This window comes from Streptomyces sp. CNT360, from assembly GCF_000424785.1.
Genome location: NZ_KE384244.1, coordinates 1 through 229,122 on the forward strand (window position 1 = coordinate 1; position 229,122 = coordinate 229,122).

Sequence of the window (229,122 nt, forward strand, 5' to 3'; positions counted from 1 at the left end):
TCACCGGCTTCTCCGGACGTTTGCCCTTTCGGTGTCCCCGACTCTATCAGACAAAATCTGACCGGAGTTCGGAGGTGCTTCTTCCGCGAAAATTCCGTTTCCGGTTTTCTCGGGTCGAGGCGAAGAAGAAACTAACTGGTGCTATCGAGTTTGTCCAACTCTGGGCAACCGTTCGAATCTACTGCCCTCGGGGAGCCGCTGCAACGGCTTTTCCGGGGCGGAGAGGACAGTAGCAGGTCAACGGCGCCTCACGCACATCATGCGGCGACCGGCAGCTCCGCCGCGCGGTCCGATGCCGCGATGTCGCCCGTTTCGCCCGACTTCGCCGCCCGGCGTCCCACCCCGTAGACGTAGATCAGGAAGCCCAGTTCGGCAAGAACCCCGATGAGGACGCGAGCCCAGGTGGGCAGGCTCGAAGGGGTGACGAAGGCTTCGATCACCCCGGACACGAGAAGCACTGCCGCCAGTCCGATGGCCATGCCTACCGCTGACCGGCCTTCCTGCGCCAGGGCGGCGCGACGGCTGCGCGGTCCCGGATCGATGACCGTCCAGCCGAGACGGAGTCCGGTCCCCGCGGCGACGAAGACAGCCGTCAGCTCCAGGAGTCCGTGGGGAAGGAGCAGTCCGAGGAAGGTGTCGAGGCGGCCGGCAGATCCCATGAGGCCGATGCCCACGCCCAGGTTGAGAACGTTCTGGAAGAGCACCCAGAGCACCGGAAGGCCCAGCAGCGCGCCGAAAACGAGGCAGATGGCGGCAGCCTGGGCGTTGTTCGTCCACACCTGTGCCGCAAAGGAGGTGGCGGGATGGCTGGAGTAGTAGGCCTCGTACTGGCCGCCCGGCCGCGTCATCTCCCGCAGATCGTCGGGTGCGGCGATGGCGGACCGCACTTCCGGATGGGTGCCGATCCACCAGGCGATGAGTGCGGCCATGACGGTGGACAGCATGGCGGTCGGTACCCACCAGTGGCGGGACCGGTAGACAGCGGCGGGGAAGCCGGCGGTGAAGAAGCGCGCAGCGTCGCGCCAGGAGGCCGTACGGGCGCCCGTGACCGCGCTGCGTGCCCGTGCGACAAGGTGGGTGAGCCGGTCGGTCACGGCCGGATCCGGTGCGCTCGACCGGACCTGGGAGAGGTGGGTGGCAGTGCGCTGGTAGAGCGTGACGAGTTCGTCCGCCTCCGCTCCGGACAGGCGGCGGTGGCGGCGCAGCAGTGCGTCCAAACGGTCCCACTCGGCGCGGTGGGCCGAGACGAACACATCCAGGTCCATGGAGAGAGCTTGGCAGATCGTCGTATCGGAGGCTCGGACCGTCGTACGGCAGGTCCGGTGCCTGGGCGAGACTGGGACCGGCACGGGGGCCGACCCTGGCACGGGCAGGCAGGCGAGCTGTCAGGCGTTCAGGCAGAAGCTCGTCAACGTGAGCAGACCGTTCCGTGGAGCAGGGCGAACGGGTTCGACGAGGGGTGCAGTGTGAGTGAGCTGGTCACTGGCGACGCTGTCGTGTTGGGGCTGCGTCCTGCCCGGTTGCCGAGCCGGGCCCTGGCCGTCTGTCTGGACCTGTTGCTCGTCTGGGTCGTCTACCTCGCATTGACCCTCGCTCTGTTCGTGGCCACGGCCTCGCTCGATGCGGCAGCTCTGGCGGCGATCCAGGTGGGGCTGTTCCTGCTGGTGCTCGTCGGCGTACCCATCGCGGTCGAGACGCTCAGCGAGGGCCGCTCGGTGGGGAAGCTGGCGGCCGGGCTCCGGGTCGTGCGCGAGGACGGCGGACCGATCCGTTTCCGCCACGCGCTGGTGCGCGGGGCGATCGGCGTGGTGGAGATCCAGTTGCTGTTCGGGCTCGTTGCCTGTGTGGCCTCGCTCGTCTCTGCACGCGGGCGTCGTCTCGGTGACGTGTTCGCGGGAACGCTGGTGGTGCGGGAGCGCGTGCCGGTGCCGAAGGGGATGACGGTGCCGCCTCCACCACCGTGGCTGGTGGGACGGTTCGCCGAGTTGGATCTCTCGCACATTCCCGATCCCCTGTGGCTGGGAGTACGGCAGTTCTTGATGCGCGCCGATCAGCTCGACCCCGCTGTGAGCGCGTCGCTCTCGGAGCGGCTGGCAGGCGATGTGCGGGCATGCACCGGTGTCCCGGCGCCGCCGGAACTGTCCGCCGCCGTCTACCTGGCGGGCGTGGTGGCCGAACGGCAACGACGGGAGGCGGGGCGCCCCCTCTTCGGGGCCGACGCCGCTGTCAGCCCTGTCTCCCTGCAGCAACAGCCCGAGGCCGGTGGGCACGGGCCGGATGCCGTCGGCGAGGGTGCTCCATCGGACGGGGATGTGGCGGAGAACGATGCTCCGTCTCCGTCTGCCGGGCATGAGGCCAAGCCGCCGCCCTCCCCGGGTACCGGGTTCGTGCCGCCCACCTGAGCGGCCCGGGTGGCCGCACCACGGCCCTGTTGCGGGACGGTCGGCTCCCGGTCGACGGGGTTGACGGTTCGCGAGTGGCACGGGTCGCCGTGTGAGGTCATTCGGGCGTCGCCGCGAACGTCGACGGCGGAGACTCAAGTTCCTCCAACTCGATGCCGGGCGCTGCCAGAACGACGTCGCCGGCGAGGTGAACGGCGTGCTGCTCCCCCGTCTCCAGGTCGTTGACCTGGTAGTTCTCCACGACAAGGGGGCCGCTGTCAGTGGCGTGTGCTTCGCTGTTCCTCAGCGCCCAGGACTGGTCGAGGGTACGAGGCGCGAGAACGGGGGGTGTGAACGCGACGAGGCGTACGCGGGTGGCCCGGTCGCCGGGGGCCGGCCGCAGCAGCCTGGAGGTCGCGACGAGAAATGCGGGGGAAGCCCCGGTGAAGGAGTGGGCGGCGACGTTGCCCTCCTGGGCCCGGTCGCCTGCGGGGTCGCTGCGCACCCATGTGACGCCCTCCAGCGCCGCGCCCCGGACCCGCCAGCTCGCGGCGTGCAGTTCGAGCCGGAGGGGGCGGCCGAGCTGGTCGAGGGTGAGGTCGACGGAGCCCGCGTGGTCGCCCGTGGGGGTGGTGAGTTGCGAGACGTAGCGCCAGCCGGAGGGACCGGTGGCGCAGTGGAAGTGTTCTTCGCCGAGAAAGGTGTGGTCGTGCGGATCGTGCAGCGAATAGCGGCCGCGGGGCATGGGTGACGTCCAGAGTCGGGCGGTGACGTTGTCTCTCGCCCGGACGGGAGCGGGAAGAACCCGGTCACAGAGCAGTTCCGTGCCCGCCGGTAGCGAGAGGAGGAGGCCAGGTCTCGACCGGCCTCCCTTTCCGCCCAGGGTAGAGCGCCCCGGCTCGGACGGGAGTGTGCGTCCGCCGTGCCGCTTCGTTCAGAGGCGCGAACCGCTTTGAGCGCTGCTCCGTGAGCGCCCGTCCCGGATGCGTTCCCGAAGCGGTCACGCAGCCACGCGGTCACGCAGACACGCGGCCGACGTTCCCGAGCGACCGTGAAGGCCACGATCGCGGATCCGGGGGCCTCACTCCCGAGGCGCCCCGGAGTACCTCGCAGCGCCCGGAGAGCTCGACCGTTCGGCTGGGCCGGAAGGCCGGGCCATCAGACGCCGGGGCCCGCCTGACCGGCCCTCCGGACAGACGATCGACCGGTTGACCGACCGGCCGGACGGCCGGACGGCCGGTCAGCGGGCCGAGCCGCCTGGCCAAAGGGTCCGTCGGCCGTCGGGCCGACCAAGCGGCCGACCCGACGGCTTGCCGGTCAGTACCGGTAGTGGTCCGGCTTGTACGGGCCCTCGACGGGGACGCCGATGTAGGCGGCCTGCTCCGGGCGGAGCGTGGTCAGCTTGACGCCGAGGGCGTCGAGGTGGAGACGGGCGACCTTCTCGTCGAGGTGCTTGGGGAGCACGTAGACGTCGGTCGGGTACGACTCGGGCTTGGTGAACAGCTCGATCTGGGCGATCGTCTGGTTCGCGAAGCTGTTGGACATCACGAAGGAGGGGTGCCCCGTGGCGTTGCCCAGGTTCAGCAGGCGGCCCTCGGACAGGACGATGAGGGTCTTGCCGTCCGGCCAGGTCCAGGTGTGGACCTGCGGCTTGACCTCGTCCTTGACGATGCCGTCGATGGCGGCGAGGCCGGCCATGTCGATCTCGTTGTCGAAGTGACCGATGTTGCCGACGATGGCCTGGTGCTTCATCTTGGCCATGTCCGAGGCCATGATGATGTCCTTGTTGCCCGTGGTGGTGACGAAGATGTCGGCGGTCTCGACCGCGTCGTCCAGGGTCACCACCTGGTAGCCGTCCATCGCCGCCTGCAGGGCGCAGATCGGGTCGACCTCGGTGATCAGGACGCGGGCGCCCTGGCCGCGCAGGGACTCGGCGCAGCCCTTGCCGACGTCGCCGTAGCCGCAGACGAGGGCGACCTTGCCGCCGATAAGGACGTCGGTGGCCCGGTTGATGCCGTCGACCAAGGAGTGGCGGCAGCCGTACTTGTTGTCGAACTTCGACTTGGTGACGGAGTCGTTGACGTTGATCGCCGGGAAGAGCAGCGATCCCGCCTGGTGCATCTCGTAGAGGCGGTGGACGCCGGTGGTGGTCTCCTCCGTGACGCCGCGGATCTCCGAGGCGAGCTGCGTCCACTTCCGGGCGTTCTCGGAGAGGGTCCGGTTGAGGAGTTGGAGGATGACGCGGTGCTCGTCGTTCTCAGCGGTGTCGACGGAGGGGGCCGCTCCGGCCTTCTCGTACTCGACGCCCTTGTGGACGAGGAGGGTGGCGTCGCCACCGTCGTCAAGGATCATGTTCGGGCCGCCGGTGGGCGTGTTCGGCCAGGTGAGGGCCTGCTCCGTGCACCACCAGTACTCCTCCAGGGTCTCGCCCTTCCAGGCGAAGACCGGGACGCCCTGCGGGTTGTCCGGCGTGCCGTCGCGGCCGACGGCGACGGCGGCGGCGGCGTGGTCCTGGGTGGAGAAGATGTTGCAGGAGGCCCAGCGGACCTCCGCGCCCAGGGCGACAAGGGTTTCGATGAGCACGGCCGTCTGTACGGTCATGTGCAGGGAGCCGGTGACGCGGGCGCCGGCCAGCGGCTTGTCCGCGGCGTACTCCCTGCGGATCGCCATCAGGCCGGGCATCTCGTGCTCGGCCAGCGTGATCTCCTTGCGGCCGAAGGCGGCCAGCGAGAGGTCCGCGACCTTGAAGTCCTGGCCGGTCGTGGAGGTCGTCGTCATGTGCGAGCTGCTCCTCGATGTCGGGGTTGAGGTGACTGGTCCGTGCTGCGGCGCGGGGTGGCGATGGTCCGACAGCGCACAGCGCGCATCGTCGCCGGACATACCCGTCCCCTGCTCGCAGCTCAGTCCGTCGGAGGCCCTCTCTCCCTCGGTGGCCCGCCGTGCGGGCTCTCCCGACCGCCATCAGCAGCGACGTCTGACCATACGAATCTACACCGCCTGTCCAGGGGACCGGATCGGCGCCGCGAACAGCAAGGGCGCCCCGGGGTCGGTTTTCGGCCGCTTGAGTTCTTGTGCGCTGCGCTGGTTCCGTGCACGATGCGGTCTCCGGGACAACGACCGCCATGGCGACCACGACGGTGACGCGGATGACAAAGATGACGCGACAGTGGCCCGGATCGCTTCGCTCCCGCCACGGCTGTGGCCGCGCTCGCCGGATCCGGTCGCGACTGCGGCTCCGGTCGCGGCCGGAGCTCCGGGCGCGGCTACGGTGCCGGTCGCGGTTGCGGTGTGCCGGTTGCGGATCCGGCGCGGCTGCGGCCCGTCGGCGCTGTGCCCGGGGCTCGCGGCCCACAGCTGCGGCGGCCACGGGAACGGCGTGAGGCCGTCGTTGCGGCGTGGCATGAGACGTAAGAATGCGTGAGAGCGCAACCCCCACACACTGGCTGAACTAGGAGTGCCTACGTGACCAGTCCTACCGGTTCCCGGGACGGAGCGGCGCCCCCGTCCGAGGCGGGACGGAAACTGCTGGGCGTGACCGCGTGCCCCACCGGCATCGCGCACACGTACATGGCGGCGGAGAAACTGACCCAGGCGGCCGAGGCGCGAGGCATCGCCATGAAGGTGGAGACACAAGGCTCCATCGGGGCTGAGAACGTACTCTCCGACAACGATGTCAACACCGCTGACGGCATCATCGTCGCCGCCGACAAGGACGTGGACCTGAGCCGGTTCGCCGGCAAGCGGGTTCTCTTCGTCGGCGTCGCGGAAGGCATCAGCGATCCGGACGGGCTCATCGACCGCGTACGCGAGGCGCCCGTCCACCCCGGCGGGGCCTCCGCCTCCTCCGCCACGGGCAGCGAGCGCAGCGCGGACGCGTCCGGGCCGGTCGGTGCCGGGAGCGGACGGACCGGCCGGGGCGGGGGCAGCGGCTCAGGCACCGGGGGCGGGTCCGGTACCGGCGCAGGTGGTGCGTCAGGGCCCGCAGGGGCGAAGAGCCGGGAGCGCAGCGTCGGTTACAAGGCGCTGATGAACGGCGTCTCGTACATGATCCCGTTCGTGGTCGTCGGAGGGCTGCTGATCGCCGTCTCGCTCGCGCTGGGCGGCCATCCGCAGGCCGACGGCGGGCTGGTGATCCCGGACGGGAGCTTCTGGAAGCACGTCAACGACATCGGCACCATCGGGTTCACGCTGATGGTGCCGGTCCTGTCCGGCTACATCGCCTACGCCATCGGGGACCGTCCCGCGCTGGTGCCCGGGATGATCGGCGGCTGGATAGCCAACACCGGTGAGCTGTACGACTCCAAGTCCGGGGCCGGCTTCATCGGCGCGATCGTGACCGGTTTCCTCGCGGGCTATCTGGTCCGCTGGATCAAGCTGATACCGGTCTCCCGGTTCGTACGGCCGATCATGCCGATCATCGTGATCCCCATCGTGTCGACGTCCGCGCTCGGACTGTTCTTCATCTACGTCATCGGGAAGCCCATCTCGTGGGTCTTCGAGAACCTGACGGACTTCCTGGGCAGCATGACGGGGGCGAGTGCTGCGCTGCTGGGCGTGGTGCTCGGTCTGATGATCGCGTTCGACATGGGCGGCCCCGTCAACAAGACAGCGTTCCTGTTCGGCACCGGGCTGGTCTCCAAGAGCCCCGAGGTGATGGGCATGTGTGCGGCGGCCATCCCGGTGCCGCCGCTGGGCCAGGGGCTGGCCACTCTGGTGCAGCGCAGGCTCTACTCGGACCAGGAGCGGGAGACCGGTCTGGCGGCACTGTTCATGGGGTTCTTCGGCATCACGGAAGGTGCCATCCCGTTCGCTGCAGCACGGCCCGCGCGGGTCATCCCGGCGAACATGCTCGGCGGTGCGGTGGCCGGCAGTATCGCCGGTCTGGCGGCCGTGGGGGACAACGTGCCGCACGGTGGGCCGATCGTGGCGGTGCTCGGGGCGGTCGACGGCATCGCCATGTTCTTCGTGGCCGTCGTCGTGGGCGCCGCCGTCACGGGATTGACGACCGCCGGGCTGGTGGCGCTGCAGGCGCGCCGCGAGGAGCGGGCCGTCGACACGGGTCGCCCCGTCGACGCGGACCGAGCTGTCGAGGTGAGCGCAGACCGCACAGTCGACGGGCAGGAGCAGACCTCTGGCGCGCATGCGGAGACCGGCGGCGGCACAGAGACGGTCGTCAGCGCGAGCGTGCCCGCGGCAGCCGGTGCGGTCGCTGCGGGCAGCAGCACGGGCGACAGCGGCGCCCGTCGCGGCAGTGCGGGCGACAGCGGCGCCGTTGCCGACAGCGGCAGTACGGGGAGCAGCGGTACGGGGAGCACAGGCAGGGTGACCGGGGCGGAGGCGTCCGGCGGGCGGGAGCAGGCGGCTGTGCCGCGGCAGGCGAGCGCCGACGGGGAGGTGACGTCGCCGGACGGTGCCGTGGAGGAGGGCACCCAGGATCGTCCGGGGGCCGACACTTCGGCCGCTCCGCAACGCGAGGGACACGAGGGAGAGGTGCTCTCGGGGTACCTCTCCGCGGACACCGTTGCCGAACAGCTCGCCGCGGCCGACAAGGAGGCCGGCATCCGGGAGATGGCCGTGGTGCTGGGTCGCAGCGGCAAAGTCGTGGACGCCGAGGCGCTGGTGAGGGCCGCGTTCGCCCGCGAGGAGCAGGGCACGACAGGGCTCGGCGAGGGGATCGCCGTTCCGCATGCGAAGACGGACGCGGTGAGCGCGCCTGTGGTCGGGTTCGGGCGGTCCGCGGAGGGCCTCGAGTGGGGTGCGCCGGACGGCACCAGGGCGCGGCTGGTCTTCATGATCGCCGTACCGGAGGCGGCCGCCGGGGACGAGCATCTGCGGCTCCTCGCGCTGCTGTCCCGCAAGCTGGTGGATCCGGCCTTCCGTGAGCGGCTGTTGACGGCCGACGGCAAGGGTGCGGTTCTGGGGGTGCTCGGCGAGATCGAGTGAGTCCGCCGACCGCGGTTTCCGTTCACCCCTCGGGACAGCAGGGGCGTCCCGGAGGACGGTTTCCGGCCGACGGCGAGGGCCCGCTCCGCAGGCGCGGAGCGGGCCCCTTCGTATCAGCGGGAGCTGCATCAGCCGTGCCGTGTCAGCCGGAGCTGCACCATCAGCCGTGCCATATCAGCCGGAGGCTGCATCAGCCGTGCCGCTTCAAACCGGCTGCTGCGGCTCCGACGTGCCCTCCGGCGTCGGCTCCGCGTCCGCCTCCGGCTCCGTGTCCGGTTCCGTGCCCGGGGCGCGGTAGATGTCGGGTTCCAGGTAGATGACGCGGGCGATCGGTACGGTCTCGCGGATGCGCTGCTCGGCGGCGTCGATGGCACGAGCGACCTGGGCAGCCGTGTCGTCGTGCTGGACGGCGATCTTCGCGGCGACCAACAGCTCCTCCGGACCGAGGTGCAGGGTGCGCATGTGGATGACCCGGGTGACGGTGTCGCCGTCCACGAGCGCCGCGCGGATCCTGTCGCGCTCGGCGGGGTCGGCGGACTCCCCCAGCAGCAGGGACTTGGTCTCGACGGCGAGCACCAGCGCGATGACGACGAGCAGTGCGCCGATGCACATGGTGCCGACGCCGTCCCACACGCCGTTCCCGGTCAGCAGGGCGAGGCCGACGCCCCCGAGGGCGAGGACCAGACCGATGAGGGCGCCGAAGTCCTCCAGGAGGACGACCGGGAGTTCAGGAGCCTTGGCGCGGCGGATGAACTGTCCCCAGGTGAGCCCGCCACGCAGCGCGTCGGATTCCTTGACGGCTGTCCGGAAGGAGAAACCCTCCGCGACGACCGCGAAGAGGAGAACGCCCACCGGCCAGTACCAGTGCTCGACTTCGTGTGGGTGAGCGATCTTTTCGTAGCCCTCGTAGAGCGCGAAAACGCCACCGACGGTGAACAGGACGATGGAGACGAGGAATCCGTAGATGTAGCGCTCCCGGCCGTAGCCGAAGGGGTGCTCCTCGCTGGCCTCCTTCTTGGCCTTCTTGCCGCCGAGCAGGAGGAGCGCCTGGTTCCCCGAGTCGGCGACCGAGTGGACGCCTTCCGCCAGCATCGAGGCCGAACCGCTGAAGGCCGCCGCCACGAACTTGGCGACGGCGATGGCCAGGTTGGCGCCCAGCGCGGCGACGATCGCCCTCGTTCCGCCTGATGCACTCACGTCTTCCGGGTCCTTCCTGCTGCGGGTGTGGCCGCCCGGTCAGACGGCCACAGTGGCGCGGAAGAGCGTACCGTCACCGGTGAGGCGTACTTCTTCCCCGGCGGGTACGTACGCGGAGCGGCCCGCGGTCAGCGAGAGGTCCTGTGCCGCGCCGCCGGACTGCCCCTGCAGCAGGGCCGTGCCGGCCGTGCAGAGCAGGATCTGTGCGGCCGGTGCGCGCAGGGTGTGCGGGGCGGCACCGGGTACGAGGGTGAAGCGGGAGAGCCGGAACTCGCCGACGGGTGTCTCGTAGACCTCCTCGCCTGTCGTGCCGTCCGCCTCGGGGCGCAGGACGCCCGGCTCGGTGGGTTCGAAGCGGACGACGCGCAGCAGTTCGGGCACGTCGACGTGCTTGGGGGTCAGCCCGCAGCGCAGCACGTTGTCGGAGTTGGCCATGATCTCCACGCCGAGCCCGTCGAGGTAGGCGTGCGGGACGCCCGCGGCGAGGAACAGCGCCTCTCCGGGGCGCAGTACGACGTGGTTGAGGAGCATGGCGGCGAGGACGCCGGGGTCGCCGGGGTAGTGCCGCGCGATGCCTGCGTAGACGCCGTACGCCGCACGGCCTTCCGCCGAGGTTTCCGCCGCCGTCTCGGCCGCCTCGGCGGCGGCGGCGACCGTGGCGGCCATCTCGTCGGCGTCGGCCGTCAGCAGGGCGGTGAGGACCTCGCGCAGCGCGTCGGTCTCCGGGTGGGCGCGCAGGATGTCGGCGTAGGGCTTGAGGCCGTCGACGCCGAGTCCTTCCAGCAGCGCGGCCGCCTCGTGCGGGTGCCGGAAGCCGCACAGTCCCTCGAACACGGTGAGGGCGCAGATCAGCTCGGGCTTGTGGCTGGCGTCCTTGTAGTTGCGGTGCGGCGCGTCCAGGGGGACGCCGCGCTTCTCCTCGTCGGCGTGACCGGCTGCCGCCTGGGTGCTGTCGGGGTGCACCTGGAGGGAGAGCGGGGAGGCTGCCGCGAGCAGCTTCAGCAGGAACGGCAGCCGGGGCCCGTACGTCTCCACGGCACGGTCACCCAGTTCGCCCCGCGGGTCGGCCGCGATCACCTCGGACAGCGGCTGCGGGCCCGCACCCCGCTCGACCAGGGAGGGTGCGCCCGGGTGGGCACCCATCCACAGTTCGGCCTGGGGCTCACCGGTGGGAGCTTCGCCGAGCAGTGCGGGCAGGGCGGTGGTGGACCCCCAGGCGTACGGCCTGACGGTGTTCTCCAGACGATCCATGGGGTGTGCGTTCCTGTCGTGCTGAGGGACGGGCGGGGCTGACGGGGCGGGGGCAGACGGGCGTACTGGCGCGCCGGCACGTCACTGTGCCGGCGCGGTGCGGATCACGCCCAAGGGGAGTCGGTGTCGGCGAGGGTGAGGTAGACGGCGGCGAAATCGGCTGTGGCGATCAGTTCGGCGGCCGCTTCGAGGGGGCTGCTGCCCTCGGCCGGTTCCAACTCGCTGAGCGGGGCGTCGTGCGCGTAGGCCAGGTCCCGCGCCGCCACGGTGGCGGAGTCGGTGTCGGGTGCCGCCTCACGTAGCAGGACCACGCGGGGCCGCAGGGTCTCGGGTTCCTCGACACGGTCGCGGAAGAAGTCGTCCGATCCGGTAGCGGCGGCGTACGGGCCGGCCAGCAGCGCCCCGTGGGTCGTCATGGCCTCGGGCAGTTCCGCGGACAGGGCGGGCCTGCCGGGCAGCGCCGCCAGCAGGGTCGCCCAGTGGCGGGCCGCGGCACCGGCGACACCGCCCTCGCTCCACAACAGCGGGAGCGCGTCGGCCAGTTCCGCGGCCAGCGTCTTGGCCGGATTGCTGTAGGGGGCGATCGCGGGACCGCACCGTTCGGCGACCTGGTCGAGCCGGTCGGCGAGCGCGGTGAGGGCTGACGGTCCGCTCTGTGTCAGCCCCAGCCGGTCGGTGAGCAGCAGCAGCGGGGTGAGCAGGGCCCAGAAGGTGCCGGGTGCGCCGACAGGTCGCCCGGCGGGCGCAGCCGGACCGTCGTCGGCCTGCCCGCGACCGCCGTTCCCGTCCGCACGGCCTGGCATGCCGTTCCCGTCCGCCCGCTCCGGACCGCCGACGTCCCTGGGTTCCGCGTGCCGGGTACCGGCGTCCGCAGGGTGCTCGGGGACGTCAGGGGAGGAGTGGATCTCGTAGGGGCCCGGCGCCAGCGGCACGGCGAGCCCGCGGGTCTCCCCCATGGCCTCGGCAAGCGGGGCCCCCTGCGGGGTGACGGCGACGACGCTGCAGCCTCGCCGGTAGGCCTGCTCCACCAGTGCGGTCAGTCCGGGCTCCGTACCGTCGGGTGTGACCAGCAGGAGCAGGTCGACCGAACCCGCCCAGCCGGGCAGCGGCCAGCGCAGCGCTCCGGTGGCGGCGTGCGCTCCCAGGGGGCGCAGCGTGGTGACGGGAACGGCGCCGCCGGTGAGGGCGCCGAGCAGGTCGGCGGCGCAGGCGGTGGCCGGGCCCGGGCCGGCGACGAGCAGCGCACGGGGCCGCCCCTCGGGCCGCAGCCCCTCCAGACCGGCTTCGGTCGCGTGGCGCATCCCCGTACGGACGCGGGCCCCTGCCTGTGCGGCGCCGCGCAGCAGGCCGCGGGCGTCGGCGCGGGCCAGGGCCTCGGGGGCGTCGAGGAGCGTCTCGTCGAGCATCTTCCGTAGCCTCCGATCGGCTTCCGGTACCTTCCGGCGGGCCTTCGCCCGGCCGAAGCCCGGTACCTTCCCGGCACGAGCGTTCCGGCCGGCAGACCGTCGGGTCAGGCGGGGCGGCGGGCCTCGTCCACGAGCAGGACGGGGATGCCGTCACGCACCGGGTACACCAGTCCGCACTCCGCGCCCCCGGTGCACAGCAGCTCGTCGCCCTCCTCACGCAGCGGCGCGTGGCACGCCGGGCAGGCGAGGATCTCCAGGAGACCGGCTTCGAGCGGCATGTGTTCCTCCAGGTGCGGGCGCGGCTGCGAACTGCGGACTGTGCCGTTGTCTGCGGTTCGTGCCGCCAGGGTACCGCCGGTGGCGGCAGGGCATGCCAGGGGCGCCTGTCGGGAAGGGACACCGGCCGGGCCTCGACGCCGGGCGCGAGGCGGCCGGGCGCTCGCCTCCGGGACGGGGTGCCTCTCAGGCCTCCGTGTCCCTTACGGCCTCCGCGCGCACGATGGACAGCACCTCGTCACGGATGCGCTCGACCGTGTCGGTGTCGCACCCTTCGACGTTCAGGCGCAGCAGCGGCTCGGTGTTGGAAGGGCGCAGGTTGAACCACCAGTTGACCCCGGTGACGCTCAGCCCGTCGAGCTCCTCGACGGTGACGTCGTCGAGACCCGCGTAGGCGGCCTTGACGGCGCTGGTCCGGTTGAACTGGTCCTCGACGGTGCTGTTGATCTCGCCCGAGGAGGGGTAGCGGTCGTAGTGGGCGACGAGCTGGGAGAGCGTGCGCTCCTGGCCGCCGAGCGCCGCCAGGACGTGCAGGGCGGCCAGCATTCCGGTGTCGGCGTTCCAGAAGTCGCGGAAGTAGTAGTGGGCCGAGTGCTCCCCGCCGAAGATGGCGCCGGTGCGGGCCATTTCGGCCTTGATGAAGGAGTGCCCGACGCGGGTGCGTACGGGACGTCCGCCGCTCTCCCTGATCACCTCGGGCACGGCCCGTGAGGTGATCAGGTTGTGGATGACCGTGGCGCCCGGCGCCTTGGCCAGCTCGCGGGCGGCCACCAGCGCGCAGATGGCGGACGGCGGGACCGGCTCGCCCCGCTCGTCGACGACGAAGCAGCGGTCGGCGTCGCCGTCGAAGGCCAGGCCGATGTCGGCGCCGGTCTGGACCACCCGGTGCCGCAGGTCGACGATGTTCTTCGGATCGAGCGGATTGGCCTCGTGGTTGGGGAAGGTGCCGTCGAGCTGGAAGTACATGGCGTCCAGTTCCACCGGCAGCCCCGCCAGCACGGTCGGCACCGTGTGCCCGCCCATGCCGTTGCCGGCGTCCACCACGACCTTGAGCGGGCGGATGCTGGTCAGGTCGACCAGGGAGCGCAGATACGCCGCGTAGTCCTCCAGCATATCCCGCCGGGTGACGGTCCCTTGGGGCCGGTCGCCCGTCGGCGCGGTGCCGCCCGCGTCCAGCCACTGCTCGACCAGGGCACGGATGTCGGCGAGCCCGCTGTCCTCGCCCACGGGGGCGGCGCCGGGGCGGCACATCTTGATGCCGTTGTACCGGGCCGGGTTGTGGCTGGCGGTGAACATGGCACCGGCCATGTCGAGATGACCGCTGGCGAAGTAGAGCTGGTCGGTCGAGCACAGGCCGATCTCGGTCACGTCGGCCCCCTGGGACGCGGCGCCCTGCCCGAAGGCGCGCGCGAGCCCGGGCGAGGAGGGCCGCATGTCGTGCCCGACGACGACGGAGCGGGCCTCGGTGACGCGGACGAAGGCGGCGCCGAACAGTTCGGCGGTCCCCTCGTCCCACTGGTCCGGCACCACACCGCGCACGTCGTACGCCTTCACGAGCTGAGACAGATCAGCCACGGCCAGCCTCTCCTGGGTCGTCGGTCGGCAACGGTCACAAATCTACCCGCGAGAGTGACGGACGCCGCGCGGCATCCCGGTGGCCTACGGCTCCGGGGACCGCAGGACCCTCAGATGGCCGCGCCGGGCGACCTCCATGGGGTCGGCGTCCCGTCCGTCGGCGCCGCGCAGCCCCTCCGGCGGCGACGGCTCCCGCGGCTCGGAGCGGGGCGTACGAGCGGCCTCGCGCACGGCGTTGGCGAGCGCTTCGAGGTCGTCACTGCTGGGCCGGGCCGCGGCCGTGTCCACAGCGAGCCGGACGACCTCCCAGCCGCGGGGGGCGGTGAGCCGCTCGGAGTGCTCCGCGCACAGGTCGTAGCAGTGCGGCTCGGCGTAGGTGGCCAGCGGTCCGAGGACGGCGGTGGAGTCCGCGTAGACGTACGTGAGCGTCGCGACGGCGGGACGACCGCAAGCGGTGCGCGAACAGCGACGTACAGGGCTCACGACGTTGGACCGTACCGCACTCTTGAGCGGGCCGCGACGACTCTCCCGGACGTCACCCTGCCGTGTCGTCCCTCTTCGCCGGAAACGCCTGATCTGCTGAAAGACAGGCGCCCGTAGGGCCGAGCCGGGCGGGCGGGACCGCCTCACGCGCGGCCCCCGCGTCCGGTGGGGGAACCAATCACCCGTCGATGGCCATTTCCCCCCACTGCGCGACCGTGATGCGACCGAAGTTCGACCGAAGTTCGACCGAAAGAGGCCACCGGTACGGCAGAAGGAGTCGCGGAGGGTGGCGCGATGAGGCGGGGAAGAAGGGCGGTGCGACCGACGCGAGGAGTCGCTGAAGGAGCCTTGCGGAAGCGGGAGGAGGCGGCACGACGGAGGGTCCTTTCGGCTCTCCCGGTGCCGACGTGGTGACGTGCCCGCGGGGGAACATGCCCGCCAGGACGGTGCGACCGTCGGTTCCGGCGCGCCGGTCGGCCCGCGTGCACAGCCCGCGGCGGGCTACGCTCATGGGCGATGGACAGCCCCGTACCGCCGCGCCGGCCCGCTGCCCGGCCGCACAGCCGAGACCGACACGGCCGCGGCATGCGCGGCCCCGTCGCGCCGCCTCAAGTACCGCTCGCCGCCACCCGGGCCGAGGCGTTCGACGATCTGGTGCGCGACTCGGTGGCCCGCCTGGAGCGGCACTGGCCGCAGCTCGCCGGCGTCGAGTTCGCCGTCCAGGAGGTGCCCCGTTCGGACACCGGGGAAGTACGGGAGGGCGACGACGCCGTACCGCTCGGACGGGTCACCGACGGAGGCGCGGACCAGCCCGACCGCGTGATCGTCTTCCGGCGCCCGGTGGAGATCCGCAGCCGCACCAGGGACGAGCGCGCCCTCCTCGTGCACGAGGTCGTGGTGGAACAGGTCGCCGAACTCCTCGGCCTGGCCCCCGAGTCGGTCGACCCCCGGTACGGCCAGGAGTAGCCGGAGCGGGACCGGCCGCGCCGGCCCCGCACGTCGCCTGTGCGCTCAGTCGTCGTTCAGAACCGACAGATCCTGCGCCGAGGCGGGTACCGCCACCGTGCTGCCGTCGTCCGGGAGCGCCTGGAGGGTGAAGGCGGGCACGCCCGACTGTTCGCGCTCCAGCATCCGTGAGGCGTACAGCGGTCCCCCTGAGACGCGTTCCACGGTCACCGCGTAGGTGCCCTTTCCGCCGCCGGGCCGGGGCGGGGTGAGGGCCGTGGTGGTGTGGGCCTTGACCGTGACGGTGGTGCTCTTGGGGCTGCCGCCGCCACTGCCCGCCGAGGCGGTCACACGGACCTTCGCCCCGCCCTTCGGAGCGGTGAGGGCCAGTGTGGAGCCCTTCGCGCTGTTGTCGGCCGCTGTCGCCCGCTTCTGCACCGGTGCGGTCGCCGGGATGAACGCCGTCTCCTGCTTGCTGCCTTTGCCGCGGGTGACGCGGGCGGCAGCGACGATGCGGGGGGCGTCCTTGCCGCCCTGTGCCGGGGAGAGCACCAAGGAGCCGGCCTCGCCCCGGGTGAGGTCCTTGAGGTCGACGGTGGTCGCCATGCCGGCCTTCACGTGCAGCGTCTCGTGTCCGGCGGGGCTGATCAGCCCGGAGCGGCCGGCGAGCTGGACCTTCAGGTCGGCGTCGTCACTGCCCGGCGCGAAGACGGCCAGCCGCACCGCGGTGGCGTCCTTGGGGACACCGGGCAGGACGGCGCCGGGAGCGGAGGCGGCGGCGGGCGGCAGCCAGTCGCCCCCCAGTTTCCGGTCGGCCGCCTGGATCTGCGCACCCACCCGACCGGACCTGGCGGTGACGTGCAGCGTCACATTGGTGGCCGGTTCGGGCGTGAGGGTGGAGAGCAGGACGGGCACCGTGGAGTGCGGCGGGACGGTGATGCCCTCGCCGGTGTCCTCGCCCGCCCTGACCTTGCCCTCCTTGCCGTACAGCTCCAGGTCGACGACCGCGCTGCTGCTGTCCGGGTTGGTCAGGTGCACGTAGTCCTGCCGGTCCTCGGCCGTGCTGGCGCCCGGGAACCAGAACGAGGTGTCCGGCGCGGAGCAGGCCGTGCCCTGGAGTCCGCGTCCCGCCCCGGCACTGATGCTCGTCGTCTGCTGCACCGTCCAGCCGGGCGCGAAGGGGCCGTCCGCCGTGCCGGTCAGCGCGGGCGCCTTGGGATCGCCGGTGTCGTCGGTGACGGGCGTGCCGGGGCTGCCGAGGGGAAGGAAGGGTTTGCCGTCTTCCCCGCTGCGCGTCCCTGCCCCGTCCTGCGGCTGCTTACCGTCCGCCGTCCCGCCCTTGTCCTTCTTGCCGCTCCCCTTGGCTCCCTTGTCGTCGTCCTTGCCGTCGTCCTTCCCGGAGCCCTCCGGCAGTCCGGAGTCGGCGAGTTCGGCCGGGTGCAGTTCGGCGCTGCCCTTCTTGCCGGGCGCGCCCTTGGGCGTGAACGCCGTGTAGGACGTCTCCGCGACGTCGGACGTACTCGGCTGCGGGCACACGAGTGTGGAGCGCTCCACGGGCTTGTGAGCGGCCACCTGGGCGCCGTCCTGGCCCTGCGCCGCATCCTCGGGCGCCCAGAGCGTGGCCAGACCCGTCACGGCGGCGAGCGCGACGACGGTGCCGCCGAAGCTGAGGACTGTGCGGTTCACTGCTGCTCGCTCCCGTTGCCGTACCTGTTGTCGTAGCCGGGCTGGTAGCCGTGCGGCTCGGGGCTCTGCTGGGACGCGTACTGCTGCGCCTGCCAGTCGTCGTAGGAGCCGTCCTGCTGCCCCTGCTGACCGTAGGACTGCTCGCCGTAGGAGCCTGCGCTATAGGGCTGTTCCTCGTACGGCTGCGAGCCGTAGCCCTGGGCGCCGTACCCCTGCGAGCCGTATCCCTGCTGGTCGAAGGAGTGCTGCTGGTAGGACTGCTGGTCGTACGACTGCTGGTGGTACGGCTCCTGGGGCGGGACCGGGGCGTAGGGCTGCCCGTAGGCATCGGTGCCGTAACCGGGCTGCTGCCCGTAGCCGGCGGCCTGGTCGTACCCCTGCTGAGCCGCGTCGTAGGGAGGCTCCGGCGGGTACTGGGCCTGCGGTTCGTACTGGGGCTGCTGCGGTACGTACGGCTGCTGCGCACCGTAGGGGTCGTACCCCGGTTGGTCCGGCACGCCGGGAACGTCGCCGCCGCCAGCTACGTCGGCTCCGCCGGGAGGGTCACCCGCAGCGGAGACGTCGGCCGCATCTGGGGCGGCATCGGCGCCATGAACGGCGTCCGTACCGGGAACGGCGTCCGCGCCCGGTGCGGTACGGGTCGCCTCGGCGGCGGCGCGCAGTCGGCGGGCCCTGCGGCCCTCACCGGCTGCCGGGTCCGGGGCGGGCGGGGCGTCCGGCAGATCGTCGTCCACGTCGCGCTTGCGGCCCGGCAGAGCGAGGACGAGGACGACGAGCAGGAGGAAGCCCTGCGTCCACACCCACACCGTGTGGGTGAACGGCGTCTCGTGAGTGAGGGTGAGCTCTCCGCCGTCCGTCGGCAGGCGGAAACCCTGTGCCCAGCCGTCGACGGTGGTGCGTTCGAGCGGGGTGCCGTCCAAGGCCGCCTGCCAGCCGCTGTCCGCCTCGTCGGCGAGCCGCAGCACCCGGCCGGACGGGCCGGAGGGCAGTGTCGCGTGGGACTCGACAGGCCCGGAGGCGACGGCGACCGGCGCGGTCACCGCACCGCCGGTATCCCCCGCACCGCTGTCCTGCTCCGAGGAGACGACCGTGACGCGGGAGACCTGACGGTCGATGCGCCACAGGGCGCTGCCGTCCTCCTGGCTGAGGCGGGTCAGTCCGGGTGTCGCGTCCAGGGTGCGGCTGACCTGCCGTGAGGTCCCGTCCCGCAACAGGACGTACCGCACGGCGTAGCCGCCCAGTTGGCTGGTCTGGTCGGCACCGGATCCGGCGACGAGGTTCGAGACGACCTTGTCCAGCCGCACGTCGTCACCGCCGACCGCTGCCAGATCCGCGTCGCCCAGGCGGGCCCCGGAGCCGCGTACCAGGGTGTAGCCGACCTTCGCCGCCCCCTCCGGCTGGTCGAGGACGAGGGTGCGGGCCTGATCGCTGGTGGTGCTCTCCTCCGCGACGAAGGCCGGCACCTGCACCGGGTCGCGCCGCGAGAGGGGACCGTCGGCACCACCGGCCATCCACGTGACAGCGGCGCACAGGGGGGCGAAAACAGCGGCGGCGGCGATCAGCGCGGCGACGGGCTGGCGCCAGCCGAAGCTCTGCGCGGCCACGCGTTCCCTCGCACCCTCGGCACCGACGGCGGCAGCGCTCAGCAGTGCCACGCCATACACGAGGGTGGCCGGTCCCGCCCAGGCCGACCCGTTGGACAGTCCGGCGAAGACCAGTCCGGCCAGCGCCACCACCCATGCGGCACGCACGGCCGTCTGACGCTCACTGCGCAGCAGTGCGGCGAGGGCCGCCAGCAGCAGGCCGACCAGGAGGAGCCCGTCGGTGGTGCCCGGGCCGCCCGGCGAGGTGGTGAGCAGGTCGATCGCGGAGGCGGCGCCCGTGCCGTACTCCAGCCCGACCTCGCTCAGGAACATGCCCGGGTCGGTGAGCAGCGACAGGGACCAGGGGGCCAGCAGCACCAGGGGGGTCACCACGGCGACCGCGAGCCGGGCGGCGCGCAGCCCCAGAGAGCCGCCCCGCCGCACGCGCACCCCGAGGACGACGAGCGCCAGCACGACGGCGAGCGGCCACACCAACGGCGTGAAGGCCGTCGTGAGGGTCAGCAGCAGTGCGTACGCCCATGCGGCGCGCCAGCCGCCCTTGCCGTGCAGCCCACTGGCGGACACCGCGGCACGCGCGAGCAGCGGCAGCAGGACGGCCAGCACCGCGGTGCCGATGCGCCCTTGGGCGAGGGCTCCGGTGGCCGCGGGGAGGAACGCGTACGCGACACTCCCCCACGCCCGCACCAGCCGGGAGTCGACCAGCGGCCGGGAGGCGAAATAGGCGGCCAGTCCGGCGAGCGGCACGGAGCACACCAGCAGCAGTGTCAGCGCCAGGCCGGTGCTGCCCAGCAGCAGGGTGGCGAAGGTGGCGAGGATCGCCAGGTAGGGCGGGGCGGACTCGGTGCCACCGGTGCCGACGGGGTGCCACCCGTCCAGGTAGCGCGCCCACAGGTCCGACACGCTGTCAGGGACGGGCAGCAGCGCACCGCCTGCCAGCGCGCCCCCGCTCAGCAGGGACCGGCAGGCCACCAGGGAGACCACCAGCAGCACGACGAACAGCACGGGCCCCGGCTTACGGGCGACCCGCTTGAGCCGCACGAACTGCTCGACTTCCAGGAAGTCCGCGTCGTCGTCCGAGGGCCCCGACTCGACGGCACCGTGCCGGCCTCCGGCGGTCAGCTCCGCCTCGGAGCGGCCCGAGAAGTTGCTGGTCACCTGTTCCAGAGTGGCCCGCAAGGTGGCGCCCGGCGGGGGGAAGAGGGGCCGCAGCTCCTTGTACGGCACCGCGGGCCGTCCGCGCCTGCGCCGTGCGGCCAGCACCCGTCCGGTTCGCAGCAGCGTGCCGGACAGACCCCTGATCTCGTCCAGCGCCTGTCCTGGCACCTTGCCGACCAGATAGGCGAGTGTGCGCACCAGGGTGCCGAAAACCAGGCGCAGCCAGACCCACGGCAGCACAGCGGAGGAACTGTTGACGAGCAGCGTGTAGACGGCTCCCGATTTGTCGACCCGGTGCGGGCTGGCACCGCCGCGCCCGGACCGGCCCACACAGTCGACCGGGCGGCGCTCCCGGGAGGCCGCTTCGGCGTGCCGCAGCACGGCGTCCGGTGCCACCAGCACCCGGTGCCCGGCGGCCTGGGCCCGCCAGCACAGGTCGATGTCGTCGCGCATCAGGGGCAGTGCGCGGTCGAAGCCGCCGAGCTGGTCGAAGACGTCCCGCCGGATGAGCATGCCGGCGGTGGAGACGGCGAGCACGGGCCGCACCTGGTCGTGCTGCCCCTGGTCCTGTTCGCGGCGTTCGATGCCGGTCCAGCGCCGCCCGCTGTTGGCGATGGAGACCCCCGCCTCCAGCAACTGCCTGCGGTCGTACCAACTGCGCAGCTTGGGCCCTGCGACGGCGGCGGACGGGTCGGCATCGACGACGCGCAGCAGTTCGGTGAGGGCGTCGGCCTCCGGCGAGCAGTCGTCGTGCAGCAGCCACAGCCACTCCACGGGCTCCCCGTAGGGGAGTTCCGGCATGTCGTAGGCGTCGTCGCGCCAGGCGCGGTTGACCGGGTCCCAGCCGCTGGGCCGCTTCAGGTAGGGCAGGTCGTCGGGGGTGAGCCGGCGCGCGGTGCGGGCGGCCTCCTCGACGGCGGTACCGAAACCGGTACGGCGCGCCATGTGCAGCACGCGCTCCCCGCCGAGCGCCTCGGTCAGCAGCTCTGCGGAGTCGTCCGCGCTGCCGGTGTCGGCCGCGACGATGTTCTGTACCGGGCGGTCCTGACCGAGAAGTCCGCTCAGGGCCTCGGGGAGCCAGCGCGCGCCGTCGTGTGCGACGAGGACGGCGGTGACGACGTGCCGGGGGAACTCGGGCGGCTCCACGGTGGCCAACCCTGCTGCGGCCGCCTCGTACTGGGCCGCCATATGGCTGTGCACGGACATCGAGGTAGGGGCCCTCCCCGGGGTGCCGGGGCCTCGCGGCGGTGCCGCGCTGTGGCTGCAAGCCCCCGGAAGACGCGAATCGGAGCGGTGAACGCACCCCCTGTGCGAGGGTGGTGCGTCGCGGACGGCCCCACACTAACGGCTCGCACAGGTGCGTCCGCCGCCTTGGTGCAACTGGCCCGCGAGGGCTTCCGTTTGCGCAGGAGGACACCGCGGGGTGCCGCACAGCGCGCTGCCGAGCACCGTCGGGACCCCGGCGTCTCGGGGTGTCCCGAGTGCCTCGGGTGATTCCGGGGCTGTTGGGGCTCCGGGGCTACCGCTCGTTTCCCGGGCGCCCTGGGGCTGTCGGGCGTCCGTGGGGACGTGGAAACTTCTCGCGGGGGTGTCGAGGCTCGCAAGCGCGCTGCCGCGCGGGGCCTGGCGCCGCGGCCGGAAGCTGATGGCCGCCGGTTGCAAACCGGCAACCGGCGGACAACCAGGGACCGGCTATGGGCGGGCAATCAGTGAGCGAAGTTCCGGAACCCGTCGACTCGACAGGGCCGGTGTCCTCGGCAGAGCCCCGTGCGCCTCGCGCGCCCTGCGCGGTCCCGGGCGCCTCGAATGCGGCCACTCGGCGCCGCGCGCATCGGCATCAGCAGGTGACGCCCGGGAAAGGGGCGGAGCCGCCCGGGGCCGCAGGAATCGGCTGGGCGGTTTCAAGGGCGCTCCGAGGCCCGCGGCCCGACACCCTCGGCGAAAAGGAAGTCAGATGGCGGCTTTCTTCAGCCGACGCCGTTCACGCTCGGACAGGCCGCCCCAGATACCGAAACGTTCGTCGTTGGCGAGGGCGTATTCGAGGCATTCGGAACGGACTTCACACGCGAGGCAGACTTTCTTCGCCTCGCGGGTTGAACCGCCCTTCTCGGGGAAGAACGACTCCGGGTCGGTCTGAGCGCACAAGGCGCGCTCCTGCCAACCCAGCTCCTCGTCCGCCTCTTCGACGAGCAGTTGTTGGAACAGCTCGGTCATGTGCGCCCCTCGATCCGTCTCTTCGACCCCGTGATGCTGTCGTTATCGAACCCTCTTGAACGACACGAGTGAAATTACAAGTGTGCCGATCCGGGGCAGTCAAGCCGAGATCTGCTATTGAGCCCGTTATTCACCCGGCGGAACCAAGCGTTCGCCGTAAGTGTTCAAATCAGCCTGAACTATGACACTCGCGCCAGGAGACCGGTCGATTTGTCCGGCTCCTGCATGCAGAACGTGATGACCTGCGATCACGTTCCGCACCACCCCTCGGATGGCCCTGATCACGTTCCGGTCACAGAAGTGCAACAGCGCTCCGGGGCGCTCCAGGGGCGGTTGGTGCGCCGTATCTCCCATGTCGGGCAGCACAAACCTTTCGGCGTGAGCGGCCACCGGAACCGGTGAAACATTCGCCACAAACGCGACGTGAGGTTGACACCCGGTCCACCGGCCGCTGTCCTGGACGACATGTCAGCGACCTCTGAGATCCGCACGGCCGACGGCGCCCCCGCCTTCCGGCCTGCCGGGGACACGCGTGTGCTCCCCGCCGCCTCTCATGTCCTGGAGCCCCGCCGCTGTCGCTGTCCGCGCGGCTGCTGTCCGGCTCACTGTCGCTGAGCCCGCCCGCTGCGACTCGCCGCGACCCCTCGCTGCATTCCCCGCACCGAGCGCCGCTTCCCGATGAGCCCGTCTCGCTGCTGAGCCCTTGCGCCGGGGTGCCCGACGGCGAGCCCGTCCCTGGTGAGACCCACCGCTGAAGCTCGCTTCCGAGGCCACCCGACCGTACGGCCGACTCCGGCCCGTGGCTCAGGTGTGGTACGCAACCGACCGCACCGGGCCCGTGGCTCCGGACCGGCCGGAGGTGTCACCCCCCGTCCCTCCGGTCCTCGGCGCCCCGCACACACCCGCCCCTGTCCAGCTCTCGCACGAAGGCACTGCCGCACGTGAACAGCGACGTCGAAATCGCGGGCGATCCGCTCGCCCTCCCGCACCTGCTCTCCCCCGCACCCGCGCACCCCGGCACCGTCGCCGGCTATGCCGGGCTGATCCGTGAACTGGCCACCGACCGCGCCGCGTGGGCGCCGCTGGTCCGCTACGACCCGACGCTGCGCTGGTACCACCGGCTGCGCACCGGCCCCGGCTACGAGGTGTGGCTGCTCAGCTGGCTGCCGGGGCAGGGCAGCGGGCGCCACGACCACGGGCGCTCGTTCGGCGTCTTCGGCGTGCTGGAGGGCCGGCTGACCGAACGCGGCACCGAGCGACGCCGTACCGGTACGCGTGACGCCGAGGAGCTCCGGACCGGGGAGCGCGACGGCCGGGCGTGCGTGCTCGGGCCGGGCGCGGTACGGGTCTTCGCACCCGGTTATGTGCACGAAGTGGTCAACGACTGCCTCGAACCGGTCGTCAGTGTGCACGTCTACGCGCCCGGGCTGACCGAGATGCCGCTGCACTGCTCCGCCGGCCCGGTGACCGCGGCGACCACGGACGACACCTCGAACGGACAGCCGGAACGCACGGCGCGGGCAGGGGGACCCGGCGCCCGGGACGCCCTGGCCTGACCCGCCGGGCCCTGGCGTCCGGGGCCGCGCGGATGTCCGGCCGGGCTGATGTCCGGGGCGGGCGCCGGGCTGCGAGACTGGTGCGCATGCAGCGCATTGTGGTTCTGGCCGGGGGCATCGGCGGTGCCCGCTTCCTGCGCGGACTCAGGTCCGCGGCTCCCGACGCGGAGATCACCGTCGTGGGCAACACCGGTGACGACATCCATCTGTTCGGGCTGAAGGTCTGCCCGGATCTCGACACCGTGATGTACACCCTGGGCGGCGGCATCAACGAGGAACAGGGGTGGGGGCGGGAAGCCGAGACGTTCACGGTGAAGGAGGAGCTGGCCGCCTACGGCGTGGGCCCGGAGTGGTTCGGGCTGGGCGACCGGGACTTCGCCACGCACATCGTGCGCACCCAGATGATCGCCGCGGGCTACCCGCTCAGCGCCGTCACCGAGGCCCTGTGCGCCCGCTGGCAGCCCGGCGTGCGGCTGCTGCCGATGACCGACGACCGGGTCGAGACCCACGTACTGATCGACGACCCCGACGCCGGCGCCGACAGCAGCGAGGGCGGCCGCAAGGCCGTGCACTTCCAGGAGTACTGGGTGCGGCTGCGCGCCTCCGTCGACGCACACGCCGTGGTGCCCGTCGGGGCCGACGCGGCCAAGCCCGCGCCCGGCGTGCTGGAGGCCATCGCCGAGTCCGACGTCGTTCTCTTCCCCCCGTCCAACCCGGTCGTCAGCGTCGGGACGATCCTGGCCGTGCCCGGTATCCGGGAGGCCATCGCGGACGCGGACGTGCCCGTCGTCGGCCTCTCCCCCATCGTGGGCGACGCGCCGGTGCGCGGGATGGCGGACAAGATGCTGTCCGCCGTGGGCGTGGAGACGACGGCGGCGGCCGTCGCGGCGCACTACGGCTCGGGCCTGCTGGACGGCTGGCTGGTGGACACCGCCGACGCCGGCACCGTGCGCAGCGTGGAGGACGCGGGCATCCGGTGCCGCGCGGTACCGCTGATGATGAGCGACGAGCAGGCCACCGCCGAGATGGCCCGCGAGGCCCTCCGGTTGGCCGAGGAGGTGCGGGCATGACGGCGACGCCCGCCACGAGCGCGGCCGGAAGCACCGCGGCGGGGGGCTCCGCCGCGACGGCGGCCACGGCTCCCGTCCTGGCGGGGGGCGCCCCCGAGTCGGCCGCGGCGCCCTCGTACGAGGTCTGGGCGCTGCCCGGCATCCCCGAAGTGCGGCCGGGCGACGACCTGGTCGCGCTGATCGGGCGGGCCGCGGACGCCGCCGGAGACGGGCGCGGGCTCGCGGACGGCGACGTGCTGGTCGTGACGTCGAAGATCGTCAGCAAGGCCGAAGGGCGCATCGTCGAGGCCGACGACCGCGAGGCCGCCATCGACGCCGAGACCGTCCGCGTCGTCGCCCGGCGCGGGCCCGCACGGATCGTGGAGTCCCGGCACGGCTTCGTGATGGCCGCCGCCGGGGTCGACGCCTCGAACACACCCAAGGGCACCGTCCTGTTGCTGCCGAAGGACCCCGACGCGGCCGCCCGGCAGGTACGGGAGGGGGTACGGGAGACGTTGGGAGTGACCGTGGGCGTCGTGGTCACCGACACCTTCGGCCGTCCCTGGCGCGAGGGGCAGACCGATGTGGCCGTCGGCGCCGCCGGAGTGCGCGTCCTGGACGACCTGCGGGGCGGCGTGGACATGTACGGCAACCCGTTGGGGGTGACCGTCACAGCCGTGGGGGACGAGCTCGCGGCGGCCGGGGAACTGGTCAAGGGGAAGGCGAGCGGGCTGCCCGTCGCCGTCGTGCGCGGCCTGGCCCAGCACGTGCTGCCCCCGTCCGGCGCGGACGGCGAAGCAGCGCGGGAGGCGGGTGCCCGCGCCCTGGTGCGGGACGCGGCCGCCGACATGTTCCGCCTCGGCACCTCGGAGGCCGTGCGGGAGGCGGTGGCCCTGCGGCGTACCGTGCGGGAGTTCACCTCCGACCCGGTCGACGGGCAGGCCGTGCGGCGTGCCGTCGCCGCCGCGGTGACCGCTCCCGCGCCGCACCACACCACCCCGTGGCGTTTCGTGCTGCTGGAGAGCGAGGAGTCCCGGCTGCGTCTGTTGGACGCCATGCGCGAGGCGTGGGTCGCCGACCTGCGCGGCGACGGCAAGAGCGAGGAGAGCATCGCCAAGCGGATCAGGCGCGGGGACGTGCTGCGCGACGCGCCGTACCTGGCCGTGCCGTGCCTGGTCATGGACGGCTCGCACACGTATCCGGACGAGCGGCGCAACGCCTCCGAGCGGGAGATGTTCGTGGTCGCGACCGGTGCGGGCATCCAGAACTTCCTCGTCGCCCTGGCCGGCGAACAACTGGGCTCGGCGTGGATCTCCTCCACCATGTTCTGCCGCGACGTGGTCCGCGACGTCCTCGACCTGCCCGCGCACTGGGACCCCATGGGCGCCGTCGCCATCGGTACCGCCGCCGCCCCGCCGCGGGAGCGGCCTGCGCGCACGGCGGAGGACTTCGTCGTGGAGAGGTGACCACACCACGGACGACACAGCCCCTGTCCGACGTTGCCGGGAGCGCCCGTCCCGGCTACAGCGGGGCGATGTTGCCCACCGGGAAACGGGGCTGACGGCGCGGCATACGCGGGCCGCCCAGCAGCACGAGGCGGGACGCGCGGTGCCGCTGCCCCTCGTAGGGGGCCAGCAGGGTGAGCATGCCCGCGTCGTCGGTGCCCCGCGCACCGGTCAGCGCGTACCCCACCAGACGCGGCAGGTGCAGGTCGCCGACCGTGACGGCGTCCGGCTCGCCGTTGGAGCGCTGCAACACCTCCGCGGCCGTCCAGGGGCCGATGCCGGGGATCGCCTGGAGCCGCACGAGGGCCTCGGCCAGCCCCATGCGTGCCGCCTCCTCCATGCGGCTCGCCCGTTGGAGGGCCCGCAGGATCGCGGCGGACCGCTTCTGGTCCACCCCGGCGCGGTGCCACTCCCAGGAGGGGATGCGCAGCCAGTCACGCGGATGGGGCATCACCCACAGGTTCGGGTGCGGCCCCGGTGCGGGCTCGCCGAACCGGCGGACCAGCAACCGCCAGGCGCGGTACGCCTCCTCGGCGGTGATCTTCTGCTCCAGCACGGAGGGGATCAGCGATTCGAGCACCCGTCCCGTGCGGACCAGCCGCAGCCCGGGGTGGCGGCGGTGCGCCTCGCGGGTGAGGTCGTGGTGCGGGACGAAGGCGTCCGGGTCGTCCTCGGCGCCGAGGAGCGCGGGCAGCCCGTCCAGCAGCCAGTCGGCGCCGGGTCCCCAGGCCTCGGCGTGCACCTCTCCGTGGCCGCCGCCGGGCCGCAGGGCAAGACGCAGCCCGGCCGGACCCTGCGGAGTGCGCGTCCCGCGCCAGATCGCGCCGCCGGTGCCGCCCTCGGTGCGGTACGTCGGGTCGTACGGACCGCGGCGCAGCACGCCCAGGCTGCCGTGCAGGTCGTACGGGCCCGGCGCGGCCCAGGAGCGGGTGAGTGACACGGGCAGCAAGCGTAAGGGCCCGCACCGACAGCGCCGGGTCCGGGCCCGGCGTCGCCACTCGCGGCCCGCGACGCCCTGGCCACCGGTTACCGGTCGGAGGAGAAGCGGACCGCGCCGGCCGGGATGCGGGCGTCGCACCAGACGCGGATGCCGCCGCGCAGCTCGTTGCCCTCACCGATGACGGCACCGTCACCGACGACGGCGCCGTCCAGCACGGTGTCGGCACCGATGCGGGCGCCCGCGCCGATCAGCGAGTCCCGGATACGGGCGCCGGGTGCCACCACGGCGCCGTCCAGCAGGGCACTGCCGTCGATCCGGGCGCCGGCCCCGACCTCGGCGCGTGCACCGGCCACCGAACCGCCGGTCAGTTTGGCGTCCCCGGCGACCTCGGCGCCGGCCAGTATCAGCCGCTCGCCGCAGCGTCCCGGCACGGCGGGCGAGGGGGCGCGGCCGAGCACCAGGTCGGCGGAGCCGCGGACGAAGGAGGCGGGGGTGCCCAGGTCGAGCCAGTAGGTGGAGTCGACCATGCCGTGCAGGTGGGCGCCGGCGGCGAGCAGTCCGGGGAAGGTCTCGCGTTCGACCGAGACGGGCCGTCCGTTGGGAATGGTGTCGATGACCGAGCGGGTGAAGACGTAGGCACCGGCGTTGATCTGGTCGGTGACGATCTCCTCGGGCGTCTGCGGCTTCTCCAGGAACGCCGCCACCCGCCCGGAGGCGTCGGTGGGGACGAGTCCGAAGGCGCGGGGGTCGGTCACCCGCGTCAGGTGCAGCGTCACATCGGCGCCGGCGTGGGTGTGCTGTGCCACCAGGGCGCGGATGTCGAGGCCGGAGAGGATGTCGCCGTTGAAGACGAGGACCGGCTCGTCGGGGCGGGAGTGGAGCCGGGAGGCGACGTTGCGGATGGCGCCGCCGGTGCCCAGCGGTTCCTCCTCGGTGACGTACTCCAGGTGCAGTCCGAGGTGGGAACCGTCGCCGAAGTGGGGCTCGAAGACCTCCGCGAGGTAGGAGGTGGCCATCACCACATGGTCGACGCCGGCCGCGCGGGCCCGGGCGAGCTGGTGGGTGAGGAAGGGCACGCCCGCGGCGGGGACCATCGGCTTGGGGGTGTTCACCGTGAGCGGACGCAGCCGGGTGCCCTTGCCCCCGACGAGGAGGATCGCCTCTGTCACCTGTCGTCCTGCTTCCTGCCGGGGTCCGCCGACCGCCCTTCCGTGCGGCCGGCGGACAGTTTATGCAGACGCGCTCCTCCGGCGGTCCGGCCCGGGGGCGCTACGTGATGTATGCCCGCAGGTGTCCCGGACCACCGTCGACGACGCCTGTCACCGGCGCTGGAAGCGGCCCGCTCAGCGGCCCTGGAGGCGGGCCGCAGCGGAGCGGATGGTGCCGAGCTTGCCGTACAGCCGGGCGCCCGGGCATTCGGTGACGAACCCGTCCTTGTGACCGGAGACGGTGTGCAGGTCGACCTTCTGTCCCTTCTTGAACTTCCCTCCGCCGGACGTCAGGTTCGCCATGCCGGCCGGATCGACGCCGTAGACGCCCAGCTTCCACGCGGTCAGCTTGGCGAGGGCGTCCAGAGCGGGCTTGGGCGGGTCCGTCTTGTCGAACGAACCGAGCACGGCGACGCCCATGCTGTCGGCGTTGAACCCGTACGTGTGCGCCCCCATCACGGGCTTGGACACACCACCGGCCCGGCCCTCGTAGACCGTTCCGCACTTGTCGACGAGGAAGTTGTAGCCGATGTCCCGCCACTTGCTGCTCTTGACGTGGTAGCGGTACATGCCGCGGATGATGGAGGGCGCCTGCTCGCAGCGGTAGTCGTTGGTCTCGGCGGTGTGGTGCACGAAGGCGGCCTTGACGGTCTTGGTGTAGGAGTAACCGGCCTCGCGCAGCTTCTCGTCCGCACCCCATCCCTTACGAGTGACGATGCTCGGGCGGGGGCCCACGTGCTGATCCGTCGTCGGGTACTCGGCCTGGGTGGCCTGCTTGGTGAGGGCGGGCAGCACGGTACCGCCGGCGGCCTGCTCGGTCTCCGCGGAGCCCGCACCCGCCTGTGCGTTGTCCCGGGCACCCGGCGCGGGCTTCCCCGAGGGAGCCGGTTCCTGCGCGGGCGGGGCGGAGTGCGCGGGAACGTCCTGCGGGGCACCCGTGGGCGCGGCGCTCCCCTCGTCCCCCGGCGCCTTCGAGGGGGCCGGCGCGCCCGGGGAGGACGGTTGTGCGGGGGAGGCCGGTGACTGCGAGGGGGCCGCGGCGTCCGGTTCGGGGCCCGGGTCCACCAGTTCGAGGTGCAGCCCCTGGGGCAGCGCGGAGCCCGACTGCCCGGCGTCCGGCAGCACGCGTGCCTCCACACCGTTGGAGGGGCCCGCCCACAGGGGCGCCGTCGCCCCGCGGGGGCGCTCCCCGGCCACGGCGTCGGGGACGTCACCGGGGTGCACGTCCAGCCGCTGCCACCCGGACCAGCGCCCGGTCTCCGCATGCCGGGTGCGGACCTGGATTCTTCCGTGCGGTTCCTGGTCCGCGCGGTCCCATACGACGCCGAGGAGCGAGTACGGGTGCACGGTGCGGGCGGCGATCCGCACCGCGGGGTCCGACCGGTCCGGCCCGCGCCGGTCCGCCGACGGCCCGGTCTGGTCGGCCTGTCCGGGGAAGGACAGCGACTGGGTGTGGCCGGGCAGCCGGTCCCCGGAGCCGCCGGCCGGCGAGGGCGGTGTCCGCGGCGCCGCGGCGGAGGCGAACGGAGCCAGCGACAGGAGCAGGGCGGCCGCACCGGCCGCGCCGAGCGAATGAGCACAATTGGCACGCATGCCTATGATCGTGCTCATATCCGATCATCGGTGTCCATCGACGCACCGCCAGCCGGACGCAGGCGTACGCTGACGCGGATGAACGCCACTGACCACACCCCGGCCGATCTGCTGCGTACCGCTCTGTCCGACGACCCGTCACGTCCCCTGGTGACCTTCTACGACGACGCCACGGGTGAGCGGGTCGAGCTGTCCGTGGCGACGTTCGAGAACTGGGTGGCCAAGACCGCCAACCTCCTCCAGGACGAGCTCTCGGCCGAGCCCGGCGACCGGCTCGCCCTGCTGCTGCCCGCCCACTGGCAGACGGCCGTGTGGCTGCTCGCCTGCTCCTCGGTGGGCGTGGTCGTCGATCTGGGCAACGGAAGCGCCGCCGGGGCGGACCTCGCGGTGTGCGGCCCGGACACGCTGGAGGCCGGGCGCACCTGTTCCGGTGAGCGGGTGGCACTCGCCCTGCGGCCGATGGGCGGGCGCTTCCCGCAGCCGCCGGAGGGCTTCATGGACTACGCCGTGGAGGTGCCGGGCCAGGGCGACCGGTTCGCCCCGTACGCGCCCGTCGACCCGGACGCACCGGCGCTGACGCTGCCCGACGGCAGTGAGCTGACGGGTGCGCAGGTGGTGGAGCGGGCGCGCCGGGACGCGGCGGCGCGTGCTCTGGGGGCCGGTTCGCGGCTGCTGTCCGCGCTGCCCTACGACGGCTGGGACGGCCTCAGCGCGGGGCTGTTCGCGCCGCTGGCGGCCGGGGGTGCGGTGGTGCTGGCACCGCGGCTGGGCATGCTGGACGCCGCCTCGCTCGACCAGCGCAAGGAGAACGAGCGCGTGACCCATACGGCCGGCTGACCGCCGCCGCCCCGGCGTCGCAGGTGTCGCTGCCGTCCCACGTACAACCCTGCGCGGGTTTCGCACGTCTGTCTTCATGACCGGCGGAGCCGTACGTGTGTGCGGCTGCCCCACACCGCCGCGACGCGAGGGATGACCAGCCGTGACCGAACCGGACACCGACGAGACCGATTTCGGCGCTCCGCCCACGGCTTCCGCCCGCCCCCGCCGCCGCGGGCTGCGCTGGGCGGCGCTCGGCGTCTCGGTCCTGGTCCTGGCCACCGCCGCCACCGGCTGGTCCCTCTACCGCAAGCTCGACGGCAACATCCGTACCGACTCGGGCACCGCGCAGGCGCTGGCCCCCTACGAGAAGGAGCGCCCGGAACCGGCGACGGGCACGGGTGAGGCGCGCAACATCCTGCTGCTGGGCTCCGACAACCGCGGGAACGGCAACGGCGCGTGGGGCAGGGATGCGGGCAGCCAGCGCTCGGACACGGCGATCCTGCTGCACCTGGCCGCCGGCCGGCAGAACGCGACGGCGATGTCGATACCCCGCGACCTGATGGTGGACATCCCCTCCTGCCGGCAGTCCGACGGCACCACGGCGCCGGCCCGGTTCGCGCAGTTCAACTGGGCGTTCCAGACCGGTGGCGCGGCGTGTGCGATCCGTACGGTGGAGAAGATGACCGAGGTGCGGATCGACCACCATCTGGTGGTGGATTTCCAAGGCTTCACCAAGCTGGTGGACGCGGTCGGCGGGGTGGAGGTGTGCTTGGCGCAGCCGGTGCACGACCGGGAGGCCAAGCTCGATCTGCCGGCAGGACGGCAGATGCTGGACGGAAAGGACGCGCTCGGTTACGTACGGGCCCGGCACGGTCTGGGTAACGGAAGTGACACGCAGCGTATGGAACGCCAGCAGCGTTTTCTGGGGTCGCTCGTGAAGAAGTTGCGCAGTGACGGTGTCTTGTTGAACCCGACCAGGGCCTATCCCGTATTGGATGCTGCGACCTCGTCGCTGACCGCGGATACCGGGCTCGATTCCCTCTCCGAACTGTACGAACTCGCGACCGGTGTACGGGATATCCCACAAGAGCAGATCCATTTTCTTACGGTGCCCCGACAACCGTACGAACCGGACATCAACCGCGATGCGTTGGTGCACCCGGCAGCCGACGAACTCTTCGCCGATCTGCGCGCGGACCGCCCGATACGCGTCGAGGACGGCGACAGCGGCCGGCAGGACGGCAAGCGCGGAGCCGGACAGGAAGACGGGCCGGATCCCGGGAAAGACAAGAACGGCGCGACGGAGGACGGGACCGAGAAGAGGGGTCAGCACTTTCGTGGGACAACGGCCGGCACCGACATCTGCACGAACGAATGAAGCTGGGAATGAGGCGAATTGACCGTTTCCGACCGCACGGAATTTGTCACCGGCGTCGCTAGCCGCCGAACCTGCCGGATAGTGTGAGCGCTCCGGCCGGCCCCGGGGCGGCATCAGCAGCCGGTTCTATGGAGGACTTACGCAATCGTGGACGCGCAAGGCCGTGGGCATGCGGGAGATGTCGATCCTGCTGATCAGTGGGTGTTCAACCCGAGCACCGGCAGCTACGAGCTGCGACTGAACCCCGTCGCCGACGACTCCCCGAGTCCGTACGGCGGCCGCCGCACCTCCGCTCCGCGTCAGAGAAGATCCTCCCCCGACGAGGAAGCCGCGACACCTTCCGCGGGCTCCGGTTCCGACTCCTCAGCCGCTTCCCCTTCCGGTACCGGCTCCCGCGCGCAGGGCCGCGCAGCCGCCCGGTCGGCGGGCCGCTCGGGGACCGCGGCGGGCGCCCGGCCCGGGTCGCGCGCCGCCCGGCGTGCCGAAGCCAAGCTGCCCGCCCAGCGGCGGGCCCGCGCCTCCGAGGGGTCCCCGGCCACCGACGGCAGGGGCAGCGGGGGCCACGGCCGCCGCAAGGCCAAGCGGCAACTCAGCAGGAAGCAGAAGACCCTGCGCATCGGCGGCGGGATCCTCGGCTTCGTCCTGGTGGCGAGCTGCGCCGGCGGCGCGTGGATGTACCAGCGGCTCAACGGCAACATCAACAAGGTCGACGTCGGCGAGGAGAACCCGGCGGTCAAGGACGGCCCGGTCAACATCCTCGTCATCGGTACCGACGCCCGCGAGGGCAAGGGCAACACCGGCTACGGCGACTCCGGCAGCGTCGGCCACGCGGACACCACGTTCCTCTTCCACGTCTCCAAGGACCGCTCCAACGCCACCGCGCTCTCCATCCCGCGCGACATGATCACCGACATCCCCACCTGCAAGACCAAGGGCGATGACGGCAGTTCCAAGGTCATCAATGGGGAGCAGAACGTCCGCTTCAACACCAGCCTCGGCCAGGAGGAGCGCGATCCGAGCTGCACCTGGAACACCGTGGAGGAGCTGACCGGCGTACAGATCGACCACTTCATGATGGCCGACTTCAACGCCATCAAGGAGCTGTCCAACGCGGTCAACGGCGTCGAGGTGTGCACCGCCAAGGACATAAACGACTCCAAGTCGCACCTGCGGCTGAAGGCGGGCAGGCACACCATCAAGGGGGAGCAGGCCCTCGCGTTCGTCCGTACCCGCCACTCGGTGGGCTTCGGCAGCGACCTGAGCCGGATCAAGCTGCAGCAGCAGTTCCTCAGCGCGATGATCCGCAAGATGAAGTCCGGTGACACCCTCACCAACCCCTCGAAGCTCTTCAAGCTGAGCGACGCGGCGACCAAGGCGCTGACGGTGGACACCGGCATCGGCAGCGTCAAGAAGCTGATGGCACTGGCCAACGACCTCAAGCGGGTCAACACCGACAACATCACCTTCGCCACCGTCCCGGTCGTGGACAACCCCGACGACCCGGCGACCGTCGTACTCGACCGGGCGAAGGCATCGCCGTTGTTCAAGATGGTCCAGCAGGACACGTCGCTGACCAAGACGAAGAAGTCGAAGAAGGAGAAGGAGAAGCCCAAGCCGAAGGCCGAGAAGGCGCCCGCCTCCCAGGTGGACGTCTCCGTCCGCAACGGCGGCGGCCCCGCGGGGGCCGCGGCGGGCACGGTGAAGTGGCTGACGGCTCACGGCACGGGCAAGGCCGCGTCCGGCGGGAACGCTCCGCACCTGGACAGGACCCGCCTGGAGTACACGGCCGCGCAGGAGGGCCAGGCGGTCCGGCTGGCGGACATGCTGAAGCTGCCGGGCTCGGCGCTGAAGAAGACCCAGGACACCGGTTCGGGGTCGAGCATGACGCTGACACTCGGCGGGGACTTCACCGAGCCCGGTAAAGCGCTCGGCACGCCCAGCAAGGCCCCCTCGGGGGTCGACAAGGTCAACGCCGGCGACAAGAACGTGTGTGCAAAGTGACGTCTACCCCTCCGGCACGTCCCGCCAGGCTGCCGGGGGATGCACGACCTGAAGACCCCGGGGAGGTCCCGTGCGGCAGTACAGCACCGACGGCGGCGGAGGAGCGCGAAGCAGCCCTCCGACCGCTGCCGACCGCGGATGGGACGAAAGCCTGTACGAGGGTCACCCCGCGGGCAGCGGCGTCCCGGACGGCCAGGCCGCGCGGCGCGCGGGGCAGGCCGCAAGCGGCCGGGCCGCCGGTGCCGCGTCCGGATCCCGGGCGGACGCCGCGCGGGAGCGCGGCAGGGGCCGACGGCGCAGGCAGAGCGGGGAGGGCGGACACCGCGCCGGCGGCGGCAGGTCTTCGGCCGACGGTGGCCGTCCCCGGCGCGGGCGGCGGGTGCTGCGCTGGTCTGCGGCGGTGCTGGCGCTGCTCATACTCGCCGTCGCGGGCGGGGGCTACCTGTACTACCAGCACCTCAACGGGAACCTCGGCAAGGACGACCTGAACCTCGGCGACAGCAAGCTGGACAAGGCCGACCCCAACGCGGCGGGCCAGACCCCGATGAACATCCTGCTGCTGGGTTCCGACTCGCGGGCCTCCAAGGAGAACGTGCGGCTCGGCGGTTCCGGCGCGGACCGGGACCGGCCGCCGCTGGCCGACGTACAGATGCTGGTGCATGTCTCGGCGGACCGCAGCAACATGTCGGTGGTCTCCGTGCCGCGCGACACCCGCACCACCATCCCCAAGTGCACCGACCCCGACGGCGGGCAGGTGTATCCGAAGACCGTCGACAAGATCAACACCAGCCTCCAGCACGGCGGGCCGGGCTGCACCGTGGCGACCTGGGAGGAGATGACGGGCGTCCCGGTCGACCACTTCATGATGATCGACTTCGCGGGTGTGGTCTCCATGGCCGACGCGGTGGGCGGTGTCCCGGTCTGCGTCGACAAGAACGTCTCCGACCCGAAGTCCCACCTGAAGCTCAAGAAGGGCAGCTCCGTCGTCAAGGGCGAGCAGGCGCTGCACTGGCTGCGCACCCGGCACGGCTTCGGGGACGGCACCGACATAGGGCGTGCCAAGGCGCAGCACATGTACATGAACGCGATGGTCAGGCAGCTCAAGGCGGGCACCAAGCTCACCGACCCGGGCAAGCTGCGCGGCCTGGCGGAGGCGGCGACCAACGCGCTGACCGTCGACAAGGAGATCGGCACCGTCAAGAAGCTCTACGACCTGGGCAACGACCTCAAGCGCGTACCGACCAAGCGGATCACCATGGCGACCATGCCGTGGGAGTACGGGCCGGGCGGCTCCTATGTGGTGCCCAAGGAGGGCGACTCGGACAAGGTCTTCTCCCTCGTCCGCAACGACGTGGCGCTCGACGGCAAGGACAAGAAGAAGGCTCAGGACGACAAGTCGGCCCAGCCGACCAAGCCCTCGCAGCCCAAGGACCAGCTCCCCGTCGACGTGATGAACGGCACCGGCACCCAGCTCCAGCCGCCGGTGTCGGGCCGGGCCGGCGCCGTCGCGAGCGAACTGACCCGCAAGGGCTTCAGCCAGGCGGAGGCCGACCAGACGCCCCAGTCGCAGGCGGACACCACCATCCGGTACGCGCAGGCCGAGCAGCGGGGTGACGCCCTGGCGGTCGCCAAGGCGCTCGGCCTGCCGGAGCGGCTGGTCAAGCACTCCTCCGGCGTGCAGAAGGTCACCCTGGTCGTCGGCGCGGACTGGCGCGAGGGAACCTCCTACCCGCAGGGCGAGGGGGGCACCTCGGGCGGTGGGGACGACAAGGACGACCAGAAGGCACCGGACAGCGCGGACGCCCTGCGCGGTGACGACAAGAAGGCGTGCATGGAGGTCAACCCGGCCTACACCTGGTGACGGCGCCGCCGGCGGTCGCGCCGGGACGGCACAGGCCCACAGGTAAGGGGCGCCCTCCTGGGAGGGCGCCCCTTACTCAGCGGCTGGTGCGGCCTTGCGGGCGCCGCGGCCCTGCGCCGGATACGACCCTGCGTCGGATACGGCTGTGCTGCGGATGCGCGGCTGACGTGCGCGGCCGGTGCGGCTCCTACTGGGTGGCCAGGACCGGCTCGCGGCGGCTGGCGATGACCTTGCGGGCCAGCTTCTTCGGGCTCGTCAGGAAGCCCCAGCCCCAGGACATGTGCATGGTGGCCAGCGCCACCGGGATCCGGGCACGCGCCGCGAGGGACATTCCCTTGCCCGCGGGCAGCGAACCGGCGACGATCGCCGCCAGGTAGCCGCCCGGCACCACCAGCGCCCACGGGGTGACGGCGGCACCCACGACCAGACCTGCCGCGATCGCGCACACCGCGACCGGGGGCGCCAGGTAGCGCAGGTTGATGGAGCCCGAGTGGTAGCGCGAGACCACGTGCCGCCAACGGCCGTAGTTGCGGTACTGCTTGGCCAGCTCCCGCACGCTGGGCCGCGGCCGGTAGGAGACCCGCAGCTCGGGGGAGAACCAGACCAGCCCGCCCGCCTCCCGGATGCGGTAGTTGAGCTCCCAGTCCTGGGCGCGGATGAACTCCTCGTTGTAGCCGCCCTGCTGCTCCAGGACCTCGCGGCGGAAGACGCCCAGGTAGACCGTCTCGGCCTCGCCCGCGGCGCCGCCGGTGTGGAAGACGGCGTTGCCCACACCGATCTTCGAGGTCATCGCGGCGGCGACGGCCTCCTCCCAGGCGTTCTCCCCCTCGGCGTGCATGACCCCGCCGACGTTGGCCGCGCCCGTCTCCTCCAGCAGCCGCACCGCGGTGGCGATGTAGTCAGCGGAGAGCATGCCGTGCCCGTCCACCCGGACGACCACCGGATGCCGGGACGCGGCGATGGCGGCGTTCAGCCCGGCCGGGGTGCGCCCTGTCGGGTTGGGCACGGTGCGTACGCGGGCGTCCTCGGCGGTCAGTCCGGCGGCGATCTCGTCCGTGCGGTCCGTCGAGGGACCCAGGGCGATGACGACCTCCAGCTCCCCGTCGTACCGCTGCTCCAGGATGTGCTGAACGGAGCTGCGCAGATGCCGCTCCTCGTTGAGCACCGGCATGATCACGGAGACGGGGCGGGGGGTCGCGTCCGCCGAGGATTCCGGGGGGAAACGTGGGTTCTGGCGAGTCACGCCGCTCACGTTACCGCGATCGGGGGAACGCTTCGCACGCCCGCGCCCCTGTGGCCGCCCAGGGCCGTCCAGGACGGCGTGTTCGCACGATCCGGAGATCGTACCGGCATACAGTGTGGGCACTCTCCGCTGTCACATTGTCACCCAATGTACCGCTTCTGTTCGTTCTCTCTTTGCGGAAGGTGGCCACCCGTTGCCTCGACGCGCCCCCTCCCCCGGCCCGAGCCGCCCCAGATGGGGCCTGCGGATCGCCACCGGCACCTCCGTACTGCTACTGGCCGCCGGTGGCGTCGGCCACGCCATGGTGACGGGGCTCAGCGCGGACGTCCGCAGGGTCGACCCCTTCCACGGGCTCACCGACCGACCCAAGGACGACAACGGCGTCAACTTCCTCGTCGTCGGCACCGACCGCCGCGAGGGGCTGTCCAAGGAGCAGAAGAAGCGCTACAACCTGGGCGGCTCCGCCTGCGACTGCACGGACACGATGCTGCTCGTCCACCTCTCCGGCAAGCGCGACCGCGCCAGCGTCGTCAGCCTGCCGCGCGACACCTACACCAAGCTGCCGCCCCACACCGACCGCGCGACCGGCAAACGCGTCGCCGCCCAGCCGGCCAAGCTCAACTCCGCGTACACCGCCGGTGGCCCCTCACTGACCGTGCGGACCGTGGAACAGCTGACCGACGTGCACGTCGACCACTACCTGGAGGTCGACTTCACCAGCTTCATGAACACCGTCGACGTCCTGGGCGGCGTTCCCGTCTGCACCGAGAAGCCGCTCCGCGACCGCTACTCCGGTCTCGACCTGCCCAAGGGCACCACCAAGCTCAACGGCGGCCAGGCCCTCCAGTACGTGCGGGCCCGCCACCTGGACGGCGGCTCCGACCTCAGCCGGATGAAACGGCAGCAGCGCTTCCTCGCCTCCGTGATCTCCCGGGCCACCGACACCGGGGTGCTGATGAACCCGGTCCGCTTCAACAAGGTCGCCTCCGCGCTGCTGAAGTCCGTCCGCGCCGACAACGGCTTCGGCACCGAACAGATGATGGCGCTCGGCCGGGCCATGCGGGGATTCCAACCGGCCTCCTCCGAGTTCACCTCCGTGCCGCTGGCCGACACCGACCGCCAGGTGCCCGCACTCGGCTCCACCGTCACCTGGAACGAGGCCGAGGCCGGCAAGCTGTTCGCGGCACTGCGCGCGGACCGGCCGCTGTCCCGGCCCGCGAAACCCGCAGCTCCTGGCGGCCCGCCCCAGGTGGAGGTCGCCCCGCGCTCCATCCGCGTCGAGGTGGCCAACGCCACCGGCAAGCAGGGGCTCGGCGGCCGCGTCGACCGTGAGCTGCACGACCAGGGCTTCGCCACCAGCGGCACGCCCTCCAACGCCCCCCGCACGGCGGACGGGCGCACCACCCTCGGCTACGACCCGGGGTGGGACCGCTCCGCCCGGTCCCTGGCCGCCGCCCTGCCCGGCGCGAAGCTGGTGAAGACACCGCACCAGGGCCCCCGGATGAAGGTCACCGTCGGCGACCCGGACCAGCGGGTGCGCAAGATCCGCCCGCCCGACCCGCACAGCACCCCCACCCAGGCCCCGATGCGCGGCGACGAGGTGGACTGCGGCTGAGTCGGCCGCCGCTCGCTACCGCGCGGACGGCGCCGCGCGGCTCGCCCGCAGGTCCTTGATCGCGCGGCGCCGGGCCAGCCGGTGCGTACGGCGGATCTGTGCCTCCTGGTAGCGGCGCCGGTCCTGGTCCGTCTCCGGGAGCACCGGCGGTACCGACCGCGGCTTGCCGTGCTCGTCGATCGCGGTGAACACCAGGTAGGCCGAACCGACCTGGGAGGCCGGGGTCGACTCGTTCCAGCGCTCGGCCAGCACCCGTACACCGACCTCCATCGACGTCCGGCCCGTCCAGTTGACCTGCGCCTTCACATGGACCAGGTCGCCCACCCTGACCGGCTCCAGGAAGACCATCTCGTCCATGGAGGCGGTCACCGCGGGTCCCGCCGAGTGACGCCCGGCGACGGCACCGGCGGCGTCGTCGGCCAGCTTCATGATCACACCACCGTGCACGGTCCCGTACAGATTGGTCTCGCTCCCCGTCATGATGTGGGAGAGGGTCGTACGGGAGGCGGACGTCGGCTTGCCCGGAAGCTCGCTGTGCGCCGTATGCGCCTGGTCGGTCATGCCTCCACCCTATGCGGCCGCACACAGTCCGCCCGAAGCCCTGCATAATGCATCAGAACTGCTACAGGACGACCCCGAAGTGGTACCCGCCCTGTGTTGCGCCGACCGGGTGCAGGCACACTTCGAGGCATGAATCAGTGGCCCGACGGTTGGACCGACAGCTCCCGGGGCCGGGAGGGTCGTGGCCGCGATGCGGCCCGCCCCGACCCCACGCGTGCCATGCCCCACACATCGGCACCCGGCGTCCCGCCGCAGACCCGGGGCCCGGGCCAGGGTTCGCACCAGGGACAGACCTACGACAGCGGATACGACGGCGGCCGCTACGGCCAGGGGTACGACGCCGGCTACGGCGGCGGAAACCAGCCGCCGCCCGGTTACGACTCCGGCTACAGCGAAGGCCAGGTCTACGGCGGGAGCGGCGGTGGCGACCGCGGCGGCCCCCCTGCCGGCCGCCCGCGCCCCGACTGGCGGCGCCGCTTCAAATGGGGCGTGCTCACCCTCGTCGTCGTCGTGCTCGCCTGGTCGATCGGCACCTACTTCTGGGCCGACTCCAAGCTCCGCCGCGAAGTGGACCTCAGCATCGTCCAGAACCGCCCCGAGTCCGGAGACGGCACCAACTACCTGATCGTCGGCTCCGACAGCCGCGAGGGCATGACCTCCGAGGACCGCAACCGGCTCCACACCGGCGGCCCCACCGACCAGGGCAGGACCGACTCGATCATGATCCTGCACGTCGGCAGCGACGGGAACACCATGGTCTCGCTGCCGCGCGACTCGGACGTCGAGGTGCCCTCCTACACCGGCTCCGACTCCGGCAAGAACTATCCGGCCCAGGGCCGCCACACCAAGATCAACGCGACCTACGCGGAGGACGGGCCCCCGCTCCTGGTGCGCACCGTCGAGCACAACACCGGACTGAAGATCGACCACTACGCGGAGATCGGCTTCGGCGGCTTCGCGAACATCGTCGACTCGGTCGGTGGCGTGGAGATGGACATCCCCCGCGACATCCACGACGACAAGTCCGGCGCCGACTTCAAGAAGGGCAAGCAGACCCTCGACGGGAAGCAGGCCCTCGCCTTCGTCCGCACCCGCTACGCGCTGCCCGGCAGCGACCTCGACCGCACCAAGAACCAGCAGAAGTTCCTCTCCGCGCTGGCCAACCAGGTCGCCACCCCCGGCACCGTCCTCAACCCCTTCAAGCTCTACCCGACCATGGGCGCCGGCCTCGACACCCTCAAGGTCGACAAGGACATGAGCCTGTGGAACGTCGCCTCGATGTTCTGGGCCATGAAGAGCGTCTCCGGTGGTGACGGCAAGTCCATGAACATGCCCATCTCCGGCAATGCGCCCAACGGGAACCTCCAGTGGGACAAGGGGAAGGTCAAGCAGCTCGTGCAGCAGCTCAACAACGACGAGAAGGTGACCGTCACCTCCGACCGCTGACGCGGACGCGGGCTCGCAACCGTCGCCCGCACCCCCCGCGCCGCCGCACCACCACCTGTGGCCGGGCCCCTTTGTCGGGCCCGGCCACAGGTGTGTACGGGGGCGTGCGGGCACGCGGCGGTGCGGCGGCTGCGGGACTCGCGGCTGGTCAGCGGCCGACGAGGCGGAGGCGGCGGGTCAGCGGCCGGCCGGTACTGGTGGGGGATTCCTCAGCGGTCGGCCAGGCAGAGGCAGAACGGGTGGCCGGCCGGATCCAGGTAGACGCGGAAACCGCGCGTTCCACCACCGTCGTCCTGGAGCAGCCGGGCACCCAGCGCCAGCACCTCGCGCTCCGCCTCCTCGATCCGCGACGACGGTACGTCCAGATCGAGGTGAAGCTGCTGCGAATGCCCCCCGCTCGGCCATTCCGGCGGCACGAGACCCGGCGCCTCCTGGAAGGCCAGCCGCCTGCGGCCGTGCTCGTCGGCCACCTCCGTCCAGGCGCTGTCGCTCCGCGACTCGTCCACCCGCCAGCCCAGAACCCCGGCGTAGAACTCCGCGAGACGCCGGGTGTCCGGGCAGTCCAGGACGGTGACGCCCATCGTGGGGACGGCCATCGTGCCTCCTCTCGTCGCGTTACCGCTACAACGCGGCAACGGGTAACACGGTCGGTTACCACATCATGGGGCGACGCCGGTAACGTGGCAAGAGTGGGAGACAGACAGGCGCCGGAATCCCTCCGACTGGCACAGCAGTTGGCCAACACGCTGGACATCGCGGCGGGAAGCGATCACCTGTCGACGGCCGACGGCCTCGCGGCATTCACCCAGGCGCACGCGTTGACGCCCCTTCGGCTCGGCACGCACGACCTTCCCGGGCTCCGCGAACTGCGCGAGGCACTGCGGGCTGCCTGTCTCGCCCACACGGGGGCCTCCGTGCCCCCGGAAACCGCCACCGTGCTCGAACGGCACCTGCGCGAAGCACCGCTCGCCCTGTGGATCGGCTCCCACGGCGAGGCCCGGCTCCACCCCGCAGCCGGACTCACCGGGCTCCCCGCCCTCACCGCACAACTCGCCGCGGGGGTCGCCACCGCGGCCGGTGACGGGACGTGGGCGCGGCTCAAGGCGTGCGACGCGCACGACTGCCGCTGGGTGTACTACGACCGCAGCCCCGCGGGGCACAGCCGGTGGTGCAGCATGGCCGGGTGCGGGAGTCGGGCCAAGATGCGGGCCTATCGAGCGCGGCGCGCTCGATAGGTCTTGCAGGGGGTCGCCCACCCGCCCGCCCGGCACTCCGCAACCGGGGGTTGCGGCCCGTGGCCGAGCCCGTTCCTCCGGTGCGGCCTGTCGCCCCGTTCCCTCTTCCCCGCCCACCCGCCCCCGGGCCCGCGCTTCCGGCTCGCACGCATCGCCCACCATCGCCGCCTCACGGGTGCGGGGTGGGACCGCACAGGGGCCGCCCCCACCGGTTGGGGCCGGCGCTTCTTTCGTCCGGGCTCGCAATTGTCGTGACGGCGAGTCAGGTGGTGCGGGCGGGTGATGACCGGCTTGGTCCCCGACCGCACGCGAGGGAACAGAGCCCGACCGGGGCCTGAACCTGACGCCGCGGACCAGCGGTCGGGCGGGAGGGGCCACAGGGATCCGGCTCCGTCTCCACTCCAGGCGCCGCCCGTCACAGTCCTGAGCGAGGGCTCAGGTTCGTCGTCGCGGAACGCCGGGTGGGTGGGGCGTACGGGCCGCGCCCGCAGACAGGGACACACCTCGCCCTTCGGCGCGGGGCCCGTCGTGGAGCACCGGGAGGGCGGGTAGGGGTGTGCGTGCGGCCGATCACACATCGGCCGCGAACGGGGACGCCGACCCTGCCACGGGGCCCGGCGCCCTTGCCACGGAACGCTGGGTGGGTGGGCTGATGGGCCTGCGGGCGACCAGCCACACACCAGCCGCCGACACGGACACCGGCTCCGCCCGGGTCCACCACCGGCGGTGCGGGGTCACGGGCGAGCGGGGCATACGGCGACCAGCCACACGCGAGGGCATCCGCCCCTGCCCCCGTGCCATACCTCGGCAACGGCGGGGGTACGGGCGGGCGGTGGTGACAGCCGTGGCGCCAGGGCACGGGCCCCGCCTCGGACCCGGCGGCGCGGGGCACGGGCGGGTGGGTGGGTGACGGCGCAAGCGCCAAGACGCGCCCCGGGGCCGTACCCGGCAGTGCGGGGTGACGGGCGGGTGGGGACAGGAGGGGGCCGTTACAGCGTGGGGCGGCCCAGGGCGCGGAACGTCCAGCCGGACTTCCGCCACAGGGCGGGGTCCAGGGTGTTGCGGCCGTCGAGAAGGTGGCGGGCGGCGACGACGTCGCCCAGCGCCGCCGGGTCGAGCTCCTTGAACTCGGACCATTCGGTGAGGTGGAGGACGACGTCGGCGCCGCGGGCGGCGTCCCGCGCCGTGGCGGCGTAGCCGAGGGTGGGGAAGACGGCCCGCGCGTTGTCCATGCCCTTCGGGTCGTAGACCGTCACCTGCGCGCCCTGGAGGTGGAGCTGGCCGGCGACGTTGAGCGCGGGCGAGTCCCGTACGTCGTCGGAGTCGGGCTTGAAGGTGGCGCCGAGGACCGCGATCCGCTTGCCGAGCAGGGCGCCGCCGAGCGCCTCGCGGGCGAGCTCGACCATCTGGGCGCGGCGCCGCATGTTGATGGAGTCGACCTCGCGCAGGAAGGCGAGCGCCTCGGAGGCGCCGAGTTCACCGGCGCGGGCCATGAAGGCGCGGATGTCCTTGGGCAGGCAGCCACCGCCGAAGCCGATGCCGGCGCGGAGGAACTTGCGGCCGATGCGGTCGTCGTAGCCGATGGCTTCGGCGAGTTTGACGACGTCGCCGTCGGCCGCCTCGCAGACCTCGGCCATGGCGTTGATGAAGGAGATCTTCGTGGCGAGGAAGGAGTTGGCCGCGGTCTTGACCAGTTCGGAGGTGGGGTAGTCGGTGACGAGGAAGGGGGTGCCTTCCGCGATCGGCGCGGCGTAGACCTGCCGCAGGAGTGCCTCGCCGCGGGGTCCGCCGACGCCGACGACGAGCCGGTCGGGGTGGAGGGTGTCCTTGACGGCGAAGCCCTCGCGCAGGAACTCGGGGTTCCAGGCGAGCTCGGCGTCCTGCCCGGCGGGGGCGAGCTCGGCGATGCGGGCGGCGAGGCGGGCGGCGCTGCCGACGGGCACGGTGGACTTGCCGACCACGAGAGCGGGCCCGTGCAGGTGGGGGGCGAGGGAGTCGACGGCGCGGTCGAGGTAGCTCATGTCGCAGCCGTACTCGCCGTGCTTCTGCGGGGTGTTGATGCACAGGAAGTGGACGTCGCCCCAGGCGCCGATCTCCTCCCAGGAGTCGGTGAAGCGCAGTCGGCCGCTGGAGCCTTCGACGCCGGCGACGTGGGCGCGCAGCAGGTCTTCCAGGCCGGGCTCGAACATGGGAGCCTGCCCCTGTTCGAGTTTGCGGATCTTCTCGGGGACGACGTCCAGTCCCAGTACCTCGAAGCCCAGCTCAGCCATGGCGGCCGCGTGAGTGGCGCCGAGATAGCCGAGACCGATCACGGTGATCTTGGGCGAGGCCATAGGGATGCTCCTTGTGACGGCAGAACGCTGCCCGCGAGCATAACGGGGCCCTGCCTGTCGTGAACCTCACGTACCCCGGCAGCGGGCGGGGCCACTAAAATCGGGGTTACTTAACGGTAATTAGCTGGTCCGCGATCCGGGCAGGCTCTCACAGGCAGGCCCTCGAAGGAGTGAGACACCTTGGCGTCTGAATTCGACCTCTACCGGCCGCTGGAGGAGCACGAGATGCTCCGCGACTCGGTGCGCGCGCTCGCCGAGGCGAAGATCGCCCCGCACGCCGCGGAGGTGGACGAGGAGGCCCGGTTCCCGCAGGAGGCCCTCGACGCGCTGGTCGCCAACGACCTGCACGCGGTCCACGTGCCGGAGGCGTACGGGGGTGCGGGTGCGGACGCGCTGGCCACCGTCATCGTCATCGAGGAGGTCGCCCGCGTATGCGCCTCCTCCTCCCTCATCCCGGCCGTCAACAAGCTCGGCTCGCTGCCGGTGGTCCTCGCGGGGTCGGAGGAGCTCAAGAAGCGGTACCTGACGCCGATGGCCAAGGGCGAGGCGATGTTCTCGTACTGCCTGAGCGAGCCGGACGCCGGTTCGGACGCGGGCGGCATGAAGACGAAGGCCGTGCGGGACGGCGACGACTGGGTGCTCAACGGCGTCAAGCGCTGGATCACCAACGCGGGGGTCTCCGACTACTACACGGTGATGGCGGTCACCGACCCCGACAAGCGCACCAAGGGCATCTCCGCGTTCGTGGTGGAGAAGGGCGACGCGGGTGTCTCCTTCGGCGCCCCGGAGAAGAAGCTGGGCATCAAGGGGTCGCCGACGCGCGAGGTCTACCTCGACAACGTGCGCATCCCGGCGGACCGGATGATCGGCGCGGAGGGCACCGGGTTCGCCACCGCGATGAAGACGCTGGACCACACCCGCATCACCATCGCCGCCCAGGCACTGGGCATCGCGCAGGGCGCCCTGGACTACGCGAAGGGATACGTGACCGAGCGCAAGCAGTTCGGCAAGCCCGTCGGGGACTTCCAGGGTGTGCAGTTCATGCTGGCCGACATGGGGATGAAGCTGGAGGCGGCGCGGCAGCTCACCTATGCGGCGGCCGCGCGTTCCGAGCGTGTCCACGAGGGCAGCGACGGCGCGAAGGAGAGCCTGACCTTCTTCGGTGCCGCCGCCAAGTGCTACGCCTCCGACGCGGCCATGGAGATCACCACGGACGCGGTGCAGTTGCTGGGCGGCTACGGCTACACCCGTGACTACCCCGTCGAGCGGATGATGCGGGACGCGAAGATCACGCAGATTTATGAGGGCACGAATCAGGTGCAGCGGATCGTGATGGCGCGGAACCTGCCGTAGCTGGGTTTCAGAGTCGAGGGAAGTCGAGGGAAACCGTCACGGAGCCGATGCCGGCCAAGCCGGAGCATCACGTGAACCGGGCCACGGCCGTGCAGATGGCCACCTACCGCACGGCCACCACACAGGCCCCGGAGCCTGCCCCCGAACCGAAGCGCCCGGAACCGCTGGCGGGCAATCCCTCCCGCGCCCTACTCTGAGCTTTCGCAGCGAACAACAGAACGCCCCCGCCAGTCGGCGGGGGCGTTCTGTTGACTTGCCGAGTGACGACTCAGACGGGGCTGACCCCGGCCTGGGTCTTGATGGTGTCCACGGCTTCCTCAGTGAGCCAGCGAAGGGGGACGACAGTCCACTTTTCGCTTCGGCGCATGACCACGGCGTTACCGTCCCTGGTGCGCCCGACGTGGATGAATCCATGATCACGCCGCAGGTCCTTCGCCAGGTTCTCGCCATGGATCACGGGCGCTACTTCCCTTCGCGGTCCTCGTCATCACCCATGCTGCTGTGCACGTCCCCGTTCTGGGACACACGGGTATCGGGATCAGTCGCCTGATCCTGGTTGGCATGCGGGTCCCAGTCGTCCTCGTCCTTCTTACCCATTCTCGCCCGTTCCTTCCTCTCGAACGCCGAACACCCCGGAGAGGTTGACCCCGGACCGTGGTGCACCCCGCCCCGCCCGCTCGACCTGTCCGAGGTTTTTCACCACCAGGACGGGAGTCGGAGTGCTTCGGCTGCCCTGGGCCCGAAGCCGTTGCCCTCACTACCCAGGGCAGCACCACAGCGAAGGGACGGACCGGGGCGGGAGCCTGAGCACGTCAACTCCGACGCGGCACAACCTGTCCCTGCTCCTGGCCTGTCCGGTCGGAGGACTGTCCGGGTGCCCACCACGGTGGTCGGCGGGCAGCCGGAATTCTCATGCCCGCGTCACGGAGCCGGGCGGCAGCAACCACTCCCGGCCGCCCCATGGTCCGGCCACAGGAAGGCGGTCGCCCGCTCGCGGCGCTGCTGGGGCAGTTCGGCGGGGCCCTTGTAATCCGGGATCAGGCCACGGAGGATGCCGCCCCTTCTCCATGCGTCCTCGACCCGTTTGCCGATGTCCTCAACCGTGACCATCAATGCCCCTCCGGGTGCCGCCGAAGGTAGATGTTGCAGTCGGTCACCGTGGTCAAGTCGCCACCGGCACGCGCCCGGTCCCTCACGTTCGCCAGCTCTGTGCAACCGGCACAGCCGGGAACTGGTGTGGGTTCGAGGTCCATGCTCAGCGGAAGCTCTACCGGCCCACTCGGGTAGCTCCTCGGTTCGCTCATGCCGACGCCCCTGTGAGCAGGCACACCGCGAAATTCCCGTTGCCTTCCGTGGAACTCGTACCGTTCACCATTTCGGATACCTCCCTGCAATCCGTGAGAGTCAATGATCTCTCAGAATGGAGTGAGTTCCTCGAATTATTCGCGTTGTCGGGTAGACGATCATGCGCGGCAGCCTGCGGCCCACTGTCCGAGCAGTGCTCTGACTTCCTCGCCGAAGAGTGCGTGATGCTCATACATGCGGAACACTTGAAGGTGTTCCGCAATATCCCTGGCATCCTGGAAAACGATACGTCCGGTGAACGTCTCGACAGTTGCCAGCCGTTGATCGTAGACGGTGAAGGTGTTCATTGGACCACGACAGACAACTTCCCCTGTAGGGATGACCCCGATACGCACGTTGGGCAGATGGGAGATCGAGGCGAGCCGATCCATCTGGACGGCCATCGCTGAACGCGGGACCACGGCCCATCGGACGGCTTGTTCTGTGAGCAGGAACGTGAAGCGCTTCGTGCCGTCGTAGAGGACTGCTTGCCGCTCCAGCTTCCTCGCGACCGTCTTGGTTGTGTCCACTGGGGAGTGGCTGAGGCCGGCCCTGATGTATTCAGGCGTGGCCAGGAGTCCCGTCACCATCGCAGGCAAGAAGTAGCGAAGTGTTGTGGCTTCCCCTTCGAGACCCGCCAGTTCGGCTTGTCGTTTCTCCAGCCCTCGTCGCCAAGATGCCCGCTTGCCTTGCCACTCCGTGTTGGCAAGGCGCGCGAGGGCTGTCACTTCCGATAGAAGTTCCGCAGGCGCATCAAGGGCTCCAAGGATCAACTCGACATCGAGAAGTCCGGGGGTTACTCGCCCGGTTTCGATGTTGCTCAGCTTGGTCTGAGAAATATTGCAGCGCTGAGCAAGCCAGATCTGAGTACGCCTGGCTCGCTTGCGCATGCTGCGGAGTGTTTCTGCCAGGTCAGCTTTCGACTGGCCTAGCTGCTCGGGGTCAAGCGTCAAGGCCCTTCACGTACTCCTCGAAAGGTACTGCGTGCTCCAGGGCGACCCGCTTCCACCCCCGATACGGCCCCGCATCACCTTCATACGATTCGCGATTGATCTGCGTTCCGTCCGGACGGAAGTTCAGGTGCGCGATGCGGAAATCGTCGAACATCCACCAGTCACGGCCCGAGAGTGGCAACCCGAAGTCGTCGCGCGTCACATCCAGGATCCGGATGTCTTCCCCTGCCGCAATGTTTCCAGGGATGCCCCAGGCGAATTGATACCGCTGGTAGTCGGTGAGCGGCTGACGCACAACACGGACACGGCCGACGGCCTTGCCGGATTCCATATACCCGCGTACCCGTTCGTGCCAGCGGGCATTGTGGTCGGCAGGCTTGTCCTCGCCGCGCAGGAAGCGCGCTACGTTTTCCTCCTCCTTGGGCATGGTGTATGTGGGCTGAGCCTCGAACCGCCACGCCTCGCGCTCGAAGGCATCGAAGAATCGACGCCAGTCGTCACCATCCAAGAGCACGAACAGCCTCCCTCAGAACGTGCTCGGGGATCTCCACCAGTCCTTCACCAGTGGGTGGGGTGAACACGTCGGACACGTCGCCCTGGATGACGAATGAACCGCTCTTGGTCCGGTAGACGTTCGGGCAATCGTCGTCGTCGCAGTCGGGCCCGCCGACGTTGCCGGTAAGGCGGGTCAATTCCTCACGCGCCACGGTTCCCCTCCTCGGTCGCGGGGCCGCTCCCTGCCCGCAATGAGGACGATAGGACGGACCTGGGTGCCCGGTCCATGGCACATCGCGAATATTCGCGTTGTCGGGTAGACGACCATGGGGGAATGCTGGGGAGGTGCCCCACGAAGGGGCATTCGCGCAGGTCAGAGTCCTACATGCCGTAAAGCACCCAGCCCCTATGAGGGCACCGACCAGGTGCAGCGGATCGTGAGGGGTCGCACCCTCCCGCAGGGCGTCGTCACCGGTGCACGGACAGCCGGGTCCCGCCGGTGCGAACCGTGCGGGGCCCGGCTGTTCGCGTCGCATCCGTGTCCCACGACGGTGCCGTTCGGCAGCGGGGCGGCGTGGTGGAGGGGGCCGTCACCGTGCCGCTCTTCGAGGAAGGTGAGGCCCGGGGGGGTGGAAGCGGCGCGCCTCGCCGAGGTGGCCGGTGTGGAGGACCACCGGGGCGAGGTGCGGCTTCGTGGGGCGCAGCCAGGAGCGTCGTCGACGGCAGGCGTCCCGCACGGGGGTGTCAGTGCCCCATGTCGCAGCAGCCGTCCCGGCGCAACTGGCGGCTCACCTGGCGCCAGTGGCCCGCATCGTGCTGGGAGGTCGCCTTGGCCGTGTGTGTGCTGTAGGCGTCGAGCAGTGCGTCCTGCTCGTAGGGGACGCCGCCGCGCACGACCCGTACCGTCCGCACCAGGGTGTCGAAGTCGTGCAGCGGGTCGCCGTCGACCAGGGTGAGGTCGGCGAGCTTGCCCTCCTCCACCGTGCCGAGTTCCTTGTCGACGCCGAAGACCCGGGCGGGCAGTGCCGTGGCCGTGCGCAGCACCTCGTGCGGCTTCAGTCCGGAGCGGTGCAGGGCGCGCAGGGCCAGGTGCAGGTGGAGGCCGACGGGTACCAGGGGCTGGTCGGTGCCGAGGGCGACGGTGCCGCCGGCGGCGAGGACGCGGCGGTAGACGGCTGTCTCCGTCTCCAGCGTCGCCAGGTCGGCCTCCGTGGGCGGGGTGCCGGCCAGTTCCTGTACGGCCTGCACGTCCCAGGGGGGCATCAGCCGGGTGACCCGGTCGTCGTCGGCCAGTTCGGGGTGGGCGCCCAGCAGCGGGGCGGCGGTGAAGGGGGTGGCGACGAGGTGGAAGTCGCCGGGGGCGGTGTAGAGGCCCACCACGTCCTCGTACGCGTGTCCGGACGCGGTGGTGGCGTGCCCGAACTCCAGCCGTTGCGTGGCCTGGAGATGGGTGGTCAGGTCCTGGCCGACCTGCACGCCGGGGGTGCACAGGTGGCTGCCGGAGCGGACGCCGAGCTTCTCGTGCGCGTACGCGGCGGCCTCGCGCATGGTGGTGGCGGGTGCGCGCACATACGTCTTGACGAAGTCCCAGTCCAGCGCGCCGGCCCGCTGCAGCGAACGGTGCAGTCCCTCGCGGGTGCGGTGGGCCCTGCCCATGCTGTAGGCGACGCGGGAGCCGTCCAGCAGTTCGCCGGTGGCCAGCAGCCGGGGTCCGGCCAGCACTCCGGCGGCGACGGCCTCACGCAGCCGGGCCTGTTCGTAGGCGAAGCCTCCGAAGGAGACGGCGGTGGTGATCCCGTAGGCGAGCTGGGTGACGGTCTGCCGGCCGCCGTAGGTGGTCTGCCACGGGTGGGTGTGGGTGTCCCACAGTCCCGGCAGCACCGTGAGTTCCGTGGCGTCGATGCGGCGCGCGGCCCGGCGCCCGGCGCGGTGCCGGGTGATCTCGGCGATCCGCCCGTCGCGCAGCACCAGGTCCATATCCTCGCGCACCCCGGGCCCGGTGCCGTCCCACAGGCGTCCGGCGTGCACCACGGTCTCCTGGGGCGCGGGCCGCCGCCAGGACAGCTCCAGTCGTACGGTCCGAGCCCGGTCGCCGTCCACGTCCCGCAGCCGCAGCTTCCCGGCCGACAGATACAGCAGCGTGCGTGAGTCGCCGGACCAGGAGGGGTGGTCGGCGCTCTCGTCGGTCAGCTTGCGGGCCTTCCCCGCCGGGCTGCCGTCCGCACGGACCGGCAGCACCCACAGCGCCGACTCGCAGACGGCCGCCATCCAGCGCCCGTCGGGCGACCAGACGGGCCCGGCCGCGTACCGGTCGGCGAGCGAGGCGTGCTCGGCCAGCGGGTGCAGGGCGTCCTCACCGGTTGCGACGTCGACGACGCGGATGAGGTTGTAGCCCTCCCGGAAGCGGTAGTTGAGCCGGTTGCGGTCGCACAGAGCGAGGCGGCGCCCGTCGGGCGACCAACTGGGCGGGCCCGGGATGCCGCCGCCGCCCAGCGGTGCGGCCACAGTGCGTTCCTTGCCGCTGCCGAGCTCCTTGACGAGCAGGTTGCCCGCCATGTCGAGGCAGGCCACCTGCTTCCCGTCGGGCGAGAGCGCGCCGAAGACCCTGCCTCCGCCCGCCAGTTGCTTTTCCTTGCCCGAGTCGAGCTCCCTGCGGCGTACGGCGAGCAGTCCGTCGCGGTCGTCGCTGTAGAGCAGGGCCTTGCCGTCCCGGGTGAAGGACGGTGCGCACACGTACCGCGACTCGGGCGCCCGCACCAGCTTGCGGGGGCTGCCGCGGCCGTCGGTGCGGGCCAGCCACAGCGCGTTGAGGGCGACGAAGGCGACGCGGCTGCCGTCCGGGGACAGCACCGGCTGCTGGACGCCGCGCACCCGGTGTGCGCCGGGCGCCTCGAAGCCGTAGTCCTTGACGCGGTAGCGGGGCCGCCGGGTCGGCAGGTGGGCGGTGAAGGGGATGCGTTCGGCGGCTTCGGGGCGGGCCGGGCGCAGCAGCCGGAAGGTGCCGGAGACGGTCAGCAGCAGCGTCTCGCGGTCGGCCCAGCGGGGTGGGGCGGGCGCCAGGTCGCCGTCGATGCCGACGGGGTCGCCGTCCACGACCAGGGTGCACGAGGCGCGGGGTGCGGGCGTGGTGCGCAGGTAGGCGAGCTTGCCGGAGGGGGAGACGGCGGGCGTCATCAGCGAGGCGCCCTCGGTGGGGTCCTGGTGTGCGGTACGGACGTCACCGGAGCCGTCGGCGGCGACGGAGACGAGGGTGCGGGCGTCGAGGGCCGGTCCCTCCGCACCGTCCTCGACGGCACCGCGTACGCACAGCACCCGCTCGCCGTCGGGCGTCCAGGTGGGGTCGAAGTCCTCCCAGGCGCCGTCCTGGTGCGGTCCGTCCTGTCCTTTCCGCCCGGTGAGCCGGGTCAGCTCGCCGCTGCGCAGGTCCAGCACCCAGATGCGGTAGGGGCTGCCCGCCACCGGGTCGCCGCCGCGTTCGGAGGCGAAGGCGAGCCGGGTGCCGTCGGGCGACCAGGCGGGCCCGCGGTCGTCCCAGGGGCCGTCGGTGCGCTGTTCGAGGCCGGAGCCGTCGGGGCGCAGCGTCCAGAGGTGGAAGCCGCCGCCGTGGTAGGCGCACACGGCCAGTACCGTGCCGTTGGGCGACAGGACGGGCCGGGTCGGCTCCAGACCGGGGGCGGTGAGTGCCGTGGCCTCACCGCCCGAACGGGGAATCGACCACAGGATGTTCTGCATCTCCGCGACGAGGTGACCGGCGCCCGGCACGAGGGTGGCGGCGCCGTTGGTGGCGGCGGAGAACGGCACGGTGCGGGAGCGGTCCGCCGCCTCGCCGGGGGCCGCGGCGGGGACGGAACCGGCGGGCGCCGCGGTCGCGGGGACGGTCAGCGCGGGGCCGGGGGCGAGGGCACCACCCGCCACCGCCGAGACCTGCAGCAGACGCCGCCGGCCGAGAGCGCTCGGCGGGGACGGCTCTCCGCGGTCGGCGCCTGCGCCGATGCCGGTGCCGACACCTGCGCCTGTGTCGGTGCCGGTCCCTGCGTCGGTGCCGGTGCGGGGTGTCGGCGTATCACTGCCGGTACCGGAGACAGGGGAAGCGGGAGGGGTGGAAGGGGCGGGGTACGTGCGGGACGGTTCCGAGGTGGCCAACGGGTCCTCCCTGGACACGAGCGGGGGCCCGCTGATGCTCGCGGCCCCGAGGGCGGCGGTCAAGACCGCTCACCGCTCGGGGCCCGCCCCGTTCGTCCCGGCGTCAGCCGGGAGTCGGCGCCCGGGTCAGGCGTCCACCTGGTCGATCGTGGCGATCGAGGGCCCGCGCTGCGTCTGGAGGGCCAGCGCCGTCTCCTCCGCCTCGCGGAGCACCCGCAGCGCGTTGGACCAGGTCAGCTTCGCCAGATCCGCCTCGGACCAGTTGCGGTCCAGCAGTTCGGCCACCAGGTTCGGGTAGCCGGAGACGTCCTCCAGCCGGGCCGGGGTGAAGGGCGTGCCGTCGTAGTCGCCGCCGATGCCGATGTGGTCGATGCCCGCGACCTGGCGCATGTGGTCGAGGTGGTCGGCGACCGTGGCGGCGTCGGGGACGGGCCGCGGGTTGGCCGCCTCGTACGCCCGCTGCACCCGCTGGCCCTCCTCGCTCAGGTCGAGGTGGTGCAGCCCGTGCGCGCGCATGTTCTCGTCGGCGGCCCGGGTCCAGGCCACCGCCTCGGGGAGGATGAACTTCGGGACGAACGTCGCCATGGCGACGCCCCCGTTGCCCGGCAGCTGGGCGAGCACGTCGTCGGGGATGTTGCGCGGGTGGTCGCACACGGCGCGGGCCGAGGAGTGCGAGAAGATCACCGGCGCCTCGGTGACGCGCAGCGCGTCCCGCATCGTCTCGGCGGCCACGTGCGAGAGGTCGACCAGCATGCCCAGCCGGTTCATCTCGCGGACGACCTCCTCGCCGAACCGGGACAGCCCGCCGGCGCGCGGCTCGTCGGTGGCCGAGTCCGCCCACTCCAGCGAGTTGTTGTGGGTGAGCGTCATGTAGCGCACGCCGAGCCGGTGGAGGGCGCGCAGCGTGGCCAGCGAGTTGTTGATCGAGTGGCCGCCCTCGGCGCCCATCAGCGAGGCGACGCGGCGCTGCGCGTGGGCGGCCTCCACGTCCTCGGCGGTGAAGGCCAGTTGCAGGTGCTCGGGGTAGCGGGCGGCCAGCAGCCGGACGGCGTCGATCTGCTCCAGGGTGGCGCTCACCGCGTCGTCACCGGCCAGCTCACCGGGCACGTAGACGGACCAGAACTGGGCCCCGACCCCGCCGGCGCGCAGCCGGGCGAGGTCGGTGTGCAGCCGCTCGCGCTGGTCCTGGGCGATGTCGAGCGCGTCGAGGTCGTAGCGCACCTGCTCGCGCAGCGCCCACGGCAGGTCGTTGTGGCCGTCCACCACGGGGTGTTCGACCAGCAGGGCGCGGGCCCGCTCCAGGTTGGGGCTCGTGGAGGTCATCGTGCGCCCCCCGCCTGGCCGCCGAAGCCGAACCCGGTCTCGCCGATCGCCTTGGCCCGCAGCCGCTTGCCCTTCTCGGTGGCCTGCGCGTTCAGCTCCTGCTGGAAGTCGCGCATCTTCTCGCGCAGCTCCTCGTCGTGGGCGCCCAGCATGCGCGCGGCCAGCAGCCCCGCGTTGCGGGCCCCGCCCACCGAGACGGTGGCCACCGGTACGCCCGCGGGCATCTGCACGATGGACAGCAGCGAGTCCATGCCGTCCAGGTGCTTGAGCGGTACGGGCACGCCGATCACGGGCAGCGGGGTGACGGCGGCGAGCATGCCCGGCAGATGGGCGGCACCGCCGGCGCCCGCGATGATCGCCTTGAGACCGCGGTCGGCGGCGTCCTCACCGTAGGCGAGCATCTCGCGGGGCATGCGGTGCGCGGAGACGACATCGACCTCGTAGCCCACCTCGAACTCGGCGAGCGCCTTGGCTGCCTCCTCCATGACGGGCCAGTCCGAGTCGGACCCCATGACGATCCCCACGAGGGGGCTGGCAGTACTCAATACGGCTCCTTGGTTCGAGGACGGTGGCGGTGCGCCCGGCGGCGGGATGCCCGGCGGGACGCGCTCACTCGGTGAGGGTGCCCCGCAGGTAGCCCGCGGCGTGTGCCGCCCGCTCCCGTACGCCGGCCAGGTCGTCCCCGTAGACGTTGACGTGGCCCACCTTCCGGCCGGGCTTCACGTCCTTGCCGTACATGTGGATCTTCAACTGGGGGTCGCGGGCCATGCAGTGCAGGTAGGCGGAGTACATGTCCGGGTAGTCGCCGCCGAGCACGTTGGCCATCACGGCCCAGGGCGCACGGCAGCGCGGGTCGCCCAGCGGCAGGTCGAGGACGGCGCGCAGGTGGTTGGCGAACTGCGAGGTGACGGCGCCGTCCTGGGTCCAGTGGCCGGAGTTGTGCGGGCGCATGGCCAGCTCGTTGACGAGGACCTCGCCGTCCTCGGTCTCGAACAGTTCGACGGCGAGGTGGCCGACGACGCCCAGCTCGTGCGCGATCCGCAGCGCCAGCTCCTGGGCGCGGACCGCGGCCTCCTCGTCGAGCCCGGGCGCGGGGGCGATGACGGTGTCGCAGACGCCGTCCACCTGGATCGACTCGACGACGGGGTAGGCGACGGCCTGCCCGTGCGGGGACCGCACGACGTTCGCCGCCAGCTCCCTGGCGAAGTCGACCTTCTCCTCCGCGAGCACGGCCACGCCCGCCTTGAAGGGCTCGGCGGCGTTCGGGTCGTCGGCGGCGCGCACGATCCACACGCCCTTGCCGTCGTAGCCGCCGCGCACGGTCTTGAGGACGACGGGGAAGCCGTCGCCGCCGTCGGCCGCGCCCTCGCGGGCGAACGCCGCGACGTCGTCCGGGGTGCTCACGATCCGGTTGCGCGGGGCGGGGACACCCAGCTCGCCCAGCTTGGCGCGCATCACCCCCTTGTCCTGCGCGTGCACGAGCGCGTCGGGGCCCGGGCGTACGGGGATGCCGTCCGCCTCCAGGGCGCGCAGGTGCTCGGTGGGTACGTGCTCGTGATCGAAGGTGATCACGTCGCAGCCCTGCGCGAAGCGCCGCAGCGTCTCCAGGTCGCGGTAGTCGCCGACGACGACTTCGCCGGCGACCTGGGCGGCCGAGTCCTGGGCCGTATCGGAAAGGAGCTTGAATCTGATGCCGAGCGGGATGCCCGCCTCGTGGGTCATACGGGCGAGCTGTCCCCCGCCGACCATGCCGACTACCGGGAACGTCACGGCTCCAGGGTACGGGGGCGGCGACGCCTCCCCCTCCTGCCCCTTCTCTCGGAGTCCCGCAAGGTCTCCCGGAGCCCCCCGGAGTTCTCCCGGACTTCCCCCCTGGACGCCGGCCCGGCCCGCAGGTGTCGTCCTTGCCGTCGCCGTCCTGCCCTGACCTGGGCCGGGCCAGGGCATCGGGGCGGAGGGACGGCCTCCGGTGTGCGTGACCGCCGCACCGGTGAGACCATGACCCGTCCAGCCCCGGGTCACGGTTGTCCCGGTCACCCCGCGGGGTGCGGTGCGGGCTGGTTAGCATGGGGCAGCCTCTGACGCCGACCGAAACGGGGCTCTGCATCACTATGGGTGAATGGCGCTCAGTGCGCCCGGGACTGGAACGGCTCGTGCGCGAACTGGCGAAGTTCGGCGCCGTCGGTGCGCTGGGCTTCCTGGTGAACGTCGCGATCTTCAACCTGTGCATCCACACGTTCCAGCTCGCCCCGATCCGGTCCGGTGTCATCTCACAGGTCATCGCGATCGCCACCAACTACCTGGGCAACCGCTACTGGACCTACCGGCACAGCGACAAGCACCGCATCCACCGCGAGACGGTGCTGTTCTTCTTCTTCAGCGGCATCGGGCTCGTCCTGGAGAACGGCATCCTCGCCCTCTCCCACTACGGCCTCGGCTACACCTCGCCGCTGTCCGACAACATCTCCAAGAACGTCGTCGGACTCGTCATCGGCACCGTCTTCCGCTTCTGGGCGTACCGCACCTGGGTCTTCCGGGTGAGCGCCCAGCCAAACGCCGACACCGCCGACGAACCAGCCGACGCCGACGGCGCCGACGAACCGGCCGACACCGCCGCCTCTTCCGGTTCCGAGCACGCAGCCGAGACGGACCGGGAGCCGGCCGCGCGCACCGGCGACCCCACCGTGCCGGCGCCGGCAGCCCAGCCGTCGGCGGCGGCGCCTGCCGCGGCCGGTTCAGCCGGCGGGGGCCGCGGTGTCGAGATCGGTGGCCTCGCGGCTGAGGAACAGCGCGAAGACCGGCGGCAACTGCTGAAGTAGCTCCAGCCGGCCGCCGTCCGCCTCCGCCAGATCGCGGGCCACGGCGAGCCCGAGCCCCGTGGAGTTGTGGCCGCTGACCGTACGCTCGAACACCCGGGAACCCAGCGCCTCGTCCACGCCCGGCCCCGCGTCGGTGACCTCCACCACGACCTGGTTGCCGGTGACCCGGGTGCGCAGCGCGACGGTGCCGTCACCGTGCATCAGCGAGTTCTCGATCAGCGTCGCCAGCACCTGCGCCACCGCGCCCGGGGTGCCCACGGCGCGCAGCCCTGTCTTGCCGGAGCGCACGATGGCCCGGCCGGCGCTGCGGTAGGCGGGTTTCCACTCCTCGATCTGCTGCTTGACGACCTCGTCGAGGTCGAAGCCGACGGCCGAGCCCGTGCGCGGGTCGCGGGAGTTGGTCAGCAGCCGCTGCACCACGTCGGTGAGCCGCTCCACCTGGGCCAGCGCGATGGTGGCCTCCTCCTGGACGACGGCCCGGTCCTCGGCGGTGGCCCCCTCGGAGGTCGCGATGATCTCCTCCAGCCGCATGGAGAGCGCGGTGAGCGGGGTGCGCAACTGGTGCGAGGCGTCGGCGGCCAGCCGCCTCTCGGCGGTCAGCATCCGGCCGATGCGGTCCGCGCTGGCGTCCAGCACATCGGCGACCCGGTCCAGCTCGGGCACCTGGTAGCGGCGGTGCCTGGGGCGCGGGTCGCCGGAGCCGAGGCGTTCGGCGGTCTCGGCCAGGTCGGTCAGCGGTGCCGCCAGGCGGTGGGCCTGGCGGACGGCGAGCACAGCGGCCGCGACGACGGCGAGCAGCGCCACCGCCAGAATGATCAGCAGGGTGCGCCCGACCTCGGCACGCACTGCCGAGCGCGATGCCTGCACGGTGACGTGTTCGCCGTGCGCCCCGGTCTGTTTCGACTCCACGACGTCGCCCCCGGGCCGCTTGCCCACCTCGATGGGCTCGCGGTCGCCGGGCATGTCGACGCGGATGTAGCGGACGTAGCGGTCTTTGGACGCGGTGACGCCGATCGACGCCTCCGTCACCCGCTCCCCCGCGACCACTCGGCTCTCCACGGTGGAGACGAGCCGGGAGGCCTCGGCGCGGACGCTGTCCCGGGTGCTGTTCTCGATGGTGCGGGACTCGACGATGACCAGGGAGATGCCGAAGACCGCGACGACGACGAGGACGACAGCGAGCGTGGACAGGATGAGCCGACGGCGCACGTGCGGTTCCCGTCAGCTCTTCTCGAAACGGAAACCGACGCCGCGCACGGTGGCGATGTAGCGCGGGTTCGCCGCGTCGTCACCGAGCTTCTTGCGCAGCCAGGAGATGTGCATGTCCAGCGTCTTGGTCGACGACCACCAGGTGGTGTCCCACACCTCGCGCATGAGCTGGTCCCGGGTGACGACCCGGCCCGCGTCCCGCACCAGCACCCGCAGCAGGTCGAACTCCTTGGCGGTGAGCTGGAGCTCCTCCTCGCCCATCCAGGCGCGGTGCGACTCGACGTCGATCCGCACCCCGTGGGTGGCCGGCGGCTGGGCCGGTTCGGCGGGCGTACCGCGGCGCAGCAGCGCACGCACCCGTGCCAGCAGCTCGGCGAGGCGGAACGGCTTGGTGACGTAGTCGTCCGCGCCCGCGTCGAGGCCGACGACCGTGTCCACCTCGTCGGCGCGGGCGGTCAGGACGAGCACCGGGAAGGCGTGGCCCTCGCTGCGCATCCGGCGGCACACCTCCAGCCCGTCCATCCCGGGCAGCCCCAGGTCCAGCACGACCAGGTCGATGCCCTCCCGCAGTGCCGCGTCGAGCGCGGTGGGACCGTCCTCGCGCACCTCGACCTCGTATCCCTCCCGGCGCAGGGCGCGAGCCAAGGGCTCCGAGATCGATGCGTCATCCTCGGCGAGCAGTACACGGGTCATGCACCGATGGTAGTCCGCGTGGCCGAGCGTGAAGGCGGACGGTGGCGGCGCCCCGTGACCGCTCGGGCACGCTGTCGATCTGTAGGTGTTGTGAACACGTCACCATCGATTACCGCGACAGGTTCCGGATTTCACCTGCGATCTGCGTCACAACCCCTTCCCTGGCCCCCGAGACGGTGACTTATGGTGAGGGGTATCTGTCGTGACCGACGGGACCCGTGTGCTTCTGACACCACAGGGCTCCCCTGACCGCGAAGCAGCGGGTCGCAGTCGCGGCACACCCCCCATCCCGGGCGAGCAGCCCCGCCTTCGTGGCATGCGCGTCCCGACTCCCGAGGAACCCACATGGCGTCCAGTCTGACGAAGGACGCGGCCGGCACCACCGGCGGCAAGACCTTCTTCGGCCACCCACGAGGTCTGGCCACCCTGTTCATGACAGAGATGTGGGAGCGCTTCAGCTTCTACGGCATGCGTGCCCTGCTGGTGCTCTACCTCACGGCCGCCGCCTCCGAGGGCGGCATGGGCATGGCCGCGGCCACCGCCGTCGCGCTCTACTCCGTCTACAACGCCACCGTCTACCTGATGTCCATGCCCGGCGGCTGGCTCGGCGACCGGGTGTGGGGGCCGCGCAAGACGGTCGCCATCTCCGCGGGCGTCATCATGGTCGGACACGCCCTGCTGGCGGTCGGCGTCAACGCCCTGTTCTTCGTCGGCCTCGTCTTCATCGGCGTCGGCTCCGGGCTGCTGAAGGCCAACATCTCCACGATGGTCGGCCACCTGTACCAGGGCCCCGAGGACCCGCGCCGGGACGGCGGCTTCACCGTCTTCTACATGGGCATCAACGTCGGCGGCTTCTCCGCCCCGCTGCTCATCGGCTGGGCCGGTGAAAAGGTCAGCTGGCACCTGGGCTTCGGCCTGGCCGCCGTCGGCATGGGCCTCGGCCTCATACAGTTCCTGTACGGCACCCGGCACCTGGCCGCGGAGTCCAGCGTGGTCCCCAACCCGCTGACCGCCCCGGAGCGGTCCAAGGCCGTGCGCAACCTGGTCCTGTCCGTGGTGGTGCTGGCCGTCTTCTACGGCGTCATCGTCTTCGCCGACCTGTTCACCATCGACTGGGTCCTGTGGCCGGTCAGCATCCTGGGCTTGCTGCTGCCGACGTACTACTTCACGCGGATGCGCCGCGACCGCGAGGTCACCGGTGAGGAGAAGTCGAAGCTCACCGCGTACATCTGGTTCTTCATCGCGGCGGCCATCTTCTGGATGATCTTCGACCAGGCGGGTTCCACGCTGAACCTGTTCGCCGAGGACAGCACCTCCAAGAGCCTCTTCGGCCTCTCCTTCCCCACGAGCTGGTTCCAGTCGGTCAACTCGCTGTGGGTGATGATCCTCGCCCCGGTGCTGGCCGCCGTGTGGGTCAAGCTGGGCCGGCGGAACCCCACGACCACCACCAAGTTCTCCATCGGCCTGATCGGCATCGGTGCCTCCTTCGGCCTGATGATGCTGGCCATGGGCGCCGCCGCCGGCGGGGCCCAGGTCAGCCCCCTGTGGCTGATCGTGGTGTACCTGATCCAGACGGTCGCCGAGCTGTGCCTCTCCCCGGTCGGCCTGTCGGTCACCACCAAGCTGGCGCCCGCCAAGTACGCCGGCCAGCTCATGGGTGTCTGGTTCCTGGCCGTCACCGCCGGTGACTGCGTCTTCGCCATCGTCAAGCTCGTCGTCGGCGACGCGGCCAGCGGTACGACCGGCTTTGCCGTCCAGGGCATCATCGCGGCGCTGGCGGGCTTCGCCTTCCTCGCCGCCCGCAACAAGATGCGGCCGCTGCTGGGCTCCGTGAAGTAACCCCCTCCCACCCCGTGCGCCCTTCCGCCCTCCCGGCCGGAAGGGCGCACTGCTGTGCGGGCACTCCGCGGTCGCCACGGTGCGGGGCACCCCCTGGCCGCCGCACGGGGCCGCACACCCTCCCGCCAGTACGCAACGGGCCCTACCGTGCCGGACACCGCCCCCTCCACTCGATGCGGGGCACGCCCCCCGGACGCACGGAGCGGGGCACGCCCCCTGGAGGCACGGGGCGGAACACCCTCCCGCCAGTACGCAGCGGGCCCTACCGTGCCGGACACCGCCCCCTCCACTCGGTGCGGGGCACGCCCCCGGACGCACGGAGCGGGGCACGTCCTCGTCCTGCGGAGCGGGGCACGCTCCCGCCCGCGCGTACTGAGGGTTGATGCGTGATGGCGTCGGAGACGCACGTCCTCGTCTCGATGGCGAGGGGAATATCCGTATCTCTGGACGCCTTGTTGATGATCATGCGCATCTTCCGTACCTACGCCCGCGCCTACGCCAACGACCTGGATGCGGTGCTGGTACCGCTCACCACGGTTACGGGTGAGCCGATCAGCACCCGCTTCACGATGCCGAACGGCTTGGAGTTGGCCACGGTCGGCCAGGTCTTGGTGGTGGCGGGCGATGAGCGGGTGCTGGAGCCCTACAGGGCGACAGTGGCCACGCTCATCATCGATGACCTCGACGAGTGCCACGCGTTGCTCACACGGACCGGAGCGCAGATCGTGCGTGGTCCGCAGGCCGTTCCCACCGGCAGGAACCTGACTGCCAAGCTGCCAGGTGGCGTCCAGATCGAATACGTGGAATGGGACGAGGCCCAGTGGGGACGTGCCGGAGGCCGACCAGCCTAGGGGCTCTCCTGCCGGAGCCCTTGCCGAAGGGCGAGCATCAGGTGCGCGGGGTCGGTGAAGGCGGTGTTGGCCTGGCAGCGGCGTCGGAGCAGGGACCAGATGCCTGCGACTGGCTCGAGTTGCGGCGCGTAGGGCGGCAGGTAGTGGACGGTGATCCAGTCCTGGGCGTCGATGCACGCACGTAAGCGGCGGTCGCGGTGGACGTTGCGGTTGTCCCATATCAGTACGAGGGGGCGGCCAAGTTGCTGCTGGGCCGAGATGAGCAGGTCCCGGTAGTCGTTCCAAGCAGAGCTGCGGCGCCCGCCGGCCTTGTGGTCCGGGTGGACGATCGGCCGGTAGGTCAACGGGAGCGTTCGCCGTGCTTGCAGCAGGTCACGGCTGCGAGGGAGAGACGGCGCCGAGAGCGGGCGCGAACCCGGAGGAGCGGGGTGTTGCCGCGGCGGGACCATGTGCTCGCGGTGGGCGGCGTCATCGAGAAGCCGGCTTCGTCCGCGAAGACGAAGTAGGCGTCGAGCGCCGCCGCGGTGCTTCCACGTGCGGGAAGCTCTCCTTGATCCATCCGGCCACGGCTGCCTCGTCCCGCTCAACAGCACGCCGGTCCGGTACCTGGTGGCTCCAGCCGTGGCGGCGCAGCATCCGGCTGGTGCCGGACAGCGTGAACGACGTGTGGAAACGCCGTCCGATCAGGGTCTGATCCGCGCCACAGTCCAGGTCTGGTCCGGCCAGCCGTGCGCGACCGGGCCCTTGCCGAGTGCCTGCTCCAGCACCGCGGACAGCTTGTCGCTCAGCTCGGGCAGCGACACGGGCCCGGTCGATCGAAGGCCCTCCGTGCCGGAGCCCAGCCAGGCTCGACGCCCTCGCTGAACCGAGCCCACGCTCACCCGCAAGTCTTTGGCGACCTCCGCGTTGCAGGCCCCGGCGGCGAAGCGCTCAGCGGCCCCCATCCGGATTCGCTCGCGAAACGCCTGCCGTCCAGGCGTCGGCCCACCACCTCGCGGACACCTCATACAACCGGCATACCGGCATACCATGCCGATCACACACCGTAAGTCCTCAACGACAACGCGTCGCAAAGGTCAGTAACGGCACGCTTCCGCCCGCACGGTCCCGGCCTGCGCGCGGGGCGGCGGGAGGGGTCAGGAAGAGTCGATGCGGTCGCTGGGGTGGTCGGCCCCGGTGGCCCCGGTGGCCTTGGGTCCGGCGCTTCCGAGGGCCTCGCCGCCAGGGGGCTCGCTCTGCGGAGGGGGCCGGGACAGGCGGCAGCGCCCCGCCCGGAGCCGCCGCCCGCGGGGACGGACGCGAGGGCGTCGTGGCTCGGCAGCCCTACCGTCACGGCCCGCGACTTCGCCGGGTGCCCCGCGCGGGCGGACCCGGTCGACGACGGCCATGCCCAGCCGGAACACCGCCGCCGGCACCACCACGCACAGCAGCGCCCAGAAGAGGGTGACGCCCCAGGGACGCCCCACGCTCCACGGCTGCTCGGTCAGCACCCGCCGGCCGGACTTGGCGGCCACGGTGTAGTCCCCGTGGGCGCCGACGGCGAGCTCCACCGGCAGTTCGATGCGCTCCTTCCCGCCCGGGTCGACGGTCCCCCGCCACTGCTGACGCTCCCACGCGGGGGCGAGGACGCCGTGCGAGGTGCCGACCTGGAAGACCGGGTCCTCAGCGCGGTCGGAGCCCAGGTTGCCGACCGTCAGCACCAGCGTCCGCTGCTGCGGGGCGCCGAACCAGTTGAGCAGCCCTCCCTCGCCCTCCAGCCGCGCGGCCAGGACCGCCAGCTTGCCGCCGGTACGCCGTTTCGGCAGCGGTTCCACGGGGTGGCCGGCCACCTGGAAGGCCGCGTCCGCCGCCGCATACGGGCCCGTCACCGTGGCGACCCGTACGACGCACGGGCACGGCTTCGGCGGCTCGGCCACGGGCAGTTGCCCGGTGAACCGGCCGCTGCCGTCCGTGGTGGTGGCCTGCCCCTCCGCGTTGGCGCAGGAGTTGGTGCCGCCGATGGCGTTCTGCCCGCACAGCAGGAGGGTGACCAGGGTGTCCTTCCGCCAGCCGGAGCCGCGGACGGTCAGCTCCGCTCCGGCCCCGGCCTCGGTCCGGGACAGGCGGATGTCCGGCTGCTTCCGCTCGGCGGACTGCTTGGGCGAGGCCGTCGCCGCCGCGGTGGGTGCGAGCGCCGACAGGACGAGCCCCGCCAGGGCGCCCACCAGGCACACGGTCTCACGGATGCTGGTCCTCATCTGGGCACTCCCGTCAACTCGCGCTGCCCGCTGCCGCCTTCGGGGGCGTCTCCGTCCGCGCCGGGGTCCCCCTCCTCGCCCCGGCGCCCGTCCTCGCGCTCGTCCGCCGGGCCGGGGGCCTCCTCGCGTCGCCGCCTGCCGCGCAGGTACCAGCCCGCCCCGCCCGCGGCCAGCGCCCCGAGCAGCCCGGCGCCCCAGCCCCAGGGAACGGCGGTGTAGGAGGCCGCGGCCTCGTCCCGTGCGCCGCCGTCCGCCGTGACGGTCAGCCGCACGTCGGCCAGGTCCGCGCGGGGCGGGTCGGGCCACCGCTCGTGCCGGGTGACGCGCTGCCCCGGCAGCAACTCGACCGGCAGCGGCCGCGCCGCGCGCCGCATCGCCTGCCCGAACAGCCCGTCGGCGCGGACCGCGAGCCGGGGCCGCAGCACGGTGTTGCCGCGGTTGACCAGCGTGTAGGTGATCTGCGCGGCCCCGCCGTCCCGCTCCGCGACGGACACGTGCTCGACGCTCAGCGCGGCCAGGGCCGGACCGCTGACGCGGAGTTGGAGGCGTACGCCCGAGGTGCGCTGTCCGTCGCTGACGACCACCGCGGCGGGGTGGTCGCCGGGTACGGCGCTGTCGGGGACGGTCACGCTCAGCGGCACCTCCGCCCGGGTGCGGGGCGGCACCTGAACCGTGTCCTGGGCGAGGGCGAGCCACTTCCCCGCCCCTTCGGCACGGCGCCCCTCCTCCCGTACGGCGAAGCCGCCCGCGCGCGTGTTGTACGCGTCGGCCCCGCGCAGCCGGAAGGTGCGGGGCTTGCTGCTCTCGTTGGTCAGTGCGAGGGAGTCCTTCAGCACGGTGCCGGGCGGCCCCTCCAGGTAGAAGAAGGACCGTGCGTCCTTGCTCGCGGCCCCCTCGGGCGGTGCGGGCGCGGCCGACCACGCGGGCGGATCCTCGGCCCGCACCGCCGCGGCGCCCCCGCTGCCCGCACCGGCAGCGGCCCCCGCCCCGGGCCCGCCCAGCATCCAGCCGACGCCGCACACCGCCCACACCAGCGCCGCCACCACCCGCAGACCTCCCCTCCCCCTACGGCGCGGGCCGGACCGGCTCAGCGGGCGCGACCGGCGCAGCGGGCGCAGCGGCCCGGTCACGCGCAGCAGACGGACCCCTCGGACCCCGCCGTCGCGGCGCCCGCCTGCCGTCCGAGGCCCCCGAGGCGCCACCGGGCCCCGGCCGACAACCCGGTCGGCGCTCCCTTCGGCGCCGCGCGCGGAATCCCCTTCGGCGCCGCGCACGGCGCCCCCACCGGCGCCGTGCTCGGGGCTCCCCTGGGTGCTCCGGTCAGGGATGCGGTCGACGTTCCGGCCGTGGTCGCCGCCGTTGCTGCGGCCAGGGCACCGGCCGCAGCAACGGACGGGGTGCCGCTCGCACCTCCGTCCGCCGCCCAGGTGGGCACCTTGTGCGGGCACGTGATCAGCCCTCACGGATCAGTGCCGGACCGCGGCCCTGCGCCGCGTGATCCACAGGGTCCCGCCGACGCCGGCGAGCAGGACGGTGCCGCCGAGGGTGCCGAGGGCGACGGCGGAGTCGGTCGGCCCGGTCCTGGGGAGTTCGCCGCCACCGGACGCCGACTGACCGGCCCCGCCGGTGGCGGCGCCGGAGTCCCCGCCCGTGGCGCCGCCGGACGCCGCGCCCCCGGTGGCCCCGCCGTCGGAACCGCCGCCCGAGCCGCCGTCGGAGCCGCCCCCGCCCGCACCGGTCACGTCCAGGGTGAGGGAGGGCTTGGGGGTGCTTTTGGGGTTGCAGGTGGTGGTGGTGCCCAGCGCCTTGATGGTGAGCGTGCTCGCGGTGAAGGTGACCTTGCCGCTCTTCTTGGGCGTGTAGGTGCCGGACAGGTCCGGGATCTTGATGGGCGAGTTCGCGGGGATGGCCTTGTCGTTGGGCGGCCCCTTCACCGCGACGTCACCGGTCTCCGCACCGCCCAGCTTGATCTTGGCGCTGGGGTTCATCGCACCCTTGCCGAGCTCGACGGGGCTGGAGGAGACGCCCTTCTCGAAGGACATGGTGAGCTTGTAACCGTCGCCGCTCTTGGTCGACTTGATGTCGATGGGCGAGACGGCGCCCTTGTTGCCGATGGGCGTCTTGCACTGGTAGTCCACGTCGACGGTGGTGGCACTCGCGGCCGGTGCCGTCAGCAGTACGGCTGATCCGGCGGCGAGGGTTGCCACGGCGGTCGCGGCGGCCGTGCGGGCGGTGCGTTTCTTGCTGTGGGACACGGGGGTTCCCCCTTCATCCGGACTCGCAAGTTACTGACGACACATCAGATTTTGCGCCGACAGTAACCCCGCCCCCTTGCCGAGGGAAGAGCGTCGGCAACGCCGGAGCCGAAAAGCACAGGGGCCCGGCGCCGAGTGGCGCCGGGCCCTGCGAGAGAAGGAAAGTTGGGGAGGGCGGGGTCAGTTGGGAGCCGCCAGCTCCGCCCACACGGTCTTGCCCGTGCCCTCCGGGTTGCGCACCACGCCCCAGTCGAGGCACAGCCGCTGCACGATGAACATGCCGTGTCCGCCGGGCCGCCCCGCGCGGTGCGGGGTGCGGGGGGAGGGGGATCCGCTGCCGGTGTCGACGATCTCCAGCCGCAGCACCTTGGCGTTGGCGCCGACGCGCAGCTCCTCGGGGCCGGTGGCGTGCAGGCACGCGTTGGTGACCAGCTCGGAGACGACCAGCAGGACGTCCTCGGCGGCGGCCCGCTGGTCCGCGGTGGCGGCGGGCAGCCAGCCCCAGTCCAGCAGGGCCTGGCGGGTGAAGTCACGCGCGCGGGGTACGGCGCCGCTGGCGCCGACGAGCCGCAGTCTGCGTACCTGCCGCATCGGCCGGCCCGCCTGGCCGACGTCCCCTGCGGCGGTCGAGGCCGCGCTCTCCGCAGCGGTCCCCATGGCGCCACTCCCCCCTTCGGGTTCGGGTGCGGACGTGGAAGCAGCCGCGGAATCCAGGACTCCGGATGTCGGCTCACGCCCAGTATCCGTTCCAGCCGGTACCCACGCGTCGGCGCCCCCCGCCTGAGCGGAACCGGGCCCGGCCGACTCCGGCCGGGCCGGGTCCCCGGCGGGCTCCACCTCCGCGCCCCCGGCCGCGTCGCAGCCGCGGGCCGTCGCGGTCGCCGGGGTGCCCTCGGGCTCCGGTCCGCGGTCGCCCGCCGGTTGCGGCCGGGTGGTGCTCATCAGTGGTTCACCTCACCGATCACCGGTTACCGATTCGCCGTCCCACGTCGTACCCCGCACACGGCGGAACCTGACGCGCTGTACACGAATGTCTGACAGATTCGATGGACTCCTGCCCGGCAGCACCGTGAGAACACTTACGGATTGCGCCGGACCGGTGTGATGCGTGTAACGCAGCGGTCACGCATCGGGCTGCTGTGACGCCCCGGAAGGGTGTCCCAGCGCCGCGGCGACGTCGTCGTGCACGGTGAAGACCGCGTCGGCACCGGTGATCTCGAAGACCCGCGCCACCACCGGCAGCATCCCCGCCAGGTGCACGCCGCCCCCCGCGGCCTCGGCCTGCAGGCGGGCCCCGAGCAGCACGTTCAGCCCGGTGGAGTCGCAGAAGTCGAGCCGGGAGCAGTCGACGACCAGACGGCTGTACCCCTCGTCGACGCTGCGCTCCAGCGGCTCGCGCAGCACCTCCGCCGTGTGGTGATCGAGCTCACCTTCAGGGGTCACCACGGCACTGTCTCCCTCGTGCCGTACGTCGACCGTCAGCTTGCCCCGACTCGTGCTGCCGGGCATCCCGCGGTCCATGCACACCCCTTCTGATCGCGTGAGGGCCATCACTGCTTCCCCCGTCGAGCGGTTCGAACCCTACGCCTTCGACGGCCCTACCGGTAGCCGAACATTGGACAGAACACACCAGATATGGACATAACGAACTTGCTCTGGCTGTGGAGAAACAGGTAGGTCTAATAGAGATAGCGAAACGACGTCGGCTCTGGAGGCGCCGCACCCCGTAGTGCACGTCACGGCTTCGGCAGCCATATGCCGAGAAACCATGGAGGACAGCCATGTCACCCCGGCTCGACAACGGGATATCGGACCCCGCCGATGCGCAGGTCGCGATCTCTCCCGCCGTTCCGGAGCAGTACAGCCCGGACCAACTGCCGTATCCCCGGGACCTGCCCACCGGCGCCGTCACCGACGGCGACCCAGCGAGCACGGACCTGATCGCCGAGGCGGTGGAAGCCGACCTCTTCGAGCAGTTCCAGCTCCCTGAGATCCCACCCTACGACGAGGTCGGTCCGCTGGACGCGCGGGCCCTGTCCAAGACGCTCTTCCGGCGTCTGGAGACCCTCGAAGAGGGCACCCACGAGTACGCGTACGTCCGCAACACCCTGGTCGAACTCAACCTCGCGCTGGTCAAGTTCGCGGCCTCCCGGTTCCGCTCGCGCAGCGAGCCCATGGAGGACATCGTCCAGGTCGGCACCATCGGCCTGATCAAGGCCATCGACCGGTTCGAACTCGACCGCGGAGTGGAGTTCCCCACCTTCGCGATGCCGACCATCGTCGGCGAGATCAAGCGCTTCTTCCGCGACACCTCCTGGTCGGTACGCGTACCCCGCCGCCTCCAGGAACTCCGGCTCGATCTGGCCAAGGCGGGCGACGAACTCGCCCAGAAGCTCGACCGCGCGCCGACCGTCGAGGAACTGGCCGAGCGGCTCGACCTCAGCACCGAGGAAGTCGTCGAGGGCATGGCGGCCAGCAACGCCTACACGGCCAGCTCGCTGGACGCCCAGCCGGAGGAGGACGACACCGAGGGAGCGCTGGCCGACCGCATCGGCTACGAGGACCACGGGCTCGAAGGCATCGAGTACGTCGAGTCGCTCAAGCCCCTGATCGCCGAACTCCCGGCCCGTGACCGCAAGATCCTCTCGCTGCGGTTCGTGGCCAACATGACCCAGTCGGAGATCGGTGAGGAGCTCGGCATCTCCCAGATGCACGTCTCCCGTCTCCTCTCCCGCACCCTGAGCAAGCTCCGCAAGGGGTTGATGATCGAGGAGTGACGCGGGGCCGCACGCGCGGCGCGCGTGCAGGGCTGCTCCGTGTGCCGAGGGCCCGGCCGGACGGTGACACACCAGTCCGGCCGGGCCCTCGGCCTGTCTTTGCACGGTGCGCCGGGACGGCCGGGCGGTCGGGCCGCCCCGGGCCGCTCAGCCCTCCGGGGCGTCGCCGCGCAGCGCGCTGTCCAGGATGCGCTCCAGGGTCGTCAGGTCCCCGGGAGGCAGCTCGCGCAGTATCGGAGGCGGGGTGTCGCTGATACGCGCCATCTCGGCCGCCGCCCGCGCTCCCTCCTCGGTGACCTCGACCAGCTTCGACCGGCGGTCCGCCGGGTTCGGCTCCCGGGTGACGTAGCCGCGCTGCACCAGATACTCGACGGTCAGCGTCGTGTACGGCGCGTCCGCGATCAGGCCCGCCGCCAGCTCACTGAGCGTGAGCGGACCCTCGTTCGCGATGTGGCGCAGTGCCTTGGCCCGGAAGTAGCTCATGCCCAGCGCCTCGCTCACCTGCCGCCGTACGTCGGCGGTTCGCAGGACGAGGGTCCGCATGTCGCGCCACACCCGCACGGACGGCGGCTCCGCGGCGCCGGGATCGTCCTGCGACAACCCGGGTGCGGGCCCGCAGGGCTGCGGGGCGGCGGCACGGGCGTTCCCCGCGCCACCGGATCGGCTGCCGCTCACCGCGCCACCTCGCTGCGGGCCGGGGCCGCCGGCCGGGAGTCCGGGGCGTCAGGGGCGTCGGGCGCGTCCTCCAGGAGGTGGGCCGCGCGCTGTGCCGTCGCACGGGCCCGGCGGCCGGTGGTCAGCACGCCGAGGGCGAGAACGGCCAGGCCGCACCCGGAAAGGATCCACCACGCGGTGCGCTGCATGTCCTGGAACCCGGCGGCGTCCCGCAGGCCGCCGGCGCCGCCCACCGTGGCGCTCGCCACGACGGCACCGATGACGGCCACCCCCAGGGAGGTGCCGACCTGGCGGCTCGTGGAGGCGACCGCAGCGGCGACCCCCGCCTGCGCCCGGGGCATGCCGGAGACGGCGGTGTTGGTGATCGGCGCGTTGACCAGCCCGAAGCCGACACCGAAGAGCACATAGCCGGTGAAGAGCACCCACAGCGACAGGTCGGCCGAGGCGGTGCGGGCGAAGAGCACCCCGGAGGCCGTGAGCCCGGCGCCCGCCGCCAGCAGCGGCAGCCGCGGCCCGCGGGCGCCCACCAACCGGCCCGAGAGCGGGGCGAAGACGAGGGTCATGGCGGCCATCGGCAGCGTGCACAGGCCCGCGTGCAGCGCGCTCATGCCCCGCACCTCCTGCAGATACAGGGAGGTCAGGAAGAGGAACCCGCCCAGCGCCGCGAACGCGCACACCGCGATGACCGTGGCACCCGCGAAGGGCACGCTGCGGAAGAAGCGCGGGTCGATGAGCGGATCGGCGCGGCGGCGCTCGTACAGCGGCAGCGCGATCAGGGCGCCCAGCGCGACGGCGGCGCAGCCCAGCACCAGCGGCGAGGCCGCCCCGCGGTGCGGGCTCTCGATGATGCCGTAGGTGAGACCGACCAGCAGCACGATCATCAGCGTCTGGCCGCCCAGGTCGGCCCGGCGGGTGCGGGGGGCTCGGGACTCGGGGACGTACCGGGTGGTGAGCAGCAGGGCGGCGAGACCCACCGGCACGTTGACCCAGAAGATGGCCTGCCACCCGCTGACCTGGACGAGCAGTCCGCCCAGGACCGGGCCTGCCGCCATGCTGATGCCGACGACGCCGCCCCAGACGCCTATCGCGCGGGCACGCTCCCGCGGTTCGGTGAACGTGTTGGTGATGATCGACATCGCGACCGGGTTCAGCATCGACCCGCCCACCGCCTGGAGCGCGCGGGCCGCCACCAGCCAGCCGAGCCCGGGCGCGAGGCTGCACAGCAGCGAGCCCAGCACGAACAGGCCGAGCCCCCAGCGGAAGACGCGGCGTCTGCCGATGCGGTCGGCCGTGGAGCCCGCGGCCATCAACAGCCCGGCGAGCACGAGGGTGTAGGCGTCCACCACCCACTGCAGCCCGGAGACGGAGGCGTCCAGGTCGGCGCGGATGTCGGGCAGCGCCACGTTGAGCGCCGTCGTGTCGAGGCTCACCATCAGCAGCGACATGCAGCAGATGGAGAGGATCAGCATCCGGCGCCGCACGCCGGGACCGGCGTCGACACCGGTATCGGCATCAGCCATGGGTCCACCCCCCGTGGTGTTTGTACGCACACAATGATTGTGACTCTACAACCACCCACCGACAGTCCGCACCGCGGCGCGCCCGCCCACCCGCCTACCCCGCCCGGTCGACCCGCGCGCCGCCTCAACCCGTGGGTGGAGGCGCGAGTTGGCACCTGCACGGGATTCCCCGCGGCCTGCGGGTCCCTGTCGTCACGGCGTAGCGGAGCAGTCGGTGAGCGAACCGGGGGGACAGTGCACACCTGCCGGAAAGTCCGCGGAAGCACAGGTGGCGCGGGGGAGGCGGCGGCCTGCCGCCGCGCCCTCCTGGCGAGGGTCCAGCGCTTCGTGCAGGAGCACCTGGGCGATCCTGAGCTGTCTCCCGGCGCCGTCGCCGAGGCCCACCGCATCTCCGTCCGCAGCCTGCACCGCCTCTTCCAGGGCCAGGGCTGCACCGTCACCGCGTGGATCCGTGCGCAACGTCCGGCGCACGTACGCCGTGACCTGGCCGACCCGGCGCTCACCTCCCGGACGATCCAGTCCCTTGCGGACCGGTGGGGTTTCCCGCGTCCCGCGGACTTCACCCGCACGTTCCGCGCCGCCTACGGCGTCTCCCCGCAGGAGTACCGGAACGCGGCGCTGCCGGGCCGTCTCCGCGCCGGACCCGCGCCCGCTCCGTGCCGCGTTCCCGTCCTGCCGCGCGAGGGGGCGGCCGCCGCGCGTGACAGGCCGGACGGACCGCCCTATGCGACGCGTACGCCCCGGCGCCAGACGTCCGCGACCAGCGGCACCCCCGGGCGGTAGGAGAGGTGGACGTGGGAGGGAGCGTCCAGCAGGGTGACGTCGGCCCGGCAGCCGGGGGCGAGGCGGCCCACGTCGGTGCGGCGCAGGGCCCGGGCGCCGCCCGCGGTGGCCGCCCAGAGGGCCTCGTCGGGCGTCATGTTCATCTCCCGGACGGCGATCGCGATGCAGAAGGGCATCGACGAGGTGTACGAGGAGCCCGGGTTGCAGTCGGTGGACAGGGCGACGGTGACGCCCGCGTCGAGCAGCCTGCGCGCGTCGGGATAGACGGCGCGGGTGGAGAACTCGCAGCCGGGCAGCAGGGTGGCGACCGTGCTGCTCTGGGCGAGGGCGTCGACGTCGGCGTCGGTCAGGTGGGTGCAGTGGTCGGCCGAGGCGGCCTCCATCTCCACGGCCAGCCGCACGCCCGGCCCGTAGGAGAGCTGGTTGGCGTGCACGCGGGGGATCAGCCCCTGCGCCTTGCCCGCGGCCAGGATGGTGCGGGAGCGGTCCTCGTCGAAGGCACCCTCCTCGCAGAAGACGTCCACCCAGCGGGCGTAGGGGGCGCACTCCTGGAGCATCTGTCCGGCGACGAGGGCGGTGTATCCGTCGGGGTCGGACGCGTACTCGGGCGGGACTACGTGGGCGCCGAGATAGGTGACCTCGTCCACGCCGGACCGGGCCGCCACCCGCAGTGCGCGGGCCTCGTGCTGCGGGCTGAGCCCGTACCCGGACTTCGTCTCCAGCGTGGTGGTGCCCTGCCGGTACATCTCCCGCAGGTGGGCGTCGAGGGTGGCGGCGAGGGCCTCGTCGGACGCCTCGCGGGTGGCCTGGACGGTGGTGCGGATGCCGCCGGCCGTGTAGGGCCGGCCGGACATGCGGGCGTTGAACTCGGCGGTGCGGTCACCGGCGTACAGCAGGTGGGAGTGGCTGTCGACGAAGCCGGGCACGGCAGCTCTGCCGCCCGCGTCGTGGACCGTGTCGGTGGCCGGTACCCGGTCGGTGGGGCCGACCCAGGCCACCTCGCCGCCCGCCATGACGAGGGCGGCGTTCTCGATGACGCCGAGCGGGCTCCCGTCGCCCTGTGCGGGGTCGTTGGTGACGAGGGCGGCGAGGTGGGTGAGGGCGGTGGTCTCGGGCATGGGTGGGTTCCTCGTTGGGCCTCGGGGCGGACCGGCGGGGGCCGGGGCGGCGGGCCGGTCGGGGGCGGAGGCCGACCGTCCTGCCGCGGCGGGGCAGGGCGGTCGGCGTGCGTCAGGGGCGGAGGGCGGTGATGGCGTCCTTCAGGGCCGCGGGGACGTCGCCCACCGCGGTGTGGGCGCCGTCGCGCACCACGTGCCGGCCGCCGACCACCGTGTGGCGGACGTCGGCGGAGGTGGCGGCGAAGACGACGGCCTCCGCGGCCATCCGGTCGGCGGTTCCGGTGGTGCGCACCGAGTCCAGCGCCACGGTGGTGAAGTCGGCGAGGGCGCCGGTCTCCAGGCGGCTCGCCTCGGGCCAGCCGAGCGCGGCGTGGCCCGCCTCGGTGGCGGCGCGCAGCAGTTGCCCCGCCGTCCAGTGACCGCGCGCCCGGCTGGCGAGGCGCTCGTCGAGCTCCATGGCGCGGGCCTCCTCCAACAGGTCGATGACGGCGTGGCTGTCGCTGCCCAGCGACAGGGCGGCGCCGGCGCGGTCCAGGGCGAGGGCCGGGCCGATGCCGTCGGCCAGGTCGCGTTCGGTGGTGGGGCACATGCACACGCCCGTCCCCGAGCGTCCCACCCGCCGGATGTCGTCCTCGCTCATGTGGGTGGCGTGGACGGCGGTGGTGCGGGGGGTGAGCACGCCGTGCTCGGCCAGCAGCGCGGTCGGCGACATGCCGTGGACGCTCTGGCAGGCCTCGTTCTCGGCGGTCTGCTCGGACAGGTGGACGTGCAGGGGGGCGTGGCGCTCCTCCGCCCACCGGGCGACGGTGCTCAGTTCGCGTGCGGGGACGGCCCGCACGGAGTGCACGGCGGCGCCCACCCGCGCGTGGTCGCCCTGCGGGGCGAAGGCGGTGACGCGTTCGGCCCACGCCTCGGCGGTGCCGTCGCTGAACCGCGCCTGGTGCCGGGTCGGCGGCTCCCCGCGGCCCCGGGGGCCGATGCCGGAGGCGAGGTAGGCGGTGTCGAGCAGGGTGATGCGGATGCCGGCGTCGGCCGCGGCGGCGACCAGCGCGTGGCTCATCGCGTTGGGGTCGTCGTAGCGGGTGCCGCCCGGCGCGTGGTGCAGGTAGTGGAACTCGCCCACGCAGGTGATGCCGGCCAGCGCCATCTCCGCGTACACCGCGCGCGCCAGGTCGTAGTAGGTGTCGGGCGTGAGCCGGCCGGCCGTCTGGTACATCGCGTCGCGCCAGGTCCAGAAGGTGCCGGAGCCGACCTGGACGGTGCCGCGCAGGGCGCGGTGGAACGCGTGCGAGTGGGCGTTGGCCAGGCCGGGCAGGGTGAGCCCGCGCAGCACCACCGCGCCGGGCGGCGGCGCCTCGACGCCCGTGCGTACGGCGCCCAGCCGCCCCTGTGCGGTCGTCTCCAGGACGACATGGGGCTCGACGGTGCCGTTGAGCCAGGCGAGTTCGCACCAGTAGGCCGCCGCGCCCGGTGCGCCCTCCGGCGCCGGGCCGGGGCCGGAGGCGCCGGGGCTGTTCGTCGTCCTCGTCGTCACGCCAGACCTTCCAGTACGTCGGCGAGCGCGGTGACGCCCGCCGCACAGTCGTCCTCCTCGGCGAACTCGGCAGGGGCGTGCGAGACACCGGTCGGATTGCGGACGTACAGCATCGCCGTGGGCACCGAGGCGGACAAAACACCCGCGTCGTGTCCCGCGCCCGTCGGCAGCAGCGGTACCCCGCCGGCACCTCCGTCCCCCTCGCCTCCGTCCCCCAGGATCCGCGCCATCCGGTCGCGCAGCGCGTGGTCGAACTCGACCAGCGGCGTCGCCGACTCGCGTGTCACCCGCACGTCCACGCCGTCACGGACCCCGCGTTCACCGGCCGCGCGTTCGATCTCGGCGACGACCCCGGCCAGCGTCTCCTCGTCCGGCGCCCGCGAGTCCAGCCAGCCGCTGACCCGGGACGGCACGGCGTTGACGCCGTTCGGCTCCGCGGCGACCTTCCCGAAGGTGGCCAGCGCACCGGCCAGCCGGGCCTTCTTGCGGGCCGCCAGCACCGTCGTGGCGTAGGTGAGCATCGGGTCCCTGCGGTCCTCCAGACGGGTGGTGCCCGCGTGGTTGGCCTCGCCACGGAAGTCGAACCGCCAGCGGCCGTGCGGCCAGATCGCCGAGGCGACGGCGATCCGGTGCTCGGTCGTCGCCAGTGCCCGCCCCTGCTCGATGTGGAGCTCGACGAACGCGCCGATCCGGGCGAGGCGCTCGGGGTCCGGGCCCAGCGCCTCGGGGCTCTGCCCGGCCGCCTCCATCGCCGCGGGCAGCGTGACCCCGTCCGCGTCCCGCAGCGCCTGGGCGTCCTGGCGTGCGAGGGTGCCCGCCATCAGGCGGGAGCCCACGCACGCCAGGCCGAAGCGGGCGCCCTCCTCGTCGGTGAAGTTGACGATGGCGAAGGGGCGGGAGAACGTGACGTTCCGGCTGCGCAGTTCGTCCCACGCGGCGAACGCGGAGACGACGCCGAGCGGACCGTCGAAGGCGCCGCCGTCCGGGACGGAGTCCAGGTGGGAGCCGGTCACCAGGGCGTTGCCGGCCTCCTTGTCGCCGGCCCACGCCCACTGGTTGCCGTTGCCGTCCACCTCGTAGTCCAGGCCCCGGGCCAGTGCCTGCTCCCGGAACCACTGCCGGCACTCCTGGTCGGGACCCGTCCACGCGAACCGGCGGTACCCACCGGAGTCCGCCCTCCCGAGGGGGAGCAGCTCCTTCCACATCTGGTGGAAGGACGGGGCCTGCCGCCCATCGCCGTGCTCCCTCACTGCTCCCCCTCGCGCATCGGGATGCGGACCCCGCGCTCGGCGGCGACGGTCTCCGCCTCCTCGTACCCGGCGTCGACGTGCCGGATGACACCGGTGCCCGGGTCGTTGGTGAGGACCCGGCGCAGCTTCTCCCCGGCCAGCGCGGTGCCGTCGGCGACGGTGACCTGCCCGGCGTGCAGGGAGCGCCCCATGCCGACCCCGCCGCCGTGGTGGAGGGAGACCCAGGAGGCGCCGGAGGCGACGTTGAGCATCGCGTTGAGCATCGGCCAGTCGGCGATGGCGTCGGAGCCGTCGCGCATGGCCTCTGTCTCGCGGTAGGGGGAGGCGACGGAGCCGCAGTCGAGGTGGTCGCGGCCGAGCGCGAGGGGGGCGGCGAGTTCGCCGGAGGCGACCATGTCGTTGAAGCGTTCACCGGCGGCGGCGCGTTCGCCGTAGCCGAGCCAGCAGATACGTGCGGGCAGCCCCTGGTAGTGGACGCGTTCGCCCGCGAGCCGCAGCCAGCGGGCCAGCGACTCGTTCTGCGGGAACAGGTCGAGCAGGGCGCGGTCGGTGGCGGCGATGTCGGCGGGGTCGCCGGAGAGGGCCGCCCAGCGGAAGGGGCCCTTGCCCTCGCAGAACAGCGGCCGGATGTAGGCGGGGACGAAGCCGGGGAAGGCGAACGCGCGTGCGTACCCGGCCAGCTGTGCCTCGCCGCGGATCGAGTTGCCGTAGTCGAAGACCTCGGCCCCGGCGTCCTGGAAGCCGACCATGGCCTCCACGTGCGCCGCCATGGACTCGCGGGCCCGCCGGGTGAAGTCTGCGGGCTTCGCGGCGGCGTAGTCGGCCATCTCGGCGAAGTCGACGCCGACCGGCAGGTAGGAGAGCGGATCGTGGGCGGAGGTCTGGTCGGTGACGATGTCGACGGGGGCGCCGTCGGCCAGCATCCGCGGCAGCACCTCGGCGGCGTTGCCGAGCAGCCCGATGGACAGCGGGCGGCGGGCGTCGCGGGCCTCGACGGCGAGCCGCAGGGCCTCGGCGATGCTGTCGGCGCGCACGTCGCAGTAGCCGTGTTCGATGCGGCGTTCGATGCGGGTGGGGTCGCACTCGACGACGATCGCGACGCCGTCGTTCATGGTGACGGCGAGCGGCTGGGCACCGCCCATCCCGCCGAGCCCGGCGGTCAGGGTGATCGTCCCGGCGAGGGAGCCGCCGAACCTCTTGGCGGCGACGGCCGCGAAGGTCTCGTAGGTGCCCTGGAGGATGCCCTGGGTGCCGATGTAGATCCAGGAGCCGGCCGTCATCTGGCCGTACATGGTCAGGCCGAGCTGCTCCAGGCGGCGGAACTCCTCCCAGTTGGCCCAGTCGCCCACCAGGTTGGAGTTGGCGATCAGGACGCGCGGGGCCCACTCGTGGGTGGTCAGCACGCCGACGGGGCGGCCGGACTGGACGAGCATCGTCTCGTCGCCGCGCAGGGTGCGCAGGGTGCGGACCATGGCGTCGAAGGAGGCCCAGTCGCGGGCGGCCTTGCCGGTGCCGCCGTAGACGACGAGCTTGTCGGGGTGCTCGGCGACCTCGGGGTCGAGGTTGTTCTGCAGCATCCGCAGTGCGGCTTCCTGCTGCCATCCGAGCGCACTCAGCTCGTTGCCGCGCGGCGCCCTGACCGGACGCGGTCCTGCGGTGCTGGCCATATGACCCTGCCTCCTCGGCTCCAGCCGTATCGAATCTATTCACCAATAATACGCAGTGAATAGTTCTAGTCAACGGGTGGCCGGGCACGGATCCCGGTCGGCCGCCCGCCGCCGGGCAACCGGCAACGCCTGGCAGCACAACGCGGAGTGGCGACGGACACCCGCGACGGGGGACGGCGACGCACCGTCGCACCCCGCCGCCCGCCGCACCCCGGCGTGCGTCCGGCTGCCCGTCCCCCGTTCCGGCCGTCCCTCGTGCTCGGCCGTCCCTGTGTCGGTCGGTCCGCCCGGTCGCCCGGCCGCCCGCTCGTCCGTCCGTCCGTCCGTCCGTGAACCGCCAGGGGTGGGACAGCCGGAGGGACACGCGGCCCGCGGGCCGCTTCCGGTCGCCGCCCGGGACGCGAGCGGCCTACCGTCGTTCCAGAGCGCGCTGACGGTGCGCATACGGAGGGGACGCCCCGGGTACGGCATGTCGGCGCACCCCGCGCAGTCCGCAGCACCCGCCGCTCCCCCTCCCGCTCCCCCCGCCGAACCCCACGCAGCCCCGGAGAACCTCATGTCGCAGATCCTTTTCGTGCTGACCGGTGCCCAGCACTGGACCCTCGCCGACGGCAGCCGGCATCCCACCGGCTTCTGGGCCGACGAGGCGGTCACCCCCTACGAGGCCTTCAGAACGGCGGGCCACCAGGTCGCCGTCGCCACCCCCGGCGGGGTGGTGCCCAGCGTCGACCAGGCGAGCCTGTCCGCGGACGCGAACGGCGGGCAGGACAACGCCGACCGGGTGGCCGCGGGCCTGGAGGCGTTCACCGAACTGGGAGCGCCGCTGAGCATCGAGGACGTACGGCTGGACAGCGCCGGCGGGCCCGCGGGGTTCGACGCCGTCTTCTGCCCGGGCGGCCACGGCCCCATGGAGGACCTGGCCACCGACAGCGACTCGGGCACCCTGCTGGTGCGCACCCTGGCCTCGGGCCGGCCGCTGGGCGTCGTCTGCCACGGCCCGGCCGCGCTGCTGGCCGCCCACACCCAGGAGGGCGCCGGTGTGGTGCACGGCCGGCGGCTGACCGCCTTCAGCAACGCGGAGGAAGCGCAGACGGGGCTGGCCGCCAAGGCCAGATGGCTGCTCCAGGACCGGCTGGTGGAGGCGGGCGCGCACTTCGAGGAGGGCGAGCCCTGGGCGCCGCACGTGGTGGTGGACGAGAACCTGGTCACCGGCCAGAACCCGGCTTCCGCGGGGCCGGTGGCCGCGGAGGTCATCAAGATGCTTGGCTGAGAACCGTCCTGTACGTCTTTTCGAAAGGGACCGCACAGATGACCACCCGCGCACCCTCCGGCTCCCGTCCCGCCGATGCCGCCGGGCAGTTCTCCCTCGGCGGCGAACTGCCGGTGAGCCGGCTCGGCTACGGAGCGATGCAGTTGACCGGGCCCGGCATCTGGGGCGAGCCGCGGGATCCGGACGAGGCCGTCCGGGTGCTGCGCCGCGCCGTCGAGCTGGGTGTCACCTTCATCGACACGGCCGACTCCTACGGGCCGTTCGTCAGCGAACGCCTGATCCGCGAGGCCCTGCACCCCTACCCCGACGACCTCGTCATCGCCACCAAGGGCGGGCTGACCCGCGCCGGGCCCGACGACTGGCGCCCGGTCGGCCGCCCCGAGTACCTGCGCCAGCAGTGCGAGCTGAGTCTGCGCCACCTGGGCGTGGAGCGCATCGACCTCTACCAGCTGCACCGCATCGACCAGCAGGTGCCGGTCGCCGACCAGCTCGGGGAGCTCTCGCTGCTCCAGCAGGAGGGCAAGATCCGCTTCCTCGGGCTGTCGGAGGTGACGGTGGCCCAACTGGAGGAGGCCAGGAAGCTGGCGGACGTGGTGTCCGTGCAGAACCTCTACAACCTCGCCGACCGCAGCGCGGAAGAGGTGCTGGAGTACGCGGAACGGGAGACCGCCCAGGGGAACAGCCTGGCCTTCATCCCCTGGTTCCCCATGGCGACGGGCGACCTGGCCCGTCCCGGTGGCCCGCTGGACGCCGCCGCGCGGGAGCACGGCGCCACCCCCTCCCAGCTCGCGCTGGCCTGGCTGCTGCGCCGCTCCGAGGTGATGCTGCCGATCCCGGGCACCTCGAAGGTGACGCACCTGGAGGAGAACACCGAGGCGGCCCGGATCGAGCTGTCCGACGAGCAGTTCACGGCGCTGGCGGACGCGGTCGTCGGAACGGAGCGCCCGGACAGCACCGGGTAGCCGGGACCGCCACCGCCGGGGGCTCCGCACCACGGGACAGTCACGAGTGCCCCGTCCGCACGCCCGGCCGGGCCGTCCCGACCGCGGCCCCCGACCGGCGGTCGGCGGGCTCGGTCGGCGGTCCCGACCGGCGGTGGCCACCCCCGACCCGCGGTCAGCGGTCCCGATCGTCGGTCCCCCCCCCGACCGGCAGTCGGCGGTCCCGACCGGTGGTGTGCGGTCCCGACCGGTGGTGTGCGGCTGGACGGACGCGGGGCCGGGGCTGTGTGTTCAACGGGCCCGGTCGGTCAGGTCCGGGTCCCGCCGCCCGCGCCGCTGCCGCCCATGCCGTGGCCGTCGGCCCCCTGTCCGGCCGCGCTCTTCCGGCCGTGCCAGTCGATGCACATGAGGAGGGCGTCGTCCTGGAGGGGCGTCTCGCCCCGGTAGTCGGCCAGCTCGCGGAGCATGGCGGCCGGGACCTGGGCGGCCGGCAGCAGCTTGTTGGCGGCCAGGGAGCGGGCCAGGGCGCGGTCGCCGTACTTCTCACCGGCGCGCCCCGCCGTGTCGTAGACGCCGTCGCTGCCGAACAGCAGCCGGTCGCCGGGCAGCACGGTGTGGTGTTCCTCGGTGTAGACGGTGTCCTCGAACATGCCCAGCGGCAACTGTCGGTCGAAGTCGATGCTGTCGATCGTCCGGCTCCCGCGCAGCCGCCACATCCGCGGGGAGCCCGCGTCCACCACCTCGACGTCGCCGGTGGCCAGCTCCAGCCGCATCAGCAGCACCGAGACGTAGGCGGAGCCCTGGTACTGCGCGTACACGGCCTGGTCCGCGAGGGTCGCCTGGCCGGCCAGGTCCAGTCCGGCGCGGCGGGCGTTGCGCAGCGCGTTGGTGGCCAGATTGGTCAGCAGCGCTGCCTCCATGCCCTCGCCCATGCCGTTGGTGATGCTCAGCGTCAGGTGCCGCTCGGAGGCCTCCCAGTCGAAGGTGTCGCCGAAGATCGCGTAGGCGGGCTCCAGATGGGCGCCGACCTCGAACTCGGGCCGCATGCAGGAGCGGCCGGGCAGCAGCTGCCACTGCATCTCCGCCGCGAGGGTGAGCCGTGAGGCGCGCCGGGCCAGCACGAACAGGTCGGTGTCCCGCTCGGCGACGAGGATCTCGTGCCCGAGCGCCTCGCACAGCTCGTGCAGCTCGGGCAGCAGGCCGCGCGCGTCGGAGGCGGCGGGCAGCCCGACCGAGAGCGTGCCCATCCGGTCGCTGCGGACCGTCAGCGGCAGATGCACCACGACCCCGCCGCCGCTCCGGCTGGTGACATGCGGCTCCTGCGCGCCGAAGGCCCGGCCCTCCGGGCTGTCGTGCACGGGTACCGGTCCGTGGTGCGCCGGATAGCCGTCGACCATCTGGAGCGAGGTCATGCCGTAGTCGACCATGCGGACCTCGACGCGGTCGGCGCCGTACCGCTCGCGCAGCTCGTCGGCGACGACGGAGACGAGCGCCTGCGGCGGCGCGGTGCGCAGCCTCTGCTGCACGGCGGCGAGTCGGTCCACGGCGTTCCTGGTTCTGTGCGGGGCTGGCGAGGACCCCGCCCGGGATCGCGCCTGCTCAGCCGGATGTCTGTGCAGAATTCCGTGCAGGTGTCACCGTATCGCAGCGCCCACCACGGGCCCCTGCCGCGGTACGGCGCCGCCGCGCGACGAGTTTCCGCACTCCCGGTGGTCCCTTTCCACGGCGCCGGTGCACAGGGCCCGGTGATCCGGGACGCGGGAGGCAGTACGTCATGAGTGAGGCCACGGAACCGGCCGGCCCCAGGCTGGGCGGCACCGTGCTGGGCAGCACCGACCCGGGCAGGCTGTGGGAGTGGTACCGCGACGCGTTCGCCCCCGGCCGCACCCGGGACGGCCGCGAGGACGGCAGCCCGGTGCGCCACCTCGACCTGTGCGGCACATACGTGCTCTTCGAGGCCCGCGACGACGTGGGCAGCAGGTCCGTCGAGCCGGGCCGCGCCCTGGTGAACTTCGAGGTGACCGGCATCCACGAGCTGGAGCGCCGCCTCACCCGGCAGCTCGATCCGCGCTGGATCCGCCCCGTCGGGGTGGCCGGCGCGGACATGCTGATGGGCACCGTGGAGGACCCGGACGGCAACTACGTCCAGCTCTGCGAGCCCACGGACGGACACTCCGCGCACCGGCACCGTGAGTGACGCTGCGCACAGCGGGCGGCCGTCTCGCTCCGGCAGCCGGGCAGGGGCGTGGTCAGGGCCGGTAGGCGCACTCCGTGAGGATGCTGTGCGCCTCCCAGCCGAGCGTCTCGTACAGGGCGCGGCCCTGCGGGGTGGCGCCGAGCAGGCCGAGGCCGGCGCCCGCGGCCACGGCGCCGTCGGTGAGGGCGCGCACCACCAGGCTGCCCAGACCACGCCGCCGGTGGGCCTCCTCGGTGACGACGCCGTCCAGCACGGCGGTGCCCTCCAGCACGGACATCCGGCCGCCGGCCACGTGCCGCCCCGCGGTGTCGGACACCTCGGCGACGGTGACGCACCCGCGGGTCCGGGTGGCGAGGAGGTAGCCGTCGGGCGGCACCGGAGCGGTCCGGTGCAGGCCGGTGACCATCAGGTGGCCGGTCTCCGCGTGGTCGATCTCCCAGTGGGGCGGCAGGTGGCCGGCCACCGTGCCGGGCTCCGCGAAGACCATGAGCCAGGTGTGCGGCGCGGTCACCGCTGCGGCAGCCTCGCGGACGGTGGCCTCGGGGGCGCCCAGCAGCACGTGCCGTCCCACGAGGCGGGCGGATCCGACCGCCATCCACAGCCCCCAGGGGCGTTCCACCGGCGCGGGGGTGCCACGGGCGGCGGCCCAGCCGGTCACCCACTTCCGCACGAGCCGGCGGTCGGCGCCGCGCACCACAGGGGAGCTGTCCAATCAAGGGCCTCCGGTCAACTGTCGGGCAACGGCCGCGCGCAGTACGGAGACTGACGCACGAAGGCACCCGCTTTTCCGGCGTCTTCCGACGCGGCCGGTCCCGGGCCCGGTCACTCCGCGAAGAGCCCGCGCTCGCTCGCCCGGGTGTCGAACTCCTCCAGGCGGGCCTGCGCGTCGGGCAGGCCGTCGCACATCGCTTCGAGCAGGACGCGGCCCAGCAGCATGGGGGCGCAGGCGGTGTCGAAGGCGAGGCCCGTGCCGACGGCGGCGGGCAGCAGCAGGTCGCCGGGGTGCGCGACGGGCGCGAAGGCGCTGTCGGCGACGGTGACGACGGACAGCCCGGCCGCCCGGGCCTGCTCCAGCGCCTCGACGGTCTCGCGGGGGTGGCGGGGCAGCGCGAAGCACATCAGTGCACTGGCGCCGGCACGTACGCACCTGTCGATCCGGTCGACGAGCATCGAGCCGCCCTCGGTGAGCAGCCGCACGTCGGGATGGACCTTGGCTGCGAAGTAGGCGAAGCCGCTCGCCTGGGCCGCCGCCGCCCGCAGCCCCAGGACGGGCAGGGGGCGGGAGCCGGCCAGCACCGCCCCGGCGCGTTCGAGGGGCGCCGGGTCCGCCAGCAGCCCGGCGAGGTGCCGCAGGTTCTCGATCTCGGCCAGCACGGCCTGCTGGTACTCGTTGCCGCCGTTGTGCGGCCCGCCCTCGGCGCCGGGAGAGGCCGCCTCCGCCTGCGGCTCGCTCTCCCGCAGGTGACGGCGGAGCGCCGGGTAGCCGTCGAATCCGAGCGCCACGGCGAACCGGGTGACCGACGGCTGGCTGACCCCGGCCAGCTCGGCGAGCTCGACGCTGGAGAGGAAGGGCGCGTCCCCTGCTCTGCGGACCATGCAGTGGGCGATGCGGCGCTGGGTCGGGGTCAGCCGGTACCCCTCGAACAGTGACAGCAACCGCGCACTCGCGCTGCTCATCCCGCACCTCTCATTCAGCCCGCTCCCCCCTTGCATAACCCTATGCAGCAAGAGCCGGCCGCGGCAAGGCACCCGGCGCGGGCGCCCCGCCCGGCGCGGGGCGCCGGGCGGGGCAGTGGTGGCCGTGTCAGGCCTGGCCCTCGTCGAACCAGCGCGCCAGGTCGGGGGCCACCCGCCCCACGGCCACCGGTGTTCCGCCGTCCCGGAGGGAGGCGGTGGCTGCCACGCCGGCCGCCACCGCCTCACGGGCGGCGACGGGGCTGGTGTCGGTGGTTCCGCCGTCCCGGACGAACCGCAGGAACTCCGCGACCAGCAGCGGGTCGGACCCGCCGTGTCCGCCGGCGCCCTCGCCGGGGGCGGGCATCGGGACGACCACGTCCGCCTCGGCGCGGTAGCCCTCGCGGCTGCGGCGGTTCCACACCCGCACCTCGGCGGTCTCCCCGTGGTCGCCGAAGTTCTCCAGCCGGCCCTCGGTGCCGATGACGGTGTAGTTGCGCCAGTAGTCGGGCGTGTAGTGGCACTGCTGGTAGCTGGCGTGGACACCGCCTTGCAGGCGCATCACCATCATGGAGAGGTCCTCCACGTCGACCACCGGGTTGAGCCCGGTCAAGGAGCGCGGGGGCCAGTTGTTCTCCGGGTCGTACCAGTCGGGCATCACCGCGCCGGGTGCCTGGCCCGAGCGGTCGGGGTTGTCGCCGTAGACGGTCAGGCCGCCCAGCGCGGTGACCCGCTCGGTGTAGGCGCCGGCCAGCCAGTGGATGACGTCCAGGTCGTGGGCGCCCTTCTGCAGGAGCAGGCCGGTGGTGTTGCGGCGGTCGGCGTGCCAGTCCTTGAAGTAGAAGTCGCCGCCGTGGCCGACGAAGTGGCGGCACCAGACCGCCTTGACCTCGCCGATCTCGCCCCGCTGGATCAGCTCGCGCATGGTGCGCACCACCGGCATGTGCCGCATGTTGTGGCCCACGTACAGCCGGGCGCCGCCGGCTCGGGCCGCCTCCAGCACCCGGTCGCAGCCCTCGGTGGTGATGGCCAGCGGCTTCTCCACGAAGACGGCGACGCCCGCGCCGAGCAGGTCGAGTGCGAGCTGCTCGTGCGTGTGGTCGGGGGTGATGACGAAGACGGCGTCCAGCTCCTCCGCCCGGAGCAGCGCGTGGTGGTCGGTGTAGACGTGCACGTCCTCACCGAACCACTCGCGGGCCCGCTCGAAGGCGGCGGGCGCGAGGTCGACGGCGGCCACCACGCGGGAGCCCTCGCCGGGGCGGTGCGCCTCCTTGGCCAGGGTGGCGCGCAGACCCAGGCCGACGACGGCCAGGCGCAGGTCCCGGGTGCGACCCTCTTGGCCGCGGTCGGCGGCCGGGGCGACGGCGGTACCGGTCGGGGTGTCGGTCGGATGGCTCATGCGGTTCAGCCCTTCATGCCGGAGAAAGCGATGCCCTGGATGAACTGCCGCTGCATCGACACGAAGACGACGATCACCGGCAGGGTGGCCAGCACCGAGCCGGCCATCAGCACCGGGTACTCGGTCAGGTGGGCGCCCTGGAGGGTGGCCAGCCCGGCCGAGAGCGGCATCTGTGAGGGGTCGGTGTTGACGACCAGCGGCCACATCAGATCGTTCCAGGACCACAGGAAGGTGAGGATGCCCAGGGCCAGCAGTCCGGGCCTGGCCAGCGGCAGGGCGATCCGCCAGAAGACGGTGAACGGGTTGGCGCCGTCCAGTCTGGCCGCCTCCTCCAGTTCGGTGGGCAGCCCCATGAAGAACTGCCGCAGCAGGAACGTGCCGAAGGCGCTGAACATGCCGGGCACCACGAGCGCCTGGAGGGAGTTGAGCCAGCCGAGGTCCTGCATGATCTGGTACTGCGGCAGCAGGAACAGCTGGCCGGGCACCATCAGCACGGCCAGGAACCCGAGGAAGAGCGCGCCGCGCCCGGGGAAGTCGATACGGGCGAAGGCGTACGCCGCCATCGAGCACAGCAGCAGTTGGGCGGCGGTGCGCAGCAGCGTCATCAGCACCGTGTTGAGGAGCTGGTCGGTGAACGGGATGGACTCGAAGACCGTCGCGTAGTTCGACCAGTGCCAGTGCTCCGGGAGGATCGTCGGCGGCACCCGGGTGGACTCGCCGAAGGACTTGAACGAGGTCAGCACCTGCCACAGCAGCGGGAAGACGGTGACGACCGCCCCCACGGACAGCACCAGGTGGGCGGGCCACAGGCGTCCCTCGCGGCGGGTGCGGCGGCCCGCGGGGCCCGGCCGGCGGCGCCCCGCCCGCACTGTCGTCTCAGCCATAGTGGACCCACCTCTTCTGCAACCGGAACTGGAGGGCGGTCAGCGCCATGATCAGGACGAACAGCACACACACGATGGCTGCTCCGTACGCGCGCTGGTTGTCGTAGAAGGACTTCTGGAAGAAGAGCATCACGATGGTCTGGCCCTCGCTGTAGGCCGGGTTCGTGACGCCGACGGAGGTGTTGGCCCCCAGGATCATGTAGATCAGGTCGAACACCTGGAGGGACTGGATCACCGACAGCACGGTGGTGAAGAAGATCGTGGGGCTGAGCAGCGGCATCGTGACGGAGAAGAACTGCCGCACGCGTCCGGCCCCGTCCAGGGAGGCCGCCTCGTAGTAGTCCTGCGGGATGCTCTGCAGGCCGGCCAGGAGCAGGATCATGTTGTAGCCGACGGTCATCCACACCCCGACCACGGCGACCGCGAACCGCACCACGTCCGGGTCGGAGACCCAGTAGGTGCCGTCGATGCCGATCGCGTCCAGCGCCTGGTTGAGGATGCCGACGTCGCCGTTGTACAGCCAGCGCCACACCACCGCCACGGCCGCCGGCATGGTGACGACGGGCAGGAAGTACAGCGTCCGGTACAGGCCCGTTCCGCGCATGCCCTTCAGGTTCAGCAGCACGGCCAGCACCATCGAGACGGGTATGCCCAGCAGCACCAGCACCGTGTACATGAGGCTGTTGCCCAGCGACTGCCACACCTCGGGGTCGTGCAGCATCGTGCGGTAGTTCTCCAGCCCGATCCACCGGGTGCCGCCGAAGGGGCCCCACTCGGTGAAGCTGAAGTACAGGGTCTGCAGGACCGGCCACAGGTAGAAGACCGCCAGGCCCAGCCCGGCCGGCGCGATCAGCGCGTAACCCCACCACTTGTCGCGGTACAGGAAGCGGCGCTCCCGTCTGCGCAGCTCCCGTTCGCGCTCCCGCGCGGACGGGCCGGAGCTCGCGGGGGTCGGCGGCGGTGCCGTCCCCGACGCCGTACCGGACTCGACGTCGACGCTCATGCGGTCCCCTCCTGGGCGAGCAGTTGGTTCATCGCCTTGGTGAGGGAACGCGACACGCTCTCCAGGCTCTCGTTCCCGCTCCAGGCCCGGGAGAGCATCTGCAGTTCCTTGTGCGACCAGGCGGCGGTGTTGGTGGAGATCGGGTACGGCGTCGCGTAGTCCACGGCGTCCAGGTGGACCTTCAGATCGAACTTCGGCATGGAGTCCACCCACGGCTGCTGGGTGCCGTTGCGCGCCGGGATGGCGGTGCCCTTGGCCTGGAGGAGCGCCCCGCGCCTGGAGGACATGAAGCGCACGAAGTCCCGGGCGAGTTCGGGGTACGGGGTCCTGGCGTAGACGACGTTGGCCAGGCCGTGGATGACACTGGCACGGTGCTTGCCGCGGGGCAGGGGGGCGACGTCCACCTTGTCGCGCAGCGCCGGATCGGCCCAGAAGACGGCCGCGTTGTACGAGCACTCGTACGTCATGGCCAGCTTGCCCGCCTGGAACATCTGGGTGGCGTCGGTGTCGGTGAGCTGCTGGAGGGTGGGCGAGGCGCGGTAGCGGTGGATCATGTCGATCCACAGCTGCAGCCCGTCGAGGGTCTCCGGGTCGGCGTAGCCGGACTGCGTACGGTCCTTGGAGATCACCCGGCCGCCGGCCTGCGGTATGGAGTTGTAGTAGTTCTCCTGTGCCCGCACAGGGGCGCCGATCCCGTAGATCCCGCGGCGCCGGTCGGTGAGGCGCTGCGCGTTCTCGATCAGGTCGTGCCACGTCCAGGAGGCGTCCGGGTGGTCCACGCCCGCCCGGTCGAAGAGCTCCTGGTTGAACCAGAGCGCGACCGTGTCGAAGTCCTTCGGCGCCCCGAACTGGGTGCCCTTCCAGCGGTAGAGCTTCGCCAGGTCGGGCGGGAAGTCGGCCGGGTCGAGGACCTTGTGGTCGCCTTCCGTCTGCAGTGGGAGGAGCTGCCCGTTGTCGGCGTACAGCCCGAAGTTGGGGCCGTTCATCCAGAACACGTCGGGCGCCGAGCCGCCGGAGCAGGCGGTGCGCAGCTTCGTCCAGTACGTCGCGTTCGGGGTGAGCTGCACATCGACCTTCACCCCCGGCCTGGTGCGCTCGAACTCCTTGGCGGCCTTCTGCATCGCCGGCATCTGGTACACGTCCCAGACGCCGTAGGTGATCCGCCCGCGTGCGGTGCCGCCCTTGGCTCGGGAGGTGGTCGGTTTCGAGGGACTGCTGCAACCGGCCGCGAACGCCGTCGTACCGAGCGTCGTCGCGGCGGCCGCTGACAGAAGGGAACGTCTGCGCACGCCGGGGGCCTTCCTGGGAGCCGGATGCCCGGAAAGCTATGTGCTCGAAGTTGACGCGTCAAGACTCGTTTCGATCAACTTCATGCAATACGGTGGGCCCTGGGCCTCCCCGGCGTGGACCTCGCACGGCGCCGGGAGTGGTGCTAGCACCACTGCGTCCCGCCCGGCGTCCCCGTACCGTGCCAGGTATGAGCGCACCCGACCCCGAGCTCAAGAAGGAGCTCGACGCGACCCTGGCGACCCGCAGGGAGCTCGGCCCCGAGTACGAGGACGAGCTGATCGACTCCTTCCTGGAGAAGGTGGACAAACGGCTCGACACCGCCGTCGACAAGCGGGTGCGCCGACAGCTCGCGGAGCAGCAGATGGTGGTCGCCCGCGGCGCCGCACCCGGCAGGCCGCAGCGGCCGTCGCCGTCCTACCCCGAGGGGCTCGGCGCGCGGCTCGGCCTGGCCGTGGCCTCACTGGTGCTGGCGATCCCGCTCTCGGCGATCGCCGTGGCCAACGCGGGCATGACCGGCCTGGCCACCTGCTGGGCCGGCATCGTCGCCGTCAACGCGCTGCAGGCCAGCCGGTCCTGGTTCACTACGGGGAAGTCGCCCCGCGACGAGCTGTAGCCTCGCGGCACCCCGTCGCACCGGTACACGTACGGTCCCGGTCGCCCGTGCGGCACCCCCGGGAGCACGCCCGGCCGTCCTGCGCGCAGGGGGACGTCCATGCCACCGGGCGCCCGGAGCCCGTGCGCCGCCCGCGCCTGCATGCGGGGCCCGGCGGCGGGCCGCCGGCACCCCGTTCCTCCGGTCCGGGCCACCGCGGTGACCCGGACCCGACCGGCCGCTACGCCGTCTGACGGGTGTCCGACGCGAGGAACGCCAGCAGGTCCTGGCGGCTGACCACACCGCTCGGCTTGCCGTCCGCCAGCACCACCGCCGCGTCGGCCCCCTCCAGCACGGCCATCAGGTCGGCGACCGGCTCACCCGCCCCCACGTGCGGCAGCGGCGCGCACATGTGCTTGTCCAGCGGGTCGCCCAGCGAGGCGCGCTGCGCGAACAGCGCGTCCAGCAGCTCCCGTTCGACGACCGACCCGATCACCTCGGCAGCCATCACGTCCGGGTGGCCCGCGCCCGGCTTGACCACGGGCATCTGCGAGACGCCGTACTCGCGCAGCACCTCGATGGCCTCCCCGACGGTCTCCTCGGGGTGCATGTGCACCAGGGAGGGCATCGGCCCCTCCTTGTACCGCAGGACGTCACCGACCCGCGCCCCGGCCGTACCGCCCTCCTCCAGGAAGCCGTAGTCGTTCATCCACTCGTCGTTGAAGATCTTGCTGAGGTAGCCGCGCCCGCTGTCCGGCAGCAGCACGACGACCACGTCCTCGGGGCCGAGCCGCCGGGCCACCTCCAGCGCACCGACCACCGCCATCCCGCACGACCCGCCGACCAGCAGTCCCTCCTCCTTGGCGAGGCGCCGCGTCATCCGGAAGGAGTCCTTGTCGGAGACGGCGACGATCTCGTCGGTGACCCCGCGGTCGTAGGCGTCGGGCCAGAAGTCCTCACCGACGCCCTCGACCAGGTAGGGGCGCCCGGAGCCCCCCGAGTAGACGGAGCCCTCCGGGTCGGCGCCGACGATCCGTACACGGCCACCGCTGACCTCTTTCAGGTACCGCCCGGTGCCGCTGATGGTGCCGCCCGTACCGATGCCCGCCACGAAATGGGTGATCCGCCCGTCCGTCTGCTCCCACAGTTCGGGGCCCGTCGTCTCGTAGTGCGAGCGGGGATTGTCCGGGTTGCTGTACTGGTCGGGCTTCCAGGCGCCGGGAGTCTCGCGGACGAGCCGGTCGGAGACGTTGTAGTACGAGTCGGGGTGCTCCGGGTCGACAGCGGTGGGGCAGACCACGACCTCGGCCCCGTACGCGCGCAGGACGTTGATCTTGTCGGTGGAGACCTTGTCGGGGCACACGAACAGGCAGCGGTAGCCCTTCTGCTGGGCCACGATGGCCAGCCCGACACCGGTGTTGCCCGACGTCGGCTCCACGATCACCCCGCCGGGGCGCAGCGCGCCCGACTGCTCGGCGGCCTCGATCATGCGCAGCGCGATGCGGTCCTTCACCGAGCCGCCCGGGTTGAAGTACTCGACCTTGGCCAGGACGGTGGCCTGGATGCCTTCGGTCACACTGGTGAGCTTGAGCAGCGGGGTGTTGCCGACAAGCTCGATCATCGACTCGTGATACTGCACCGTGGTCTCCGCGCGTAGTCGTGGTCGCCGGGCCGCGGGTCGCGGCCCGTGCCACACCATATTGGGCAACACGCGCACGCAGGGGGCGCGTTGCAGCATGGTCCGCACGGGGCAACACAGTCTTGAGGGGTGTGAACCCCGGCGCGCGGCAGGACCTTCACTCCTCCCCGGACAAGCGCGCCCCTTCTTTCCCCCACCGCCGTAGGACGAAACCGACACCACCGATCCCGACAGACCGATCCCGGCAATCGGACCGATGCCGGCAATGCGACCTCACCAGCACCCCCTGAAAACCCCTTTCACCCCGTGGCGACCGATCGACGACCTATGACGAACCCTTGACGGACCACGACGAACCATCAGAACAAGAACCCGGGAGGCGGAACAGCACAATGCCGATGTCGAAGGCGTCGAGTGCCAGAGTGGCCCGACGGATCGCTACCGCAGCCGCCTACGGAGGCGGCGGAATCGGCCTGGTCGGCGGGGCGGCGGTCGGGCTGCTCTTCACCGAGATCCAACTGGCGAAACGTCATATCGGAGGTTCCGAGGACGAGCCACCCGTGGCCGACGGTCTGTACGGCAGCGCCTTCGGCAGGCGCTACACGGGGCGCCCGCTGCACATGGCCTTCCTCGGCGACTCCACGGCGGCCGGCCAAGGCGTGCACCGGCCCCGGCAGACCCCCGGAGCCCTGCTGGCCTCCGCGCTCGCCGCCGTGGCGGAACGCCCGGTGAGACTGCGCAACGTCGCCCTGTCCGGCGCCATGTCCGAGGATCTGGAGCGGCAGATCACCCTGCTGCTGAGCGAACGGGAGCTGTCCGAGGCGCCGGACGTGTGCGTCATCATGATCGGCGCCAACGACGTCACCCACCGGATGCCTCCGGCCCGGTCGGTCCGCCACCTGTCCGACGCGGTGGCCCGGCTGCGGACCGCGGGCTGCGAGGTGGTGGTCGGCACCTGCCCGGACCTGGGCAGCGTCGAGCCCGTCGGACAGCCGCTGCGCTGGATCGCGCGGCGGCTGTCGCGTCAGCTCGCGGCGGCCCAGACCATCGCCGTCGTCGAGGAGGGCGGCCGCACGGTCTCCCTGGGCGACCTGCTGGGTCCGGAGTTCTCCGCGAACCCGCGCGAGCTGTTCGGACCCGACAACTACCACCCCTCCGCCGAGGGCTACGCCACCGCCGCGATGGCGGTGCTGCCCACGCTGTGCGCAGCGCTGGGACTGTGGCCGACGGAGGACGAGCGGCCGGACGCGCGGCGGCGCGAGGGCGTACTGCCGGTGGCGCGGGCCGCGGCGGAGGCCGCCGCGGAGGGCGGCACCGAGGTCGCGGGGATGCGCGGCCCCTGGGCGCTGCTCAAGCACCGGCGACGGCGCCGGCTTCCCGCCGCAGAGGAGGCCACCCCGCACTCCCCCGAGGAAGCCGAACACCGCTGAACCGCCGCTCCTTCCGAGCCCCGCCCCGGGAGGGACCGACCGTCGAGGACGGTGCCCCGGGGGCCGGAGCCCGGGGGCTGCTGCCCCGGGACAGCCCGGAGGAGTGGGCACCGGCAGGCCACCCCGTGGCGGCGGGCCGGTTCGGCGGCAGGCCGGTGACGGCGTACGGAGCTGAGCCGACGCGGGCGAGCGGAGCCTCCTGGCGACAGGCGGGGCGACCGAACCGGGCGGGACGCGACATCCGTTGTGAGGGGCGGGCCGACCGGTCCGCGCGAGCGGCACCGCCTTGACGGGACCCCGCTACAAAGCAAACGCTTAGAAGAGGCCCGCATCACACCGCCCAGACCGTGACCGCCACCCTACGGGCGGGTAGCTTCCGCTGCGTACCCCGCCGATCCGCCGACTCCCCCAGGAGCCCCTGATGCCCGAAGCAGTGATCGTCTCCGCCGCCCGCTCCCCCATCGGCCGCGCCTTCAAGGGCTCCCTCAAGGACGTACGCCCGGACGACCTGACGGCCGGGATCATCAAGGCGGCCCTGGCAAAGGTGCCCGAGCTGGACCCGCGGGACATCGACGACCTGATGCTCGGCTGCGGCCTCCCCGGCGGTGAGCAGGGCCACAATCTCGGCCGCGTCGTGGCCGTCCAGATGGGGATGGACCACCTGCCGGGCTGCACCGTCACCCGCTACTGCTCCTCCTCCCTGCAGACGACCCGCATGGCGCTGCACGCGATCAGGGCGGGCGAGGGCGACGTGTTCGTCTCGGCGGGCGTCGAGACGGTCTCCCGCTCGGTCAAGGGCACCTCCGACGGGATGCCCGACACCCACAACCCCCTCTTCGCCGACGCCGAAGCGCGTACCGCGGCCCGCGCCGAGCAGGGGGGAGAAGGGTGGACCGACCCCCGCGAGGACGGGAAGGTCCCCGACGTCTACATCGCGATGGGCCAGACCGCCGAGAACCTCGCCCGGCACAAGGGCATCACCCGCCGGGAGATGGACGAGTTCGGCGTCCGCTCCCAGAACCTGGCGGAGAAGGCCCTCGCCGACGGCTTCTGGGAGCGGGAGATCACGCCGGTCACCACCCCCGACGGCACGGTCGTCGGCAAGGACGACGGGCCGCGGCCGGGGGTGACGCTGGAGGGCGTCGAGGGCCTGAAGCCCGTCTTCCGTCCGGACGGCCTGGTCACCGCGGGTAACTGCTGCGCTCTCAACGACGGTGCCGCCGCACTGGTGATCATGTCCGACACCAAGGCCCGTGAGCTGGGGCTCACCCCGCTGGCCCGCATCGTGGCAACCGGGGTCTCCGCGCTCTCCCCCGAGATCATGGGGTACGGCCCGGTTGAGGCCAGCAAGCAGGCGCTGGCCCGCGCGGGCATGTCGATCGGCGACATCGACCTGGTCGAGATCAACGAGGCCTTCGCCGCGCAGGTCATCCCCTCGTACCAGGACCTGGGCATCGACCTCGACAGGCTCAACGTCAACGGCGGCGCCATCGCGGTGGGTCACCCCTTCGGGATGACGGGCGCCCGCATCACCACCACGCTGCTCAACTCGCTCCAGTGGCACGACAAGCAGTTCGGCCTGGAGACGATGTGCGTGGGCGGCGGCCAGGGCATGGCCATGGTGCTGGAGCGCCTGAGCTGACCCCGCGCACGACGGTGCTCCACAGGCGCTTCCGCACGGCGAGGCGCCCGGGGCGGCCCTGAGACGCTGCCGAGACAAAAGCGCCCCCAGGATGTGATATACACCCTGGGGGCGCGGCATTTCCGCAGGTCAGCGCGGTACGAGTGAGGCGGACCCGCTTCACCGTCTGTCCAGTTCGCCGGGATTTGCACTACGGTCGAAGAACCTTGAACGACCTCACCGACAACGCTGTTGTAGGAATTCAGGGTGAACGACCGGGGGGACCGCGTCAGGGGGAACGAACGGAACCGGGAGTCAAGTCAGTGAGCGCCATATCCCTCATCCTGCTGTGTGCGGCTGTCGCGGCCACCGCGTCGGGCGGTGCGGCACTGCACACGGCACGCGGCCTGCGCCGCCAGCTCACGGCGCTGCGCGCCGAACTCGACGCCGGGTGTGCGGCCGCCGCCCCCGCCGACGGTCCCACCGCCGCGGCCGCCACCGTTCCGCACGCCCGTCCGGCGGTCAGGGACCTGTCCGGGGACGGCGACCGCGAGGGGAAGGACGACGGCTGCTGCTCCCCCGACGCCTTCTCCCGGCAGATCCGCGCCGCCGTCGCCGCCGCGCTGGCGGACGAGCGGGAGCGCGAACTGGCCGAGGCGCGGGCCTTCTGGGCCGCGCAGGAAGCCCGCGGCTCCGACCCGGGAGCCGGCGCGCTGCTGGCCGGGCACGGCACCGAGTACGACGTCGCCCCCGGTGACTTCGCAGCCCTGGGCGGGCTGGGCGAGCCGATGGGCGCACCGGGCGATCCGGCCGCCGGTACCGGCGAGCGGGCCGGGGCCGGTGACGGGGCCGCCGAGACGGCCGGCTCCGAGACGGGCGAGATCTTCATTCCCCGCCAGCCGGGCCCCGAGGACGGGGACCTGGATGTAGAGGCGGACCTCGCCCCGCTCCTCGACCGCGACGCCGGGCACGGCACTCCCTACGGTCCGCACGAACCGTACGAGCTGCGTGAGGCGTACGAGTCGCGTGAGCCTCACGCGCCGGACGCCTCGCACGAGCCGGACGGTCCCCGGCGGGACGCGGCGGTGGATGGCGAGGCGGGCGTCGAGCCGGAGGAGTCCCCCGATCTGGCGGCCGCGCGCCGCCGCCACCCCTCCCAGCCGGACTACAACCTCAACGGGGAGCCCGTCGCCCCGGGGGCGACCCCGGCCCCGACGGTCACCTACCACGAGCGCACCATCGAGCGGCTCGCCGTCCTCGCCGACGCCGGCATCCCGCTCGCCGATGTGCGGCCCGGTCCCCTCGGCACACTGGACGTCTACCTCTTCGAGGACGGGACGACCGTGTGCCTGTCCCCGGGCCACCGCGCCACCAGCGAGGCGCTGGCCGACGCCGTGCGGCGCGGAGAGGCACCCGTGCTGATGGGCGGCTCCGGTATCGCCGGCGCCTACACCCTCACCTTCGGCTACCCCGACGGGCGCACGGCCTACCTGCTGGCCGACCGCGTCATCACACCGCTGTAGGAGGCGCCCGGAAACGACGGCGGGGCGGGCCGGCCTGGTTCAGCGGCCGGCCTGGAGGCGGGACGCCTGCACCGCGCGCAGGGCCTCGGCGAGGACGGCTCCGGCCTCCTCGGCCGGGGCCTGGCGCGCGGCAGCGGCCAGATCGTGCCCGGCGACGGCGAGTTGGTCGCCCACCGCGAAGATCCCCGCGTCCGGCAGCGTGCGCACCGCACCGCCGCTCTCCGTGAACTCCAGACGCTGCGCCAGCGCGGCCAGGTCCCGCGCGAGGGCGAGCCCTTCGGTAGCGGCGCCCCGCAGCAGCGCGCTCTGCGGTGCGGCCCGCAACCGGTCGGCGAGGCGTTCCACGGCTTCGGTCAGGGGGTGGGTGTCAACACTGGGCACGGGCTCACCCTATCCAGCCCCGTGTCCGGCGCGGGCCCTCCACACTGTTGCCAACGCCCGGACACTCAGGCAACGTGGCGGCAAGGACTCACTGCAGAAGCGTCCGGAGGCGCCGATGTCCCAAGTCTTCTCCGAAGAGACCCACCGGAACATGCTGTCCCGTATCCCGCAGTGCACCGGCCGTGAAGTCTCCGACTGGCTGCGGATGGTGGACGAAGGCCCCGCCCTCTTCCGTTTCGAGGAGAAGGTGAGCTGGCTCAGGGGCGAGCACGACCTCGCCTACGGGCACGCCAAAGCGATCATCCACGAACACGACCTGCGGCGCGCCGCGCGCCATCGTTAGGGGAGAGCGACCCGAGGACGCGGCCGCGTACGACACGTACAACGGCGAGCGACCACGAACAAGAGCGAAGGGCCCGGGAGGTGTCACCTCCCGGGCCCTTCTTCGATCCGTTCCGTCCGCCCTCGGACCCTGTGCTAGCTGTCGCTCTGCAGGATGGCGATCAGCCGCAGGAACTCCAGGTAGATCCACACCAGGGTGAGCGTGAGGCCGAACGCGGAGAGCCACGCCTCCTCCTTCGGCGCCCCGTAGGCGATGCCGTCCTCGACCTGCTTGAAGTCCAGCGCGAGGAACAGCGCACCGAGCACGACGCCGACGACACCGAAGACCAGCCCCAGGGTGCCGCTGCGGAACCCGAGCCCGTCACCACCGCCGAAGGCGGCGAAGAGGAGGTTGACGGCCATCAGGAGCACGAAGCCGATCGCGGCGGCCATCACGAAGCGGTAGAACCGCTGGGTGACCCGGATGATGCGGGTCTTGTACAGCACCAGGACGGCGGTGAAGACCGCCATCGTGCCGAGCACCGCCTGCATGGCGGCGCCGTTGACCCACTGGTTGACGTAGTTGCTCAGCGCACCGAGGAAGAGTCCCTCGAAGCCCGCGTACGCCAGGATCAGCGCGGGCGACGGCTTCCGCTTGAACGACTGCACCAGCCCGAGCACCATCGCCACCAGTCCGGCGCCGAAGGCGAGGCCGAGCGACAGGCCGGTGATCCAGGCGACAGCGGCGGCGACGACGACGAGGCCGAGAGTCATCGCGGTGCGCGCGATGACGTCGTCCATCGTCATCCGTCCGGCGGACGGCGGGGCCGTCGGCGCCGGGTACGGCTGGCCGGGTGCCTGGGTACCGCCCGCGTACGGGCTGCCCGCATACGGGTTTCCGGCGGGCGGGTTGGCGGCGTAGGGGCTGGTCGCGTACGGGTTCCCGGCCTGCGGCTGCTGCTGCGCATCGAAGCCGGCGTAGCCGCCGGCGCGGCTGAACCCCCGTCGCGAGAAGACCGGGTTTCTGCTCCTCATCTCACTCCTCCATGGCCACGCTGCGCGGCCTCGCGGTCCAGCGTAATGCGTTAGTAAAAACACCACGCTAGTGCAGAGTCAACAACGAAGAAAAGGCGCCCGTTGTTCCCTGTGCCACACGGCCACCATCGGCTCACCCGGGCGGGTGACCGCTTCCTGCGTTCCCGCACTCGTACCCGGCCAGTATCCTCTTCGTCCTGTCCGAACTCACCCGGCAGACCGCACCGGTACCTGCACGCACCGCGGCCTCAGCCGCGTACCAGCAGTACCGCACCGGCCAGCACGGCTCCCAGGACGAGCGCGGCGGCGCCGTGCACGAGCCGGTGCGGCCGCAGCAGCGGAAGCGGGAGAAGGCGGTCGGCCGCCTGCCGCCCCGGCCCGGTCAGGGTGAGCGCGGCGGCGGCGAGCGCGAGCAGCAGTTCGTACTCGACCCCCTCGGGCGCGAAGAAGCCGCCGCCCCACTTCACGGCGAGCGCGTTGAGCATCGTGCCGAAGACCGCCGCGCCGGCGAGCGGGGTGAGCAGGCCGAGCGCGAGCCCGAGTCCGCCGAGCGTCTCGCTCAGCCCGGCGACGACGGCCATCGCCTTCTCCGCGGGGTAGCCGGCCGAGCCGAAGAACTGCGCGGTGCCCTCGATCCCTCCGCCGTGGAACCAGCCGAACAGTTTCTGGGACCCGTGCGCCGCGATGGTCAGCCCGACGGCGAGGCGCAGCACGAGCAGCCCGGCGTCGATGCCGGGCTGCGACTGCTCCGTCGCGGCGGTGCCGGCGGGCAGTGGCTGCTCGGGCACCCCAGGACCGGGGGTGTTCCGAGCGGCCTGTGCGGTGTGGGGGGAAGACATGGGAGAGCCTCCTGGGGATGCGCGGCATCGACAGTGGTTCAAATTCGAAATGAGTACCCTCGACGCTACAAGGCGGTTCGAATTTGAACAACCGCGTCCGTAGAATGTCCCCATGGACGGGACCAGGTGGCTCGATGAGCACGAGATGGCGGCCTGGCAGGGTTTCCTGGAGGCGACCAGCCGGGTCTCCCGCCAACTGGAACAGCAGCTCAAGGAGGACGCAGGCCTCTCCCACCCGCAGTACGAGATACTCGTACGGCTCTCCGAGGAACCCGGCGGCGAGATCCGCATGACGGACCTCGCCGAGGGTCTGTTCACCTCCAAGAGCAACCTGACCTACCAGGTGGGCCAGTTGGAGAAGCGCGGCCTGGTACGGCGCCGTTCCTGCCCCACCGACGTGCGCGGCGTCCTCGCCGTCCTCACCGACGAGGGCCTCGACACCCTGCGTGCCGCGGCCCCCGGTCACGTCGCCACCGTCCGCGCCGCCCTGATCGACGTGCTGGAGCCCGGCGAGATCGACACCGTCGCCCGCGCGCTGGGCCGCGTCGGCGCCCGCCTGCGGCCCGCGCGTCAGGGCACCGGAAGCGCGGAGAGCGGCGGGATGAGCACCTCCTCCTCGTAGGCGAGGTGGTCCTCCAGCTCCCGCGTCATCCGCGCGAGTTCGGCACGGAAGCGGTCGGGATCCGCGGTCGCCACATCGGCCAGCAGACCCTCCAGTTCCCGGCGGACACGGTCCACCGTGCGGTGCTCGGTACGCAGCCGTTCCAGGGCGGGCGCCAGATCGGGATGCTTCTCGGCCAGCACCGGGAAGACCCCCTGGTCCTCCGAGGTGTGGTGGGTGTGCAACGAGTCGCAGAAGGCGAGGCAGTGCTGCCGGATCTGGAGTCCGAGCGGGAGCGGCGGGGCGTCCGCACCGGCGGGCAGCTCCGCACGGGCCCGCACGTACGCCTCCGCCTCGGCGGTCACATGGCGCAGCTGTGCCCGCAGCCAGGTGTGGACCTCCAGGAGCTTGTCGACGAGGCCGGTGAACGGCGTCTCCTCGGCGGAGCGTTCCAGCCGCACGACGGGCAGAGCCCGAGAAACCCGCGCCTGGTAGTCGGCGTACCCGGGGGCCTCCCGTACGACGTGCGCGAACAGGTGCTCCCGCTCGGCGCCCTCGGTGGGCACCGCCACGGCTCCGAAGCACTCCTCCCCCACCTCCACCCGGACCATGGGGTGGGCGAGGAGATTGTGGTACCAGGCCGGATGGTGCGGCGCCCCGCCCGCGGAGGCGACGACCAGGAGCTGACCGTCCTCGTCGCGGACGTAACCGAGGGGCGAGGTCTGTTCCAGGCCCGTGTGGGCTCCCTGCGTGGTCAGCAGCAACAGGTTGCCGCCCTCGAACGGGCCGCCGACCTGCCCCGCGTTGGCGCGGAACTCCTCCACGACGGCTCTGTTGAAGTCGCTGACGCGCGGCGGGGTGGGTGGAAGGGGAGAAGAAGAGGTCAAGAAACAGCTCCAGGAGAGACGGGAGGGCCGCACCGGCTCAGGCCCGCACACACGCGCGCAGGCGTGCAGACGTGAACGTGCACGCCTACGCGCGCACGTGTGCGAGGAGGCCCGGGGGCCCGACGGACGCCACGGGGGCGGAAGAGAAGTCGACGGGGAAAAGCAGACAGCGCGCGCCGGCTCGCATCAGGCGGCGGCAGCGGCAGCGCCGGGACGGCCGCGCTGTGCGTCAGCCGTCAGCAGTACGTGTCAGACGAGCCCGGCGGTGTAAGTACGCACGATGCACTCCTCACGTCAGGTGCCTCCATGCCACTGCCGTACACGCGGCAGCGTCACGCGACACAGCCGCCTATTCAACACGCCCCGTGCCACCCGGACAAGGGTGGGGCGGGGCGGGCATTCCGGCCCCGCCCGTCGGGAGTCATCCGCGGCGGAGGCGGCCGTCCCGCGGAAGAGCTGAGGTCCACAGGGGTGGCGTACCCGCGACGGTGGGCGGCGCGGCCCGCGTGGGCAGGGGCGCTCCCCCCCGTCTCACTGCGCCGGCCGCAGTACCGTGCCGAGCCGGCGCAGCCCCTCGCGGATCTCGCCCGGGGTGTGCGTGGTGTACGACAGCCGCAGGGTCGCCGGGTCGGGCGGGCCGGCGAAGAACGGCGCACCCGGGACGTAGGCGACGTCGTGCGCGACCGCCTCGGACAGCAGCCGGGTCGCGTCGTGGCCCTCCGGCAGCCGCGCCCAGACGAACATCCCGCCGGCGGGACGGTTCCAGGTGCTGCCGGTGGGCAGCGCCGCGGACAGCCCGTCCACCAGGGCGTCGCGGCGCTCCCGGTAGGGGTCGCGGACCCGCCCCAGGTGGGCGTCCAGATCGTTGTCGGCCAGGTAGCGGGCGGCGGCGGCCTGGTCGACGGTGGAGCAGTGCAGGTCGAGGGACTGCTTGGCGACGACGCAGGCGCGGCGCAGCGCGGCGGGCGCCCGCAGCCAGCCGAGCCTCATGCCGGGAGCCATCACCTTCGAGAAGCTGCCCAGCAGCACCGTACGGTCGGCCGCAGGGGGCAGCGCGGCGAGCCACGGCATGTGCGCGCCTTCGAAGCGCAGTTCGCCGTACGGGTCGTCCTCGACGAGCCACAGTCCGTGCCGCGCGGCCACCTCGGCGACCGCCTCACGGCGGGCGAGCGGCAGGGTGCGCCCGGTCGGGTTCTGGAAGGTGGGCACCAGGTAGAGCAGTTTGGGCCGCTCCCGCTCCACCGCCTCGGCGAGGGCCACCGGGTCGATGCCCTCCTCGTCGGACGGGACGGGCACCACGCGCGCTCCGGCGAACCCGAAGCACTGGAGCGCCGCCAGATACGTGGGGTCCTCCACCAGCACGGTGTCACCGGGCTCCAGCAGCGCCGTCGCGAGCAGGGTGAGTGCCTGCTGGGATCCGGTCGTCACCAGCAGCGCCTCGGGGCCCGTCGGCAGCCCCCGGCGCCCGAGCCGCCCGGCCACCGCGGCCCGCAGCGCCGGGTCGCCCTCGGTCGTGGAGTACTGGAGGACGCGGTGTGCCTCCTCGCCGAGCACCCGGTCGTAGGCGGCGCGGATGCCGTCCGCGTCGAACAGCTCGGGCGCCGGCAGCCCGCCGGCGAACGAGATCACCTCGGGCCGCTCGGTCAGCGCCAGGATCTCCCGTACGGGCGAGGCACCGACCGAGGCGACGCGGGCGGCGAGCGGGGGCGCGGGAGCCGGGGAAGCCGCGGGAGCCGGGGAAGCCGCGGGAGCCGGGGAAGCCGGGGAAGCCAGGGAAGCCAGGGAAACAGCCCCGTCCGTGAGCGTGCTGGGAGTCATTCCCGCAGCCTAGAAGCGTGGCCACAACCCTCCCAGCGGTATCCGCATGGTGGGCAGCCCCGCCGGGAAACCGCCGACTTCCCGCGCCACCGCCGGGCGCCGGCAGACGCCGTCGGAAGTCGCCCGGCGCCGCCCGCCGTCGTCACGCGTCCCGCCCGAGGACCGGCCGCCGGACGCGGGCGGCCCGGGGCGGCAGCGCGTCCACGTCACGCTCCGCGTCGACCGGCAGGGCCAGATACGTACTCCGGCGACGGAAGGGCGACGGTGACGGTCCCGGGCGACCCGGCAGGCGCTTCCTGGGTCGCCGGGCCGCGGCCCGGGGGGAGCCTTTCGGGTGCATTCGGGCGCTTCACGGGGCACCGTCCGCCGTACTCCGCGGGGGCGCTCCGCGGTGCGGGAGCGGGCCACGGGCACAGCCGGGGCACGGACTTCTCTTGCCTGCACGGACGCACCGGCGGAACGCGGGAGCCGCACCGTCCCGCGAATCGCCGGTTGGGATCACGTCGAACGGGTACCTGCGGGCCGATATTGGGCCTGGAGCGATGCGCGGGGCCGTCAGAGGGCGGGCCCCGCACGCCCGACGGTAGGCGAGCCAGCGAGAAGGCGAGAAAGGGAGGCCCGGCAGATGGCATCGGAGATGTCCGAAGGGGAGAGGGAAGTTTCCGTGGAGCTCAGCGACTGCGCCTGCGAGGACGCCGAGGCGGTGTTCGGGATGCTGAGCGGGCTGTTTCCCTCGGACTGGAGCGAGCAGCGGCCCGAGGGCCGCGAGGCCAACGTGTGGCTGTCCCGTTTCGATGTCTCCGGCGCCGGCGGCCGTCCGGCCGATGTGACGCTGGGGTCCCGGGTGACGGCCGAACTCCAGGGCTCTCCGCAGGCGGTGGACAAGCTGCACGGCGTGCTGACGGAGGCGTTCGGCGTCACCGAGGTGATGGAGGTCGCCGGTGACCAGGAACGGCAGCTCCGCCTCCGCCTGGAGACCCGCTGAGCCCCTCATGGCGACGCCCCGCCGCGTGGGGCCCGCCCGCGGGCGGCGGGCGGTTTCGGCCATGCCGTCCGGCACACCACCGAAGGGGTCACCAAAGAAGGTGACCCCATGGTCCGTTCGTCATTCGAAGGACTGTCGCCCCACGTGCCGCGGGAGACGGGGCCGGCTCCTGGGAGCCGGGCCCGCGGACCAGCCGAGGGCCAGGAATCCTGACCGGTGGTGCCCGGAGCCGGACTTGAACCGGCACGGCCCGTGAGGGCCAACGAGGTTTAAGCTCGTCGTGTCTGCATTCCACCACCCGGGCACCGGCCTCCGGGACCGCTCCGTGCACCGCCGGGCGCACACGGCCCACCCCAGGACGCGGGACGAGCCTATCCAGGGTCATCCCCCGAACAGCGGATCGACAGACCGATGTTGTCTTATTTTATTGGCAACTGACGGAGCATCAGTGCCACCCGGGCCACTTCGCGGCGGTCTTTTCCACGGGCCCGGTGCGCCAGAAATGACGGAAAGTCGCCGTTCGGTCACGGGCCATCCCCGCGCGTACCGGCCGGAGGCATATGCCAGCGGTCTCTGCCCAGTACAGCAGGGGCTCTTCCCCGGCGATCGCGGAGCCCGGCTCGAAGGCGTCGCCCTCGCGGACGAGGAAGGCGCCGCCGTGCCGTCCGCCTCTCAGGGTCGGCCGTCATCCCCAAGGAGGACCGGGCCGCCGCGGGCTACCTCCGAAGACTCCCCCGGAAACAAGAGCCGGGGCTGATCCGGCGCGGGGATGCGGACGGAACGATGGAAGGCACGTGGAAGTTCCGATCCGGCTTCCCGCCACCTACCTCCCGACAGGAGCCCCGCCGTGACGACCAGCACCCGTCCGCAGTACCCCGCGGGTGGCCCGTACCCCGGCGCCCCCGCAGCCCACACGAGCACCGGCGTCGCCGCGGCCCGGGCCACGGACCTGTCCAAGGTCTACGGCCAGGGCGAGACCCAGGTCGTCGCCCTCGACCGGATAACGGTGGAGTTCCGGCAGGCCGAGTTCACCGCCATCATGGGCCCCTCGGGCTCCGGCAAGTCCACGCTGATGCACTGCATGGCGGGACTCGACGCGATCAGCAGCGGCAGCGCCCGCATCGGGGACACCGAGCTGACCACGCTGAAGGACAAGAAGCTGACCCAGTTGCGGCGCGACCGCGTGGGCTTCATCTTCCAGGCGTTCAACCTGCTGCCCACCCTCAGCGCGCTGGAGAACATCACGCTGCCGATGGACATCGCAGGGCGCAAGCCGGACAAGGCGTGGCTGGACAACGTCATCCGGACCGTCGGCCTCGCCGACCGGCTCAAGCACCGCCCCAACCAGCTCTCCGGCGGCCAGCAGCAGCGCGTCGCGGTGGCCCGCGCCCTCGCCTCCCAGCCGGAGATCATCTTCGGTGACGAGCCCACCGGCAACCTCGACTCGCGGGCCGGCGCCGAGGTGCTCGGCTTCCTGCGCAACTCGGTGCGGGAGCTGGGCCAGACCGTGGTGATGGTCACCCACGACCCGGTGGCCGCCGCCTACGCGGACCGTGTGGTCTTCCTCGCCGACGGCCGCATCGTCGACGACATGGCCGGGCCGACGGCCGACGGCGTGCTGGAGCGGATGAAGTCCTTCGACGCCAAGGCGCGCAGGAGCTGAGCCACCCGCCCGCCGCGCAGCCCCGCCCGGGACCGCGGCCCGCCGCGCCGGGCCGCTCGGGCCGGGCCGACCACCCGTTGGACTTCTCGCAGAAGGACCTCCCAGGACTTCCTCATGCTCCGAACAGCCTTGCGCAACGTCTTCGCGCACAAGGCCCGGCTGCTGATGACCATGCTCGCCGTTCTCCTCGGCGTCGCCTTCGTCTCCGGCACCCTGGTCTTCACCTCGACCATCTCCGACGCGTTCCACAAGAGCTCCGAGAAGGGCTACGCGGACGTCGACGTCTCCATCCGGCAGGACGAGAGTGACGCCCCCGAGGGCCGTGACACCGTCGCGCCGTTGAGCCAGCGCACCCTCGACAAGGCCGCCGACCTGCCGGGGGCCGCCTCGGCGTCCGGTGTCGTCTCGGGCTTCGCCGCGCTGTCCGGCAAGGACGGCAAGCTGGTCGGCGACGGCTTCTCCTCCCAGGGCGCCAACTACTACGCGGGCGGCAACGGCAACGGCACCGACTCGCGCTACCCGATGAAGGACGGCGCGGCCCCCCGCGGCGAGGGCCAGGTCGCGCTGGACGCCAAGACGGCGCAGCGCACCGGCTACCAGGTCGGCGACACCGTCCGCATGTCGGTGAACGGCCCGGTGCGCGAGGAGAAGGTCACCGGCATCTTCACCACGGACGACGGGAACGTCGCCGCCGGCGGCACACTCGTCCTCTTCGACAACGCCACCGCCCAGAAGCTGTTCGCCAAGCCCGGTGAGTACACCGAGATCTCCCTCAAGGCGGACCCCGGGGTCTCCCAGGCCGCGCTCAAGCAGCAGGCCGAGAAGGTCCTGCCCGCCCACACCGAGGCCGTCACCGGCAAGAAGCTCGCCGACGACGAGTCGAAGAACATCGAGAACAGCATGTCGGGGATGAAGACGAGCCTGCTGGCCTTCGCCGGTATCGCGCTGTTCGTCGGCATCTTCATCATCGCCAACACCTTCACCATGCTGGTCGCCCAGCGCACCAAGGAGCTGGCGCTGCTGCGCGCGGTCGGCGCGAGCCGCCGCCAGGTGACCCGCTCGGTGCTGATCGAGGCGCTGGTGGTGGGCGTCGTGGCCGGGGTGGCCGGGATGGCCGCGGGCGTCGGCATCGCGGCCGGGCTGCGCGCCCTGGTCGGCAACATGGGCACGATGCCCGACGGTCCGCTGGTGGTCGAACCGAGCACCGCTGTCGTCTCGCTCGTCGTCGGCGTCCTCGTCACCCTGCTGGCCGCCTGGCTGCCCGCGCGGCGGGCCGCCAAGATCCCGCCGGTCGCGGCCATGGGCGCCCTGCACGCGCCGGCGACGACGCGCTCGCTCATCGTCCGCAACACCATCGGCGCCCTGTTCTCCGCCGCCGGCATCGCGCTGGTGCTGATGGGGGCGGAGGCCGACGGTGGCAGCGGCAAGGGCCCCATGGGCCTGGGTGCGGCGCTGCTGGTGATCGGCGTGTTCGTCCTCACCCCGCTGCTGTCCCGGCCGCTGATCGCGGCGGCCGCGCCGGTGCTGCGGCTCTTCCGGGTCAGCGGCAGGCTCGCCCGGCAGAACGCGGTGCGCAACCCGCGCCGCACGGCGGCGACCGCCTCCGCGCTGATGGTCGGGCTGACACTGATCACCGGTCTGACGGTCATCGCCAGCGGTGTCCAGCAGGCCGTCGAGAAGATGGCTTCGGGCTCGCTGAAGGCCGACTACACCGTCTCGATGGCCAACTTCACGCCGCTGTCCCCCGCGGTGGAGAAGAAGCTCGCCCAGTCGGACGAGGTCACCGCGACCTCCCCGCTGCGCAACGCGCGGGCCAGCATCGGCGGCGACACCGAGTACCTCACCGGCGTCAACGGCTCCACCATCGGGCAGCTCACCGACCTGGACTTCACCTCCGGCGGCCTGTCCGGGCTGGCCGGCGGCAAGAAGATCGTCGTCGACAAGAAGACGGCGCAGTCCAAGGGATGGAAGGTCGGCTCCGAGGTCCCGGTCACCTACCAGGACGGCCAAAAGAGCACGCTGAGCGTCGGCGGGCTCTACGAGGGCAACCAGATGATCAAGGGCATCCTGCTCGACAACAAGGCCGTCACCCCGCACATGGCCAAGGTCGCCGACATGCAGGTCCTCGCCAAGACGAAGGACGGCGCCAGCGACGAGGTCAAGGACGCCCTCACGAAGCAGCTCGGCGACAACCCGGCCGTCCAGGTGGAGGACAAGAAGGACGTCTCCGAGGGCATCGCGCAGATGATCAACATCCTGCTGAACATGCTGTACGGGCTGCTCGCGATGGCCGTCATCGTCGCCGTCCTCGGGGTGATCAACACCCTGGCCATGTCGGTGTACGAACGCGGCCAGGAGATCGGGATGCTGCGCGCCATCGGGCTCGACCGGCGCGGCATCAAGCGGATGGTGCGGCTGGAGTCGCTGGTGATCTCCCTCTTCGGCGGCGTGCTCGGCATCGGCCTGGGCGTCTTCTTCGGCTGGGCCGCCGGTGAGCTGATCGCCGGGGCCGGGCTGGACACCTACTCCCTGGTGCTGCCCTGGGACCGGCTGGGCATCTTCCTCGCCCTCGCCGCGCTGGTGGGCGTCCTCGCCGCGCTGTGGCCCGCGCGGCGGGCGGCCAAGCTCAACATGCTGGCCGCCATCAAGACGGAGTGACACCGCCACCGGGGCGGGGCGGCCGTGCAGGGCCGCCTTGCCCCGGTCACGGGCCTCTCCTGCGGCGCCCCCACCCCTGGCCGGGATGAGGGCGCCGCTGTCAGTCCCGCGCCCCCGGCTCCCCGTCGGCCGGGGCCGGCTCCGGCCCGTCCGGATCCGCCTTCGCCGCGGCCGGGTCCGCTGTGCACCCAGCCGGGTCCCGTTCCGTCGGCGGTGCCGTCGCGTCAGCCGTCCAGGTACGCGTCCGCAGGGGCAGGCCCGAGGCGCCCGACTCCGGTGTTCTGACGGCCAGCACCTGGTTGACGCCGATCCGGTTGCGCTCGAAGGCCAGCGCGGAGGCGGCCATGTACAGTCGCCAGACCCGCGCCCGGCCCGGTGTGGTCAGCCGGGCCGCCCGCCCGAAGCCGGCCTCCAGGTTGCGCACCCAGGCGCGCAGCGTCAGCGCGTAGTGCTCGCGCAGCGCCTCCACGTCCCGTACCTCGAACCCGGCGTCCTCCAGCAGCCCGACCGTGCGGCCCACCGGTGCGAGCTCGCCGTCCGGGAAGACGTAGGCGTCGATGAACTCGTCGACGGAGTAGCCCTCCTCGTCCGCCAGCGGGCGCCGTGCGATCTGGTGGTTGAGCAGCCGCCCGCCGGGGGCCAGGAGGGCGTACAGGTCGTCGGCGTACTCCCGGTAGCGCGCCGCGCCGACGTGCTCGGCCATGCCGACCGAAGAGATCGCGTCGTACGGCCCGCCCTCCCCCGGGGAGGTGCTCCGTGCCGCCTCCTCCTTCGCCAGCTCCCGGTAGTCCTGCACCCGGATCTCCACCCGGTCGGTCAGCCCCTCCTCGGCGACCCGCTTGCGGCCGTAGGCGGCCTGCTCACGGGAGAGGGTGACGGCCACGGCACGCACCCCGTACTCGCGGGCCGCGTGCAGGACGAGGGAGCCCCAGCCGCCGCCCACGTCCAGCAGCCGCTGCCCCTCCCGCAGCGCCAGCTTGCGGCAGATCAGGTCGAGCTTGTCGTGCTGGGCCTGCTCCAGGGTGCCGCCGGGCTGCCAGTAGGCGCAGGAGTAGACCATGCTGGGGCCCAGCACCAGTTCGTAGAAGTCGTTGCCGACGTCGTAGTGGTGGCTGATGGCCTCGCGGTCCCGCCGGAGGGTGTGCCGCAGCCCCGTACGGCGCGCCACCTCCTCCGCGGGCGGCGCCGGCGGCAGGCCCGGCCCGGCGAGCTTGACCATCTCGGCGGCGGCCCCGCGCGCGTCGGGGTCGCGCGCGAGAGTGAGGGCGCCGCGCAGCCAACCGGGCACGATCGCGGCGGAGTTGCCGGATGCGGCGGCGTCGTCCGGATCGCGCTCCCAGATCAGCCCCGCCAGCAGCGCCAGCGCCGCGTACAGGTCCCCCTCGACGTCGAGGTCCCCGGCGACCCAGGCCCGCGCCAGCCCCAGCTCGCCCGGCCGCCACAGGACGCGGCGCAGCGCCCTCCGGTTGCGGACGACCAGGACGGGGGCCCCGGGCGGCCCCGCCTCGCTGTGGTCCCACGCCCGCACCCGGACCGGGAGCGGGACCCCCAGTACCTGTTCCGCGAGCGAGACGATCCGGCTGGCGGCACCGGCCATTGAGCACACCTCCGTGACAGGAAGGGGTGGATTCCCCTTACACGTAACACGATCGAGGGGTGGTGTATGCCCGCTGTGCACGCAAATCCGGCCGTTGCCGTACGGCCGGTACGGCGTCCGGGTAGCCCGGCTGCACTGTCCGGAGCTGTCCGGAGCTGTCCGGAGCTGTCCGGGAGCGCTCTCCGGTCACCGCGAGGGCGTCCGGACACGACGAGGGGGCCGGGGACGACGAGAGCGACGCGAGGGGTGTTCGTGCACGACGAAGGGGCGTGAGCCCCACGGATGGCTCACGCCCCTGTTCGGGTCGCGGTGCGGCGACGGCCGGTGGCCGCCGCCGCGGGTGGCGGTCAGGAGGAGGCGGTCGCCTTCTCCCCCTTGCCGTCGACCGGGCTGTCGGCCCGGCTGTCGGCGGTCGCCTTGGTGGTGTCGGCCGGTGTGTCCGACTTGGCGAGGGCCGCGGCGGTGACCGGGGCCGCCGCCTCGTAGAACTCGCCGCGCGGGTGCTCCATGGCGCCCAGCGAGACGACCTCGCGCTTGAGGAACATCCCCAGCGTCCAGTCGGCGAAGACCCGGATCTTGCGATTCCAGGTGGGGACGGCCAGGCCGTGGTAGGCACGGTGGAAGTACCAGGCCAGCCGGCCGCGCAGCTTGATCTTCGTCTTGCCGAAGACGATCATCGCGACGCCCTTGTGCAGGCCGAGACCGGCCACGGCGCCCTTGTTGGCGTGCTTGTACTTGCCCTGCGGGAAGCCGCGCATGCCGGAGATGACGTTGTCGCCCAGCACCTTGGCCTGGCGCAGCGCGTGCTGCGCGTTGGGCGGGCAGAACGCGTTCTCCTTGTCGGAGGCCAGGTCGGGCACCTGCGCGTTGTCACCGGCGGCCCAGGCGTAGTCCATGCCCTTGACCTGCATGCTCGCGTCGACGTCGACGTGGCCCTTGGGGCCGAGCGGCAGGCCGAAGCGGGAGAGCACCGGGTTGGGCTTGACGCCGGCGGTCCACACGATGGTGCTGGAGTCCACCTCCAGGCCGTTCTTGAGCACCACGTGGCCGTCCACGCAGGACTCCATGGAGGTGTTGAGGTAGACCTCCACGCCGCGCTTCTTGAGGTGTTCCAGGCCCCACTCGCCCAGCTTCGGGCCCACCTCGGGCAGGATGCCGGGGGCCGCGTCGACGAGGACGAACCGCATGTCCTCGCGGCTGACGGTGGGGTAGTACTTGGCGGCGTCGCGCGCCAGGTCCTCGACCTCGCCGATGGTCTCGGCACCGGCGAAGCCACCGCCGATGAAGACGAAGGTGAGGGCCTTGCGGCGGGCCTCCTCGTCGTGCGTGGAGTCGGCCTTGTCGAACTGCTCCAGGACGTGGTTGCGCAGGCCGATGGCCTCCTCGACGCCCTTCATGCCGATGCCGTTCTCGGCGAGGCCGGGCACCGGGAAGGTGCGCGAGACGGCGCCCATGGCGATGACGAGGTAGTCGAAGGGCAGCTCGTACGCGTCACCGACCAGAGGGGTGACCGAGGCGACCTTGCGGTCCTGGTCGACGGCGGTGACGCGGCCGGTGAGGACCTCTGCCTTCGGGAGCACGCGTCGCAGGGGGACCACGACGTGGCGGGGTGAGATGCTGCCGGCCGCAGCTTCTGGGAGGAAGGGCTGGTACGTCATGTACGAGCGCGGGTCGACGACGGTGACGGTCGCCTCGCCGTAGCGCATCTTCTTGAGGATGCGCCGCGCTGTGTACAGACCGACGTACCCGCCACCCACTACGAGGATTCGGGGACGCTCCGTGGTGCTCATGAAATCGAGTATCCACCCACCCCCGAGGGTCACTTCGTGAGGGCCTTCACAAGCACCACCGGACCCTCTGCTACACTGCGCCGCCCCGTGACCGACCCCACAGGGGCGCCGCGGAACCACTGGACCCGCTGATCCGTTGACGCACCTTTTGAGCTGCACTGATCCTCGGCGGCGGCGGTGGACCACTCGCCGAGCGGGCCCTCACAGCGAAACCCGGCTACCGGACGGGCGGCCCGGCGCACCGCACACCCACCCCCGGAACCTCTCGCTCCGTTTGAAAAAAGGGGCCTCACCGGGCAGTTTTCCATGTGAATCAATTCACGAAAGTTCTCGGGCGAGTACCGCACCGCCCCCTGCGGTACGGCCTCTACACCTATCAGCGGAGTAAGCACCCGCTCAAGTGAGAGCCCCCCACCCGCCCCTTCACACCCGCCACACCCCGGCGATGCGATCCAGGACGGCTTACGCACACGACTCCTGCGCCTGGCAGCGTGTACACGCAAACGCGTGCACTGAGCCCATGACCGAGAACACCGCGACCGTCAGAGACGCACGCACACCTCGCGGAACACATCAACCAGGCCGAGGAAGGCACCCCGACCGTCCTCACACGCAACGGTGCCCCGGTTGCCGCAGTCGTGCCGATCGCCGACTTCGAAGCATTGGAAGAGGCGGCCGACGTGATGCCGGCCCGTGAAGCGGAAGCGGTTCTGGCCGGTGGTGAGCCCACCGTCTCGATGGCAGAGCTGCTGGCGGACCTGTTCAGCGAGCGGAGTGAAGGCGCCGCGTGAAGTGCGCGTTCCGGTTCACCACAGCAGCGCAGCGGCAGATCCGGGCCATCGACCGACCCGAAGCCATGCGCATCCTGACCGCACTGACCGCCCTCGGGGACGATCCGTACCGCGATGACGCCGACATCAAGAAGCTCATCGGCCCCCCGGGGCTCCACCGGCTCCGGGTCGGCAACTACAGGGTCGCCTACCAGATCAACGACGGTGAACTCGTCGTTCTCGTCGTCAAGGTGGGCGACCGGCGGGGCATCTACCGCAACCTGTAGCGCCCTTGCCTCCTACCGCGCGTCGAGTGCCGTGTGGAACGCGATCCCGTCCAGGATGTCGTGCTCGCTCACCACGACCTCCTCGGCGCCCACCCGTTCCATGAGGGTGAGCAGCACCAGGGCACCCGCGTTGATGACGTCCACGCGGCCCGGGTGCATGACAGGGATGGCGGCGCGTTCGTCGTGCCCGGCGGCCAGCAGCCGCGAGGTGAGCTCGCGGACGCGGTCGAGGGAGATCCGGGTGTGGTGGATACGGGAGGAGTCGTAGGCGTCCAGCCCCAGCGCCATACCGCCCAGCGTGGTGACCGTACCGGCCAGCCCGACCAGGGTGCGGGCCCGCTCCAGCGGCACCGTCGCGGCCACCTCGTCCAGTGCGGCCGTCACGTCCGCACGGATGGCCGCCACCTGCGCGTCGTCCGGGGTCTCGCTCAACGAGCCGTCCCGCCCGGTGAGGTGGCGCTCCGTCAGCCTCACGCAGCCCACGTCCACGCTGCGGGCCGCCTCCACCGAGGCGTCGCCCAGCACGAACTCCGTGGAGCCACCGCCGATGTCGACCACCAGGTAGGGCGGGGCGAAGGTACCGGGGGCCAGCTCCTTGGTGGCGCCGGTGAAGGAGAACTCCGCCTCCTGGTCGCCGGTGATCACCTCCGGTTCGACGCCCAGGATGTCCACCACGCCGCGCACGAAGTCCGCGCGGTTGTCCGCGTCCCGGGAGGCCGAGGTCGCCACGAAGCGGGTCCGCTCCGGGGGCACCCCGAATCCGGCGACGACCTGTGCGTAGCGGCGGCACGCGGCGAACGTCCGCTCCAGCGCCTCGGGGGCCAGCCGCCCGGTGCGGTCCACCCCCTGCCCCAGCCGGACGATCTCCATCCGCCGGTCCAGGTCGCTCGAAGCGCCGGTGTCCGGGTCCAGGTCCGCCACCAGCAGGCGGATCGAGTTGGTGCCGCAGTCGATCGCGGCCACCCGCTGCTCGGTCATGCTTTCCCGCCCTCCTCGCGGTCCTTCTCGCCGTCCGTCCCCGGCACCGCCACGCACGGGCCCTTGCGCCACCACTCGGGCAGCATCGCCAACGCCTCGTCCCCCAGCGGGTTGACGCCGGGGCCCGCGACGAGGGAGTGCGCCACCAGCACGTGCAGGCACTTGACCCGGTCGGGCATGCCGCCCGCGCTGGGGAAGCCCACCAGCTCCTCGATGGCGTCCCGGCGGGCCAGGTAGTCCTCGTGGGCGGCACGGTAGGCGTCGGCCAGCTCCGCGTCCTCCCCCAGCCGGGCCGTCATCTCCTTCATCACGCCGTCGGCCTCCAGCGTGCCGATGGCGGAGGCCGCACGCGGGCAGGTGAGGTAGTAGGTGGTGGGGAACGGCGTGCCGTCCTCCAGCCGGGGCGCGGTCTCCACCACGTCCGGCAGGCCGCAGGGGCAGCGGTGGGCGATGGCGCGCAGCCCGCGCGGGGGGCGGCCGAGTTGCGCGCGGAACGCGGCCACGTCGGCGTCGGTGGGCGGCGTCGCCGCGGTCCGGGGCGGTGGGGTGTCCATGGGTGAGGTGCTCGTCGCTTCGTGTCGGAGTATCGGGGTCGGACCGGTGCCCGCGCGGCGTCCTTACGGTGGCGGCGCGGGGCCGCACGGCGTGCGTACGGCGCGTGCCGGCAGGGGCCGCAGGTTCCGGCGGGGCTTGCAGGGCTCGACGGGAATGCGGTTTCAGCGGGAGTGGTCGGCGGTGTCCAGGCCCTCCAGCAGGTTCTGGTACCAGGGCCGGTCGGCCGGGCCGCTCTCGCGGGGGCGCCGCACGTCCGCGGTGCCGTCCCGCAGGGTGTAGCCGGTCTCGCCGGGGCGTACGAAGTGCAGCCGCTCACGGGCCTGCTGCTCCTCGTAGGCCGGGTCGTGCCAGCGCGCCCGTTCCTTGCGCAGCTCCTCGACCGCCTCCCGCGCGTGTTCGGCCTTCGCCCGCTGTGCGGCGATCTCGGAGCGCTGGCTGATGTACTGCCGGGTGGGGTAGGCGAGCGCGACGACGAGGGAGCACAGGACGAGGGCGAGCAACGCCGCCCTGCCGGTGAGGCGCCCCTTGCGCGGAGTACGCACTCTCCTGCCCTGTGCGCGGTAGACCCGCTCGGCGGCCTGGGCGCTGAGGGCGCGCAGGCGCGTCGCGGTGGAGAAACGGTCCCGGTCCGCTCCCATGCCTCTCCCTGGTACGTGGCCGCTGCTGCCCCCGCCGGGTGCGCCCGTGAGGCCGCCGGTCTGTGCGGATCCCCGCGGTGCCCTCGCAGGCCCTGCTGACGGTCGTCGAAGGCACCGCGGGGACGGCGCGTGTCAGCGCTTGTAGCGCGGGAACGCCGAGCGGCCGGCGTAGACGGCCGCGTCGTCCAGGATCTCCTCGATGCGCAGGAGCTGGTTGTACTTGGCGACGCGCTCCGAGCGGGCGGGGGCGCCCGACTTGATCTGGCCGCAGTTGACGGCGACGGCCAGGTCGGCGATGGTCACGTCCTCCGTCTCGCCGGAGCGGTGCGACATCATGCACTTGAAGCCGTTGCGCTGGGCCAGCTCGACGGCGTCCAGGGTCTCGGTCAGCGAACCGATCTGGTTGACCTTCACCAGCAGCGCGTTGGCGCAGCCCTCGTCGATACCGCGGGCCAGGCGCTCGGGGTTGGTGACGAACAGGTCGTCGCCCACGAGCTGCACCTTCTCGCCGAGCTTGTCGGTGATGGTCTTCCAGCCGGCCCAGTCGTCCTCGAACAGCGGGTCCTCGATCGAGACCAACGGGTAGTCCGCGACGAGCTGCTCGTAGTACTCGGTCATCTCGGCGGCCGAGCGCTTCTGGCCCTCGAACGCGTAGACGCCGTCCTCGTAGAACTCGGAGGCGGCCACGTCAAGGGCCAGCGCGATGTCCTGTCCCGCGTTGTAACCGGCCTTCTGGACGGCCTCGATGATCAGGTCCAGGGCCTCGCGGTTGGAGCCGAGGTTGGGCGCGAAGCCGCCCTCGTCGCCGAGGCCGGTGGCCAGGTTGCGCTCCTTCAGGACGCTCTTGAGCGCGTGGTAGACCTCGGCGCCCCAGCGCAGCGCCTCGGAGAACGACTCGGCGCCGATCGGCGCGATCATGAACTCCTGGATGTCCACGTTCGAGTCGGCGTGCGAGCCGCCGTTGAGGATGTTCATCATCGGCACCGGCAGCTGGTGCGCGTTGGGGCCGCCCAGGTAGCGGAAGAGCGGCAGGTCGGACGCCTCGGAGGCGGCGTGCGCGACGGCCAGCGAGACGCCGAGGATGGCGTTGGCTCCCAGGGAGGACTTGTCGGCGGTCGCGTCCAGGTCGAACATCGCCTGGTCGATCAGGCGCTGCTCGGTGGCGTCGTAGCCGACCAGCTCCGGGCCGATCTGCTCGATGACGGCGAGAACGGCCTTCTCGACGCCCTTCCCGCTGTAGCGCGCGGCGTCGCCGTCGCGCAGTTCGAGCGCCTCGAAGGCGCCGGTCGAGGCGCCGGACGGCACAGCAGCACGGCCGGTGCTGCCGTCGTCGAGGCCGACCTCGACCTCGACGGTGGGGTTGCCTCGCGAGTCGAGGATCTCGCGGGCTACGACGACGTCGATGGACGGCACGAGGTTTCTCCTTCGTGTGGGACGGACGGCTTTCTCGGCACCGAGCCTAACCGTCCCTCCCGTCCACCCTGTGTGCGCTCCCGCGCAACGTGGCCGATTACGTTGTCCGGCTCATCCGGGGCGCAGCCGGCTCACACGCGCAGGTGCTGCCCGGGGCGGATCAGATCGGGGTCGTCGCCCACCACGTCGCGGTTGCGCTCGTACAGTCCGCTCCAGCCGCCGGGGACGTCCCGCTCCGCGGCGAGCTTCGAGAGGGAGTCGCCCGGCCGCACGGTGATCCGGTGCCGCCCGCGGCCCCCGTCCGTACGGTCACGGTCCGCGTCCCGCGAGGCACGGTCCTTCTCGCCCCCGTCGCCGCCCCGGCTCCCGCGCCCTTCCTCGGCCTGCTGCCCGCGGTGCCTGCCCTGCCCCGGGGTGTCCGCGCGGCCGTCGCCCGCGGACGGGCTCTTCAGCCGCTCGGGGCTGGAGGGCCCCTGGTCCGACCAGCCGGAGGCGTCGTCGCCGGACGGCGTGGAGGGGGCGGACGAGGAGTGGTCGCCGGACGGCGCGGTGGCCTCCGGGGAGGACGGGCCGGTGTCGTCACGGCCGTCGGGGTCGGAGCGGTCCGAACGGTCGGAGCCGGTGGGCCTGTCCGAGGGGGAGGCGGAGTCGGACGCGCCCGGCTGCGTCGTCTCCCCGTCGGAGGGGCGCGGCGAGGGGGACGACGAACGGTCCCCCGAGCCGCCCTTCTTGTCCGCTCCGTCACCCTGCTCGCCCTCGTGGGAGGGCTTCTGGTCCTGCTCGTCCGCGTCCGACCGGGCGTGGTCGCCGCCGGTGCCGCTGTCGGAGCTGTCGGAGCTGTCGGAGCTGTCGGCTGGCCCGTTGCCCGGCTCGGCGCCCGGGTCCACGTCCGGGGTGCCGTCCGTCTCCAGGCCGGAACCGCAGTGCGCGAAGGCCGGGGCGCCCTCCGCTTCGAGGATCTTCTCGGCGACGGCGATCTGCTGGCTGCGGCTGGCCAGGTCGGGCCGGTCCGCGTAGATGGTGCCGCCGTAGTACTTCCAGGTGTCCAGGTCCAGCTGGAGCCCGCCGTAGTGCCCGTTCGTGCCCTTCGCGCTCCACACGCCGCCGCTCGCACAGTCGGCCGCCCGGTCCCACGCCGTGGCGTCGGCCGCGTGCGCGCTGGTGGCGCCGAGCAGCGGGAGGGCGATCCCGGCGCCGGTCACGCCTGCGGCGACGACGACAGCGGGGGCCTGGCGGGGGCGGCGGTGCCGACCGTTCCCGGAGCGCATGGAAGACCTCTCGTAAGGGACAATCAGGACGACGGCGGAAGACCCGGAAAGGGCAACCGAAGTCGGCGATCGAACGTAACCGCGAACGCCGGGCGTCACAAGGCAATGTCGCGGACATCACGCCTCGGTCACACAAGTGATGCCGTGTCACCCGCCCCGCCCGCCGGGGGCGCAGCGGCGAACCGGACGGGCAGCGTACGCAGCCCCCGCATGATCAGCCCGCCGCGCCAACGGAGTTCGTCCGGGTCGCCGGACAGCCGCAGATCGGGCAGCCGGTGCAGCAGCGTGGCCAGCGCGGTGCGGCCCTCCAGCCGCGCCAGCGGCGCCCCGAGGCAGTAGTGGATGCCGTGCCCGTACCCCAGGTGCTGGTTGTCGCGCCGCGCCAGGTCCAGGGTGTCGGGCGCCGTGAACTTCGCCGGGTCCCGGTCCGCGGCGGCCAGCACGACGAGCACCGGATCGCCCTCGGCCACCCGCTGCCCGCCGAGGGTCAGCTCACGGGTGGCGAACCGCCAGGTCGCCAGCTCCACGGGGCCGTCGTAGCGCAGCAACTCCTCGACGGCGCCGCCCAGCAGGGCCTCGTCGCCCTCCCGCACCGCGTGCTGGAAGACGGCCCGCTGGTCCGGGTCGCGCAGCAGCGCGTACATCCCGTTCCCGATCAGGTTGACGGTCGTCTCGAAGCCGGCGAACAGCAGGATGAACGCCATCGCCGCGGCCTCGTTCTCGGTGAGGTGCTCGCCGTGGTCGGAGGCGCGGATGAGGCCGGAGATCAGGTCCTCGCCGCCCTCGCCGCGCTCCAGTTCGGCCCGCTTGCGATGGATCAGCTCGGCCAGGTAGCCGCGCATCTTCTTGACCGCGCGGCCCACCCCGCCGCGCGGGCTGCCGGGTTGGTGGATCATCATTCCGGCCCAGGCACGGAAATCCTCCTGGTCCTGGCGCGGTACGCCGAGCAGCTCGCAGATGGCGTAGATCGGCAGCGGGAACGCGTACTCGTGGATCAGATCCGCCGTGCCCCGCGCCGCGAAGCCGTCGACGAGGCCGTCCGCGAGCTCCTGCACGCGGGGTGCGAAGGCGGCGACCCGGCGCGGGGTGAACGCCTTGGAGACCAGCCGGCGCAGCCGCGTGTGGTCGGGCGGGTCGATGTTGAGCAGGTGCGTCATCAGATTGGCGCTGCGCTCACCCGGGATGCCGACCTTGCCCTTGCCGTGCGCGCCCTGTTCCCCGTGGTGGTGCGGGCTCTTGCTCAGCCGCGGGTCGGCCAGCGCCTGCCGGGCGTCCGCGTACCGGGTGACCAGCCACGCCTCCACCCCGCTGGGCACCCGTGTCCGCCGTACGGGGGCGTGCTCGCGCAGCCACGCGTACGCGGGGTAGGGGTCCGCGGCGAACCGCCAGTCGAACAGCGGCGGCATGGGCGGCGGGGCGGCGGCCTCCGCCCCCGCGGGGCAGGCGGGGCGGTGAGCCTCGGTACGGGAGGGGCCCGGAGCCTCGGGACGGGAGGGATCCGGGGCCGGGGAGTGGGCGGTGTGGTTCTGGTCGGGCACGCACTCGACCGTAGACGCCCACCACCCGACGGTGCGGCCCGGCTGCCGTCCGCCCGGCCCTGGCGCACCGGAGAGCCCTGCCGCTCACGCCGCTCCGGGCGTCCTCGTCGCCCCGGTCGGCCCTTCTCCCCGGCGTCCAGCCCGGTGCCGGTCCCGCGTCAGCCCGCCCCGCCGTGCCGTTCCGCCCCGCCCTGCCGTTCCAGCCAGCCCTGGGTGATCAGGTACTGGCCCAGCAGGTAGCCCGCCATGATCAGCGTCTCCTGGGAGGGGACGGTCACGCCCGCCTGCTGAAGCCCGATCAGCGCGTCGGAGGCGACGAAGGCCACCGCACCGGCCGCCACCTTGCCGCCCACTCCCAGCGCCGCCGCCCCCATCGCGGCGAGTGCCAGGCTGTAGCCGGCCACCGGAAGGCGCAGCCTGCGTTCCAGGGCGGGGGTGAGCGCCGCGTTCACGCCCGCCCACACGGCGAGCGCGGCCGCCGCCTTCCGGGGCCGGGCCCGCAGTCCGCGTACGGCACCGAGCCGCAGCGTCATGCCGACCGTGTAGCTGACCTGGGTGCCCAGGAAAGCGGCCATCCCGGCGAGCAGCGCGCGCCGGTCGCGGTCCCACAGCAGCGCGGTGTCACCCACGGCGGCGCAGGCGAGCCCCGCCAGCAGCGTCCGGGAGGGGCGCCCGTCCGCTCCCCCGGCACCGGCGTCCGTAACCCCCGCACCCGCGGCGGCACGGGCCTCGCCGGCAACCGCGGCCTCCCTGCCCGGAGCCCCGTCCGCGGCCCCCCTTCCCGGGGCTCCGTCCCGCGTGACCGGGCCCCGCAGCGCGTGTGCGGCCAGCGCGGGCATCAGGAACGGCTTGCCCGCCCGCGCCGCGCCTCGCGGCGCCGTCACCGTGCCGTACAGATCGACGGCGGCCAGCGCGGCGTACACCGCCCGCGGGAGGCCGGAGCGGCGCCCCGGGTTGCTCGCCCTGGTTTCCATCCGGGAAGTGTTACCAGTGGGTAGTCGGTCGTCAACCCCACGGCACCGGGGCGCCCACGGGGCGGGGCGCGGGCCGCGCGGGGCCCGCTCAGCCGTGCAGGGGTGCGGCCTGCTCCGCGTCGCGGACGGCGTCGCGGTACGTGCGGGCCGCGGCGCGCAGGGCGGCCTCCGGATCGACGCCCTCCCGTTCGGCCTCGGCGGCGAGGGCGAGGAGCGCACGGCCCACACGCCGGGTCGCTTCCTGGGACGCATCCACAGCTTCCCGAGCCGCAGTGTCCACCGCCTCGCCCACCGGGACGTCCAGCCCGGCGACGCGGGCCCGGCCGGCGAGCTTCGCGGCGAGCGCGAGGGCGGGCTGTCCCAGGGGCACGCCCTCGGTCACCGAGACCCGCTCGTGCTTCTCCAGCGCCTTCCGACGCTGCCAGTGGTCCTCGACCTCCTCGGCGGTCTCGGCCACGTCGTCGCCGAAGACGTGCGGGTGCCGGTGGACGAGCTTGTCGACCAGCGTGCCGGCCACGTCGTCGATGCCGAACGGCTCCTCGGGATCGTCCTGGGCGATGCGGGCGTGGAAGACGACCTGGAGCAGTACGTCGCCGAGCTCCTCGCGCAGCTCGGCGCGGTCGCCGCGTTCGATGGCGTCGATGAGCTCGTAGACCTCCTCGACGCCGTACTTGAGCAGGTCCTCGTGGGTGCGCAGCGCGCTCCACGGGCACGCGCGCCGGATCCGGTCCATGACCTGCACGGCGTCCAGCAGGCGGGCTCCGGGCAGATCGTAGGAGCCGGGCAGCAGTTCGAGGTCGGGCATGGCCGCACGCCCGGAGCCGGCCAGCCTGGCGAGCCCGTCCGTGAGGGAGGCCTCGCCCTCGGCGGTCGCCAGCACCACCAGGGAGCGGCCCCCGTCCCGGGCGCACTCCGCCACCAGCTCCCGCGCGTCGGGCAGGGCCCCCGTCTCCACCGTCACCCCGGCGTCCCGCACGTACGGCAGTTGCGGGTGCGACGGGTCGGCGCACAGCACGCGGTCGGCGGTGCGCAGGGCCTCCCAGGCGGGCCAGGACAGCAGTCCGGGCGCCACCCGGTGGGTGGTGGTGAGCAGGACGACGCGGCCGGTCTCGGGGATCTCGTTCACCCTACGAACGTAACCCGGCCGCCCCGCACCGAGGCACGGAAGCCCGGGAACAGGGGACGGACGTCACGCGCCCCGGAGCTGGGTGGCTGTGGCCCGCCGGGGCGCGGCCGAGGGTGTCACGCGCCCCGGGGCGGCGTGGGTGTCACGCGCCCTGGGTGCGGTCGGCCTCGCCCGACAGGTCCCGCAGCCACGGAGCCTTCTCCCCGCCCAGGGAGGAGGTGCGCGTGTTCCACTCCCCGTACCGCGGATTCACGTCGATCTTCATGTCGTCGGCGACGCGCGACAGCTCGGCGTTGACCCGCTGCGGGCCCTGCGGCGACATCAGGTCGATGCCCTTGGCGGCGGCGAACTTCTCGATCCTCAGCTGCATGCGGATGAACCGGTCGATGTCGCCGGGCGCCAGGTGACGCTGCCTCAGCCACACCGCCTCCAGCTGCTTCTTGCCGCCCGCCTGCTTCTCCAGCTGGTCCCGCACCTTGAGTGCCTCACGGCGGCTGACACCGACGTGCGCGTCCCGGGCGGCCTGCGCGACGACACGTTCGCGGATCATCCCGTCGAGCGTGGCCCGCGTGAGCTTGCCGCTCTGCTTGATCATCTGGTCGCCCTGGGGCTCCGCACGCTGCGCGTTGCGCACGGCACCGACCCGCGACTGGAGCTGCGCCATGCTGATCCGGTCACCCTTGACCAGGGCCGCCGAGCCCGGATGCGTGTCGTTGCCGCACGCGGTGAGCAGCGGGGTCGCGGCCAACAGTGCCGCGACGGCGGAGAGGGTGAGCGCGGACCTGCGGTGACGGCTTTCCATGGGGCCTCCCGGCGGCGGCGAGGGGTCGGGCTGGGCGCACGACCTCGGCGATGATCGATGGTAGGGAGTCGAACGGGTTCATGACCACCGGTTCGACATCAAATCGACCAACGATTCGGGGGCAGTTGGGTCGCTGCCCGGTTCACCGGTTCGAGCGGCGCCCCTGCCCACCCGCACCCGATCGCACCCGCCCGGTCCCTCTCGGCCCACGCGCGGAGGCGCCCGGCCGGGGACCGCAGAGGGCGACGGACGCGTCGCCCGCACCCCCTTTCCCGGTGCGGGGCCGCGGTGTCACCCCGACGGCGCCCTCCCTGTGGCAAGTGCGGGCAAAGCGGGCAGGGACGAGGGGTGCGCGAAGTCACCGACCCCCTGCTGAAACTGGTCAGGCGGCCGCACCAGGAACCGGTGGTCGCCCAGACGGCCCGGTCCACGGTCGCCGCCGTGATCAGTTACGTCGTCGCCCTCCAGTTGAGCAGCGAGTCGGCACCGCTGACCGCACCGCTGACCGCGCTGCTGGTCACCCAGGTCACCCTCTTCACGACGCTGCGGACCGGTGTGCGCCGCGTCAACGCCGTGGTGGCGGGCGTGCTGCTGTCCAGCGGGTTCAGCGCGCTGGTCGGGCTGACCTGGTGGAGCCTGGGCCTGGTGATCCTCGCCGCGCTGGGCGTCGGCCGGATCGTCAAGGCGGGCGAGTTCGTCCCCGAGACCGCGATCAGCGCCATGCTGGTGCTCGGCGTGACGCAGAGCCAGGTCGCCGCGATGGCCTGGGACCGGGTGCTGGAGACCCTCATCGGCGCCATCGTCGGACTGGCCTTCAACGTGCTGTTCGTCCCGCCCGTGTGGGTGCAGCCCGCCGGGGACGCGGTGCTCGACCTCGCCGGGCGGATGCGCAAGCTGCTGGCCGGGCTCGGCGACGACGTACGCGGGCACACACCCGTCCACCAGGCCGCCGACCGGCTGCACCAGGCGCGGCGCCTCGACCACGACATCGTGCAGGTCGACGTCGAGCTGCGGCGCGCCGAGGACAGCCTCCGGCTCAACCCGCGCGTGCGGGAGGGCCTGCTCTCCCGCGTGGTGATGCGCACCGGGCTCGACACGCTGGAGATCTGCGCCGTCGTACTGCGCACCACCTGCCGGACCGTCACCGACCTGGCCAAGGAGCGCACCACCGAGCCGCTGTTCCGCGACGACATCGCCGAGGGCATGCACGGGCTGTTCGTCGAGATGGCCCGCGCGGTCGAGGCCTTCGCGGAGCTGATCACCACGCCCGCCACCTCCAACGCGGAGGAGGCGGAGGCGCAGCTCCTCCAGTCGCTGGAGGCCAGCCGCGCCCGCCGCGACACGGTCGCCTTCCAGCTTCTGGACACCGTGCGCGCCCACCCGCGCCAGTGGCAGTTGCACGGCGCGCTGCTCGCCGAGGCCGACCGCCTCCTCGACGAGCTCGACGTGGAGAAGCGCTCCGAACGTCTGTGGGAAGAGCTGGACCGCCAGTCCCGCGAGAAGCGCGAACGAAACCGGCTGCTCCGCGCCCTGCGCACCCTCCGCAGCCGCGAACGCTCCCATAACCGCGAACGCGAGGAGGAGCAGGAACTGGAGTGGGACGAGGAGCGCTGAGGGCACGCGGAGGAGCACGGGCGGCGGGGACGGGACCCGGGGCGCAAAGGACGGGAGCCGGAGCGGCGAGGCCGCCCGGGGCCACGTCGCTCCTGGCCGACGTTCCGGTCCGGCGCGGACCGCGGCGACCCGTCCGTCACCAGGTGTGCCGCGCCGGACCGCCTCGCGCATCAGCCGGTGTCACGCCCCCGGCACCGTCGTCAGGAACTCCCCCACCCAGGCGAGCAGGTCACGGCCGGTGAGGGGCTTGGAGCCGACGCCCGAGGGCTTCGGGCGGGGTACCAGGACCTGACGGGTGGTGGGCTTGACGACCGCGCCGGGGTAGACCCGCTTGAGCCGCAGCTCCTGGGACTCGCGCAGCTCCACGGGGGTGAAGCGCACGTTGTTGCCCTGGAGGGTGATGTCGGTGACGCCGACGGTGCGGGCGAGCATGCGCAGGCCCGCGACCAGCAGCAGATTCTCGACCGGCTCGGGCAGCGGCCCGTACCGGTCGGCGAGCTCCTCGCGGACCGCGGCGATGTCCTCCTCCGTGTTGGCGGACGCCAGCGCCCGGTACGCCTGGAGCCGCAGCCGCTCGCCCGGTGCGTAGTCGTGCGGCACATGCGCGTCGACCGGCAGCTCGATCCTGACCTCCGGCGGGGCCTCCTCGACGGGGCCCGCCTCGCCGGACTCCAGCGCGGCCCGGTAGTCCGCCACGGCCTCGCCGACCATCCGTACGTACAGGTCGAAGCCGACGCCCGCGATGTGCCCGGACTGCTCGCCGCCCAGCAGGTTGCCGGCGCCGCGGATCTCCAGGTCCTTCATCGCCACATACATGCCGGCGCCCATCTCGGTGTGCTGCGCGATGGTGGCCAGCCGCTCGTGCGCGGTCTCCGTCAGGGGCTTCTCCGGCGGGTACAGGAAGTAGGCGTACCCGCGGTCGCGGCCCCGCCCGACCCGGCCGCGCAACTGGTGCAGCTGGGAGAGGCCGAAGGTGTCGCCGCGCTCGACGATGAGGGTGTTGGCGTTGGAGATGTCGATGCCGTTCTCCACGATCGTCGTGGAGACCAGCACGTCGAACTTCTTCTCCCAGAAGTCGACCACCACCTGCTCCAGGGCCTGCTCGCTCATCTGCCCGTGCGCGGTGGCGATCCGGGCCTCCGGCACGATCTGCCGCAGCCGCGCCGCCGCCCGGTCGATGGACTCCACCCGGTTGTGGATGTAGAAGACCTGGCCCTCGCGCAGCAGCTCGCGGCGGATCGCCGCGCCGATCTGCTTGTCCTCGAACGGGCCGACGAAGGTGAGCACCGGGTGCCGTTCCTCCGGCGGCGTGGTGATCGTCGACATCTCGCGGATGCCGGTCACCGCCATCTCCAGGGTGCGCGGGATCGGCGTCGCCGACATCGTGAGCACATCGACGTTGGCACGCAGCTTCTTCAGCTGCTCCTTGTGCTCGACGCCGAAGCGCTGCTCCTCGTCGACGACGACCAGGCCCAGCTCCTTGAACTTCGTCTCCGAGGAGAACAGCCGGTGCGTGCCGATGACGATGTCCACGGTTCCGTCCCGCAGCCCGTCCAGGGTGGCCCGCGCCTCGGTGTCCGTCTGGAAGCGGGACAGCGCCCGTACGTTGACGGGGAACTGCCCGTACCGCTCGGTGAACGTGGAGAAGTGCTGCTGCACCAGCAGCGTCGTCGGGACGAGGACGGCGACCTGCTTGCCGTCCTGCACCGCCTTGAACGCGGCCCGCACCGCGATCTCCGTCTTGCCGTAGCCGACGTCGCCACAGATCAGCCGGTCCATCGGGACCGACTTCTCCATGTCCTCCTTGACCTCGCCGATCGTGGTGAGCTGGTCGGGCGTCTCGGCGTACGGGAAGGCGTCCTCCAGCTCCCGCTGCCAGGGGGAGTCCGCGCCGAACGCGTGTCCGGGCGCGGCCATCCGGGCGCTGTAGAGCTTGATCAGGTCGGCGGCGATCTCCTTGACCGCCTTCTTCGCGCGCGCCTTCGTCTTCGTCCAGTCCGCACCGCCCAGCCGGTGCAGGGTGGGCTGCTCCCCGCCCACGTACTTGGTGATCTGCTCCAGCTGGTCGGTCGGCACGAACAGCCGGTCGCCGGGCTGACCGCGCTTGGCCGGCGCGTACTCCACCAGCAGATACTCGCGGGTGGCGCCCTGCACCGTGCGCTGCACCATCTCGATGTAGCGGCCCACGCCGTGCTGCTCGTGCACGATGTAGTCGCCCGGCTGGAGCGTGAGCGGGTCGATCTGCTTACGGCGCCGCGCCGGCATCCGGGTGCCGTCCTTGCCGGCCGCCTTCTGGCCCGACAGATCCGTCTCCGTCAGCACCGCCAGCTTCAGCCCCGGCGCGAGGAACCCGTGGTCGAGGGAGCCGCACGCCACATGCACGATGTGCGGATCCAGCGCCGGCTCGGAGCCCTCCCCCGGACCTCGTTTGGAAGGTGCCTCCAGCCGCGCCGGCACCCCCTCGCCGCTGAGCACCTCGACCGTACGGGAGGCGGGGCCGTGCCCCTCGGTGACGTACACGCACCGCCAGCCCTCGGCCAGCCAGCCCTTGGTGTCGGCCAGCGCGCGGGCCGTGTCCCCCCGGTACGTCTCCGGGGCCTGCATGCCCAGCTTGAGGGTGTCCCCGTCCTGACCGTCCTGACCGTCCTGCCCGTCCGCCCGGTTCTCCTCCGCCCCGACATCGGCGGTGAACTGGCTGAGCGACCACCACATCATGCCGAGCTCGCCCGCGTGCTCCCGCACCTCGGCGATACCGCGCAGCGAGGCCGCGCCCACGTCGATGGGGGCCGCGCCGCCTTCGCCGTCACCGGTGCCGGCTGCCGCCGCCCACGACGCCTGGAGGAACTCCTGGCTGGTCGCCACCAGATCGGCCGCGCGCCTGCGGACCCGCTCCGGGTCGCACACCAGCGTCATGCTGCCCGCGGGAAGCACGTCCAGCAGCAGCTCCATGTCGTCCACCAGCACCGGCGCGAGGGACTCCATGCCCTCCACCGCGATCCCCTCGGCGATCTTGCCGAGCAGCTCGTGCAGCTCCGGATGGACCTCCATCAGCTCCGCCGCCCGCTCACGCACCTCGCGCGTCAGCAGCAGCTCGCGGCACGGCGGCGCCCACAGCCCGTGCTCGGCGATCTCCAGGGAACGCTGGTCGGCGACCTTGAAGTAGCGGATCTCCTCGACCTCGTCGCCCCAGAACTCCACCCGGACCGGGTGCTCCTCCGTCGGCGGGAAGACGTCCAGGATGCCGCCGCGCACCGCGAAGTCGCCGCGCTTCTCCACCAGCTCCACGCGCGTGTAGGCGGCGGCCACCAGCGCGTCGACGGTCTCCTCCAGATCGGCGCTGCGGCCCTGCGCGAGCGCCACCGGCACCAGGTCGCCCAGCCCCTTGACCTGCGGCTGGAGCACCGAGCGGATCGGGGCGACGACGACCTGGACCGGCCCGGTGACCGGGTCGTGCGGGTCCGGGTGCGCCAGCCGCCGCAGCACCGCCAGGCGGCGGCCCACCGTGTCGGACCGGGGGCTGAGCCGCTCGTGCGGCAGCGTCTCCCACGACGGGTACTCGACGACGCCCTCCTCGGGGAGGAGCGAGCGCAGCGCGGCCCCCAGATCCTCCGCCTCCCGGCCCGTCGCCGTCACGGCCAGCACCGGACGCTGCGCGGAGCGCGCCAGGGCGGCCACCGCGAAGGGGCGGGCCGCCGCGGGGCCCACCAGGTCGACGTGGGGGCGGTTCCCCTCCGCCGCGGTCCGGACCGCCTCCTGGAGGGCGGGGTCCTGGGTGACGGCGTCGAGCAGAACGTGCAGACTCATGAAGGCTTCGCTTTCCGCTTTCCGTCAGGTGAGGCGTGGCCAGGGCGTACGGGGCGCGCCGGGCCGTGCGGACCCGGGGTCGCGGACACGCCGAGCAACCCGACACGTGAGCGAGCCGGGCCCTTCCACCCTACGCCGCCCAGGTGACACACCCGCCCCGCCGCCGGAGCCGGCGGCCCCCTCCCGGCCTGTCCCGCGGCCCCCTCCGGCTCCCGGCAGCAACGGGTCCGGGCCCGCAGCCTGCGGCGCTCAGTCCTGGGCGGCGGCCGACTGCTGGGTGGGGACGGTGGCGGCCCCCTCCCCGGACCCGGCGGTTCCCGCGGGCCCCGCGGGATCGGCGTCCGCCTCGGGGGCCCGCCCCGTCAGCGCCGCGAGGGAGGAGCGCACGTGCGCCATGTGCTGCTTGAGCTCGTCGGCCCGCTCGGCGTGCTCCCGCAGCACGCGCTCGGTCTCCCGCGCGATGCCCTCCTCCTGCACCCGCGCCTGCGCCAGCAGCTCCTCGCCCTGCGCGACGGCGTCCTCCTGCCGGTGACGGGCCCACTCCTCGGCCTGGGCGTGCTGCCGCTTGGCGTCGGCCAGCGCCCGCTGCCCGCGTTCCTCCAGCTCGGCGGCGCGGGCCGTGAAGGCGGCGTCCTGCTGGGCGAGCTCCCGGTCGAGGGCCTCGGACTCGGCGGCCTGCTCCTTGTCCTGCTCGGCCAGCAGCGCGGCGCACCGGCGCGACATCTCGCGCAGCGCCTCGTCGGCCTCGCGGCGCACCTTGTCGGACTGGTCCCGGGCCTGGGAGCGCAGCTCGTCGGCGTGGTCCTGGGCGGTGTCGACGGTGCGGACCGCGGCGGCCTCGGCGTCGGCACGGCGGCGGGCGGCGGCCTCCCGGGCGGCGTCCCGCAGCGAGCGGGCCTCCTCCTCGGCGCGCTCGGTCAGCTCCTGCGCCTCGGCTTCGGCGGCGGCCCGCAGATCCGCCGCCTCCGACTCGGCGGTGCCCAGGAGCCCCTGGGCACGCGGGCCGAGGGCCTCGTAGGTCTGCGGGGGCAGTGCCGCGACGACGCCGTGCAGCCGCGTGAGTTCCTCGGCGGCCTCCTCCGCGAGCCGCGTGAGCTGCGCGGTGCGCTCCCGGGCGGCCTCGCGTTCCGCAGTCAGGTCGCTCACCCGGGCGTCGACCTGTTCGGGCCGGTACCCGCGGCCTCTGACGACACCGAAGCCGTGCGGCGACGACGCACTCATATCGAGCCCCTTATCTCGGCTGGTTCCGATCTGCGAAGCGATCCCGACGCTCACCGACGTCCACGGCGAGACCAGCCCGCCCCCAGGATGCGCTACTTCACCGGAGTTGCCGTAATCGGCACATCCCGGCGCATCTGATCAAAAAGTTCGCGTGACCCGGAAGGGTCCCATACGACGACGCTTCCGGCGCCCGACACGCTGAGCCCGGGGTTCCCCACCGGAACGGTCGTCGTACCGCCCTGGCCCCCCGTCAGCCCCCTGACCTCCCAGCCCATCCGTGTGAGTGACCCGATCGAACTCATCCGGTCGACGGTCACCGCGTCCAGAGCCGAACCGACGAACGGATAGAACCGGAACGGGTCGGCCACCGCACCGGCGCCCGTGCCCTCGCTCACGAGCGCGCTCAGCAACTGCCGCTGCCGCCGGACCCGGCCCAGGTCGCCCTCCGGATCGCTGTAGCGCGCCCTGACGAACGCCAGGGCCTGCTTCCCGTTCAGCGTCCGGCAGCCGGCGTCCAGATCGGCTCCCGCCTTCTCGTCGCGCAGCGGCTTGTCGAGGCAGAGCCGCACGCCGTCGAGGGCGTCGACCACCCGGGTGAAGCCGAGGAAGTCGACCTCCGCGTAGTGGTCGAGGCGCAGCCCGGTGGCCTGCTCGACGGTCTGGGTCAGCAGGTCGGCGCCGCCCAGCGCGTAGGCAGAGTTGATCTTTCCCTTGCCGTGGCCTGGCACGGTGACGTAGGAGTCGCGCGGAATGCTCACCAGGTACGGCCCCGCCGCACCGTAGTGCAGCACCATCAGCGTGTCCGTGTTGCGCTGCTCCCCGCCGCCGACGTGCAGCTTCCTGCGCTGCTCAGGGGTGAGGTCGGCACGGGTGTCCGAGCCGATGATCAGCCAGTTGGTGCCCTGGCCCCGCGGCGGCCGGTCCGGGTAGTCGGTCAGGGCCTCCGTCTGCCGCAGCCTCGTCCCGGCCCACAGGTACGTGGCGGACAGGGCCGCCGCCGCGACCAGCACCACGGCGAGCAGCACCAGGACCGTGACCCGAAGCCACCGGCGCCGTCGGCGCGGGCGGCCCGACCGGTAGAGGGTGCTGCTCTCCCCGTACATGGACCGAGAGTGCCCCGCCGGACGGTGCGCCGCGCGCCGTCGTGGTCCGTTGGGCGCAGAGCCGTCCCCCGCACGGCGACGGCAACCCGCCATGTGCCCGACAGAGCCGGCAGAGCGCGGGCCGCGCACCCCGGTCGGGGAACGCGGCCCGGTCGCGGGCGGGGCAGGCCCCGCCCGTTCTCAGCACAGCCCGTACCTCGTCAGAACAGGCCGTCCCACATCTGTTCGAGCAGGACCGACCACCAGTTCTCCGGCGACGCCAGCGCGGCCCCGTCCAGCGCGGCGAGCTGGGCCTGGAAGTCCACCGTCCACCGCCCGGCCTGCTCCGGCGTCAGCCCGTACCGCAGGCGCCACATCCGTCCCAGCATGGCCATGCAGCGCACGAACTCCGGCATCCCGGTGTTGACGAACTGCGGCTGCGAGGGCTGCCCGCCCGGGCCCGCCTCCAGCGGCACGGCCACGATGTTCGCCGTGCCGTACTGCACGCACAGCTGGCGACCGAAGTCCGTACCGACCACCAGATACGAACCCGCGTCCGAAGCGGCCTGCACGCCGCGCTCCTGGGCGAGCTCCGCCAGCGTGGGGATGGGCCGCCCGGGCTGGGCCTGGCCCCAGAAGAAGGGCCCCATGTCGAAGGGGACGCCCGCCCACACGAGCGTCTGCGCCACGATGTCGGGCACCCCCTGACGGGAGACGGCCCGCTGGTCGAAGCGGAAGACGCCCTGCGGGCCGAACGCCTGCATCAGCTCCTGCCCTATCGCGTCCGGCGGAATCGGCGGGGCGGGCGGAATCTGGCCCGGCGGCGGCAGCGGCACCGGGTTCGGGGCGGGCCGCGCGGGCCCGTCGGCGACCTGGTGCAGCTCGCCCTGGTGCTCGACCAGGTGCCGCATGCCCTGCTGCCGGGAAGCGTGGTCGGCGCCGTACGACGCGGTGTGGCTGACCCGCACCTGCGGCCACGTCTCCCGGATCATGCGGGCGCAGTAGCCGCCGGGCAGGTCGCACGGCTCCAGCTCGGTGTGGAGCTCCACCACCTGCTGCGGGGGAACGTTCATGCCCCGCAGCTCGTGCAGCAACTGCCACTCCGGGTGCGGGGTGCCCGGCGCGGACCGGCGGATCAACTGCTGCTCGGAGCCGTCGGGCGCGCGGTAGCGCAGCACCGCCATGTAGCCGGGCCCGACCGTCGGCTGGCCCGGCTGCGGCTGCGGGGCGCCCTGCGGGGGCGCGCCCGCGCCCGGCGCCATGCCCGGGGCGGGCGTCCCCGGAGGCGGGGTGCCGGGAGCGGGTACGCCGGGAGGCGGGGTGCCCGGGGCGCCGGGCGGTGCCCCCGGCGGGGGAGGCGTACCGGGCCCCGCGGCACCGGGGCCGACGGCGCCGGGCTGGGCGAGCATCGTCGCGGCCTGGTGGACGTCGCCGGACCCGGGAGCGCCCGCGCCGGTGTCGTTGCCCGGCCCCGGGGGCGGCGGGGTCGCGTCTTGCGGACCGTCGACCTTCGGCTGCCGGCCGCTCTGACTGATCTGCTCGGCGAGCGCATCGGCGGAGACCATCTGCGTCGGCACGTAGCCGCCTCCGGGCGCGCCCGGCGCGGAGGGCGGCGGGGTGGGCGGGCCACCCGAACGGGCACCGGGGGCACCGGGGGCGGGCGGCGGCGGAGGCACGGACGGGCCCGAACCACGCGAGGGCCGCGGCAGGGAGCCGCGCGGCGCCTTGCTGGTGGCAGCGTCGGCGATGTCCCTCGCGCCCGGTGCGCCCGGTGCGGAAGGGGCACCCGGCATCGACAGGCCCCCCTGGGAGGGGTCGGCCAGCATGGTCGCGGCCTGATGCACCCCGCCGCCACCGGTGCCGCCTGCCTCGTTCCCGGGGCCGGGCGGGTTGCCGTTCCCCGGGCCGTCGCCGGGGCCGTTGGCTGTACCGGTTCCGCTCCCGGGATCGGTTCCGTTCCCGGTTCCGGGTGCGTTGCCGCCGCCGGGCCCGCTCCCGGGACCGCCGGCTCCGTCTCCGGGCACGCTTCCGGGGCCGGAGACGCTCCCCGGGGTTCCGCCCGCGCCGGTGTCGTCGGTTCCGGGAGCCACGCCCTGCGGCGCCTGCCCGTGCGGCGGGGCGGACTGCGGACCCGGCGCCGGAGGCCGGCCGGGCGCGGGGACGGTTCCGGACGCCGGGGTGGAGCCGGGTGCGGGCGGGGCCGGTACCGGTGGTCGGCCAAGGGCCTGGCCGTGCGGCGGGGGCGGCGTCGGCCCCCCGGCCTGGTGGGATCCCGAGGCGGCGGGCCCGGCCGGGCTGCCGCCCGTGCCGTCGGGCGCGTCGATCGCGGGCGCGACAGCCGTCCTGGGCAGGGCGCTGCCCTCGGGCAGCAGGGCGGTCGGCGCCTCCGAACCCGGGGGCGGGGGCGGGGTCTCGTCCCCGTCGTCGACCATCAGCGGCGGCGCGAACACGGTCGCGGGCGGTGCCTGGGCCTCGCCGCTTCCCGCCCCACCGGTGTCGGCGCCGTCCCAGGGGCTGGCTCCGGCCGGGGTGGCGGCCGAGCCGGCGTCCTGGGAGCCCCCACGGTCCTGGGCGCCCGCCGTACCGGGAGCGGCGGGCCACCCGGAGGCGTCCTGCCCCCCGGCCGCACCGGACCCCGCGGACGCGCCGACCGCGCCGACCGCACCGACCCCGTCAGCGGCACCCGCGCCGCCCGGAGCACCGGTGTCACTTGCCGGATGCCCGGCGCCCGCCCCGGATGCCGCATCCGCACGCCGGTCCGGAATGCCCATCTTGTCGGCCGCTTCCTGGAGCCACTCCGGCGGCGTCAGCAGGAACGAGGTGGCCTCCAGGTCGAGCCGCTGCTGAGAGGCGGCCGGGGCTGCGTACGGCTCCTCGGTGCCGTACTCCTCCTCGTAGCGGCGGATGACCTCGCCCACCGGCAGACCGGGCCACAGGGTGGTCTCGCCGCTGTCCCGGGCGATCACCAGCCGCACGTTGCCGCCGTCGGAGACCGGACCGGCCTCGCGGTCCTCGGCCCAGGCGACGAAGCCGAGATCGAACTCGCGGACCCGCACCTCGCGGTGCTGGTATCCGGGCACGTCACCGTTGACCCAGCGCTCGGCGCGCTCCTGGGCCTGCGCGAAGGTCACCATCGCGCTCTCACCCCTCCACCGGGACGGCGCGGGCGAAGCCGCCGTCCACCATCAGATTGGCCACCGTTTCCAGTTCCGGCGGGTTACCCGCCAGCCGGAGCAGGAACGCGTCGAAGTCGGCGCCGCACGGCCGCAGCAGCGTCTCGACCCGCTCCTGCACCGAGAGGCCGTCGGCGTCCCGGGCGTCGTCGTAGGCGCAGAACCACACCGAGCCCGGCGCCTCGCCCTTCACCTTGAGGGCGATCAGCCCGCCCTGGACGAAGCCGACACCGAGGTAGTCCTTGGTGAGGTGGTCACGCAGGCACTTGTTGATGTAGACGAGGTCGTTGACGGCCGCGTCGTCGCGCACCGTGAAGAACGGCTGGTCCACCAGCAGGCCCAACTCGGCGTCGAGCGCGACGCCCTCCGGCGCGCAGCCGCCGGCCGCCTTGAGGAATGTGCGGTAGGCGCCGGGCAGCCGGTAGCCGAGCCGCTCCTCCACGTCCGTGACCTGCCGCTCGCTCACCGACGGTTCGGGCCCGTGCACCACGGCGAAGTGCGCGGGACGGGTCTCCTGGAGCGGGCGCGTACCGGTCTTGCCGTGGTCGACCGCCGCCGTCGCCAGCCCGCTGTGGTGCCGCAGCAGCGCCTTGACCTCGACCGGGATCAGCTCCATACGCCGGCTGTGCGCCACGTGGTGCCACGTCCAGCCGTGCGGCGTCGCCACCGCAGGCAGGTCCGCCCACAGCTCGTGCCGCTCCGCGTGCAGCGCCGCGTTGGCCGACACGTAGTCCGTCAGCCGCAGCTCGTCGCCGCCGAAGCCGTCCGGGGGCTCGGCGATCTCGGCCGCCGCACGGGCATAGGCGGAGAAGTCCGGAAAACCGCCCGCATCGACCCGCACGCCCTGCGGGTGACGGGCCGCCCGGACGGGATCCGGGAAGTTCACGACCTGCCCGGCGTACGCCCGGTTCGGTGGCGCGGCGGCTTGTCCGAGCCGACCTGTCGTCATGGCGTTGGCCCCCTGCTGCTTTCGGCTGGTACCGAACAGCCTATGCGGTACGGCAACAGGCAGACACCGCCCCTCGGGCTCACCCCCGCGCGGCCGCCTCCAGCTTGGCCACCTGCTTGTCCACGACCGGCTTCGGCTCCTCGACCTGCTTGCCCGACAGCGAGCTGGACATGAAGCTCATGGTGTTGGCACCGGACCGGACGACAGTCACCACGACTCCGGCCTTCCGCCCTTCGGAGTTCTTCAGGGCGAACTGGACGGAATCGTCCCCGCGTCCGGGCGACGGCCGCGACTCGACGGTCACCTTTTCGCTCTTTCCGCCCTTGCCGTCCTCGGGCCCGACGATCTGCTTGCACGAGCCCGCCGCGCTCTTCACGTCCTTGACGAACGTGGTCGCATCGTCCCCCTCGTAGGCCGCGAGGAGCACCTGGTGCACCGTGCTCTGGGTGTTGAACTGGCCCTTCTTGCCCTTGAGGAGACCCTCCGCCGCCCAGTCCGAACGCTTCTGCCGCGAGTCCGCACTGAAGATGTCCACCAGCGGCCTGCACTGCGCACTCGTCCGCGGAGTGTTCTTGTCGTCCCCCTCCAGCGCGTCCTTGGTCGGATGCACCTGGTACCCCGCCACCTCCTTGCCGGTGACCAGAGCGGAGCGCAACTCCTTCTCGGACAACGGCTTCGCCGACGCCCCGGAGCCCCCCTTGCCGTCGTCCCCGCCGTCACCGTTCTTCCCGGACCCCTTGTCCTGGCCCTGTTTGCCGTCCTCGCTGCTCGCGCCCTTTCCGCCGCCGTCCCCGCCGTCACCACCGCCGCAGGCCGCGAGCGGCAGCAGCAGCGCGGGTACCGCGACGACGGCCGCGAGCGTACGGCGCACCGGACGACGTCCCCGGCCGCGCCCCTTCATGCCTGTCATCGGCCCTCCTCTTCCCTTCCCCGTCCTCCGGTCGTCCGGATTCCTTACCCCCCGCCCTCCGGAACGGCGGCCATCATCCGCTGCCGCCCCGAAGGGTCACAAGGGCATGACGCGCACGGGGGACTGATCGACTCGACGGCCACACGGCATACTTGGGCGAGCCCCCTGCACTTAAGGGGACACTCGGGGAGGAAGCTCCATTGCACACCGCACAACAGGCGCACACACCGCAGGCGCTGCCCGGCGACCAGGCAGCGCCCCGCATGCAGGCACAGCCCGGCATGCAAGCCGCCCCCGGCATGCCGGCGTCCGGCAGCACCGAGCACCCGGCGGGCGACCCCCGCATCGGCTGGACCAACGCCGCCGACTCCCTCACCGCCACCGCACCCGTACTCCGTCAGCGCCGCGACGGCATCCTGCCCGCGGTGGCCGCCGCCCTCTCCATCCGCGGCGAGACCCTCACCTGCACCGGCAGCAAAGGCGAACGCCCGCCCACCCACCACCCGCTTGTGCAGGACTTCCTCGACACCCTCACCACCGAACGCCGCTCCCGCACCACCGGCCGCTGCCCCGAAGCGGTCCTCCTGTCGCGCTACCTGACGTCCACCGAGGCCGCCCGCGCCGCCAAACGCGGCGCCCGCAAACCCGCCCGCAACGGCAAGGCACAGACCCCCGCCAAGGCCACCAGGTCCCCGCGCGCCGCCAAACCCCCCAAACCGCTCACCCTCAGCGAGGCCAAGCGCGCCCTCAAACACGCCAAACTCACCGCACGCCGCATCCGCGAGGACGGCGACCCGCTGCACGGCACCTACGTACCGCCCTGCCGCTCCTGCGCGCCCCTGCTGGCCCACTTCGGCGTACGGGCCGTCGACCCGGCACAGGAGCACGACCGGTGACCACGCGCTTCCCCGTCGCCGTCGACGACCCCCTGCGCAACGCCGGGTGGAAACCCGGACGCTGGGACATCCGACAGGCCGAACAGTGGGCCGACACCCTGCGCGGGCACGTCTCCCCCGGCGGCCACCGGCACGCGGTCCTCCCCGCCGCGGTCGAGGTGTGGGCCGAATTCGGCACCCTGCACATCGCCCCCACCGGACCCGGGCGTCACATCGCACCCGCCCACATCCACATCGACCCCCTCGCGGGGCTGCACGCGGCCCGCACCTTCAACGACCTCGGACGCGCCCTGGGCACCCAGGTGTGCCCGATCGGCGCCGAGAGCGAATGCGGGGAGTACGGGGGACACCGGGACCATGGCGAGTACGGCGCTTACGGGGAGTACGGGCAGTACGGCGCATACGACGGGGCCGCCGGAACGGGAGCCCTGCTCGCCATCGACGCCCAACACCGCGTCTACAGCCTCGACGCCACCGGCGACTGGTACCTGGGCGCGGACTTCGACTCCGCCCTCTCCGCACTGCTGATGGGCCTCGTCCCCGCCAAACTCAGCGCCGGCACCCCACCACCGGCCGCCGCCGCGGATCCGTCCCCGCCCACGGGACGGGCGAGCACCGGCACCCCGCCCCCAGCGCAGGACGAACAGGAACACACCGCCCCCGCAGAAGAGGAGCACAGCACCCCCGGGGAAGAGGACCGGACAGTTCCGCTCGGCGTCGAGAAGCTCACCCTCGACGCCACCACCGGCAACGGGCACTCCCCCGCCGGATTCACGACCGCACGTACGGAATGATCGCCGACACCCGGAAACCGCCCGCGTCCGTCGGCCCCGACACGAAACCGCCGCCCAACGCCATGACGCGCTCCCGCATGCCCACCAGCCCGTTGCCGCCGCTGGGCAACCCCGCGTCGGCCGCGCCGTCCACCGCGGGCTCGTTCTCCACCTGCAACGCCACCTCCGCCTCCCGGTGCGCCACCCGAACCCGGGTGGCCGCGCCCGCGGCGTGCTTGTGGACGTTGGTCAGCGCCTCCTGCACCACCCGGTAGGCCGTCTGCTCCACCGCGTGCGGGCACGCGTCGCCCAGGCTCCCCTCGACACTCAGTTCGACCGCCATACCGGCGGCGCGCGACTGCCCCACCAACGTGTCCAGGTGCGCGAGCGAGGGGGCCGCAGCCCCGGCCTCCTCCCGGCCGCCGGTCCCGCCGCCGCCACCGGCACCCTCCCGCGCCACGGCCGGCGCCCCGTCCGGCGCGGCCGTCCTCTCCCGGTCCGCACGCTTCCCGTCCACACGCGCTGCGGCCAGACGCTCTGCCGCCGCCGACACGGATCCCCCAGGCCGCGAGGGAGCCTCCGTGGCACCCGCGGGCACGCCCTCGCCGGGCACACCTGCCCCCGCCGGCGCGCCGTCGGCCCCTCCGCCATCGGGCGCCTCACCGCTCACCCCGCTGGAGGCCGCACCGTCGAACGGCCCCCCGGAGGGGCCTCCACTCGTGCGGGAGGCGGCGACCATGGGAACCCGACCGGCCCCGTCGACCACGCCGTTCCCGTCGACCAAGCCGTCCCCGTCGACCGCACCGGCCTCGACCGGCTCGTCGGCCACCCCCGCTGCGGCTCCGGCCCCCTCGGCCTGCCCGGTCCGCCCGGCCTGCCCACCCGTCCCGCTCTTCCCACCCTTCTCCGGGTCACCGGAGCGCAGCACGCCCAGCATCGTGCGCAGCTCGTCGAGAGCCTGCCGCCCCATGTCGCCCACCAGCGCCGCGTTCCTGGCCGCCTTCTCCGGATTCTTGACCGCCACCGCCTGCAACGCGGCCGCGTGCACCACCATCAGACTCACCCGGTGCGCCACCACGTCGTGCATGTCGCGGGCGATCCGCGTGCGCTCCTCGTTGCGCGCCCACTCCGCGCGCTCCTCCGCCCGGTCGGCCAGCAGCGACAACTCGCGCTCCAGGCCGTCCGCGCGCTCCCGCAGCGACTCCACCAACCGCCGCCGCGCCCCCACGTAGAGGCCCAGCAGCACCGGCGGAGCCGACGCACCGATCGACATCAGGACGGCGGCCACCGGCACGAACCAGGACGAGGGATTGAAATCCGGATCCTGACCGATGTTCTGCTCCAGCCGGAAGGTGGTCATCGCCAGCACGCCCAGCGCGGTCATCGAGGCCAGCAGACCGGTGATCCGCCGCGGCACCTCCGTCGCGGCGAGCGTGTAGAGGCCGACGACACTGAGAAAGGTCCCCATGTCGGCAGGTATGACAGCGATGGCGACCAGGACGACGGCTATCGGCCAGCGCCGGCGCAGCACCAGCGTCGCCCCGGCGACGACCCCCAGCAGGACCGCCGCGGGACCCGGGATGCCCGTCTCGTGCGCGAAGCTCTGCCCCTGGATCGCGCACTCCACCGCGGAGCCCGCCGCCAGGGCGATGTCGAGGACCGCACTTCGTGGCCGTTCCCACCACCACGGCCCGCCCCGGGCACGGTTCTCCCCCGTCTCGGTCATACCGACCACCCTACGACCCGCCCACCACCCGTTTTCCGGTCGAACCCCGGAAGCTTCCGTTCCGGACGACCGTCCGCAACCGGACCATTTCGCAATCGAACAAAAAGTAATGCACTCGAACGAATGAAGGGAACGCGCTTTCGTCGCCTACAGGCCGGAGCACCCTCAAGACTCACCCACATGACACCTCCGCACGACGCCTACGAACACCTCCGCGAACAAGCCGTCGCCCTCCGCCGCGAGGGGCTCAGCCGGCGCCGGATCCGGGACCGCCTCAAGGTCTCCAACAACGACCTCCTCAACCGCCTCGTCCAGGGCGAACCCCCACCCCCCTGGACGCGCCGCCCCAACGCCAAGGACGACCTGCGCGCACGCGCCCGCGAGCTGCGCCGCCGAGGCTGGACGTACGACCGGATCGAACTGGAGCTGGGAGTCTCGCGCAGCTCGGTCTCGCTGTGGGTGCGGGATCTGCCCCGTCCACCGCGACGCACCCCGGAGGAGGCCTCCGCCATCGCCCGTCGCGGCTGGGAGCGCACGCTCGCCCTGCGGGAGGAAGGGCGCCGACGCACCAAGACTGCCGCCGCGGCGGAGATCGGCACCCTGTCGGACCGAGAGCTGTTCCTCATCGGGGTGGGGCTGTACTGGGCGGAGGGAAACAAGAGCAAGCCGTACCGCCGGGCAGAGAGCGTCGTATTCGTGAACAGCGACGCCGACATGATCCGGCTCTACCTGGCCTGGCTCCGCCTGCTGGGTGTCGAGAAGGAACGACTGCGCTTCAAGCTGATGATCCACGAGTCCGCGGACGTCTCCGGCGCGGAGCGCTATTGGGCCGAACTCGTCGAGGCAGGCCCGGAGTCGTTCGACAAGACGGCACTGAAGAAGCACAACCCCAAGACCGTCCGGAAGAATGTCGGTGACACCTACCGGGGCTGCCTCGTCGTCCGCGTCCGGCAAGGTGCCGACCTGTACCGTCGCATCGAGGGCTGGTGGTACGGCATAGTGTGGGGGGTCGACTCGGCACCCAAGCCAGGGTGTCCGAATTAGACCGGTATGCTATCCCCCGTGGTGTAATGGGCAACACTGCTCACTTTGGATGAGTTATTCCAGGTTCGAGTCCTGGCGGGGGAGCTCACGGCGCACGCAGTCCGCGTTCGACTCCTCTCCCGGGGCGGACGGCGGCCATCCCTCCCTTCGGCCGACCCCCCGGTATCCTGCGGGGCAGCACCCACCCCCGAAGCCGAAGGGCACCCCCGTGAGCGTCATTCGCCCGGCAGCCGTCGTCGTTCTCGCAGCGGGTGAGGGCACCCGCATGAAGTCGGCGACACCGAAGGTTCTGCACGAGATCTGCGGCCGCTCCCTGGTCGGCCATGTGGTGAGCGCCGCGCAGGCGTTGGAGCCGCGGGACCTGGTCGTGGTCGTGGGGCACGCCCGCGAGCAGGTGACGGCGCATCTGGCGCAGCTGGACGCCCAGGTCCGGACCGCTGTGCAGTACGAGCAGAACGGCACGGGTCATGCCGTGCGGATGGCACTGGCGGAGCTGGCAGAGGAGGACCTTGCGGGCACGGTCATCGTGACGTGCGGCGACACTCCGCTGCTGTCGGGTGACACGCTCCGGCAGCTCGCCGAGACGCACACCTCGGACGGCAACGCGGTCACGGTGCTGACGGCGCAGGTGCCGGATGCGACGGGGTACGGGCGGATCGTGCGGGATGCGGCCGACGGTGCGGTCACCGCGATCGTGGAGCACAAGGACGCGACGGAGCAGCAGCGCGGGATCGGCGAGATCAATTCGGGGGTGTTCGCGTTCGACGGGCGTCTGCTGGCGGAGGCGCTGGGGAAGGTCCGTACGGACAACAGTCAGGGTGAGGAGTATCTGACGGATGTGCTCGGGATCCTGCGTGCGGAGGGTCACCGGGTGGGGGCTTGTGTGGCGGGGGACCACCGGGAGATCGCGGGGATCAACAACCGGGTGCAGTTGGCCGAGGCCCGCCGGATGCTGAACGGCAAGCTGGTGGAGGAGGCCATGCTGGCGGGGGTGACGGTGGTGGATCCGGCGACGACGTGGTTGGACGTGGGGGTGACGTACGAGCCGGATGCGACGGTGCTGCCGGGTACGCAGTTGCTGGGTGCGACGCATCTGGGCGCGGGGTGCGAGGTGGGTCCGAATGCGCGGTTGTCCGGTACCCGGGTGGGTGCGGGGGCGACGGTGAGCAACACGGTTTCGGAGGGTGCGGAGATCGGCGAGGCCGCCTCGGTCGGCCCGTACACGTATCTGCGTCCGGGTACCCGGCTGGGCCGGAAGGTGAAGGCCGGCAGTTATGTGGAGATGAAGAACGCGGTGCTGGGGGAGGGCACGAAGGTGCCGCATCTGTCGTATGTGGGGGATGCGGAGATCGGTGAGCAGAGCAACATCGGTGCGGCGAGCGTGTTCGTCAATTACGACGGTGAGAACAAGCACAGGACGACGGTCGGCTCGCACTGCCGGATGGGGGCGGACAACATGTATGTGGCTCCTGTCACGGTGGGGGACGGTGCCTACAGTGCGGCGGGTTCGGTGATCACCAAGGATGTGCCGCCGGGTTCGCTGGCGGTGGCGCGGGGGCAGCAGCGCAACATCGAGGGCTGGGTGGCCCGTAAGCGCCCTGGTAGTGCAGCCGCGCTGGCCGCCGAGGCGGCGCAGGCCGCGGACGGGGCGGGTGCGGCTGCGGAGGGTTCTGCCGCCGGGCCGGCGGCGGGTGCGTCGCGGGGTCAGGGATCGTCCGGATCGGCCCGTTCGGCGCAGGCTTCGGCGGGGCAGGTTCCGGCGGAGGACGGTTAAGACCGGGTATCCGGTTGTATGACGTGGGGCGTACGGTTATGGGGAGCCTGACTGGCCATGCGGCCGAAAACCGACGCCGCCGCCCCCGCCAAACCGACGCCGCCAGCCCCCCACTGAGCCGCCGCGCGGCGCACCACACAGGGAGACAACAGCAGTGACCGGGATCAAGACGACCGGCGAGAAGAAACTGATGCTCTTCTCCGGCCGCGCCCACCCCGAACTCGCCGAGGAAGTCGCCAAGCACCTCGGCATCGGCGTGGTCCCGACCAAGGCTTTCGACTTCGCGAACGGTGAGATCTACGTTCGCTTCCAGGAGTCCGCGCGCGGTGCCGACTGCTTCTTGATGCAGAGCCACACGGCTCCGATCAACAAGTGGATCGTCGAGCAGCTCATCATGATCGACGCGCTGAAGCGGGCTTCCGCGCGGAGCATCACGGTGATCGTGCCGTTCTACGGCTATGCGCGGCAGGACAAGAAGCACCGTGGCCGTGAGCCGATCTCGGCGCGGCTGATGGCGGATCTGTTCCGTACGGCAGGTGCGGACCGCATCCTGACGGTGGACCTGCACACGGATCAGATCCAGGGCTTCTTCGACGGCCCGGTCGACCACCTGTTCGCGCTGCCGTTGCTGGCGGACTACGTGGGGGCGAAGACGGACCGCTCGAAGCTGACGGTGGTCTCACCGGACGCGGGCCGGGTGCGGGTCGCCGACCGCTGGGCGGACCGGCTGGGTGCGCCGCTGGCGATCGTGCACAAGCGCCGGGACCCGGATGTGGCGAATCAGGTGACCGTCCACGAGGTGGTCGGTGATGTGGAGGGCCGGGTCTGCGTCCTGGTCGACGACATGATCGATACGGGTGGCACGATCTGTGCGGCGGCGGATGCGCTGTTCGCCAACGGTGCGGAGGACGTCATCGTGACGGCGACGCACGGTGTGCTGTCAGGCCCGGCCGCCGACCGGCTGAAGAACTCGAAGGTGAGCGAGTTCGTCTTCACGAACACGCTGCCGACGCCGGGTGAGCTGGAGCTCGACAAGATCACGGTGCTGTCGATGGCGCCGACGATCGCCCGCGCGGTGCGTGAGGTGTTCGAGGACGGCTCGGTGACCAGCCTCTTCGACGAGCAGGCGTAGCGGTTCACCGCCGACGTCCTCGGGTGACTGATCGATTTTTGGCCGGCCTCTCTTGCCGCGTAGACTCTGCGAGTCGCTCGGCGAGGGAGGCCGGTCCGTTTCGTGGACGGTTCACGGGCTCCGTTATCGACGCGCGCTCTTCGTAGCAGGTCCGTCGGGACCGAGTGGCACATGAATGTCCGTTTTACGTTGCCTACGAGGAGCGCAGCATGGCTGATGTGAATCTCACCGCCTCTGTCCGCGAGGAGTTCGGCAAGGGCGCCGCGCGGCGTCTGCGCCGCGAGGAGAAGATCCCCGCGGTGATCTACGGTCACGGTTCGGAGCCGGTGCACATCGCACTGCCGAGCTACGACATGATGATGGCGCTCAAGACGCCGAACGTCCTGATCAACCTGGACCTCGACGGCAAGAAGCAGCTCGTCATCCCGAAGGCCGTCCAGCGTGAGGCCATCCGGCAGTTCCTCGTCCACGTCGACCTGCTGGTCGTCAAGCGGGGCGAGAAGGTGCAGGTGGACGTGCCGATCCACATCGAGGGCGAGCTGGCGCCGGGCCAGAACCTGCTGGAGCACGTGTACAACACGCTGCCGGTGGAGGCCGAGGCCACGCACATCCCGGAGACGGTCACCGTTTCCGTCGACGGGCTGGATGTCGGTGACTCCGTTCTGGCCAAGGACATCAAGCTGCCGGGCAACACCACTTTGGCCATCGACGGTGAGGAGACCGTCATCCAGGTCCTGGGTGCGCAGGCCGAGGAGCCGACGGCCGAGGGCGAGGAAGGCGCGGAGGGCACGGAGGGTGCCTCGGAGGCCTCCGAGTAAGAGGCGCGTCTGCTTCTTCTTCCGGGTGCCGGGCGGGCCTGTTGCGGCCTGCCCGGCACCCAGGGGTTTGCGTCAGGCCCTCCTCCCCCTTTCCCCCTCTTCCTCCGCTCCGACCGAAGGACCACCTGCATGCCGGCCACCACCGATCCCTGGCTCGTCGCGGGCCTCGGCAATCCGGGCCCCGGGTACGCCGGCAACCGGCACAACGTCGGCTTCATGGTCGCCGACCTCCTGGCGCACCGGACGGGTGGCACCTTCAAGTCGGCCAGGGGTGTCCGCGCCCAGGTGCTGGAGGGCCGGATCGGCGTTCCGGGTGTCAGCAGCACCCGGGTGATCCTGGCCAAGCCGTTGTCGTACATGAACGTCTCGGGCGGCCCGGTGAAGGCGCTGTTGGACTTCTACGGGGTTCCCGTCGGCCGCCTGGTCGTCGTCCATGACGAGCTCGATCTCGACTACGGTGCGCTGCGCCTCAAGTGCGGCGGTGGCGACAACGGCCACAACGGTCTCAAGTCGCTCACCAAGCTCCTGGGCCGCGACTACTTCCGCGTCCGCTTCGGCGTGGGCCGCCCCCCGGGCCGTATGCAGGTCGCCGACTACGTGCTGAAGGACTTCTCCTCCGCGGAACGCAAAGACCTCGACTACTTCGTCGACCGCACGGCGGACGCCTGCGAGGCCCTGATCCTGGAGGGCCTGGAGCGGGCCCAGACCACGTACAACGGCTGACGCCCGGCCGCCCTGTCCGCGTCCTCAGTCGCGGGTGACGGCCTGGATCTCCCTGACGGTGACGGCCACCTGGTCCGCCGAGTTCCCGTCGGGCATCACGCGCCGCGGCGTCCCGTGCGGGCTGCGACCCTCCGCCCATGAGACGCGCCGGATCAGGTACCCCGTCAACCGGTGACTTGCGCCCTTGGCGACGGGCGACCGGTTCCGCCCGGGGCCCTTCGAGCGGAACGCGGAATTCCGATAGTGGCGCAAGCAGGCACAAGACGGTCGGGTGAGGTTGACCGGTAACGGTCAAGTGGCCAAGTATCTCCGCCATGTCTTCACAAGCCGCTCGTACCAAGGTCAAGCGGAGCCGTGTGCGGCGGCTCGGTGAGAGTGCGTTCGGGGTGTTGCTGCTGGCGCGGGCCCTGGTGCTGGCGCTGGTCGTGCTGGTGCTGGTGGTGGCGGGGGTGTGGACGTCCTGGGACACCGCCTCGGTGGCCATGGCGGGGGACGAGCGCGGCACGGTGACCGTCACCGCGTGCGGGGACGAGCGGTGCGGCGGGACGTTCCGGCCGCAGGGGGCGGGGGCGCCGCAGAAGGTGACCGTCTCGGAGTTCGTGTCCGGGGGCCGCGGGGAGACGCTGGAGGTGGCGGTGAAGCCGCACACGGATCACGTCGTACGGACGGGCCCGGCCGGGATCCTGTACGCGTGGGTGCCGCTGGGGGGCTCGCTGCTGCTGGCGTCGCTGGTGATCGCGGGCGGGCTGCGGATGCGGAAGACGGCGCTGGCCACCGGCGTGTGCGGGGTGTTGATCATGGGCGGGGCCTGGGCCCTGCTCACCTTCTGAGCTCACCCGCAACAGGGGTCACCCGCACGAAGAAGGAGCAGCGCCCAGGCCCGGTCGGCCTGCCGCGCGGTGCTCAGCCGGTGTTGCGCAGGCCCGCCGCCACGCCGTTGACGGTCAGCAGCAGGGCGCGGCCCAGGTTCTCGTCCGGCTCCTGGTCTGCCTCCTTGGCCTGCCGCTGGCGGTCCAGCAGGGAGACCTGGAGGTAGGAGATCGGGTCGAGGTAGGCGTCGCGGATCTTGAGTGTCTGCTGGAGGACCGGGTTGGACTCCAGCAGCTCGCTCTCACCCGTTATACGCAGCACTTCCTGCACGGTGAGGGCGTGTTCGGCCTCGATGGTGGCGAAGACGTGCCGCAGTTCCTGGGGGACGAGGGTCTCCACGTAGTGGCGGGCGATCCGCAGGTCGGTCTTGGCCAGCGTCATCTCGACGTTGGAGAGGAAGTTGCGGAAGAAGTGCCAGTAGGTGTGCGCCTCTTCCAGCACGCTGTCGAGCCCGGCCTCGCGGGCCGCCTTCAGGCCCGTACCGACGCCGAACCAGCCGGGGACGATCTGCCGCGACTGCGTCCAGCCGAACACCCACGGGATGGCCCGCAGACCGTCCAGCCCGGCGCCGGTGTCGGGACGGCGGGAGGGGCGGGAGCCCAGGTGGAGGTCGGCGAGCTGGTCCACGGGGGTGGAGGCGAAGAAGTACGCCGGCAGGTCCGGGTCCTCGACCAGCTTGCGGTAGGCGAGGTGGGCGGCGTCGGAGACGGTGTCCATGGCCGCGTCCCAGCGGGCGAGCGCCTCGTCGGACTGGCGGGGCGCGGTGTGGAGGGCGGAGGCCTGGAGGGTTGCCGAGACGGTGAGTTCCAGGTTCTCCCTGGCCAGGGAGGGCACCAGGTACTTGTCGGAGATGACCTCGCCCTGCTCGGTGACCTTGATCTCGCCCTCCAGGGTGCCCCAGGGCTGGGCGAGGATCGCGTCGTGGGTGGGGCCGCCGCCGCGGCCGACGGTGCCGCCGCGGCCGTGGAAGAGGCGCAGCCGCACCCCGTGCCGGTGGGCGACGTCGCGCAGCCGCCGCTGGGCGCGGTGGATCTCCCACTGACTGGTGGTGATGCCGCCGAACTTGGAGGAGTCGCTGTAGCCGAGCATGACCTCCTGGAGGTCGCCGCGGAGCGAGACCAGCTTGCGGTAGGAGGGGTCGGAGAGCATCGCGTCGAGCAGCTCGTCGGCGATCTTGAGCTCGTCGGTGGTCTCCAGCAGCGGGACGATGCCGATCTTGGCCCAGCCGCCGTGCAGGTCGATCAGTCCGGCCTCACGGGCGAGGACGGCGGCGGCGAACACGTCGTCGGCGCCCTGGCACATGGACAGGATGTAGGACTCGACGACCTCGGGCCCGAAGGTCTCCAGCGCCTTGCGGACGGTCTCGAAGACGCCGAGCGTCTTGGCCCCGGCGGCGTCCAGGGGCGCCGGGCTCGGGGAGAGCGGGCGGCGGGAGCGCAGCTCCTTGGCCAGCAGGCGCCGGCGGTAGTCGCGCGGCATGTCGGCGTAGCGCCACGACTCCTCGCCGAGCCGGTCGAAGAGCTGGCCGAGCGCGTGGTGGTGGGCCTCGGCGTGCTCGCGGACGTCCATGGTGGCGAGCTGGAGGCCGAAGGCGGCCAGGGTGCGCAGGGCGCGCTCCAAGCGGCCGTCGGCGACCAGACCGCCGCGGTGCTCGCGCAGCGAGTCCTGGAGCAGGGCCAGGTCGTCGAGGAGTTCGCCGGTGCCCAGGTAGTCCCAGCCGAAGGTGTGGGGGAGCTTCTCGGCCAGCCGGGTGCGGGTGTTGAGGAGCTTCTGCCGGATGCAGGTGGCCTTGAGCCGGTAGGGCTCCTCGGCGTTGAGCCGCTTGTAGCGGGGGCTGATCTCCGGCAGCCGGGCCAGGTCGGCCTCCAGCGAGTCCAGCAGGGGCCGGGTGGCGCCGCAGTTGCGGATGGAGTTGGACAGGGCGCCGCGCAGCTCGTCCACGTGGGTCAGCGCGTCGGTGATGCCGTGCTCGTGCTGGAGGATCAGCACGTCCCAGGTGACCTCGGGGGTCACGTTGGGGTTGCCGTCGCGGTCGCCGCCGATCCAGGTGCCGAACGTGAGCGGGCGGGTGCCGGCGGGCAGTGGCGCCCCGGCGCGCTCCAGTTCGGCGGCCAGGTCCTCCAGGACGTCGCCGACGGCGCCGCGGTGCAGCTCGTCGAGGTAGTAGATGGCGTTGCGGGCCTCGTCGGCCGGCTCGGGGCGGGCGACGCGCAGCTCGTCGGTCTGCCAGATCAGGTCGACGTTCTCGGCGAGCCGCAGGTCGGCACGGCGCCGTTCGGCGCCGCCGAGCACCCCGTCGGACTCCTCCAGCAGTTCCGCGATCCGGCGCAGCTTGGTGAGCACCGAACGGCGGGCCGCCTCGGTGGGGTGCGCGGTGAAGACGGGGCGCACCGACAGGTTGCGGGCGGTGTTGGCCAGGTGCGCCGGGTCGGCGTCCTTGAGCATGTCGGCGGTACGGGCCAGCATGCCGCCGTCGTCGGCGCGGCGGGCGCGGAGCTGGCGGCCGCGGTGCACCTGCTCGGTGACGTTGGCCAGGTGGAAGTAGGTGGAGAAGGCGCGGACCAGCTTGGTCGCCGTCTCGATGTCGGTCTTGCCCAGCAGTGCCGCAGCCGCCTCCCCGTCGCTGCGGGTCAGGGCGCGGACGCGTTCGACCAGGTCGAGGAGTTCCGCGCCTTCCTGGCGTACCAGCGTCTCGCCGAGCAGGTCACCGAGCCTGCGGATGTCGGCGCGCAGGGCGGAGGTGGCCTCGACGGCGTCGGCGCTCTCGCCCGGGCCACCGCCCAGGGCCTCCAGGCCGAAGGTGTTCTCAAGCGGTGCGGGGTCACTCGATCCGGGTGCGTTCCGCGCGGGGGTCGAGGCGGGTGGATTGGTGTCGGCGCTGCTCACAGGTGCTGCTCCCTTGGGGGTTCTTGTCCCTTGCGGGGTGGCTTCGGGCAGGTGGCGGACCGCACTGTCCGACGGCACAAGGATAGGTCGGCCTCAGCGTGGTACAGCACTTCTGTCCGAGGGGTGGGCGCGCGGCGCGACCTGGTCCCGGTGCGCACCCCTCTTGTCCCGTGTCCTACGGCTGCCATACTTACGACGCCGTAGGTTACGGAACCGTAGCCAAGCCGAGGCCCAATGAGGGACATCTATGACGACTAGCCCCGACGTGCTCGACAGTTCGCCGAAGGCTGCCCCCACCACCGGCACGGCCGCGGGCGACGACACCACCGGTGCCCGCAGCGCCGGTGCCGCCGGCTCGTCCGCGTCCGCGACGCTGGGTGGCGAGAAGCGCCGCTCGGTCGAGCAGCTCGCGCTGCTCGCGTTCATCATCGTTCCGTTCGTCGCGCTGGTGGCCGCCGTGCCGCTGCTGTGGGGGTGGGGGGTGAGCTGGCTGGACCTGGGACTGCTGGTCGCGATGTACTTCATCGGCTGCCACGGCATCACGATCGGGTTCCACCGGTACTTCACCCACGGCTCCTTCAAGGCCAAGCGGCCGCTGCGCATCGCGCTGGCGATCATGGGCTCCCTCGCCGTCGAGGGTCCGCTGGTGCGCTGGGTCGCCGACCACCGCAAGCACCACAAGTTCTCCGACGCCGAGGGCGACCCGCACTCCCCCTGGCGCTACGGGGAGACCGTTCCGGCCCTGATGAAGGGCCTGTGGTGGGCCCACATGGCGTGGATGTTCGACGAGGAGCAGACGCCGCAGCACAAGTACGCGCCCGACCTGATCAAGGATCCTGCGCTGCGCCGCATCTCCCGCCAGTTCGTCCTGTGGACGACCGTCTCGCTGCTCGCACCGCCGCTGGTGGGCGGCCTGGCCACCTGGTCCTGGCAGGGGGCGTTGACCGCCTTCTTCTGGGGCTCGCTGGTGCGGGTGGCGCTGCTGCACCACGTCACCTGGTCGATCAACTCCATCTGCCACGCGGTGGGCAAGCGCCCCTTCAAGTCCCGGGACCGCTCGGGCAACGTGTGGTGGCTGGCGATCCTCTCCTGCGGCGAGTCCTGGCACAACCTGCACCACGCGGACCCCACCTGCGCCCGGCACGGCGTCGAGAAGGGGCAGCTCGACTCCAGCGCCCGTCTCATCCGCTGGGCCGAGAAGGCCGGGTGGGCGTACGACGTGCGCTGGCCGAAGCGGGAGCGGCTGGCCACCAAGCGCAACGCGGACGGTCCGGACCGCCGCGGGGCCGCCGCTGCGGACGGCTCCGCCGACCGGGACGGGTCCGCCTCCCGGCGCGAGGACGAAGTGGCCGGGGCGGCATGATGCTGTGGTGAGACCCGGGGCCCCGCCCCGGGTCCCCAGGCGGCCCGCCCCTGGGACCCCTCGCAGCCACACGACAGGGAAGGCCCACTGTTGCCGACCGACGAGACGCCGCCGCCGCAGCCGCTCAGCGACCCCTCCCAGCGGTTCGGGGGCGCGGCCCCCGCGCCCGCCCCCGGCAGCCCGAACGGCGGCAAGGGCGGCAAGCCTCCCAAGCGGGCCCGCCGCCGGATGACGGGCAAGGAGCGCCGCGAACAGCTTCTCGACATCGGCCGCACCCTCTTCGCCGAACGCGGCTTCGAGGGCACCTCGGTGGAGGAGATCGCCCACAAGGCGGGCGTCTCCAAACCGGTCGTCTACGAGCACTTCGGCGGCAAGGAGGGCCTCTACGCCGTCGTCGTGGACCGCGAGATGCGCCGGCTGCTGGACATGGTGACCGGGGCCCTGACCGGCGGCCACCCGCGCGAACTGCTGGAGCAGGCAGCCTTCGCCCTGCTCGACTACATCGACCACTTCACGGACGGCTTCCGCATCCTGGTGCGGGACTCGCCCCTCCCCCAGTCCACCGGCACCTTCGCCTCCCTGATCTCCGACATCGCCACCCAGGTCGAGGACATCCTGGGGCGCGAGTTCAAGTCCCGGGGTTTCGACGCGAAACTCTCCCCGCTGTACGCGCAGGCCCTCGTCGGCATGGTCGCGCTGACCGGGCAGTGGTGGCTCAACGTCCGCAAGCCGAAGAAGTCCGAGGTCGCCGCCCACCTGGTCAACCTCGCCTGGCACGGGCTGGACGGGCTGGAGCAGAAGCCGCGGCTGATAGGCCACCGGCGCTCGTGACCGCTGGGCCGCTTTCCGCTCCGGCTGCCCGCCGTCGGGAACCGGCCGCCCGTCGCCGGGCACCGGCCGCCCGCCGCCGGGATCCGCGGTCGGATACGCCCCGGCGGGCTCGCTCCGCCTCGTAGACCACCCGCCCGTCCACCGTCGTCATCCGCACGGGCAGGTTCGCAAGCTCGTTCGCGGGGGCGGTCAGCGGGTCGGCGGCGAAGGCGGTGAGGTCCGCGCGGTGGCCGACGCGGCCCGCCCGCCCCGCCTCACCCGCCACCGGCGCGGGCGCCACCGTCATGGCATCCAGGGCCTCCGCCGAGGAGAGCACCTGCTCGGGGCGGACCGGGCACGGTCCGGCTCGTGCGGCGGGCGGCGCAACCAGTCCGCCGCCAGCACCTCACGGGCGTCGAAGCGCGCGAGGGGCCAGTCGGCACCCAGCGCCGGCAGCGTCCCGGCGTGCAGCAGACCGGCGCAGCGGGACGCACGAGCGGAGTCCTCATCCCTGGGCGCCGCCGCCCTGACCGCCGTCTCCCCCGGCATCCCGCTGACTCCGCAGAACGAGGCGACCAGGCCCGCCCTCACCCAGGGCGGGCACACCGCTCGTTCCGGCTCACCGAGGAGACTTCGCGCTCGGTTTGCAGATCGTGCTGGACGGCATCGCACGCGGCATCGTCCCCGCCCCGCACCCTCCCGGGGCCCGTCCCCGCTGAAAAAGGCGTCACCGTGCGGCAGCGCCTGTGCGAGGATCCGTGCCGGCTGCGCGTGCCCGCGCGTCCGCGGCGATCCACCCCGCGGAGGGCGTACGCGGCGATCCGTGCGGCCGTCGGCCGCGCACGAGAGGGAGGGTGGAGATGTTCGCGGTATCCCTGGGTGACGACGGCGCGGAGCTGCGGCCGCTGGAGCCGTGGCAGGCCGGGGAGTTCCTGGCGCACATGGAACGCGGCCGGGAGTTCATCGGGCAGCACATCGGCTTCCCCGACCGGGCCACGGACCTGGAGTCGAGCCGGGCCTGCCTCCAGTCGTACGCGGAGAAGGCGGCGTCCGACACGGGGCGGATCCACGGAATCTGGACCGACGTGCCGCCGGACTCTCCGGGCCGGGGCGGCACGCTGGTCGGCGGGGTGCTCTTCCCCACCATGAACGCCGCCCAGCGGACCGCCGAGGCGGGCTGCTGGCTGGAGCCGGCCGCCGTCGGCAGGGGGCTGGTCACCAGGGCGGCGCGGGTCGTCATCGACTGGGTCATCGAGGAGCGCGGCTTCCACCGCGTGGAGTGGATCGCCTCCTCGCACAACGCCCCCAGCATCGCGGTGGCCCGGCGCCTGGGCATGACGAAGGAGGGCACCTTCCGGGAGAGCTTCCTCCACCGCGGCGAGCGGGCCGACATGGAGGTCTGGTCGGTCCTCGCCCCCGAGTGGCGGAAGGCCCGCCAGAACGCTGCACGACGGCCGTAACTCCCTCTCAGCCCCGCGCCGGAGCCCCGCCGACGCCCCTCGCACGCCCGGCAGGGCTCACCGTTTGACCGCCACGACGAACACGCGGCGGAAGGGCACCGCTGTCGTGCCGTCGGGGCCGGGCGGGTAAGCGGCGCGCAGGGCGGCGGCGTACTCGGTGAGGAAGGCGTCCCGGGTGGCGGGGTCGTCCTGGAGGCGGTCGAGGACGGGGCGCAGGGTGGTGCCCTTGGCCCAGTCGAGGACGGGATCGGGGCCGGTGAGGCGGTGCAGGTAGGTGGTCTCCCAGGCGTCGACGTCGCAGCCGTCGGGGCCCAGCGGGGCGAGGATGTCGGCGTACTCGGCCGGGGTCAGGGTGCCGTCGGGGCGGCGCACGGTACCGAGGCGGGGCCGCCAGCGCTGCGAGGCGCACAGGCCGTCGAGCAGGGTGTGGCTGGGGGCCTGGAAGTTGCCCGGCAGCTGACAGGCGAGGACACCGCCGGACGGGAGGGCGGCGATCCAGCCGGGGAAGGCGTGCTGGTGGCCCGGCACCCATTGGAGGGCGGCGTTGGACAAGAGCAGTCCGAAGTGTTCGCCGGGGTCGGGGCGCCAGTCGCCGAGGTCGGCGTGGACGAACTCCAGGCGGCCGGGGCGGGTGTGGGCGGCGGCCTCCTTCAGCATCTCCGGTGAGCTGTCGTATCCGGTGATGCAGGCCCCGGGCCAGCGTGCGGCGAGGATCTCGCTGGGGCCGCCGGGGCCGCAGCCCAGGTCGGCGATTCTCGGGTGCGGGTGCCCTGGGAGGGTGTCGGGGACGCGTGCGAGGAGGTCGTGCAAGGGGCGTAGACGGTATCCGGCATGACGGAGATACTGCTTCGGATCCCACATGGGCAGCAGCCTGCACCGGGGCTCTCTTGACGTCAAGAGACTTCACGTCGACAGAACCTTTACACTGATCCCCATGGAGGACGAGGTCGACCGTTTGGTGGCAGCCTGGCGCCGGGAGCGCCCTGACCTCGACGTCGAACCGCTGGAGGTGCTCAGCCGGGTCAGCAGACTGGCCCGGCATCTGGACCGCGCCCGCCGGATCGCGTTCGCCGAGCACGGCCTGGAACCGTGGGAGTTCGACGTCCTGACCGCCCTGCGCCGCGCGGGCACGCCCTATCAGCTCTCCCCCGGGCAACTTCTCACCCAGACGCTCGTCACCTCCGGCACGATGACGAACCGCATCGACCGCCTCGCCAAGAAGGGACTGGTCGAGCGGCTGCCCGATCCCAGCGACCGGCGCGGCGTCCTGGTCCGGCTCACCGGCGAGGGGCAGGACCGCGCGGACAGCGCCCTGGCCGGCCTCCTCCACCAGGAACGCGCCATCCTCGCCCAGCTCTCCCCCGGGCAGCGCGGCGAACTGGCCTCCCTGCTGCGCGGTCTGACGGCACCGTTCGACAACATCCCGATCTGAGACCGGGCCCGGAATCGAGCCCTCCGCCCGAAATCGTCGGGCCCATCCCGGCGCACAGCACCGGAGCGGGCGCCGCGCCGGTGCTCTACCGGCCCGCCCCGGTGGCCCGTACGATCACGCGCATGACCATGGGCGCACGGTTCGCATCACGTACGGTCGTCATCTCCGGCGGCGGGTCGGGGATCGGGGCCGCGACGGCGCACCGGTTGGCGGACGAGGGCGCGGCCGTCGTCCTCCTCGACCGGGAGGAGGCCGGAGCACACCGCACCGCCCGTGAGATCACCTCGTCCGGCGGTCGCGCCGCCTTCGTCCTGGGGGACGTGACCGACGAACCCGCCTGGGAGCGCGCCGTGGCGACCGCGCGCGAGGGCTTCGGCCCGGTGGACGGCCTCGTCAGCAACGCGGCGATGGCGCGGCACGGCGCCGTCGACGAGATCTCCCTCGCCGACTGGGAGGGGCAGCTCCAGACCAACCTGACAGGCGCGTTCCTGGGAGTACGCGCCTGCCTGGACGACCTGCGGGAGCGGGGCGGCTCCCTCGTGCTGATGTCCTCGGTGCACGCCCTGGTGGGGCTGCACGGGCGCCCCGCGTACGCCGCGAGCAAGGCGGGGCTGACGGGGCTCGCCCGGCAGCTCGCCACGGACCTGGGCCCCGCTGTCCGGGTCAACAGTGTGCTGCCGGGCCCGGTCATGACGCCCGCCTGGGACGGGGTCGACGAGGAGGACCGGCGGCAGGCGGCGCGCGAGACGGTGATCGGCCGCCACGGGCGCCCCGACGAGGTCGCCGCCGCCGTCGCCTTCCTGCTGTCCGACGACGCCTCGTTCGTGACCGGCGCGTCGCTGGTGGTGGACGGCGGCTGGAGCGTCTTCAAGAACTCGGTGTGACGTCCCGTGAGGCCCGGTTCCCGCACGTGCGCGCCCTCGGTCGTGCAGGCGCGTTCCGGGGCGCAGGCGTGCAGGAGTGTGCGGGCGGGCCGTCTAGTCGGCGATGTCCGCGTAGGCGACCGCCCGCTCCACCCGGGCACGGACCAGGTGCTCGCCCGGCACGGCGTTGCGGCTGCCGAAGGTCTCGGCCTGCTCCGCACCCATGTACCGGCCGCTGATGCGGGTGGCCCAGTCGCGCAGCACATCGAGGTCCTCGACGAACTCCTCGGCGGCGCATTCGAGCATCACATAGCTGAAGGGCGGCGCCTGGTCGTCCACGCACAGCGCGAAGCGGGGCTCGCGGTGCAGGGCCTTGGACTTGAGGGAGCCGTCCGCGGTGGTGAAGACCAGCCGCCCCTCGTCGTCGAGCAGGAACCACACCGGCGTCACGTGCGGGCGGCCGTCCTTGCGGGTGGTCGCCAGCTTGCCGGTGCGGGTCCCGGTCAGCACGAAGTCACGCCACTGGCTCTCGGTCATCTGCCGCATCGTCGCCCTCTTCCCAGCCGTCGGGTCCGTTTTGTCGAGGACGACAGCTTATGCGGCGGATACGGGCGTCCGGCCCGGTCACGGCCGCGGGGCGCCGGATCCGGCTCAGCGCGCCACCGCGGGCTCCAGCTCGACGGGGCCGACGCCGGCCCGCCGGGCGAGGGCCACCGCGGCCAGCGTCGAGTGGACGCCGAGCTTGCCCAGAACGTTCTGCATGTGGGTGCGGACCGTGTGCGGCGACAGATACAGCCGCTCCGCGACGGCTTTGCGGCCCAGCCCGGCCACCATGCAGCGGAGCACCTCGCGCTCCCGCGGCGTGAGGGACTCGACCAGGCGTTCGCTCTCGGTGCGGTGCCGGCGGGTGGCGGTCAACTCCTTGAGGACGCCCGTGAGGAGAGCGGGCGGCAGGTGCGTCTCGTCCTTGAGGACGCCGCGGATGACCTGGAGCAGCCGGGAGAGGGAGCAGTCCTTGGCGACCCAGCCGCCCGCGCCCGCCTGGAGCGCGGCGGCGGCGTGCCGGGGGTCGTCGCGCTCGGCGAGGACCACCGTGCGCACCGTCGGGTAGTCCGCACGGACGCGCGCCACCAGCGGTAATCCGCCCGAGGGGGCAGGGGCGGCGTCCGTCGGCTCCTCGGGCGCGCCCGGCGGCCGTCCGGCGGGGCCTGCCGGGGAGAGGGGGGCGGCCCTCCCCCCGTTCATCTCGCTGTTCATCCGTACCGCCTGGGGAACCGGCAGGTGTGCCACGGTGCCGCCCGAGGCGGGTGCCGAGCCGTTCATCGGGGCGCCCAGGTCCGCGTCGACCAGCAGCACGTCGAAGCGGCGGCCCTCCGCCGCGGCCCGCTCCAGATGGCGCAGCGCTGCCGTCCCGCTGCCCGCCGCACCGACTTCGACGTCCTGTTCGGCCGCGAGCGCGGCCGCCAAGGACTCGGCGAAGATCCGGTGGTCGTCGACGACCAGCACGCGAATACGTTGCATGGCACCCCCTGGCAGTGCGGGAACGGCGCCCGTCGCGGGAGAACGCTGATCGACACGGCCGCCGCCGTGTTCGTCTGTCTACCCCGCCCCCGGGCGTCGTACCCGGCGCTCTCGCCCCCTGATCAGCTGCCGGCCCCCACCGGCGCTGTACATACGACTCAGAGTACGGCCGGGCTGTGACAACGGAAGGCAAATGACAAAAGTCGCGGGCATCTTGTGGACCGCGGGGACGCTCACCGGAGCACGGCGGGAGCGCGCGCAGCGCTCGCCGGGGGCGCTTGCCCCCATGTCCACGCGGCCACCCGTACGCGGCCCGGTCGCCGAACCCGCGGGCCGGGCCGGCCCCGGGCAGCGCGGGACCGCCCGCACCCTCAGGCGCGGCGGGCACCCGCGCTCGGTACGGCCTCGAACAGGTGCGGCGCCAGGTGGCCCGCGGCCTCGAAGGCCGAGGTGACGGCCGCCCCGATCTTCTCGGTGTCGGCCTCCTGGGCCAGCACGACGGCCGAGCCGCCGAAGCCGCCGCCGGTCATCCGGGCGCCGAGCGCGCCGGTGGCCAGCGCCGTGTCGGCGACCAGGTCCAACTCGGCGCACGAGACGCGGAAGTCGTCCCGCAGGGAGGCGTGCCCCGCGCTCAGCACGGCGCCGACCGCCCGGACGTCGCCCGCGTCGAGCAGCGCGATGGTCTCCTCCACACGCCGGTTCTCCGTGACGACGTGCCGTACGCAGTCGCGGACCTCGGGATCGTCCAGGCGGGTGTCCAGCCGGGCGAGGGCGGCGTCCAGATCCTCGTAGGCGACCTCGCGCAGCGCGGTCACCCCCAGCGCCGCGGCGCCCGCCTCGCAGGCCCGGCGGCGTCCGGCGTAGGCGCCGTCGGCCAGGGTGTGCTTGACGCGGGTGTCGACGACCAGCATGCGCAGGCCCTCGGCGGCCAGGTCGAAGGGGACCTGGCGCTGGGTGAGGTCGCGGGTGTCCAGGTGCAGGACGTGGCCTGCGGTGCAGCAGGCGGAGGCCATCTGGTCCATGATCCCGCAGGGCATGCCGACGAAGTCGTTCTCTGCCCGCTGGGACAGCCTGGCCAGCTCCTCCCGCGAAAGGTCCAGGCCGTACAGCTCGTCCAGGGCCAGTGCGGTGGCGACCTCCAGGGCCGCCGAGGAGGAGAGCCCCGCGCCGGTGGGCACGGTGCTGGTGAGGTGGATGTCGGCGCCACCGACGGGCAGCCGCGCCTCGCGCATCGCCCAGGCGACGCCGCACGGGTAGGCCGCCCAGCCGCCGTCCGTGCCGGGCACGAGCGCGTCGAGCGGTATCCGGTAGGCGGCCCCGGGGACGTCACCGGAGTGCAGCCGCAGGGTGCCGTCGTCGCGGCGGGCCGCGGCCAGGCGCACGGTGTGCGGGAGGGCCAGCGGCATCACGAAGCCGTCGTTGTAGTCGGTGTGCTCGCCGATCAGGTTGACCCGCCCGGGCGCCGCCCACACCCCTTCCGGCTCGTACCCGTAGACCTCGACGAAGCCCTGGTGCGCGGCGCGGCCCGCCTCCCGCCCCGCGGTCGGGCCCGTGCCGGGGCGCGCCGCAGCCTGTGCGTCCTGGCTCATGCCTGTTCTCCTCCCGCCGTGTGCTGCGCGAAGCGCCAGGCGTCCTCGACGATCTCGGCCAGCCCGCTGCGTTCCGGCGTCCAGCCCAGTGCGGTGCGGGCCCGCTCGGCGGAGGCGACGAGCACGGCGGGGTCGCCGTCCCGGCGCGGGGCGACAGTCTCGGCGACCTGGCGTCCGGTGACCTTGCGGACCGTTTCGACGACCTCGCGGACGGAGAAGCCGTTGCCGTTGCCCAGGTTGCAGATCAGGTGCTCGCCCGGGGTGGCCTGCTCCAGCGCCAGCAGGTGCGCCCTGGCCAGGTCGGCGACGTGGATGTAGTCGCGCACGCAGGTGCCGTCGGGGGTGGGGTAGTCGTCGCCGTAGACGGAGATGGACTCGCGCGTGCCCCGGGCGACCTGGAGCACCAGCGGGATCAGGTGCGACTCGGGGTCGTGGCGCTCCCCGAAGGCGGTCCCGTCGGCGGCGAAGTAGGCGCCGGCGACGTTGAAGTAGCGCAGCGAGGCGGCGGCCAGCCCGTGCGCCCGGCACTCGCCGGTGATCATGTGGTCGACGGCGAGCTTGGAGGCGCCGTAGGGGCTGGTGGGCGCGGCCGGGTCGGTCTCGGTGATGGGGGTGTGCTCGGGCTCGCCGTAGACGGCGGCGGTGGAGGAGAAGACGAGGGTGCGCACACCCGCCGCACGCATGGCGGCCAGCAGGTCGATGGTGCCGCCGACGTTGTTGCGCCAGTACTTCTCGGGCTGCTCGACGGACTCGCCCACCTTGGAGTGCGCCGCGAAGTGCAGCACGCCGTCGTAGGAGGCGTCCAGCACGCTCGCGGCGTCCTGGAGACGGCCGTCGACGAACCGGGCACCCTGCGGTACGCCCTGGGGGAAGCCGGTGTCCAGGTCGTCGAGCACCGTGACGGTGTGGCCCGCCTCCAGCAGGTGCGCCGCCACCACGCTGCCCACGTAGCCGGCGCCGCCGGTCACCAAGTACTTCATCGAGAAGCCACCTCCCGCAGTCGTTTCGCCGCTGCCTCCGGCGGCACGTCGTTGATGAACACGTTCATGCCGGACTCGGAACCAGCGAGGAACTTCAGTTTGCCGGGAGCCCGGCGGATGGTGAAAAGCTCCAGATGGAGAGCGAACTCCTCGCGGGCCGCACGGAGCGGCTCCCCGCCGGTACCGCCGGGGAACGGTGCCTGGTGCCAGGCGGCGATGTAGGGGGTGCGCGGCTCGTTCTCGCCGAAGATGCGGTCGAAGCGGCGCAGCAGCTCCAGGTAGATGCCGGGGAACTCGGCGCGGGCCTCCTCCGGCAGCGCCAGCAGGTCGGGCACCCGGGGCTTGGGGTAGAGGTGCACCTCGTAGGGCCAGTGCGCGGCGTAGGGCACGAACGCGGTCCAGTGGGCACCGTCGATCACGACGCGCTCCTGCGAGGCGAGCTCGGCGGCGACCAGGTCGTCGAACAGGTTGGCGCCCGGGGAGGCGGCACCGTACTCGGCGACGGAGTGCAGCATGCGGGCGGTGCGCGGGGTGGTGAAGGGGTAGGCGTAGATCTGCCCGTGCGGGTGGGAGAGGGTCACCCCGATCTCCTCGCCGCGGTTCTCGAAGCAGTACACCTGCTCGACGCCGGGGACCTGGGACAGTTCGGCGGTGCGGTCGGTCCAGACGTCCAGCACGAGGCGGGCCTGTTCCTCGTCGAGGTCGGCGAAGGAGGCGCGGTGGTCGCTGGTGAAGCTGACGACCTCGCAGCGCCCGGCACCGGGTGCGTGCCGGAAGAGACCGGCCCGGTCCTCCGTCTCCTCCGGTCCGGGGGCCCCGTGGAAGGAGGGGAAGCGGTTCTCGAAGACGGCGACGTCGTAGTCCGGCTCCGGGATCTCGCTCATCCGCCCCTCGCGGGAGGGGCACAGCGGGCACTCGTCGGCCGGCGGGTGGTAGGTGCGGGCGTTGCGGTGCGCGGTGACGCCGACCCATTCGCCCAGCAGCGCGTCGCGCCGGATCTCGGAGTGCGCCTGAACGGGCGGCATCGGACGCCGGTCGGCCGCGGTGCGGATCGCATCGTCGCGCAGGTCGTAGTAAACGATCTCGCGGCCGTCGGCAAGGCGGCCAGAGGTCTTCTTCACCGGGTGGCTCCTCGTTCCTGGACCTCAAACATAATCGCACACAAGGAACCATGAGCCAACAGAATGTTCAACGCCGGGCCGTCGCGCGCGGTACCCGCACCAGGATCACCCGCCACCCGTCCGGATGGACGGACATTTGGGACACGCAGGTCACGGTGCACCCCCGCAATCATCACAATCAAACAAACCTCTGCAACATGTCTCTTCAAAAGTTGAAACATTATGGGTACGTTCGCGATCGTTCCGATCGCGCGATGAAGCGAGTGACCCCATGTTGCACCTGGCCGAAGGGCTACGGCTCCCCACCAACGGACTCGATTACACACTTCTTGGCATCTACTTCGCCGTCGTGCTCGGGATCGGCTTCGCCGCCCGGCGCAGTGTGAAGACCAGCCTCGACTTCTTCCTCTCCGGCCGGTCGCTCCCCGCGTGGATCACCGGCCTCGCCTTCGTGGCCGCCAACCTCGGTGCCACCGAGATCCTCGGCATGGCCGCCAACGGCGCCCAGTACGGCGTGTACACCGTGCACTGGTACTGGGTCGGCGCCATCCCCGCCATGGTCTTCCTCGGCCTGGTGATGATGCCGTTCTACTACGGTTCGAAGGTCCGCTCCGTTCCGGAGTTCCTGCTCCACCGGTTCGGTCCCTCCTCCCACCTGCTCAGCTCGATCATCTTCGCCGTCTCCTCGGTGCTGATCGCGGGCGTCAACCTGTACGCGCTCGCGCTCGTGCTGAAGGCGCTGCTGGGCTGGGAGCTGTGGATCACCGTGATCATCGCGGGCCTCTTCGTGCTCGCCTACATCACGCTCGGCGGGCTCTCCTCGGCCATCTACACCGAGGTGCTCCAGTTCTTCGTCATCCTGGCCGCGCTGATCCCGCTCACCGTCGTGGGCCTCAAGCGGGTCGGCGGCTGGGACGGCATCAGCGACACCCTCTCCGGTGAGAAGGGCGGCGCCTTCATGACCGCCTGGGACGGCACCGGCATCGGCCAGGGCAACCCGCTGGGCGCCAACTGGCTGACCATCGTGCTGGGCCTCGGCTTCGTGATGAGCTTCGGCTACTGGACGACCAACTTCGCCGAGGTGCAGCGCGCGCTGTCCGCCAAGAACCTCTCCGCGGCCAAGCGCACCCCGCTGATCGCGGCCTTCCCCAAGATCTTCATCCCGGCCGTCGTCGTCATCCCCGGCCTGATCGCGCTCGTCATGGAGCCGACGCTGGGCAAGCACAAGGACGGCCTCCAGTACAACGACGCCATCCCCGTGCTGATGCGGGACCTGCTGCCCAACGGTGTGCTGGGCATCGCGGTGACCGGTCTGCTGGCGGCGTTCATGGCGGGCATGGCGGCGAACATCTCGTCGTTCAACACCGTCTTCACCAACGACATCTACGCGGCCTACATCAAGAAGGACCAGCCGGACGCGCACTACGTGCAGACGGCCCGCTGGGTGACCGTGGTCGGCGTGCTGATCGGCATGGGGACGGCGTTCATCGCCTCCTCGTTCAGCAACATCATGAACTACCTCCAGACGCTGTTCTCCTTCTTCAACGTGCCGCTGTTCGTCGTCTTCATCATCGGCATGTTCTGGAAGAAGACCACGCCCGCGGCCGGCTTCTGGGGGCTGCTGTCGGGCACCGTGGCGGCGATGGTGAACTACTTCTGGTTCTACATGCACGGGGTCATCGAGATCCCCAGCGACCAGGGCGCCAACTTCGTCTCCTCGATCGTCGCCTTCGTCGTCGGCTCCGTGGTGATGGTGGCCGTCACCCTGTTCACCAAGCCCAAGCCGGCGGAGGAACTCCAGGGGCTCGTCTACGGCACCAGTTCGCCCGGCGCGCCGGAGCTGCCCGAGAAGGGCGACGACGCCTGGTACCGCAAGCCCGCGCTGCTGGGCTGGGGCGCCATGATCCTGGCCGTCATCTGCTACATCCCGTTCTCCTTCTGAGCCCCGACGCGAAGGACACTGAAGCGCTATGAGCGACAAGAGCAACAAGTCCGCCGCCCAGCAGGCGGCGCAGGACGTCGAGGAGTTGGAGCGGCGCTCCCAGACCGCCGCGCGGCTGTTCGACGTGCGGCGCATCATCGGCGGCCTGTTCGTGGTCTACGGGGTCATCGTCACCCTCGCGGGCGTCTTCGCCTCCGACGACGACCTCAAGAAGGCCCAGGACATCAACATCAACCTGTGGACCGGCATCGGCATGCTGGTCCTCGGCCTCGCCTTCCTGCTCTGGCTCCGGCTGAGCCCGACCATCCCCCCGCCGTCCCAGGAGGGTGAGGGCGCCGAGAGCTGAGGCACTCCCTGCAACGACCGGCGGCCCCCCGGCCGCGCCCCCACAGGGGCTGCGGCCGGGGGGCCGCCCGCGTCCGGTGACGACGCCCGTCCCCCTCCCCTGCCGCCGCACCACTCCGCTTCCACGGCGACGGCCCGCTGCGGAGGTCAGGTGCCGGCGCTGCCGCCCGCCCGCTCCAGCAGCCCGGTGCGGGCGGCGAGCGCGGCGGCCTCCAGCCGGGAGCCGACCCCCAGCTTCATCAGCACCCGCTGCACATGGGTGCGCGCGGTGCTGGGTGCGATCCCCATCCCCGCGGCGATCAACCGGGTGTCCTCGCCCTCGGCGACCCGCACCAGCACCTCCACCTCCCGCGGGGTGAGCATCTGCAACAGCCGGGTGCCCTCGTCGTCGGGCTCGGCGGCGGGGTTGAGCAGCTCGGTGAAGGACTGGGCGAGCAGTTGCGGTGCGACGGCCGCCTCGCCGGCGCGGGCCTTGATCATGGCCCGTTCGACGCCCTCGATCCGCTCGTCGTGCCGCACGTAGCCGGACGCGCCCGCCGCGAAGGCCGAGGCGATCCCGCGCGGGCTCGGCACCGGGCCGAGCACCACCACCGCGATCTGCGGCTTCTCCGCCTTTATGCGCACGACCGGATCGAAGATCCCCGGCTCGGCGGGGGTGGCCGTACCCAGCAGACACACCTCGGGCGTTCTGCTGATCACCAGCTCGGCGGCGCCGCCACTGGGCGCGGCCGCCGCCAGCACCCGGTGTCCGCGCAGCTTCAGGGCCGAGGCGAGGGCCTCGGCGAGCAGGCGGTGATCGTCGACCACCATGAGCCGTACGCTCATAAAGTTCGCTCCCCCACAGACTGCTGCCACTGCCGAGGCCCGCCCCCCTGCGCACCCCTCCTGCTGTCTCCGGGAAGCTACACGCTCACTCGCCGTTCCGCTCCCCTTACGAAGCGAAATGCCCAAGGGAGAGCTGGAAAGCACTTCGGCCCGCCACGGCGAACCGTGGCGGGCCGAAGGTGCGGGCGGAGCTGGCGGAAGGCGGTGCCCCGGTCAGTCGCCGACGGGGCCGTAGCCCACCGCGAGCCGCGGGACGTCGTCGTCGGAGGGGCGCCGCTCGGAGATCAGGTGATCCTGGAGGAAGAACCTGTTGTTCTCGAAGATGATCGGGGTGTCGACCGAGTACTCGTCGACGGAGAACGCCTCCTCGCCCTGGCCGATGTCCGAGGCGGGCATCTTCAACAGCGTCGTCTGCTTGCCCTTCTTCGGCTCGATGCTGACGATCTGGCCACCGTGCCCGTAGCTGGGGGTCTTGTACGCGAGGACGTGGGAGCCCTGCATCTTGAACGGGAAGATGGTGCGGTCCTCACCGGCGTCCGACTTCCACTTGGGCCTGCCGGAGTCGAAGTCGAACGCCATGACCTCGTTCGTCTCCGACATGTCGGTGGAGCCGTCGTGCTTGGTGGTGGACAGGTAGACCGTGTCGGGACCGACCGCCATCCCGTAGCAGGCGTTGACGTCCAGCTCGCAGGGCTCGTTGTACCGCTTGGCCAGCGAGATCTTGGCCTTGAGCTTCTTGTTCTCGCCGACGGTGAGCACGTAGCTGGTCAGGTCGTCACCCGCGCCGGTGACCAGCACCAGCGGATCGGTGGAGGCGACCCGGACGTCCTTGATGCCCTTGGGCGGCTCGTACTTCCACTTGGCCTTGCCGGAGTCCGGGTCCAGCTTCTGCACGGAGACCTGCGGCTTGTCGTAGTCGTCACCGCACTCGACGACGGCGACCAGCGACTTGCCGCCCTGGTAGCCCTTGTCGCGGCAGTTGCTCGGCTTGGCCTCCCACACCTTCTTCTTGCTGGAGATCTTGTAGCCGACCGAGCCGCCGATCCAGGCCGAGGCGACGGTGTCGCCGCTGATGGCGACGTTGTCGACGGAGCGCGTGTCGGCGTTGGGCATCGTCTTGTCCCAGGCGATCTTCTTCGCGTCCAGGTCCACGACGACCATGCGGCTGCAGTCGGCGGACGGGGAGATGGTCGCCTGGACGACGACGGCGACCTTGTGGTCCTTGGTCATCTCGTTGGACGCCGCGCAGACGTTGCCCTTGAGGGGGATCTTCGTCTGCTTCTTCGTCTTCAGGTCCTGCACGAGCATCTCGTGCACCGAGGACTTGGCGAACACCTTGTCGGTGGCCCAGGCCCCGGCGACGGTGGTGACGTCGTTGACGGAGGGCGCCTTCATGTCGACGATCTGCTGCGCCTGGGTGTTCTTCGGGGGCTTGTTGGCGTTCCCGTCGGCGGCCGGCTTGGGGCCGTCCTTGCCGCCACCGTCCCCGTCGCCGTCGTTCTGAGTCAGGAAGAAGACACCGCCGCCGGCGAGGAGCACGAGGACGACGACGGCCGACACGATGGCGATGACCTTCGTGTTGTTCCTGCCGCCACCGCCGGGCGCACCGCCGGTGGTGTGGGCGTACGGGAAACCGCCGGGCGGCTGCTGGCCGTAGCCCCCGGGCATCTGCTGTCCGTAACCGCCGGGCGGCTGCTGCCCGTAGCCGCCGGGCGGCGGTCCAGGCGGTCCAGGCGGAGGTGGCGGCGGCACGGCACCGAACGCGGCCTGGGTGGGTGCCGCGTGGTCCTGGCCGCCCCCCTGCGGGTAGCCGTAGCCGGGCGGCGCCGCAGGCGGAGGCGGCTCCTTCGACAGCGCACCCGGGCCCTGCGGAGGCTGCGGGGGCTGCTGGGGGTACCCGTAGGACTGCTGCCCCGGGCCCGGCTGCTGCGGGTACCCGTAGGACTGCTGCCCCTGCGGGTCCTGCGGCGGTTCCTGCGGTGCGCCGAAGCCTCCGGACGGCGGGTGGCCAGGAGGCGGAGGAGGCTGCGACATGAACAATCCCTCGTGACGAGGCAGACCGACGCCGTTCCCCCCTCAAACCCCCGTAGGGCGGAGCGAATCGGACATATGGCCTGCCAATGGCAGACTTCTGAGCGGACGTTCTTTCTACCATCGCACCGGATCCGGCCACCGTGCCGGATCCGGCCGCCTTGCGCCGTGACACCGAGTCGCAACAACCTCGGGACCGAGTCGGTACGTGGACCGCCGCCCGCTCCCCCGCCGTGCGGACCGGGGCGCTACGCGCCGGCGGACTCCGCCAGTTCCAGCCAGCGCATCTCCAGTTCCTCACGCTTGTCCGTGATGTCGCGCAGCTCGGCGTCCAGGCCGGCCACCCGCGAGAAGTCGGTGGCGTGCTCGGCCATCTCCGCGTGCAGCGTCGCCGCGCGCTGCTCGGCCTTCTCCAACTGCCGCTCGATGCGCTGCATCTCCTTCTGCGCCGCCCGGGAGAGCGCCGCAGGCTTCCCCGCGGCCCCGCCCTGCCCCGCCGCGGACTTCGCCGCGGAGGCGGCACCGGCGCCGCCCTGAGCCGTGGCGGACGGTCCCGCGGCGGCGCCCCGCGCCTCCATGCGCGCGCGGCGCTCCAAGTATTCGTCGATCCCGCGCGGCAGCATCCGCAGCGTTCCGTCGCCCAGCAGGGCGTGCACCCGGTCGGTGGTGCGCTCGACGAAGTACCGGTCGTGCGAGACGACCACCAGCGAGCCCGGCCAGCCGTCCAGCAGGTCCTCCAGCTGGGTGAGGGTCTCGATGTCCAGGTCGTTGGTCGGCTCGTCCAGGAAGAGGACGTTCGGCTCGTCCATCAGCAGCCGCAGGATCTGCAGCCGCCGCCGCTCACCGCCGGACAGGTCGCCCACCGGCGTCCACTGCTTCTCCTTGACGAAGCCGAACCGCTCGCACAGCTGCGAGGCCGTCATCTCGCGGCCCTTGCCGAGGTCGACGCGGTTGCGTACCGCCTCCACGGCCTCCAGCACACGCATCGCCGGGTCGAGTTCGGCGACCTCCTGGGAGAGGTACGCCAGCTTCACCGTCTTGCCGACCTTGATCCGCCCCCGGGTCACCAGGGGCGAGGGCCGCTCCCCGTGCGTGCGTGCCGTGTCGGCCAGGGCCCGCATCAAGGACGTCTTGCCCGCCCCGTTGACGCCGACCAGGGCGATCCGGTCGCCGGGTCCGAGCTGCCAGGTCAGGCGCTCCAGCAGCACCTTGGGCCCGGCCTGGACCGTCACGTCCTCCAGGTCGAAGACGGTCTTGCCCAGCCGCGAGTTGGCGAACCGCATCAGCTCCTGGCTGTCCCGCGGCGGGGGTTCGCCCTCGATCAGCGCGTTGGCCGCCTCGATCCGGAACCGCGGCTTGCTGGTGCGCGCCGGGGCGCCGCGCCGCAGCCAGGCCAGCTCCTTGCGGACCAGGTTCTGCCGCTTGGCCTCCTCCTGCTGGGCGATGCGCTCGCGCTCGGCCCGCGCGAAGACGTAGTCGGAGTAGCCGCCCTCGTACTCGTGGACCGCGCCGCGCTGCACGTCCCACATGCGGGTGGCCACCTGGTCCAGGAACCAGCGGTCGTGCGTGACGCAGACCAGGGCGGCGCGGCGGGCGCGCAGGTGCCCGGCCAGCCAGGAGATGCCCTCCACGTCCAGGTGGTTGGTGGGCTCGTCCAGGACGATCAGATCCTGCTCGGCGATCAGCAGCTTGGCCAGCGCGATACGGCGGCGCTCGCCGCCGGACAGCGGGCCGATCACCGTGTCCAGGCCCTGGGGGAAGCCGGGCAGGTCCAGGCCGCCGAACAGCCCGGTGAGCACGTCGCGGATCCCGGCGTCGCCCGCCCACTCGTGGTCGGCCATGTCTCCGATGACCTCGTGCCGGACCGTCGCCTCCGGGTCGAGGGAGTCGTGCTGGGTCAGCACGCCCAGGCGCAGCCCGCCCGCGTGGGTCACCCGGCCCGCGTCCGGTTCCTCCTGCCGGGCCAGCACCTGGATCAGCGTGGTCTTGCCGTCGCCGTTGCGGCCGACGACGCCGATCTTGTCGGACTCGTTGACGCCCAGCGAGACGGCGTCGAGGAGGGCCCGGGTGCCGTGCGCCTTGCCGACGGCTTCGAGGTTGACGAGGTTGACAGCCATCTCACTCCTGTCGGGGATCAGCCTCCCAGCGTAGTACGCGCCAGACGGCGGCTACGCACCGTGCAGCATCAGCGCTATCCCGCCGACCAGCAGGGCGCTCGCGGCGGTGCGGGGCCAGCCGAAGCGCTCCTTGAAGAAGAGGGCGCCGATGGCCGCTCCGGCGATGATGGACGACTCCCGCAGGGCGGCCACCGGGGCCAGCGGCGCCCGGGTCTGCGCCCACAGCACCAGGCCGTAGGCCAGTACGGAGAGCACGCCGCCCAGCAGGCCGCGCACCGCGACGGGCCGGAGCAGGCCCGGCAGCCGTCCGCGGTGGGTGGCCAGCGCCCACAGCGGGATGGGGACGCCCTCCAGCAGCATCAGCCAGCCGATGTAGCCGAGGGAGGTGCCCGAGGCGCGGACCCCGACGCCGTCCACGACGGTGTAGGAGGCGATGGCCAGCCCGGTACCGACAGCGGCCGTCAGCGCCGGCCACTGCGCGGCGGCGGACGCGCCACCGCCCGCGCCGCCGGTGTCCGCCGTACCGCTGCTTCCCGGGCCGTCCGCCGCACCGCCGCCCGCCGGGCCGCTGTCCGAGGTGGTGCCTGCCGTCGTGGCGGGCCGGCGGCGCAGCCCCCACAGTGCGACCCCCACCAGCCCGGTGGAGGCCAGCAGGACGCCGGCCAACTGCCAGGGGCCGGGCATCTCGTGCACGAAGACGGCCGCGAGCACGGTCACCACCAGGGGCGCCGTCCCCCGCGCGATGGGGTACATCTGCCCGAACTCCCCCATCCGGAAGGAGCGCATCAGCAGGCCCTGGTAGACGACGTGCAGCGCGGCGGAGACCAGCAGCGCGGGCCAGGCGCCGGCGGCGGGCAGCGGCGCGGCGCAGGCCAGCGCGGCGCCGCAGACCGCACCGCCCGCGCCGACCAACGTGAAGGCGAGGAGTTGGTCCTTGATGCCGTGGGCGAGGGCGTTCCAGGTGGCGTGGGTGAGCGCCGCGGCCAGGACCGCGGCGACGACTACCGGGGTCATGCGGCCTCTTCGCGGACGTCGACGAGGGCGCCGCCCGCCTGCTCGACCAGCGCCGTGGGCGCGAGCGCGAAGACGCTGTGCGGGGTGCCGGCCGCGGCCCACACCGTGCTGTGCCGCAGCAGGCCGCGGTCGGCCAGCACCCGCATCTCGGTGACGTGCCCGAACGGCGGCACCCCGCCGATCGCGTACCCCGTGGCGGCGCGGACGGTGGCCGCGTCCGCCCGTGTGACGGCGGCGCCGCCGAGGACCTCGCGGACCAGTCCGGGAGCGACGCGGGAGGCGCCGTCCATCAGGACCAGCACCGGGGAGCCGTCCGCCTCGAAGACGAGGGACTTCACGATCTGACTCAGCGCGCAGCCGATCGCCGCCGCGGCGTCGGCCGCCGTGCGGGTGCCGTCGGGAAAGGTGCGGACCTCGACATGGTCGAGACCGCGGGCGGCGAGGACCTGCGCGAACCGGGGGTTGACTGTGGCGGACTGCGTCATGGCAGGGACGCTACCTGGGAGCGGCCCTGCCTTTGCCGTCAGCCCCCGGCGGCTGCCAGCACCTTCGCGACGATGGGGCCGGCGTTGTCGCCGCCGTGCCCGGAGGCGGGCACCACCGCTGCGGAGGCCACGTCCCCGGAGTAGGCCGTGAACCAGGCGTTGGGCTGCTTCTGCCCGTCGACCTCGGCGGAACCGGTCTTGGCACCGATGTCACCGCTGAGCCCCGACATCGCCTCGGCACCGGTGCCGCTGGTGGCGGTCAGCTTCATCAGGGACTTGAGGTCCTTGCCGGTCCCGGGCTTCATGGACCGGGCCGCCTTGGCCAGCGTGCGGTCGTCCAGGGACCGCGGCACGATGACCGGCTGCCGGAAGGTACCGCTCTGCACGGTGGCGGCCACCGACGCCATGTTGAGCGGGTTCATCCGCACCGCGCCCTGGCCGATGAGGGAGGCCCCCATCTGCGCACCGGACTGCACGGGGACGCTGCCGTCGAAGGTCCCCGTGCCGGTCTGCCAGGTGAGACCGATGCCGAAGACCTCCCGGGCCTCGTTGGTCAGGTCCTCGTTGCTGAGCTTGGGCGCCTGGGAGATGAAGGCCGTGTTGCAGGAGCGGGCGAAGCTCTGCGCGAACGTGCCGTTCTTGATCTCGAACTTGTCGTCGTTGTGGAACTTGAAGCCGCCGTAGGACACGTACTTGGGGCAGGGGTGCTGCTTGCCGGGCGAGGCGAGCCCCTTGTCGAGCAGCATGGCGCCGCTGATGACCTTCATGGTGGAGCCGGGCGCCAGGGAACCGCCCAGTGCGAGATTGAAGCCCTTGGCCGGGGAGTTGGCGACGGCCAGGATCTCGCCGGTGCTGGGTTTGACGGCCACCACCGCGGCCTTGGGCTTGCCGCTGACCGCCTGCTCGGCGGCGCTCTGGGCCGCCGTGTCGAGCGTCGTGGTGAGCTTGCCCGCGGTGGGCTTGGTGAGTTGCCGCAGCACCTTCCCCGTCTTGCCCTTGGCGTCGACGGTGCGGACCTGGAGGCCGGGAGAGCCGTCGGTCTTGTCGCCGTAGCGCTTGCCGAGGTCGGTGACGATGCCGGCCAGCGCGGGGTGCTGGTCCACGTCGATCGGCTTGCCGTCGCGGTCGACGGCCTTGACGGGCGGGGTGCCCTTCTCGTCGGTGCGCAGGCTCAGCCCGTCCTTGAGCTTCGGGTGCAGCACGGACGGCTTCCAGTCGACCACCGGCTCCCCGGTGGTGGAGTCGCGGACGATCTCCAGGGCCGAGTCGTAGGACCAGGAGGCGCGTTCGCTGCCGTAGGCGATCTTCGCCGCGACGTCGAAGGGCACCTTCTCCCCCTCGGCCGCCGCGGGCTTCAGGCCGACCTTGGAGACGTGCGCCTTGGTACGGAAGGCGGCAAGAGCCTTGCCTGCCGCGGCGGAGTCGTCGGTGAGGGCGGCGGCCTTCTTGGCATCGCCGCCGGACCAGGCGCCGAGGAACTCCTTGGCCGCGGTCCGCACTTCCTTGGCGCTGAGCGGGCCCTTCTTGACCTCACGCCCCTTGCCGTCCGCCGAGGAGACGGTGCCCCCCTTGTCCTCGCCGTCCCCCTCGCCGCCGACGACGGCGTAGACGCCGACGCCGGTGAGCCCGACCACGACGGCGGCAACTCCGCCGATCACGGCCATCTTCTGTGTGTCCCGCATCCGAGTTCTGCCCCTCCACCCCGCCTTGGCCCATGCGGCCGAAGTCCCTACGCGAGGCACCCTAGAGCACGCTCATGACAGCCCGTGCCCCGGTATGCCCGTTTGGCCCCGCCAACCGGCGCTGTGCTGCGCACGATGCACCGGTTCCGGGATTCCGGGCCCTGGAGCGGAACCGCCTGGACGGCCACCGCGCCCCGCGGCCCGTCTGAGGCAGACGCACGGGGTGTGGCGGTCGGTTCCGGATCACGGCATTGTGTCCGAATCGCGATCTTCGCTGATCGTTTCCGTGATCTCCAGGCCAGGAACGGACCGTTTTCGCCCGCACCGCCACGGCGCCCCTCAGGGCCCGTACGCCCAGCCCGTCACGCGCGTCACTGTGATCGCGACCACCGGCCCCTCGGGACGGCGCCGCGCGTACTGCGGGTACTTGGCCACGAGCCGGTCGAGCAGTGCGGCACTCCCGCTCGCTTCACCGTCCAGCAGCCGGGCTCTCCCGTCGGCGCGCACCCACCACAGCCGCGTCCAGTCCTCGGCGTACTCGTCCACCAGGGCGCACACGCGGGGGTTCTGCGCGATGTTGCGCAGCCGGCGCAGGTCGTGGTGGCGCTTGGGCTTGTGGTCCACAGCTGTCACCAACGTGTCCTGGTGCAGGACGAAGGTGGCGGGCACCAGGTGCGGCGCCCCTTCCGCGTCGGCGGTCGCCAGGCGGAGCACCCGCGCACCCGCCAGCCTGCCCCGTGCCTCCGCCTCGGACAGTCGCATGCCGCCTCCCGGTGCGCCCGCCGTCGCCGGCCTCGGGTGGCCGGCGGCGTCGGACGCTAGATCCACGAATCGAGCCACATCCGGTGCCGCCACTCCCCCAACGGAATGGTCTGCCCGGTGTAGATGGGCCAGAAGTAGACGAAGTTCCACACGATCAGCAGCCCGACGACACCGGCCGCGACGACCCCGGCGGCGCGCCGCCGCTCGTCGGTGCCCGGCGGTCCGGCCAGCGCTCCGGCCGCCATGGCCAGGCCGAGGCAGAGGAACGGCAGGAACACCACCGCGTAGAAGAGGAAGATGGTCCGCTCCTGGTAGGCGAACCACGGCAGGTAGCCCGCCGCGACGCCGCACAGGATGGCGCCCGCGCGCCAGTCGCGGCGGAAGAACCAGCGGTAGAGGACGTAGACGAGCGCCGCGCAGGCGGCCCACCACAGCATCGGGGTGCCCAGGGCGAGCACTTCGCGGGCGCAGCCCTCGGCCTTGTCGGTGCAGCCGTCGGTACCCGCCTTGGGGGACTCGTAGAAGTAGGAGACGGGCCGGCCGAGGACCAGCCAACTCCAGGGATTGGACTGGTAGGTGTGGTGCGAGGTGAGGTTGACGTGGAAGGAGTAGACCTCGCTCTCGTAGTGCCACAGGCTGCGCAGCGGGCCGGGCAGCCAGCCCCAGGGCCCGGCGGCGCCCTGCTTGTCCGCCCAGTCGCGGAAGTAGCCGCCCGAGGTGGCGAACCAGCCCGTCCAGGAGGCGGCGTAGGTGGCCAGCGCCAGCACGGGCAGCGAGACGAAGGCGGGCAGCGCGTCCTTGCGGAGCATCGCCAGGAAGGGCCGCGAGGCACCCGCGGTGCGGCGCGCCCCCACGTCCCACAGGACGGTCAGAACGCCGAACGCGGCCAGCACGTACAGCCCGTTCCACTTGGTGGCGAAGGCCAGTCCCAGGCAGAGTCCGGCCAGCAGCCGCCAGGGGCGCCGGCCCCCTCCGGTGCGGTCGCCCACGGAGGCGTCGGGAAGCCGGGCGCCGGTGCCGGGGCCGTCGTCGGTGCCGGCGCGGGGCAGCCGGGCGGCGAGCCGGGCGCGGGTCTTGTCGCGGTCGACGAGCAGGCAGCCGAACGCGGCCAGCACCCAGAACATCACCACCAGGTCCAGCAGCGCCGTGCGGCTCATCACGAAGTGCAGCCCGTCCACGGCCATCAAAGCGCCGGCCAGGCAGCCCAGCGCGGTGGAGCGGAACAGGCGGCGCCCGATGCGGCACAGCATGAGCACCGAGAGGGTGCCCAGCAGCGCCGTCATGAAGCGCCAGCCGAACGGGTCGAGTCCGAAGACCCCCTCACCCAGGCCGATGATCCACTTCCCGACGGGCGGGTGGACGACGTAGGAGCCGTCCGGCGAGAGGGGGATCTGCTGGGGGTGGCCGAGGACGCGCTCGTTGGCGTTGTCCGGCCAGGTGCCCTCGTAGCCGAGGTGGATGAGCGACCAGGCGTCCTTGGCGTAGTACGTCTCGTCGAATATGACGGCGTGCGGGGAGCCCAACTGCCAGAAGCGCAGCACTCCCGCGACCACGGCGACCAGCAGCGGGCCGCCCCAGGCGGCCCAGCGCGCCAGCCGCACGGTCAGCTCGGGGGCCAGCCCGAAGACGGCACCCAGCTTGACGTCGGGTTCGGGGAAGCCGGGGGTCAGCCGGTCGGAGACACCGGGGCGGGGCCGGGCGGCGTAGCCGAACCGGCGCAGCCGCGCCTGCCAGCCGGGGAGCGCCTCGGTGGACTGTTCACTGCCGTCGGCCCTCCCGCTCTCCGGGCCGCCGGGCCCGCTCTGGTCGCGGTCGGCGTCACCCACGGTGTCACTGGTCGTCACGCGGGCCATCGTAGGGATCGTGGGGGCGCTGTGCTCGGGGGCGTCGCCGCCGCTGCGAGGATGGGCGGGTGACTGGAACGCTCGTGCTCGCCGGCACCCCCATCGGTGACCCCTCCGACGCCCCGCCGCGGCTCGCGGCAGAACTGGCCGCCGCCGACGTCGTCGCCGCGGAGGACACCCGTCGGCTGCGCCGGCTCACGCAGGCGCTGGGGGTCGCCCCGGGCGGACGGATCGTCTCCTACTTCGAGGGCAACGAGTCGGCCCGTACGCCCGAGCTGGCCGAGGCACTGGCGGGCGGGGCGCGGGTGGTACTGGTGACGGACGCGGGCATGCCGTCGGTCTCGGACCCGGGGTACCGGCTGGTGGCCGCCGCCGTCGAGCGCGGGGTGCGGGTGACGGCCGTACCGGGGCCCTCGGCGGTGCTCACGGCGCTGGCCGTCTCGGGGCTGCCGGTGGACCGGTTCTGCTTCGAGGGGTTCCTGCCGCGCAAGCCCGGCGAGCGGCTGGCGCGGCTGCGGGAGGCGGCCGGGGAGCGGCGCACACTGGTGTACTTCGAGTCGCCGCACCGGCTCCAGGCGGCGCTGGCCGCGATGGCGGAGGTCTTCGGTGACGGCCGGGAGGCGGCCGTGTGCCGGGAGCTGACCAAGACGTACGAGCAGGTGCGGCGCGGCCCGCTGGGGGAGCTGGCCCGGTGGGCGGCCGAGGGGGTGCGCGGCGAGATCACCGTGGTGGTGCGGGGTGCCGAAGCACCGGCGGCGGGTGAGCTGGACGCCGCCGAGCTCGCCCGCCGGGTCGCCGTGCGGGAGGAGGCGGGCGAGCGGCGCAAGGAGGCCATCGCCGAGGTGGCGCGCACGGCGGGGGTGCCCAAGCGGGAGGTGTTCGACGCGGTGGTCGCGCACAAGAACGCGGGCCCGCCCCCGCCCGCCTGACCTGGGCACGGGTGGCGGTGCGCGGGTAAAGCCGCTGCGCGGTAAGGCAGCGGTTAGGCAAAGGGCGGGCCCATGGGATGCCCCGAACCTTGACGCTCGCCCCAAATCTGCACAAACGAAGAGAAAGTGCGGCCGGCTCTCCTTCCGGTGTGCTCATACGAGGAGTGCACTGGGCGGTGGGCGTACCCCCGTATCCCCCGGTTTCCGGACGGGCGGTGCCCCCAGGAAAGGAGCTGCCATGAACCACGAGCGCGGCACCGGCACATCCGGCACGTCCCCGACCGGCCCGGCCACCACCCCGCACGACCCCGTGCACGACCCCGGGCACTCCGGGCACTCCGGGCACTCCGAGCACAAGGCCGTGCACGAAGCGTATTCCTTCGCCTGCATGCGGTGCGGGCACGGCTGGGAGCAGGCCTACGAGATCCGGCATCTCGCCTACGCCGACGGCACACCCCTGATCGTGTACTACGCCGACGGGGAGCGCGTCCCCTCTCCGCTCACCCGGCCCACCTGCCGCTTCTGCGACGGTCACGTGGTGCGCATCATGCGCTCCGGCCGGGTCTCCACCGCGGAGGCGGCCCTCCCGCACGACTGAGGGCCCGCCACCGGCAGCGGTGTCGTACCGGCGCTCTATCATCGCCGGTATGCCCCCCTCCGCGACCTCGCACAGCACCGCGACGAACGCCGCGAAGGCCCGGGCGGCGCAGGCACCGCCTCCGCCGCCCGAGCCGCTGGCCCACCCGGTCGCGGACTCGCACACCCACCTGGACATGCAGGAGCCGGCCGTGGCCGACGCGCTGGCCGCGGCCGCAGCGGTCGGGGTGACGACGGTCGTCCAGGTCGGCTGCGACCTGGAGCGGTCCCGCTGGGCCGCCGAGACGGCCGCCCGGTTCGCCTCCGTGTGGGCCGCGGTCGCCCTCCACCCCAACGAGGCACCGCGGCTTGCCGCCGAGGGCGGGGACGGCCTGCTGGACGAGGCGCTGGCCGGCATCGAGAAGCTCACCGCGCTGCCCGAGGTGCTGGCCGTCGGCGAGACCGGGCTGGACTACTTCCGCACGGGCGAGGAGGGCGTGGCCGCCCAGCAGCGTTCGTTCCGCGCCCACATCGAGCTGGCCAAACGCGCGGACAAGGCGCTGGTCATCCACGACCGGGACGCCCACGCGGACGTCCTGCGCATCCTCCAGGAGGAGGGCGCACCCGCACGTACCGTCTTCCACTGCTTCTCGGGCGACGCCGAGATGGCCCGGGTCTGCGCCGAGGCGGGCTACTTCATGTCGTTCGCCGGGAACGTCACGTTCAAGAACGCGCAGCCGCTGCGCGACGCGCTGGCCGTCGCCCCGCCGGAGCTGCTGCTGGTGGAGACCGACGCCCCGTTCCTGACCCCCGCGCCCTACCGGGGCCGCCCCAACGCGCCGTATCTCGTCCCGGTCACCCTGCGGGCGATGGCCGCGACCAAGGGCATGCCGGAGGAGGCGCTGGCCCGCCACGTGGCCGCGAACACCGCCCGGGCCTTCGGGTACTGAGCGTGCACGGCGGGCCGGGTGGAGGCCGCGCCGACGGGGCGCGGAGGCTGCCGGGGCACGCCCGTAAACTGGCCCGGTGAGCGCTGTCCCCTCCGACCCGTCCGCCGCCACGCCCGACGCCCCGGGCGGCGGTGCGCTGCTGGGCCCCGCCGACGTACGTGAGCTGGCGGCCGCGCTCGGTGTGCGGCCCACCAAGCAGCGCGGCCAGAACTTCGTCATCGACCCCAACACGGTGCGGCGCATCGTGCGCACCGCCCAGGTCGGGGCGGACGACGTCGTCCTGGAGATCGGCCCCGGGCTCGGCTCGCTCACCCTCGCCCTGCTCCAGGAGGCGGCGGCCGTCACCGCGGTCGAGATCGACGACACCCTCGCCGCCGCCCTGCCCGCCACCGTGGCGGCCCGGCTCCCCGAGCGCGCCGGCCGCTTCTCCCTGGTCCACCAGGACGCCCTGCGGGTGCGGGAGTTGCCCGGACCGGCGCCGACCGCGCTGGTCGCCAACCTGCCCTACAACGTGGCCGTCCCCGTACTGCTGCACCTGCTGGAGACCTTCCCCGGCATCCGGCGGACCCTGGTGATGGTGCAGTCCGAGGTCGCCGACCGGCTGGCCGCCGCGCCGGGCTCCAAGGTGTACGGGGTGCCGTCGGTGAAGGCCGCCTGGTACTGCGAGGTCAAGCGCGCCGGCGCCATCGGACGGAACGTCTTCTGGCCCGCGCCCAACGTCGACTCCGGACTGGTCTCCCTGGTGCGGCGCTCCCACCCGCCGGCCACCCGGGCGAGCCGCAAGGAGGTGTTCGCCGTGGTGGACGCCGCCTTCGCACAGCGCCGCAAGACCCTGCGGGCCGCTCTCGCGGGCTGGGCGGGCTCCGGCGCCGCCGCCGAGGAGGCGCTGCGGGCCGCCGGGGTCTCCCCGCAGGCCCGCGGCGAGTCCCTGACCGTCGCCCAGTTCGCCGCCGTGGCCCAGAACGGTCCCCCGTCCCTGCGTCCCACCGAGGAGCCGCCCGCGTGACCCAGTCAGCCACCGTCCCCGGCGGGACGGTCACCGTTCGCGTCCCGGCCAAGGTCAATGTGCAGCTCTCGGTCGGCGGGCTGCGGCCCGACGGCTTCCACGGGCTGGCCAACGTCTTCCTCGCCGTCGGCCTGTACGACTCGGTCAGCGCCACCCGCGCCGGGGCGTTCCGGCTGACCGTCTCCGGGCCCGACGCCGCGCTGGTGCCGCAGGACCGCACCAATCTCGCGGCGCGTGCCGCGCAACTGCTGGCCCGGCGGGGCGGCTTCGAGCCGCAGGTCCATCTGCACCTGGCCAAGGACATCCCGGTGGCCGGCGGCATGGCGGGCGGCAGCGCCGACGCGGCCGGCGCGCTGCTGGCCTGCGACCGGCTGTGGGGCCTTGAGACCCCGCGCGAGGAACTGCTGGCCCTCTGTGCGGAGCTGGGCTCGGACGTGCCGTTCAGCTTCACCGGCGGCGCCGCACTCGGCCAGGGGCGGGGTGAGGTACTGACACCGCTGGAGGTGGGCGGCACCTTCCACTGGGTGTTCGCCGCCGCGGAGGGCGGGCTGTCCACCCCGGACGTCTACCGCGAGTGCGACCGGCTGCGCGAGGCGGCGGGCACCGGCTCGGCGGCTTCCGACGTCCCCGAACCCGCCGCCTCCCCGGCGCTGTTGGCGGCCCTGCGAAGCGGCGACCCGCAGGCGCTGGCCGCCGCCCTGCACAACGATCTGCAACCGGCCGCCCTCTCGCTGCGCCCCGCGCTGAACGACACCCTCACGGCGGGGCTGGAAGCGGGCGCGCTGGCCGCACTGGTCTCCGGTTCGGGCCCGACCTGCGCCTTCCTGCTGCCCGACGCGGACTCCGCCGCCCGCACCGCCCACGCCCTGACGACCTCCGGCACCTGCCGTACGGCCCGCCCCACCGCCGGCCCCGCGCCGGGCGCCACGGTGGTGTGAGGGCCGTCCTGTCCGGGCCCGCGCCCCCGCGGCGTCACCTGGGCGTCGCCCCCGGTGTCACGGCACGCAGCGCCCGTACCAGGGCCTGGGCGCGGGGGTCGCTGGTGACCGAGCGGTGCAGGGTGCCGGTCACGTAACCGAACGAGGTAGCGGACTCCGGGTCGGCGAAGCCCAGCGAACCGCCGCGTCCCGGGTGCCCGAAGGAGCCGGGGCCGAGCATCGGGCAGGCCGGGCCGTGCAGCATGTAGCCGAGTCCGAACCGGGTGCCCACGACCAGCACCCGGTCGGGGCCCTCGGACTCCTGGGAGCGCGCCTGGGTGAGCGTCGCCGGGGTGAACAGGCGGCGCGCCCCGTCCAGCGGGCCCAGCAGGGCCGCGTAGAAGGCGGAGAGGGAGCGGGCGGTGGCGATGCCGTTGGCGGCGGGCAGTTCGGCGGCGCGGTAGGCGGAAGCGTTCTCGTCGGGCCGGGGTGTGACGGCGTCGAAGGCGCGGCGGGTCAGGGAGTCCGGGTCGGAGTAGGCCTCGGTCACCGCGCGTTTGGGCCGCGTCCGCAGCGCGCCGGGGGGCGGCACCGGCGCCACCTGCTCGGCGACCCGGGCGATCCGTCCTGCGGCGGCCACCTCCTCGGGCAGGCCGATCCACAGGTCGAGCCCCAGCGGCTGGGCGACCTCGTCGGCGAACCAGCGGCCCAGGCTGCGGCCCCCGCCGGCCCGGCGTACCAGTTCGGCCAGCAGCCAGCCGAAGGTGTGCGGGTGGTAGCCGTGCTCCTCCCCCGGCTGCCACACGGGCGCCTGCGCGGCCAGCGCCCGCGGCCCGGCGGCCGGGTCCAGCGCCTGCTCGGGGGTGAGCGGGGTGTCCGGGGCGGGCAGTCCCGCGCGGTGGGCCAGCAGGTGGCGGACCAGGACGCGTTCCTTGCCGGCGGCCTTGAACTGCGGCCAGTACACGCCGACGGGCGCGTCCAGGTCGAGCTGTCCGCGCTGGTGCAGCAGGTGCGGGACGGCCGCGGCCACGCCTTTGGTGGCCGAGCGGACGAGGACGGCGGTCTCCGCGCTCCAGGGCGCGGCGCCGGGGTCGGCCGGGTCGGTGGTGCCGCCCCACAGGTCGACGACCTTGCGCCCGTCGTGGTGCACGGCCACGGCCGCGCCCCTCTCGCCGCGCTCGGCGAAGTTGCGGACGAAGGCGTCCCGGACGGGCTCGTACCCCTCCGCCACCGTGCCGTGCACCGTAGCCGCCGTGCCGGGTCCCGCCGCCGCTGCGCCGGGCTCCCCAGTCGATCCGTGAACGACCTCAGCCACGTTTGATCCGCTCCTGTCGCCTTGAGGGCGCCTGTTCGCCTTGAGGCGTTTTCGTGCGCCGCGCCCTCCATGGTCCTATGCGGCCGGGAGCGCTATGCGACGGGGGCGGTCACCGAACGGGGGTCGAAACCGAACGGCAGTTCCAGCCGGTGGGCGCGCATCAGCTCCGCGTCGGACAGCAGGTCCTGGGTGGTGCCGTCGGCCACCAGCACGCCCTCGCTCAGCACGACGGAACGCGGGCACAGCTCCAGCGCGTACGGCAGATCGTGCGTGACCATCAGCACGGTCAGGTCCAGCGACCTGATCAGGTCGGCCAACTCGCGGCGGGCCGCCGGGTCCAGGTTGGAGGACGGCTCGTCCAGCACGAGGATCTCCGGGCGGGAGGCCAGCACGGTGGCCACCGCCACGCGGCGGCGCTGCCCGAAGGAGAGGTGGTGCGGCGCCCGGTCGGCGTGCTCGGCCATCCCGACCCGCTCCAACGCCTCCTGCACGCGCGCCTCCAGAGCGGCGCCCCGCAGCCCCGCGGCGGCAGGGCCGAAGGCGACGTCCTCCCGCACGGTGGGCATGAACAGCTGGTCGTCCGGGTCCTGGAAGACGATGCCGACCCGGCGCCGGATCTCGGGCAGGTGCGCCCGGGTGGCCGGCAGCCCGGCGACGGTCACCGTGCCGGCGCCCGGCGTGAGGATGCCGTTGAGGTGCAGCACCAGCGTGGTCTTGCCCGCGCCGTTGGGGCCGAGCAGGGCGACCCGCTGACCGCGGTCCACGGTCAAATCGACGCCGAACAGCGCCTGGTGCCCGTCGGGGTAGGCGTAGGCGAGCCCGCGCACTTCCAGTGAGGGCACCTGCGCGGCGGCCTCGGCGGACTCGGAGGCGGCAGGTTTGGGGGTGGCGGGGGCGTTCGTGGAGGCAGTCACAGGGTCCATCCCAGAAGGCAGATCGCGAGGGCGGCGAGCGGCAGCGCCGCCGAACGGGCCCACTCGGCCCGGGCGGCGGGTCCGTCACCGAGAGCGGGCGGCATGGTGCCGGTGTAGCCGCGGCTGAGCATCGCCAGGTGCACCCGTTCCCCGCGCTCGTAGGAGCGGATGAACAGCGAACCGGCCGACTTGGCGAGCACACCCCAGTGGCGCGGGCCGCGCGCCTCGAAACCGCGGGAGAGGCGGGCGGTGCGCATGCGGCGCATCTCGTCGCTGACGACGTCGGCGTAGCGCACCATGAAGGTGGCGATCTGGCACAGCAGCGACGGCATCCGCAGCCGGGCCAGCCCCAGCAGCAGGTCGTTCAGCCCGGTCGTGGAGGCGAGCAGCACCGAGGCGGCGACCCCGAGGGTGCCCTTGGCGAGCACGTTCCAGGCGCCCCACAGGCCCGGCTGGGACAGCGCCACGCCCCACACCGTCACCCGCTCGCCCTCCGCGACGAACGGCAGCAGCACCGCGAACGCCACGAACGGCACCTCGATCGCCATCCGCGTCAGCAGGTGGCGCGGCGGGACGCGGGAGGCTGCTGCCACGGCCGCCAGCAGCACCGCGTAGCCGGCGAACGCCCACACCGCCTCGCGCGGGGTGGCCACCACCAGGACGACGAAGCAGAAGACGGCCGCCAGTTTGCAGTGCGCGGGCAGCGCGTGCACGGGCGAGTGCGCGTGCCGGTAGAGCTTGTGCGCATGTCCTGCACCCATCGGCCTCGTCCCCTTCCTCCGCCGGTCCCCGGTGGGGCTTGACGGGTCGGTCTCTCCGGTAGGTCCCCGCGGGCCGGCCCCGGCCTGCTAGCTCCGGCCGGGGGCGGCGCCACCGGTTTCGGTCACCCCCTGGGGGGCGGGCTCCCCCGCGGAGCGCCGCCGGCGGACGACCACGAACACGCCGGAGCCGACCACCAGGGTGGCGCCCACCCCGACGAGGCCCGCGAGGCCGCCGGAGAGGCGGGCGTCGGCGATGTCCTTGACGCCGTAGTCGGCCAGCGGCGAGTCCGCGGCGGCGTGGTCCTTCTCCTTCTTGTCGATGCCGTTGTCGGCGGCGACCTTCTCCAGGCCGTCCGGGCTGGCGGAGGCGTAGAAGCTCAGCCCGCCCGCACACAGCACGGTGACGACCAGCCCGGTGACCCACAGCGGCCGCGCGGAACGGCGCCGGGGGGCGGGCGCCGGGGCGGAGGCGGGCCGTCCTGCGGGGGCCCCGCCGGTGGTGCCCTCGCCGGTCGCGGGTGCGGCCACCGCGTCGCCGGCCGCGGGCCCGTCCCCGGTGGCAGCCGCCGGGTCCCCGGCGGGGGCCGCCAGTGGGGAGGGGCGCAGTTCGAGGCGGGGGGCCAGCCGGTCGCGGGCGGCGTACACCAGGTCGGGCCGGACGGCCACCACCGCGCCGACCGTGGCAGCGGTGATCACGGCCTCGCCGAGCCCGATGAGCACGTGCACGCCCACCATCGCGGCGAACACCTTCCCCAGGGCCACGTCGGTGGTGCCGCCCAGCGCGTAGACGACGGTGAAGACGACCGCGGCGGCCGGTACGGAGATCAGTGCCGCGACGAACGAGGCGACCGTCACGGTGGAGCGCCGGCGCGGCAGCACGCGCAGCAGTCCGCGGAAGAGGGCGTAGGCGACCACGACGGTCACCAGGCCCATGTCCGTGATGTTCGTGCCCAGCGCGGTCAGCCCGCCGTCCGCGAACAGCACCCCCTGGAGCAGCAGGACGACGGACACGCACAACACGCCCGTGTACGGCCCCACAAGTATCGCCGCCAGCGCCCCGCCGAGCAGGTGCCCGCTGGTGCCCGCCGCGACGGGGAAATTGAGCATCTGCACGGCGAAGATGAACGCCGCCACCAGGCCCGCGAGCGGCGCGGTGCGTTCCCCCGCCTCGCCCGGCCCGCCGCCGAGTTCGCGCCGGGCGCCACGCAGGGAGACGGCGACAGCCACGGCGGCGACCACGCCGGTACCGGCAGAGACGGGGGCGTTGATGAAACCATCGGGTACGTGCATGGGGACGCTCCGCTTCTCGCTCCGCTGGTCAGGACGGCCCGTTCGGGTCAGGGCGACACGCTCGGTAACGGCTCAGCTTTTTGAGAATAGCGGCCATGTGCAAAGGGTTTGCAAGAGGAAGAACACGCAAAAAGGACTCCGCCGCCCCCTGTGGCACACCTCACCAGGCTTCCCGGGTGACTGACGGCCCGTCTCACGCGTCTGACAGGGCGAGGGGGCAACCCGGACCGAGCGACGAGCGGATCCGGAGAACCCCGACCCAGAGGAGCAGACGTGTCCAAGGTCATCACCCGCACCGTGCCGGCCCAGCTGATCACCCGGCCCCCCGCCACCCGCCCCCTGACCCCTGCTCTGCGCTACGACACGGCCGACCCGCTGGCCGTCACCCTCGTCTTCCCCGCCGAGATCTCCCTGGACGGGGAGGACGTCGCCTGGGCCTTCTCCCGCGACCTGCTGGCGGAGGGCCTGCGAGGGCCCGCCGGGGAGGGCGATGTGCACGTGTGCCCGTGCGGGCAGCGGCGGACGGTGGTCGAGCTGCACGCCGGGGAGGGCGTCGCCGTGCTGGAGTTCCCCAGCGCCGAGCTGCGGGCCTTCCTGCGGAGCACCTACGAGGCGGTGCCGGGCGGTGCGGAGGGATCGCTGCTCGATCTGGAAGAGGGGTTCGCCGCGCTGCTGCGGGGGGTGTGAGCCGCCGCGGTCCGCTTCGAAGGCGCACTGCTCCGCTCCGCTCGGGGTCCGGCACGACTTGCTGCCGGCCAACTCGCCCCGAACCATGGGAGGGATGATCGACGACGGCGCGTACCTGCGTTTTCCGCACCTGCACAGCGACCTGCTCTGCTTCGTGGCCGAGGACGACCTGTGGATCGCCCCGCTGCCGGAGGCGGGCCGGGCGTCCGGGCGGGCGTGGCGGCTGACCGTCGACCGTACCCGCGTCGGTCACCCCCGCTTCTCCCCGGACGGCCGCCGGCTGGCCTTCACCACGTGGCGCAGCCTCGACCCCGAGGTGCATCTGGTGCCGGTGGACGGCGGCGCCCCGCGGCAGCTGACCTACTGGGGCGCCACCGACACCCGGGTGTGCGGCTGGACCCCCGAGGGCGACGTCCTGGCCGTGGCCTCGCACGGCGAGCCGTTCGCGCACCGCGCCTGGTCCTACCGCGTCCCGGTGGACGGCCCCGACGGCCCGCCGGCCGACCGTCCTGCCGCGCCGTGCCCGGGCAGCAGGCTGCCGTGGGGCCCGGTCAGCGACATCGCCGTCGCCGAGCAGCAGGGCGAGCGGCGCACGCTGCTGCTGACGGGGACGCCGCCGCACGAACCGGCGAGCTGGAAGCGGTACCGCGGCGGCGCCACGGGGCGGATGTGGCTGCAGGGTGAGCGGCTGCTGCCCGAGCTGGAGGGGCACCTGGACGCGGTGCTGCTCGTCGGTGACCGCGTCGCCTTCCTCTCCGACCACGAGGGCGTCGGCAACCTGTACTCGTGCCGTCCGGACGGCTCCGATCTGCGCCGGCACACCGACCACGACGCGTTCTACGCCCGGCACGCGGCCACCGACGGGCGGCGGGTGGTCTACCAGTGCGCGGGGGAGCTGTGGCTGGTCGACGACTTCGCCGCCACGGCCCGCCCGCGGCGGCTCGACGTACGCCTGGGCGGGCACCGCACCGGCCGCCGCCCCTACCAGGTGCCGGCCGGGGCACATCTGGACGGGCTGGCCGTCGACCCGACGGGCCGGGCCAGCGCGGTGGCCGTCCGCGGCAGCCTGTACTGGCTCACGCACCGCGACGGGCCCGCGCGGGCCATCGCCGACACCCCAGGGGTGCGGGTGCGGCTGCCGGAGATGCTGGGCGGCACCGGGCGGATCGCCTACGTCACGGACGCGGACGGCGAGGACGCCGTCGAGATCGCCGACCTGCCCCGCGCCTCCCGGCAGCGCCCCGCCTACCGGGTCGCGGGCGGGCAGCTCGGGCGGGTGCTGGAACTGGTGGCCTCCCCCTCCGGGGAGAAGCTGGCCGTCGTGGCGCACGACGGGCGGCTGCTGATCCTGGACGTCCCCGACCTCGACCCCGAGGCGGACGCGCCCGAGGCGCCCCTCACCGAGCTCGTCCGGTCCCGTAACGGCCCGGTGCGCGACCCCGCCTTCTCCCCCGACTCCCGCTGGCTGACCTGGGCGCACCCGGGGGTGGGGCGGTCGCTGTCGTCCATCAGGCTGGCCAGGATCGCCGAGCCGGCCGAGGGGGAACGCGCGGTCCTGGACGTCACCGACGGGCGGTTCGAAGACGAACAACCTGTCTTCACCAGGGACGGCCGCTATCTGGCGTTCCTGTCCTGGCGTGGCTTCGACCCGGTGTACGACGTGCACACCGGGGACCTCTCCTTCCCCCTGGGCTGCCGCCCCTACCTGGTGCCGCTGGCTTCGGCGACGCTCTCCCCGTTCGCCCTGACCCCCGAGGGCCGCCCCGCCGCCGGGGGCCTCGACCCGCAGGACCGGATGGACGGCACATCGGACGAGGAAGGGCCCGACACCCCGGTGCTCGTGGAGGCGGAGGGCCTGGCGAACCGGGTCACGCCCTTTCCCGTGACGGCCTCCAAGTATGCGGCGCTGCACCCGGTGGCCGGGGGCGGTCTGATCTGGCTGCGGTTCCCCATCTCCGGTGCACTGGGCGAGACCTTCGTCAACCCGGCCGACACCTCCGGCCGCCCCACGCTGGAGCACTTCGACCTGACCACCGCCAAGCGCACCGAACTGACCAGCGACATCGACTGGTTCGCGGTCAGCGGCGACGGGTCGCGGCTGGTCGTCAACGACGACGGGATCCTCCGTGTCGTCCCGGCCGACCAGCAGGCCGACTCCGACAGCACCACCTACGTCGACATGCGCCGGGTGCTGCACGACGTCGATCCGGCCGCCGAGTGGCGGCAGTCCTACGCGGAGGCGGGGCGGCTGATCAGGGCCTACTTCTGGGACCCGGGAATGAGCGGCATCGACTGGGACGCGGTCCTGCAGCAGTACCGCCCGCTGGTCGAACGGGTCGCCTCGCCCGACGAGTTCGCCGACCTGCTGCGCGAGGTCCTCGGCGAACTGGGCACCTCCCACGCCTACGTCACCCCCGCCCGGCGCGACGAGGGGCCGCCGCACTACCAGCGGCCGATCGGCTTTTTGGGAGCCGACCTGGTCCGCACCCACGAGGGCGGCTGGCAGATCGGCCGCATCCTGCCGGGCAACTCCTCCGACTCCCGCGCCCGCTCCCCACTGGCCGGCTCCCCCGTGCGCGAGGGCGCGCTGCTCACCCACGTCGACGCCCGCCCCGTCGACCCGCACAGCGGCCCCGCCCCGCTGCTGGCCGCCGCGGGCGGCACCACCGTGGAGCTGACGCTGGAGCAGCAGGGGCCGCGCCGGGTCGCCGTCGTCCCGCTGATCGACGAGCGCCCGCTGCGCTACCAGGACTGGGTGGCCAGGCGCCGCGAGGTGGTCCGGGAGCTGAGTGACGGGCGGTGCGGCTATCTGCACATCCCCGACATGGGCGGGTCCGGCTGGGCGCAGTTCAACCGCGACCTGCGCCTGGAGGTCTCCCGGCCCGCCCTGATCGTCGATGTGCGGGGCAACGCGGGCGGGCACATCAGCGAGCTCGTCCTGGAGAAGCTCACCCGCACGATCCTGGGCTGGGACCTGACCCGCGACGCGGAGCCCGTCTCCTACGCCGGCAACGCGCCCCGGGGCCCGCTGGTGGCCGTCGCGGACGAGGCCACCGCCTCCGACGGAGACATGATCATCGCCGCGTTCCGGCAGCTCGGGCTGGGCCCCGTCGTCGGGGCCCGCACCTGGGGCGGCGTCGTCGGCATGACGGGCCGCCACGAGCTGGGTGACGGCACGGTGATCACGGTCCCCATGAACGCGGCGTGGTTCGAGGGGTACGGGTGGTCGGTGGAGAACCGGGGGGTCGACCCGGACATCGAGGTGCTGCGCACGCCGCTGGACTGGGCCGAGGGCCGCAGCTCGGTGCTGGGCACGGCGGTGGCCACCGCCCTCGATCTGCTGGCCCGCCATCCGGCCCGTACCCCGCCGGACTACCGGGACGTCCCCGACCGCTCCCGGCCGCCGCTGCCGCCCCGTCCCTGACGCCCGGAACCGGCCTCCGGCGCGCCCCGGACCTTCCCTTTCATCCGGAATGCACCATTCGCACCGGTGTGCGAGGGTGGAAGGAGCCCGTGAGGACACACATCCCGAGGAGTACCGATGGGCCTGGCAGACCAGTTCAAGGACAAGATGCAGCAGATGCAGAACAAGTCCAAGGAGAAGGGCTCCGACAGCAAGTCCGGTGACCGCGGCGATCAGGTCCGCGAGAAGACCGAGGAGATGAAGGACAAGGCCCAGGACCGCGCCGAGGAGATGAAGGACAAGCGCGACCGCTAGGGCCTCTTCTCCCTTCTTCACCGTCCGGCGGCCCCCGCGGCACTCGTGCACGCGGGAAGGCCGCCGGACGTGTTGCACGGGGTGCCGCCGGCGCAAGCCTCGCGCCGGCGTCCGGTCACCGTTCGGCGCGCGCCTTCTCGTCGGCCGCGCCGCCCGCGCCCACCAGACCCACCTGCACCCCGCCTGCCTGCTCGATCCGGGGTGCGACACGCTTCATCTCGCGCTGCCCGAGCGGCCCGCCGATCAGCGGCCCCAGGTAGCCGCGTACCGACTGCATGCCCCGCAGCCACCACTGCCCGTAGACGTGGGCCGAGCGCCGCTCGATCCCGTCGACGATGCGGTCGACGGCGGGCCCCAGCGGGTAGGTCTTGTTGGTGGGCCACGGCAGTTTCTGCCGCACGTCCCGCATGACGTCGTGCGCGTCGGCGCCGCGCACCATGTCGGTGTCGGTCCAGCTCAGATAGCCGACGCCGACCCCCACCCCCTTGTAGCCGACCTCGGCCCGCAGGGCGTGCGCGAACGCCTCCACGCCGGACTTGGAGGCACAGTAGGCGGTCATCATCGGCGCGGGTGTGATGGCGGCCAGCGAGGCGATCTGCAGGAAGTAGCCGCGCGACTCCGCCAGGACCGGCAGGAACGCGCGCCCGGTGACGGCACCCCCGATCAGGTTGACCTCGACGACCCGGCGCCAGGCGACGGGATCGGAGTCCATGAAGGGCCCTCCGGTGGCGACGCCGGCGTTGGCGACGGTGATGTCGACCTTGCCGAAGCGGTCCTTGACCTCGCGGGCCACCCGGGCCATGGCCTCGTGGTCGGTGACGTCGGCGTGCCAGTACGCGGAGTCGGTGTGCAGGGACGCGCTGACCCTCTTGAGCTCCTCGGGCTCCAGGCCCACCAGCGCGATCCGGGCGCCGCGCGCCGCCAGCTTGCGGGCGAGCAGCGCCCCCACCCCACGCGCCGCACCGGTGACGACGGCGACCTGTCCCTCCAGGCTGACCCGGCTCATGCGCTCTTCTCCTTCGTCGTCGCGGCGGTGAGGTGGTTGCGGACGAGCCCCGCGAGCACGTCGCTGACGGTGCCCGGCTCCTCCAGCGGCGTCATGTGGCCGCGCCCGTCCAGCTCGTGCACGCCGGTGCAGTCGGGCAGCAGCGCGGCCAACCGGTGCGCATGCGGCAGGGGGGTGAGGCGGTCGTGGGTGCCGATGACGACGGCGGTGGGCGCGTCGAGCCGCGGCACCTTCACGGTCAGGTCGAGCCCGGCCAGCACCCCGCCCCAGGCGGCCCGTACACCTGTCGGGCAGGCGTGCACGATGCGCGCGGTGGCCTCCACGGTGTCGGCCGCGGGCCGGGGCCCGAGCGTGCCGTACGCGAGGGCCTTGCGCGTCAGCGGGGTGACGGGGCCCAGCGGCGCGCTGGCGCCGAGCAGCGCGCGGTGCGCGTGGTGCCGCATCCGCTCGGAGCGGAACGGCAGCACCCGCGCCTGCCCCGTCAGGTGTTCGGCTCCGGTACTGCACAGCATCAGTGCGGCACCGTGTGCGCGCAGTTGGTCCCGCCCGGCGGCGGCCATGAGCGTCATGCCGCCCATGGAGTGCCCGCCGATCACGGCCCGCTCCCCCGGCTCCAGCGCGGTGTCGAGGACGGCGCACAGGTCGTCGGCCAGCATCGCGGTGGTGTAGGCCCTCGGGGTCGCGGCGGCGGGGCTGCGGCCGTGGCCCCGCTGGTCGTAGACGACGACGCGGTGCCCGGTGGCGGTCAACTCGCGGATGACCGGGGCCCAGAAGAGGGTCGAGCAGGTCCAGCCGTGGGAGAGGACGACGGCGGGGTCGTCCGCGCTCCCGTGCACCTCCACGGGGAAGCTCACCCCGTCCCCGGAGCGCGCGGTCAGCTCGCGCGCGGGCGTGGGCGACGCGTAGCGTCCGGTGAGCCCGCCCGGCCCGCGGGCGGCGGTACGGCCGCCGGCCGCGGAACGGTTGCTGCGCAGCCGGCTCATCGGGCCTCCTCCCGCGCCGAGACGGCCGCGGGCGACTCCTCCGCGGCAAGGGAGGCACCGGCGCCATCCCGGTTGACGCTGCCGGCCAGCAGCGGCGCCTTGCGGCGGGCGGGCGTCCCCTCCGCACCCGCCCGGCGCAGCACCTCGTACTCCTCCAGCCACACCTCTCGCGTGATCTTGCGGAACTCGGCGGTGGAGCCCGGCCACACGGCCACGGGCCGGCCCTGGGAGTCCAGGTACCAGCTGGTGCAGCCGGTCTCCCACACGCTGGAGCTGATCCGCTCGCGCAGCTTGGCGTTGTAGGTGTGCTGGGCGATGGGCCGCACGTCCAGGGCCGCCTTGTCGCCGCCGCCGAGGGTGTCGAGCTTGCGCACGTAGTCGATCAGGTAGTTGAGCTGCGCCTCGATGATCAGGATCATCGAGCTGGTGCCCAGTCCCGTGTTGGGTCCGATGACGAAGAGGAAGTTGGGGAACCCCGTCGTCGTCGTGCCGCGCAGCGCGTTCATCCCGTCCTCGCGCCACGACTCGGCGAGTGTCTCCCCGTTCGCGCCCTTGACCAGGTCGGCGACCGGCATGTCCGAGACGTGGAAGCCGCTGCAGAAGACGATCACGTCGACCTCCGCCTCACGCCCGTCCGCGGAGACGAGCGTGTTGCCCCGTATCTCCTGCAGACCGGAGTCGACGACGGTCACGTTCGGCTGCGCGAGCGCCGGGTAGTAGTCGTCGGACACCAGCGTGCGCTTGCAGCCCACACGGTAGTCCGGCGTCAGCTTGCGGCGCAGCTCGGGATCCTTGACCGCGCGCTTCATGTGCAGCGTGGAGAACTTCTCCACGGCCGGCAGGAGTTTGGGGTGCTTGGCGAAGACCTGTGTCTCCACCTCGTGCCAGCTCCACAGCGCCAGGCGGCGCAGCTTCTGCGTGAGGGGGAAGCGGGCGTGCAGTTTCTGCTCGGCCCTGGTGATGCGACGGTCGTTGCGCGGCACCACCCAGGCGGGGGTGCGCTGGAAGACGGTCAGGTCGCCGACGACCGGCTGGATGGCGGGGATGATCTGGATGGCCGAGGCGCCGGTGCCGATGACGGCCACCCGCTTGCCGCGCAGGTCGAGATCGTGGTCCCAGGTGGCCGAGTGGACGACCTCGCCGTCGAAGGACTCCAGGCCGGGGATGTCGGGCAGCTTGGGTTCGGAGAGCGGGCCGGTCGCCGAGACGACGATGTCGGCGGTCAGCGTGCCCTGGGAGGTCTCCACCCGCCAGTGCAGCTCCTCCGCGTCCCAGGTCATCTGCCGCACCTCGGTGCCGAGCCGGATGTGCTGCCGCAGCCCGAAGGTGTCGGCGATCCGCTCCAGGTAGGCGCGGATGTCCGGCTGGCGCGAGAAGCTGCGCGGCCACTCGTGGTTGGGTGCGAAGGAGAACGAGTACAGGTGCGAGGGGATGTCGCACGCGCACCCGGGATACGTGTTGTCGTGCCAGGTGCCGCCGACAGCCTCCCTGCGCTCCAGGATGACGAAGTCCGTCACTCCCTCGCGGCGCAGCCGTACGGCGGCCCCCAGGCCGCCGAATCCGGTGCCGATCACCGCCACCCGTACGTGCTCCTGCTCGTGCTCGGCCGCCATGCCGCCGCCTCCCGAGGTCTGTCGCATCCGTGCGCTGTGCCGTGGGTGTTCCGGAAGGAACGGGTCGGCCCTGCGCGCTGCCGGGATCCGTCCGAAGTCCCCGGAGCCCGCCCGGAGACCACCTCACGACCGTGCCAGTAATCACTGGCACGGTTCGAGAGTAGAGCAGCCGCATACTCATGGGTAGGGGTCGGCGCGAGGAAAGTTACCGACGGTCGCACCGGCCCGGCGCCCGGCAGCCGCCGCCTAGGCTGGGGAGCGTGGCGAGCGCGAACGAGCAACACACGACGGACGAACCGGGCGGGCCGGACCGCCGGGCAGCGGGCATCGACGCGGAACCCGCCCCGCACAAGCGGGAGTTCCGCGCCCAGGAGCTGGCCGAGGCGGCGGGTATCACCACCCGCACCCTCCGCTTCTACCGCGAACGCAAACTCCTCCCGCCGCCGCGCCGCGAGGGCCGCATCGCCTGGTACGACGCACACCACCTGGCCCGGCTGCGCAGCATCACCGCGCTGCTGGCCCGCGGCCACACCCTCGGCGGCATCGCCGACCTCCTCGACGCCTTCGAGCAGGGCCGCGACGCCCGCTCGGCCGCCGAGGTCATGGGCCTCGACTCGGCCCTGACCACCCCGTTCTCCGAGGAGACCCCCGTCCGCCTCACCCCGGAGGAACTGGCGGACTACTTCCAGGGACAGGTCACCGTCGACAACCTCGCCGCCTCCCTGGACATCGGCTACGTCGCCATCGACGGCGACGAGTTCGTGCACACCAGCCGCCGCCTGCTGGAAGGCTCCGCTGAACTGGTCGCCAAAGGCATCCCGCTGGCCGACGTCCTGGAGGCCGGCCGCGCACTGCGCGAGCGCACCGAGGACATCGCCGCCCTGCTGGCGCGCCTCTTCCGCACCCACCTCCTCCCCCGTCAGGAGCGCACCGACCCGGCCGCCCTCGACGAGCTCCTCAGCCGCGTCGCCCCCGTCGCCAAACAGATCGTCGAAGCAGAACTCGGCCTCGCCCTCGACCGCCGCGTGAAGGCCGAGTTGCAGGAGTGGCTCACCAGCCGCACCGGCACCGCCCCAGGGAAGGAACCGGACGCAGCAGCAGGAGAGGGCGCGGACGAGTCCGTCAGGGGGTGAGCAGGCGGGCCGCCTGCCCAGAAGCGCCCGCAACCGCAGCCGGGCGGCATGGCCGCCCGGGCGAACACGGCGCCCTCACCCCACGAGAAGCGGCCGGACCCCGGCGGTCCCGGGGCCGGACGCGTGGCGGTCCCAGGACCGGGCCCCGGCGGTCTCAGGGGGCGAAGTCGACCGTCACCGGGGCGTGGTCGCTCCACCGCTGCGCGTGGGTGGCCGCCCGCTCGACGGTCGCCTTCAGCGCGCGGGCGGCGAGCCCGGCCGTCGAGACGTGGTAGTCGATGCGCCAGCCCGTGTCGTTGTCGAAGGCCCGCCCCCGGTACGACCACCACGAGTACGGCCCCGCCACCTGCGGATGCAGCGAGCGGACGACGTCCGTGTAGCCACCGTCCGCGGGGTCGAGGACCCGGGAGAGCCAGGCCCGCTCCTCGGGCAGGAACCCGGAGTTCTTCTTGTTGCCGCGCCAGTTCTTCAGGTCGGCCTCCTGGTGGGCGATGTTCCAGTCGCCGCAGACCAGCACCTCGCGTCCGGAGGCGGCCGCACGCTCCCGCAGGTCGCACAGGTAGGGCAGGAACGCCTTCATGAAGCGCTCCTTCTCGTCCTGCCGCGGGGTGCCGACCTCCCCGGAGGGCAGATACAGGCTGGCGACGGTCACACCGGGCAGATCCGCCTCCACATAGCGGCCGGACGAGGCGAACTCCTCGACGCCGAAACCGATCCGCACGGCGTCGGGCTCGCGCCGGGTGAGCAACGCCACACCTGCCCGGCCCTTGGCGGACGCGGGCGCCCAGAAGGCGTGCCAGCCCTGCGGGGACCGGACCTCCTCGGGCAACTGCTCGGGCTCCGCGCGGACCTCCTGGAGGCAGACGACGTCCGCCTCCGTGGCCGCCAGCCACTCCGCGTAGCCCTTCTTGGCCGCCGCCCGCAGCCCGTTGACGTTGACGGTGCTCACCTTGCGCAAAACTGCTCCCCGTAGGTCTGCGGACGGGCCCGCACCCTGCACGGGGGACCCTTCCCGGCCCGGAGGCCGTCCGCGATGTCCGCATACGATGCTCGCATGCAGATCGTGCCCGTCGCCTTCGACCACCCGGACGCCCGGAAGCTCAATGATCTCGTGCTGGCGGAGTACACCCGGCGCTACGGCGACCCGGAAGGCGACGCCACCCCGCTGGACCCCGCGATGTTCCGCCCGCCGCGCGGCCTGTACCTGCTGGTCTACGACGACGAGCAGCGGCCGGTCGCCACCGGCAGCTGGCGGGCGATGGACGCCGGTGGCGAGAACTACGCGGACGGTGACGCGGAGCTCAAGCGCATGTACGTCGTCCCCGAGGCGCGCGGGCGCGGTCTGGCGCGGCGCGTGCTCGCCCTGCTGGAGGAGGACGCCCGCGAGGCGGGCCGGGCCCGGATGGTGCTGGAGACCGGCGTCCACCAGCCCGAGGCCATGGCCCTGTACACCTCGTCCGGTTACGAGCCGGCACGGGAGAAGTTCGGGCACTACCGGTTCCACGAGGAGAGCCGGTGCTTCGTGAAGCCGCTGAACCCGTGAACGGGGTTCCTCTGCGACGACGGTGACGAACCGGGCCGACGCCTCGGGCGACGGGCCGGTCAGCGCGCCGGGGCAGCCCGGTCCCGGTGCCGAGCCGAGGCAGCCAGGGAAGCCCGCCCGGTGCCGAGTACTCGCACGTCAGGTGACCGGCCCGGCACCCACCGACTCCCCGGCCGCTGCCGTCCCCCGCGCGAAGTCAGCCACCTGCGCGATGCCCAGGTCCTCCATCGCCGCCACCCGCACTCCCGGGTGCGCACCCTCCCCCTCCAGGGCGGCGGTGAGGGCCCGGCCCGGCGGCAGCTCCACCCAGCGGTCGGCGCCGGACCGGCGCAGGGCGGCTGTCGTCTCCGCCCTGCGCACGGGCCGGGCGATCGATCCGGCCAGGTCGTCGAAGACGGCGTTGACGTCGTCTCGCAGACACTCCCCGCCGGTGCAGGACACGTAGGCCACCGTGTGCGCGCGACGGCGCACGGTGGCCAGGTGCTGCGCCATGCGGACAGCGAGGTCGTGCGGGGGCTCTGCGGCCCGCTCCAGCAGCTCGGCCCGGACCCGGACGGCACGCAGCGCCTCCGGCAGCGTGAGCAGCCCGGCGACCACGGCGGCGGCGAAGCCCCCCGGCCCGTGCCCGGCGACCACCGCGGGCCGCACCTCCTCGTCCTCCGCCAGCGCACGGGCGCCCGCCACCCCCGCGATCAGCAGACAGACGTGCCGCGCCACCTCTGACCGGGTCAGCGCCTCCGCGGTGTCGAGCTGCGCGACCCCTCCCGGGTGACTGCACTCGGCCTCGGCGAGGGCGACGGCCGAAGCCGCGGTGTCGGGCAACCGGTGCAGCGTGCCGGGGCGCAGGGAGCCCGGGCCGGGGAAGAGGAACGCGACGCTCATGACGGCCACCCTCGTACGCCCGGCCCCGGGACGCCAGCCGGCCCGCTGCCGCGACGGCGCCCTGCGGATGCCGTCCGCTCCCGGAGCGCCGATGGTGGGCGTATGACGGAATACATCGTGTTCGCGGATTTCACCGGGCGCGGTACCCGTGCCGCACTCCAGGCGCTCGACGCGCTGGAGGGGGCGCACCGTGCCGGCACCGTCGCGCTGCGCGAGGCGCGGGTGATCGGGCGTGACGCGGGCGGGGGTGCGGAGGTCGTCGCCGAGGTCGACAACACGGGCGGGGCGACCGGATTCGCCGTCGGCGGTCTGGTCGGCGCGCTGGTCGGACTGGTGGGCGGCCCGGCGGGGGCCCTGCTGGGCTTCAGCGCGGGCGGACTGATCGGCGGGGGCCACGACGCGCGCCGGGTGGTCGAGACGAACGAGGGCATGGAGGAACTGACCGCGGAGATCCCTCCGGGCAGCACCGTCGTGGTGGCCGACATCGACGAGCGCTCCACCGATCCGACCGATGCGGCCCTCGGTCCGGGGGTACGCCGCTACCTGGCCACCCGTGTACGCAGGGACCTGGAGGACACTTTGTCGCATCCCCCGGAGCCGCCGAACCCCTCGGACGCCCCCACGGGGCCCGTCGCCGGGCACGAGACGGGACCGCACGGGGAGGGCGAGAGCGTGCGCGCCAGCGGCCGGGAGGCGCACTGGTGGCGCCGGTAGCGCGGAAGGAGCAGCACGTGGGTCTGGCATGGGGCGTTCTGATCGTGTCGGGCTGCCTGGAGACCCTCTGGGCGACCGCCCTGGAGGCGTCGAAGAACTTCAGCCGGCTGTGGCCCTCGCTCCTCTTCCTCGTCGCGCTGGCCGCGAGCATGGCCGGACTGTCGTACGCCGTGTCACAGATCCCGCTCGGCACGGCGTACGCGGTGTGGGTGGGGATCGGCGCCGTCGGCACCGCCCTGTACGGGATGGCGGTCCTGGGGGACGCGGCGACGGTCGCGCGGCTGCTGTGCCTGCTGTTGATCGTGGTCGGGGTGGTGGGTCTCAAGCTGATCCGCTGAGGCCGGGGACGGACGCCGGTGCGGGCCGGGGAGACCGGTGGGCCCGGAGGAACGCCGGGGACGGACGCGGTGCGCACAGCGGTGCCCGCCGGGGCCCCGGACCTGCTGGTCTGCCAAAGGTTCCACCACTTTTACCCCTTCTTTACATGTTCCCGTCAGGTCGCTAGGTTGACGCCGCGTACCACCGCCCGGCTCCTTCTCTCCGTCCAGGAAGGCAGTCCCATGACTCGTCCGCGCCGTCTTCTCACCGCGCTCCTCGGCACCGCCACCGCCGCTGCCGCCGCCGTGACCTTCACCGGGAGCGCCCAGGCAGCCGCCCCGGGGGCACCCCCCACGGCCGCCCCCGCCTCCGCCGCGCCGGGAGCCGTCGAGAGCCCCCGGCTCACCGCCAAGCTCACCCACTCCCAGGCCACCGCCAAGTTCAGCGCGGCGGGCGTCACCTGGACCTCCAGCGGCGGCTGCTCGGACCGCAACACACCGACCTGCACCTCGTTCGACAGCCTGCGCTCCGAGACAGCGGACGGCGCCGTCACGCTGAAGAAGGCCTCCGGCTGCGCGGTCCGCCTCACCGGCGGTACGGAGACCGGCCACGCCTCCGGCACGTACAGCCACTGGAACGGTTACAAGCTCGACATGTCGCTCTCCAGCTGTCTGGACAGCTACATCAAGGGCACCTTCACCTCCATCGGTGGCTCGAAGTGGAAGTCCGGCTCGGGCAACGTGTACTACCACGAGGGCAACCACTGGGACGTGACCTACTACAACTGCGGCGGCTGCCTGGCCCCCGGGCACGCCACCCGGTCCGCCCAGGGGTAGCGGGTGCGCCCCTTGCTGGCCGGAGTGCCGCAGGGCCAGGGGCGCACACGGCACGCCCGCTCGGTGTGACGGCCGGACGCCGGCCTCAGCGACCGCGCCCGGCGCCCCCTGAGCTCTCGGGGCTTTCCGGGGTCCCGGTGGGGCCGTTGCTGATGCCGGTTCCCTCGCTCCGGGCGGGTTTCGCCCGGTAGACGGCAAGCTCGAACGAGGCCGTCACTCGGGCCGGCTCCCCCAGCGCGCGCACGCGTGCCCGCAGTTCGCCGGGCTCGACATGGCGTGCGGCGGGCCCCATGGAGGCGAGGTTTTCCACGTCCTGTCCGGACAGGACGACGGTGTACTCCAGTGCCTCCGCCCTCTCCCGCTCGAAGTGCGCGGACAAGGAGCGCTCCAGCCGCTCCTCCTTGTCCGGGTCGACCTCCAGCAGTCCCAGCCGGTCGCGCAGTTCGTGCAGATGCCGCCGGGTCGGGGTGACGACCAGCAGCGCACCTCCCGGACGCAGGATCCGGTGGAACTCGGCACCGTTGCGCGGGGCGAAGACGTCGAGGACCACGTCGACCGCGCCGTCCCGCACCGGAAACGGCCGCCACACGTCCCAGCTCGCCGCGCCCGCCCGCGGGTGGGCGCGCGCGGCACGGCGCAGCGCGTAGGAGGAGGTGTCCAACGCCAGCCCCACACAGCCCGGCAGGGCGTCCAGAACGGCGGCCAGGTAGTACCCGGTGCCCGCCCCGGCGTCCACAACCGTCGCCCCTTCGGGCAGCCGCAGTGCAGCCGCGAGGCGCGCGAGAGCGTCCGTGAGGGGCGCGTAGTGGCCCCCTGCCAGGAACGCGCTGCGGGCTCCCACCATGGCCGCGCTGTCGGCGTTCACCGTGCGCCTGGCACCGGACAGCAGACTGACGTACCCCTGTCGTGCCGTGTCGAAGGTGTGCCGCCGGGGACAGCGCAGCGACCGCCCCACCACGTCGACAGCTTCCTGACAGACGGGGCAGCGCACCACCCGGGACGTCAGCGTGTCCCACGGTCCACGCCCGGCGGGGTCGTCCGGTACGGAACCGTGGCAAGTGGCGGACGGTGGGGGCATGGCAGGCGCTCTCTCGGGCTGTTCGGGGCCTCCCAGGCTACCGCCGGGCCTCTCCCTCCCCGCCCGCCGGACGGCCGGACCCGCCCCCCGGGTGCCGGGGGATCTGCGCGGCGAAGCGTTCGGCCGCCTCACCCCGCAGCAGACCGGGCGGCACCCGGCGTCCGAAGGCGACCAGCAGCAGGTCCTGCCCCGCCCCGTACACCGGCGCCCCACTGCCGTACGACCACGACAGGTCCTCCGCGCGGAGCGAGACGCCGGTGAGGTCGGCACCGAAGAACTTCGCGTTCCTCGGGGTGACGCTCTCCAGCAGCACCCGCACCCGTTCCTCGGGGACGCGGCGCTCGTGGCCCAGCGCCACGGTGATGTCCAGACCGTGCACCACGTCGTGTCCCAGCGCCGCCACCAGCCCTCCCACCGGCGGCTTCCAGGGGTGGCGGGCGTTGTCCCGCAGCGCCGCTGCGATCTCGCCCGTGCTCATGGCGGCGGCGTCCCGACGGGCGCAGTTGTCGGTCATGCCGTGCAGGCGGCCACGTGCCCGGACCAGTTCCCGCAGCATCCGGGAGCGCGAGGTACGGAACCCGGACGACATGTGGGCGGCGACTTCCCGGACCCGCCATCCCGCACACAGCGAGGGCGCGTCCCAGTCGCCCTCGGGCAGGCCGTCCAGCATGGCTGCCAGCTCGGTACGTTCGGCCGCGATCCCGTCCCTGATGAGGTGCTCGCCCTGCACGATGTCCCCGCCTCCCGCTCGTTCGTCGGGGTCCTCCCAGAGTGGGCGGCAGCAGGTGCATAAGTCCAAGAGAGGATTCTTCTCCACTTCAGAAGCGTCGGTTATGACGGCGCTACCGTGGTCGGCATGGACCTTCGCCAGCTCCAGTTCTTCGTCGCCGTGGCCGAGGAGGGCAGCTTCACGAGGGCCGCGGCCCGACTCCACCTGGCCCAGCCCGGCGTCAGCGCCCGCATCCGCCAGCTCGAACGGGAACTCGGCCATCCCCTGCTGGACCGCTCCGCCGCCACCGGCCACAGGGGCGAGCCGGGCGGAGAGAGCTCACGGGACGTGCAGGGCGTACGGGGCGAGCAGGGTGCGTACGACGGTCCCTGCGGGCTCGACGGAGCCGGACTCCCCGGGGACAGCGGACTCGGCGGTCCGGACGCAACCGGCGGACCCGGCGGTCAGGGCGGGTCACAGGGGGCCGGCAGCGCGACCGGCTCCCCCGCGTCGCCGTACCGGCAGCGGACGGCACGCCGCGGCACCCGGTCCGTTACGCTCACCCAGGTCGGCGAAGCCGTGCTGCCGTACGCCAGAGCGGCGTTGGAAGCCGCCGAGAACGTGCGGCACGCCGCGGACGCGTTCACCGGGCTGCTGCGCGGCCACGTCGCGGTGGGGCTCGTCTCGGGCGCGACGGACGCCCGGGGACGGTTCGACATCGCCTCCGTACTGGCCGACTTCCACGAACAGCACCCGCATGTGGAGATCGCGCTCACCGAGGACACCTCGGAACACATGGTGCGCGCCCTGCACCGCGGGGAACTCGACATCGCCGTCGCCGGACTGCCCGACGGTCACCCTCCGCCGGGCACCGACGCGGACATCGTGGTGGACGAACCGGTGGTCGTCGCCGTCGCACCGGGCGACCCGCTGCTGACGGAGCCGCAACCGCTGCACTGGACGGCGCTGCGGGACCGCGCCCTGATCAGCCTCCCGCGCGGCACCGGGCTGCGCGGAGTGCTGGAGCGCGTCTGCGCGCAGGCGGGGTTCCGGCCCCGTGTCGCCTTCGAGGCCGCGGCGCCGCCCCTGCTCGCACAACTGGCGGCCCGGGGGCTGGGCGTGGCTGTCGTACCGGCCATGACCGACGAGACCGCCGCCACCCTGGGGCTGCGCACGCTGCCCCTGACCCCCGAGCCCCGTGCCCGCATCGGTCTCACCTGGCGCGCCGACGGCCCCGCGAGCCCCGCAGCCCGCGCCCTGCTGGCCCCCTTGCGTGCCGCCCTCGGCGCCCCCCGTGGCCGGGACGAGACAGACGCCCTGGGGGAATGGGAACCGTGAGCCGGACCTCAGCCGGCGAGGCCCGCGTACTCCTCGATGAGCTCCACGGCCCGCCGGGTGCCGCCCTCGGCGCGTGTCCGGGTGCTCAGCTCCGCGCTGCGCCGGGCCACCTGCGGGTCCTCGGTAAGAGCTCTCAGCGTCTCCCGCAGCAGCTCGGGAGTGGCCTGAGCGGTCTCGATACGACGGGCGACACCGAGGTCCTGCAACCGGTCGGCGTTGTCGAACTGTTCCGCGCCCTGGGGCACGGCGATCATCGGTGTCGCGGTGAGCAGCCCCTCGGAGCTGCCACCCATCCCCGCGTGCGTGACGAACGCGTCGGCCTCCTCCAGGATGGCCAACTGCGGCACCCACGGGTGCACTTCCACATTGTCCGGAACCGCGCCCAGCTCCGCCGGGTCGGTGTACTTGCCGATCTGCAGAACGACGTGCCAGCCGGGCAGCCCGCCGAACGCCGCCACACAGGAGCGGTAGAACTCCGCCTGCCTGGTGTACGCGGAGCCCAGTGAGACCAACAGCACCCGCTCGGCCTGCGCGGGACGCTCCCAGGTGCCCCGGGCGCCCGGACCGCCCAGGCAGGGGCCGACGAACGCCACGCGGTCGGGGTCCACCTGGTCGGCATGCGGCTGCATGACGCGCGGGATCATCGCGAGCGCCCGCGCGGGGAGGCTCATGTAGGTGGCGACGTCCGTCGTGGTGGCGCCGGAACGGGCCAGCCAGGAGGCGTACTTGGCGAAGTAGGCGTCGGCCCCCGGCAGCGCGCGGAGCTGCTCCCCGACGTCGTCCTGGTAGTTGTCCCAGGCGACGAACGTGGGCGAGAGCTGCACCACAGGCCTGCCCTGGCCCTCGGCCAGCGCCCGGGCCGCCATGGCGCCGATGTCGCACAGGTAGACATCGGGCCGGTCCTGGTCGTAGGCGGCGCGCAGCCGCGGCAGCGCGGCGATCGAGTCGTCCAGGAAGAGCTCCATGGCGGCGATCGGGTCGTTTGGCCAGGTGTTCTCCGCCACGGGGAGCGTGGAGGGGCAGGGCACCAGTTCGGCGCCGGTGGAGGTGACGAGGTCGGCGACGGCGGGATCGTTCGCATACGTCACCCGGTGTCCGCGGGCCACCAACGCGCGGACGACCTCCAGGCTGGGCAGCACGTGGCTCACGGCGGGGATGCCGATCATCGCGATGTGTCCGCGACGGTCGCCCGCACGGGGCGTGCGAAGGGTATGCGGGTTACGGGACATGAAGGATCACTCGTTCCAGTTCTACGGTTCTGCCGCTGCAGCACCCGGCGGCGCCCCGGCCCTGTCGGGCGGGCGCTCAGCCGCTGCGAAAACGGTGCTCTGTCGCGGCACGGACACGGTCAGGGGCTGGAGCGCGCGTGGCGCGTCCGGAACCCGGCGCGAGACGGGGCGCCACCCCGGCGCGTGTCAGCCGTAGATCTGGTGAAAGTACATGGCCGTCACTCTAGTGCCCGACGCCTACGCCCGCACGGATGAAAGGCGACCTGACAACCGCATGTCCATAAGTCTGAACACTGCGCACAGGGGTTTCCGCTGGCTGGAGTAGTCGTTGACGAGTTGTGACCGAGACGGTCGCATCCAGCCACTTGGCTGGCCGTCGCGGACGACACGGGGCCACGCGCCCGGGCCGCCTCCTGCCACATCGCGTGCGGTTCGAACCGCCCCGGTGGCCGCCGTCCGAACCTGCCCTCACAGAAGAGAGTTCCGTCTTGTCCGAGACGTCGCACACGTACGCGTACTACGCGCCCCGTGACCCGGACGCCGGCCTGCCCGGTCCGCGGAAGCCGCCGTTCCAGTCGGACGTGCACGCGGCGTATCCACACGGCAGATCCACGCTTGCGGACAGTCTCGCCGCGCACCTGCGCAAGGAGGAGTACTCCTCGCACTCGCGGTCTGCGGACCTCACCGACACCGGGACCCTCGGCCTCACCCGCCTGTCCTCGTCGCCCCCCGAGCACGACGAGCATCCGGAGCAGGCCGCACACCCCGACCTGGAGACGGAGCTCGCCCGCTTCCTCGACACGGTCGAGCAGCAGGCCATCATCGACTCGCAGGCCGCGCTCACCCGCGCGCGACACCGCAAGGAAGGCGCCATCGACCGGGTGAAACAGCACCACCGGTCCGACCTGACCTGGCGGCGCGTACTGAGCGCCTTCTCCATCACGCTCACCGCGGTGATCGTGCTCCTGGTCAGCTTCCTCGGCGCCAAGGCGTCCTACCCGTCGCTCTACAGCCTCGCCCAGGAATCGGCGCCCCCGAGCGTCGCCCAGGCCTGGCCCCTGCTGATCTACGCCCCGTGGGTCGCGGCCACCCTCTCGATCCTGCGTACCCGCGCCTACCGCCGCCGCACCGTGCACTCCTGGCTGGTCGTCCTCTTCTTCGCCGCCATCGCCTCCCTGCTGTGCGTCGCCGACGCGCCCGCCACCCCCGCGGGCATCGCGGTGGCCGGGCTGCCGCCCATCACCGCGCTGCTCTGCTTCCACCAGCTCGTCCGACAGCTCGACCTGCCGCCGGTGCCGAGCGCACCCTCCCGGCACGCCCGCCCCTCCAAGGGCACCAACCGGCACCGCTCGGCAGGCTGACCCGCCCACCCGTTTTGCCGTAACGGCAACGAGAGGTGCCACGCGCCTCCGGCCCACAGCAGTCTGTGGACCGGAGGCGCACGCATGAGCGGCACGCCTTGGGCGATGCCCCCGCGCCGCCCGAGGCGGCCCGTCGCGCAGCCGGAGACGGACGCCCTGCCGTACGTACCCGGTGATCGCGCATGCCGCCCGGCACAGCGGAGCTCCCGAGCGCCCACGCGCCCGAACGCCCAGGCACCGCTCACCTGCTCATCCGGCGCCCGAGACCGAGCGTCCCAGGACCCGAGCACCCACCACGCAAGGAGGACACTGTGGAAGACCGTCGCACGGCCGAACCCGACTGGGAGGCGCTCGGCACCGCATTGGAGCGCGAAGCCGAACTGCACGCCCCCACGACGGAGACGGCCGCGGCCTGGCTGGAGGAGCTGCTGGACACCGACACCGCCGGCACGACGGCGGTCAGCCGCGTCCTCGACGTCGGCAGCGGACCCGGCGTCATGAGCTGCCTGCTGGCCCGCCGCTTCCCGCGGGCCGAGGTCGTCGCCGTCGACCAGGCCGCCGGGCTCCTGGAGCGGGCCCGCAGGCGCGCGGCCGCACAGGGCCTCACGGACCGCCTGCGGACCCTGCGGGCACAGCTTCCGCACGACCTGGCGGCCCTCGGCTCCGCCGAGTTGATATGGACCGGCCACGCCGTCCACCACCTCGGCGACCAGCAGGCCGCGCTGGACGCCCTCGCCGCCCACCTGCGCCCCGGCGGCCTGCTGGCTGTCGCGGAACGCGGCCTGCCCCTGCGCTTCCTGCCCCGGGACATCGGCATGGGACGCCCGGGCCTGCAAGCGAGGCTGGACGCTGCGGTGGAGGAGGCGTACGCGCAGATGCGGGCCGATCTGCCCGGCAGCACGGCGGTGGTCGAGGACTGGTCCGCGATGCTCTCCCGCGCCGGTCTCGTCCCCACCGGCACCCGGACCTTCCTCACCGACCGTCCCGCCCCGCTGGCACCGGAAGCCCGGGACCTTCTGCACAGCCTGCTGTCCCGCCTGGACGACCAGCTCTCGCCCCACCTCGACGCACAGGACCGCGCCACCCTCACCCGGCTCCTGGCCGAGGACTCCCCCGCCGGCATCCTCCGGCGCCCCGACGCCTTCTACCTCACCGCCACCACCGTGCACACCGCCCGCGCATGCTGACCGGCCGGTCGGCGCCTCTCCTCCCCGTCACCCGTGGGTATGCGCCCGCTCCGGGTCGTGGGTTTGCGGAAGGTCGCGCTCGTGGCGCATCGGGCTCATGGCGAGCACGAGCCAGGAGGGTGCGACGACGCCCGTCATGATCCACATGGCCGGCCGGTACCCGACAGCGTCGCCGAGCACGCCGCCGAGCAGGGATCCGAGGGGGATGGTGCTGTGGTTGATCATCATGGCCGTCGCCACGACCCGGCCGAGCATGTGCGGTGGACAGTAGATCTGCCGGAAGCTGCCGACCACGACGTTGGCCACGGAGACACCGACCCCCACCAGGAAGGCCCCCGCCACGAACAGCAGCAGCCCGGCCCCGGCGGTGGTCATCGGCAGGAGCAGCGCGAACGGCGCGGTGGCCATCTGCAGGAGCAGCAGGCCGCGTCCGGTGCCGAACCGCCGGCTGACCCTGGCGGCCACCAGCGCGCCCACGATGCCGCCTGTGCTGCCGCTGGTGAGCAGCAGCCCGACGGTGGCCGGGTTCAGTCCGACGGTGCGCACCAGGAAGACGACCTGAACCGCCTGATACCCCATCAGTGCCATGTTGATCACGGCGCCCCAGGTGACCATCGGCCGCAGGTAACGGTCCCGGCCCACGAAGCGGAGCCCCTCGACGATCTGCCGTCGAAGAGGCGGACGTTCCTCATGGAGCCCCCGGTCCGGCTCGGCCACCCTGATCCGCCGCAGACAGACGGCGGAGACCAGAAAGGTCACCGCGTCGGCCAGCAGCGCGGTGACCGCCCCGAACGCCTGGGCGAGCAGCCCCGCCACCCCCGGCCCGGCCACCTGGGTGGCGGCCTCGCTCCCCTGCAACTTGGCGTTGCCCTCCAGCAGGTCGCGGCCGTCGAGCACGATGCGGATGTACGAGTGGTAGGCCGTGTTGAAGCACACTGCTGCGGTACCGCAGACCAGCGCACTGACGACCAGGTGCTGGAGAGTGAGCACTCCGAGCCACGCCGCCAGCGGAACACTCACCAGCGCCGTAACGGACACCAGATCGCACGCGATCATCAGTGGCCGTTTCCGCATCCGGTCCACCCACGCACCCACCGGCAGGCCCACCAGCAACCAGGGCAGCCACGCCGCAGCGGCGAGCAGGCCGACGGCGGTGGAGTCGGCGTCCAACACCACGACCGCGATCAGCGGCAAGGCCACCACACTGATGCTGTTGCCCAGCCCGCTCACCGTCTCGCCCGTCCACAACAGGCGGAAATCCGGCCGACCGAACACCCCCCAGCGGCTTCGGCCCCGTCCCGGCACGTCATCGCTCACATCCACACCGGCATCGTGCCGCGAGCGCCCCGACCTGACCCACCGGTTATTCAGTCGGACCTGCCCAGGAGAACCCAGCCGCCCCGGGCACCATGCCCCCAGCTCCCCTGCCGCCCCACCACACGAAAAAGCCCCCACCGGACATCCCCGGCGGGAGCTCTGACGTCTGTGGACCTGAGGGGATTTGAACCCCTGACCCTCTCGTTGCGAACTACGGGCGGGGTGGTTGTTGGGGGGCGGCTGGGGCCTGTGGCTGGGCGTCGGCGGCTGGTGCAGGGGGTCTGTGGTCGCGGGGGTTGCTGTACTTCGCTGCTGTACCGCAACGGCCCCCGCACTGACCTCAGCCGGAGAAAGTCCGCCACGAAGGCGGGATTGCAGAACGACCAGGCGCGCGTATGCCCCGCGCGCCGGCCACCGGGCTCAGCCGAGCTGCATGGAAGAACAGACGTCCAGCGGCGGGACACCTGGGCCCACCGACACTCGCTTTAGGAGTTCGATCGGGCTGCTGTGGCCTATGAGGCTGGCCGGATCCACGGTGCCGTACACGGGTGCTCAAGTCTGCTGCTGTCCGGCGCCGTTGATGTCAGCCGTGGATGTCAGCGCGCATTTGATCGAGGACTTGGGACGGCGCGGCGACGAGGAATGCGGCTGGTTTCCTGCTACGCAGTTGGGGGTGTGTTCTCCCAGGTCACTCGCGCGCGCGGCACGTTGTCAGTGGTGCGCTCTACGCTACGAAGTAGTGGCGTCACCAGGGAGGTTCACCATGGTCGAACGGGTACGTCGGAACTACACCAACGCAACCGTGGCCGCGTTGATGACTCTTGCCCGCGGAGGGTGCTACGTACCAAGGTGCGGGGCGCCGACTATCCGCATGATCGATGGGCAGCCAGTGGTGAATCTGGACATCGCGCATATCCGGGCCCTCAAGCCGGACGGGAAGCGGTACGACTCGGCGTGGACCGTGGAGCAGCGCAACAGCTTCGCCAACCTGCTGCTCCTTTGCAACGTGCACCACAAGCGCATTGATGGCGCTGGCGGTGAGCGGTACACCGTGACGGTCCTGGAGGCATGGAAGCGTAAGCGGGAGGCTGACGGACAGGAAGCTCTGGCAGGGCTCAGTGGAGTAACCGAGGCGAAGCTGACGGCGATGATTCATGAGGCGCAGGAGAGCTACATCGAGCAGATCCAGCCGGTTCTTGACGCCGTCGCGAAGCAGATGCCGCAACTGTCGTCGCTGATGAAGGTGCTGAAGTCCGACCTGGAGAAACAGCGTGGTCGCGGGGGACAGGCGGTGTCCGAGGACACTGCCTGGATGATTTATCAGGCGAGTAGGGACCTCGCACATCTTCAAGACACTGCCCCGTGGTTGGAACAAGCCAGCTCGGAACTCTCGCACCTCCGGGACACCGCTCCGCGACTTTCGGACGCAGCGGACGATCTGGTGGGGCTGGAGGATCGCATCTCCATGTTGCGTGCTGCGGCTGCCGAGTTGAAACGGGCTGCTGATATGGCCACGAACGCTCGGCTGTAGGTCGCCGGATCTGTTTTGGGTGAGAGGTTGGGGCCACTGAGCTGTCTGCGACTCGGGCAGCGCCAGGCCTGCTCGGAACCGCCCGAGGGCAGCCGCTAATCTTGGAGGCTCGCCCCAAAGGGCTGCCCAAAGCCGTGGAATCGACCGGACCTGGACATGAGCTGACTATCGTGACCAGGCTCCGCCTACCTCCCGCGTGCGTGGACCGGCGGACCGCGGCCCCGCCCAGCACGTAGTGATTCACAGGCTGACTCCCAACGATACCCAGTGCACCGCTCTTCCTCACCGTCAGAGGTGGGTACTAATGTTCGACAAGTGTGCTTGGGCCAAAGGTTCCGTTAGCACCTACCCTGACCGCGCCTTGGTGATCTACGCTGGCGTAGGGAGTTGGGGGGTGCCGCCTGTGGTGGGCTTGATCGATGGTGGGGGCGACAGAGAGCCTCGCCGACGGCACATCGAGGCGGTTGATCCGTCGACATACACCGACATGATGGAGCAGCTGCAGCAGGGGTATCTCAAGAGTGTGGCTGCTACCGCAGGCTGCACTGTCGAGTTCGTAGACCGGGATGTCTGGGGGGTCGACGCTCAGATAATCCGCCCGGCGCTGAGTGTGCACGATCAAGAGACCATGCTTTTCGTGCAGCTCAAGTGCACTACGCAGATCACCCCAGATCATTCAAAAGATTCTTTCGGGTATCAGTTCACCAAGCGTCAGTACTTTGACCATATGGTCAAGTACCGCTTGTGCCCCAAGGCGGTCCTCGTCGTTATGACGGTGTCTCCACGTCAGCTCGACTGGACGGAGGCTGACCATGGCGGACTCGTGACTAAGCGGTGCTGCTACTGGGCACATCTAGAGGGAGTCAAGGCCGAATCGACGGTCCAGAAGCCAACGGTCCGGATACCCACGAAGAACATTCTTGATGGGAACTCTCTAATCAACCTTATGGACAAGCTTGATAGGGGTGAATCGCTGAATGACTGAGAACGCAGGCGTTACGCTCCCATCCAAGGTTGATCCTGCTCGGTTGACTTCCATCCTCGAGGATGCTGGTTGGCAGCAACTTGGCGGCCGGCGCGGTCTTTATGTGCGCCTCGCACCTCCAGGTGAGTCTACTTCGGCCTCGTCGGCGAGCCTTATTATCCCTTTGGATGATTCAGCCCCAGAATTTTCGGACGTTATGCGGTCTGCGTTGGTGCAGATTTCTCGAAACCGGGAACTCTGGTCTCGTTCTATCTATCCGAGACTGGCAGTCGCAGCATCAGACGAGTTTCGTTTCCGGAAAGAGTCTTCGGCTCCTAGTGGTCTGATTCAATGGCGTAACGGTGAAAAGCTAATTGAATCAGCCAGGAGGACGCTGCTTGCTGGCGCCAAATATTTCATGGGGCCGGGAAGGCATTTCGTCAACAAGTATGGCAGGTTCGCCGGTCGCTACTTGGATGAAGTCTTGATGGGGCAGACTGCCCCAGGCAGCTACATCGTCACGGCTTATGCTCCACCTTACGCTCCAGTGGCTCTCAAGACGGGCGGAAGCGAAGCGTCTACCCCGATTGCTGAAGTGGGAACAGCGCATGTTCGGGAGGTTAATGAGGCTGTGGTGCGTGCCGTTAGCGCCACGGTAGAGGCCCTTCAGCACTATAAGAGCAGCGGTTCTCTATCCGGTTTTGAAGATGGCGTTGCACGGGGCATTTCATACGAAATGACGAATGCCATTCTGGGAATTGCTTCGCAGTCCGAAGAGGCCGATCTCACGGTTGAGTGGGATGCAGATACTCCACTGTCTCACCCTGTTGAATCGCACTTCGAGTTCCGTGGTGATGACGTGGAGCCTCTCTCGCGGGCGGCTATTAAGCTTGCCGAAGATACATCCACTCAGCATGTCACTATTGTGGGGCGTGTTCACTTGCTTGCCAAAAAGCAAGCAGGGAGTCCGGGCGTATTTGGTATTGACTCATTGCAGTCACAGGGGCCGCGCAAGGTTCGAGTCCGATTGGCGGATGAAGAAGACTATCATGAGGCAGTCCGGGCGCACGAGGAAGATCTAGCTTTGCAGGTCAGCGGGCGTCTCGAAAAAGAGGGAAACTTGAGTTGGCTCTACGATGCCATCGTAGTCCGCACCATGGGTCATCTAGATGAGTACATTGTCAAGCGGTCTGGCGTATCGCCTAACCAAATGAATCTGTTCTCTTCGGATTGAACCTCATATCTGAGGTCGGTGGAGCGGGTTTGGGCTGGAGCTGCTTTGGGGTGAGAGATCGGGGGCCACTAAGCTGCTTGCGACTCGGGCAGCACCTCGCCGAGGCTCGCCCCAAAGTGGCTGCCTAAAGCAGTGGAGCCGACCGGACCGGCCGTGATCTTTTTCAAGGAAGCAGGCTTGCCCGCCTTTTCGTGTGCGCGGGCCGGCGGACCGGGCCGGAGCGGGCCGGAGCGGGGCGGAGACAGGAGCGGCGGCCCGGGGAGCCGGGCCGCGCGCGGCGAGCGGAGCGAGCCGCCTTGAGCCTCTCAGTGCCTTCTTCGCTGTGGTTGACCGTCGTGGACTGCCGCAGCTGGCACACATCTGGCACGTCGGTTGCCCTCACATCGCGTTTGGTGCAGGGCGGTCGGAGGGTTGCTGGGGGCTGGGACTGACACCTGGCGCAATCGCCGACTATGGCTCGATGCTGTGAACGATTACATGACTTTACCGTGCGCGATGATAATTTGTTCTGCGCAAAAACGAAGGAGAGGTATCTCCTTGGAAAGCTCAATATCATCGACGAAGGGAAAATACTTTGGCCTAGCGCCATCTTTCGCGTGAACCAGTGCGTTTCGCGTTTGGTATATGCGCTTTGCCAGTGCAGCCTTTATCTCGGCGTCTCGATCGGCTTCCAAGTCTACCGGGACATTATCACTGAACGACGGCGAGTCACTTTTATAGTAGGCGATCAAATCCGCACTGTGTGCCCGTAGATCTTCTAGGAGGCGCTCAGTGTCAACGAAGTTCTCCAGAACTAGCGCCAGTGCCCGTTGCTCGTCAACTCCGCCTTCATCGCGCACCCGGCGCTGCGTTGCTGTTACGAGTCGGATCACACCCTGAACATCTTTAGAGCGCTTAAGGGAAAAGGCCGGATCGGCAATCTTTCTGCGCACTTGCTCGACAAAGTCATCATTGAACACCTTCTCAAAGAAGTGTTCAGCAATGTGATAGTAGGAAAGATACTGGAGCATGGGGCTCTCAGCTGACACGGCCAATTGATAGTGGTGAACCAGGTCCGAGTTGTACGTCATTCTCGGCGCATCCATCGCCCCGTCCGAGATTCGGCCGCGCCTCCTTACTCGACCCACGCCGAAAAGATGGTCGATGTTGGCTGCCACGCGATACGAAACATCGTAATTAAAAGCCAGTTGGAACAGGAATGCCTCTGCGGCGTCCTTGAATTCTGATCGAGGTCGCGTTGATTCAATTCGCAGAGTTCTCATGGGCATTACCTCGCCCATTAGTCGTGTTAGAGAGGTGTCAGGGCTGTCGTCTGGAAAATCGTAGTACCCGAATGGCCTTCTATCCCTAAGTCGTCTACGCGAATTCTGGATATACATAGGCATGCGCGAATAACCAGGAGGGGGATTCTGTGCTCGCAGGAGAAGGTTTAGCGTGAATGACAAAGAGGGGTTTCCGACTGAATACGTGAGGCCAGTCTCGTCGGAGGAATTGATGCTTTCTAGGTCTCTCGGCATAAAGCCAGAGGGGCCCAATGCTCCGTTGCGGACTATCAAGTACTCGCAGTGGCTGGGCCACTTAACCTGCGCTGCATTCTCGCGTTCGGCCTGATTCAATTCGGTAGTTGCTGCTTTAAGCTCTGAAAGCTCCAGGCGGCTTATTTCTGTTTCTGGATTGACGCGAAGAGGGTTTTCAAGGATTAGATGAGTGTCGGTCCATGCATCTATGTCGAGGACCAGCTTAAGCGCGTTTATCGCCTCCTCGTGTGTAATTTCAGTCATCGGATTCTCCCTCTTGATCGTCTACAGGTGTATGTGGATCAGTTTATCTGAGCTGGCTGCGTTGCGTCAGTGGATTGTCCGTGCAAGGTCGGCGGAGCGGGTTTGGGCTGGAGCTGCTTTGGGGCGAGAGATCGGGGGCCACTAAGCTGCCTGCGACTCGGGCAGCACCTCGCCTGCCCGGAACCGCCCGAGCGTGGCCCCCGATCTTAGAGGCTCGCCCCAAAGTGGCTGCCTAAAGCCGTGGAGCCGGCCGGACCCAGCCCCGTGCGGTCCTCTCTTCGTCTCCCCGCACGCTTGGCGCGCCGCGTGGCGCGTCGCGCGGTGGCGGAGACATGGAGCGCAGAGCGCCGGAAGCGGCGCGCGCCCCGCTGTGCGGGGCGCCTTGAACTCGTAGAGAAAGTTGTTACGCACCCGCCTCGCACGCTGACGTCCGACTCATGAGCACCGGCAGATAGAGCACGGGCCGCACGGTCCAAGTCGCCCGCGTAGTCCGCTGCTTCAACGTGAGCGTGTGGGACCGGCCCCGCTTCAGCGCCTCGGCTGCCTCCCCCTGGCCGTGGTCGAGCCACCGGCGGGCCCGCTGATACGGCTCCTCGTCCAAGGTCATCGCGACCATCATCAGGCTCACTCGCACCCACCGCAGAGCTTCCCGTGTGCTGTAGGCGTCGAAGGTCCCGAGTCGTCGTTCGTTGACGTAGCACTCGCAGGAGAAGCCCGGCCGCAGCAGAGAAGAGCGCGCGTTCACCGGCTCCACCTCCGCGCCACCAGCTCCGAGCATCCAGCCGGCCCCGCCCCTGGAAGCGACTCCGGCCCTGGCCTCCCGTCGTCCAGCTCGACGGTCACCGTCCGCCCGAAGTCGTCCCCGCTCACCTCGACCCGTCGGGCCAGCACCGAGACGAGAGCGAGCCCGCGGCCGTGCGTGTCCCCCTCCACCGCCGTCACCACGTGCGGCTTCGTGTGACCCCCGCCGGTGTCCGTCACCGCCAGGACGACCATGCCGCCCGACCGCCGCAGAGATACGTGCATGATCCCGTTCCTCGTCCCGCTCGCCGAGTGCAGCAGTGCGTTCGAGCCCAGCTCGCTCACGATCAGTGCCGCATCATCCGCGCACGTGCTGTCGCCGAGAACGTCCCTGGTCCAGCGGCGGACGCGGCCGACCTCTTCGGGGAGTCCTGGGCAGGTGAGTTCCCAGATCCGGTGTCCACTCATATACTCGTGTATACAAGTACCTCCAAGCTGGTGGCCGCTATGGGTAGTGGGTGTGTTCTAGACGAGTCGCACGCCGTCGTGTGCCCGGACGGCCGGCGGGGTGGCCCCGTCGAGTGCGTCCAGGACGCGGATCGCGTATGCCTCGTCGGCGAGTTCGGTGACCTCTTCGCGGGTGGCCCAGCGCAGCGCGTAGGTCTCCTCGCCCGTGGTCGGGGTTCCGTCGACCGCTTCGCAGCGGAAGACCAGTGCCACGATCAGGCCGGTCATGTTCTTGTAGACACCGGTGAGTGTGGCGGGCAGAGCGATCTTCATGCCCGTCTCTTCGAGAACCTCGCGCTGGAGCGCTTCGAAAAGCGTCTCGTCCGGCTCCAGGATGCCGCCGGGCGGCTCCCACCGGCCGTTGTCCCGCCGCTGGATGAGCAGCGCACGGCCCGCGTCGTCGACGATCACGCCTGCGACGCTCACGGAGTGGGGGCGCTCTTGACTGCTCACGGTTCCTCGGTCCCCTCTGATGGCTAGGCTTTCCCACCGTAGCAACCAGACTCAGTAGCTCGTCTAGATATCCGAAGGAGTACCCGATATGGCAACACTCCCCACCGGCGTTCTCGGGGCGCTCGACCCCACCAGTGATCGCGCGGTCTTCCGCCAGATCGCCGACCAGATCCGGGAGGCCATCGACAGGGGCCGCTTCAAGGAAGGCGCCAAGCTGCCGTCCGAATCGGAGCTGGTCGAGCACTTCGGCGTCTCCCGGATGACCGTCCGCAACGCGCTGTCCATGCTCCAGAGCGAAGGACTCGTCTCCTCCGAGCACGGCAAGGGCGTCTTCGTGCGGCCCCGGCCCCCGGTACGGCGACTGGCCTCGGACCGGTTCGCCCGGCGCCATCGCGACCAGGGCAAGTCGGCCTTCACCGTCGAGGCGGAAGCCGCGGGAAGCAAGCCCGAGGTGGACAGCCTTGAGGTCAAGGAGGAGCGGCCCGCACAGGAGATCTCCACCCGCCTGGGCTCCGCCCGCAAGGTCCTCGCCCGACGCCGTCGCTACCTGCTGGACGGCCGCCCCGTCGAGTCCGCCGTCTCCTACATCCCGCTCGACCTGGCACGCGGCACGCAGATCGCCGAGCCGAACCCGGGCCCCGGTGGCATCTACGCCCGGCTGGAAGAGCTCGGCCACCGCCTGGACCACTTCGACGAGGAAGTCCGCGCCCGCATGCCCTCCCCGGCGGAGGTGAAGACGCTCCGGCTGTCCGCCGGCGTCCCAGTCATCAGCCTCATCCGCACCGCCTACGACACGGAGGGCCGTGCGGTGGAAGTCTGCGACACCGTCATGGCCGCCGACGCCTACGTCCTCGCCTACCAACTCCCCGCCAACTGACCGACGTTCGCAAACCCGCGTAAGCGCGTAGCGGTGCGGTCTCTCCGGACTCGTACACACGGAGACGCATACTCGTATAGACGAGTGGGCAAGATGTGTGGCACAGTGATCCACACCTCGGCACCCGCCGAGCTTCACGATGCAACTTGCCTAGACGAGTAGCTGTCTCGTCCATGCGGGAAACGAAGGAGAGCAGACACCTTGCGCACCATCCGTGTTGAGACCTCGACCGCCACGATCCTCCTGACCGAAGCTCCCGAACCGAAGGTCCGCGACCGGCAGACCGGGGAGATCTCCAAGGACGCCGTGAGCGGTGAGGCGCTGATGAAGGTCGGCGTGGCCTACATCGACGAGGGAGAGTCCGCACTGATCCACGTCACCGTTCCGGAGAGCGGCGTCACTGAGGGGTTGAACCTTGGGGCTCCGGTCTCGCTGCCGGGGCTGGTCGCGCGGCCGTGGGACTCGGTGTTCAACGGGCAGCAGCGGCACGGCATCGCCTACCGGGCCGCCGCTGTCGCGCCGGGCGCCCTGCCGGGTGCGGGGGCCTGACGTGTCGGATCTGCTGACGCTGCTGGAGGTGGGCGGTCCGCTGGCCGGACTCGGTACCGGCGCCGCCTACCTCCGGGCCCGGCACCCCGCCGCGTGGTGGTCGGCGTGCGGGATGCCCGTCTCGGCGCTGCGGCTGCTGGGCTCCTACAGCTCGGTCATGGACTCCTGCGGCCTGGCCGTTCAGCCCTCCCGCCTGCGGGCACTGGCCGTGCGGGCGACCACCCGGCGGGAGGTGCGGCCCGTGCCTCCCCGGCGCGGACTGCTCCGTCCCACCTCGACCGGCATGCGGATGCGGCTGCGGCTCGCTCCCGGTCAGGAGCCCGCCGACGTGGCCGCCTCGGCCGAACGCCTGCGTCACGCCTGGGGCGTGCACGCCGTCTACGTCGAGCCGGTCAAGCCCGGCGTGGTCGAACTGCGGCTCGTCGGCTTCGACGTGCTGCACCGGGTCCGCATGCCCCGTAAGTCCGGTGCTGGCTTCCTGCGGGTTCCGGTGGCGCTTCGAGAGGACGCGACCGCGTGCGTCCGCGACTTCCACACCGTGCCGCACGAACTGGTCCTCGGCGCCACCCTGTCGGGCAAGTCCATGTACCTGCGGCACCTGGTCACCGGACTCGCCGAACAGCCCGTCGCCCTCGCCGGGATCGACTGCAAGCGGGGTGTGGAGCTGGCGCCGTTCGCGCCCCGGCTCTCCGCCCTGGCGACCGACGCGGAGCAGGCCGCCGAGCTGCTGCCCACGCTCGTACGGGAGATGGAGGGCCGCTACGACCTCATCCGCATCCGACAGGGCATCGCCCCCACCACCCCGGACGAAGAGATCACCTCGGACGTGTGGGGCCTGCCCGAGAGCGAACGACCCGTTCCGATCGTGCTGTTCGTGGACGAAGTGGCGGAACTCTTCCTCGTCGCCACCAGGAAGGAGGAGGAACGGCGGGACGAGATGGTCACCCAGCTCATCCGCCTCGCCCAGCTCGGCCGCGCCGCCGGGATCTATCTGGAGGTGTGCGGGCAGCGGTTCGGGGCCGAGCTGGGCAAGGGCGCCACCATGCTCCGCGCCCAGCTCTCCGGCCGCGTCTGCCACCGCGTGAACGATGAGCCCTCGGCCAAGATGGCGCTCGGCGACATCGCCCCCGAAGCGGTCGGCGCCGCCTGCACCATCGCCCCCGAACGCCCCGGACTGGCCCTCGTCGGCGATACCTCCGGCGGCTGGTCCCGCATCCGTACCCCGTACCTGTCCCTGGCCGATGCCGCCGCGCGCTGCGAGCGCACCGCCGATTTGGTGCCGGACGTTCCCGCGCTCAAGCCCTTCCGGCCCGCCGTCGCCGTTCCGCGGCCGGTCTCGCTGACCAAGCTCCGGCCCGCCACCGCCTGACCCCGATCCCCGATCCGGCCGGCGCGACCGCCCTCGCGCCACCTCCCTACCCCTCCCATGCCGAAAACAGGAAGGAGGTGCCCCGATGCGCGCCCAACTCGGCCGTGTGGACGCGGTGCTGGTCCAAGCGGTCATCGCCGCCGCGCTGTCCTTCGCCCACCTGCACGACCTGGCCTCGGCCGCCGGACAGAACGGTTGGAAAGCCTGGGCCTATCCGCTCTCCGTAGACCTGCTGCTGGTCGCCGCCTGGCGCCGCCTGCGCTGCGGACACGACCGGACGGCGGGCTGGTGTTGGTTCCTCGTCGCCCTGACCGCCTCCCTCGGCGCCAACATCGCCACCGCCGGACTCCTCGACCTGGACGACGTGCCCGACTGGCTCCGCATCAGCGTCGCCGGATGGCCTGCCCTCGCCTTCCTCGGCGGAACGCTCCTCGCCCACACCGCACACGGGCCGTCCGTCGAGCCGACCGCCGAGCAACCGCCCGCCGCTGAGACCGCTGCGGACTCACCCGTACCAGCCGCGCCCCAACTCCCGACCCCGCCCGCGACCGTTCCGGCCGCCCTGGTCGAGCACGCACGCAAGCTCGCCGCCGCTCACCAGGAACGCACCGGCGCCCCCATCGACACCGCCACGCTCCGCGCCCGCCTCGGCGTCCCCGCACCCCTCGCCGACCAGATCGCCGCCCAGCTCACCTGACCGAACCGGAGGACCCGCCATGCCGCTCAACCGCCGCTTCCGCTCCGTGACCCGCATCGGCCCCGTACGGGTCGGCACCGCCAACGACAGCCGTGGCCGCGAGAAGCACACCGCCGCGTGCACCGCACCGCGCTGCGGCTTCTCCGCCGACTACGACTCCCGCGCCGCCGCCGAACTGGCCGCCCGCACCCACCGCTGCCCCGTCCGCTGATCCGCCCAGAAGGAGCGCTCGTGTCCGTGAACCTGCCCCTGGTCGTCGTCCTCGGCCTGCTCGTGTGGGGCGCCGTGAAGTTCCTCGGCGTCCGCGTCTGGCTCGTCGTCGTGATCGCCCTCTTCGGCTTCTACCTCGCCGACACCTTCCTCGCCCCCGCCATCGACAACGGCACCCGCACAGGAGTCGAGACGGTCAACGGCACCCACAACTGACCGGAGGACAACCGATGTTCCTGCGCCCACAGTTTCCCGACACCCACACCCCGAACCTGCCGACGACGACCCCGCACGTGCACGTCCCCGCCTGCGGCTGCCAGCACTCCGCGCCCCTCGCCACGCCGCCGCAACGCGCACTTCCCTCGGTCAGCTCGGGAGCCGTCACGGCAGTGATCGTCGGCGGTGTGGTCGTCATCGCGCTCCTGGCCACCGTCGCCGTCACGGCCGTCTCCGTCACGGTGGCGGCGCTCGTCCTGCGCTCGGTGCTCAGCTCCCGCAACGGCATCCACCACCGCTGAACGGCCACCGGGGCGGCCTCGATACCGCCAAGCATCCGCCGCCCCGGCAGCCCGGCCCCTCCCCGAACTTCCGCGCGAGAAGGAGACGCACCATCATCACCCGCACCGACCCCGCCCCGCTGCACGAACTGAGCAACCTGGCCGCGACCGGCACCCTGCCCGGTATCCTCCGCCAGCTCTCCGGCCTGGGCGGCTGCACCAGCCCCATCCGCCTGGCCGGCCACCGCACGGAACACCACCTCGACACCACCACCGGCGAGATCGGCCCGGCCCTGCGCCGCCTCGACTCGGGCGATCTGCCCGCCGGTGACCTCCTCGTCCGCTGCGGCAACCGCCGCACCACCCGCTGCGCGGCCTGCGCCGAGACCTACCGCCGCGACACCTTCCACCTGATCACCGCCGGACTGCGCGGCGGCAAGGGCACCCCGGAAGAAGTCACCACGCACCCGCGCGTCTTCGCGACATTCACCGCACCGAGCTTCGGCCCGGTCCACAACCGCCCCGGCACCCGCCCCTGCCGCTGCGGCCGCCACCACCCCGACAGCGACCGCCTGTTGGGCACACCGCTCAACCCGGAACGCTACGACTACGAATCCGCGGTGCTCTGGAACGCCCACGCGGGCATGCTCTGGCGCCGCTTCACCGTCCACCTGCGCCGCGAGATCGCCCGCCGCGCCGGACTCACCCAACGCGAACTCCCCGAACGCGCCCGCGTCTCCTTCGCCAAGGTCGCCGAGTACCAGAAGCGCGGCGCCGTCCACTTCCACGCCGTCATCCGCCTCGACGGCCCGGCAGGCGGAGACTCCCGTCCTCCGCACTGGGCGTCCGCCGAGCTGCTGACCGACGCCATCCGCACCGCAGCATCCCGCGCCGTCGCCCCCGGCCCGGTCCTCGACGGCCGCACCCACACCTTCGCCTTCGGCCGCCAGCTCGACACCCGCACCATCCACGGCCCCGACCTCGACGGCGGCCAGACCCTCACCGACCGCGCTGTCGCCGCCTACATCGCCAAGTACGCCACCAAGGGCGCCGAGACAGCCACCGGCACCCTGGACCGCCGCCTGCGCTTCGTCGCCGAACTGGCAGGCATGGACCTGCCCGCGCACGCCGAACGCCTCATCCGCACCGCTTGGACGCTGGGCGCCCGCAAGGACCTGGAACACCTCCGCCTGCGCGCCTGGGCCCACATGCTCGGCTTCCGGGGCCACTTCTCCACCAAGACCCGCCGCTACTCCACCACCCTCGGCGCTCTCCGCGCCGCCCGTGCCGAGTGGCAACGCCTGCAAGCGGCGCTCGCACGCGGCGAAGACACACAGCACAGGGACGGTTCGGAGACCACCCTCGTCCTCGCCCAGTGGACCTACACGGGAACGGGCCTCACCCCAGCCGAGCAATGGCTGTCCGCATCCCTCGCCGACACCCCAGCCGGCCCCACCACGGAAGGAGCCGACGCCCGATGACCACGGCCATCACGCCCAAGTGGCACACCACCGCCGAGGTCGCCGCCATGCTCGGCTTCGGCCTGTCCAAGACCAAGATGCTCGTCCTCACCGGCGAGATCCGCTCAGTCAAGGTCGGCCGCAACCGCCGCATCCTCCCGGCCTGGGTGGACGACTTCATCGAACGCTGCGCCACCGACACCGCCGAACCCCTGCGGTGGTCGGCATGAGCGGCAAGCGGGGCAACGGCGAAGGCTCCATCTACCCCTACCGCAACGGCGGCTTCGCCGCGTACGTCTGGGTCACCACCCCGGACGGCAAACGCAAGCGCAAGTACGTCTACGGCAAGACCCGCCCCGAGGTCCACGACAAGTGGGTCAGAGCCCACGCCGACGCCAAGAAGGGCCCGGTCACCACCAACTCCCCTACGGTCGCCCAGTACCTCACGTACTGGCTCCGGGAGGTCGTGAGGCCGGACCTCAAGCCCAAGACGTACGAGACGTACGAGTTGCACGTCCGTCTCTTCCTCATCCCTGGCCTGGGCGGCAAGCGGCTGGACAAGCTCTCGGTCCGCGACGTGCGTACGTGGATGAACCGGGCCCTGGAGCAGTGCCGCTGCTGCGCCCGTGGTCTCGACGCTGCCCGCATCCGCAAGGAGCAGCGTTGCTGCGCCATCGGCCGGTGCTGCAAGCGGCTCCCCTCCCGGCGCACGGTGAACGACGCTCGCGCGGTCCTCCGCTCGGCCCTCACCCACGCCATGACGGAGGAGCTGATCACGAAGAACGTGGCTGCCCTCGTCAAAGTCCGGTCCGGCCGCAAGCAGCGACGCGAACCCTGGTCCGTCGAGGAAGCACGCACCTTCCTGGAGGCGGCCCGGCAGGCGCGCGATCCGCTGTACCCCGCGTACGTCCTGGTCCTGGTGCTCGGCTTCCGCCGGGGCGAGGTGCTGGGTCTGTCGTGGCAGGACGTGAACCTCGACGCCGGAGAGGTGACCGTCGGCCGCCAGCTCCAGCGCATCAGCCGGCGCCTGGTGCACGACGAGACCAAGACCGAGGCGTCCACGGCGACGCTGCCCCTCCCCCAGATCTGCGTCACCGCGCTCCAGCTCCGGCAGAAGACGCAGGAAGCGGCACGGCAGGCGGCGGGCGAGCTGTGGACCGAATCCGACTTCGTGTTCACGACCCGCTACGGGACGCCCATCGAGCCCAGGAACTTCAACCGGGAGTTCGACGCGCGGTCGGCCAAGGCAGGGGTGCGGAAGATCCGGCTGCACGACACCCGGCACACCTGCGGGTCGCTCCTCGCCGCCCTCGACGTCCACCCGCGCATCGCCATGCAGATCCTCCGGCACAGCAAGATCGCGATCACGATGGAGGTCTACACGCACGTGCCGTCCGAGGAGACGCGCAAGGCGCTGCGGAAGCTCGGCAAGCACCTTGGCGGGGCCACTGACGATCAGGGACAGTCGCCGTAGTTGCTGTACTTCGCTGCTGTACGACAAGAAAGAGCCCCTGTCGGATGACTCCGACAGGGGCTCTGACGTCTGTGGACCTGAGGGGATTTGAACCCCTGACCCTCTCGTTGCGAACGAGATGCGCTACCGGACTGCGCCACAGGCCCCTGCGACGAGTGAAACTCTAGCATCCTCGCCGGGCCGGGAGGAAATCCGTTCCTGTGCTGGTCACAGGGGCGCGGGTGGGCGGTGGGGCGGTCATTCGTTGGCGGCGCGGGGGCGGTCCTCGCTCTCGTACTGGTCGAAGAGCGGGGTGCGGTTCCGTTCGCGGGGCCGCCGGGAGCGCGAGGGCTCGCCCTCGTCCGGCTCGCCGTCACCGGTATGCGGTTCCGTATCCGGGGCCGAGGCCGTGCTGGAGCGAGCGGAGCTCCAGGCGTCGGGCGCCTCGAGGTCGACGCCGCGGGTGGCGCGGGGGGCCACAGGGGCGCTCACGTAGGTGGGCAGCGGCACCGGGACGGGGTCCCAGCCCTCTCCGTCGGAGGAGTCGCGGTCCCGGGCGCGCTGCTGGTCGACCCACTCGGCGTGGTCCGTCTGCTCGACGAGGGCACGCCGTTCCGCTGCGCCCTGCTCCTCGCGCCCGCGGGCCGTGCTCCGGCGGGGGGCACGGACCTCGTGCTGGTCGGCTTCCGCATGGTCTCGGCCCGGCTCGCCGCCGTGGACCTGTTGTCCCCTCCGTGCAGGAGTGCCCTCCTCGGGGTGCGTACCGTCGGCTCCGTCGCCGTCGCGCCCGCTGCAAGGCTCGCCGCGGACGCCGCGGGGGCGCTCCGTACGGGCGCGGTGCGGCTCCCCGTGGGCTGCCGAAGCGGAAGGGCCGGCGGACGCGGGAGGGCCGACAGGCGCGGTGTGGTCGGCGTGGGCGGAGGGACGGGGCTCGGTGTCGGCTTCCCGGGCACCGGCCCGGCGCTCCTCGGCGTGCGGGGCGGCGTCCTCGTGCCGCCGTCGGGCGTGCAGCGTGCGTGCGGCCTCCTCGGCGCGGCGCCGGTCCATGGACTGGGCGAACCGGCGGCGTTCCTGGACCCGGAGGTAGACGATGTAGACGCTCAGCAGGCCGGCCGGAACGGCCGGGACCCACAGCAGGGCGACCCCGCCGACGGCGGCGACGACGCTGCCGATGGTGAAGGCCAGGAACAGCAGCATGGTCGTACGGCGCCGACGCGCCAGCAGCTTGGCGCGCTTGGCCTGCTTGGCGCGCCGTCCGGCCAGCGCGGCGGCACGCGCCTGAGCGGCCTGCCCGGCGGAGGCGGCGCGCGGGTCGTGGCCGGGGCGGTCGTTCCCCGCATGTTCGTCCTCGAACCCACCCTCGCGCTCGGCCCGGTGAGCGTGGGCGTCACTTGCGGGCGCGGCCCCGTCACCGTCGTGCGGGTGACCGTCGCGCGCAGGGCTGTCCTGGGCGTCACGGTGAGCAGGGCTGCGCTGCGCGTGCACGTGCACCTCGGTCGGCGCTTCGGATCCGGGTGCGGCGACCATTCCGGGTGCGGCGACCATGGTTTTGGGGTCGGCGAAGGCCCGGAGGTCCACCGCTCGGCGGGCGTCGTCCGGGTCGCTCCCGTGCACGTCTTCGTCGTCACCGGCGCAACCACCGTCGGTGCCGTCCGCGGCGGAGGGGCCCGTACCGGCCGGTGACGCGTACGGATCGTCCGCGTCCCACCCCTCACGCATCCGGCGGCGCTCCGCACTGCGCGCGTAGCGACGCTCCATGCCGGCCTTGCCGGACAACAGCCGGATGGCGGTGCTGAAGCGTTCCGTCGGACGCGCTTCGTTCAGCTCGTCCTGCCGGCGAAGCCACATCGGCACCAAGTAGGCGGCCCAGGCCCCGACGATGACTGCGTAGATGAGGCCACTGCTGCTCACCCTCACACGGTAGAGGGGATCGCGTGAGCCCATCTGCCAAACAGCCCGGTGTGTCGCACGATCTGGCTGATCCCTCCACCTTTTCTTGTGATTGCCGGGTCGATCCATGGGGAAATGGGCGAGGAATTCCGGGAGGCGGCTTTTCGGGTCACAATTCGAACGCCTATTTCATTTCACTGGAGTGGCCGGGCCGCGTACGGTGCCATCGGGCCAGCAGTCCCCCCGGCACCTCTTCCGCCGTCAGCGCGAACACCAGATGGTCGCGCCAGGCGCCGTCGATGTGCAGATAACGCGGCCTGACGCCCTCCTCACGGAAGCCGAGTTTCTCCACGACCCGTCTGCTGGGAGTGTTCTCCGGCCGGATGCACACCTCGATACGGTGCAGCCCCACCGCGCCGAAACAGTGGTCCACCGCGAGCGCCACCGCGGTCGGCATGACGCCCCGGCCCGCGACCGCATGGTCGATCCAGTAGCCGATGTGCCCCGAACACATCGACCCCCAGGTGATGCCGGCCACCGTCAACTGCCCGACCAGTCTCCCCTGGTGCTCCACCACGAACGGCAGCATGCGGCCGGCCTGCGCCTCGGCCCGCAGGTGGCGCACCATCTGACGGAAGGTGGGACGGCGCGGCGGCAGATGGCCCGGTGGCGGAGGAGGAACCGTGGCCTCCCACGGGCGCAGCCAGTCACGGTTGCGCTGGTTGACCTCGCGCCAGGCGCGCTGGTCGCGCAGTCTTATCGGACGGAGGGCCGTGGGACCGTCCGCCAGCTCAGCCGGCCACGGCGCGTTCAGCGCTGGTCGTCCCCTCTGGGTTCACCGGGCCGCTCGGACGCCCCCGGTTCGGTGGACGGCTGCCCCTGCGGGACCGCCTGCGGATGGTCTCCGCCGTGGATCTGGTCGACGGCGTGCGGCAGCAGTTGCGCCAGCACCGCCAATCCGTCCCTGACGCCCCCGGTGGAGCCCGGCAGATTGACGATCAGGGTGTCTCCCGCGACACCCGCCACGCCCCGGGACAGGGCCGCGGTGGGGACCTTGGCGCGGCCCTCGGCCCGGATGGCCTCGGCGATGCCGGGGATCTCACGGTCCAGGAGCGAGCGGGTCACCTCCGGGGTGCGGTCGGTGGGGTTGATCCCCGTGCCGCCCGTGGTGAGAACGACCGCGTATCCGGCCCGTACGGCTTCCTCCAGCGCCTGCCGGACGGGCTCACCGTCGGGCACCACCGTCGGCCCGTCGGCGGCGAACCCCATGGCCGTCAGCCCCTCCACCAGCAGGGGACCGCCCTTGTCCGCGTACACCCCCGCCGCGGCACGGTTCGAGGCGGTCACAGCAAGAGCGCGGTAGGCGGGCCTGCCGGTTGCGTCGTGTCGGGCAGCGCTCATGCGCCCTCCTCACCGGTGCGCGGTTCGCGTGTCCAGTCACCGGACTTGCCGCCGCTCTTCTCCTCCACCCGGACGTCGGTGATGGCCGCCGACTTGTCGACGGCCTTCACCATGTCGATGACCGTCAAACCCGCGACCGTGACCGCTGTGAGTGCTTCCATTTCGACACCTGTGCGGTCGGTGGTCTTCACCCGTGCGCTGATCTCGACGGCGTCGTCGGCCACGGACAGGTCGACCTCGACCCCGGAGACCGCGAGCGGGTGGCACAGCGGGATCAGTTCGGGCGTCTTCTTGGCGCCCATGATCCCGGCGATCCGGGCGGTCGACAGCGCGTCCCCCTTCGGCACGCCCTCGCCGCGCAGCAGGGTGACGACCTGCGGGGAGACGAGGACGCGCCCGGTGGCGCGGGCCGTCCTCGCCGTGACGTGCTTCTCCGACACGTCGACCATCCGCGCGGCCCCGGACGCGTCGACGTGGGTGAGGTGCTGCTGGGGGCTGGTCATGGTTCTCCCGGTCCGGTGCTGTGCCCAGACACGGTACCGGCAGGAGCAAGACGACCGTCCGCCACGTCAGTCGAGAGGGACCACCGTCACTTCTTCCCCCGGCGCCACCCGGCTGGTGTTCTCCGGGATGTCGATGAGGGAGTCCGCCTGGGCGAGCGCAGCGATCAGGTGGGACCCCGAACCGCCTACCGCGCTGACCGTCCCCAGTTCCTCCTCGTCCCCGCCTGCGGGCGGGGTGTAGGCGCCGCGCAGGAACTGGCGCTTGCCCTCCGGTGAGGTCAGCGGCGTCTCGCCGGTCAGGCGGGCACGTACGGTGGGGCGGCTGACGGGCTCCAGGCCCATGAGCCGCCGCACCGCCGGACGGACGAACAGCTCGAAGGAGACGTACGCGCTCACCGGGTTGCCCGGCAGCGTGAGGATGGGTGTGCGGTCGGGCCCGATGAGGCCGAAGCCCTGGGGTTTGCCCGGCTGCATCGCCAGCCGGCGGAACTCGACCGCGTCGGCGGCACCGTCCACCGGTGTGCCGTCCTCGTCCCTGCCGAAGGCCTCGACGTGGGAGAGGGCTTCCTTGACGACGTCGTAGGCGCCGACGCTGACGCCTCCGCTGGTCACCAGGAGGTCGGCGCGGATGAGCTGGTCCTCGATGGTCGAGCGGAGCGTCTCCGCGTCGTCGGCCACCGCCCCCACCCGGTAGGGGATGGCTCCGGCGGCGCGGGCGGCCGCCGTCAGGACGAAGCTGTTGGCATCGTGGATCTGCCCGGGCCCCAACGGCTCCCCCGGTGCGACCAGTTCGCTGCCGGTGGAGAGCACCACCACGCGCGGGCGCGGCCGGACGGTGACGGCCCCGCGGCCCACTGCCCCGAGCAGTCCGATCTGCGCGGGGCCCAGCACCGTGCCCGCCCGGAGCGCGACCGTGCCCACCTGGACGTCGCTGCCCTTGGCCCGTACGTGCTGCCGCGGGGTGACGGGACGGTGCACGCGTACCTGCCCGGAGGCGTCCTGCGGTGCGGCGGCGTGGGCCCGCATGGCGTCCACCGGGCCCTCGCCCGAACCGCCGTCGGTCCACTCGACCGGGACGACGGCCTCGGCCCCCGGCGGCAGCGGCGCACCGGTCATGATGCGGGCCGCCTGCCCGGACGCGACCGTGGGCAGGTCGGAACTGCCGGCGGCGATGTCACCGATGACGCCGAGGACGGCGGGGAACTCCTCGCTGGCCCCCTCGACGTCGGCGATCCGTACGGCGTACCCGTCCATGGAGCTGTTGTCGAACGGCGGGAGGGCCGCGGGGACGACGACGTCCTCGACCAGGACGCAGCCCTGGGCGTCCAGCAGGTTCAGCTCGATGGGATCCAGCGGGCGGACGCTGCGGAGAACGTCATCCAGGTGCTCGTCGACGGACCAGGTCTTGCTCAAGGCTTACATCTCCTCGGTGACGTAACCACGCAGCCACTCCCGGAACTCCGGGCCAAGGTCCTCACGTTCGCATGCGAGTCGGACAATGGCTCGCAGGTAGTCTCCCCGGTCCCCGGTGTCGTAGCGGCGTCCGCCGAAGACTACGCCGTGCACCGGACCGCCCAGGGACTCGTCCGCGGACAGTGCCTGGAGCGCGTCGGTGAGCTGGATCTCGCCGCCCCTGCCGGGCTGCGTCTTGCTGAGGACGTCGAAGACGGCCGGGTCGAGCACGTAGCGGCCGATGATGGCCAGATTGCTGGGCGCCTGCTCGCTGGAGGGCTTCTCGACCAGGTCGGAGACGCGGACGACGTCGCTGTCGGAGGTGGGGCTCGCCGCGGCGGCGCCGTACAGGTGGATGCTGCCCGGGTCGACCTCCAGGAGCGCGATGACGCTGCCACCGCGCTCCTCCCGCACCTCCAGCATGCGGGAGAGCAGGGGGTCGCGCGGGTCGATCAGGTCGTCACCCAGCAGGACCGCGAAGGGCTGGCTCCCCACGTGCGGGGCCGCGCACAGGACGGCGTGTCCCAGCCCCTTGGGGTCGCCCTGGCGCACGTAGTGCATGGTGGCGAGGTCGCTGGACTCCTGGACCCGGGCGAGCTTTCCGTCGTCCTCCTTGTCGCGCAGTACCTGTTCGAGTTCGTAGTTGCGGTCGAAGTGGTCCTCCAGGGGCCGCTTGTTGCGGCCGGTGACCATGAGGACGTCGGGCAGCCCGGCTGCCACGGCCTCCTCGACGACATACTGGATCGCGGGCTTGTCGACGACCGGGAGCATCTCCTTGGGCGTGGCCTTCGTCGCGGGCAGGAAGCGCGTGCCCAGGCCGGCGGCGGGGATGACTGCCTTGGTGATCCGGGTGCGGGGAGAAGTCATGTCCCGCACCATAACCGCTCAATTGATCCAGAAGATAAGGGTCCACATGGTTTTCGCGTGGTTTGTTGCGCTTCGCAGGCCTGCTGTGTGGACCCGTTGCGAGCATCCGTACGGCGCATCTGTTCCGCTGTCGGCGGTACAGAAGGACCAGGAGGACGAGACCCGCCATGCGCGAGCCCGAGATCGCCGGCAACAGTAGGAAGCGCGAGTTGCGCCGCAGCGTCCTGGCGGTGAGGAGGACGTTGACGCCGGATGACCGGCAGGAGGCCGCCGAGGCGCTCGCCCGGCGTGTCCTCGCCCTGCCCGAACTCGGCACGGCCCGTACGGTCGCCGCCTACGTCTCGGTCGGCAGCGAGCCGGGCACCGGTCCCCTGCTCCAGGCGCTGAGCGACCGCGCCGTGCGTCTGCTGCTACCCGTCCTGCTGCCCGACAACGACCTCGACTGGGCCCCGTACGAGGGACCGGGGCACCTGCTGGCGGCGGGGCGCGGGCTGCTGGAGCCCACCGGAGCGCGACTCGGCCCGGAGGCGGTCACCCGCGCCGACGCCGTCCTGCTGCCCGGGCTGGCCGTCGACCGGCGCGGGCTGCGGCTGGGCCGCGGCGCCGGGTGCTACGACCGGGTGCTCGCCCGGCTGGCGGCCTCCGGCTCGCAGCCCGCGTGCGCGGTGCTGCTGTACGACGGCGAAGTGGTCGACCACATCGACGGCGAAGCCCACGACCGGCGGGTGCCCACCGCGGTGACGCCCGGCGGAGTGGTCCGCCTCGACGCCGGCCCCCGGAGCGGGACCTGAGCCGTCACCCGCTCACGAGCCGGAAGCGGCCCCGGCGCGGATGCGGCACCCGGGCCGCGCCGCTCACGGGGTGAGGGCCATCTGGTCCTCCGTGGCCTTGCCGACCGCCTTCTCGCTGTAGGGCCAGTCGAGGAACTCCCCCCTGGCCCACTTGTCGGTCTGGTCGGTGTAGTGCCCGTTGTAGGCGTGCCCGGAGGCGCCGGTCAGGTTGATCCACCTGGAGTTGTCCAGGTTGCTCAGGTCGACGACCATCCGCATCGAGGGCACCCATGTCACGTCGTACCCGCCTGCCGCGTTCCAACCGGTCGCATTGACGGCCGCCTCGCCGCCGCTCAGGTCCCACGGGCCACGGTTGAGGAGCCACTGGACCGCACCCGGGCCCTCGGTGCCGAGGGTCTGGTTCTTGAGCATCAGCCGGTGCAGCCGGCCCCAGCTCCAGGTGTCGATGTCCTTGCCCAGCTTGGAGGTCAGCTCCCAACGGGCGTCCTTCATGGCGTGCGCCAGCAGCTCGTCGCGGTTCTTGTCGCCGTCCCGCTGCACCGTGCCGCGGGTCTTCCACCAGTGGCTGTCGGGGTGCTTGAGGAGCTTGCGTACGACCTCGAACCAGCGGTCGCCCCCGTCGGGCTGCGCGGCGTCGGGCGAGCGTTGGCCGCACTCGCGCACCAGGCGGTCCGCCCCGCTCAGGTCGTCCACCGGGCCGGAGTCGTCCGAGGGCGCCACGTACTGGCAGTCGCCCTCGACCCGCAGCTCCTTGGGGAGCTTGTCCCCGAACGCGAGCGTGAGCAGGTTGCGCCAGACGGCGTTGAAATAGGCGGCCGACGCCGAGTCGGAGTCCTGGGTGTAGTCCCAGCCCTCCAGCAGCTTCTGCGCGTCCCGTACGTACTTGTCCTTGACGTCGATCTTCAGCAGATAGGGCACCAGCAGCTTGGCGATCTCGCTGCTGTTGTCCATCTGCATGCTCTCCATGTCCTTCATGGAGATCTTTCCGCCGTCCTTGGTCTTCGACTGGATGAGGTCGTTGATCCGCTGGCTGCGCGCCCCGTAGCCCCAGTCGTCGGTCAGCCTGTAGGGGTACTTCTTCCGGTCCACGACGGCCTGGTTGGCCGTCACGATGTAACCCCGCTCGGGGTTGTACTCCCACGGCAGGGCGCGCTGGGGGATGTAGCTCTTCCACCGGTAGCGGGAGTCCCAGCCGGGTGCCGGGTAACGCCCGTCGCCCTTGCCGCGCACCGGAATGCGCCCGGGCGCCTGGTAGCCGATGTTGCCCTTGGTGTCGGCGTAGACGAGGTTCTGGGAGGGGACGGCGAAGTCGCGGGCCGCCTTGCGGAACTCCGGGAAGTCCTGCGCCCGGTTGAGCTGGAAGACCGCGTCCATGGTCTTCGACGGTTCCAGTGCCGTCCACCGGAGGGAGACCGCGTAGCCGTCGCCGCGGTCGGGAGCCGCGTTGCCCACAGGGGACTTGTCGCCGACCTTGCGCAGCTCCTTGTCCCGGTCCGAGACGATCGGGCCGTTGTTGGTCTCGCGGACGGTGATGGTGCGGTCCTTGCCGCCGGCCACCTTGAGGGTCTCCTCGCGGGTGCGGTAGGGCACCTCCTTGCCGTCGTAGAGGTAGTGCCCGTCCTTGACCTTCTCCAGGTAGAGGTCGGTCACGTCGGCGCCCAGGTTGGTCAGGCCCCAGGAGATCTTCTGGTTGTGGCCGACGACCACGCCCGGCATTCCCGAGAAGGTGAAGCCGGAGACGTCGTAGGGGCAGGACTTGTCGACCGACCGGCAGTGCAGGCCCATCTGGTACCAGACGGACGGCAGCTGCGGTGCCAGGTGCGGATCGTTGGCGAGCAGCGGCTTGCCGGTCGTCGTGTACTTGCCGGACACCACCCAGGAGTTGGAGCCGATACCGCTGCCGTTGGGTCCGAGCGAGCCGGGGATGCTGTCCAGCTTCCGGGCTACCTCGCCGAGTTGCGTACTGGCACCTGAAGCGGCCTCACCGGCCCCCTCCGGGCCGTTTACGGTCCCGGAGGAGCCGGAGCCCGTCCCACCGCCTGCGAGGCCGTCAGAGGCGCTCTCACCGCCCGCTCCGGTCTCGGACCCGGAGTCCGTGGCCAGATCGTTCCCCGTACCGGTGCCCGCGCCGCCGCCGGCGGCCTCACCCTGGTCGGCGGTACTGCCGTCCTCGGCCTTCGGATCGAACTTCTTGGAGACCGGGTCGACGCCTCCGTGGTCGACGATCGGCTTGTTCCTCTCGTACGGGTACTCCGGGTACAGCTCCTCGATCTTGTCCTTGTCCAGCCTGCTGGTCATCATCGCGCGGTCGATCTCGTCCGACATGTTGCCGCGCAGGTCCCATGCCATCGCCTTGAGCCAGGCCACCGAGTCGACCGGGTCCCAGCGGGTGGGCTTGTAGTCCTTGCCGCCCAGGTCGAGTGCCGCGTACTCGACGGAGAGCGCCGAGCCCTTGTGGTCCTTGAGGTAGGCGTTGACCCCCGCGGAGTAGGCCTTCAGGAACTCCTTGGTCCGGGCGGGGAGTTGCTTGTACTCCTTCTCGGCCACCCGGCGCCACCCCAGGGTGCGCAGGAAGGCGTCGGTCTCCACCTGGTCGGCGCCGAACATCTCGGAGAGGCGTCCGGAGGTCATGTGGCGGCGGACGTCCATCTCCCAGAAGCGGTCCTGCGCCTGCACGTACCCCTGGGCGAGGAAGAGATCCGCCGAGTTGTCCGCGTAGATCTGCGGAATGCCGCTACTGTCCCGCTTCACACTCACCGGCGCCTGCAGCGCCTTGAGTTTGAGCGTGCCGGTCGTCTGCGGGAAGGAGTCGCGCACGGTGCTGATGCCCCAGTACGTACCACCGCCGATACCTGCCACGAGCAGCAGCACGACGACGATCACGATGAGGCGGGCGCGTCGCGAGGTCTTCTTGGCGGGCATCGCTGTCCTTCGAGGGGCAGGGTGGACCTTGGCAGAGGGGACCGGAGGGCGTCGATCCGTACGGAGCAACCATAGGCCGCCCCTCTGTGAGCCCGGACAGCGAGTCACCCACAACGGAGCCCGCCGAGGGCAACGACGGATTTCCTCCGACGGCTTGTTCAAGCGATGGTAAATTGTTAGCTACCCAAACGAACTAGAGGCTTCCGGACAGCCGTCCGAGAGCCACCCACCCCTATGGGCAGGGCGTTAAGAACTCGTCAGGAAAGCGTCAGGAGGACATCAGAGACCAGCCCGCACAGACAGCTCCCTCGCTCACGCACGCCCAGGAGCAAGCTTTGGAAGAGAGGACCGTGCCCTGACCGTCGACAGCCTCAACCAGCTACTGCTCTTCAGCGCCCTCGTCCTGCTCATCGCCGTGGCGGCGGTACGCCTCTCCAGCCGCAGCGGGCTGCCCAGCCTGCTGGTCTACCTGGGGATCGGCGTCGCCATAGGGCAGGACGGCATCGGCTTCGGCTTCTCCGACGCCGCGCTGACCCAAGTCCTCGGATACGCGGCCCTCGTGGTGATCCTCGCCGAGGGCGGCCTCGGCACGAAGTGGCGCGAGATCCGGCCCGCCGTTCCCGCCGCAGCCGTGCTGTCGACCTTCGGTGTCGCGGTGAGCGTCTCCGTCACAGCACTCGCCGCGCACTACCTGGTCGGTCTCGCCTGGCAGCCCTCGCTCCTGATGGGCGCCGTGGTCTCCTCCACGGACGCCGCCGCGGTCTTCTCCGTGCTGCGCAGGGTGCCGCTGCCCAGCCGGCTCACCGGCGTCCTGGAGGCCGAATCCGGCTTCAACGACGCGCCCGTCGTGCTGCTGGTGGCCACCTTCTCCACGCTCGACTCCGTGCACCACCCGTGGTACTTCCTGCTCGGAGAGATCGTCATGGAGCTCGCCATCGGCCTGGTCGTCGGCCTGGCCGTGGGCAAGCTCGGCGAGTTGGGCATGCGCCATGTGGCACTGCCCTCCTCCGGGCTCTACCCCATCGCCGTGCTCGCGCTCTGCGTCCTGGCGTACGCCGGTGGCTCCATGGCGCACGGTTCGGGTTTCCTGTCCGTGTACGTCGCCGCTCTCATCCTCGGAAACAGCAAGCTGCCGCACCGCCCTGCCGTACGGGGGTTCGCGGACGGCGTCGCATGGATGGCACAGATCGGGCTCTTCGTGCTCCTGGGGCTGCTGGTCACTCCGCACAACCTGTGGAAGGACTTCTGGCCGGCGGTGCTCGTCGGACTGGCCCTGACACTGGTCGCCCGCCCGCTCTCGGTCTTCCTGTGCCTGGCGGGGTTCAAGCTGCGCCCGCGGGACAAGGTGCTGCTCTCCTGGGCGGGCCTGCGCGGCGCCGTACCCATCGTGCTGGCGACGATCCCCATGGTCGCCGACGTCGAGGGCAGTCAGCGCATCTTCAACATCGTCTTCGTCCTCGTCGTCGTCTTCACCGTGCTCCAGGGGCCCACGCTTCCCTGGCTGGCGCGGAAACTCCGGCTGAACGAGAGCGACGAGACCGCCGACGTGGACATCGAATCCGCACCCCTGGAACGGCTGCGCGGACACCTGCTGTCCGTGGCCATTCCGCAGTCCTCCCGGATGCACGGCGTCGAGGTCGCCGAACTCAGGCTCCCCCAGGGCTCCGCCGTCACCCTGGTGGTACGGGACGGCACCAGCTTCGTACCGCTGCCCTCCACCATGCTGCGGCAGGGAGACGAACTGCTGGTCGTCGCCACCGACCAGGTGCGCGACGCCGCCGAACGGCGTCTGCTGTCGGTCAGCCGCGGCGGCAAGCTCGCCGGCTGGCTGGGGGCCGGAGGGAGCACGGCGCTGCGGAGCTGAGGCACAGCGGGTACGGCAGCCGTTCGGCGGTGCGGGGGCTGCGCGGTCCACCGGGGAGCGAGCGGGGCCCCGTGACGCACTGGTGCGCCCGCGAGGAGACCGGGGAGCACGGGGGCGCAGGCGTTGCTCCGAGGGGGACGGGTGCCGCTGGTGTGCTCCTGCCGCGTTTCACCAGGAACCGGCCTCGGCCGTTATCCTCATACCGGACAGGACAGTTTTACCCGACTCTGCCTGAAGCAGAGCTGGCGCGACCGCTCGGCGGCCACGGTCCGGACAGCCCACCCCGCACCGGACCGGGTATCTACCCCGGTCCTGCGCGAGAGGACAGCTCTCGGCGCGTCACCCTGAACGCGCTACCAGGCGGCAGAAAGGCCCGGCCGTGGAATCCCCGGCCACCCGGCACGACAAGCACACACGGACCGAGCACCCACCGACCGAGCATCCCCGCATCGAGCACACGCGGACCGGACGCGCGCTCCCCGAGCACACACCCGCCGAGGAGACGCACCGGAGTCGGACACAGTCCGACCACCAGCAGTCCCGGCCCGCCGAACGGCCCGGGTACGGACGGCTCCTGCGCACAGAGGGCGCCTGGTCCTTCCTGCTGCCCGGATTTCTCGCCCGCCAGCCGTACGCGATGCTCACCATCAGCATCGTGCTGCTCGTGGAGCACACGACCGGCTCCTTCGGGCTGGCCGGCGCCGTCTCGGCGACTGCGGGCATCTCCATGGCCCTCATCGCACCCCAGAGCGGCAAACTGGCCGACCGGTTCGGCCAAGGCGCCGTCCTCTTCCCGCAGGTCTTTCTGCATGCGCTCACCATCGGCGTGCTGATCTCGGTCGCTCTGCTCGACGCACCGCTGTGGGCGCTGTTCGTCGCGGCGGTGCCCGCCGGAGCGACAGCGCCTCAGATCAGCCCCATGGTGCGAGCCCGCTGGGCAGCGCGTCTGCAGGGCACCCCGTTGATGAACACGGCAGCCGCTTTCGAGTCGGTGACGGACGAGTTCACCTTCGTCGTCGGCCCGGTGCTCGCCACCGCTCTGTGCACCGGGGTGCACCCGGCAGCCGGACTCGTCGCGGAGGCGGCGGTCTCCCTCGTGGGCGGGCTGGTCTTCGCCGCGCAGCGCCGCACCCAGCCCGCACTGGCGCGCGCCCACGGTGCCGGCGGGACGGACGCCCTCCCCGGCGGTGACGAGCGGGCCTCTTCCGCACTGGCCGTTCCGGGAACCCGGGTGCTGGTCGCGGCAGTCCTCGGTATCGGCATGGTCTTCGGCGGCATGCAGGTCTCGCTGACGGCGTTCACCGAGTCGATCGGGCAGCCCGGGATCAACGGCGTGATGTACGGCGCCTTCGCCGCCGGGAACATGCTCGCAGCCGTCGCCGTGGGCGCCGTCCGCTGGAAGCGGGGGCCGCAGACGCGGCTGCTCACCGCGTACCCGGCCCTGGTGGCCGCCGCCGTGCTGATCGCGCTCGTCGCCCAGCTCGGTCCGTGGGCGGTCCTGCTGGGCGCGCTGGGGACACTCGTCGGGCTCTGCGTGGCCCCGTGCATGATCACCTGCTTCACGCTGATCGAGACGCTGGTGCCGGCGGGCGCCCGTACGGAGGCCTTCACCTGGCTGACGGGTGCCGTCGCGCTGGGGCAGGCGGCGGGGTCGACGGTGGCCGGGCAACTGGCCGACCACTCGGGCGCCGGCGCCGGCTTCCTCGCACCGATGACCGGCACGGGCCTCGCCCTCCTGGTGCTGTTCGCCTTCCGCAAGGCCCTGCACCCGCCGCACGGCGGACGCGTCGCAGCGCGCGGGCCCGGACACCGAACGACGGTCCCAGTGGACTGACGCGCGGGAATGCTGCACTATGGAGCGTTGTTAGCACTCAACGAGTGAGAGTGCCAGGAGGAAGAACGTGCCGACCTACCAGTACCAGTGCACCGAGTGCGGCGAGGGCCTCGAGGTGGTGCAGAAGTTCACGGACGACTCGCTGACCGAGTGCCCGACCTGCGAGGGGCGCCTGAAGAAGGTCTTCTCGGCCGTCGGCGTCGTCTTCAAGGGCTCCGGCTTCTACCGCAACGACAGCCGCAGCTCCTCTTCGAGCAGCAGCTCGTCCTCCAGCGCCTCCTCCGACTCCTCCGGCAAGAGCGGCGGCGACTCCAAGAGTTCCTCGGACTCGTCGTCCTCCGGCTCGTCCAGCGGGTCGTCCTCCTCGGAGTCGAAGTCCTCCGGCAAGAGCGACAGCAAGAGCACCGCCAAGGCCTCCACTTCGGCCTGAGGCGGCTAGCCCGCCGGTGCTTCCGGCACCCTTCCGCCCTGTGTGAGCGGGCCCGGTTCCGGGCCCGCTCTTTCCCTGCCGTTCGCAAGGCAGCCGCCCGTAGGGTGACCGCATGAGCGAACAGGCAGAGATCGGCGTCATCGGCGGTTCCGGGTTCTACTCCTTCCTCGACGACGTGAGGGAGGTCACTGTCCGGACCCCCTACGGGCCGCCGAGCGACTCCCTCTTCCTGGGGGAGACCGCCGGCCGCACGGTGGCCTTCCTCCCCCGGCACGGCCGTGGCCATCACCTGCCGCCCAACCGCATCAACTACCGCGCCAACATGTGGGCGCTGCGTTCCGTAGGAGTGCGGCAGATCGTCGCCCCCTGCGCGGTCGGGGGTCTGCAGCCGGAGTACGGACCGGGCACGCTCGTGGTTCCGGACCAGCTCGTGGACCGCACGAAGACGCGGCAGCAGTCCTTCTACGACGGGGAGCCGCTGGCTGACGGCAGCATCCCCAACGTCCTCCACGTCACCTTCGCCGACCCCTACTGCGAGGCGGGGCGCCAGGCATCGTTGCGGGCGGCCCGCGGGCAGGGCTGGCAGGCGGTCGACGGCGGCACCATGTGCGTCATCGAGGGCCCGCGCTTCTCGACCCGCGCCGAATCCCGCTGGCACGCCGCTCAGGGCTGGTCCGTGGTCGGCATGACGGGGCACCCCGAGGCGGTCCTCGCCCGTGAGCTGGAGCTGTGCTACTCCTCGCTGGCCCTGGTCACGGATCTGGATGCGGGTGCGGAGGCCGGCGAGGGCGTCTCGCACGAAGAGGTGCTGCGGGTGTTCGGGCAGAACATCGGGCGGTTGCGCGAGGTTCTCTTCGACGCGGTCCGCGAACTGCCGGCCGCCGACGAACGAAAGTGCGAGTGCGGGGCGGCGTTGGGGGGCCAGGAGCCGGGGATCACGCTCCCCTGACGCACTCCCCTTTTCCTCTTCTCCCCTTTTCTCCCCTCTTCTCCTTTTTCCAGCGCTGCGCCGCTGCTCACCGGGCGGGAAACGCTCGCACGGGTGACGGAGTTGTCCACAACCGGCCGGTCCTCCACAGTTTTCCGGGCTGGTCAGCAGGATCCCGCGAAGCGGTCCACTCTCGTCGCAGAGGGCCGCGACCAGGCGGTCTCCTCGCCCGATGGCTGGTGGTGAACGTCGTTGTCCCGATCCCGCTCCTGGAACCCGGAGCCGCAGCCCTGGAGCCCCGTTCCGCGGCGTTTTCCTCCGCTTCCCCCGCGTACACGGCCG

At 72.1% G+C, this 229,122-nt stretch carries 197 protein-coding genes, 3 tRNA genes and 3 pseudogenes; 84 read left to right on the top strand and 119 right to left on the bottom strand.

The annotated features are described in order from the left end of the window. Positions 1 to 257: 257 nt before the first annotated feature. The gene (locus H297_RS0127705) at positions 258 to 1,265 is read right to left on the bottom strand and encodes a stage II sporulation protein M (RefSeq protein ID WP_027739702.1); all 1,008 of its coding nucleotides are present in this window, start codon (positions 1,263 to 1,265) and stop codon (positions 258 to 260) included. 201 nt (positions 1,266 to 1,466) lie between these two features. Here H297_RS0127705 and H297_RS38780 point away from each other — a divergent pair, with 201 nt between their 5' ends. After that, positions 1,467 to 2,402 (top strand): RDD family protein, encoded by a 936-nt coding sequence (locus H297_RS38780; protein ID WP_037795636.1) that lies wholly within the window; start codon positions 1,467 to 1,469, stop codon positions 2,400 to 2,402. Between the two features lie 97 nt (positions 2,403 to 2,499). On the opposite strand, the gene H297_RS0127715 is transcribed toward H297_RS38780, so the two are convergent. Together H297_RS0127715 and ahcY are read right to left on the bottom strand one after the other, a co-directional pair. After that, a complete protein-coding gene (locus tag H297_RS0127715) occupies positions 2,500 to 3,126 on the bottom strand; it encodes a hypothetical protein (RefSeq protein ID WP_027739703.1) in 627 nt (208 codons plus the stop codon). 572 nt (positions 3,127 to 3,698) lie between these two features. Next, positions 3,699 to 5,159 (bottom strand): adenosylhomocysteinase, encoded by a 1,461-nt coding sequence (gene ahcY / locus H297_RS0127720; RefSeq protein ID WP_027739704.1) that lies wholly within the window; start codon positions 5,157 to 5,159, stop codon positions 3,699 to 3,701. Positions 5,160 to 5,843: 684 nt separating this feature from the next. Here ahcY and H297_RS0127725 point away from each other — a divergent pair. After that, positions 5,844 to 8,324: a fructose-specific PTS transporter subunit EIIC gene (locus H297_RS0127725; RefSeq protein WP_027739705.1), complete on the top strand. Its 2,481-nt coding sequence runs from the start codon at positions 5,844 to 5,846 to the stop codon at positions 8,322 to 8,324. A gap of 204 nt (positions 8,325 to 8,528) precedes the next feature. Here the strand turns inward: H297_RS0127725 and H297_RS0127730 are convergent, their stop codons facing one another. The 6 genes from H297_RS0127730 to H297_RS0127755 form a co-directional block, all read right to left on the bottom strand. Next, the gene (locus tag H297_RS0127730) at positions 8,529 to 9,521 is read right to left on the bottom strand and encodes a cation diffusion facilitator family transporter (protein ID WP_027739706.1); all 993 of its coding nucleotides are present in this window, start codon (positions 9,519 to 9,521) and stop codon (positions 8,529 to 8,531) included. Between the two features lie 39 nt (positions 9,522 to 9,560). Then, the gene (manA, locus tag H297_RS0127735) at positions 9,561 to 10,772 is read right to left on the bottom strand and encodes a mannose-6-phosphate isomerase, class I (protein WP_027739707.1); all 1,212 of its coding nucleotides are present in this window, start codon (positions 10,770 to 10,772) and stop codon (positions 9,561 to 9,563) included. A gap of 104 nt (positions 10,773 to 10,876) precedes the next feature. Next, positions 10,877 to 12,178 (bottom strand): SIS domain-containing protein, encoded by a 1,302-nt coding sequence (locus H297_RS0127740; RefSeq protein ID WP_027739708.1) that lies wholly within the window; start codon positions 12,176 to 12,178, stop codon positions 10,877 to 10,879. Positions 12,179 to 12,282: 104 nt separating this feature from the next. Continuing rightward, on the bottom strand, positions 12,283 to 12,456 hold the full coding sequence (locus H297_RS42165; protein WP_078514689.1) for a Trm112 family protein: 174 nt from the start codon (positions 12,454 to 12,456) through the stop codon (positions 12,283 to 12,285). 184 nt (positions 12,457 to 12,640) lie between these two features. After that, complete coding sequence (locus tag H297_RS0127750) at positions 12,641 to 14,029, bottom strand: phosphomannomutase/phosphoglucomutase (protein WP_027739709.1); 1,389 nt, start codon at positions 14,027 to 14,029, stop codon at positions 12,641 to 12,643. 84 nt (positions 14,030 to 14,113) lie between these two features. Then, a complete protein-coding gene (locus H297_RS0127755; RefSeq protein ID WP_027739710.1) occupies positions 14,114 to 14,512 on the bottom strand; it encodes a DUF3499 domain-containing protein in 399 nt (132 codons plus the stop codon). Positions 14,513 to 15,028: 516 nt separating this feature from the next. Here H297_RS0127755 and H297_RS0127760 point away from each other — a divergent pair. After that, the gene (locus H297_RS0127760; protein WP_037795638.1) at positions 15,029 to 15,478 is read left to right on the top strand and encodes a metallopeptidase family protein; all 450 of its coding nucleotides are present in this window, start codon (positions 15,029 to 15,031) and stop codon (positions 15,476 to 15,478) included. 45 nt (positions 15,479 to 15,523) lie between these two features. Here H297_RS0127760 and H297_RS0127765 read toward each other — a convergent pair whose 3' ends face one another. The 3 genes from H297_RS0127765 to H297_RS0127775 form a co-directional block, all read right to left on the bottom strand. Continuing rightward, a complete protein-coding gene (locus tag H297_RS0127765; protein WP_027739712.1) occupies positions 15,524 to 17,143 on the bottom strand; it encodes a DUF5719 family protein in 1,620 nt (539 codons plus the stop codon). Next, positions 17,140 to 21,108 carry a glycosyltransferase gene (locus H297_RS0127770; protein WP_027739713.1) on the bottom strand — a complete coding sequence of 1,323 codons (3,969 nt, stop codon included), beginning with the start codon at positions 21,106 to 21,108 and terminating at the stop codon, positions 17,140 to 17,142. Before H297_RS0127770 ends, H297_RS0127765 begins: the two co-directional genes overlap by 4 nt. Before the next feature lie 744 nt (positions 21,109 to 21,852). Beyond that, positions 21,853 to 22,116: a WhiB family transcriptional regulator gene (locus H297_RS0127775; RefSeq protein WP_016910644.1), complete on the bottom strand. Its 264-nt coding sequence runs from the start codon at positions 22,114 to 22,116 to the stop codon at positions 21,853 to 21,855. A gap of 941 nt (positions 22,117 to 23,057) precedes the next feature. On the opposite strand from H297_RS0127775, the gene H297_RS38785 reads away from it, so the two are divergent. From H297_RS38785 to H297_RS0127790, 3 genes are all read left to right on the top strand, one after another. Beyond that, entirely contained in the window at positions 23,058 to 23,672 is a 615-nt protein-coding gene (locus H297_RS38785; RefSeq protein ID WP_078514691.1) for a cysteine dioxygenase, read from the top strand. An 86-nt stretch (positions 23,673 to 23,758) separates the two neighbouring features. Continuing rightward, positions 23,759 to 24,742: a 2-phospho-L-lactate transferase gene (gene cofD, locus H297_RS0127785; protein WP_027739714.1), complete on the top strand. Its 984-nt coding sequence runs from the start codon at positions 23,759 to 23,761 to the stop codon at positions 24,740 to 24,742. Then, positions 24,739 to 26,187, top strand: coding sequence for a coenzyme F420-0:L-glutamate ligase (locus tag H297_RS0127790; RefSeq protein ID WP_078514693.1), 1,449 nt, complete (start codon positions 24,739 to 24,741; stop codon positions 26,185 to 26,187). The genes cofD and H297_RS0127790 overlap by 4 nt, the downstream gene beginning before the upstream one ends. A 55-nt stretch (positions 26,188 to 26,242) precedes the next feature. Here the strand turns inward: H297_RS0127790 and H297_RS0127795 are convergent, their stop codons facing one another. From H297_RS0127795 to H297_RS0127805, 3 genes are all read right to left on the bottom strand, one after another. Next, the gene (locus H297_RS0127795; protein ID WP_027739716.1) at positions 26,243 to 27,166 is read right to left on the bottom strand and encodes a DNA-3-methyladenine glycosylase; all 924 of its coding nucleotides are present in this window, start codon (positions 27,164 to 27,166) and stop codon (positions 26,243 to 26,245) included. Positions 27,167 to 27,252: 86 nt separating this feature from the next. Next, a complete protein-coding gene (gene manB, locus H297_RS0127800) occupies positions 27,253 to 28,335 on the bottom strand; it encodes a mannose-1-phosphate guanylyltransferase (RefSeq protein WP_027739717.1) in 1,083 nt (360 codons plus the stop codon). A gap of 174 nt (positions 28,336 to 28,509) precedes the next feature. Continuing rightward, positions 28,510 to 29,985, bottom strand: coding sequence for a peptidoglycan recognition protein family protein (locus H297_RS0127805; RefSeq protein WP_486589693.1), 1,476 nt, complete (start codon positions 29,983 to 29,985; stop codon positions 28,510 to 28,512). 60 nt (positions 29,986 to 30,045) lie between these two features. Between H297_RS0127805 and H297_RS0127810 the strand changes: the two genes are divergently transcribed. The 4 genes from H297_RS0127810 to H297_RS0127825 all read left to right on the top strand — a co-directional run bounded on the left by H297_RS0127810 (position 30,046) and on the right by H297_RS0127825 (position 36,026). After that, positions 30,046 to 30,804: a TIGR03089 family protein gene (locus H297_RS0127810; protein WP_027739719.1), complete on the top strand. Its 759-nt coding sequence runs from the start codon at positions 30,046 to 30,048 to the stop codon at positions 30,802 to 30,804. A gap of 142 nt (positions 30,805 to 30,946) precedes the next feature. After that, positions 30,947 to 32,164, top strand: a complete 1,218-nt coding sequence (locus H297_RS0127815) for an LCP family protein (protein ID WP_027739720.1) — start codon at positions 30,947 to 30,949, stop codon at positions 32,162 to 32,164. A 147-nt stretch (positions 32,165 to 32,311) separates the two neighbouring features. Then, positions 32,312 to 34,165, top strand: a complete 1,854-nt coding sequence (locus H297_RS0127820; protein WP_027739721.1) for an LCP family protein — start codon at positions 32,312 to 32,314, stop codon at positions 34,163 to 34,165. Positions 34,166 to 34,235: 70 nt separating this feature from the next. After that, positions 34,236 to 36,026, top strand: a complete 1,791-nt coding sequence (locus H297_RS0127825) for an LCP family protein (RefSeq protein WP_027739722.1) — start codon at positions 34,236 to 34,238, stop codon at positions 36,024 to 36,026. Between the two features lie 187 nt (positions 36,027 to 36,213). On the opposite strand, the gene H297_RS0127830 is transcribed toward H297_RS0127825, so the two are convergent. Continuing rightward, positions 36,214 to 37,269, bottom strand: coding sequence for a glycosyltransferase family 2 protein (locus H297_RS0127830; protein ID WP_486589694.1), 1,056 nt, complete (start codon positions 37,267 to 37,269; stop codon positions 36,214 to 36,216). A 193-nt stretch (positions 37,270 to 37,462) separates the two neighbouring features. Between H297_RS0127830 and H297_RS0127835 the strand changes: the two genes are divergently transcribed. Beyond that, entirely contained in the window at positions 37,463 to 38,884 is a 1,422-nt protein-coding gene (locus tag H297_RS0127835; RefSeq protein WP_027739724.1) for an LCP family protein, read from the top strand. A 15-nt stretch (positions 38,885 to 38,899) separates the two neighbouring features. Here H297_RS0127835 and H297_RS0127840 read toward each other — a convergent pair whose 3' ends face one another. Further along, positions 38,900 to 39,445: an acyl-CoA thioesterase gene (locus tag H297_RS0127840; protein ID WP_027739725.1), complete on the bottom strand. Its 546-nt coding sequence runs from the start codon at positions 39,443 to 39,445 to the stop codon at positions 38,900 to 38,902. A gap of 129 nt (positions 39,446 to 39,574) precedes the next feature. Here H297_RS0127840 and H297_RS0127845 point away from each other — a divergent pair, with 129 nt between their 5' ends. Continuing rightward, the gene (locus H297_RS0127845) at positions 39,575 to 40,891 is read left to right on the top strand and encodes an LCP family protein (protein WP_027739726.1); all 1,317 of its coding nucleotides are present in this window, start codon (positions 39,575 to 39,577) and stop codon (positions 40,889 to 40,891) included. Positions 40,892 to 41,100: 209 nt separating this feature from the next. Here H297_RS0127845 and H297_RS0127850 read toward each other — a convergent pair whose 3' ends face one another. Further along, positions 41,101 to 41,487, bottom strand: a complete 387-nt coding sequence (locus H297_RS0127850) for a VOC family protein (protein ID WP_027739727.1) — start codon at positions 41,485 to 41,487, stop codon at positions 41,101 to 41,103. A 93-nt stretch (positions 41,488 to 41,580) separates the two neighbouring features. On the opposite strand from H297_RS0127850, the gene H297_RS0127855 reads away from it, so the two are divergent. Continuing rightward, positions 41,581 to 42,126 (top strand): CGNR zinc finger domain-containing protein, encoded by a 546-nt coding sequence (locus H297_RS0127855; protein ID WP_027739728.1) that lies wholly within the window; start codon positions 41,581 to 41,583, stop codon positions 42,124 to 42,126. A gap of 989 nt (positions 42,127 to 43,115) precedes the next feature. On the opposite strand, the gene H297_RS0127860 is transcribed toward H297_RS0127855, so the two are convergent. Beyond that, positions 43,116 to 44,459: a UDP-glucose dehydrogenase family protein gene (locus H297_RS0127860; protein ID WP_027739729.1), complete on the bottom strand. Its 1,344-nt coding sequence runs from the start codon at positions 44,457 to 44,459 to the stop codon at positions 43,116 to 43,118. 225 nt (positions 44,460 to 44,684) lie between these two features. Between H297_RS0127860 and H297_RS0127865 the strand changes: the two genes are divergently transcribed. Next, positions 44,685 to 45,812: an acyl-CoA dehydrogenase family protein gene (locus H297_RS0127865; protein ID WP_051352269.1), complete on the top strand. Its 1,128-nt coding sequence runs from the start codon at positions 44,685 to 44,687 to the stop codon at positions 45,810 to 45,812. 268 nt (positions 45,813 to 46,080) lie between these two features. Here H297_RS0127865 and H297_RS0127875 read toward each other — a convergent pair whose 3' ends face one another. The 11 genes from H297_RS0127875 to H297_RS0127920 all read right to left on the bottom strand — a co-directional run bounded on the left by H297_RS0127875 (position 46,081) and on the right by H297_RS0127920 (position 55,819). Then, a complete protein-coding gene (locus H297_RS0127875; protein WP_027739731.1) occupies positions 46,081 to 46,269 on the bottom strand; it encodes a hypothetical protein in 189 nt (62 codons plus the stop codon). Between the two features lie 5 nt (positions 46,270 to 46,274). Then, positions 46,275 to 46,409, bottom strand: coding sequence for a hypothetical protein (locus tag H297_RS44625; RefSeq protein ID WP_486589695.1), 135 nt, complete (start codon positions 46,407 to 46,409; stop codon positions 46,275 to 46,277). A 324-nt stretch (positions 46,410 to 46,733) separates the two neighbouring features. After that, entirely contained in the window at positions 46,734 to 46,922 is a 189-nt protein-coding gene (locus H297_RS0127885) for a hypothetical protein (protein ID WP_027739732.1), read from the bottom strand. Then, on the bottom strand, positions 46,922 to 47,116 hold the full coding sequence (locus H297_RS44630) for a hypothetical protein (RefSeq protein WP_078514700.1): 195 nt from the start codon (positions 47,114 to 47,116) through the stop codon (positions 46,922 to 46,924). Before H297_RS44630 ends, H297_RS0127885 begins: the two co-directional genes overlap by 1 nt. A 159-nt stretch (positions 47,117 to 47,275) precedes the next feature. Then, entirely contained in the window at positions 47,276 to 48,109 is an 834-nt protein-coding gene (locus H297_RS0127890; RefSeq protein ID WP_078514704.1) for a Scr1 family TA system antitoxin-like transcriptional regulator, read from the bottom strand. Further along, positions 48,099 to 48,623 carry a DUF6879 family protein gene (locus tag H297_RS0127895; RefSeq protein ID WP_027739734.1) on the bottom strand — a complete coding sequence of 175 codons (525 nt, stop codon included), beginning with the start codon at positions 48,621 to 48,623 and terminating at the stop codon, positions 48,099 to 48,101. The genes H297_RS0127890 and H297_RS0127895 overlap by 11 nt, the downstream gene beginning before the upstream one ends. After that, positions 48,607 to 48,816 carry a hypothetical protein gene (locus tag H297_RS0127900; RefSeq protein ID WP_027739735.1) on the bottom strand — a complete coding sequence of 70 codons (210 nt, stop codon included), beginning with the start codon at positions 48,814 to 48,816 and terminating at the stop codon, positions 48,607 to 48,609. The genes H297_RS0127895 and H297_RS0127900 overlap by 17 nt, the downstream gene beginning before the upstream one ends. Before the next feature lie 532 nt (positions 48,817 to 49,348). Beyond that, positions 49,349 to 52,597 carry an amidohydrolase family protein gene (locus H297_RS38790; protein WP_037795662.1) on the bottom strand — a complete coding sequence of 1,083 codons (3,249 nt, stop codon included), beginning with the start codon at positions 52,595 to 52,597 and terminating at the stop codon, positions 49,349 to 49,351. A 276-nt stretch (positions 52,598 to 52,873) separates the two neighbouring features. Next, on the bottom strand, positions 52,874 to 54,070 hold the full coding sequence (locus tag H297_RS0127910) for a dipeptidase (protein ID WP_027739736.1): 1,197 nt from the start codon (positions 54,068 to 54,070) through the stop codon (positions 52,874 to 52,876). Beyond that, the gene (purE, locus tag H297_RS0127915; protein WP_051352270.1) at positions 54,067 to 54,582 is read right to left on the bottom strand and encodes a 5-(carboxyamino)imidazole ribonucleotide mutase; all 516 of its coding nucleotides are present in this window, start codon (positions 54,580 to 54,582) and stop codon (positions 54,067 to 54,069) included. The genes H297_RS0127910 and purE overlap by 4 nt, the downstream gene beginning before the upstream one ends. Before the next feature lie 97 nt (positions 54,583 to 54,679). Continuing rightward, complete coding sequence (locus H297_RS0127920) at positions 54,680 to 55,819, bottom strand: 5-(carboxyamino)imidazole ribonucleotide synthase (protein WP_027739738.1); 1,140 nt, start codon at positions 55,817 to 55,819, stop codon at positions 54,680 to 54,682. 404 nt (positions 55,820 to 56,223) lie between these two features. On the opposite strand from H297_RS0127920, the gene H297_RS40530 reads away from it, so the two are divergent. Next, positions 56,224 to 56,889 (top strand): GtrA family protein, encoded by a 666-nt coding sequence (locus tag H297_RS40530; protein WP_486589696.1) that lies wholly within the window; start codon positions 56,224 to 56,226, stop codon positions 56,887 to 56,889. Here the strand turns inward: H297_RS40530 and H297_RS0127930 are convergent. After that, positions 56,806 to 58,098, bottom strand: coding sequence for an ATP-binding protein (locus tag H297_RS0127930; protein ID WP_027739739.1), 1,293 nt, complete (start codon positions 58,096 to 58,098; stop codon positions 56,806 to 56,808). The two genes, H297_RS40530 and H297_RS0127930, sit on opposite strands and share 84 nt — an antisense overlap. A 12-nt stretch (positions 58,099 to 58,110) precedes the next feature. After that, positions 58,111 to 58,791, bottom strand: coding sequence for a response regulator transcription factor (locus H297_RS0127935; protein WP_027739740.1), 681 nt, complete (start codon positions 58,789 to 58,791; stop codon positions 58,111 to 58,113). Between the two features lie 345 nt (positions 58,792 to 59,136). On the opposite strand from H297_RS0127935, the gene H297_RS0127940 reads away from it, so the two are divergent. Further along, complete coding sequence (locus H297_RS0127940; RefSeq protein WP_027739741.1) at positions 59,137 to 60,630, top strand: oligopeptide:H+ symporter; 1,494 nt, start codon at positions 59,137 to 59,139, stop codon at positions 60,628 to 60,630. 389 nt (positions 60,631 to 61,019) lie between these two features. Beyond that, complete coding sequence (locus tag H297_RS0127945) at positions 61,020 to 61,481, top strand: hypothetical protein (protein WP_486589697.1); 462 nt, start codon at positions 61,020 to 61,022, stop codon at positions 61,479 to 61,481. Here H297_RS0127945 and H297_RS38800 read toward each other — a convergent pair. From H297_RS38800 to H297_RS0127980, 8 genes and pseudogenes are all read right to left on the bottom strand, one after another. Beyond that, positions 61,478 to 61,825, bottom strand: coding sequence for a transposase (locus H297_RS38800; RefSeq protein WP_486589698.1), 348 nt, complete (start codon positions 61,823 to 61,825; stop codon positions 61,478 to 61,480). The two genes, H297_RS0127945 and H297_RS38800, sit on opposite strands and share 4 nt — an antisense overlap. A gap of 124 nt (positions 61,826 to 61,949) precedes the next feature. Then, positions 61,950 to 62,117, bottom strand: coding sequence for a winged helix-turn-helix domain-containing protein (locus tag H297_RS44635; protein WP_486589699.1), 168 nt, complete (start codon positions 62,115 to 62,117; stop codon positions 61,950 to 61,952). 191 nt (positions 62,118 to 62,308) lie between these two features. Next, a pseudogene (locus tag H297_RS44640) lies at positions 62,309 to 62,512 on the bottom strand (helix-turn-helix domain-containing protein); the annotation flags it as partial. 105 nt (positions 62,513 to 62,617) lie between these two features. Then, positions 62,618 to 63,718: a hypothetical protein gene (locus H297_RS38810; protein ID WP_199787274.1), complete on the bottom strand. Its 1,101-nt coding sequence runs from the start codon at positions 63,716 to 63,718 to the stop codon at positions 62,618 to 62,620. Then, the gene (locus tag H297_RS38815; protein WP_486589700.1) at positions 63,715 to 64,848 is read right to left on the bottom strand and encodes a COG1470 family protein; all 1,134 of its coding nucleotides are present in this window, start codon (positions 64,846 to 64,848) and stop codon (positions 63,715 to 63,717) included. Before H297_RS38815 ends, H297_RS38810 begins: the two co-directional genes overlap by 4 nt. Before the next feature lie 336 nt (positions 64,849 to 65,184). Continuing rightward, a complete protein-coding gene (locus tag H297_RS0127970) occupies positions 65,185 to 65,973 on the bottom strand; it encodes an LPXTG cell wall anchor domain-containing protein (RefSeq protein ID WP_027739743.1) in 789 nt (262 codons plus the stop codon). Between the two features lie 180 nt (positions 65,974 to 66,153). Further along, positions 66,154 to 66,630, bottom strand: coding sequence for an ATP-binding protein (locus H297_RS0127975; protein WP_027739744.1), 477 nt, complete (start codon positions 66,628 to 66,630; stop codon positions 66,154 to 66,156). Positions 66,631 to 67,095: 465 nt separating this feature from the next. After that, complete coding sequence (locus tag H297_RS0127980; RefSeq protein ID WP_027739745.1) at positions 67,096 to 67,494, bottom strand: STAS domain-containing protein; 399 nt, start codon at positions 67,492 to 67,494, stop codon at positions 67,096 to 67,098. Positions 67,495 to 67,754: 260 nt separating this feature from the next. Here H297_RS0127980 and H297_RS0127985 point away from each other — a divergent pair, with 260 nt between their 5' ends. Beyond that, complete coding sequence (locus H297_RS0127985) at positions 67,755 to 68,750, top strand: RNA polymerase sigma factor SigF (RefSeq protein ID WP_027739746.1); 996 nt, start codon at positions 67,755 to 67,757, stop codon at positions 68,748 to 68,750. Positions 68,751 to 68,897: 147 nt separating this feature from the next. On the opposite strand, the gene H297_RS38820 is transcribed toward H297_RS0127985, so the two are convergent. Both H297_RS38820 and H297_RS0127995 read right to left on the bottom strand, forming a co-directional pair. After that, entirely contained in the window at positions 68,898 to 69,425 is a 528-nt protein-coding gene (locus H297_RS38820; protein ID WP_486589701.1) for a MarR family winged helix-turn-helix transcriptional regulator, read from the bottom strand. Further along, positions 69,422 to 70,945, bottom strand: a complete 1,524-nt coding sequence (locus H297_RS0127995) for a DHA2 family efflux MFS transporter permease subunit (protein ID WP_051352241.1) — start codon at positions 70,943 to 70,945, stop codon at positions 69,422 to 69,424. The genes H297_RS38820 and H297_RS0127995 overlap by 4 nt, the downstream gene beginning before the upstream one ends. A 327-nt stretch (positions 70,946 to 71,272) precedes the next feature. On the opposite strand from H297_RS0127995, the gene H297_RS44645 reads away from it, so the two are divergent. After that, positions 71,273 to 71,728, top strand: coding sequence for a helix-turn-helix transcriptional regulator (locus H297_RS44645; RefSeq protein WP_486589702.1), 456 nt, complete (start codon positions 71,273 to 71,275; stop codon positions 71,726 to 71,728). On the opposite strand, the gene hutI is transcribed toward H297_RS44645, so the two are convergent. The 4 genes from hutI to hutU form a co-directional block, all read right to left on the bottom strand. Then, the gene (gene hutI / locus H297_RS0128005) at positions 71,668 to 72,846 is read right to left on the bottom strand and encodes an imidazolonepropionase (RefSeq protein WP_027739748.1); all 1,179 of its coding nucleotides are present in this window, start codon (positions 72,844 to 72,846) and stop codon (positions 71,668 to 71,670) included. The two genes, H297_RS44645 and hutI, sit on opposite strands and share 61 nt — an antisense overlap. Before the next feature lie 112 nt (positions 72,847 to 72,958). After that, the gene (locus H297_RS0128010) at positions 72,959 to 74,380 is read right to left on the bottom strand and encodes a formimidoylglutamate deiminase (protein WP_027739749.1); all 1,422 of its coding nucleotides are present in this window, start codon (positions 74,378 to 74,380) and stop codon (positions 72,959 to 72,961) included. Next, positions 74,377 to 75,585, bottom strand: coding sequence for an allantoate amidohydrolase (locus H297_RS0128015; protein WP_027739750.1), 1,209 nt, complete (start codon positions 75,583 to 75,585; stop codon positions 74,377 to 74,379). The genes H297_RS0128010 and H297_RS0128015 overlap by 4 nt, the downstream gene beginning before the upstream one ends. Positions 75,586 to 75,626: 41 nt before the next feature. Further along, positions 75,627 to 77,297: a urocanate hydratase gene (gene hutU / locus H297_RS0128020; protein ID WP_027739751.1), complete on the bottom strand. Its 1,671-nt coding sequence runs from the start codon at positions 77,295 to 77,297 to the stop codon at positions 75,627 to 75,629. Between the two features lie 556 nt (positions 77,298 to 77,853). Here hutU and H297_RS0128025 point away from each other — a divergent pair. Continuing rightward, entirely contained in the window at positions 77,854 to 78,567 is a 714-nt protein-coding gene (locus tag H297_RS0128025; RefSeq protein ID WP_027739752.1) for a type 1 glutamine amidotransferase domain-containing protein, read from the top strand. Between the two features lie 38 nt (positions 78,568 to 78,605). Further along, positions 78,606 to 79,529, top strand: coding sequence for an aldo/keto reductase (locus tag H297_RS0128030; protein ID WP_027739753.1), 924 nt, complete (start codon positions 78,606 to 78,608; stop codon positions 79,527 to 79,529). 287 nt (positions 79,530 to 79,816) lie between these two features. On the opposite strand, the gene H297_RS38830 is transcribed toward H297_RS0128030, so the two are convergent. After that, entirely contained in the window at positions 79,817 to 81,052 is a 1,236-nt protein-coding gene (locus H297_RS38830; protein ID WP_078514708.1) for a PP2C family protein-serine/threonine phosphatase, read from the bottom strand. Between the two features lie 230 nt (positions 81,053 to 81,282). Here H297_RS38830 and H297_RS0128040 point away from each other — a divergent pair, with 230 nt between their 5' ends. After that, on the top strand, positions 81,283 to 81,705 hold the full coding sequence (locus H297_RS0128040; RefSeq protein ID WP_027739754.1) for a glyoxalase/bleomycin resistance/dioxygenase family protein: 423 nt from the start codon (positions 81,283 to 81,285) through the stop codon (positions 81,703 to 81,705). Between the two features lie 52 nt (positions 81,706 to 81,757). Here H297_RS0128040 and H297_RS0128045 read toward each other — a convergent pair whose 3' ends face one another. The 6 genes from H297_RS0128045 to H297_RS0128070 form a co-directional block, all read right to left on the bottom strand. Further along, a complete protein-coding gene (locus tag H297_RS0128045) occupies positions 81,758 to 82,417 on the bottom strand; it encodes a GNAT family N-acetyltransferase (RefSeq protein ID WP_486589703.1) in 660 nt (219 codons plus the stop codon). 110 nt (positions 82,418 to 82,527) lie between these two features. After that, on the bottom strand, positions 82,528 to 83,382 hold the full coding sequence (locus tag H297_RS0128050) for a MurR/RpiR family transcriptional regulator (protein WP_027739756.1): 855 nt from the start codon (positions 83,380 to 83,382) through the stop codon (positions 82,528 to 82,530). 127 nt (positions 83,383 to 83,509) lie between these two features. Next, positions 83,510 to 84,778, bottom strand: coding sequence for a Gfo/Idh/MocA family protein (locus H297_RS0128055; RefSeq protein WP_078514710.1), 1,269 nt, complete (start codon positions 84,776 to 84,778; stop codon positions 83,510 to 83,512). Positions 84,779 to 84,783: 5 nt separating this feature from the next. Next, positions 84,784 to 85,662 (bottom strand): carbohydrate ABC transporter permease, encoded by an 879-nt coding sequence (locus tag H297_RS0128060; RefSeq protein ID WP_078514713.1) that lies wholly within the window; start codon positions 85,660 to 85,662, stop codon positions 84,784 to 84,786. Further along, positions 85,655 to 86,665: a carbohydrate ABC transporter permease gene (locus H297_RS0128065; RefSeq protein WP_027739759.1), complete on the bottom strand. Its 1,011-nt coding sequence runs from the start codon at positions 86,663 to 86,665 to the stop codon at positions 85,655 to 85,657. The genes H297_RS0128060 and H297_RS0128065 overlap by 8 nt, the downstream gene beginning before the upstream one ends. After that, positions 86,662 to 87,954, bottom strand: coding sequence for an ABC transporter substrate-binding protein (locus H297_RS0128070; protein ID WP_027739760.1), 1,293 nt, complete (start codon positions 87,952 to 87,954; stop codon positions 86,662 to 86,664). Before H297_RS0128070 ends, H297_RS0128065 begins: the two co-directional genes overlap by 4 nt. 188 nt (positions 87,955 to 88,142) lie before the next feature. Between H297_RS0128070 and H297_RS38835 the strand changes: the two genes are divergently transcribed. Continuing rightward, entirely contained in the window at positions 88,143 to 88,568 is a 426-nt protein-coding gene (locus H297_RS38835) for a hypothetical protein (protein ID WP_037795641.1), read from the top strand. 220 nt (positions 88,569 to 88,788) lie between these two features. On the opposite strand, the gene H297_RS0128080 is transcribed toward H297_RS38835, so the two are convergent. Continuing rightward, entirely contained in the window at positions 88,789 to 90,186 is a 1,398-nt protein-coding gene (locus H297_RS0128080; protein ID WP_027739761.1) for a cystathionine beta-synthase, read from the bottom strand. A gap of 392 nt (positions 90,187 to 90,578) precedes the next feature. On the opposite strand from H297_RS0128080, the gene H297_RS38840 reads away from it, so the two are divergent. The 3 genes from H297_RS38840 (at position 90,579) to H297_RS0128095 (ending at position 94,760) form a co-directional block, all read left to right on the top strand. After that, a complete protein-coding gene (locus H297_RS38840; protein ID WP_051352244.1) occupies positions 90,579 to 91,616 on the top strand; it encodes an SGNH/GDSL hydrolase family protein in 1,038 nt (345 codons plus the stop codon). Between the two features lie 421 nt (positions 91,617 to 92,037). Further along, positions 92,038 to 93,258, top strand: a complete 1,221-nt coding sequence (locus H297_RS0128090; protein ID WP_027739762.1) for an acetyl-CoA C-acetyltransferase — start codon at positions 92,038 to 92,040, stop codon at positions 93,256 to 93,258. A 302-nt stretch (positions 93,259 to 93,560) separates the two neighbouring features. Further along, positions 93,561 to 94,760, top strand: coding sequence for a hypothetical protein (locus H297_RS0128095; protein ID WP_027739763.1), 1,200 nt, complete (start codon positions 93,561 to 93,563; stop codon positions 94,758 to 94,760). A 39-nt stretch (positions 94,761 to 94,799) separates the two neighbouring features. On the opposite strand, the gene H297_RS0128100 is transcribed toward H297_RS0128095, so the two are convergent. Continuing rightward, the gene (locus H297_RS0128100) at positions 94,800 to 95,141 is read right to left on the bottom strand and encodes a hypothetical protein (protein WP_027739764.1); all 342 of its coding nucleotides are present in this window, start codon (positions 95,139 to 95,141) and stop codon (positions 94,800 to 94,802) included. Positions 95,142 to 95,256: 115 nt separating this feature from the next. Between H297_RS0128100 and H297_RS0128105 the strand changes: the two genes are divergently transcribed. Beyond that, positions 95,257 to 95,484 (top strand): DUF4287 domain-containing protein, encoded by a 228-nt coding sequence (locus H297_RS0128105; protein ID WP_027739765.1) that lies wholly within the window; start codon positions 95,257 to 95,259, stop codon positions 95,482 to 95,484. Positions 95,485 to 95,618: 134 nt separating this feature from the next. Here the strand turns inward: H297_RS0128105 and H297_RS0128110 are convergent, their stop codons facing one another. Both H297_RS0128110 and H297_RS0128115 read right to left on the bottom strand, forming a co-directional pair. After that, positions 95,619 to 96,497 carry a Bax inhibitor-1/YccA family membrane protein gene (locus H297_RS0128110; protein WP_027739766.1) on the bottom strand — a complete coding sequence of 293 codons (879 nt, stop codon included), beginning with the start codon at positions 96,495 to 96,497 and terminating at the stop codon, positions 95,619 to 95,621. 248 nt (positions 96,498 to 96,745) lie between these two features. Then, positions 96,746 to 97,336 carry a DoxX family protein gene (locus H297_RS0128115; protein WP_027739767.1) on the bottom strand — a complete coding sequence of 197 codons (591 nt, stop codon included), beginning with the start codon at positions 97,334 to 97,336 and terminating at the stop codon, positions 96,746 to 96,748. A gap of 112 nt (positions 97,337 to 97,448) precedes the next feature. Here H297_RS0128115 and H297_RS0128120 point away from each other — a divergent pair, with 112 nt between their 5' ends. Then, the gene (locus H297_RS0128120; RefSeq protein WP_027739768.1) at positions 97,449 to 97,958 is read left to right on the top strand and encodes a MarR family transcriptional regulator; all 510 of its coding nucleotides are present in this window, start codon (positions 97,449 to 97,451) and stop codon (positions 97,956 to 97,958) included. Here H297_RS0128120 and H297_RS0128125 read toward each other — a convergent pair. Both H297_RS0128125 and H297_RS0128130 read right to left on the bottom strand, forming a co-directional pair. Then, positions 97,907 to 98,824 carry a nitroreductase/quinone reductase family protein gene (locus H297_RS0128125; protein ID WP_027739769.1) on the bottom strand — a complete coding sequence of 306 codons (918 nt, stop codon included), beginning with the start codon at positions 98,822 to 98,824 and terminating at the stop codon, positions 97,907 to 97,909. The two genes, H297_RS0128120 and H297_RS0128125, sit on opposite strands and share 52 nt — an antisense overlap. A 531-nt stretch (positions 98,825 to 99,355) precedes the next feature. Then, the gene (locus H297_RS0128130; RefSeq protein ID WP_078514716.1) at positions 99,356 to 100,642 is read right to left on the bottom strand and encodes an aminotransferase-like domain-containing protein; all 1,287 of its coding nucleotides are present in this window, start codon (positions 100,640 to 100,642) and stop codon (positions 99,356 to 99,358) included. A gap of 625 nt (positions 100,643 to 101,267) precedes the next feature. Between H297_RS0128130 and H297_RS0128135 the strand changes: the two genes are divergently transcribed. After that, entirely contained in the window at positions 101,268 to 101,627 is a 360-nt protein-coding gene (locus H297_RS0128135) for a hypothetical protein (RefSeq protein WP_027739771.1), read from the top strand. A gap of 217 nt (positions 101,628 to 101,844) precedes the next feature. Here H297_RS0128135 and H297_RS0128140 read toward each other — a convergent pair. Then, positions 101,845 to 101,931 (bottom strand) — tRNA-Leu (locus H297_RS0128140). A gap of 543 nt (positions 101,932 to 102,474) precedes the next feature. Between H297_RS0128140 and H297_RS0128145 the strand changes: the two genes are divergently transcribed. Both H297_RS0128145 and H297_RS0128150 read left to right on the top strand, forming a co-directional pair. Next, complete coding sequence (locus H297_RS0128145; protein ID WP_027739772.1) at positions 102,475 to 103,290, top strand: ABC transporter ATP-binding protein; 816 nt, start codon at positions 102,475 to 102,477, stop codon at positions 103,288 to 103,290. Positions 103,291 to 103,404: 114 nt separating this feature from the next. Continuing rightward, complete coding sequence (locus tag H297_RS0128150; RefSeq protein ID WP_027739773.1) at positions 103,405 to 105,948, top strand: ABC transporter permease; 2,544 nt, start codon at positions 103,405 to 103,407, stop codon at positions 105,946 to 105,948. Between the two features lie 100 nt (positions 105,949 to 106,048). Here the strand turns inward: H297_RS0128150 and H297_RS38845 are convergent, their stop codons facing one another. Together H297_RS38845 and H297_RS0128160 are read right to left on the bottom strand one after the other, a co-directional pair. Beyond that, on the bottom strand, positions 106,049 to 107,545 hold the full coding sequence (locus H297_RS38845) for an SAM-dependent methyltransferase (RefSeq protein ID WP_078514719.1): 1,497 nt from the start codon (positions 107,543 to 107,545) through the stop codon (positions 106,049 to 106,051). Positions 107,546 to 107,892: 347 nt separating this feature from the next. Then, entirely contained in the window at positions 107,893 to 109,335 is a 1,443-nt protein-coding gene (locus H297_RS0128160) for an NAD(P)/FAD-dependent oxidoreductase (protein WP_027739774.1), read from the bottom strand. 520 nt (positions 109,336 to 109,855) lie between these two features. Between H297_RS0128160 and H297_RS38850 the strand changes: the two are divergent. Further along, positions 109,856 to 110,126, top strand: a pseudogene (locus H297_RS38850) (type II toxin-antitoxin system Phd/YefM family antitoxin). Beyond that, positions 110,123 to 110,392, top strand: a complete 270-nt coding sequence (locus tag H297_RS0128170; protein ID WP_027739775.1) for a type II toxin-antitoxin system RelE family toxin — start codon at positions 110,123 to 110,125, stop codon at positions 110,390 to 110,392. The pseudogene H297_RS38850 and the gene H297_RS0128170 overlap by 4 nt, the downstream one beginning before the upstream one ends. A gap of 12 nt (positions 110,393 to 110,404) precedes the next feature. Here H297_RS0128170 and H297_RS0128175 read toward each other — a convergent pair whose 3' ends face one another. The 9 genes from H297_RS0128175 to H297_RS0128215 all read right to left on the bottom strand — a co-directional run bounded on the left by H297_RS0128175 (position 110,405) and on the right by H297_RS0128215 (position 119,684). Beyond that, entirely contained in the window at positions 110,405 to 111,370 is a 966-nt protein-coding gene (locus H297_RS0128175) for a Ppx/GppA phosphatase family protein (protein WP_027739776.1), read from the bottom strand. Continuing rightward, positions 111,367 to 111,924, bottom strand: a complete 558-nt coding sequence (locus H297_RS0128180; RefSeq protein WP_027739777.1) for a DUF501 domain-containing protein — start codon at positions 111,922 to 111,924, stop codon at positions 111,367 to 111,369. The genes H297_RS0128175 and H297_RS0128180 overlap by 4 nt, the downstream gene beginning before the upstream one ends. Before the next feature lie 162 nt (positions 111,925 to 112,086). Then, on the bottom strand, positions 112,087 to 112,563 hold the full coding sequence (locus H297_RS0128185; RefSeq protein WP_027739778.1) for a septum formation initiator family protein: 477 nt from the start codon (positions 112,561 to 112,563) through the stop codon (positions 112,087 to 112,089). Positions 112,564 to 112,695: 132 nt separating this feature from the next. Then, positions 112,696 to 113,976, bottom strand: coding sequence for a phosphopyruvate hydratase (gene eno, locus H297_RS0128190; protein WP_027739779.1), 1,281 nt, complete (start codon positions 113,974 to 113,976; stop codon positions 112,696 to 112,698). 131 nt (positions 113,977 to 114,107) lie between these two features. Beyond that, positions 114,108 to 115,244 carry a transglycosylase family protein gene (locus tag H297_RS0128195; RefSeq protein WP_027739780.1) on the bottom strand — a complete coding sequence of 379 codons (1,137 nt, stop codon included), beginning with the start codon at positions 115,242 to 115,244 and terminating at the stop codon, positions 114,108 to 114,110. A gap of 128 nt (positions 115,245 to 115,372) precedes the next feature. Next, entirely contained in the window at positions 115,373 to 116,650 is a 1,278-nt protein-coding gene (locus H297_RS0128200; protein WP_027739781.1) for a cytochrome P450, read from the bottom strand. Between the two features lie 290 nt (positions 116,651 to 116,940). Then, positions 116,941 to 117,756: a lysoplasmalogenase family protein gene (locus tag H297_RS40860; protein WP_051352246.1), complete on the bottom strand. Its 816-nt coding sequence runs from the start codon at positions 117,754 to 117,756 to the stop codon at positions 116,941 to 116,943. Positions 117,757 to 117,844: 88 nt separating this feature from the next. Further along, a complete protein-coding gene (locus H297_RS0128210; protein WP_027739782.1) occupies positions 117,845 to 118,882 on the bottom strand; it encodes a nucleoside triphosphate pyrophosphohydrolase in 1,038 nt (345 codons plus the stop codon). 142 nt (positions 118,883 to 119,024) lie between these two features. Further along, complete coding sequence (locus H297_RS0128215; RefSeq protein WP_027739783.1) at positions 119,025 to 119,684, bottom strand: SurA N-terminal domain-containing protein; 660 nt, start codon at positions 119,682 to 119,684, stop codon at positions 119,025 to 119,027. Positions 119,685 to 120,032: 348 nt separating this feature from the next. Between H297_RS0128215 and H297_RS0128220 the strand changes: the two genes are divergently transcribed. Continuing rightward, positions 120,033 to 121,298, top strand: coding sequence for an FUSC family protein (locus H297_RS0128220; RefSeq protein WP_027739784.1), 1,266 nt, complete (start codon positions 120,033 to 120,035; stop codon positions 121,296 to 121,298). A 180-nt stretch (positions 121,299 to 121,478) separates the two neighbouring features. Here H297_RS0128220 and mfd read toward each other — a convergent pair whose 3' ends face one another. From mfd to H297_RS0128250, 6 genes are all read right to left on the bottom strand, one after another. Further along, positions 121,479 to 125,102, bottom strand: coding sequence for a transcription-repair coupling factor (gene mfd, locus H297_RS0128225; protein ID WP_027739785.1), 3,624 nt, complete (start codon positions 125,100 to 125,102; stop codon positions 121,479 to 121,481). A gap of 249 nt (positions 125,103 to 125,351) precedes the next feature. After that, on the bottom strand, positions 125,352 to 126,323 hold the full coding sequence (locus H297_RS38860) for a hypothetical protein (RefSeq protein WP_037795643.1): 972 nt from the start codon (positions 126,321 to 126,323) through the stop codon (positions 125,352 to 125,354). A 92-nt stretch (positions 126,324 to 126,415) separates the two neighbouring features. Next, complete coding sequence (locus H297_RS0128235) at positions 126,416 to 127,426, bottom strand: LCP family protein (protein ID WP_078514729.1); 1,011 nt, start codon at positions 127,424 to 127,426, stop codon at positions 126,416 to 126,418. Between the two features lie 200 nt (positions 127,427 to 127,626). Then, a complete protein-coding gene (locus H297_RS0128240; RefSeq protein WP_027739787.1) occupies positions 127,627 to 130,539 on the bottom strand; it encodes an SUKH-4 family immunity protein in 2,913 nt (970 codons plus the stop codon). A gap of 7 nt (positions 130,540 to 130,546) precedes the next feature. Next, complete coding sequence (locus H297_RS0128245) at positions 130,547 to 131,527, bottom strand: SMI1/KNR4 family protein (RefSeq protein WP_027739788.1); 981 nt, start codon at positions 131,525 to 131,527, stop codon at positions 130,547 to 130,549. Between the two features lie 79 nt (positions 131,528 to 131,606). Next, a complete protein-coding gene (locus tag H297_RS0128250; RefSeq protein WP_027739789.1) occupies positions 131,607 to 132,437 on the bottom strand; it encodes a hypothetical protein in 831 nt (276 codons plus the stop codon). Between the two features lie 299 nt (positions 132,438 to 132,736). Between H297_RS0128250 and H297_RS0128255 the strand changes: the two genes are divergently transcribed. Both H297_RS0128255 and H297_RS42180 read left to right on the top strand, forming a co-directional pair. Then, complete coding sequence (locus H297_RS0128255; RefSeq protein WP_037795676.1) at positions 132,737 to 133,333, top strand: YwqJ-related putative deaminase; 597 nt, start codon at positions 132,737 to 132,739, stop codon at positions 133,331 to 133,333. Continuing rightward, positions 133,330 to 133,890, top strand: a pseudogene (locus H297_RS42180) (SUKH-3 domain-containing protein); the annotation flags it as partial. The gene H297_RS0128255 and the pseudogene H297_RS42180, both read left to right, overlap by 4 nt. Positions 133,891 to 134,104: 214 nt before the next feature. Here H297_RS42180 and H297_RS0128265 read toward each other — a convergent pair. After that, positions 134,105 to 135,832, bottom strand: coding sequence for a histidine kinase (locus H297_RS0128265; protein WP_027739791.1), 1,728 nt, complete (start codon positions 135,830 to 135,832; stop codon positions 134,105 to 134,107). 180 nt (positions 135,833 to 136,012) lie between these two features. On the opposite strand from H297_RS0128265, the gene H297_RS0128270 reads away from it, so the two are divergent. The 7 genes from H297_RS0128270 to H297_RS0128305 all read left to right on the top strand — a co-directional run bounded on the left by H297_RS0128270 (position 136,013) and on the right by H297_RS0128305 (position 142,153). Beyond that, a complete protein-coding gene (locus H297_RS0128270; RefSeq protein ID WP_027739792.1) occupies positions 136,013 to 136,876 on the top strand; it encodes a hypothetical protein in 864 nt (287 codons plus the stop codon). Between the two features lie 12 nt (positions 136,877 to 136,888). Continuing rightward, positions 136,889 to 136,960: transfer RNA gene (locus H297_RS0128275), tRNA-Gln, on the top strand. A 124-nt stretch (positions 136,961 to 137,084) separates the two neighbouring features. Next, positions 137,085 to 138,650: a bifunctional UDP-N-acetylglucosamine diphosphorylase/glucosamine-1-phosphate N-acetyltransferase GlmU gene (gene glmU, locus H297_RS38870; protein ID WP_078514731.1), complete on the top strand. Its 1,566-nt coding sequence runs from the start codon at positions 137,085 to 137,087 to the stop codon at positions 138,648 to 138,650. A 154-nt stretch (positions 138,651 to 138,804) separates the two neighbouring features. Beyond that, entirely contained in the window at positions 138,805 to 139,782 is a 978-nt protein-coding gene (locus H297_RS0128285) for a ribose-phosphate diphosphokinase (protein ID WP_027739793.1), read from the top strand. A 209-nt stretch (positions 139,783 to 139,991) separates the two neighbouring features. Continuing rightward, a complete protein-coding gene (locus H297_RS0128290; protein ID WP_027739794.1) occupies positions 139,992 to 140,600 on the top strand; it encodes a 50S ribosomal protein L25/general stress protein Ctc in 609 nt (202 codons plus the stop codon). A gap of 129 nt (positions 140,601 to 140,729) precedes the next feature. Next, entirely contained in the window at positions 140,730 to 141,323 is a 594-nt protein-coding gene (gene pth / locus H297_RS0128295) for an aminoacyl-tRNA hydrolase (protein ID WP_027739795.1), read from the top strand. 314 nt (positions 141,324 to 141,637) lie between these two features. Beyond that, positions 141,638 to 142,153 (top strand): hypothetical protein, encoded by a 516-nt coding sequence (locus H297_RS0128305; protein ID WP_027739796.1) that lies wholly within the window; start codon positions 141,638 to 141,640, stop codon positions 142,151 to 142,153. A gap of 73 nt (positions 142,154 to 142,226) precedes the next feature. Here the strand turns inward: H297_RS0128305 and ppc are convergent, their stop codons facing one another. After that, positions 142,227 to 144,977, bottom strand: coding sequence for a phosphoenolpyruvate carboxylase (ppc, locus tag H297_RS0128310; protein ID WP_037795678.1), 2,751 nt, complete (start codon positions 144,975 to 144,977; stop codon positions 142,227 to 142,229). Between the two features lie 349 nt (positions 144,978 to 145,326). Here ppc and H297_RS0128315 point away from each other — a divergent pair, with 349 nt between their 5' ends. Together H297_RS0128315 and H297_RS0128320 are read left to right on the top strand one after the other, a co-directional pair. Further along, positions 145,327 to 146,442: a fatty acid desaturase gene (locus H297_RS0128315; protein ID WP_027739798.1), complete on the top strand. Its 1,116-nt coding sequence runs from the start codon at positions 145,327 to 145,329 to the stop codon at positions 146,440 to 146,442. A gap of 90 nt (positions 146,443 to 146,532) precedes the next feature. Then, positions 146,533 to 147,273: a TetR/AcrR family transcriptional regulator gene (locus H297_RS0128320; RefSeq protein WP_027739799.1), complete on the top strand. Its 741-nt coding sequence runs from the start codon at positions 146,533 to 146,535 to the stop codon at positions 147,271 to 147,273. Here the strand turns inward: H297_RS0128320 and H297_RS42185 are convergent. Then, positions 147,203 to 147,559 (bottom strand): amidohydrolase family protein, encoded by a 357-nt coding sequence (locus tag H297_RS42185; RefSeq protein ID WP_078514733.1) that lies wholly within the window; start codon positions 147,557 to 147,559, stop codon positions 147,203 to 147,205. The two genes, H297_RS0128320 and H297_RS42185, sit on opposite strands and share 71 nt — an antisense overlap. A 553-nt stretch (positions 147,560 to 148,112) precedes the next feature. On the opposite strand from H297_RS42185, the gene H297_RS0128330 reads away from it, so the two are divergent. Next, positions 148,113 to 148,712: a GNAT family N-acetyltransferase gene (locus H297_RS0128330; protein WP_027739801.1), complete on the top strand. Its 600-nt coding sequence runs from the start codon at positions 148,113 to 148,115 to the stop codon at positions 148,710 to 148,712. Positions 148,713 to 148,769: 57 nt separating this feature from the next. Here H297_RS0128330 and H297_RS0128335 read toward each other — a convergent pair whose 3' ends face one another. Further along, positions 148,770 to 149,573 (bottom strand): methyltransferase domain-containing protein, encoded by an 804-nt coding sequence (locus H297_RS0128335; protein ID WP_037795647.1) that lies wholly within the window; start codon positions 149,571 to 149,573, stop codon positions 148,770 to 148,772. Positions 149,574 to 149,646: 73 nt separating this feature from the next. On the opposite strand from H297_RS0128335, the gene H297_RS0128340 reads away from it, so the two are divergent. Together H297_RS0128340 and H297_RS0128345 are read left to right on the top strand one after the other, a co-directional pair. Next, positions 149,647 to 150,144, top strand: coding sequence for a MarR family transcriptional regulator (locus tag H297_RS0128340; protein ID WP_027739803.1), 498 nt, complete (start codon positions 149,647 to 149,649; stop codon positions 150,142 to 150,144). Positions 150,145 to 150,266: 122 nt separating this feature from the next. After that, positions 150,267 to 151,028: an SDR family oxidoreductase gene (locus H297_RS0128345; RefSeq protein WP_027739804.1), complete on the top strand. Its 762-nt coding sequence runs from the start codon at positions 150,267 to 150,269 to the stop codon at positions 151,026 to 151,028. A 93-nt stretch (positions 151,029 to 151,121) separates the two neighbouring features. On the opposite strand, the gene H297_RS0128350 is transcribed toward H297_RS0128345, so the two are convergent. From H297_RS0128350 to galT, 5 genes are all read right to left on the bottom strand, one after another. After that, complete coding sequence (locus tag H297_RS0128350; protein ID WP_027739805.1) at positions 151,122 to 151,553, bottom strand: PPOX class F420-dependent oxidoreductase; 432 nt, start codon at positions 151,551 to 151,553, stop codon at positions 151,122 to 151,124. Positions 151,554 to 151,658: 105 nt separating this feature from the next. Next, positions 151,659 to 152,528, bottom strand: a complete 870-nt coding sequence (locus H297_RS0128355) for a response regulator transcription factor (RefSeq protein ID WP_027739806.1) — start codon at positions 152,526 to 152,528, stop codon at positions 151,659 to 151,661. Positions 152,529 to 152,899: 371 nt separating this feature from the next. Then, on the bottom strand, positions 152,900 to 154,117 hold the full coding sequence (gene galK, locus H297_RS38875; protein ID WP_078514735.1) for a galactokinase: 1,218 nt from the start codon (positions 154,115 to 154,117) through the stop codon (positions 152,900 to 152,902). Next, complete coding sequence (gene galE, locus H297_RS0128365; RefSeq protein WP_037795648.1) at positions 154,114 to 155,097, bottom strand: UDP-glucose 4-epimerase GalE; 984 nt, start codon at positions 155,095 to 155,097, stop codon at positions 154,114 to 154,116. The genes galK and galE overlap by 4 nt, the downstream gene beginning before the upstream one ends. Further along, on the bottom strand, positions 155,094 to 156,218 hold the full coding sequence (galT, locus tag H297_RS0128370) for a galactose-1-phosphate uridylyltransferase (protein ID WP_027739808.1): 1,125 nt from the start codon (positions 156,216 to 156,218) through the stop codon (positions 155,094 to 155,096). The genes galE and galT overlap by 4 nt, the downstream gene beginning before the upstream one ends. 271 nt (positions 156,219 to 156,489) lie before the next feature. Here galT and H297_RS0128375 point away from each other — a divergent pair, with 271 nt between their 5' ends. Both H297_RS0128375 and H297_RS0128380 read left to right on the top strand, forming a co-directional pair. Next, entirely contained in the window at positions 156,490 to 158,160 is a 1,671-nt protein-coding gene (locus H297_RS0128375) for a sodium:solute symporter family protein (protein WP_027739809.1), read from the top strand. A gap of 28 nt (positions 158,161 to 158,188) precedes the next feature. After that, on the top strand, positions 158,189 to 158,506 hold the full coding sequence (locus tag H297_RS0128380) for a hypothetical protein (protein ID WP_027739810.1): 318 nt from the start codon (positions 158,189 to 158,191) through the stop codon (positions 158,504 to 158,506). Between the two features lie 146 nt (positions 158,507 to 158,652). Here H297_RS0128380 and H297_RS0128385 read toward each other — a convergent pair whose 3' ends face one another. From H297_RS0128385 to H297_RS0128420, 8 genes are all read right to left on the bottom strand, one after another. Then, positions 158,653 to 159,330, bottom strand: coding sequence for a LuxR C-terminal-related transcriptional regulator (locus H297_RS0128385; protein WP_027739811.1), 678 nt, complete (start codon positions 159,328 to 159,330; stop codon positions 158,653 to 158,655). A gap of 213 nt (positions 159,331 to 159,543) precedes the next feature. Next, on the bottom strand, positions 159,544 to 161,364 hold the full coding sequence (locus tag H297_RS0128390) for an outer membrane protein assembly factor BamB family protein (RefSeq protein ID WP_027739812.1): 1,821 nt from the start codon (positions 161,362 to 161,364) through the stop codon (positions 159,544 to 159,546). A gap of 245 nt (positions 161,365 to 161,609) precedes the next feature. Then, complete coding sequence (locus tag H297_RS0128395) at positions 161,610 to 163,478, bottom strand: ABC-F family ATP-binding cassette domain-containing protein (RefSeq protein WP_027739813.1); 1,869 nt, start codon at positions 163,476 to 163,478, stop codon at positions 161,610 to 161,612. Positions 163,479 to 163,529: 51 nt separating this feature from the next. Next, positions 163,530 to 164,492 carry a DMT family transporter gene (locus tag H297_RS0128400; protein WP_027739814.1) on the bottom strand — a complete coding sequence of 321 codons (963 nt, stop codon included), beginning with the start codon at positions 164,490 to 164,492 and terminating at the stop codon, positions 163,530 to 163,532. Beyond that, positions 164,489 to 164,977 (bottom strand): YbaK/EbsC family protein, encoded by a 489-nt coding sequence (locus H297_RS0128405; RefSeq protein WP_027739815.1) that lies wholly within the window; start codon positions 164,975 to 164,977, stop codon positions 164,489 to 164,491. Before H297_RS0128405 ends, H297_RS0128400 begins: the two co-directional genes overlap by 4 nt. 38 nt (positions 164,978 to 165,015) lie before the next feature. Continuing rightward, complete coding sequence (locus H297_RS0128410; protein ID WP_027739816.1) at positions 165,016 to 166,659, bottom strand: penicillin-binding transpeptidase domain-containing protein; 1,644 nt, start codon at positions 166,657 to 166,659, stop codon at positions 165,016 to 165,018. Positions 166,660 to 166,998: 339 nt separating this feature from the next. Then, a complete protein-coding gene (locus tag H297_RS0128415; protein ID WP_027739817.1) occupies positions 166,999 to 167,421 on the bottom strand; it encodes a TIGR03668 family PPOX class F420-dependent oxidoreductase in 423 nt (140 codons plus the stop codon). A 56-nt stretch (positions 167,422 to 167,477) separates the two neighbouring features. Further along, entirely contained in the window at positions 167,478 to 169,274 is a 1,797-nt protein-coding gene (locus tag H297_RS0128420) for a phospholipid carrier-dependent glycosyltransferase (RefSeq protein ID WP_027739818.1), read from the bottom strand. A gap of 59 nt (positions 169,275 to 169,333) precedes the next feature. On the opposite strand from H297_RS0128420, the gene rsmI reads away from it, so the two are divergent. From rsmI to H297_RS0128445, 5 genes are all read left to right on the top strand, one after another. Next, a complete protein-coding gene (gene rsmI / locus H297_RS0128425) occupies positions 169,334 to 170,194 on the top strand; it encodes a 16S rRNA (cytidine(1402)-2'-O)-methyltransferase (protein WP_027739819.1) in 861 nt (286 codons plus the stop codon). Between the two features lie 238 nt (positions 170,195 to 170,432). Then, entirely contained in the window at positions 170,433 to 170,792 is a 360-nt protein-coding gene (locus tag H297_RS38880; protein ID WP_486589704.1) for a hypothetical protein, read from the top strand. Positions 170,793 to 170,841: 49 nt separating this feature from the next. Further along, on the top strand, positions 170,842 to 171,720 hold the full coding sequence (locus tag H297_RS0128435) for a TatD family hydrolase (RefSeq protein ID WP_027739820.1): 879 nt from the start codon (positions 170,842 to 170,844) through the stop codon (positions 171,718 to 171,720). A gap of 76 nt (positions 171,721 to 171,796) precedes the next feature. Next, positions 171,797 to 172,726 (top strand): 16S rRNA (adenine(1518)-N(6)/adenine(1519)-N(6))-dimethyltransferase RsmA, encoded by a 930-nt coding sequence (gene rsmA / locus H297_RS0128440; RefSeq protein ID WP_051352247.1) that lies wholly within the window; start codon positions 171,797 to 171,799, stop codon positions 172,724 to 172,726. Further along, entirely contained in the window at positions 172,723 to 173,664 is a 942-nt protein-coding gene (locus H297_RS0128445) for a 4-(cytidine 5'-diphospho)-2-C-methyl-D-erythritol kinase (RefSeq protein ID WP_027739822.1), read from the top strand. The genes rsmA and H297_RS0128445 overlap by 4 nt, the downstream gene beginning before the upstream one ends. 34 nt (positions 173,665 to 173,698) lie before the next feature. On the opposite strand, the gene H297_RS0128450 is transcribed toward H297_RS0128445, so the two are convergent. The 4 genes from H297_RS0128450 to H297_RS0128465 form a co-directional block, all read right to left on the bottom strand. Continuing rightward, positions 173,699 to 174,886 carry a serine hydrolase domain-containing protein gene (locus H297_RS0128450; RefSeq protein WP_027739823.1) on the bottom strand — a complete coding sequence of 396 codons (1,188 nt, stop codon included), beginning with the start codon at positions 174,884 to 174,886 and terminating at the stop codon, positions 173,699 to 173,701. A 164-nt stretch (positions 174,887 to 175,050) separates the two neighbouring features. Continuing rightward, the gene (locus H297_RS0128455) at positions 175,051 to 175,881 is read right to left on the bottom strand and encodes an ATP-binding cassette domain-containing protein (protein ID WP_078514737.1); all 831 of its coding nucleotides are present in this window, start codon (positions 175,879 to 175,881) and stop codon (positions 175,051 to 175,053) included. Further along, entirely contained in the window at positions 175,869 to 176,633 is a 765-nt protein-coding gene (gene cbiQ / locus H297_RS0128460) for a cobalt ECF transporter T component CbiQ (protein WP_027739825.1), read from the bottom strand. The genes H297_RS0128455 and cbiQ overlap by 13 nt, the downstream gene beginning before the upstream one ends. An 87-nt stretch (positions 176,634 to 176,720) precedes the next feature. Further along, positions 176,721 to 177,923 carry an energy-coupling factor ABC transporter permease gene (locus H297_RS0128465; RefSeq protein WP_051352249.1) on the bottom strand — a complete coding sequence of 401 codons (1,203 nt, stop codon included), beginning with the start codon at positions 177,921 to 177,923 and terminating at the stop codon, positions 176,721 to 176,723. 273 nt (positions 177,924 to 178,196) lie between these two features. Between H297_RS0128465 and H297_RS0128470 the strand changes: the two genes are divergently transcribed. From H297_RS0128470 to H297_RS43420, 3 genes are all read left to right on the top strand, one after another. After that, positions 178,197 to 178,610 carry an SsgA family sporulation/cell division regulator gene (locus H297_RS0128470; RefSeq protein ID WP_027739827.1) on the top strand — a complete coding sequence of 138 codons (414 nt, stop codon included), beginning with the start codon at positions 178,197 to 178,199 and terminating at the stop codon, positions 178,608 to 178,610. Between the two features lie 85 nt (positions 178,611 to 178,695). Next, positions 178,696 to 182,034 (top strand): S41 family peptidase, encoded by a 3,339-nt coding sequence (locus tag H297_RS0128475; RefSeq protein ID WP_051352250.1) that lies wholly within the window; start codon positions 178,696 to 178,698, stop codon positions 182,032 to 182,034. A 117-nt stretch (positions 182,035 to 182,151) separates the two neighbouring features. Next, complete coding sequence (locus H297_RS43420) at positions 182,152 to 182,328, top strand: hypothetical protein (RefSeq protein WP_158693759.1); 177 nt, start codon at positions 182,152 to 182,154, stop codon at positions 182,326 to 182,328. A 115-nt stretch (positions 182,329 to 182,443) separates the two neighbouring features. Here the strand turns inward: H297_RS43420 and H297_RS0128485 are convergent, their stop codons facing one another. The 3 genes from H297_RS0128485 to H297_RS38885 are packed head-to-tail and all read right to left on the bottom strand — an operon-like array spanning position 182,444 to position 185,930. Further along, positions 182,444 to 183,334 carry an SDR family oxidoreductase gene (locus H297_RS0128485; RefSeq protein WP_027739829.1) on the bottom strand — a complete coding sequence of 297 codons (891 nt, stop codon included), beginning with the start codon at positions 183,332 to 183,334 and terminating at the stop codon, positions 182,444 to 182,446. Continuing rightward, entirely contained in the window at positions 183,331 to 184,317 is a 987-nt protein-coding gene (locus H297_RS0128490) for an alpha/beta hydrolase (RefSeq protein ID WP_027739830.1), read from the bottom strand. The genes H297_RS0128485 and H297_RS0128490 overlap by 4 nt, the downstream gene beginning before the upstream one ends. After that, a complete protein-coding gene (locus tag H297_RS38885) occupies positions 184,314 to 185,930 on the bottom strand; it encodes a flavin-containing monooxygenase (protein WP_051352251.1) in 1,617 nt (538 codons plus the stop codon). Before H297_RS38885 ends, H297_RS0128490 begins: the two co-directional genes overlap by 4 nt. Positions 185,931 to 186,190: 260 nt before the next feature. On the opposite strand from H297_RS38885, the gene H297_RS38890 reads away from it, so the two are divergent. Further along, a complete protein-coding gene (locus tag H297_RS38890; protein WP_486589705.1) occupies positions 186,191 to 187,063 on the top strand; it encodes a MerR family transcriptional regulator in 873 nt (290 codons plus the stop codon). Between the two features lie 154 nt (positions 187,064 to 187,217). Here the strand turns inward: H297_RS38890 and H297_RS0128505 are convergent, their stop codons facing one another. Next, entirely contained in the window at positions 187,218 to 188,021 is an 804-nt protein-coding gene (locus H297_RS0128505; RefSeq protein WP_027739831.1) for an exodeoxyribonuclease III, read from the bottom strand. Between the two features lie 96 nt (positions 188,022 to 188,117). Here H297_RS0128505 and H297_RS0128510 point away from each other — a divergent pair, with 96 nt between their 5' ends. After that, entirely contained in the window at positions 188,118 to 188,606 is a 489-nt protein-coding gene (locus H297_RS0128510) for a GNAT family N-acetyltransferase (RefSeq protein ID WP_027739832.1), read from the top strand. A 138-nt stretch (positions 188,607 to 188,744) separates the two neighbouring features. Here the strand turns inward: H297_RS0128510 and H297_RS0128515 are convergent, their stop codons facing one another. Next, positions 188,745 to 189,488 carry a hypothetical protein gene (locus H297_RS0128515; RefSeq protein ID WP_027739833.1) on the bottom strand — a complete coding sequence of 248 codons (744 nt, stop codon included), beginning with the start codon at positions 189,486 to 189,488 and terminating at the stop codon, positions 188,745 to 188,747. Between the two features lie 102 nt (positions 189,489 to 189,590). Here H297_RS0128515 and H297_RS0128520 point away from each other — a divergent pair, with 102 nt between their 5' ends. From H297_RS0128520 to H297_RS38895, 3 genes are all read left to right on the top strand, one after another. Then, entirely contained in the window at positions 189,591 to 190,202 is a 612-nt protein-coding gene (locus tag H297_RS0128520) for a DUF1269 domain-containing protein (RefSeq protein WP_027739834.1), read from the top strand. Between the two features lie 17 nt (positions 190,203 to 190,219). Next, on the top strand, positions 190,220 to 190,540 hold the full coding sequence (locus H297_RS0128525) for a DMT family transporter (RefSeq protein ID WP_486589706.1): 321 nt from the start codon (positions 190,220 to 190,222) through the stop codon (positions 190,538 to 190,540). Positions 190,541 to 190,762: 222 nt separating this feature from the next. After that, positions 190,763 to 191,356, top strand: coding sequence for a hypothetical protein (locus H297_RS38895; RefSeq protein ID WP_027739836.1), 594 nt, complete (start codon positions 190,763 to 190,765; stop codon positions 191,354 to 191,356). Positions 191,357 to 191,441: 85 nt separating this feature from the next. On the opposite strand, the gene H297_RS38900 is transcribed toward H297_RS38895, so the two are convergent. Together H297_RS38900 and H297_RS38905 are read right to left on the bottom strand one after the other, a co-directional pair. Continuing rightward, the gene (locus H297_RS38900; protein WP_486589707.1) at positions 191,442 to 192,434 is read right to left on the bottom strand and encodes a putative RNA methyltransferase; all 993 of its coding nucleotides are present in this window, start codon (positions 192,432 to 192,434) and stop codon (positions 191,442 to 191,444) included. A 37-nt stretch (positions 192,435 to 192,471) separates the two neighbouring features. Next, a complete protein-coding gene (locus H297_RS38905) occupies positions 192,472 to 193,167 on the bottom strand; it encodes a maleylpyruvate isomerase family mycothiol-dependent enzyme (protein ID WP_486589717.1) in 696 nt (231 codons plus the stop codon). A gap of 123 nt (positions 193,168 to 193,290) precedes the next feature. On the opposite strand from H297_RS38905, the gene H297_RS44650 reads away from it, so the two are divergent. Then, positions 193,291 to 194,481 (top strand): LysR substrate-binding domain-containing protein, encoded by a 1,191-nt coding sequence (locus H297_RS44650; protein WP_027739837.1) that lies wholly within the window; start codon positions 193,291 to 193,293, stop codon positions 194,479 to 194,481. Positions 194,482 to 194,489: 8 nt separating this feature from the next. Here H297_RS44650 and H297_RS0128550 read toward each other — a convergent pair whose 3' ends face one another. Next, positions 194,490 to 195,710 carry a macrolide family glycosyltransferase gene (locus tag H297_RS0128550; RefSeq protein WP_037795649.1) on the bottom strand — a complete coding sequence of 407 codons (1,221 nt, stop codon included), beginning with the start codon at positions 195,708 to 195,710 and terminating at the stop codon, positions 194,490 to 194,492. Between the two features lie 488 nt (positions 195,711 to 196,198). Here H297_RS0128550 and H297_RS0128555 point away from each other — a divergent pair, with 488 nt between their 5' ends. Further along, positions 196,199 to 197,071, top strand: coding sequence for a DUF2637 domain-containing protein (locus H297_RS0128555; RefSeq protein WP_027739839.1), 873 nt, complete (start codon positions 196,199 to 196,201; stop codon positions 197,069 to 197,071). A gap of 311 nt (positions 197,072 to 197,382) precedes the next feature. Further along, positions 197,383 to 198,258: a methyltransferase domain-containing protein gene (locus H297_RS0128560; protein ID WP_027739840.1), complete on the top strand. Its 876-nt coding sequence runs from the start codon at positions 197,383 to 197,385 to the stop codon at positions 198,256 to 198,258. A gap of 27 nt (positions 198,259 to 198,285) precedes the next feature. Here the strand turns inward: H297_RS0128560 and H297_RS0128565 are convergent, their stop codons facing one another. After that, entirely contained in the window at positions 198,286 to 199,575 is a 1,290-nt protein-coding gene (locus tag H297_RS0128565; RefSeq protein ID WP_486589718.1) for an MFS transporter, read from the bottom strand. 871 nt (positions 199,576 to 200,446) lie between these two features. Between H297_RS0128565 and H297_RS40545 the strand changes: the two genes are divergently transcribed. The 3 genes from H297_RS40545 to H297_RS43425 all read left to right on the top strand — a co-directional run bounded on the left by H297_RS40545 (position 200,447) and on the right by H297_RS43425 (position 203,304). Then, positions 200,447 to 201,106, top strand: a complete 660-nt coding sequence (locus H297_RS40545; RefSeq protein ID WP_486589708.1) for a hypothetical protein — start codon at positions 200,447 to 200,449, stop codon at positions 201,104 to 201,106. Between the two features lie 364 nt (positions 201,107 to 201,470). Next, positions 201,471 to 202,091: a DUF4365 domain-containing protein gene (locus H297_RS38920; RefSeq protein WP_486589719.1), complete on the top strand. Its 621-nt coding sequence runs from the start codon at positions 201,471 to 201,473 to the stop codon at positions 202,089 to 202,091. Continuing rightward, a complete protein-coding gene (locus H297_RS43425; RefSeq protein ID WP_158693761.1) occupies positions 202,084 to 203,304 on the top strand; it encodes a hypothetical protein in 1,221 nt (406 codons plus the stop codon). The genes H297_RS38920 and H297_RS43425 overlap by 8 nt, the downstream gene beginning before the upstream one ends. Positions 203,305 to 203,777: 473 nt before the next feature. Here H297_RS43425 and H297_RS43430 read toward each other — a convergent pair whose 3' ends face one another. The 4 genes from H297_RS43430 to H297_RS0128590 form a co-directional block, all read right to left on the bottom strand. Further along, a complete protein-coding gene (locus H297_RS43430) occupies positions 203,778 to 205,085 on the bottom strand; it encodes a hypothetical protein (protein ID WP_158693762.1) in 1,308 nt (435 codons plus the stop codon). A gap of 403 nt (positions 205,086 to 205,488) precedes the next feature. After that, positions 205,489 to 205,830, bottom strand: a complete 342-nt coding sequence (locus H297_RS38925; protein WP_051352276.1) for a hypothetical protein — start codon at positions 205,828 to 205,830, stop codon at positions 205,489 to 205,491. Continuing rightward, positions 205,827 to 206,306: an ATP-binding protein gene (locus H297_RS38930; protein ID WP_051352254.1), complete on the bottom strand. Its 480-nt coding sequence runs from the start codon at positions 206,304 to 206,306 to the stop codon at positions 205,827 to 205,829. Before H297_RS38930 ends, H297_RS38925 begins: the two co-directional genes overlap by 4 nt. A gap of 45 nt (positions 206,307 to 206,351) precedes the next feature. Continuing rightward, positions 206,352 to 206,759 (bottom strand): NUDIX domain-containing protein, encoded by a 408-nt coding sequence (locus H297_RS0128590; protein WP_027739843.1) that lies wholly within the window; start codon positions 206,757 to 206,759, stop codon positions 206,352 to 206,354. Positions 206,760 to 206,874: 115 nt separating this feature from the next. Here H297_RS0128590 and H297_RS0128595 point away from each other — a divergent pair, with 115 nt between their 5' ends. The 10 genes from H297_RS0128595 (at position 206,875) to H297_RS0128640 (ending at position 213,919) form a co-directional block, all read left to right on the top strand. Beyond that, on the top strand, positions 206,875 to 207,663 hold the full coding sequence (locus H297_RS0128595) for a GntR family transcriptional regulator (RefSeq protein ID WP_027739844.1): 789 nt from the start codon (positions 206,875 to 206,877) through the stop codon (positions 207,661 to 207,663). 201 nt (positions 207,664 to 207,864) lie between these two features. Then, a complete protein-coding gene (locus H297_RS0128600; RefSeq protein ID WP_027739845.1) occupies positions 207,865 to 208,212 on the top strand; it encodes an SCO3933 family regulatory protein in 348 nt (115 codons plus the stop codon). 1 nt (position 208,213) lies between these two features. Continuing rightward, positions 208,214 to 209,581, top strand: coding sequence for an FtsK/SpoIIIE domain-containing protein (locus H297_RS0128605; RefSeq protein WP_027739846.1), 1,368 nt, complete (start codon positions 208,214 to 208,216; stop codon positions 209,579 to 209,581). Positions 209,582 to 209,666: 85 nt separating this feature from the next. After that, on the top strand, positions 209,667 to 210,278 hold the full coding sequence (locus H297_RS0128610; protein ID WP_027739847.1) for a DUF2637 domain-containing protein: 612 nt from the start codon (positions 209,667 to 209,669) through the stop codon (positions 210,276 to 210,278). Between the two features lie 19 nt (positions 210,279 to 210,297). Next, the gene (locus H297_RS0128615) at positions 210,298 to 210,489 is read left to right on the top strand and encodes a mobile element transfer protein (protein ID WP_027739848.1); all 192 of its coding nucleotides are present in this window, start codon (positions 210,298 to 210,300) and stop codon (positions 210,487 to 210,489) included. 20 nt (positions 210,490 to 210,509) lie between these two features. After that, positions 210,510 to 210,704, top strand: a complete 195-nt coding sequence (locus H297_RS0128620) for a hypothetical protein (RefSeq protein ID WP_027739849.1) — start codon at positions 210,510 to 210,512, stop codon at positions 210,702 to 210,704. Positions 210,705 to 210,718: 14 nt separating this feature from the next. Continuing rightward, positions 210,719 to 211,006: a hypothetical protein gene (locus tag H297_RS0128625; RefSeq protein WP_027739850.1), complete on the top strand. Its 288-nt coding sequence runs from the start codon at positions 210,719 to 210,721 to the stop codon at positions 211,004 to 211,006. A 119-nt stretch (positions 211,007 to 211,125) separates the two neighbouring features. Next, positions 211,126 to 212,466: a replication initiator gene (locus H297_RS0128630; protein ID WP_078514745.1), complete on the top strand. Its 1,341-nt coding sequence runs from the start codon at positions 211,126 to 211,128 to the stop codon at positions 212,464 to 212,466. Next, on the top strand, positions 212,463 to 212,675 hold the full coding sequence (locus tag H297_RS0128635; protein WP_027739852.1) for an excisionase family DNA-binding protein: 213 nt from the start codon (positions 212,463 to 212,465) through the stop codon (positions 212,673 to 212,675). Before H297_RS0128630 ends, H297_RS0128635 begins: the two co-directional genes overlap by 4 nt. Next, positions 212,663 to 213,919: a site-specific integrase gene (locus H297_RS0128640; RefSeq protein ID WP_199787276.1), complete on the top strand. Its 1,257-nt coding sequence runs from the start codon at positions 212,663 to 212,665 to the stop codon at positions 213,917 to 213,919. The genes H297_RS0128635 and H297_RS0128640 overlap by 13 nt, the downstream gene beginning before the upstream one ends. Before the next feature lie 72 nt (positions 213,920 to 213,991). On the opposite strand, the gene H297_RS0128645 is transcribed toward H297_RS0128640, so the two are convergent. The 7 genes from H297_RS0128645 to galU form a co-directional block, all read right to left on the bottom strand. Next, positions 213,992 to 214,065, bottom strand: a tRNA-Ala gene (locus H297_RS0128645). A 91-nt stretch (positions 214,066 to 214,156) separates the two neighbouring features. Next, positions 214,157 to 215,809 (bottom strand): gephyrin-like molybdotransferase receptor GlpR, encoded by a 1,653-nt coding sequence (locus H297_RS0128650; RefSeq protein ID WP_027739854.1) that lies wholly within the window; start codon positions 215,807 to 215,809, stop codon positions 214,157 to 214,159. A 163-nt stretch (positions 215,810 to 215,972) separates the two neighbouring features. Next, positions 215,973 to 216,602, bottom strand: a complete 630-nt coding sequence (locus H297_RS0128655; protein ID WP_027739855.1) for a GNAT family N-acetyltransferase — start codon at positions 216,600 to 216,602, stop codon at positions 215,973 to 215,975. Then, positions 216,599 to 217,189: a MogA/MoaB family molybdenum cofactor biosynthesis protein gene (locus H297_RS38935; protein ID WP_051352256.1), complete on the bottom strand. Its 591-nt coding sequence runs from the start codon at positions 217,187 to 217,189 to the stop codon at positions 216,599 to 216,601. The genes H297_RS0128655 and H297_RS38935 overlap by 4 nt, the downstream gene beginning before the upstream one ends. Next, positions 217,186 to 217,692, bottom strand: a complete 507-nt coding sequence (gene moaC, locus H297_RS0128665; RefSeq protein WP_027739856.1) for a cyclic pyranopterin monophosphate synthase MoaC — start codon at positions 217,690 to 217,692, stop codon at positions 217,186 to 217,188. The genes H297_RS38935 and moaC overlap by 4 nt, the downstream gene beginning before the upstream one ends. 66 nt (positions 217,693 to 217,758) lie before the next feature. After that, a complete protein-coding gene (gene glp / locus H297_RS0128670; RefSeq protein WP_027739857.1) occupies positions 217,759 to 219,105 on the bottom strand; it encodes a molybdotransferase-like divisome protein Glp in 1,347 nt (448 codons plus the stop codon). A gap of 3 nt (positions 219,106 to 219,108) precedes the next feature. Next, complete coding sequence (galU, locus tag H297_RS0128675; RefSeq protein WP_027739858.1) at positions 219,109 to 220,011, bottom strand: UTP--glucose-1-phosphate uridylyltransferase GalU; 903 nt, start codon at positions 220,009 to 220,011, stop codon at positions 219,109 to 219,111. Between the two features lie 167 nt (positions 220,012 to 220,178). Here galU and H297_RS0128680 point away from each other — a divergent pair, with 167 nt between their 5' ends. Further along, a complete protein-coding gene (locus H297_RS0128680; RefSeq protein WP_027739859.1) occupies positions 220,179 to 220,802 on the top strand; it encodes a 5-formyltetrahydrofolate cyclo-ligase in 624 nt (207 codons plus the stop codon). A 63-nt stretch (positions 220,803 to 220,865) separates the two neighbouring features. Here the strand turns inward: H297_RS0128680 and H297_RS0128685 are convergent, their stop codons facing one another. Then, entirely contained in the window at positions 220,866 to 223,724 is a 2,859-nt protein-coding gene (locus H297_RS0128685) for a penicillin acylase family protein (protein WP_027739860.1), read from the bottom strand. Positions 223,725 to 224,079: 355 nt separating this feature from the next. Between H297_RS0128685 and H297_RS0128690 the strand changes: the two genes are divergently transcribed. From H297_RS0128690 to H297_RS0128705, 4 genes are all read left to right on the top strand, one after another. Next, positions 224,080 to 225,588, top strand: coding sequence for a potassium/proton antiporter (locus tag H297_RS0128690; protein WP_078514747.1), 1,509 nt, complete (start codon positions 224,080 to 224,082; stop codon positions 225,586 to 225,588). Positions 225,589 to 226,036: 448 nt separating this feature from the next. Beyond that, positions 226,037 to 227,422, top strand: coding sequence for an MFS transporter (locus H297_RS38940; RefSeq protein ID WP_078514784.1), 1,386 nt, complete (start codon positions 226,037 to 226,039; stop codon positions 227,420 to 227,422). Between the two features lie 67 nt (positions 227,423 to 227,489). Next, a complete protein-coding gene (locus H297_RS0128700; protein ID WP_027739862.1) occupies positions 227,490 to 227,852 on the top strand; it encodes an FmdB family zinc ribbon protein in 363 nt (120 codons plus the stop codon). 112 nt (positions 227,853 to 227,964) lie between these two features. Beyond that, positions 227,965 to 228,801, top strand: a complete 837-nt coding sequence (locus tag H297_RS0128705) for an S-methyl-5'-thioadenosine phosphorylase (protein WP_027739863.1) — start codon at positions 227,965 to 227,967, stop codon at positions 228,799 to 228,801. Positions 228,802 to 229,122: the final 321 nt, after the last annotated feature.

Bases quoted from the DNA above. Each gene is read 5' to 3' on its own strand.
- H297_RS0128390 (WP_027739812.1), bottom strand. From the start codon at position 161,364: ATGTCGCAGCCTCCTCCGCCTCCTGGCCACCCGCCGTCCGGAGGCTTC.
- H297_RS0128185 (WP_027739778.1), bottom strand. From the start codon at position 112,563: ATGGGAGCGGACCGGGACCGTTTCTCCACCGCGACGCGCCTGCGCGCC.
- H297_RS0128055 (WP_078514710.1), bottom strand. From the start codon at position 84,778: ATGAGCCATCCGACCGACACCCCGACCGGTACCGCCGTCGCCCCGGCC.
- H297_RS0127715 (WP_027739703.1), bottom strand. From the start codon at position 3,126: ATGCCCCGCGGCCGCTATTCGCTGCACGATCCGCACGACCACACCTTT.
- H297_RS0128015 (WP_027739750.1), bottom strand. From the start codon at position 75,585: ATGTGGAAGGAGCTGCTCCCCCTCGGGAGGGCGGACTCCGGTGGGTAC.
- cofD (WP_027739714.1), top strand. From the start codon at position 23,759: ATGCAGCGCATTGTGGTTCTGGCCGGGGGCATCGGCGGTGCCCGCTTC.
- H297_RS0127760 (WP_037795638.1), top strand. From the start codon at position 15,029: ATGGACAGCCCCGTACCGCCGCGCCGGCCCGCTGCCCGGCCGCACAGC.
- H297_RS0128680 (WP_027739859.1), top strand. From the start codon at position 220,179: ATGCGCGAGCCCGAGATCGCCGGCAACAGTAGGAAGCGCGAGTTGCGC.
- H297_RS0128635 (WP_027739852.1), top strand. From the start codon at position 212,463: ATGACCACGGCCATCACGCCCAAGTGGCACACCACCGCCGAGGTCGCC.
- H297_RS0127850 (WP_027739727.1), bottom strand. From the start codon at position 41,487: ATGGCCGTCCCCACGATGGGCGTCACCGTCCTGGACTGCCCGGACACC.
- H297_RS0128355 (WP_027739806.1), bottom strand. From the start codon at position 152,528: ATGCAACGTATTCGCGTGCTGGTCGTCGACGACCACCGGATCTTCGCC.
- H297_RS0127935 (WP_027739740.1), bottom strand. From the start codon at position 58,791: ATGACCCGTGTACTGCTCGCCGAGGATGACGCATCGATCTCGGAGCCC.
- H297_RS0128050 (WP_027739756.1), bottom strand. From the start codon at position 83,382: ATGAGCAGCGCGAGTGCGCGGTTGCTGTCACTGTTCGAGGGGTACCGG.
- galE (WP_037795648.1), bottom strand. From the start codon at position 155,097: ATGAAGTACTTGGTGACCGGCGGCGCCGGCTACGTGGGCAGCGTGGTG.
- H297_RS0128610 (WP_027739847.1), top strand. From the start codon at position 209,667: ATGCGCGCCCAACTCGGCCGTGTGGACGCGGTGCTGGTCCAAGCGGTC.
- H297_RS0128400 (WP_027739814.1), bottom strand. From the start codon at position 164,492: ATGACCCCGGTAGTCGTCGCCGCGGTCCTGGCCGCGGCGCTCACCCAC.
- H297_RS0127865 (WP_051352269.1), top strand. From the start codon at position 44,685: ATGCTCCGCGACTCGGTGCGCGCGCTCGCCGAGGCGAAGATCGCCCCG.
- H297_RS40860 (WP_051352246.1), bottom strand. From the start codon at position 117,756: ATGGAAACCAGGGCGAGCAACCCGGGGCGCCGCTCCGGCCTCCCGCGG.
- H297_RS0128685 (WP_027739860.1), bottom strand. From the start codon at position 223,724: ATGCCCGCCAAGAAGACCTCGCGACGCGCCCGCCTCATCGTGATCGTC.
- H297_RS0127740 (WP_027739708.1), bottom strand. From the start codon at position 12,178: ATGCTCGACGAGACGCTCCTCGACGCCCCCGAGGCCCTGGCCCGCGCC.
- H297_RS0128380 (WP_027739810.1), top strand. From the start codon at position 158,189: ATGAGCGACAAGAGCAACAAGTCCGCCGCCCAGCAGGCGGCGCAGGAC.
- H297_RS0128130 (WP_078514716.1), bottom strand. From the start codon at position 100,642: ATGACTCCCAGCACGCTCACGGACGGGGCTGTTTCCCTGGCTTCCCTG.
- H297_RS0128240 (WP_027739787.1), bottom strand. From the start codon at position 130,539: ATGGTGACCTTCGCGCAGGCCCAGGAGCGCGCCGAGCGCTGGGTCAAC.
- H297_RS38835 (WP_037795641.1), top strand. From the start codon at position 88,143: ATGAGCGCACCCGACCCCGAGCTCAAGAAGGAGCTCGACGCGACCCTG.
- pth (WP_027739795.1), top strand. From the start codon at position 140,730: ATGCCGGCCACCACCGATCCCTGGCTCGTCGCGGGCCTCGGCAATCCG.
- H297_RS0128180 (WP_027739777.1), bottom strand. From the start codon at position 111,924: ATGGACACCCCACCGCCCCGGACCGCGGCGACGCCGCCCACCGACGCC.
- ahcY (WP_027739704.1), bottom strand. From the start codon at position 5,159: ATGACGACGACCTCCACGACCGGCCAGGACTTCAAGGTCGCGGACCTC.
- H297_RS0128115 (WP_027739767.1), bottom strand. From the start codon at position 97,336: ATGTCTTCCCCCCACACCGCACAGGCCGCTCGGAACACCCCCGGTCCT.
- H297_RS0128550 (WP_037795649.1), bottom strand. From the start codon at position 195,710: ATGTCCCGTAACCCGCATACCCTTCGCACGCCCCGTGCGGGCGACCGT.
- H297_RS0128340 (WP_027739803.1), top strand. From the start codon at position 149,647: ATGGAGGACGAGGTCGACCGTTTGGTGGCAGCCTGGCGCCGGGAGCGC.
- H297_RS0128270 (WP_027739792.1), top strand. From the start codon at position 136,013: ATGACACCTCCGCACGACGCCTACGAACACCTCCGCGAACAAGCCGTC.
- H297_RS38845 (WP_078514719.1), bottom strand. From the start codon at position 107,545: ATGGCCGGTGCCGCCAGCCGGATCGTCTCGCTCGCGGAACAGGTACTG.
- H297_RS0128265 (WP_027739791.1), bottom strand. From the start codon at position 135,832: ATGACCGAGACGGGGGAGAACCGTGCCCGGGGCGGGCCGTGGTGGTGG.
- H297_RS0127770 (WP_027739713.1), bottom strand. From the start codon at position 21,108: ATGTCCGTGCACAGCCATATGGCGGCCCAGTACGAGGCGGCCGCAGCA.
- H297_RS0128090 (WP_027739762.1), top strand. From the start codon at position 92,038: ATGCCCGAAGCAGTGATCGTCTCCGCCGCCCGCTCCCCCATCGGCCGC.
- H297_RS0127790 (WP_078514693.1), top strand. From the start codon at position 24,739: ATGACGGCGACGCCCGCCACGAGCGCGGCCGGAAGCACCGCGGCGGGG.
- H297_RS0128040 (WP_027739754.1), top strand. From the start codon at position 81,283: ATGAGTGAGGCCACGGAACCGGCCGGCCCCAGGCTGGGCGGCACCGTG.
- H297_RS0128195 (WP_027739780.1), bottom strand. From the start codon at position 115,244: ATGCGCTCCGGGAACGGTCGGCACCGCCGCCCCCGCCAGGCCCCCGCT.
- H297_RS38900 (WP_486589707.1), bottom strand. From the start codon at position 192,434: ATGCCCCCACCGTCCGCCACTTGCCACGGTTCCGTACCGGACGACCCC.
- H297_RS0128235 (WP_078514729.1), bottom strand. From the start codon at position 127,426: ATGTACGGGGAGAGCAGCACCCTCTACCGGTCGGGCCGCCCGCGCCGA.
- H297_RS38880 (WP_486589704.1), top strand. From the start codon at position 170,433: ATGAACCACGAGCGCGGCACCGGCACATCCGGCACGTCCCCGACCGGC.
- H297_RS0128335 (WP_037795647.1), bottom strand. From the start codon at position 149,573: ATGTGGGATCCGAAGCAGTATCTCCGTCATGCCGGATACCGTCTACGC.
- moaC (WP_027739856.1), bottom strand. From the start codon at position 217,692: ATGACCAGCCCCCAGCAGCACCTCACCCACGTCGACGCGTCCGGGGCC.
- hutI (WP_027739748.1), bottom strand. From the start codon at position 72,846: ATGCCCGAGACCACCGCCCTCACCCACCTCGCCGCCCTCGTCACCAAC.
- H297_RS0128705 (WP_027739863.1), top strand. From the start codon at position 227,965: ATGAGCGAACAGGCAGAGATCGGCGTCATCGGCGGTTCCGGGTTCTAC.
- H297_RS0128615 (WP_027739848.1), top strand. From the start codon at position 210,298: ATGCCGCTCAACCGCCGCTTCCGCTCCGTGACCCGCATCGGCCCCGTA.
- H297_RS0128030 (WP_027739753.1), top strand. From the start codon at position 78,606: ATGACCACCCGCGCACCCTCCGGCTCCCGTCCCGCCGATGCCGCCGGG.
- H297_RS0128215 (WP_027739783.1), bottom strand. From the start codon at position 119,684: ATGGAAAGCCGTCACCGCAGGTCCGCGCTCACCCTCTCCGCCGTCGCG.
- H297_RS0127940 (WP_027739741.1), top strand. From the start codon at position 59,137: ATGGCGTCCAGTCTGACGAAGGACGCGGCCGGCACCACCGGCGGCAAG.
- H297_RS0128410 (WP_027739816.1), bottom strand. From the start codon at position 166,659: ATGCGGGACACACAGAAGATGGCCGTGATCGGCGGAGTTGCCGCCGTC.
- H297_RS38885 (WP_051352251.1), bottom strand. From the start codon at position 185,930: ATGGCGGCCGAGCACGAGCAGGAGCACGTACGGGTGGCGGTGATCGGC.
- H297_RS43420 (WP_158693759.1), top strand. From the start codon at position 182,152: ATGGGCCTGGCAGACCAGTTCAAGGACAAGATGCAGCAGATGCAGAAC.
- H297_RS44650 (WP_027739837.1), top strand. From the start codon at position 193,291: ATGGACCTTCGCCAGCTCCAGTTCTTCGTCGCCGTGGCCGAGGAGGGC.
- H297_RS0128025 (WP_027739752.1), top strand. From the start codon at position 77,854: ATGTCGCAGATCCTTTTCGTGCTGACCGGTGCCCAGCACTGGACCCTC.
- H297_RS0128255 (WP_037795676.1), top strand. From the start codon at position 132,737: ATGCCGGCGTCCGGCAGCACCGAGCACCCGGCGGGCGACCCCCGCATC.
- H297_RS0128250 (WP_027739789.1), bottom strand. From the start codon at position 132,437: ATGACAGGCATGAAGGGGCGCGGCCGGGGACGTCGTCCGGTGCGCCGT.
- H297_RS0127980 (WP_027739745.1), bottom strand. From the start codon at position 67,494: ATGGACCGCGGGATGCCCGGCAGCACGAGTCGGGGCAAGCTGACGGTC.
- H297_RS0128290 (WP_027739794.1), top strand. From the start codon at position 139,992: ATGGCTGATGTGAATCTCACCGCCTCTGTCCGCGAGGAGTTCGGCAAG.
- H297_RS38935 (WP_051352256.1), bottom strand. From the start codon at position 217,189: ATGAGCGCTGCCCGACACGACGCAACCGGCAGGCCCGCCTACCGCGCT.
- H297_RS0128110 (WP_027739766.1), bottom strand. From the start codon at position 96,497: ATGAGGAGCAGAAACCCGGTCTTCTCGCGACGGGGGTTCAGCCGCGCC.
- H297_RS0128160 (WP_027739774.1), bottom strand. From the start codon at position 109,335: ATGAGCACCACGGAGCGTCCCCGAATCCTCGTAGTGGGTGGCGGGTAC.
- H297_RS38895 (WP_027739836.1), top strand. From the start codon at position 190,763: ATGACTCGTCCGCGCCGTCTTCTCACCGCGCTCCTCGGCACCGCCACC.
- H297_RS0128175 (WP_027739776.1), bottom strand. From the start codon at position 111,370: ATGACCGAGCAGCGGGTGGCCGCGATCGACTGCGGCACCAACTCGATC.
- H297_RS0128375 (WP_027739809.1), top strand. From the start codon at position 156,490: ATGTTGCACCTGGCCGAAGGGCTACGGCTCCCCACCAACGGACTCGAT.
- H297_RS0128350 (WP_027739805.1), bottom strand. From the start codon at position 151,553: ATGCGGCAGATGACCGAGAGCCAGTGGCGTGACTTCGTGCTGACCGGG.
- H297_RS0128415 (WP_027739817.1), bottom strand. From the start codon at position 167,421: ATGCGACTGTCCGAGGCGGAGGCACGGGGCAGGCTGGCGGGTGCGCGG.
- mfd (WP_027739785.1), bottom strand. From the start codon at position 125,102: ATGAGTCTGCACGTTCTGCTCGACGCCGTCACCCAGGACCCCGCCCTC.
- H297_RS0128200 (WP_027739781.1), bottom strand. From the start codon at position 116,650: ATGCCGCCGCTGTTCGACTGGCGGTTCGCCGCGGACCCCTACCCCGCG.
- H297_RS38810 (WP_199787274.1), bottom strand. From the start codon at position 63,718: ATGAGGACCAGCATCCGTGAGACCGTGTGCCTGGTGGGCGCCCTGGCG.
- H297_RS0128420 (WP_027739818.1), bottom strand. From the start codon at position 169,274: ATGGCCCGCGTGACGACCAGTGACACCGTGGGTGACGCCGACCGCGAC.
- H297_RS0128405 (WP_027739815.1), bottom strand. From the start codon at position 164,977: ATGACGCAGTCCGCCACAGTCAACCCCCGGTTCGCGCAGGTCCTCGCC.
- H297_RS43425 (WP_158693761.1), top strand. From the start codon at position 202,084: ATGACTGAGAACGCAGGCGTTACGCTCCCATCCAAGGTTGATCCTGCT.
- H297_RS0128305 (WP_027739796.1), top strand. From the start codon at position 141,638: ATGTCTTCACAAGCCGCTCGTACCAAGGTCAAGCGGAGCCGTGTGCGG.
- cbiQ (WP_027739825.1), bottom strand. From the start codon at position 176,633: ATGGGTGCAGGACATGCGCACAAGCTCTACCGGCACGCGCACTCGCCC.
- H297_RS0128330 (WP_027739801.1), top strand. From the start codon at position 148,113: ATGTTCGCGGTATCCCTGGGTGACGACGGCGCGGAGCTGCGGCCGCTG.
- H297_RS0128490 (WP_027739830.1), bottom strand. From the start codon at position 184,317: ATGAGCCGGCTGCGCAGCAACCGTTCCGCGGCCGGCGGCCGTACCGCC.
- H297_RS0127705 (WP_027739702.1), bottom strand. From the start codon at position 1,265: ATGGACCTGGATGTGTTCGTCTCGGCCCACCGCGCCGAGTGGGACCGT.
- H297_RS0128595 (WP_027739844.1), top strand. From the start codon at position 206,875: ATGGCAACACTCCCCACCGGCGTTCTCGGGGCGCTCGACCCCACCAGT.
- H297_RS44635 (WP_486589699.1), bottom strand. From the start codon at position 62,117: ATGCTGCGCCGCCACGGCTGGAGCCACCAGGTACCGGACCGGCGTGCT.
- H297_RS40545 (WP_486589708.1), top strand. From the start codon at position 200,447: ATGATCGATGGGCAGCCAGTGGTGAATCTGGACATCGCGCATATCCGG.
- H297_RS44625 (WP_486589695.1), bottom strand. From the start codon at position 46,409: ATGGGTAAGAAGGACGAGGACGACTGGGACCCGCATGCCAACCAGGAT.
- H297_RS0128435 (WP_027739820.1), top strand. From the start codon at position 170,842: ATGCCCCCCTCCGCGACCTCGCACAGCACCGCGACGAACGCCGCGAAG.
- H297_RS0128485 (WP_027739829.1), bottom strand. From the start codon at position 183,334: ATGAGCCGGGTCAGCCTGGAGGGACAGGTCGCCGTCGTCACCGGTGCG.
- H297_RS0128060 (WP_078514713.1), bottom strand. From the start codon at position 85,662: ATGGCTGAGACGACAGTGCGGGCGGGGCGCCGCCGGCCGGGCCCCGCG.
- H297_RS0127860 (WP_027739729.1), bottom strand. From the start codon at position 44,459: ATGGCCTCGCCCAAGATCACCGTGATCGGTCTCGGCTATCTCGGCGCC.
- H297_RS0128135 (WP_027739771.1), top strand. From the start codon at position 101,268: ATGGCATCGGAGATGTCCGAAGGGGAGAGGGAAGTTTCCGTGGAGCTC.
- H297_RS0128245 (WP_027739788.1), bottom strand. From the start codon at position 131,527: ATGACGACAGGTCGGCTCGGACAAGCCGCCGCGCCACCGAACCGGGCG.
- H297_RS0128510 (WP_027739832.1), top strand. From the start codon at position 188,118: ATGCAGATCGTGCCCGTCGCCTTCGACCACCCGGACGCCCGGAAGCTC.
- H297_RS38860 (WP_037795643.1), bottom strand. From the start codon at position 126,323: ATGAGTGCGTCGTCGCCGCACGGCTTCGGTGTCGTCAGAGGCCGCGGG.
- H297_RS0127885 (WP_027739732.1), bottom strand. From the start codon at position 46,922: ATGGTCACGGTTGAGGACATCGGCAAACGGGTCGAGGACGCATGGAGA.
- H297_RS0128515 (WP_027739833.1), bottom strand. From the start codon at position 189,488: ATGAGCGTCGCGTTCCTCTTCCCCGGCCCGGGCTCCCTGCGCCCCGGC.
- purE (WP_051352270.1), bottom strand. From the start codon at position 54,582: ATGGGGTCCGACTCGGACTGGCCCGTCATGGAGGAGGCAGCCAAGGCG.
- H297_RS0127910 (WP_027739736.1), bottom strand. From the start codon at position 54,070: ATGACCTCCACGAGCCCCAACCTGGAGCGGGCCCGCGCCCTGCTGGTC.
- galU (WP_027739858.1), bottom strand. From the start codon at position 220,011: ATGACTTCTCCCCGCACCCGGATCACCAAGGCAGTCATCCCCGCCGCC.
- H297_RS0128345 (WP_027739804.1), top strand. From the start codon at position 150,267: ATGACCATGGGCGCACGGTTCGCATCACGTACGGTCGTCATCTCCGGC.
- H297_RS0127995 (WP_051352241.1), bottom strand. From the start codon at position 70,945: ATGGCTGATGCCGATACCGGTGTCGACGCCGGTCCCGGCGTGCGGCGC.
- manA (WP_027739707.1), bottom strand. From the start codon at position 10,772: ATGGATCGTCTGGAGAACACCGTCAGGCCGTACGCCTGGGGGTCCACC.
- H297_RS0128625 (WP_027739850.1), top strand. From the start codon at position 210,719: ATGTTCCTGCGCCCACAGTTTCCCGACACCCACACCCCGAACCTGCCG.
- H297_RS38840 (WP_051352244.1), top strand. From the start codon at position 90,579: ATGCCGATGTCGAAGGCGTCGAGTGCCAGAGTGGCCCGACGGATCGCT.
- H297_RS0127775 (WP_016910644.1), bottom strand. From the start codon at position 22,116: ATGACCGAGCTGTTCCAACAACTGCTCGTCGAAGAGGCGGACGAGGAG.
- H297_RS0127985 (WP_027739746.1), top strand. From the start codon at position 67,755: ATGTCACCCCGGCTCGACAACGGGATATCGGACCCCGCCGATGCGCAG.
- H297_RS42165 (WP_078514689.1), bottom strand. From the start codon at position 12,456: ATGCCGCTCGAAGCCGGTCTCCTGGAGATCCTCGCCTGCCCGGCGTGC.
- H297_RS0127845 (WP_027739726.1), top strand. From the start codon at position 39,575: ATGAATCAGTGGCCCGACGGTTGGACCGACAGCTCCCGGGGCCGGGAG.
- H297_RS42185 (WP_078514733.1), bottom strand. From the start codon at position 147,559: ATGACGGTGGCGCCCGCGCCGGTGGCGGGTGAGGCGGGGCGGGCGGGC.
- H297_RS0128065 (WP_027739759.1), bottom strand. From the start codon at position 86,665: ATGAGCGTCGACGTCGAGTCCGGTACGGCGTCGGGGACGGCACCGCCG.
- H297_RS0127920 (WP_027739738.1), bottom strand. From the start codon at position 55,819: ATGGTCGGCGGGGGACAGCTCGCCCGTATGACCCACGAGGCGGGCATC.
- H297_RS0128395 (WP_027739813.1), bottom strand. From the start codon at position 163,478: ATGGCTGTCAACCTCGTCAACCTCGAAGCCGTCGGCAAGGCGCACGGC.
- H297_RS0127810 (WP_027739719.1), top strand. From the start codon at position 30,046: ATGAACGCCACTGACCACACCCCGGCCGATCTGCTGCGTACCGCTCTG.
- hutU (WP_027739751.1), bottom strand. From the start codon at position 77,297: ATGGCCAGCACCGCAGGACCGCGTCCGGTCAGGGCGCCGCGCGGCAAC.
- H297_RS0127975 (WP_027739744.1), bottom strand. From the start codon at position 66,630: ATGGGGACCGCTGCGGAGAGCGCGGCCTCGACCGCCGCAGGGGACGTC.
- H297_RS0127840 (WP_027739725.1), bottom strand. From the start codon at position 39,445: ATGACCGACCAGGCGCATACGGCGCACAGCGAGCTTCCGGGCAAGCCG.
- H297_RS0128520 (WP_027739834.1), top strand. From the start codon at position 189,591: ATGACGGAATACATCGTGTTCGCGGATTTCACCGGGCGCGGTACCCGT.
- H297_RS0128105 (WP_027739765.1), top strand. From the start codon at position 95,257: ATGTCCCAAGTCTTCTCCGAAGAGACCCACCGGAACATGCTGTCCCGT.
- H297_RS0127945 (WP_486589697.1), top strand. From the start codon at position 61,020: ATGGCGTCGGAGACGCACGTCCTCGTCTCGATGGCGAGGGGAATATCC.
- H297_RS0128315 (WP_027739798.1), top strand. From the start codon at position 145,327: ATGACGACTAGCCCCGACGTGCTCGACAGTTCGCCGAAGGCTGCCCCC.
- H297_RS0128120 (WP_027739768.1), top strand. From the start codon at position 97,449: ATGGACGGGACCAGGTGGCTCGATGAGCACGAGATGGCGGCCTGGCAG.
- H297_RS0128455 (WP_078514737.1), bottom strand. From the start codon at position 175,881: ATGGACCCTGTGACTGCCTCCACGAACGCCCCCGCCACCCCCAAACCT.
- H297_RS43430 (WP_158693762.1), bottom strand. From the start codon at position 205,085: ATGACTGAAATTACACACGAGGAGGCGATAAACGCGCTTAAGCTGGTC.
- H297_RS0128475 (WP_051352250.1), top strand. From the start codon at position 178,696: ATGGGAGGGATGATCGACGACGGCGCGTACCTGCGTTTTCCGCACCTG.
- H297_RS44630 (WP_078514700.1), bottom strand. From the start codon at position 47,116: ATGAGCGAACCGAGGAGCTACCCGAGTGGGCCGGTAGAGCTTCCGCTG.
- H297_RS0128150 (WP_027739773.1), top strand. From the start codon at position 103,405: ATGCTCCGAACAGCCTTGCGCAACGTCTTCGCGCACAAGGCCCGGCTG.
- galK (WP_078514735.1), bottom strand. From the start codon at position 154,117: ATGAGCCAGGACGCACAGGCTGCGGCGCGCCCCGGCACGGGCCCGACC.
- H297_RS0128465 (WP_051352249.1), bottom strand. From the start codon at position 177,923: ATGCACGTACCCGATGGTTTCATCAACGCCCCCGTCTCTGCCGGTACC.
- H297_RS0128385 (WP_027739811.1), bottom strand. From the start codon at position 159,330: ATGAGCGTACGGCTCATGGTGGTCGACGATCACCGCCTGCTCGCCGAG.
- H297_RS0127805 (WP_486589693.1), bottom strand. From the start codon at position 29,985: ATGAGCACGATCATAGGCATGCGTGCCAATTGTGCTCATTCGCTCGGC.